Origin of the sequence: Chryseobacterium soldanellicola (assembly GCF_900100115.1) — a bacterium.
GTDB classification, from domain to species: Bacteria; Bacteroidota; Bacteroidia; order Flavobacteriales; family Weeksellaceae; genus Chryseobacterium; species Chryseobacterium soldanellicola.
On record NZ_FNKL01000004.1, the window covers coordinates 173,014 to 403,699 of the forward strand.

Annotated in this window: 212 protein-coding genes, 2 tRNA genes and 2 pseudogenes (1 of these 216 cut by a window edge); 125 read left to right on the plus strand and 91 right to left on the minus strand. The window is 35.4% G+C overall.

What is annotated here, in order from left to right; all coding sequences use genetic code 11:
- The 9 genes from traM to BLT04_RS14915 all read left to right on the plus strand — a co-directional run.
- A protein-coding gene (gene traM / locus BLT04_RS14875) for a conjugative transposon protein TraM (protein ID WP_089757297.1) crosses the window boundary here: on the plus strand, window positions 1-230 show its 3' portion. It extends 979 nt beyond the left edge of the window; only the last 230 of its 1,209 coding nucleotides appear in the window; its start codon lies off the left edge, out of view; it ends in the stop codon at window positions 228-230.
- A gap of 4 nt (window positions 231-234) precedes the next feature.
- Entirely contained in the window at window positions 235-1,104 is an 870-nt protein-coding gene (locus BLT04_RS14880) for a DUF4138 domain-containing protein (protein ID WP_089756579.1), read from the plus strand.
- 4 nt (window positions 1,105-1,108) lie between these two features.
- Window positions 1,109-1,408: a hypothetical protein gene (locus tag BLT04_RS14885; RefSeq protein ID WP_139166259.1), complete on the plus strand. Its 300-nt coding sequence runs from the start codon at window positions 1,109-1,111 to the stop codon at window positions 1,406-1,408.
- Window positions 1,409-1,412: 4 nt separating this feature from the next.
- The gene (locus BLT04_RS14890) at window positions 1,413-3,404 is read left to right on the plus strand and encodes a type IV secretion system DNA-binding domain-containing protein (protein ID WP_089756581.1); all 1,992 of its coding nucleotides are present in this window, start codon (window positions 1,413-1,415) and stop codon (window positions 3,402-3,404) included.
- A gap of 1 nt (window position 3,405) precedes the next feature.
- Window positions 3,406-4,245 (plus strand): M23 family metallopeptidase, encoded by an 840-nt coding sequence (locus tag BLT04_RS14895; RefSeq protein WP_089756582.1) that lies wholly within the window; start codon window positions 3,406-3,408, stop codon window positions 4,243-4,245.
- Complete coding sequence (locus BLT04_RS14900) at window positions 4,238-4,945, plus strand: hypothetical protein (protein WP_089756583.1); 708 nt, start codon at window positions 4,238-4,240, stop codon at window positions 4,943-4,945. Before BLT04_RS14895 ends, BLT04_RS14900 begins: the two co-directional genes overlap by 8 nt.
- A 17-nt stretch (window positions 4,946-4,962) precedes the next feature.
- On the plus strand, window positions 4,963-6,945 hold the full coding sequence (locus BLT04_RS14905) for a hypothetical protein (protein ID WP_089756584.1): 1,983 nt from the start codon (window positions 4,963-4,965) through the stop codon (window positions 6,943-6,945).
- A 73-nt stretch (window positions 6,946-7,018) separates the two neighbouring features.
- Window positions 7,019-7,699: a hypothetical protein gene (locus BLT04_RS14910; RefSeq protein ID WP_089756585.1), complete on the plus strand. Its 681-nt coding sequence runs from the start codon at window positions 7,019-7,021 to the stop codon at window positions 7,697-7,699.
- Entirely contained in the window at window positions 7,696-12,879 is a 5,184-nt protein-coding gene (locus tag BLT04_RS14915; protein WP_228421979.1) for a helicase-related protein, read from the plus strand. The genes BLT04_RS14910 and BLT04_RS14915 overlap by 4 nt, the downstream gene beginning before the upstream one ends.
- A 409-nt stretch (window positions 12,880-13,288) precedes the next feature.
- On the opposite strand, the gene BLT04_RS14920 is transcribed toward BLT04_RS14915, so the two are convergent.
- Window positions 13,289-13,669 carry a Fur family transcriptional regulator gene (locus BLT04_RS14920; protein ID WP_089756586.1) on the minus strand — a complete coding sequence of 127 codons (381 nt, stop codon included), beginning with the start codon at window positions 13,667-13,669 and terminating at the stop codon, window positions 13,289-13,291.
- 175 nt (window positions 13,670-13,844) lie between these two features.
- Here BLT04_RS14920 and BLT04_RS19185 point away from each other — a divergent pair.
- From BLT04_RS19185 to BLT04_RS14950, 7 genes and pseudogenes are all read left to right on the plus strand, one after another.
- A pseudogene (locus BLT04_RS19185) lies at window positions 13,845-14,117 on the plus strand (carboxypeptidase-like regulatory domain-containing protein); the annotation flags it as partial.
- 234 nt (window positions 14,118-14,351) lie between these two features.
- Entirely contained in the window at window positions 14,352-16,199 is a 1,848-nt protein-coding gene (locus BLT04_RS14925) for an outer membrane beta-barrel family protein (RefSeq protein ID WP_228421980.1), read from the plus strand.
- 83 nt (window positions 16,200-16,282) lie between these two features.
- Entirely contained in the window at window positions 16,283-16,666 is a 384-nt protein-coding gene (locus BLT04_RS14930) for a hypothetical protein (protein ID WP_089756588.1), read from the plus strand.
- A 68-nt stretch (window positions 16,667-16,734) separates the two neighbouring features.
- Window positions 16,735-19,083 (plus strand): TonB-dependent receptor, encoded by a 2,349-nt coding sequence (locus BLT04_RS14935; protein ID WP_089756589.1) that lies wholly within the window; start codon window positions 16,735-16,737, stop codon window positions 19,081-19,083.
- Window positions 19,084-19,101: 18 nt separating this feature from the next.
- On the plus strand, window positions 19,102-19,581 hold the full coding sequence (locus BLT04_RS14940; RefSeq protein WP_089756590.1) for a DUF4625 domain-containing protein: 480 nt from the start codon (window positions 19,102-19,104) through the stop codon (window positions 19,579-19,581).
- 11 nt (window positions 19,582-19,592) lie between these two features.
- Entirely contained in the window at window positions 19,593-20,420 is an 828-nt protein-coding gene (locus BLT04_RS14945; protein WP_089756591.1) for a DUF4625 domain-containing protein, read from the plus strand.
- A gap of 33 nt (window positions 20,421-20,453) precedes the next feature.
- The gene (locus BLT04_RS14950) at window positions 20,454-21,377 is read left to right on the plus strand and encodes a T9SS type A sorting domain-containing protein (RefSeq protein WP_089756592.1); all 924 of its coding nucleotides are present in this window, start codon (window positions 20,454-20,456) and stop codon (window positions 21,375-21,377) included.
- A 154-nt stretch (window positions 21,378-21,531) separates the two neighbouring features.
- Here BLT04_RS14950 and BLT04_RS14955 read toward each other — a convergent pair whose 3' ends face one another.
- From BLT04_RS14955 to BLT04_RS14980, 5 genes are all read right to left on the minus strand, one after another.
- Window positions 21,532-22,227, minus strand: coding sequence for an ABC transporter ATP-binding protein (locus BLT04_RS14955; protein ID WP_089756593.1), 696 nt, complete (start codon window positions 22,225-22,227; stop codon window positions 21,532-21,534).
- Window positions 22,221-23,564 carry a DUF3526 domain-containing protein gene (locus BLT04_RS14960; RefSeq protein ID WP_089756594.1) on the minus strand — a complete coding sequence of 448 codons (1,344 nt, stop codon included), beginning with the start codon at window positions 23,562-23,564 and terminating at the stop codon, window positions 22,221-22,223. The genes BLT04_RS14955 and BLT04_RS14960 overlap by 7 nt, the downstream gene beginning before the upstream one ends.
- The gene (locus tag BLT04_RS14965; RefSeq protein WP_089756595.1) at window positions 23,565-25,010 is read right to left on the minus strand and encodes an ABC transporter permease; all 1,446 of its coding nucleotides are present in this window, start codon (window positions 25,008-25,010) and stop codon (window positions 23,565-23,567) included.
- Window positions 25,011-25,013: 3 nt separating this feature from the next.
- A complete protein-coding gene (locus BLT04_RS14970) occupies window positions 25,014-27,332 on the minus strand; it encodes a TonB-dependent siderophore receptor (RefSeq protein ID WP_089756596.1) in 2,319 nt (772 codons plus the stop codon).
- Between the two features lie 687 nt (window positions 27,333-28,019).
- Window positions 28,020-29,432, minus strand: coding sequence for an alkaline phosphatase (locus tag BLT04_RS14980; protein ID WP_089756598.1), 1,413 nt, complete (start codon window positions 29,430-29,432; stop codon window positions 28,020-28,022).
- Window positions 29,433-29,852: 420 nt separating this feature from the next.
- On the opposite strand from BLT04_RS14980, the gene BLT04_RS18780 reads away from it, so the two are divergent.
- From BLT04_RS18780 to BLT04_RS15000, 4 genes are all read left to right on the plus strand, one after another.
- Window positions 29,853-30,062: a hypothetical protein gene (locus tag BLT04_RS18780; protein WP_139166260.1), complete on the plus strand. Its 210-nt coding sequence runs from the start codon at window positions 29,853-29,855 to the stop codon at window positions 30,060-30,062.
- Window positions 30,063-30,154: 92 nt separating this feature from the next.
- A complete protein-coding gene (locus BLT04_RS14990; RefSeq protein ID WP_089756600.1) occupies window positions 30,155-30,541 on the plus strand; it encodes a Fur family transcriptional regulator in 387 nt (128 codons plus the stop codon).
- A 510-nt stretch (window positions 30,542-31,051) separates the two neighbouring features.
- Complete coding sequence (locus BLT04_RS14995) at window positions 31,052-31,273, plus strand: hypothetical protein (RefSeq protein WP_089756601.1); 222 nt, start codon at window positions 31,052-31,054, stop codon at window positions 31,271-31,273.
- 91 nt (window positions 31,274-31,364) lie between these two features.
- Window positions 31,365-32,939 carry a recombinase family protein gene (locus tag BLT04_RS15000; RefSeq protein ID WP_089756602.1) on the plus strand — a complete coding sequence of 525 codons (1,575 nt, stop codon included), beginning with the start codon at window positions 31,365-31,367 and terminating at the stop codon, window positions 32,937-32,939.
- On the opposite strand, the gene BLT04_RS15005 is transcribed toward BLT04_RS15000, so the two are convergent.
- Window positions 32,905-32,978 (minus strand) — tRNA-Arg (locus tag BLT04_RS15005). The genes BLT04_RS15000 and BLT04_RS15005 overlap by 35 nt on opposite strands.
- 47 nt (window positions 32,979-33,025) lie before the next feature.
- Here BLT04_RS15005 and BLT04_RS15010 point away from each other — a divergent pair.
- From BLT04_RS15010 to BLT04_RS15020, 3 genes are read left to right on the plus strand one after another with little or no spacing between them, the layout of a single operon-like run.
- Window positions 33,026-34,072: an ABC transporter substrate-binding protein gene (locus BLT04_RS15010; RefSeq protein ID WP_089756603.1), complete on the plus strand. Its 1,047-nt coding sequence runs from the start codon at window positions 33,026-33,028 to the stop codon at window positions 34,070-34,072.
- Between the two features lie 42 nt (window positions 34,073-34,114).
- Window positions 34,115-34,759, plus strand: a complete 645-nt coding sequence (mtgA, locus tag BLT04_RS15015) for a monofunctional biosynthetic peptidoglycan transglycosylase (RefSeq protein ID WP_089756604.1) — start codon at window positions 34,115-34,117, stop codon at window positions 34,757-34,759.
- Between the two features lie 13 nt (window positions 34,760-34,772).
- A complete protein-coding gene (locus BLT04_RS15020) occupies window positions 34,773-36,806 on the plus strand; it encodes a recombinase (RefSeq protein ID WP_089756605.1) in 2,034 nt (677 codons plus the stop codon).
- On the opposite strand, the gene BLT04_RS15025 is transcribed toward BLT04_RS15020, so the two are convergent.
- From BLT04_RS15025 to BLT04_RS15045, 5 genes are read right to left on the minus strand one after another with little or no spacing between them, the layout of a single operon-like run.
- A complete protein-coding gene (locus BLT04_RS15025; RefSeq protein WP_089756606.1) occupies window positions 36,784-37,077 on the minus strand; it encodes a hypothetical protein in 294 nt (97 codons plus the stop codon). The genes BLT04_RS15020 and BLT04_RS15025 overlap by 23 nt on opposite strands.
- A gap of 1 nt (window position 37,078) precedes the next feature.
- Window positions 37,079-38,158 (minus strand): DNA replication/repair protein RecF, encoded by a 1,080-nt coding sequence (gene recF / locus BLT04_RS15030; protein WP_089756607.1) that lies wholly within the window; start codon window positions 38,156-38,158, stop codon window positions 37,079-37,081.
- Entirely contained in the window at window positions 38,155-38,463 is a 309-nt protein-coding gene (locus tag BLT04_RS15035; RefSeq protein WP_089756608.1) for a type II toxin-antitoxin system RelE/ParE family toxin, read from the minus strand. The genes recF and BLT04_RS15035 overlap by 4 nt, the downstream gene beginning before the upstream one ends.
- Window positions 38,451-38,687: a hypothetical protein gene (locus tag BLT04_RS15040; RefSeq protein WP_089756609.1), complete on the minus strand. Its 237-nt coding sequence runs from the start codon at window positions 38,685-38,687 to the stop codon at window positions 38,451-38,453. The genes BLT04_RS15035 and BLT04_RS15040 overlap by 13 nt, the downstream gene beginning before the upstream one ends.
- 30 nt (window positions 38,688-38,717) lie before the next feature.
- A complete protein-coding gene (locus BLT04_RS15045; RefSeq protein WP_089756610.1) occupies window positions 38,718-39,485 on the minus strand; it encodes a UbiA prenyltransferase family protein in 768 nt (255 codons plus the stop codon).
- 19 nt (window positions 39,486-39,504) lie between these two features.
- On the opposite strand from BLT04_RS15045, the gene BLT04_RS15050 reads away from it, so the two are divergent.
- The 16 genes from BLT04_RS15050 (at window position 39,505) to BLT04_RS15125 (ending at window position 56,599) form a co-directional block, all read left to right on the plus strand.
- Entirely contained in the window at window positions 39,505-45,384 is a 5,880-nt protein-coding gene (locus BLT04_RS15050) for an alpha-2-macroglobulin family protein (protein ID WP_089756611.1), read from the plus strand.
- 164 nt (window positions 45,385-45,548) lie between these two features.
- Complete coding sequence (locus BLT04_RS15055) at window positions 45,549-46,004, plus strand: DUF1569 domain-containing protein (RefSeq protein WP_089756612.1); 456 nt, start codon at window positions 45,549-45,551, stop codon at window positions 46,002-46,004.
- Window positions 46,005-46,079: 75 nt separating this feature from the next.
- Entirely contained in the window at window positions 46,080-46,538 is a 459-nt protein-coding gene (locus tag BLT04_RS15060; RefSeq protein ID WP_139166261.1) for a hypothetical protein, read from the plus strand.
- 16 nt (window positions 46,539-46,554) lie between these two features.
- Window positions 46,555-47,025 (plus strand): hypothetical protein, encoded by a 471-nt coding sequence (locus tag BLT04_RS15065; RefSeq protein ID WP_089756614.1) that lies wholly within the window; start codon window positions 46,555-46,557, stop codon window positions 47,023-47,025.
- 30 nt (window positions 47,026-47,055) lie between these two features.
- Window positions 47,056-47,427: a VOC family protein gene (locus BLT04_RS15070; RefSeq protein ID WP_089756615.1), complete on the plus strand. Its 372-nt coding sequence runs from the start codon at window positions 47,056-47,058 to the stop codon at window positions 47,425-47,427.
- Between the two features lie 24 nt (window positions 47,428-47,451).
- Window positions 47,452-47,994, plus strand: a complete 543-nt coding sequence (locus BLT04_RS15075; protein WP_089756616.1) for an SRPBCC family protein — start codon at window positions 47,452-47,454, stop codon at window positions 47,992-47,994.
- A 50-nt stretch (window positions 47,995-48,044) separates the two neighbouring features.
- Window positions 48,045-48,494, plus strand: a complete 450-nt coding sequence (locus BLT04_RS15080; RefSeq protein WP_089756617.1) for a VOC family protein — start codon at window positions 48,045-48,047, stop codon at window positions 48,492-48,494.
- A gap of 524 nt (window positions 48,495-49,018) precedes the next feature.
- A complete protein-coding gene (locus tag BLT04_RS15085; RefSeq protein WP_089756618.1) occupies window positions 49,019-49,696 on the plus strand; it encodes a DUF2490 domain-containing protein in 678 nt (225 codons plus the stop codon).
- Window positions 49,697-49,804: 108 nt separating this feature from the next.
- A complete protein-coding gene (locus BLT04_RS15090; RefSeq protein WP_089756619.1) occupies window positions 49,805-50,809 on the plus strand; it encodes a bestrophin family protein in 1,005 nt (334 codons plus the stop codon).
- A 42-nt stretch (window positions 50,810-50,851) separates the two neighbouring features.
- Window positions 50,852-52,465, plus strand: coding sequence for a Na+/H+ antiporter (locus BLT04_RS15095; RefSeq protein ID WP_089756620.1), 1,614 nt, complete (start codon window positions 50,852-50,854; stop codon window positions 52,463-52,465).
- Between the two features lie 103 nt (window positions 52,466-52,568).
- On the plus strand, window positions 52,569-52,994 hold the full coding sequence (locus BLT04_RS15100; RefSeq protein ID WP_089756621.1) for an SRPBCC family protein: 426 nt from the start codon (window positions 52,569-52,571) through the stop codon (window positions 52,992-52,994).
- 5 nt (window positions 52,995-52,999) lie between these two features.
- Window positions 53,000-53,383, plus strand: a complete 384-nt coding sequence (locus BLT04_RS15105; RefSeq protein WP_089756622.1) for a VOC family protein — start codon at window positions 53,000-53,002, stop codon at window positions 53,381-53,383.
- 36 nt (window positions 53,384-53,419) lie between these two features.
- Window positions 53,420-54,442, plus strand: coding sequence for a glutaminyl-peptide cyclotransferase (locus BLT04_RS15110; RefSeq protein WP_089756623.1), 1,023 nt, complete (start codon window positions 53,420-53,422; stop codon window positions 54,440-54,442).
- Window positions 54,443-54,572: 130 nt separating this feature from the next.
- Entirely contained in the window at window positions 54,573-55,508 is a 936-nt protein-coding gene (locus BLT04_RS15115; protein WP_228421981.1) for a hypothetical protein, read from the plus strand.
- 38 nt (window positions 55,509-55,546) lie between these two features.
- Window positions 55,547-56,161, plus strand: coding sequence for a deoxynucleoside kinase (locus BLT04_RS15120; RefSeq protein WP_089756625.1), 615 nt, complete (start codon window positions 55,547-55,549; stop codon window positions 56,159-56,161).
- 87 nt (window positions 56,162-56,248) lie between these two features.
- Window positions 56,249-56,599, plus strand: a complete 351-nt coding sequence (locus tag BLT04_RS15125; RefSeq protein ID WP_089756626.1) for an ArsC/Spx/MgsR family protein — start codon at window positions 56,249-56,251, stop codon at window positions 56,597-56,599.
- Window positions 56,600-56,655: 56 nt separating this feature from the next.
- Here the strand turns inward: BLT04_RS15125 and BLT04_RS15130 are convergent, their stop codons facing one another.
- Together BLT04_RS15130 and BLT04_RS15135 are read right to left on the minus strand one after the other, a co-directional pair.
- Window positions 56,656-56,961 carry a DUF493 family protein gene (locus BLT04_RS15130; RefSeq protein WP_089756627.1) on the minus strand — a complete coding sequence of 102 codons (306 nt, stop codon included), beginning with the start codon at window positions 56,959-56,961 and terminating at the stop codon, window positions 56,656-56,658.
- 41 nt (window positions 56,962-57,002) lie between these two features.
- Complete coding sequence (locus BLT04_RS15135; RefSeq protein ID WP_089757299.1) at window positions 57,003-57,680, minus strand: DUF4197 family protein; 678 nt, start codon at window positions 57,678-57,680, stop codon at window positions 57,003-57,005.
- 221 nt (window positions 57,681-57,901) lie between these two features.
- Here BLT04_RS15135 and BLT04_RS15140 point away from each other — a divergent pair, with 221 nt between their 5' ends.
- The 10 genes from BLT04_RS15140 to BLT04_RS15185 all read left to right on the plus strand — a co-directional run bounded on the left by BLT04_RS15140 (window position 57,902) and on the right by BLT04_RS15185 (window position 75,456).
- Complete coding sequence (locus tag BLT04_RS15140) at window positions 57,902-60,724, plus strand: SusC/RagA family TonB-linked outer membrane protein (RefSeq protein WP_089756628.1); 2,823 nt, start codon at window positions 57,902-57,904, stop codon at window positions 60,722-60,724.
- A gap of 10 nt (window positions 60,725-60,734) precedes the next feature.
- Window positions 60,735-62,159 carry a RagB/SusD family nutrient uptake outer membrane protein gene (locus tag BLT04_RS15145; protein ID WP_089756629.1) on the plus strand — a complete coding sequence of 475 codons (1,425 nt, stop codon included), beginning with the start codon at window positions 60,735-60,737 and terminating at the stop codon, window positions 62,157-62,159.
- 76 nt (window positions 62,160-62,235) lie between these two features.
- Window positions 62,236-63,624, plus strand: a complete 1,389-nt coding sequence (locus BLT04_RS15150) for a glucoamylase family protein (RefSeq protein WP_089756630.1) — start codon at window positions 62,236-62,238, stop codon at window positions 63,622-63,624.
- 279 nt (window positions 63,625-63,903) lie between these two features.
- Window positions 63,904-64,611 (plus strand): carboxylesterase family protein, encoded by a 708-nt coding sequence (locus BLT04_RS15155; RefSeq protein WP_089756631.1) that lies wholly within the window; start codon window positions 63,904-63,906, stop codon window positions 64,609-64,611.
- Window positions 64,612-65,092: 481 nt separating this feature from the next.
- Window positions 65,093-67,423, plus strand: a complete 2,331-nt coding sequence (gene bglX / locus BLT04_RS15160; protein WP_089756632.1) for a beta-glucosidase BglX — start codon at window positions 65,093-65,095, stop codon at window positions 67,421-67,423.
- 113 nt (window positions 67,424-67,536) lie between these two features.
- Window positions 67,537-67,935, plus strand: coding sequence for a hypothetical protein (locus BLT04_RS15165; RefSeq protein ID WP_089756633.1), 399 nt, complete (start codon window positions 67,537-67,539; stop codon window positions 67,933-67,935).
- Between the two features lie 196 nt (window positions 67,936-68,131).
- Window positions 68,132-69,559, plus strand: coding sequence for an adenylosuccinate lyase (gene purB / locus BLT04_RS15170; protein ID WP_089756634.1), 1,428 nt, complete (start codon window positions 68,132-68,134; stop codon window positions 69,557-69,559).
- A 122-nt stretch (window positions 69,560-69,681) separates the two neighbouring features.
- Complete coding sequence (locus BLT04_RS15175) at window positions 69,682-70,641, plus strand: WG repeat-containing protein (protein WP_089756635.1); 960 nt, start codon at window positions 69,682-69,684, stop codon at window positions 70,639-70,641.
- Between the two features lie 88 nt (window positions 70,642-70,729).
- Entirely contained in the window at window positions 70,730-71,746 is a 1,017-nt protein-coding gene (locus BLT04_RS15180; RefSeq protein ID WP_228421982.1) for a PDDEXK nuclease domain-containing protein, read from the plus strand.
- 14 nt (window positions 71,747-71,760) lie between these two features.
- A complete protein-coding gene (locus BLT04_RS15185) occupies window positions 71,761-75,456 on the plus strand; it encodes a phosphoribosylformylglycinamidine synthase (protein ID WP_089756637.1) in 3,696 nt (1,231 codons plus the stop codon).
- A gap of 100 nt (window positions 75,457-75,556) precedes the next feature.
- On the opposite strand, the gene BLT04_RS15190 is transcribed toward BLT04_RS15185, so the two are convergent.
- The 3 genes from BLT04_RS15190 to BLT04_RS15200 all read right to left on the minus strand — a co-directional run bounded on the left by BLT04_RS15190 (window position 75,557) and on the right by BLT04_RS15200 (window position 76,969).
- Entirely contained in the window at window positions 75,557-76,078 is a 522-nt protein-coding gene (locus BLT04_RS15190) for a hypothetical protein (protein ID WP_139166262.1), read from the minus strand.
- A gap of 4 nt (window positions 76,079-76,082) precedes the next feature.
- Window positions 76,083-76,454, minus strand: a complete 372-nt coding sequence (locus BLT04_RS15195) for a hypothetical protein (protein ID WP_089756639.1) — start codon at window positions 76,452-76,454, stop codon at window positions 76,083-76,085.
- 137 nt (window positions 76,455-76,591) lie between these two features.
- On the minus strand, window positions 76,592-76,969 hold the full coding sequence (locus BLT04_RS15200; protein ID WP_089756640.1) for a diacylglycerol kinase family protein: 378 nt from the start codon (window positions 76,967-76,969) through the stop codon (window positions 76,592-76,594).
- 85 nt (window positions 76,970-77,054) lie between these two features.
- Here BLT04_RS15200 and BLT04_RS15205 point away from each other — a divergent pair, with 85 nt between their 5' ends.
- The 5 genes from BLT04_RS15205 to BLT04_RS15225 all read left to right on the plus strand — a co-directional run bounded on the left by BLT04_RS15205 (window position 77,055) and on the right by BLT04_RS15225 (window position 82,984).
- Window positions 77,055-77,654: a hypothetical protein gene (locus BLT04_RS15205; RefSeq protein WP_089756641.1), complete on the plus strand. Its 600-nt coding sequence runs from the start codon at window positions 77,055-77,057 to the stop codon at window positions 77,652-77,654.
- A gap of 85 nt (window positions 77,655-77,739) precedes the next feature.
- Window positions 77,740-78,870, plus strand: a complete 1,131-nt coding sequence (dnaN, locus tag BLT04_RS15210) for a DNA polymerase III subunit beta (RefSeq protein ID WP_089756642.1) — start codon at window positions 77,740-77,742, stop codon at window positions 78,868-78,870.
- Between the two features lie 75 nt (window positions 78,871-78,945).
- On the plus strand, window positions 78,946-79,779 hold the full coding sequence (locus BLT04_RS19135; RefSeq protein ID WP_089757300.1) for a M23 family metallopeptidase: 834 nt from the start codon (window positions 78,946-78,948) through the stop codon (window positions 79,777-79,779).
- Window positions 79,780-79,936: 157 nt separating this feature from the next.
- On the plus strand, window positions 79,937-82,339 hold the full coding sequence (gene pheT, locus BLT04_RS15220; protein ID WP_089756643.1) for a phenylalanine--tRNA ligase subunit beta: 2,403 nt from the start codon (window positions 79,937-79,939) through the stop codon (window positions 82,337-82,339).
- 231 nt (window positions 82,340-82,570) lie between these two features.
- Window positions 82,571-82,984 (plus strand): META domain-containing protein, encoded by a 414-nt coding sequence (locus BLT04_RS15225; RefSeq protein WP_089756644.1) that lies wholly within the window; start codon window positions 82,571-82,573, stop codon window positions 82,982-82,984.
- A gap of 54 nt (window positions 82,985-83,038) precedes the next feature.
- Here the strand turns inward: BLT04_RS15225 and BLT04_RS15230 are convergent, their stop codons facing one another.
- From BLT04_RS15230 to BLT04_RS15260, 7 genes are all read right to left on the minus strand, one after another.
- Window positions 83,039-83,278, minus strand: a complete 240-nt coding sequence (locus BLT04_RS15230; RefSeq protein ID WP_002977986.1) for a hypothetical protein — start codon at window positions 83,276-83,278, stop codon at window positions 83,039-83,041.
- Window positions 83,279-83,316: 38 nt separating this feature from the next.
- Window positions 83,317-84,633: a hypothetical protein gene (locus tag BLT04_RS15235; RefSeq protein WP_089756645.1), complete on the minus strand. Its 1,317-nt coding sequence runs from the start codon at window positions 84,631-84,633 to the stop codon at window positions 83,317-83,319.
- A gap of 107 nt (window positions 84,634-84,740) precedes the next feature.
- The gene (locus BLT04_RS15240) at window positions 84,741-85,631 is read right to left on the minus strand and encodes a 3-hydroxybutyryl-CoA dehydrogenase (protein ID WP_170828504.1); all 891 of its coding nucleotides are present in this window, start codon (window positions 85,629-85,631) and stop codon (window positions 84,741-84,743) included.
- A gap of 10 nt (window positions 85,632-85,641) precedes the next feature.
- A complete protein-coding gene (locus BLT04_RS15245) occupies window positions 85,642-86,052 on the minus strand; it encodes a hypothetical protein (protein WP_089756647.1) in 411 nt (136 codons plus the stop codon).
- Window positions 86,053-86,091: 39 nt separating this feature from the next.
- Window positions 86,092-86,970, minus strand: a complete 879-nt coding sequence (gene bla-A, locus BLT04_RS15250; RefSeq protein WP_089756648.1) for a CGA/CIA family class A beta-lactamase — start codon at window positions 86,968-86,970, stop codon at window positions 86,092-86,094.
- 63 nt (window positions 86,971-87,033) lie between these two features.
- The gene (locus BLT04_RS15255; protein ID WP_089756649.1) at window positions 87,034-88,764 is read right to left on the minus strand and encodes a cellulase family glycosylhydrolase; all 1,731 of its coding nucleotides are present in this window, start codon (window positions 88,762-88,764) and stop codon (window positions 87,034-87,036) included.
- Between the two features lie 326 nt (window positions 88,765-89,090).
- Window positions 89,091-90,053: a Gfo/Idh/MocA family protein gene (locus BLT04_RS15260; protein WP_089756650.1), complete on the minus strand. Its 963-nt coding sequence runs from the start codon at window positions 90,051-90,053 to the stop codon at window positions 89,091-89,093.
- Window positions 90,054-90,184: 131 nt separating this feature from the next.
- Between BLT04_RS15260 and BLT04_RS15265 the strand changes: the two genes are divergently transcribed.
- Window positions 90,185-90,838, plus strand: a complete 654-nt coding sequence (locus tag BLT04_RS15265; RefSeq protein WP_089756651.1) for a protein-L-isoaspartate(D-aspartate) O-methyltransferase — start codon at window positions 90,185-90,187, stop codon at window positions 90,836-90,838.
- A gap of 12 nt (window positions 90,839-90,850) precedes the next feature.
- Here BLT04_RS15265 and BLT04_RS15270 read toward each other — a convergent pair whose 3' ends face one another.
- Window positions 90,851-91,675 (minus strand): SDR family oxidoreductase, encoded by an 825-nt coding sequence (locus BLT04_RS15270; RefSeq protein ID WP_089756652.1) that lies wholly within the window; start codon window positions 91,673-91,675, stop codon window positions 90,851-90,853.
- A gap of 31 nt (window positions 91,676-91,706) precedes the next feature.
- The gene (locus BLT04_RS15275; protein WP_089756653.1) at window positions 91,707-92,684 is read right to left on the minus strand and encodes a 3-oxoacyl-ACP synthase III family protein; all 978 of its coding nucleotides are present in this window, start codon (window positions 92,682-92,684) and stop codon (window positions 91,707-91,709) included.
- 415 nt (window positions 92,685-93,099) lie between these two features.
- On the opposite strand from BLT04_RS15275, the gene BLT04_RS15280 reads away from it, so the two are divergent.
- On the plus strand, window positions 93,100-94,077 hold the full coding sequence (locus tag BLT04_RS15280) for a 2-hydroxyacid dehydrogenase (protein ID WP_089756654.1): 978 nt from the start codon (window positions 93,100-93,102) through the stop codon (window positions 94,075-94,077).
- Between the two features lie 3 nt (window positions 94,078-94,080).
- On the opposite strand, the gene BLT04_RS15285 is transcribed toward BLT04_RS15280, so the two are convergent.
- Together BLT04_RS15285 and BLT04_RS15290 are read right to left on the minus strand one after the other, a co-directional pair.
- Window positions 94,081-94,470: a hypothetical protein gene (locus tag BLT04_RS15285; RefSeq protein WP_089756655.1), complete on the minus strand. Its 390-nt coding sequence runs from the start codon at window positions 94,468-94,470 to the stop codon at window positions 94,081-94,083.
- Window positions 94,460-95,002 carry an RNA polymerase sigma factor gene (locus tag BLT04_RS15290; RefSeq protein WP_089756656.1) on the minus strand — a complete coding sequence of 181 codons (543 nt, stop codon included), beginning with the start codon at window positions 95,000-95,002 and terminating at the stop codon, window positions 94,460-94,462. The genes BLT04_RS15285 and BLT04_RS15290 overlap by 11 nt, the downstream gene beginning before the upstream one ends.
- Window positions 95,003-95,109: 107 nt before the next feature.
- Here BLT04_RS15290 and BLT04_RS15295 point away from each other — a divergent pair, with 107 nt between their 5' ends.
- The 7 genes from BLT04_RS15295 to BLT04_RS15325 all read left to right on the plus strand — a co-directional run bounded on the left by BLT04_RS15295 (window position 95,110) and on the right by BLT04_RS15325 (window position 106,248).
- Window positions 95,110-95,442, plus strand: a complete 333-nt coding sequence (locus BLT04_RS15295) for a DUF6249 domain-containing protein (protein WP_089756657.1) — start codon at window positions 95,110-95,112, stop codon at window positions 95,440-95,442.
- A 139-nt stretch (window positions 95,443-95,581) separates the two neighbouring features.
- Window positions 95,582-97,684: an outer membrane beta-barrel family protein gene (locus BLT04_RS15300; RefSeq protein WP_170828490.1), complete on the plus strand. Its 2,103-nt coding sequence runs from the start codon at window positions 95,582-95,584 to the stop codon at window positions 97,682-97,684.
- Window positions 97,685-97,769: 85 nt separating this feature from the next.
- Window positions 97,770-98,063, plus strand: a complete 294-nt coding sequence (locus tag BLT04_RS15305) for a hypothetical protein (RefSeq protein ID WP_089756659.1) — start codon at window positions 97,770-97,772, stop codon at window positions 98,061-98,063.
- A 198-nt stretch (window positions 98,064-98,261) separates the two neighbouring features.
- Window positions 98,262-102,467: a T9SS type B sorting domain-containing protein gene (locus BLT04_RS15310; protein WP_089756660.1), complete on the plus strand. Its 4,206-nt coding sequence runs from the start codon at window positions 98,262-98,264 to the stop codon at window positions 102,465-102,467.
- A 125-nt stretch (window positions 102,468-102,592) separates the two neighbouring features.
- Window positions 102,593-103,063, plus strand: a complete 471-nt coding sequence (locus tag BLT04_RS15315; RefSeq protein WP_089756661.1) for a hypothetical protein — start codon at window positions 102,593-102,595, stop codon at window positions 103,061-103,063.
- Between the two features lie 197 nt (window positions 103,064-103,260).
- Window positions 103,261-105,246, plus strand: a complete 1,986-nt coding sequence (locus tag BLT04_RS15320) for a urocanate hydratase (RefSeq protein WP_089756662.1) — start codon at window positions 103,261-103,263, stop codon at window positions 105,244-105,246.
- Between the two features lie 243 nt (window positions 105,247-105,489).
- Window positions 105,490-106,248 carry a Rossmann-fold NAD(P)-binding domain-containing protein gene (locus BLT04_RS15325; protein WP_089756663.1) on the plus strand — a complete coding sequence of 253 codons (759 nt, stop codon included), beginning with the start codon at window positions 105,490-105,492 and terminating at the stop codon, window positions 106,246-106,248.
- Window positions 106,249-106,295: 47 nt separating this feature from the next.
- Here BLT04_RS15325 and BLT04_RS15330 read toward each other — a convergent pair whose 3' ends face one another.
- Window positions 106,296-106,910, minus strand: coding sequence for a hypothetical protein (locus BLT04_RS15330; protein WP_089756664.1), 615 nt, complete (start codon window positions 106,908-106,910; stop codon window positions 106,296-106,298).
- A 1-nt stretch (window position 106,911) separates the two neighbouring features.
- The gene (locus tag BLT04_RS15335) at window positions 106,912-108,066 is read right to left on the minus strand and encodes an AAA family ATPase (protein WP_089756665.1); all 1,155 of its coding nucleotides are present in this window, start codon (window positions 108,064-108,066) and stop codon (window positions 106,912-106,914) included.
- A 238-nt stretch (window positions 108,067-108,304) separates the two neighbouring features.
- Between BLT04_RS15335 and BLT04_RS15340 the strand changes: the two genes are divergently transcribed.
- Window positions 108,305-108,874: a hypothetical protein gene (locus tag BLT04_RS15340; RefSeq protein ID WP_089756666.1), complete on the plus strand. Its 570-nt coding sequence runs from the start codon at window positions 108,305-108,307 to the stop codon at window positions 108,872-108,874.
- A gap of 90 nt (window positions 108,875-108,964) precedes the next feature.
- On the opposite strand, the gene tpx (BLT04_RS15345) is transcribed toward BLT04_RS15340, so the two are convergent.
- A complete protein-coding gene (gene tpx / locus BLT04_RS15345) occupies window positions 108,965-109,489 on the minus strand; it encodes a thiol peroxidase (protein ID WP_170828505.1) in 525 nt (174 codons plus the stop codon).
- A 221-nt stretch (window positions 109,490-109,710) separates the two neighbouring features.
- Here tpx (BLT04_RS15345) and BLT04_RS15350 point away from each other — a divergent pair, with 221 nt between their 5' ends.
- The gene (locus BLT04_RS15350; protein ID WP_089756668.1) at window positions 109,711-111,339 is read left to right on the plus strand and encodes an NADP-dependent glyceraldehyde-3-phosphate dehydrogenase; all 1,629 of its coding nucleotides are present in this window, start codon (window positions 109,711-109,713) and stop codon (window positions 111,337-111,339) included.
- A gap of 239 nt (window positions 111,340-111,578) precedes the next feature.
- Here BLT04_RS15350 and BLT04_RS15355 read toward each other — a convergent pair whose 3' ends face one another.
- A complete protein-coding gene (locus BLT04_RS15355; protein WP_228421983.1) occupies window positions 111,579-112,991 on the minus strand; it encodes a S41 family peptidase in 1,413 nt (470 codons plus the stop codon).
- Between the two features lie 236 nt (window positions 112,992-113,227).
- On the opposite strand from BLT04_RS15355, the gene BLT04_RS15360 reads away from it, so the two are divergent.
- Entirely contained in the window at window positions 113,228-114,331 is a 1,104-nt protein-coding gene (locus BLT04_RS15360; protein ID WP_089756670.1) for an MBL fold metallo-hydrolase, read from the plus strand.
- On the opposite strand, the gene BLT04_RS15365 is transcribed toward BLT04_RS15360, so the two are convergent.
- The 3 genes from BLT04_RS15365 to tpx (BLT04_RS15375) all read right to left on the minus strand — a co-directional run bounded on the left by BLT04_RS15365 (window position 114,328) and on the right by tpx (BLT04_RS15375) (window position 116,949).
- Window positions 114,328-114,615: a GNAT family N-acetyltransferase gene (locus BLT04_RS15365; protein WP_089756671.1), complete on the minus strand. Its 288-nt coding sequence runs from the start codon at window positions 114,613-114,615 to the stop codon at window positions 114,328-114,330. The two genes, BLT04_RS15360 and BLT04_RS15365, sit on opposite strands and share 4 nt — an antisense overlap.
- 319 nt (window positions 114,616-114,934) lie before the next feature.
- Entirely contained in the window at window positions 114,935-116,146 is a 1,212-nt protein-coding gene (locus BLT04_RS15370; protein WP_089756672.1) for a DUF763 domain-containing protein, read from the minus strand.
- A 305-nt stretch (window positions 116,147-116,451) separates the two neighbouring features.
- Window positions 116,452-116,949, minus strand: coding sequence for a thiol peroxidase (gene tpx, locus BLT04_RS15375; RefSeq protein ID WP_089756673.1), 498 nt, complete (start codon window positions 116,947-116,949; stop codon window positions 116,452-116,454).
- 168 nt (window positions 116,950-117,117) lie between these two features.
- Here tpx (BLT04_RS15375) and BLT04_RS15380 point away from each other — a divergent pair, with 168 nt between their 5' ends.
- Together BLT04_RS15380 and BLT04_RS15385 are read left to right on the plus strand one after the other, a co-directional pair.
- A complete protein-coding gene (locus BLT04_RS15380) occupies window positions 117,118-119,337 on the plus strand; it encodes an NADP-dependent isocitrate dehydrogenase (RefSeq protein ID WP_089756674.1) in 2,220 nt (739 codons plus the stop codon).
- 55 nt (window positions 119,338-119,392) lie between these two features.
- The gene (locus tag BLT04_RS15385) at window positions 119,393-120,292 is read left to right on the plus strand and encodes a LysR family transcriptional regulator (protein ID WP_089756675.1); all 900 of its coding nucleotides are present in this window, start codon (window positions 119,393-119,395) and stop codon (window positions 120,290-120,292) included.
- A 27-nt stretch (window positions 120,293-120,319) separates the two neighbouring features.
- Here the strand turns inward: BLT04_RS15385 and BLT04_RS15390 are convergent, their stop codons facing one another.
- Together BLT04_RS15390 and BLT04_RS15395 are read right to left on the minus strand one after the other, a co-directional pair.
- Window positions 120,320-120,691 (minus strand): nuclear transport factor 2 family protein, encoded by a 372-nt coding sequence (locus BLT04_RS15390; protein WP_089756676.1) that lies wholly within the window; start codon window positions 120,689-120,691, stop codon window positions 120,320-120,322.
- 72 nt (window positions 120,692-120,763) lie between these two features.
- Window positions 120,764-121,132: a winged helix-turn-helix transcriptional regulator gene (locus BLT04_RS15395; protein WP_089756677.1), complete on the minus strand. Its 369-nt coding sequence runs from the start codon at window positions 121,130-121,132 to the stop codon at window positions 120,764-120,766.
- A gap of 103 nt (window positions 121,133-121,235) precedes the next feature.
- On the opposite strand from BLT04_RS15395, the gene BLT04_RS15400 reads away from it, so the two are divergent.
- The 7 genes from BLT04_RS15400 to BLT04_RS15430 all read left to right on the plus strand — a co-directional run bounded on the left by BLT04_RS15400 (window position 121,236) and on the right by BLT04_RS15430 (window position 126,922).
- Window positions 121,236-121,982 carry an SDR family oxidoreductase gene (locus BLT04_RS15400; protein WP_139166263.1) on the plus strand — a complete coding sequence of 249 codons (747 nt, stop codon included), beginning with the start codon at window positions 121,236-121,238 and terminating at the stop codon, window positions 121,980-121,982.
- A 168-nt stretch (window positions 121,983-122,150) separates the two neighbouring features.
- Window positions 122,151-123,134, plus strand: a complete 984-nt coding sequence (locus BLT04_RS15405; protein WP_089756678.1) for a heme-binding domain-containing protein — start codon at window positions 122,151-122,153, stop codon at window positions 123,132-123,134.
- A complete protein-coding gene (locus BLT04_RS15410) occupies window positions 123,134-123,574 on the plus strand; it encodes a hypothetical protein (RefSeq protein WP_089756679.1) in 441 nt (146 codons plus the stop codon). The genes BLT04_RS15405 and BLT04_RS15410 overlap by 1 nt, the downstream gene beginning before the upstream one ends.
- Window positions 123,575-123,722: 148 nt before the next feature.
- Window positions 123,723-124,739, plus strand: coding sequence for a sensor histidine kinase (locus tag BLT04_RS15415; RefSeq protein ID WP_089756680.1), 1,017 nt, complete (start codon window positions 123,723-123,725; stop codon window positions 124,737-124,739).
- Window positions 124,720-125,487, plus strand: a complete 768-nt coding sequence (locus tag BLT04_RS15420; RefSeq protein ID WP_089756681.1) for a LytR/AlgR family response regulator transcription factor — start codon at window positions 124,720-124,722, stop codon at window positions 125,485-125,487. The genes BLT04_RS15415 and BLT04_RS15420 overlap by 20 nt, the downstream gene beginning before the upstream one ends.
- Window positions 125,488-125,606: 119 nt before the next feature.
- The gene (locus tag BLT04_RS15425; RefSeq protein WP_089756682.1) at window positions 125,607-126,377 is read left to right on the plus strand and encodes a DUF1223 domain-containing protein; all 771 of its coding nucleotides are present in this window, start codon (window positions 125,607-125,609) and stop codon (window positions 126,375-126,377) included.
- A gap of 152 nt (window positions 126,378-126,529) precedes the next feature.
- A complete protein-coding gene (locus tag BLT04_RS15430; protein WP_089756683.1) occupies window positions 126,530-126,922 on the plus strand; it encodes a DoxX family protein in 393 nt (130 codons plus the stop codon).
- Window positions 126,923-127,100: 178 nt separating this feature from the next.
- Here BLT04_RS15430 and BLT04_RS15435 read toward each other — a convergent pair whose 3' ends face one another.
- The 4 genes from BLT04_RS15435 to BLT04_RS15450 form a co-directional block, all read right to left on the minus strand.
- The gene (locus BLT04_RS15435; protein ID WP_089757301.1) at window positions 127,101-128,291 is read right to left on the minus strand and encodes an MFS transporter; all 1,191 of its coding nucleotides are present in this window, start codon (window positions 128,289-128,291) and stop codon (window positions 127,101-127,103) included.
- Window positions 128,292-128,367: 76 nt separating this feature from the next.
- Window positions 128,368-129,369 carry an aldo/keto reductase gene (locus BLT04_RS15440; RefSeq protein WP_089756684.1) on the minus strand — a complete coding sequence of 334 codons (1,002 nt, stop codon included), beginning with the start codon at window positions 129,367-129,369 and terminating at the stop codon, window positions 128,368-128,370.
- An 88-nt stretch (window positions 129,370-129,457) separates the two neighbouring features.
- Window positions 129,458-130,363, minus strand: a complete 906-nt coding sequence (locus BLT04_RS15445; protein ID WP_089756685.1) for a helix-turn-helix domain-containing protein — start codon at window positions 130,361-130,363, stop codon at window positions 129,458-129,460.
- Between the two features lie 118 nt (window positions 130,364-130,481).
- Window positions 130,482-130,904, minus strand: coding sequence for a hypothetical protein (locus tag BLT04_RS15450; RefSeq protein WP_089756686.1), 423 nt, complete (start codon window positions 130,902-130,904; stop codon window positions 130,482-130,484).
- A gap of 159 nt (window positions 130,905-131,063) precedes the next feature.
- Here BLT04_RS15450 and BLT04_RS15455 point away from each other — a divergent pair, with 159 nt between their 5' ends.
- The 18 genes from BLT04_RS15455 to BLT04_RS15540 all read left to right on the plus strand — a co-directional run bounded on the left by BLT04_RS15455 (window position 131,064) and on the right by BLT04_RS15540 (window position 143,918).
- Window positions 131,064-131,654 (plus strand): Crp/Fnr family transcriptional regulator, encoded by a 591-nt coding sequence (locus BLT04_RS15455; RefSeq protein WP_089757302.1) that lies wholly within the window; start codon window positions 131,064-131,066, stop codon window positions 131,652-131,654.
- Between the two features lie 76 nt (window positions 131,655-131,730).
- Complete coding sequence (locus BLT04_RS15460) at window positions 131,731-132,141, plus strand: VOC family protein (RefSeq protein ID WP_089756687.1); 411 nt, start codon at window positions 131,731-131,733, stop codon at window positions 132,139-132,141.
- Window positions 132,142-132,145: 4 nt separating this feature from the next.
- Window positions 132,146-132,607: a hypothetical protein gene (locus tag BLT04_RS15465; RefSeq protein ID WP_089756688.1), complete on the plus strand. Its 462-nt coding sequence runs from the start codon at window positions 132,146-132,148 to the stop codon at window positions 132,605-132,607.
- A gap of 98 nt (window positions 132,608-132,705) precedes the next feature.
- On the plus strand, window positions 132,706-133,230 hold the full coding sequence (locus BLT04_RS15470; protein WP_089756689.1) for a hypothetical protein: 525 nt from the start codon (window positions 132,706-132,708) through the stop codon (window positions 133,228-133,230).
- A gap of 1 nt (window position 133,231) precedes the next feature.
- Window positions 133,232-134,008 (plus strand): alpha/beta fold hydrolase, encoded by a 777-nt coding sequence (locus tag BLT04_RS15475; RefSeq protein ID WP_089756690.1) that lies wholly within the window; start codon window positions 133,232-133,234, stop codon window positions 134,006-134,008.
- Window positions 134,009-134,293: 285 nt separating this feature from the next.
- Entirely contained in the window at window positions 134,294-134,725 is a 432-nt protein-coding gene (locus BLT04_RS15480) for a VOC family protein (protein ID WP_089756691.1), read from the plus strand.
- A 79-nt stretch (window positions 134,726-134,804) separates the two neighbouring features.
- Window positions 134,805-135,218, plus strand: a complete 414-nt coding sequence (locus BLT04_RS15485; protein WP_089756692.1) for an SRPBCC family protein — start codon at window positions 134,805-134,807, stop codon at window positions 135,216-135,218.
- Between the two features lie 37 nt (window positions 135,219-135,255).
- Window positions 135,256-135,495 (plus strand): helix-hairpin-helix domain-containing protein, encoded by a 240-nt coding sequence (locus BLT04_RS15490; RefSeq protein WP_228421984.1) that lies wholly within the window; start codon window positions 135,256-135,258, stop codon window positions 135,493-135,495.
- Between the two features lie 164 nt (window positions 135,496-135,659).
- Window positions 135,660-136,517 carry a VOC family protein gene (locus tag BLT04_RS15495; RefSeq protein ID WP_089756693.1) on the plus strand — a complete coding sequence of 286 codons (858 nt, stop codon included), beginning with the start codon at window positions 135,660-135,662 and terminating at the stop codon, window positions 136,515-136,517.
- A 48-nt stretch (window positions 136,518-136,565) separates the two neighbouring features.
- Window positions 136,566-137,399 carry an SDR family oxidoreductase gene (locus BLT04_RS15500; protein ID WP_089756694.1) on the plus strand — a complete coding sequence of 278 codons (834 nt, stop codon included), beginning with the start codon at window positions 136,566-136,568 and terminating at the stop codon, window positions 137,397-137,399.
- A 30-nt stretch (window positions 137,400-137,429) separates the two neighbouring features.
- Complete coding sequence (locus BLT04_RS15505; protein WP_089756695.1) at window positions 137,430-137,858, plus strand: SRPBCC domain-containing protein; 429 nt, start codon at window positions 137,430-137,432, stop codon at window positions 137,856-137,858.
- Between the two features lie 74 nt (window positions 137,859-137,932).
- Window positions 137,933-138,379, plus strand: coding sequence for an SRPBCC family protein (locus BLT04_RS15510; protein ID WP_089757304.1), 447 nt, complete (start codon window positions 137,933-137,935; stop codon window positions 138,377-138,379).
- A 127-nt stretch (window positions 138,380-138,506) separates the two neighbouring features.
- Window positions 138,507-138,965 (plus strand): DoxX family protein, encoded by a 459-nt coding sequence (locus tag BLT04_RS15515; protein WP_089756696.1) that lies wholly within the window; start codon window positions 138,507-138,509, stop codon window positions 138,963-138,965.
- Window positions 138,966-139,118: 153 nt separating this feature from the next.
- The gene (locus tag BLT04_RS15520) at window positions 139,119-141,122 is read left to right on the plus strand and encodes a S9 family peptidase (RefSeq protein ID WP_089756697.1); all 2,004 of its coding nucleotides are present in this window, start codon (window positions 139,119-139,121) and stop codon (window positions 141,120-141,122) included.
- 267 nt (window positions 141,123-141,389) lie between these two features.
- Window positions 141,390-141,968 carry an RNA polymerase sigma factor gene (locus BLT04_RS15525; RefSeq protein WP_089756698.1) on the plus strand — a complete coding sequence of 193 codons (579 nt, stop codon included), beginning with the start codon at window positions 141,390-141,392 and terminating at the stop codon, window positions 141,966-141,968.
- Window positions 141,969-141,983: 15 nt separating this feature from the next.
- Window positions 141,984-142,328 carry a hypothetical protein gene (locus BLT04_RS15530; RefSeq protein WP_089756699.1) on the plus strand — a complete coding sequence of 115 codons (345 nt, stop codon included), beginning with the start codon at window positions 141,984-141,986 and terminating at the stop codon, window positions 142,326-142,328.
- A gap of 87 nt (window positions 142,329-142,415) precedes the next feature.
- Window positions 142,416-142,688, plus strand: coding sequence for a hypothetical protein (locus tag BLT04_RS15535; protein ID WP_089756700.1), 273 nt, complete (start codon window positions 142,416-142,418; stop codon window positions 142,686-142,688).
- A 579-nt stretch (window positions 142,689-143,267) separates the two neighbouring features.
- Window positions 143,268-143,918 carry a DnaJ domain-containing protein gene (locus BLT04_RS15540; protein WP_089756701.1) on the plus strand — a complete coding sequence of 217 codons (651 nt, stop codon included), beginning with the start codon at window positions 143,268-143,270 and terminating at the stop codon, window positions 143,916-143,918.
- Here the strand turns inward: BLT04_RS15540 and BLT04_RS18965 are convergent.
- The gene (locus tag BLT04_RS18965) at window positions 143,915-144,070 is read right to left on the minus strand and encodes a hypothetical protein (protein ID WP_170828491.1); all 156 of its coding nucleotides are present in this window, start codon (window positions 144,068-144,070) and stop codon (window positions 143,915-143,917) included. The two genes, BLT04_RS15540 and BLT04_RS18965, sit on opposite strands and share 4 nt — an antisense overlap.
- A gap of 424 nt (window positions 144,071-144,494) precedes the next feature.
- Here BLT04_RS18965 and gcvP point away from each other — a divergent pair, with 424 nt between their 5' ends.
- Window positions 144,495-147,353: an aminomethyl-transferring glycine dehydrogenase gene (gene gcvP / locus BLT04_RS15545; RefSeq protein WP_089756702.1), complete on the plus strand. Its 2,859-nt coding sequence runs from the start codon at window positions 144,495-144,497 to the stop codon at window positions 147,351-147,353.
- 35 nt (window positions 147,354-147,388) lie between these two features.
- Here the strand turns inward: gcvP and BLT04_RS15550 are convergent, their stop codons facing one another.
- The 5 genes from BLT04_RS15550 to BLT04_RS15570 all read right to left on the minus strand — a co-directional run bounded on the left by BLT04_RS15550 (window position 147,389) and on the right by BLT04_RS15570 (window position 151,494).
- Window positions 147,389-147,859, minus strand: coding sequence for a hypothetical protein (locus tag BLT04_RS15550; protein WP_089756703.1), 471 nt, complete (start codon window positions 147,857-147,859; stop codon window positions 147,389-147,391).
- 12 nt (window positions 147,860-147,871) lie between these two features.
- A complete protein-coding gene (locus BLT04_RS15555) occupies window positions 147,872-148,597 on the minus strand; it encodes an ankyrin repeat domain-containing protein (RefSeq protein ID WP_089756704.1) in 726 nt (241 codons plus the stop codon).
- 59 nt (window positions 148,598-148,656) lie between these two features.
- On the minus strand, window positions 148,657-149,019 hold the full coding sequence (locus BLT04_RS15560) for a hypothetical protein (RefSeq protein WP_089756705.1): 363 nt from the start codon (window positions 149,017-149,019) through the stop codon (window positions 148,657-148,659).
- A gap of 50 nt (window positions 149,020-149,069) precedes the next feature.
- Window positions 149,070-149,792, minus strand: coding sequence for an AAA family ATPase (locus BLT04_RS15565; protein ID WP_089756706.1), 723 nt, complete (start codon window positions 149,790-149,792; stop codon window positions 149,070-149,072).
- 967 nt (window positions 149,793-150,759) lie between these two features.
- Window positions 150,760-151,494, minus strand: coding sequence for a DNA-formamidopyrimidine glycosylase family protein (locus BLT04_RS15570; protein ID WP_089756707.1), 735 nt, complete (start codon window positions 151,492-151,494; stop codon window positions 150,760-150,762).
- A gap of 259 nt (window positions 151,495-151,753) precedes the next feature.
- Between BLT04_RS15570 and dgt the strand changes: the two genes are divergently transcribed.
- Window positions 151,754-153,109 (plus strand): dGTP triphosphohydrolase, encoded by a 1,356-nt coding sequence (gene dgt, locus BLT04_RS15575; protein ID WP_089757305.1) that lies wholly within the window; start codon window positions 151,754-151,756, stop codon window positions 153,107-153,109.
- Here dgt and BLT04_RS15580 read toward each other — a convergent pair whose 3' ends face one another.
- The 6 genes from BLT04_RS15580 to BLT04_RS15605 form a co-directional block, all read right to left on the minus strand.
- Window positions 153,110-154,192, minus strand: a complete 1,083-nt coding sequence (locus tag BLT04_RS15580) for an NAD(P)H-dependent flavin oxidoreductase (protein ID WP_089756708.1) — start codon at window positions 154,190-154,192, stop codon at window positions 153,110-153,112.
- 31 nt (window positions 154,193-154,223) lie between these two features.
- Window positions 154,224-154,676, minus strand: a complete 453-nt coding sequence (locus BLT04_RS15585; protein WP_089756709.1) for a nuclear transport factor 2 family protein — start codon at window positions 154,674-154,676, stop codon at window positions 154,224-154,226.
- Window positions 154,677-154,678: 2 nt separating this feature from the next.
- A complete protein-coding gene (locus BLT04_RS15590; RefSeq protein WP_089756710.1) occupies window positions 154,679-155,410 on the minus strand; it encodes an SDR family NAD(P)-dependent oxidoreductase in 732 nt (243 codons plus the stop codon).
- Window positions 155,411-155,417: 7 nt separating this feature from the next.
- Window positions 155,418-155,636 (minus strand): tautomerase family protein, encoded by a 219-nt coding sequence (locus tag BLT04_RS15595; RefSeq protein WP_089756711.1) that lies wholly within the window; start codon window positions 155,634-155,636, stop codon window positions 155,418-155,420.
- A gap of 35 nt (window positions 155,637-155,671) precedes the next feature.
- Window positions 155,672-156,205 carry a YceI family protein gene (locus BLT04_RS15600; RefSeq protein WP_089756712.1) on the minus strand — a complete coding sequence of 178 codons (534 nt, stop codon included), beginning with the start codon at window positions 156,203-156,205 and terminating at the stop codon, window positions 155,672-155,674.
- Window positions 156,206-156,323: 118 nt separating this feature from the next.
- Window positions 156,324-156,896: a Crp/Fnr family transcriptional regulator gene (locus BLT04_RS15605; protein WP_089756713.1), complete on the minus strand. Its 573-nt coding sequence runs from the start codon at window positions 156,894-156,896 to the stop codon at window positions 156,324-156,326.
- An 878-nt stretch (window positions 156,897-157,774) separates the two neighbouring features.
- On the opposite strand from BLT04_RS15605, the gene BLT04_RS15610 reads away from it, so the two are divergent.
- Entirely contained in the window at window positions 157,775-158,515 is a 741-nt protein-coding gene (locus tag BLT04_RS15610) for a hypothetical protein (RefSeq protein ID WP_089756714.1), read from the plus strand.
- 527 nt (window positions 158,516-159,042) lie between these two features.
- On the opposite strand, the gene BLT04_RS15615 is transcribed toward BLT04_RS15610, so the two are convergent.
- Window positions 159,043-159,534, minus strand: a complete 492-nt coding sequence (locus BLT04_RS15615) for a hypothetical protein (protein ID WP_089756715.1) — start codon at window positions 159,532-159,534, stop codon at window positions 159,043-159,045.
- Window positions 159,535-159,916: 382 nt separating this feature from the next.
- Between BLT04_RS15615 and BLT04_RS15620 the strand changes: the two genes are divergently transcribed.
- From BLT04_RS15620 to BLT04_RS15650, 6 genes and pseudogenes are all read left to right on the plus strand, one after another.
- The gene (locus BLT04_RS15620) at window positions 159,917-160,828 is read left to right on the plus strand and encodes a hypothetical protein (protein WP_089756716.1); all 912 of its coding nucleotides are present in this window, start codon (window positions 159,917-159,919) and stop codon (window positions 160,826-160,828) included.
- A 457-nt stretch (window positions 160,829-161,285) separates the two neighbouring features.
- The gene (locus BLT04_RS15630; RefSeq protein WP_089756718.1) at window positions 161,286-162,335 is read left to right on the plus strand and encodes a hypothetical protein; all 1,050 of its coding nucleotides are present in this window, start codon (window positions 161,286-161,288) and stop codon (window positions 162,333-162,335) included.
- Between the two features lie 31 nt (window positions 162,336-162,366).
- Entirely contained in the window at window positions 162,367-163,815 is a 1,449-nt protein-coding gene (locus BLT04_RS15635; RefSeq protein ID WP_089756719.1) for a PQQ-binding-like beta-propeller repeat protein, read from the plus strand.
- Window positions 163,816-164,336: 521 nt separating this feature from the next.
- Entirely contained in the window at window positions 164,337-167,327 is a 2,991-nt protein-coding gene (locus BLT04_RS15640) for a sensor histidine kinase (RefSeq protein ID WP_089756720.1), read from the plus strand.
- A 2-nt stretch (window positions 167,328-167,329) separates the two neighbouring features.
- Window positions 167,330-167,950, plus strand: coding sequence for a response regulator transcription factor (locus tag BLT04_RS15645; RefSeq protein ID WP_089756721.1), 621 nt, complete (start codon window positions 167,330-167,332; stop codon window positions 167,948-167,950).
- Between the two features lie 545 nt (window positions 167,951-168,495).
- Window positions 168,496-169,427 (plus strand): annotated as a pseudogene (locus BLT04_RS15650) (SPFH domain-containing protein).
- A 37-nt stretch (window positions 169,428-169,464) separates the two neighbouring features.
- Here BLT04_RS15650 and BLT04_RS15655 read toward each other — a convergent pair.
- Window positions 169,465-169,812 (minus strand): DUF4377 domain-containing protein, encoded by a 348-nt coding sequence (locus tag BLT04_RS15655; protein WP_089756722.1) that lies wholly within the window; start codon window positions 169,810-169,812, stop codon window positions 169,465-169,467.
- 150 nt (window positions 169,813-169,962) lie between these two features.
- Here BLT04_RS15655 and BLT04_RS15660 point away from each other — a divergent pair, with 150 nt between their 5' ends.
- Entirely contained in the window at window positions 169,963-171,984 is a 2,022-nt protein-coding gene (locus tag BLT04_RS15660; protein ID WP_089756723.1) for a DUF3857 domain-containing protein, read from the plus strand.
- A 193-nt stretch (window positions 171,985-172,177) separates the two neighbouring features.
- Here the strand turns inward: BLT04_RS15660 and BLT04_RS15665 are convergent, their stop codons facing one another.
- Both BLT04_RS15665 and BLT04_RS15670 read right to left on the minus strand, forming a co-directional pair.
- A complete protein-coding gene (locus BLT04_RS15665) occupies window positions 172,178-172,516 on the minus strand; it encodes an Mpo1-like protein (RefSeq protein WP_089757306.1) in 339 nt (112 codons plus the stop codon).
- 135 nt (window positions 172,517-172,651) lie between these two features.
- Window positions 172,652-174,322 carry an APC family permease gene (locus BLT04_RS15670; RefSeq protein ID WP_089756724.1) on the minus strand — a complete coding sequence of 557 codons (1,671 nt, stop codon included), beginning with the start codon at window positions 174,320-174,322 and terminating at the stop codon, window positions 172,652-172,654.
- 250 nt (window positions 174,323-174,572) lie between these two features.
- Here BLT04_RS15670 and BLT04_RS15675 point away from each other — a divergent pair, with 250 nt between their 5' ends.
- From BLT04_RS15675 to BLT04_RS15690, 4 genes are all read left to right on the plus strand, one after another.
- A complete protein-coding gene (locus BLT04_RS15675; RefSeq protein ID WP_089756725.1) occupies window positions 174,573-177,536 on the plus strand; it encodes a tetratricopeptide repeat protein in 2,964 nt (987 codons plus the stop codon).
- A gap of 71 nt (window positions 177,537-177,607) precedes the next feature.
- Window positions 177,608-179,371 carry a TonB-dependent receptor gene (locus BLT04_RS15680; RefSeq protein ID WP_089756726.1) on the plus strand — a complete coding sequence of 588 codons (1,764 nt, stop codon included), beginning with the start codon at window positions 177,608-177,610 and terminating at the stop codon, window positions 179,369-179,371.
- A gap of 88 nt (window positions 179,372-179,459) precedes the next feature.
- Window positions 179,460-179,531 (plus strand) — tRNA-Arg (locus BLT04_RS15685).
- 334 nt (window positions 179,532-179,865) lie between these two features.
- On the plus strand, window positions 179,866-180,474 hold the full coding sequence (locus BLT04_RS15690; RefSeq protein WP_089756727.1) for a hypothetical protein: 609 nt from the start codon (window positions 179,866-179,868) through the stop codon (window positions 180,472-180,474).
- A gap of 227 nt (window positions 180,475-180,701) precedes the next feature.
- Here the strand turns inward: BLT04_RS15690 and BLT04_RS15695 are convergent, their stop codons facing one another.
- The 6 genes from BLT04_RS15695 to BLT04_RS15720 all read right to left on the minus strand — a co-directional run bounded on the left by BLT04_RS15695 (window position 180,702) and on the right by BLT04_RS15720 (window position 186,021).
- The gene (locus BLT04_RS15695) at window positions 180,702-181,925 is read right to left on the minus strand and encodes a serine hydrolase domain-containing protein (RefSeq protein WP_089756728.1); all 1,224 of its coding nucleotides are present in this window, start codon (window positions 181,923-181,925) and stop codon (window positions 180,702-180,704) included.
- A 46-nt stretch (window positions 181,926-181,971) separates the two neighbouring features.
- On the minus strand, window positions 181,972-182,199 hold the full coding sequence (locus BLT04_RS15700) for a hypothetical protein (RefSeq protein WP_089756729.1): 228 nt from the start codon (window positions 182,197-182,199) through the stop codon (window positions 181,972-181,974).
- A 115-nt stretch (window positions 182,200-182,314) separates the two neighbouring features.
- The gene (locus BLT04_RS15705; protein WP_089756730.1) at window positions 182,315-183,121 is read right to left on the minus strand and encodes a hypothetical protein; all 807 of its coding nucleotides are present in this window, start codon (window positions 183,119-183,121) and stop codon (window positions 182,315-182,317) included.
- A gap of 195 nt (window positions 183,122-183,316) precedes the next feature.
- Window positions 183,317-183,883, minus strand: a complete 567-nt coding sequence (locus BLT04_RS15710) for a 3-keto-alpha-glucoside-1,2-lyase-like domain-containing protein (protein WP_228421985.1) — start codon at window positions 183,881-183,883, stop codon at window positions 183,317-183,319.
- Window positions 183,884-184,032: 149 nt separating this feature from the next.
- Window positions 184,033-185,085, minus strand: coding sequence for a hypothetical protein (locus tag BLT04_RS15715; protein WP_089756731.1), 1,053 nt, complete (start codon window positions 185,083-185,085; stop codon window positions 184,033-184,035).
- 66 nt (window positions 185,086-185,151) lie between these two features.
- The gene (locus BLT04_RS15720; RefSeq protein ID WP_089756732.1) at window positions 185,152-186,021 is read right to left on the minus strand and encodes an AraC family transcriptional regulator; all 870 of its coding nucleotides are present in this window, start codon (window positions 186,019-186,021) and stop codon (window positions 185,152-185,154) included.
- Window positions 186,022-186,065: 44 nt separating this feature from the next.
- Between BLT04_RS15720 and BLT04_RS19090 the strand changes: the two genes are divergently transcribed.
- The 4 genes from BLT04_RS19090 (at window position 186,066) to BLT04_RS19095 (ending at window position 187,391) form a co-directional block, all read left to right on the plus strand.
- A complete protein-coding gene (locus BLT04_RS19090; RefSeq protein ID WP_262484154.1) occupies window positions 186,066-186,188 on the plus strand; it encodes a hypothetical protein in 123 nt (40 codons plus the stop codon).
- A gap of 113 nt (window positions 186,189-186,301) precedes the next feature.
- On the plus strand, window positions 186,302-186,874 hold the full coding sequence (locus tag BLT04_RS15725) for a hypothetical protein (protein WP_089756733.1): 573 nt from the start codon (window positions 186,302-186,304) through the stop codon (window positions 186,872-186,874).
- Window positions 186,858-187,214, plus strand: a complete 357-nt coding sequence (locus BLT04_RS15730) for a hypothetical protein (RefSeq protein WP_089756734.1) — start codon at window positions 186,858-186,860, stop codon at window positions 187,212-187,214. The genes BLT04_RS15725 and BLT04_RS15730 overlap by 17 nt, the downstream gene beginning before the upstream one ends.
- Window positions 187,215-187,265: 51 nt before the next feature.
- Window positions 187,266-187,391: a hypothetical protein gene (locus BLT04_RS19095; protein WP_262484155.1), complete on the plus strand. Its 126-nt coding sequence runs from the start codon at window positions 187,266-187,268 to the stop codon at window positions 187,389-187,391.
- Between the two features lie 187 nt (window positions 187,392-187,578).
- On the opposite strand, the gene BLT04_RS15735 is transcribed toward BLT04_RS19095, so the two are convergent.
- The gene (locus BLT04_RS15735; protein WP_089756735.1) at window positions 187,579-188,472 is read right to left on the minus strand and encodes a cation diffusion facilitator family transporter; all 894 of its coding nucleotides are present in this window, start codon (window positions 188,470-188,472) and stop codon (window positions 187,579-187,581) included.
- 53 nt (window positions 188,473-188,525) lie between these two features.
- Window positions 188,526-188,903, minus strand: coding sequence for a winged helix-turn-helix transcriptional regulator (locus BLT04_RS15740; protein WP_089756736.1), 378 nt, complete (start codon window positions 188,901-188,903; stop codon window positions 188,526-188,528).
- 104 nt (window positions 188,904-189,007) lie between these two features.
- Between BLT04_RS15740 and BLT04_RS15745 the strand changes: the two genes are divergently transcribed.
- Window positions 189,008-189,637, plus strand: a complete 630-nt coding sequence (locus BLT04_RS15745) for a nitroreductase family protein (protein WP_089756737.1) — start codon at window positions 189,008-189,010, stop codon at window positions 189,635-189,637.
- Window positions 189,638-190,135: 498 nt separating this feature from the next.
- On the opposite strand, the gene BLT04_RS15750 is transcribed toward BLT04_RS15745, so the two are convergent.
- From BLT04_RS15750 to BLT04_RS15805, 11 genes are all read right to left on the minus strand, one after another.
- A complete protein-coding gene (locus BLT04_RS15750) occupies window positions 190,136-191,242 on the minus strand; it encodes a S41 family peptidase (protein WP_089756739.1) in 1,107 nt (368 codons plus the stop codon).
- A gap of 250 nt (window positions 191,243-191,492) precedes the next feature.
- Window positions 191,493-192,467, minus strand: coding sequence for a quinone oxidoreductase family protein (locus tag BLT04_RS15755; RefSeq protein WP_089756741.1), 975 nt, complete (start codon window positions 192,465-192,467; stop codon window positions 191,493-191,495).
- A 1-nt stretch (window position 192,468) separates the two neighbouring features.
- Window positions 192,469-192,834 carry a DoxX family protein gene (locus BLT04_RS15760; protein ID WP_089756743.1) on the minus strand — a complete coding sequence of 122 codons (366 nt, stop codon included), beginning with the start codon at window positions 192,832-192,834 and terminating at the stop codon, window positions 192,469-192,471.
- A gap of 75 nt (window positions 192,835-192,909) precedes the next feature.
- Window positions 192,910-193,446: a Crp/Fnr family transcriptional regulator gene (locus tag BLT04_RS15765; RefSeq protein ID WP_089756745.1), complete on the minus strand. Its 537-nt coding sequence runs from the start codon at window positions 193,444-193,446 to the stop codon at window positions 192,910-192,912.
- A gap of 1,095 nt (window positions 193,447-194,541) precedes the next feature.
- The gene (locus BLT04_RS15775) at window positions 194,542-195,255 is read right to left on the minus strand and encodes a hypothetical protein (protein ID WP_139166264.1); all 714 of its coding nucleotides are present in this window, start codon (window positions 195,253-195,255) and stop codon (window positions 194,542-194,544) included.
- A 10-nt stretch (window positions 195,256-195,265) separates the two neighbouring features.
- On the minus strand, window positions 195,266-195,946 hold the full coding sequence (locus BLT04_RS15780) for a hypothetical protein (protein ID WP_139166265.1): 681 nt from the start codon (window positions 195,944-195,946) through the stop codon (window positions 195,266-195,268).
- Between the two features lie 55 nt (window positions 195,947-196,001).
- Window positions 196,002-196,709: a hypothetical protein gene (locus tag BLT04_RS15785; protein ID WP_089756754.1), complete on the minus strand. Its 708-nt coding sequence runs from the start codon at window positions 196,707-196,709 to the stop codon at window positions 196,002-196,004.
- Between the two features lie 214 nt (window positions 196,710-196,923).
- Complete coding sequence (locus tag BLT04_RS15790) at window positions 196,924-197,676, minus strand: hypothetical protein (RefSeq protein ID WP_089756755.1); 753 nt, start codon at window positions 197,674-197,676, stop codon at window positions 196,924-196,926.
- A 354-nt stretch (window positions 197,677-198,030) separates the two neighbouring features.
- Window positions 198,031-199,611: a tetratricopeptide repeat protein gene (locus BLT04_RS15795; protein ID WP_089756756.1), complete on the minus strand. Its 1,581-nt coding sequence runs from the start codon at window positions 199,609-199,611 to the stop codon at window positions 198,031-198,033.
- 302 nt (window positions 199,612-199,913) lie between these two features.
- Entirely contained in the window at window positions 199,914-200,735 is an 822-nt protein-coding gene (locus tag BLT04_RS15800) for a DUF4249 domain-containing protein (RefSeq protein WP_089756758.1), read from the minus strand.
- Between the two features lie 18 nt (window positions 200,736-200,753).
- Window positions 200,754-203,129 carry a TonB-dependent receptor gene (locus tag BLT04_RS15805; RefSeq protein WP_089756760.1) on the minus strand — a complete coding sequence of 792 codons (2,376 nt, stop codon included), beginning with the start codon at window positions 203,127-203,129 and terminating at the stop codon, window positions 200,754-200,756.
- A gap of 256 nt (window positions 203,130-203,385) precedes the next feature.
- On the opposite strand from BLT04_RS15805, the gene BLT04_RS15810 reads away from it, so the two are divergent.
- Both BLT04_RS15810 and BLT04_RS15815 read left to right on the plus strand, forming a co-directional pair.
- On the plus strand, window positions 203,386-204,432 hold the full coding sequence (locus BLT04_RS15810; protein WP_089756762.1) for a sensor histidine kinase: 1,047 nt from the start codon (window positions 203,386-203,388) through the stop codon (window positions 204,430-204,432).
- 64 nt (window positions 204,433-204,496) lie between these two features.
- A complete protein-coding gene (locus BLT04_RS15815) occupies window positions 204,497-205,225 on the plus strand; it encodes a LytR/AlgR family response regulator transcription factor (protein ID WP_089756763.1) in 729 nt (242 codons plus the stop codon).
- A 516-nt stretch (window positions 205,226-205,741) separates the two neighbouring features.
- Here BLT04_RS15815 and BLT04_RS15820 read toward each other — a convergent pair.
- Window positions 205,742-206,149: a winged helix-turn-helix transcriptional regulator gene (locus BLT04_RS15820; RefSeq protein WP_089756765.1), complete on the minus strand. Its 408-nt coding sequence runs from the start codon at window positions 206,147-206,149 to the stop codon at window positions 205,742-205,744.
- Window positions 206,150-206,265: 116 nt separating this feature from the next.
- Between BLT04_RS15820 and BLT04_RS15825 the strand changes: the two genes are divergently transcribed.
- On the plus strand, window positions 206,266-207,021 hold the full coding sequence (locus BLT04_RS15825) for an SDR family NAD(P)-dependent oxidoreductase (protein ID WP_089756767.1): 756 nt from the start codon (window positions 206,266-206,268) through the stop codon (window positions 207,019-207,021).
- A gap of 17 nt (window positions 207,022-207,038) precedes the next feature.
- On the plus strand, window positions 207,039-207,809 hold the full coding sequence (locus BLT04_RS15830; protein ID WP_089756768.1) for an SDR family oxidoreductase: 771 nt from the start codon (window positions 207,039-207,041) through the stop codon (window positions 207,807-207,809).
- A gap of 209 nt (window positions 207,810-208,018) precedes the next feature.
- On the opposite strand, the gene BLT04_RS15835 is transcribed toward BLT04_RS15830, so the two are convergent.
- The 6 genes from BLT04_RS15835 to BLT04_RS15860 form a co-directional block, all read right to left on the minus strand.
- Window positions 208,019-208,921, minus strand: coding sequence for a helix-turn-helix domain-containing protein (locus tag BLT04_RS15835; protein ID WP_089756769.1), 903 nt, complete (start codon window positions 208,919-208,921; stop codon window positions 208,019-208,021).
- Window positions 208,922-208,934: 13 nt separating this feature from the next.
- Window positions 208,935-209,291 carry a hypothetical protein gene (locus BLT04_RS15840; protein WP_089756771.1) on the minus strand — a complete coding sequence of 119 codons (357 nt, stop codon included), beginning with the start codon at window positions 209,289-209,291 and terminating at the stop codon, window positions 208,935-208,937.
- Window positions 209,288-209,491: a hypothetical protein gene (locus BLT04_RS18800; protein ID WP_139166266.1), complete on the minus strand. Its 204-nt coding sequence runs from the start codon at window positions 209,489-209,491 to the stop codon at window positions 209,288-209,290. The genes BLT04_RS15840 and BLT04_RS18800 overlap by 4 nt, the downstream gene beginning before the upstream one ends.
- Window positions 209,492-209,499: 8 nt before the next feature.
- Complete coding sequence (locus tag BLT04_RS15850; protein ID WP_089756774.1) at window positions 209,500-209,946, minus strand: DUF2147 domain-containing protein; 447 nt, start codon at window positions 209,944-209,946, stop codon at window positions 209,500-209,502.
- A gap of 43 nt (window positions 209,947-209,989) precedes the next feature.
- Window positions 209,990-210,904, minus strand: a complete 915-nt coding sequence (locus tag BLT04_RS15855; RefSeq protein WP_089756775.1) for an SDR family oxidoreductase — start codon at window positions 210,902-210,904, stop codon at window positions 209,990-209,992.
- A 504-nt stretch (window positions 210,905-211,408) separates the two neighbouring features.
- Entirely contained in the window at window positions 211,409-211,879 is a 471-nt protein-coding gene (locus BLT04_RS15860; RefSeq protein ID WP_089756776.1) for an energy transducer TonB, read from the minus strand.
- A 313-nt stretch (window positions 211,880-212,192) separates the two neighbouring features.
- On the opposite strand from BLT04_RS15860, the gene BLT04_RS15865 reads away from it, so the two are divergent.
- The 3 genes from BLT04_RS15865 to BLT04_RS15875 all read left to right on the plus strand — a co-directional run bounded on the left by BLT04_RS15865 (window position 212,193) and on the right by BLT04_RS15875 (window position 214,407).
- The gene (locus BLT04_RS15865; protein WP_089756777.1) at window positions 212,193-213,188 is read left to right on the plus strand and encodes an SDR family NAD(P)-dependent oxidoreductase; all 996 of its coding nucleotides are present in this window, start codon (window positions 212,193-212,195) and stop codon (window positions 213,186-213,188) included.
- An 11-nt stretch (window positions 213,189-213,199) separates the two neighbouring features.
- Window positions 213,200-213,349 carry an SDR family NAD(P)-dependent oxidoreductase gene (locus BLT04_RS15870; protein ID WP_089756778.1) on the plus strand — a complete coding sequence of 50 codons (150 nt, stop codon included), beginning with the start codon at window positions 213,200-213,202 and terminating at the stop codon, window positions 213,347-213,349.
- A gap of 239 nt (window positions 213,350-213,588) precedes the next feature.
- Window positions 213,589-214,407 carry a helix-turn-helix domain-containing protein gene (locus BLT04_RS15875; protein WP_089756779.1) on the plus strand — a complete coding sequence of 273 codons (819 nt, stop codon included), beginning with the start codon at window positions 213,589-213,591 and terminating at the stop codon, window positions 214,405-214,407.
- Window positions 214,408-214,706: 299 nt separating this feature from the next.
- Here BLT04_RS15875 and BLT04_RS15880 read toward each other — a convergent pair whose 3' ends face one another.
- The 4 genes from BLT04_RS15880 to BLT04_RS15895 form a co-directional block, all read right to left on the minus strand.
- Window positions 214,707-215,540 (minus strand): carboxylesterase family protein, encoded by an 834-nt coding sequence (locus tag BLT04_RS15880; RefSeq protein WP_089756780.1) that lies wholly within the window; start codon window positions 215,538-215,540, stop codon window positions 214,707-214,709.
- A gap of 142 nt (window positions 215,541-215,682) precedes the next feature.
- The gene (locus tag BLT04_RS15885; RefSeq protein WP_089756781.1) at window positions 215,683-216,984 is read right to left on the minus strand and encodes a S41 family peptidase; all 1,302 of its coding nucleotides are present in this window, start codon (window positions 216,982-216,984) and stop codon (window positions 215,683-215,685) included.
- A 652-nt stretch (window positions 216,985-217,636) separates the two neighbouring features.
- Window positions 217,637-217,999 carry a hypothetical protein gene (locus tag BLT04_RS15890; protein ID WP_089756782.1) on the minus strand — a complete coding sequence of 121 codons (363 nt, stop codon included), beginning with the start codon at window positions 217,997-217,999 and terminating at the stop codon, window positions 217,637-217,639.
- Window positions 218,000-218,105: 106 nt separating this feature from the next.
- Complete coding sequence (locus BLT04_RS15895) at window positions 218,106-218,702, minus strand: Crp/Fnr family transcriptional regulator (RefSeq protein ID WP_228421986.1); 597 nt, start codon at window positions 218,700-218,702, stop codon at window positions 218,106-218,108.
- Between the two features lie 151 nt (window positions 218,703-218,853).
- Between BLT04_RS15895 and BLT04_RS15900 the strand changes: the two genes are divergently transcribed.
- Window positions 218,854-219,837, plus strand: a complete 984-nt coding sequence (locus BLT04_RS15900; RefSeq protein ID WP_089756783.1) for a quinone oxidoreductase family protein — start codon at window positions 218,854-218,856, stop codon at window positions 219,835-219,837.
- 199 nt (window positions 219,838-220,036) lie between these two features.
- Here BLT04_RS15900 and BLT04_RS15905 read toward each other — a convergent pair whose 3' ends face one another.
- Window positions 220,037-222,076 carry a M13 family metallopeptidase gene (locus tag BLT04_RS15905; protein WP_089756784.1) on the minus strand — a complete coding sequence of 680 codons (2,040 nt, stop codon included), beginning with the start codon at window positions 222,074-222,076 and terminating at the stop codon, window positions 220,037-220,039.
- A 397-nt stretch (window positions 222,077-222,473) separates the two neighbouring features.
- Here BLT04_RS15905 and BLT04_RS15910 point away from each other — a divergent pair, with 397 nt between their 5' ends.
- Window positions 222,474-222,719 (plus strand): hypothetical protein, encoded by a 246-nt coding sequence (locus BLT04_RS15910; RefSeq protein ID WP_089756785.1) that lies wholly within the window; start codon window positions 222,474-222,476, stop codon window positions 222,717-222,719.
- A gap of 274 nt (window positions 222,720-222,993) precedes the next feature.
- Window positions 222,994-224,106 (plus strand): serine hydrolase domain-containing protein, encoded by a 1,113-nt coding sequence (locus BLT04_RS15915; RefSeq protein ID WP_089756786.1) that lies wholly within the window; start codon window positions 222,994-222,996, stop codon window positions 224,104-224,106.
- Window positions 224,107-224,181: 75 nt separating this feature from the next.
- Here BLT04_RS15915 and BLT04_RS15920 read toward each other — a convergent pair whose 3' ends face one another.
- The 3 genes from BLT04_RS15920 to BLT04_RS15930 form a co-directional block, all read right to left on the minus strand.
- On the minus strand, window positions 224,182-224,772 hold the full coding sequence (locus BLT04_RS15920; RefSeq protein ID WP_089756787.1) for an NAD(P)H-dependent oxidoreductase: 591 nt from the start codon (window positions 224,770-224,772) through the stop codon (window positions 224,182-224,184).
- A gap of 80 nt (window positions 224,773-224,852) precedes the next feature.
- Window positions 224,853-225,677 (minus strand): helix-turn-helix domain-containing protein, encoded by an 825-nt coding sequence (locus tag BLT04_RS15925; protein ID WP_089756788.1) that lies wholly within the window; start codon window positions 225,675-225,677, stop codon window positions 224,853-224,855.
- A gap of 265 nt (window positions 225,678-225,942) precedes the next feature.
- A complete protein-coding gene (locus tag BLT04_RS15930; RefSeq protein ID WP_089756789.1) occupies window positions 225,943-227,028 on the minus strand; it encodes a fatty acid desaturase family protein in 1,086 nt (361 codons plus the stop codon).
- A gap of 740 nt (window positions 227,029-227,768) precedes the next feature.
- On the opposite strand from BLT04_RS15930, the gene BLT04_RS15935 reads away from it, so the two are divergent.
- Genes BLT04_RS15935 through BLT04_RS15945 form a run of 3 tightly spaced genes read left to right on the plus strand, consistent with a single transcriptional unit; the run spans window position 227,769 to window position 230,478 of the window.
- Window positions 227,769-228,629, plus strand: coding sequence for a hypothetical protein (locus BLT04_RS15935; protein ID WP_139166267.1), 861 nt, complete (start codon window positions 227,769-227,771; stop codon window positions 228,627-228,629).
- 54 nt (window positions 228,630-228,683) lie between these two features.
- Window positions 228,684-229,565: a hypothetical protein gene (locus BLT04_RS15940; protein ID WP_089756791.1), complete on the plus strand. Its 882-nt coding sequence runs from the start codon at window positions 228,684-228,686 to the stop codon at window positions 229,563-229,565.
- A 37-nt stretch (window positions 229,566-229,602) separates the two neighbouring features.
- Entirely contained in the window at window positions 229,603-230,478 is an 876-nt protein-coding gene (locus tag BLT04_RS15945) for a hypothetical protein (protein ID WP_089756792.1), read from the plus strand.
- The last annotated feature ends 208 nt before the right edge of the window (window positions 230,479-230,686 follow it).

Here is a 230,686-nt window from a genome sequence, read left to right on the forward strand (position 1 = left end):
TTTTCAGAGATATGGTGCGGGAAATGGGAACCAACTCGGTTCAGGGCACACAGATGGATATGGACGGAAAAGGATTCTTCTCAAGCATCGGAACCAGCCTGTTTACATCAACATCCAAATCTATTGCCAATCTCATCAAAGAGAACAAAGCAAAATTAAAGTACAATTCTTATGTCTTTCTCATCGACGAAAAGCAACTGAAAGATTTACAAAACCAACAAAAAAAATAAAACAATGAGAACTTTATTATACACCCTTTTAATATTCACAGCTCAATTTTTGACGGCTCAAACTGCAACCAAAGAACAGATTATTTCCGATTTACCGGAGATTGAAATTACTGAAGGGATCAACCTTCATATTATTTCACCGGAACCAATTCAATACGTCGATTTGTCAACAGAAAAACTAACTGGAGATTTGCCTGCTACAAATATTGCCAGAATAAAAATCACAGATCATCCTGATTCAGATGAGAAAGGAAAAATCAAAACACCAACTGTTTTTTTTACTGGTAATAAAATCGGAGTGATAACCGTGGTTGCGCAGTCTTTCATCGCACAGTACAAAGTTGTTTACAGAAACCAGGACAACCTCAATACTATTACCAATATCCATATTCAACCCGAAGCAATGCAGCCTGTAGAGTTTGATAAAATGGTTTTTTCAGATCTTGAATTAAGAAAATTCGCAATGGACATTATTCAGAAAAAATCTGAGAAAAATCCGATAAGGGAAGAAAAAAATCTCAAACTAAGCTTTCAGCTCAATAATGTCTATGTAATTAGTGATTACATCTTTTTAGATATGACCATCAAAAATAATTCAAACCTAAGCTATGACATTGAGGATTTGAAATTTTCCTTAGAAGATAAAAAAATCCATAAAGCAACTAATAATCAAAGTGTAGATCTTATCCCAATTTTACAACTGAATCCCCAAAAACACTTCAGAAAAAATTTCAGGAACATCTATGTTTTCAAAAAATTTACTTATCCAAACAGTAAGGTAATGATGATTCGTCTGATTGAAGAACAACTTTCTGGGCGCACAATCGAAATGAAGGTCAACTATTCTGAAATTCTTAAAGCTGATACTTTTTAAAATAATGGCTACAAGTGTATTGATTATTACAATCCTACTTTGCTTATCTATATTCTTCTTTTTGATTTGTATGCGTGAGATATATCAATCTAAAAAAAGATCAATAAAGTATATGCAGACCCTGCAAGAAAAAAAAATGGAATTAGCTGAAAAGCTCGAAGAATTACAAAACTACCATGTTGAATTGACAAAAAAGGAGGAAGATTTTAAAAATATGGGTAAACAAATAATGCACAATGCTAAATGTTGGGAAAATTTAAAAAAATCATCAAAAGAACATATAGTCCGTCATTCACAAAATTAAAATAATGCAAGAACAACAACATCAAATAAAAATTTATGGCTTTCTGCAAAAGGCAGTTTATGCGGTCGTTGCATTAGATTGTGCTTCGCTTTTTTACCTTAATGCTGATGTTCGGGTAGTATCGAACTTATTGAAAAATTTTTCAAAGCTGAGTTTTATTTACCCACCCATCAATGCCAAGTTTGCAACCGTGATTTTGATAGGATTAGTGGCAATTGGTACAAAAGCCAAGAAAAAGAAAGATCTCAATGTTACTAAGGAAATTGTCGTTCCTATGATTTTGGGATTACTGATGATTTTCTCTTCGCTGATATGGCAAAATGAGGCAGGAAATGCGAAGCTTCCAAAAGTATTTCCCGGCTTCAATCTTTATCAGGTAATCTATGCTGTTCTTTCTTTTCTAGGAGCCGTTATTCTTCAAATGGGTGCAGATTCCATTTCAAAACTTATGCAGCAGAAAATGGGAAAAGACCGATGGAATGTAGAGGAAGAATCCTTCGACCAAAATCAAGAATTAGTAATATCAGATACGACAATCAATATTCCATACTTGTTTCGTTACAAAAACAAGAGCAATAAAGGTTGGATGAACATCAATCCTTTTCGAGGAACGATGGTCATCGGAACACCGGGAAGCGGAAAATCTTTCGGAGTCATCAATCCTGCAATTCGACAGATGATCGCCAAAGGTTTTTGTCTTTGCATTTATGATTTTAAGTTCCCCGATTTAGCACAGATTGCATACTATCATTATTTGTTGAAAAAAAGTAAAGAATCTGACTACGGTTACAATTTCCACGTCATTAACCTGAATGAAGTTGAAAAATCAAAACGAGTAAATCCGTTTCATAAAAAGTATATCCAAACTTTGGCAGAAGCCCAGGAAATGGCAGAATCAATGGTGTCCTCTTTACAAAAAGGAGGGTCGAGCTCAGGAGGAGGTTCTGAAGCTTTCTTTACCCAATCTGCCATCAATTTTCTTTCTTCCTGCATTTATTTTTTTGCAACATTTGAAAATGGAAAATATTCAGATTTACCTCATATTCTGTCCTTTATGAACCGAAGTTACAAAGAGATTTTCGATACACTTTTTACTAACGAAGAAATTTTCTCTTTGCTTTCGCCTTTCAAAACGGCTTATGACAACAAAGCATTTGATCAATTGGAAGGACAAATCGGAACACTCAAAATTTTCCTTTCCAGATTGGCAACAAAAGAAAGTTTTTGGGTGTTTTCCGGAGATGAAGTAGAATTGAAGATTACCGATCGTGAAGATCCCTCAATTATCATATTGGCATCAGACCCGGGAACGCAGGATATTAATTCAGCCCTGTATTCTTCGGTGTTAAACAGGACTTTAAGATTGATCAATTCCAAACATAATTTACCTGGAGGAATTATCGCAGACGAATTTCCGACGATTTATATTCATAAAATTGATAACATCGTAGCTACTGCAAGAAGTAATAAAGTTGCTGTAATGCTTGGACTTCAGGAAATTCCGCAGCTAAGACAGTTCTACAAAAAAGAAGTTGCTGATACGATTTCTGCCATTGTTGGAAATGTTCTTTCCGGTTCCGCAAGAGACAAAAATACACTCGATTGGTTGGAAAAACTTTTCGGAAAAATTAAACAAAAATCATACTCACAATCAATTTCACAGCAAGGAACGACCACAAGCATCAATGAAAAGATGGACAATATGATTCCGGCAAGTAAAATAGCAGCCTTGAAAACCGGAGAAGTGGTTGGAATGATCGCACAGGGAGAAAAAAACGATGCTGAGGAATATAAAACTTCTGCTGTTAGTGGTAAAATCAATTTGGATATGAAAGCGATTCAGGAAGAAGAAAAAAACTATGTTAAAATGCCGTCATATTACTCTTTTATAGATAAAAAAGGGGTTAACCGAAAAGAAGAAGTGCTAATGACCAACTTTAGAAAGATCAATAAAGAAGTGGAACTCATTGTGAATGAAAATATAAAAGCTGCATAAAATGAAAAAACTAAAATACACATTTACATTGGTGGTACTGTTTTACAGTTGCTTATGCTTTGCGCAATTTAACACTCTTACACCAACAGTCCCGAAGAAATCTAAAAATTCAAAAGTATCAGAAAAATCTAATATCGAAGAGCCATTACAGCAAAAGAAGGTTAAAAAATCTTGGAAACAATTTTTAAATATCACCACAAAATCAGATTTAAAAAATGAGGTTGATTCTTTGAAAATGTTGATCAAAGAATATAGCAGTGTAAAAGATGTACGGATAAATGAGTTTGAAAAACTGAAAGATTCTTTAATACTACTTACGAAGAATAAATTAGAAGTAAGAAAAGAAACCTCAAAAAAGAAAAACGTATTTGCAACGTATGATTTTGTAGATGAACCGGCAGCATCTTTTTCAAAAATTGTAATGCCTCTTAAAAACAAGATCACCATTACATCTTCTTATGGGACAAGGACTCATCCTATTTTCGGAACAAAAAAAACGCACAATGGTATCGACCTAAAAGCTAGTTATGAGAATGTCTATTCTGTAATGGATGGAATTATTACAGCAACAGGCTGGGATTCTAAAGGTGGCGGAAATTTTATAAAAGTAAAACATTTTAACCGTTTCGAAACTTCCTATATGCATCTTTCAGAAATGTATTATCGAGCTGGAGAAATAGTAAAAGCCGGATTTGTCATCGGAAAAAGCGGGAATACCGGGAACTCCACAGGACCACATTTACATTTTTCGGTAAAAGAATTCGGACAAAACATCAATCCTTCTCATTTTTTAAATGACCTCATAAAAGTAAACAATTTAATAGCAACATACAATGAATAACACAACCTTACCTACCGATGAACTGAAAAAATACGGAATTATTAATGAGGATAATTCTTTCTCTAAAAAGCTAAATACAGAGGATGTTCAGAAATTTCTGCAAGGATATACCATCGTTGCAGACCACGACAAAAACAGGGCGACTTTTCAGCTGACTGATAATAATACCAAACTGAAGGTCATCTTTTTGGAAAGAGATAAAAGTATTTCTGACATCCTCAAAAACAGTAAAAATAATATTCAATATACTGATGTAAACAATGTTTCTAAATCTGCAAATAAACTGATTTTCGAAAAAAAAGCCTTCATTTTTGACAAAGAAAGCGAAAAAGTGGTTGAATTTGATTTCATTAAAAATGCAAGAGAATTGACAGCAATTATTGCAGATAAAAAAAATACAGAAGAACTTAACCGTTACATAGCAGAACTTCTAAAACTTAAATCTTTTCTGCAAGATAAAATTGTTCAGTTCCCAGAAATGGCAAAAGAAATTACGAATGATTTGAACATTGTATCCAAAGAATTCAATACAGTTGCTGGAATCTCTGAAAATTATAATCATTCTCAAAAGCAGGAAAAATCAGATTTACAACTGAATGTGAACGACCCTGATGTCTATCAGGATGCCAATCGAATTAGAGAGGACGAAAGCCAAGAGCAGGACGAGGAAATACAAAAGTCAAGAGGATTTAGAAGGTAAATTAAGAACCTGGAAAAATGGAAAATGAACTAACCTGGATAGATAGGAATATTACTCCGAGAACCGGGGCCTATAAAAATTTTGTAAAAGAAATGGAAAGTATGTCGCCTGAACATTTTTTTCGGGACGGAGAGCGGACGTTTACCGATAGAGAGAAAAAGTTTATGGCAATTCATCAATCTAAGGGAAAAGAATTTATTCAAGGTTCAAATTTTACATTGAAAACATTTTTCAATTCAAATCAGGATTTCCCTATTGAGGATAAATTTAATACTCCCGCTGAATTAGTCAGATTCATTGAAAAGCAGCAGCTAAACAATAAATTGTTGATTTTGCAAAATAACAGGGAGTCTACTGAAATTGCTATAAGTAATGAGTCAATAAAGCAGAAATTTCTTTCTGATCTCTGGGCTCAGGAATTGGAGAAAAAAACTGATTTAAGTTCCGGATTGACCTATACACAAATTGATGAAAAGCAAGCTCATCATTATCGAAATTATGAAGTTGAAACTGCAAAGTTATCATTAAAAGGGGTTCATCAAATTGAAATGACTGATCTGGAAGAAAATGCAGACTTTTTTTCAGATGAAGGCTTTGAAGAAAATTTAATCCCTGCATCTAATCTTCCGGACGGCTGGACCTGGAACGATTACGATGATGGAAGTGGCTCGCTGAAGAGTCCAAGCGGTCATAAGTATTACAGCTATGATATGCAAACTCAGGAATATACATTACCGTACGGTCGGCGAGAATGGACAGGTATGAGAGATTTTTATGATGCTCCAAAAAGTTTGAACGAATTCAAAAGCTATGTCGAAAACGACTTAAAAGCAAAAGCGGTGCAAAATAATCTTAATCCGAAACTTTCCGAAGAGGAAAAAAATGATATTCTCAATTACAGGATCTTTATGAAAGAAAACGAATTCATACTGGAGAACTTGCAGATCACAGCGAACCAAAGAAAAGCTTATTCAGAAAAAATGGAATTCGGAACAACAGATGGAGATTATTCTTTTACAAAGGCACAAATGGACACAATCCCAAATGTTATTGATGGTCATACGTTGTCAAAAAATGACAAATACGAATTGGCTTTCGGTCTATTGGAAAAACAGCTATATGGGGAATCCTACGAATTATTGGATAACGGTGAAATTCTAAAAAATTATCTGGATGAAAATGTTTTTTCAAGACACAGAATATTAACAATGAATGATATTAAATTTAACAATCAAAACCCAAACATTATGGAAACACAAAAAGAATTCGATCAAGTACAATACCTAAAAGACCAAATGAAATACCTCGGTTTCGGAGAGGATAAAAAGCTTCACAAAGATCTTGGAGAAGGAATTAAATCTGCCAAACAAGAGTTTGAAATTAAAACCACATCCGACAAAACTTTGCCCGGAAATAAGGTTGATTTTTCCTTAAAATTCAACAAAACAGAAAGTGGAGGTGTTTTCCTCAATTCTTATAATGCAACTCTTAAAAATGAAAAAAATGAAAGCATCTCGCATCAATTTTATGTAAGCAAGGAAAACACATTTACTGCTAAGGAAGCGGTCAATCTTTTGGAAGGTCGCGCTGTGAAAATAGAGTTCACCAATCCAAAAACAGCGCAATTAGAACCTGCCTTTGTGAAGCTCAATTTTGACGAACCGAAAACCGAAAAAGGAAATTACAATTTCCAGAATTTTTACAAGAATTACGGCGTTGATACTGCTCAGATCATAGAAAAATCCAATCTGATCTTCGATAAACCGGAATGGAAGGAAAGTACCATAAAATCTTTGGAAAAAGGAAATGTAGTCAAAGTGAAATTTGAACTTGATGATAAGGTTTTAGAAGGAAAGGCAGTACTGAATCCGCAATACAAAAATCTGAATCTTTATGATTCAGATATGAACAGAATCAATACCAACAAGCCTTTGGAAGGTTTGGAACAGGATAACAAGCACGAAAAGAATAACGTGAAAGAGCATAGCATTAAGCGATAGACAATACTTATAATCAATAACGAAGTTCCCAGCGGTAAGTCACATAGACTGCCGCTTTTTTAAACTCTATTTTATGAAAAAGCTTATTATACTACCCAGCCTGTTTTTTCTTTTCGTCAGTATTTCGTGTCGTAAAGAAATCAAATCAGACAAAGGCGGAATTGATGTAGTTTCGAATGTCTATTTCGATGCTTCCAAAAACCTGGACAAAATCCAAAGTTTTCATTTGTCAAGCCTTAATTATTCAGGAGATTCCATTTTAGAAAGGATTCCGGATGCTTATGCTCCTGAAGTAACCCAACAGATTTATTTCATTATAGATTCATTGTGCTATACCATTGAAAATGAAAATCCCGGCAAAATTATTCTGTCAGACATCATAAAGAAACAAAAGCCGCTTCCTGTTGAAAAGAAAAAAGGAGGAACATTGTTTTCTCAGGAAAAAATCCCCAATTACAGAAACAGAAAAAATCTGAGTGATACCGTTTTGTTTAAGAAAAAATACAAACGATTTGAAATTAATTCACCTTGGATGTACACCCGATTTTATATTTATCCAACGGATACCATCTTGCCATACTCTATTTACAGACATGCAGGAAAAGACTATCACGGAAGGCTTGAAAGGATTGATTCTTACAATAAAAAGACGGACATATTCGTGACGCTTCAATTAGTATCAAGAAAAAACTGGGACAGTGAAGCCAAAGAAATTTTTGAATTTAACCACTTCATAAAAAACAGAAAAAAGTGAAAGATGAAGAATTTTTTAATGAGATAAATGATGACATTTCTGTAGTTGAAGGAAATAAAAAAGAACTTATTGTTTTCACAAACAGTAAGGATATGCTTTCATTCTTGGAGCTTCTTCAATTGAACAAGCAAACCAATAATAGAACACTTATAACCCTTAATTCAGGTTCAAATAGCAAAAAATTCCTCAATAGATACCAGAATTATGATGGTAAAATGTTTCTTTGTCTTACCGGGGACAGAACGGGAAATGCAATAACCAGGAAAATTCTTACAGAATTTAATGGCAAAAATATCAAAGACGTTCGTCCTTTGTATGAAATTTCTGAAAATGGGAATCAAGACCTGACCGAATATTTAGAGAATAAACTTAAACTTCAAGATAAAAATACTAATTTAGTTGAACCAAAAATTTCTGAAAATGAAAGCAATGCAATTGAATCCGGAAGAACATCCGATTCTCAGCAAGTGGGAAACGGAACACCTGAACACAACACTGGAGAACTTAGCCCTAAGATCCAATCCGGGCAAAACGGAAGTTACGGAAGCGGACAAGCAGTGGGCAGCAACAATGCTGGAAATGGACTTGCAGGCACAGAGCGGAGCAATTTGGGAAGCCGAGACCGAGGAAGAGGATCCTATGACGACTCACAACAGAATAATGTTGGAGAGACTCAAGGACGTTCCGTGGGCGGAATCGTACCCGGGAGAACTGTATCCGATAGAAGAAGACCCGATGGAGGACTTTCCGAGATAAGTGAGGCTTCAACAAATAATGTAGAGGTAGATGCTCTTATTTCAAAATATAAAGGGCAAAAACTGAATAATGATCAAGTTGCAGAAGTAGTTTCTGCAGCTTGTTTTGTTTCCGACAATCACAAAATTAATCTGAAGGAAAACCTACACATTACTGATGATTTAAAAGAGATCTGCAACCAATTCCGAAGTGGCGGAACGGCAAAAGAAGGACGAGGAATTTTAGATGAATATTACACGCAGGATAAAATAGTAGATGCAGTCCGAAATTTAATCAAAGACCATTTCAAAGACCAAAAAGAAATTTGGGTTTTAGAACCCAGCGTAGGAACGGGAAATTTCATCTATGCCACTAACGAACTATCTGTAAATTCTAAAATTACAGGATTTGAAATCAACGACACCACCGCAAAAATTGCAAAAATTCTACATCCCGAAGCTGAAATCAATCTTCGTTCGTTTGAAGCCGAATTCATTGATGAGAAAGGCAACAAGAAAGACTTTTCTCAGCAGTATGATTTGGTCATCGGGAATCCGCCCTATGGCGAACACCGTGGGCTTTACAAAGGTTTGGGAGAAGAACCAAAAATTTCTAAATATGAAGATTATTTTGTAAAAAGGTCTTTAGATTACCTAAAAACCGACGGTATTTTGGCGATGGTACTTCCATCAGCTTGGCTGAGCAGGCAAAAAAAATTGCAAAACGCCAATATTTTGGATGGATTTCGTTTGCCCAACGGAGCTTTTGCAGGAACACAGATCGGAACCGATATTATCATTCTAAGAAAAAACAATCAAAATATTTCAAAGGATATTTCCAATTATTTTGAAAATAATCCAACAAGAATTTTGGGAGAAACCCGAGAGAAAACCAACCGTTTTGGTGGATTAGAAAAATATGTTCACGGAAATTTAGATGAAGCTTTATTTAAGATTGAACAGTTTAAAAATAAGAAAGAAACCGAGAGAATCGGAAATCTGTTTGAAGATTTATTTTTAGAAAATACCGAACCAAAAATTGAAAAAAAATTCGACGCAAAAAGCGAAAATTCTGCAAAGATTGAAAACCAAAATAAAAATGAACTTAATATAGCAGAAACTCAAGAAAAAATTGAATTGGTACTTTCAAAACTCAGTAACATCAAGTTTAAGTCTCCAACAATTACGACTGAAATAAGCAAGTATGAAAAATTTCGCGAAGATTTAATCACAAAACCAGTGTCGTTTTCAGAGGAAAGCTTAAAAGAATTGATAGAAAAAAGTGATAGAATAATTTCTATTCACAATACGAGAGCCGAGAAGGAATATAAACTTCAAACAAAACCGGATATAAAGAAAGGTGTTTTAAAATACCAATTTTCCAAACAGGATGAAATTGTAAATACTTCCTTGCAAAATAGTTCTGATATTACGAAAGAACAGATTGAAGCATTCAGAGATACTTCTTATGATGGTACATTAAATAATCGTGAAAAGCATTACCAATTTGCGAACTTCATTGATGGAAATTGGGTTCACGATTTTTATTACACTGAAGGAAATATCTATGCAAAATTAGAACAGTTAGAGAAGGATTTTGTAGATAAAAATGCAGTTGGAGGAACGGAAAACCAGTATGAAAAGCAAAAAGCTTTGTTGGAAAATGTTCTACCAAAACCGAAATCTTTAGACGAAATTTATATCAGTCCGAATCACGAGTTCGTACACAAATTTGAGTTGGGACAAGTAGAAAAAGACCAATATAATCATATTACAAAACGTACCGAATCAGTCATTGTAGATTACAACCTTGCCGAAAGATTCAAAGATTTTGTCGGCACTTTGTCAAGTGAAGCCTTTGCAGGTTCTTCAGCTTGGGAAGTGCGAAGCTTTGTAGATAATGAAACAGTTACAGGAAGCGATAAAGAGAGGAATGCGTTAGTCAGAGAAAGAAGAAAAGCTGCTGCGAATGATTTGTTTTACAAGTTTGTTCGGGAAGAACTTTCCGACGATATTAGACATCGTTTTGTAAAAGACTTTAACCGCAATTACAATAATATCCACGTTCCGGATTATTCAAAATTCCCATTATTTTCCAGAATCTATCTGCATTTCAAAGGTCAGGAATTGCGTTTGACCGAAGTTCAGAAAGCAGGAATTGGAAGACAGACCACAAAAGGAGTAGGGCTCTTAGCGCACGAAGTGGGTTTTGGTAAAACATTATCAGGAATCCTATCTATGCACGAAGCAATGGAGCGGGGAAATGCGAAAAGACCAATCATCGTAGTTCCGAATGACAGTATTTTGAAACAATGGGTGGAAACGATATTTGAAACCATTCCCAATGTTAAAGTCAATGTTTTAGGGAATCTAAGCAAAGATTATGACCTTTCAAAGTTTGATAATAAAGACGGGGAAATTACCATCGTTACTTATGAGGGCTTTAACAATATCGGGTTTTCATCAGAAATTACCGAAGAACTTTCTTCAAAATTCAGCTACATCTCTACAAGCGAAATGAAAGGCGTTACCAATACGGAAAGAGACCTCCAAATTGAGCTTCAGAAAGAAAAGGAGATCGAGGGAAAAATGAAGCGTGGCAAAATCTATGATTGGGAAGATTTTGGATTTGACCATTTGACTTATGACGAAGTTCACAACGCCAATCATATTGTAGGAAAAGTAAAAATTGAAGACCGAAGATTTGCTTCCGATTTTAGAAGTCAAAACCAACAGACCTCCAAATTGGGAATCAATACCTGGATGGCTGCGCAATACATTCAAGTCAAAAATGATGGAAGAAATGTAACCTTGCTTTCCGCAACGCCTTTTACCAACAAGCCTTTAGAATATTATTCGATTTTATCGCTGATTGCTAATAAACGGTTGGAGGAATCTGGATATTTCAACGTCAATACTTTCTTCGAGACCTTTATGGAAGCGGATAATGATATGGAGATTGATGCAAAAGGTGATGTGAAGTTTAAAGCCAACGTCCGGAGATTTAAAAACAATTCGCTGTTTCAGCAATTACTTTCGGAATTCATTGATATAAAAGGAGAGGAGGATAACCCTGAATTGATTCGTCCCAACAAAATCAATAAAGAGTATAAAATTGAGCAGAATGATCTGACAAGAGAACAATATGACCTGCTCAATGAAAATTTCAGCGAAACTGAAAAGGGAGCAATTCTTACGCATATTCTTAACGCCCGACTGATTGCAATTTCGCCGTACCTATCACCATATTATGATGGCGAAGACCCTTCTGTAAAAGAATTTATAGAAAATTCTCCGAAGCTGAAACAGACGATGGATTTAATTTATCAGAACAAAAAAGATCTTCCTGAATCCGGACAAATCATTTATTCTGAATTGGCGGTTGCTCAATTTCCGAAATTAAAAGAATATCTCATTACAGAAATTGGTTACAAAGCCGAAGAAATCGGCATTATTACCGGAGCTACCAATAAAAATCAAAGAATTTCTATTCAAAATGATTTTAATGAAGGAAAAATAAAAGTTGTTATCGGTAGTGAAGCCATTCAGGAAGGAATGAACCTTCAGGAAAACACAACAGATGTTTATATGCTCACGTTGCCATATAATTTCACTTCTTTGCGACAGGTGGAAGGTCGAGCGTGGAGGCAAGGAAATAAAAACGAAAATGTGCGAATCAATTTTATGCTGACCAATGACAGTATTGATGTTTTTATGCTTCAAAAACTGCAATCCAAACAAGCAAGATATTTAGAAGCGATGAAAAAAGGAGCCGATGTTTTGGATATTTCGGATATCAGTACACAAGAGCTTAAAACGTCCATCATAACCAATCCCAAAACCCGAGCCAACATTGAAATCGAATTAATGAAAAAAAGGATTGAAAGTGAGAAAAATAAGCATCTGGCAGATAGTGCCTTTGTTTTGAGAAAGTATGAAGATTTCTTGAAAGTTCAGGAGTTAGTTACTAAAGCTGAACATTCACATAATCGAATTGAAGGCTATTCGAAAAATGGCGATACAAATGCTGAATATTGGGCAACCCAATTACCATCATATCAAAAAACAATTGACCTTCATAAAGTTCAAGTACAAGACGTAATTGAGAATTTAGCTCAAAAAGGAATCGATGTTTCTCAGATTGAATATCAAACCGCAACGACTGAAGAGAAAATCTCGGAGCTGGATAAAAAGTTGGAGGAGCTTCAGGAAACAAGAGAAAATTTAATTATACAATACAAAATAGAAAAAGAAGAACAACTTAAAAGTAACGAGCATAGAGATTATGTTAAAGAAAGAGCTAGTGAGAATAATGTTCTGTATAATGCTTTTTCAAAAGCAAACTCTATAGGTAATATTGAAATTAAAAAACCTTTAGGTATAGCGTTAAGCGAAAGAGAAAATATGGATATGGAAATCGTGCCGGCTTTAATAAGAAAAAGGTAAAATGAAATATTTAAAGTATCAGTTTGACAATATAAAGGTTTAAGCATTAATGTCTTGATTCTGTAGTGAAGCGAAATTTAAATTGCTTAGAATTCGGTTCCTTTTTGAAGTGGCTTCCCTAGGTTAATTTGCCTTGATGACGGAAAAAGTTCAACTGTTTCAATAATAGGGTACAGTATACTTTCGGAATTATTATTTCAGAGTATTTTTAGGAGATATATCTAAATATAGACATTATTATGAATAGTTTTTCAAGTTTAAATAAAATTGTGTCTGGCACAACTGATTTTTTTCTTCTTTTTTCAAATAAACTAAATTATAAACTCTTTAGGTCAATCTGAATAGACATGTGGCTTTATGTAACTAATAATAAAACAGTAATGAATCCCTTTTGATTTCAATTTGGATATCAAGCACATTTCGGACATATACCACTAACTATAAAATTATATTCCTCAACTATAAATTCTTTTGGAATATCGATACGAGGTATGACATTTTCAATGCATATCACCTCATTACATTTTTTACAGTTGAAATGTAAATGGTTATCGTTGTGAAGGTCTTTCTGACACGAATTACATCTGGCATAATTTACCACACCATCAATATTGACGATTTTATGAATATGCCCTTCTTCTTCCAGCCTGTCTAATATTCTATAAATCGTTACCCTATTACATAGATCTCCAAGTTTTTCGTGAATAATATGGTGTGACAATGCAGTATCTGAATTATTGATGAGATCAAGTACTTCCGATTTTGCTTTTGTATTTCTAACTTGTTTCATAATTTAATTGCAACTAAGTTGCGATATTTAAAATTTATATATAGTTTTGCAACAAAGTTACAATAAGTAAATTATTATTGTAACATTTCCAGCCCACCACATTTTATTATTTATGAAATTTATGCTTTTTAAATATGGAAGCAAGGTTGTAAACAAATTTAATCTACAATTTGTAATGGTCTTCTTGATAAGCATTAATATCATCGAAGCCCAGCATGCAATTTTAGGACGTATTTTTACTGAAAAAGATAGGGCCGTATATGGTGCTCATGTTAGTATTCAGAATCTTGATAATAAGACTTCCGAATCCAAGCTTACCGACTTGTTGGGTCGATATCATTTTACCACTATACCCGGGAGCTATCTTATCAATGTTAGTGCGGATGGTTACAGATACCATCGCAGCGACACAATACGAATTGATACCCGAAACCCTTACCCCATTAAGGATTTCTATCTTCAGAGCGAAGAAACTTCTATTGAAGCTGTTACTATTAAAGCTAAAAAACAGGCTATTCAAACTGATAAAGGGAAATTGATATTCAATGTAGCTGATTCCGGGTTAGCTGGCGGACTTAATGGATTAGAGCTGTTAAAAAAAATACCAGGGATAGGTGCCGGCCAAAATGATGAAATACTATTCAGGGGAGGTGCCGGCGTCAATGTAATGATTGATGGACGGATGACCTATCTGTTCGGCCCTCAAGTTAGTAACTATCTCCAAGGTCTAAGTGCCGAAGATATTGATAAGATAGAGATCGATACGACACCGGGTGCCGATCTAGATGCTGCAGGGAATGCGGGGATCATCAATATTAAATTAAAGAAATCCACGAAAAAAGAGTTTTCCTTAGATTTACGGAGCGCTGTCTCCAAATCCCGATTCTGGAAAGTCAATGAGAATATCAGTGCTGGCTTCAGGTCTGAAAAATTAATTCTTAATGGTTCTCTCGATTATAATACACCCCACAGTTTTTCCAGGGGCAGCAGCGGTAACAGTATCAATAGTAGTGGCTCAGTTCAGCAGCTTACAAGGGAAAATGAAAAAACATTTAAAGTCAATTACTATACCTGGAGAGCTGGTGCTGCATGGCAATTTCTGCCAAAACATGATCTGGGCGTAAATTATCACGGGTATTATGATGACTTTAAAAGCACCAGACTGTCGGAAATTTCGTTTACAGGTCCAAGTGCAGTCAATTCCTCTCTTTATTCTTCGAATAATGTCAGAGAGCCTTATCATTATGACTCTGTATCTCTGACATACACTTACAATATCGATTCTTTAGGGAAAAAGGTAACAGCCGATGCTAATTATACTGTCTATCGTAATTTCTCTGATGGCCTGATGACCTCAACCTTGCAATCAATGGGAAGTACTGTTGTTACCCAATTGCGTTCCCATCAGCCGGGCACGATTAAAATTACATCGTTCAAAACAGATGCTGAACTTCCTTTCACGATGTTTAAGATGAAAACTGGAATAAAATGGGCAGAAGTGAATAATGGTAATCAGTTTGTCTACAGTCATCCCACTGAAGGCAATTGGGAGGTGGATCCCAGTATCAGCAATAATTTCAGCTATTCAGAAAAAATTGGAGCAGTCTATGTCACTGCCAGTAAGGATTTCAGGACAACGTCAGCCGCTGTTGGGATACGAGCGGAATATACGGAAGTCGAGGGTTCATTTTCACAAAGTATACCCGTCTATAATTTTAGTTATACTAAATTATTCCCATCACTTTCAATAGAGCAGAAGATAGGCGATAGTCACAAGCTTGACATCTCATTAAGCAGAAGGATCAACCGGCCGGCGTACGCTGACCTGAATCCGGTAAAGTGGTTTGTTGATCCGTATTTTTATTTCACAGGCAATCCCCGTTTGATACCGGAAATAGCCTGGGTTTATCAGATCAACTACAGTCTTAAAAAAAAATATATTATTTCATTGGCCTACAACCAAAGTAAGAATTACATCAACCGAAGGCTTGTAATTGATAATACGCAAAGTATAGTGAGCAGAAGTGATAACTTTGGTGATTACAGACGCTTTGACCTCACATTTTCCGCACCTTTGAAATTAACTGCATTCTGGAACACCCAGACTTTCATCGATCTGAGCCATACATCGTATCCGATCTCAATGATTAATAATGATAAACTATTTAAGTTATATGGTATCAATGGAACATTGCAGAATACCTTTCAGCTTCCTGCGGGAATTTCAGCTACCCTGCAAATGACCTATTTTTCATCTGAGACTCGTGGAATCTATAAAACAGCACCAACAGGATTTGTCGACGTTGGCATTTCTAAAGGTTTTTTTAATAATAAGCTAGATGTTGTATTCAGTGCAAATGATATATTCAACAGCAACCGCTATAAGGGAATTTCCCAATCAGATATGATTGATTATTATTACAACGACAGGCCATACAACCAGAACTTCGGTATATCGTTAAAATATCATCTTGGTAAAGCACTTGCCAGATCTTCGAGTTCAAAAACTGAAGAGCAGGAAAGATTATAATTAAAAATAACTAATGCAACAATGATGCGTTTAAAATAAAATTGATTAGTTTTGTAGCTCATTAAATAACTTGTATCATCTTCGTGAAAGGAAAATTAAGACATATTGCAACATTTTTGCTTACCCTATTTGTGGTATCTCAGCTTGTGCATGTCACGCATTCCCTTTCGCATTCAAAATATGATACTGAGCAGGAGAACAGTCCTTCAAAAAAAGTAGATTATAAATTCGCCGGTCATGATTTTCAGGACTACAATGCTGACAAGTCAGACCATCATCACCAATGTGTGATCTGCCATCATTTTGTTTACCATTATAATGTTTCCGATGTAGCAAAGATCTTTGTTGCTATTCTTATATCGCTATTTTTTGATGTTACTTCGTACATTGATTTTACCTTATTCATCCCAAAAAGTTCTCTACTGTCAAGTATAGAGCCGCGTGGACCTCCTGTGAGAAATACCTAAATTTTTCAACCTATATTATCAAATACTGATAATAACAATTTCTATTTATTTTACTATAAAACTCAGCAATGAAGTATTTACTTGTTGGGCTGGTATTTACGATTGGTGGATTTTTCGGCTATGGTCAGAAGCATTTCAGTATCATCGGATCTGTTTATGATGCCGATACCAAAGACCTTCTGCCCGATGTTATTGTAAAGCTGTCCCAAAACATCTCCCGAACAAATGCGGGTGGTTCTTTTGTGATCAATAATTTAGCTCCGGGAAGCTATACCATTCAGTTTGAAAAGCTGAATTATGAGATTCAAATCGCATCTTTTGGTCTTGCAGACAGGGATATAAATGTCAGTATTTACCTTGATAAAGCTGCAACGAAAATCGATGAGGTCAAAATATCTCAGTCGTCCAAAGAACGACTGGCAAGGGAATCTTCTGCGGTAACTTATGAGGTGACCAAAGATTATCTTGATCAGAATCGGGAAAATACATTAATGCAAAGCCTTCAGAATCTACCCGGCATCCAAGCGATGGGAATCGGTGTCGGACAGTCAAAACCAATGATCAGAGGTCTCGGTTTTAACAGGGTTGTTGTTTCACAAAACGGCATTAAACATGAAGCGCAGCAGTGGGGAAGTGATCACGGGCTTGAAATAGATCAGCATGACGCAGGCAGTATTCAGATCGTAAAAGGGCCAGCATCACTATTATATGGATCGGATGCTCTTGGCGGCGTCATCGACCTTCGCCCATTTTCCGTTCCCTACAGTAATGGTATGGTAGGCAGCGTGCAGTTATTAGCGGAAAGCAATAACAATTTGCTGGGGACAACTGTCGGGATGCAGGCACAAAAAGACAGGTGGTTGTACCGTACCCGATTTACAGTAAATGATTACGGGGATTTTAAAGTTCCTGCTGATAAGATCATTTATGAAAATTATGTTTTTGATCTTTCAGATAAGCACCTGAGAAATACAGCCGGTACTGAGAAAGATATGAGCTTCTCCTTCGGATATGCAGACTCCAGCTTCAAAACGGAAACTTTTTTAAGCAACTATAATGCGAAGAATGGTTTCTTTGCCAATGCCCATGGTTTGGAAGTCCGGACATCATCCATTGACTATGACCACTCGGATAGAGATGTACATTACCCTTATCACACGGTCAATCATTTTAAAATGATCAATAACAGCACATTTATCTTCGATCATCATGAGCTTCGACTAAATGTAGGTTTTCAGAACAATATCAGGGAAGAACACACTGAATCTGTGGCGCACGGTTATATGCCAAAACCGGCAGGAACGCTTGACCGGCGATATGTAAAAAATACGTTTACAGCAGACCTGCGGGATGAAATGAAGTTTACCTCCAAACACAGCATTATTTTCGGTGTGAATGCGGAGTATCAGAACAATGGCATTGATGGCTGGGGTTTTTTGATCCCTTCCTATGACCGTTTTACAGCAGGAGTTTATGCTTACGATAAACTGGAGATCCACAACAATTTATTTCTGCATTCCGGTTTAAGGTACGACCTGGGAATGATAAGTACCGAATCATACTATGACTGGTATCCCTCTCTTGTGGGTTCAGATATGGCATATCTACAGAGAGCATCGGACAGTAAATTCAAATTTAACAATATCAGTGCAGTCGCAGGTCTCAGCTACATACGGAACAAAACAAACTATAAGATCAATATAGGGAAAAGTTTTAGAATTCCCCTGGCCAGCGAACTCTCGTCCAATGGGGTTAACTATCATATGTTCAGATATGAGAAAGGAAACCAGGACCTAAAGGCGGAAACTTCCTACCAGCTTGATGCAGAAGCATCCTATGACGATGGTAAATTGGGCTTATCCTTAACACCCTTTATCAATTATTTTGATAATTATATCTACCTGAATCCTATCGCAAATTACTTTGAAACATTACAGGTCTATGAATATACACAAAACAAAGTATTTCGGGCAGGCGGCGAAATAAGTGCAGAATACAGACCTTTTAAAAAATTAGGTATTGAAGCAACGGCGGCGTATGTCTATTCCAGACAGACGAACGGACTTAAAAAAGGATTTACACTGCCATTCTCACCACCACTCAGAGCACTTTTTTCTGTGAACTACCTCTTTAACAATATTTGGTTTCTTCAGGATTTGAGGCTTAAAACCGATTTTCGTTTTTCCGGTAAACAAAACAATATTGTACCACCTGAAAGAACAACAGACGGTTATGGCGTGCTGGATGTAGCACTTGCAGCAATAATACGCGTCTTTAAAGAACATCATCCAACAATCAGGCTGAAAATAAATAATCTGTTTAATCAAAAATATTTCGACCATCTGAGCTTTTACCGTTTGATCGAAGTTCCGCAGCCCGGAAGGAATGCCTCAATATCATTAACAATTCCATTTTAAATACATATACAAAATCTTATGAAGTTAGAAATCCTGAAACGTATAATCTTACTTAGCATCTTCATTATGGCAGCGTCCTGTGACAAAGAAGATGAGCAGATCGACACTGAAAAACCGGTGTTAAACCTCAGCTATGACAATGCTTTTCCTAAGTCCTGCGCAGTCCTAAAGCGTGGCAATACATATATTTTCCGTGCTTTGGCAACAGATAACATAGGTGTTGCTTCTTACAGCATCGATATCCATCACAACTTTGACCAGCATACCCACGACGATCAACCCGGCGTATGTCCGCTTGATCCTAAGAAGACAGCTGTAAAACCGATGATCTACATGCAGAACTTCGCAGTGCCTGATGCAGGGACCAGTTATGAAATCTATCGCGAAATTTCAATTCCACAGGACATTGATCCTGGTGACTATCACTGTCAGATCTCTACGATCGACAAGACCGGATGGCAGTCCCGAACATCTGTAGATATAAAAATTATTGAATAAAAAATAGAACAATGAAAAATACATTTTCAAAAACCTTTTCGACCATTACTGCTGTTGTATTGCTGTTAATTACTTCATGTAGAAATGATGACGAGCAGATGCAGCCTCAACCAAATATTATTGCGTTAGAGGTGGGTTTGGGCAATAGCCACACAAGTTACATCGGATCAGATATTCATATTGAAGCAGAAATTGAGGCATCAGGAAAAATCAACACCGTCGAAGTCGAAGTTTTCAAAAAAGATGGGGCTGGATGGCAGACGAAAAAAGTGTATTCAGAATTTTCCGGTCAGCTTAACACCACTTTCCACAAACACATTGACGTGGCTCCAGATGCCGCACCGGGGAACTATGTGCTGCGGATGAAAGTGACAGACATGCTGGGTCAATCTAGAACAGTTGATGAAGATCTTGAACTGATCATCCTGCAAGACAGTGTTTCACCGATCATTAATATTACCACATTCCCTGCAGCGAATAAGTTGTTTTTAAATGGCGAGACCATTACCATTTCAGGAACGGTATCAGATAACATTGCGTTGGGTAATGTTCTCGTGGCATTGGTCCGCGAAGAGGATCTGATTCCTGACGGAAACTTGTCTGACACCCACTCGCAAATCATTACCATGTTGGATCTGCGTGATTTTGCATCAACGGAGATTCAGGATTTTACAGCATCGATTAACGTCGGCGCAACATCGGACTATGGTTTCCCACCAAAACCGATTCAAGGCGCCAATGCTTGGAAATCTGGTTCCTATTATATCGTGGTAAAAACAAAGGACGCTTCTCAGAACGTCACTTTTTCACAACATTATCCAATTAAAATTAATCTTTAATCATTTTTTTTACTAACATTTTAATTTATCATTATGAAAATCAAGACATTTATTTTTTTACTGTCTGCAGCTTCAGGCGCTGTGTATGGACAACAAACAACATTACAGCATTTCGATCCTTCACTGGTGACACCGATTGCAAGTGCATACGGTGGGTCAGAAGGTTATCTCACGGGACACAATGACTACGGAGATGAAGAATTTGCTGAAAAATATGAGATACAGGGTAACGGAATATTGCACGGCATTTCAGCAATACATTTAGGGCAGGATGGAACACCAGGTTCCATAGTAGCCTCATACAGAGCGTATTCTGTGGGGTCTGCAGGTCTTCCGGAAACAGCTCTGGCCAATAAAAATGTTTCGTATGGTGCAATTCCTGTGAATGGACAGCTGAACACGGTGATGTTTGATAACCCGGTCAATGTTTCCAGCAGCTTTTTTGTGTCCTTTCGTTTAGGAGATTATCTGCACGGTGGATTAGGAACAAAAAGAATTGCTATTGCACACAGTCCAGATGGCACAAGGCCAGCATCAGATTTTACGACCTTCGGACGAAATGTCATCCGTTGGCATAGCCACGGTGCAGCGGTTTGGAAAGACTACAGGACAGAAAATTTCTCTGATGTGTCGCCCGCAGTGTATTTTGCACTTTTCCCACTGGTTGAACTCAATAATCTGGCTGTCGTGGATTTCAATAAAAAAGGCAATGTCGGCGCTGTTTATCCGAATCCTTCCAACGGTAACTTCATTGTACCTGTGAAAACAAGCTCAGGGGGAAACGCTTCATTCAAATTGTTCGACATGTCGGGTAAACTGATAGTTGACAAACAAGCTAACTTAAGCTCTGGTGCAAATGAATTTAAATTTTCAGAGGAAAATCTGCAAAAAGGGAATTATATTCTTTTAATCAAAACACCTGAAGGCAATGTTTCACAGAAAGTAAGTATCCGATAAATACAAGAATTTTTTCATTCATAATTTTTTCATTGATTAATTTTGCCCTGATTTTATATCAGGGTTTTTTATGCCAGACACACAAAATAAAAGCAGAAATATTATCAATTTTCTGCTTTGTAATTGGCCCTAAAATTTGTTATCTTACAACTATTTAAATCGTTTTTAGATATAAGTCCTGTAATTCTTCGGCAGAAAATGATTTTGATGGTAGATTCTGCACCAATTCTCCTTGCTTCATAATTCCGATGTTGGTGGCCACACTTACTGCATTGAAAATATCGTGTGTCGCCATAAGAATTGTACGTCCCTCCTGTCCGAGTTGTCTCACAATCTCGGTAAACTCGGAGGTTGCAATTGGATCCAATCCGCTGGTAGGTTCATCGAGGAGTAGTACCTTTGCATCTTTAGCCAAGGCGATGGCGATTCCTACTTTTTGTCGCATTCCTTTTGAATAACCCCCTAATGGTTTTTCGTGGGCAGTTTGCTGTAGTCCGGTACGTTCCAGCAGAGCGGATAATTCACCTTTTGAATAATTGAAACCTGCAATCTTAGAGAAAAAATCAAGGTTCTCTATTCCTGTAAGATTGTGATAAAGCAGAACCGTTTCGGGAATGTACGCTAAATGCTTTTTTATTTTCTGAGGATTTTCCGTTACTGAAATGTTATTGATAAAAGCATCTCCGGAAGTGGGTTTGATTAATCCTAAAAGAATATTGATCGTCGTACTTTTGCCTGCTCCGTTTTGTCCAAGCAGAGCAAAGATCTCGCCTTCTCCGACTTCGAGATCTAGCGATTTCAATGCGGTGAAATCATTGTATTTTTTATGAAGATTGATGGTTTTTAACATAGTTTTCTGAATTTAATTTGTGAAAGAATAATGAATAAGAAAATGAAAATTAAATAAGGTAAAAACACTTTTATCAGACTGGTCTTTTCAGGATCTGTGAAAGTTTTTACGGTCTGCCTGGTCCAGTCGATGACTTTGGCATTCTGGTTTTGAAAAATATAGGGATAGAAATACAAGCGTTGATCCTCATGGAATTGCTTTAAATTCTGGGCATAATTCAGCTGGTTTTCCATTCCTGTTTTAGCAAGTTTACTCTGAATTAGTAGTGTCTGGATATTCGGTAAAAGGTATCCGAGGTAGATCGCAGCGTTATTTCGGCGTTGCATTTTAGCGTGATACTGCTTTGAAGATCCGGAAGATTCTACATCGCCTAGATGCTGCATTGCATAGTACCATGTATACGAGCCACTTTCATTGGTGGCGTCGTATTGACGAAACTGCGGATAGATCTTGTGAAATTTCTGCATGGTCAGCGCTTTGTCTTCGTCCCATTTGTTATGATAGCCTTCGCGCTGTTCGATCTGTGCCTTAGGCCCTTCTTTCACGGGATATATTTTCTGGATCAACATATTGCCGGTCATCGGAACAATAAAATTCATGCCCATCCAAAAAATTACCAAGGAGACTGCATTCCAGGAGGAAGATCTCTGATAACCGATAATCCATCTGCAAAGCGCAAACCAGAAAATAATATAGAGCAATCCCGATACACTGAAGATAATAAAAGTGGTATCTAAAGGAATATTGATATACAGAAGCGCAATGATAAGCAATATAAAATATACTGAGGTCAATGCAATTAAACGGATCAGTATTTTATGATCGATGAGGCGCCGCAGGTTACTGCTTTGTACCAAGAGCAGTTTCCATGTTCCTTTTTCCTGATCTTCTGAAATAAGGTTATAGCAGAAAGCGATAATAACAAGCGGAAAAAGAAAAACCAAAACAAATGAAAAATCAAAATTTCCCGCCGCCACGTTTGCAGGGTTGAAAAAATCTGAATTGTTTTTCTGTTCTTCAAGGTTTCTGATGGTCACGCCCTGAATTGAAGGATTGATGTCCCTCAAACCAATGTTCAATGCGGCAAGCCTGGGCATTTCATTGACGAGATTAAATTTGACATAATACAGCAACAGACCTATATCATCGCTGTGCAAAGCAATGTTCTTTTCCAGGCTTTTCTTTTGATAAGAAGCACTCTTGGAGATAATGTCTTCGTTTCTGTCAAGGAACTTTTTACCGGTATAAAGAGAACTAAGACCCGCAAACAGCAAGATCACCAACGAAATGATGTACGCTCTGTTTCGGTAAAACTGTTTATATAAATAATGATTCATTTAGATTAATTTTAAATTTTTAGCACTTAATTCAACCGCCACAAGACAAATAAACAGCCAGAAGACAATAGCAATAAAAGGCATCAGCTGGTGGAGAAGACTTTCTTTTATAGGAGTGAATTCGTATGTAAAATCAGGGAATCTTTTCCAGTGGTCTTTGCTGATGATGGCGGGTTTTTCTCCCGGTGCCGGTTTTATATTGCTGATGTTCTCGATCTGCAGATCATTCATCCTTTGAGCCAGGTCGTAGCGGTACTTCTCCGCCTGCTCCTGAAATTGATGATACGCAAAATAATCTGTACCGGAAGCCGTCATAGACAAGTTTTTAATGGCCATTACAGGATTGATGAACCCAAAGATCTCGTTGAGTTTTTGTTGTCGATCATATTGGATCTGAAGTTTTTTCAGATGATCTGCATAGATCTTCGAGCTGATCTTCTCACCTTCTTTCATCACGAAACCACCGTAATTGATCGGAAGCTCGTCAGTTGTTTTTACATTATACTTTGCCAGTAAAGAGTCTTTAATGTGTTTAAAGTGCTTGTCCTCAGGATTGTGACTGTCACCGACCTTCAGAACATCTTCTTCCACCTCTGTTTCAAAAGCAATTCGTGAAGGAGTAGGATAGAGGTTCTGTGCCACAAACTGAATCCCTTTCGGTACAAAGATCACAAGGACAAGCCAGAAACCGATGAGGCTGATCAATGCTGAAGAAGAAGCTTTGCTTAGCGCTGAAAGCAGGACCGTTAAAGTACAAAAGAAGAAATAATAGATCATATATGCCGGAAATAAGACCGCTAGCCTTGCCGCGATATCTCCAAAATCAGTTGTTTCAGACATCAACACTGCAAAAAGAATGACGGGTATAACCGGAATTAGAAACAACAACGAAAATTGCCAGAGCCCGAGAATTTTGCCCCAAAGAATATCTCTAGGCGAAGCGCCCTGAACATTCAGAATTTTGAGGGTGGCAACTTCTCTTTCACGGGCAACAAGTCCGAACCCTAAAAAAAGAATGACCAATGGAACGATGCTTTGCAGGATAAATGCACTGCTGAACGTTCCAAAACGCACCAGAATACCTGAACTGCCTGCTTCTGAAAGATTTCCTGTGTTCTGTTTGTGTGCCTCAAGGAAGATCACATTTCCCAGATAATCATCAAGGCCGTTGTCAAAAATACTTAACGGATGACCGATCCTGAAGACGAGATAACCGTAATGCGCCATTCTATGCGGATGCTTGTCGGGCCTGTGTTCCCAGTTTTCGCGGGTTTCCTTGCGGTACTCTTTTACTTTCGATAGATTTTCGCCGTATGTGGCAAACCCGATGCCGATGCTTAAAAAGCAAAAGAGCAGTACCGTCATTACGATCAGCAGGTTCTGTTTGCTTTTGATGAGATCTTGCCGGGTTTTTCGTACGATGAGTTTCAATTTTGAAAAAGCCATAGTTTAAAGTTTATAAGTTGCAGTAAATAAATAGTTTCTTGGAGCTCCGGGAAAAAGCCTCAGATAGTTCTGTGCGCCCACCCAATAGCTTGTATCGGTCATATTGTTGACATTGAGAGCCAATTGAAGCTTGGTTTTGGGAACGGCATAATAAAGGGCAAGATCTAAAGTGGTATACGCAGGAAGCTCGAAACTTCGGGTAAACCAAGGGATCTTTTTGCTTTGATATAAAATTCCTGCTCCGATCCCAAAGTATTTTAATGCCGGTATTGCAGAAAAATTGTATCTCGTCCACAGGTTGACAGAGTTTTTTGATGTATTTTCTTTGGCCAGACCTACCAATGCAGGATTTGAATCATCTACAACTTTCGCATCAATATAGCTGTAACCGGCATATATGTGCCATTGCGGAAGGATATAGCCGGTCAGTTCGGTTTCAAAGCCTCTGCTTCGGTCAGCTCCACGTTGGATCAGCTGATCCGGTTCTGCCGGATTGTTTGCATTGATCAGAATATTTTTCTGATTGATCTCGTAAACTGAAAAACTTGCATCGATCTTTGCGAAAAGTTTGGTTTTGACCCCTAGTTCCTTCAGGTCAGAAATCAAAGGCTTGTATAACGATGCGGAGATCCCACCTGTAAATCCGGAAGTTCCAGGCATCAGTGAAGTTGTATTGGATTGTGGCTGATATCCGGTAAGGTATGTTCCGTAGATATTGGTGCTTTCACTGACACTGTATGTCAATCCTACTCTGTAAAGAAGTTTCTGGTTTCTGAAAGCACTTTCTTCCGGCTTTTTATAATTGGTCCTGTCCTGAAACCACTCTTGCCTGATTCCTGCCAGTAGCCTGAACTTCTTCCAAGTAAGCAAATGCTGTACGTAGACAGCGTGAGTTGTGGTTAACGCAGTTGGCAATGGATTAATAATATTCAGTACGGAATAATCATTTCCCTGATGGTTTAATGCTCCTGATGTCAGATCAAAAGGATTGACATTAGGTTTGGGAATAGTGATGCCATTATACATCATCGTCTGATACAATGCGGAATTTGCAGGATTATATGATGCAGTGACGGTGCCGTCTTTCATCAGAAATCCTCTTGCAGCATCCTGCTTTCCACCGTTTTTTTTCTCCCAGATATGGCTGTCGTAGCCTAGTAAAGTCTGATGTTCAAATGTTCCCGTCTTGTAGCTAAAATTAAAATAAGCGTTGATATTATCCACTTCCCAATGTTGTACCCTTTCCAGATACTGCATCATCGCAAGGCTGGGAACGGGGTTGTTGCTGATATCGGGAACAAAAGAATTGGTAGTTCTGGTTTCATGGGTGTCCTCATCCCAGAACTGTTTCATATAGGAAGCATTGAAGCTGATATGCTCGTTGAAATGATGAGCAAAACTCCCCATTAAAGTAAGATCTTTTGTTTTGAAAAAATCTCCGGGAGCGCCAAGATTAAGACTGATCGGTGTGCTGTTGAGATCGGTTTTTCTTGCTGTCGCACCGAAAATTGGCTGACCTCTGTCCAGATTTCCATTCATCTCATTGTATATCATTTCCACATTGAGTGACGTCTTTTCATTGGGGATAAAAGATAGGGAAGGAACAATTAAAAACCCGTTATTATTGACATTATTGCGGAATGACTTTCCATCCTGATGTGCGCCGTTGAAACGGTACAACAGTGTTTTACTTTTATTTAACGGACCGGTAAGATCCGTTATCAGGCGATAGGAGTCAAAGCTTCCCCCGGATAAACTTACTTCATAACGGTCGTTAAGCAGTGGTTTTTTAGTTACCATATTGATCGTCCCTCCCGGATCCACGCTTGACATCGTAATGCTTGCCGGTCCTTTGAAAACTTCTACCCGCTCAATATGGGAAGTCATCGGCTGGAGAAAATAATATTGTCTTGTACGCATTCCGTTGATGATCTGTCCTTCCTCATTTTGGCTGATCCCGCGAATGCTGTATTGATTGTAAAAACTTGCATTGGAAACGCCTGCCACATTTTTGAGGACATCTCCTAATCTGAAGGCTTGTCTGTCGTTGATCAATTCTTTAGTAACGGTATTCAGCGTAAGGGGCAGATCTTTATTCTTCATTGCGATCTTTGTAGCAGCAAATGAATAGTCGGATACATAATCCTGAGATCTCCTTCCAATGATCTCTACCGTCTGGATGGTTGCTGAGATCGAATCTTTTTCCGCCTCCTGTGCATTGAAGGTAAGGGGAAATAATAGAAAACTTAAGCCTGTTAATTGATAAGGCTTAGTGGAAAGATAATAATTTATTTTCCATGAAATAAAATGGTTAACTAACATAAAAATCGGTAAAAAAGTAAAAGAACCCTACTGATTAAAATATTTGCCTCTGTTTGAAGCAAAATGTCCACGTAACGATAAGTACAGATTGGAAAAAATCTGTGTCAGAAATAATCTCAGCTAAAATACTTTAGCTGTAACTTATGAAAAATGGGGTGGAGCTCTTGAGGAGAAATAGTCGATAAGGCGACGGTATTCGACTGCTTTAGAATGCAGTATTACGCTGTGATCTATATTTTGTAAAGCAAAATCTATATTCTGAATATCAGGAATAAGACATGTATTCATTTGAAGATGTAATGCGCATTGGCATTGATCATCCTGTGAAAAAACAGCACCCTTTTCTTCTTTACTATTCTTTTTCTCTGTATTTTTTGAAGTCGAATGCTTTGCATGCTCAACGCACACAGAGATACCACTGACATTCGATAGAAATATCAGCAACAAGGAAAAGACAAAAAAATGTTTTACTGTTTTTTGCATAAAAGAGTGGCAAATATAGGCAATCTTAAAAATTAAAGCTATCAAAGAAATCTTGGAGACCTTCAATACCATAAAATTTGTTAAGCAGATTCATCTATTAACTTGATGATCCTAGTTCATACAAAATATGATATAACAAGGTCAAAGATCATTTCTGAACGCATTGCTATATTAGGACGGAGGAGTGTTACCAGTGCTATTGTATTAAAATTTATTCTCAACCTCCGCTGCTTTCAACATCAGATAATGCAAATCTGTATTTTTCACAAAGGGCTTCAGCAGCTCACTTCCCGGTCCGTACATGGCCAGCTCTACATAGTCCCCGCTGTGATCCATACTTATCCATCCCACATTGTTGTGCTTTTTCTGTATGTCGGAAAAGGCTTTGTATGGCAGTTTTTTATAATTATAAAGTCCCTCTTCGTCTTTTTCCAGGCCTTTATAAAAATTGAGAAGATGATTGGCTTCGTCATCAGAAAGTGAAAAGTGATTGTTCACAAAGATCCAGTCTTTGACCTGCTGAATATTGAAATCGTCATGGATATTATTCAATAGATATTCATTCGTGAATTGATAATCGGCAATGCTGTTAAAATTCTTGGTAGCATCTGCTCCATAGATAGTTCCGGGATTGGCATTACCATGATCAGTTGTAATGATAACCAGCGTATTGCCATCTTTTATTGCAAAATCCATTACGGTCTTGATGGCTTCGTCAAAAGCCAGCTGGTCATGGATAAGTGCTGAAATGTCATTGGCGTGAGCAGCCCAGTCGACTTTTCCGGCCTCTACCTGCAATACAAAACCTTCCTTATGGTCTTTCATCTGGTCAATGGCAGCTTTTGCCATTTCAGCAAGAGTGGGCGTGTTATTTTGTTCAGAAGTATTTTTTCGGTCGATGGAATAGGGAAGCGCACCGCTATTAAAAACTCCGAGAACAGGCTTGCTCGTGTCCATGTTTTTAAGGCCTGAGCCATCTTTCAGAATTTGGTAACCTTTCGCTTTGTAGGATGCATAAACATCTTTTTTATCCTTCCTCTTTTCAGGATTGAAAAACTCATCACCACCACCCATCATCACATCAAACCCAAATTCTGCATACATTTCAGCGATATCCGGTTCAGCACTCCTTTTTGCAGAGTTGATGCAAAACCCAGCAGGTGTCGCATGTGTGATCGTCACGGTCGTGACGCAGCCTGCCTTCTTACCTTTCTTTTTAAATTTCTGCCAGATCGGAAGATGCTGTTCCCCATTTGGACCGACATTCAGTGCACCATTATTGACGCGAAAACCACCACCGAAGGATGAACTTGCGGCAGCAGAATCGGTCACGATTGAACTTGCTGAGGCCGTATCCATCAATGCACGTGTAGCTTTCTTTTCAAGATAAAGATTCATCCAGTTCATTTCCCTTCCGAATATATTTTTGGAATATAGATTAGCCATAGAAAGAGTGCCATTGCTCATTCCGTCACTGATCATGAAAATAATGTTTTTGGCCTTTTTGCTTCTGAAACTTAATTTTTCTTCCTGATCTCTGCCAAATAGATCGAAGTGGTTCAATGTTAATGCTCCGGTAAGTAAAGCCGAGCCTCTCAAGAATTTCCGTCTGTTCATTGCTGGTATTTTTGGTTCAATTTAGGACTTAATATTTTGATTCAAATGAATCTAATGTTAAAAAATGTCTTGTCAAAGATGATGATTGATCAGTGCTCAGTAAAAATTCCTGTGCAGACCGCAATGGCAACATGCGGATCAGTGAAGAGCTTTCTTCGTACGCAAAAATACTGTCAATACTTGTCTTTTGGAAAATTTCCACTTTGGTATGCTCTGTTTTTATAAGTTCACAGGCCAGCTTCAACTCAATATCGAAGATAGATATAAGACGTATATTATGATGTTTAGGCAACGTTCAGTATAATTCAAAATTAATGTTTATGATTTTTAAAATTGATGATATGGGCGATGATCAATCCTGCGGCTCCTATAAAAATAAATCCTGAATGGATATGAAGAATAAAGTCAAGCCCTACCGAAATGGCTATCAGTGCAATGGAACTTCAGAAAAGAAATTTTAGCCAAATGACAGAGATTTCTTTCGTAATTCTGAAAACGACCCATCCGCCGACTAGAAGAAACAGCAGATCGACCAAGGGATTATGTAAAATTCCCAACGGAACGATCAGCAGCAAAGGAAATACGATACAGTGGATGAGACATAATGTGGCTGCTGATAGACCGATATAATCAAGGATTTTTGTTTTCATAATTTCTTATTGTAACTTTGTTGCAAAAGTAGATAATAAATTTCATTATTGCAACTAAGTTGCGTTTGTTTTATGAGACAGAGTAGAAGTACACATTCAAAAACAGAGATCTTCAGAATCATAAGCGATTCGGATACAGCACTTTCACACGCAGATATTCAAGCAAAATTGGATGGCCTTTGCAACCGTGTAACAATCTACAGAGTATTGGAAAGACTGGAAGAAGAGGGGAAAATACATAAAATAGTGAACGTGGATGGTGTTGTCAATTTTGCCATATGCAAAGGCTGCACAGAAGTACATCACCATAATCATCTGCATTTCAACTTTGAGAAGTGCAAATCGGTGATATGTTTAGAGAAGTTTGTACCGGAGATCGAGCTCCCTGAAAATTTTTCTGTTAATCAGTTTAATTTTGTGGTCAGTGGTCTTTGTGATAAATGCAGCGTGAAGTATTAATTCTAATTTAGATCATTAAATCAACCTCTGAAAAGGATATTGCTAACTTAGATCAAGACATCTACATTATTTAAGAAAAATCGAAAATATTATTTAACAGATTAGGATTTATATTTGAAATATAAATCCTAATCTGCTTTTTTAATGGTTTCCTATCACATCTTAACATGTTTTCATCTCAATTGTAACTAAATTAAAATAGTCGCTTATTTCATCCACTGTAAACTTTGTATATCTAATTTTATGACTAGCATTTATTCTTCAGTAGTAAATAGTCCAAATCATTACTGAATAGCCTTTAGAGCATCACTCGTAGCAAATTAATCATAATTTTTTTCGACTTTTACAGAAGTTTCTGCCAAGTGAAATAATGGTCTGAATCCAAAATTTTGAAACTGAACCTTCACTGATTTCAAGCTGTGTCGCTTTTGATTGAAAAAGTAACAGGCAGTAAAAATTTAAGCCAGTTGATTATTGCCTTGAAGATATATAAAGTTAAGTTCTAAATTAATGTCTGAACACAAGAAAAATAAATTAAATAATACCCTTAGTTCCAATACATTCGATTTGGAACCCATTATGAAATTTAAGGAGATGTCTTTAGATCAGGCAATGAAAATATTGAATGATTCGAAAATTACAATATCAGAACAAGAAGCTTCTGAAATTCTTGTGTTTCTTCACACAATTGTAAAAATCACATTGAAAGAGTTTCTTTCACCTAAAGATTAATTTCGTATTTTAGTAATTACAATATTATAATCAAAGAGTGTACTGTACACCAGATTGATTAAGTTCCATAGTTCCATTTAACAACAAATTTATGCAGATCGCTGATTTATATATCCGAGTTTCTACGGATGAACAAGCTGATAAAGGATATTCCCAACGTGACCAGGAAGAGCGCTTACGAAAACATTGTGCTACTCTTAACATTACAATTGAAAGAATTATTTATGAAGATCACTCCGCAAAGACTTTCGATAGGCCTGAGTGGCAAAAGTATTTATTTGCTTTTAGAAGAGGTAAGGCTGGTAAGGACGTCAGATTATTGTTGTTTACTAAATGGGATAGATTTAGCCGTAATACCAGTGAGGCCTATCAGATGATTTCCAGACTGACTAAATTAAATATTTCTCCGCAAGCTATTGAACAACCTTTGGATCTGAGGGTTCCTGAGAATAAGCTGTTGTTAGCTATCTACCTTTCTACACCGGAAGTTGAAAACGACAGAAGGGCGCTGAATGTGACTTATGGGATGAGGAGGGCAATTAAGGAGGGTAGAATGATGGGAACAGCACCTTATGGGTATATCAACAAATGCACTGAAGATGGAAGGAAATATGTGGCTGTCAAGGAGCCCGAAGCAACCAACATCATCTGGGCATTTAAAGAGGTAGCGAAAGGACATCTTCCCAGTGCTAAAGTCAGAGACCTTATGAACAAACGTCCAGGCAGAAAGCTTACCAGAAATTCTTTTTTAGATGCATTACGAAATATTGTTTACTGTGGAAACGTCATATTAAAAGCTTATAATGATGAAGAGGAGAGGATAATAAAAGGTAAACATGAGGCTTTGATCTCTGAGGAACTTTTCATGAAAGTTCAAAATGTTTTAAGAAAGAAAAGCAATAAGGATGTTTTTTTACCTGGCGGTCGCATTATTAATGAAGACCGATATCCTTTGAGAGGGCTTTTATTATGTCCGACGTGCGGGAAAAATTTAACTGCAAGCAGTGCTAAGGGTCGATCCAAGCATTACTATTATTACCACTGTTCAACTGATTGTGGATTTCGTCATAATTCTGAAATAGTGAACGAACTATTCGAAGCAGAACTTTCGAAATTCGAATTCATTCCAGCCTTCGAAAAATTGCTTAAAACAATATTGGTAAAAAATTTTTCAACAGCCACTAATGGGTTAGATGATGAGCGAAAATGGATGACTGAAAGGGTTTCGAAAATTGAACAAAAGATTGCAAAAGCAAGAGATTTATATCTTGAAGATAGGTTGGATGAAGATGATTTCAGGGAAGTAAAGAAGAAAAACAAGGAGGAACTTGACAGGCTTATATTCAAACTCAATGCACTGAAAGAAAATAAGAAGAATAATAATGTAGAACATAAGCTGGGAGAGGCTTTGAAGGCTGTTACGAATATTTCTGAAAGGTATAAAAAAGCAAGTTCCATTGATAAAAGAGCCATAATTGGTTTGATTTATCCTGAAAAGTTAACGTTCAACGGAGAGTATTTTCAAACCACTAAAATCAACAGTTTTGCAGAGAGTATCTTTCTGATAAAGAAGGAATTAGGAAATAAAAAAAACCGACAAAGAAGCGAAAAAACTTCAAATGTCGGTTTTGTGACCTCGACAGGATTCAAACCTGTAACCTTCTGAGCCGTAATCAGATGCGCTATTCAGTTGCGCCACGAGGCCTTTCTTAAAGGTTTGCAAATATAACACTTTTTTCTTTTCTTTGAAATATGAAACTGAAATTTTTACTATTAATCACGTTTTTGGCGCTAATTTGCTGTAAAAGAGAGCAAAAAATATTATCTTCTGACTGGACAGTCATCTCAAAAAGACTCGAATATAAAGAGGAAAATAATACCTTGCTGGTAAAATCGGGAAATTACACCTATAATTTTAAGAAAAATCAGACTCCTTTAAAGAAAATTATACTGTTAAATGCAAGTTTGGTAGGATATATTTCAGAATTAAATGCAGAAAATTTGATCATCGGTGTTTCAAGCCCGGAATATATTTATTCTCAAAAAATTCAGAATTTAATTAGAACCGGGAAAATTCAAAACGTAGGAAGCGACCAGAAATATGACGTCGAAAAAATCATTGCCCTAAAGCCTGATGCAATCTTTACAAATCATATTGCCAGTTTTGATAATACGTATCAGTTATTGAAAAACAACGGAATTCAGGTCATATTTCTTGATGAATATATGGAACAAAACCCTCTTGAAAAAACAGCTTATATCAAGCTTTTCGGAAAACTTTTCGGAAAAGATAAAGAGGCAGAAACCAAATATGAGGGGATTAAGAAAAATTATAACGAATTAAAGCAATTAGCCTTAAAAGCGAAACAGAAACCTGTTGTTTTAGCGAATGAAATGTATGGTGATGTTTGGTACTTACCAGGAGGAAAAACTTCTTTAGCGAATTATATTGCTGATGCCAACGCACAATATGTTTTAAAAAATAATACTGAAGAAAAAGCAGTAACAATGAGCTTTGAAGACGTTTTTTCAAAGTCTGCCGGAGTTCAGTACTGGATAAATGCAGGAAATCACGTTTCGAAAAAAGAAATGTTGAGCATTAATCCTTTTTATGCCAAATTAGATGTTTTCAACAAAGGTAAAATCTACGGAGTTGCAGGCAGGGAAAGACAAAAAGCCAACGACTTTTTCGAAAGCGGAGTGGTAAGATCTGACCTTGTGCTGAAAGATGATATTAAAATTTTTCATCCCGAGCTTCTGCCGGATTATCAACTTACTTACATGAAAGAATTAGAATAAATCGGAGGATTTGCTTATTTTTGCGGTACTTTTTTTAAACTTATGTGGAAAAGAATTAAACAAATAGTTTTCATCATCCTGATTCTGAATGTTGTATTTATCATTTGGGGACGATTTTTTAATCCGCCAATTACGATCACTCAGATCAGCGGACTTTTCGAATACGGAAAGCTGAGCAGAGATTATATTTCTTATGACGAAATGGGAAATAATGTGAAAAAAGCAGTAATCGCCTCGGAAGATCAAAAATTCTTTATTCATGATGGTTTCGATTATACAGCGATTGAAAAGGCGATGAAACACAATGAAAAAGGTAAAAAAATAAGAGGCGGCAGTACAATTTCTCAACAGACCGCAAAAAATATTTTTCTCTGGCAAGGCAGAAGTTGGCTCAGAAAGGGCTTGGAGGCTGTTTATACCTTTATTATAGAAAAAGTCTGGACCAAAGATATTATCCTTGAAAGATATCTCAATTCTATCGAAATGGGACGTGGAGTTTTCGGTGTGGAAGCCGCCGCTCAATATTATTTCGGAAAGTCTTCGAAAGACTTAAATACCTCTGAGGCAGCCTGGATCGCTGCCGTATTGCCGAATCCGAAGAAATATGATCCAAAAAACCCTTCATCATATTTAAGAAAAAAACATAACTGGATCATGAGACAAATGAGGAATGTGAGTTTGAAATAGTATCTTTGTACTAATGAAATTTCTCACTTCCAGCACTAAAAATTTTGAATCCGTTCTTAAAAAATACTTCTCATTTAAGAACGAAACCCTTTCTCTGGAGCCTTTTGCAGAGTTTCTTGAGAGTATAAAAAAAGCAGATTTTACGGATGTTATTAATTTTTTTAAGTTAAATCCAGAATTTGCAGATAATTTTAAATATTACATTCATAACATTTTTGAAGGAAGACCATTCAATCTATCTTTAACGGAAGCGAATATTTTATCGGAAAATGCCTTTTTTCCTGAACTTAAAAAAAGAATCCTGAATAAAGTTTTACCCCCTGTTGAGAACGAAAAAACAGTGTGGTACATGATTGACAACATCAGTCTGAGACCTAAGCATGATCTTACCTATCTCCACAATCTTCCCGAAAATGAAATTGATGAAATTCTGAGCATTTTAGGGGTTAAAGATTTCATCAAAAAGCCAAATGTAAAGAAAGAAATGATCTTTTCAATGAATATCCTTTCCTGGAGAGTTACCGGTATGGCAATGGAAGTTGACGTCGTGAGGATGGCGCCGCAATACAGGAATTTTGATAATCCGTTTTTGGCCCTTCAAAACGAATTAGAAGCTTTGACCATTGATTTTAATAATGATCCGAATATTCAGCTGCATTCTAAAGACAGCCGATACAAGCAAATTAAAATTTATATTGAGCATTGTCAGGAATTTGTAAATATTGCCTTTAAAAATTCCTCAAAATATGGTATTTCAGGGAAAATTAATCAGTCTTTGCTCAAAATTCGCCAACAAACCCAAAGAATTTACGAAATTGTACAATTACTTATTATTGATAACGAAGAAGAAGTAATTGTTAAATCTAAACAACTGATTTTTAATGTATTAAGTTATAAATCTCATAAAAATAATATTTCCGAGCTTATCAATGACAGTACAAGATTAATTTCTCATCTAATCACGAATCATACCGCAGAAACTGGAAGCCATTACATCACTTCCAATAAAAAAGAGTACATGAAAATGTTCTATAAAGCGAGTGGTGGCGGGATAATTGTCGGTGCATTGTGCGTGCTGAAAATGCTGTACGGCTTTATGCCCGGAAGTGATTTTTTCCATGCATTTTTGTATTCACTGAATTATGCGATGGGATTTGTAATGATTTATTTGATGGGCTTTACCTTGGCGACAAAACAACCTGCAATGACGGCTGCAACAATGACCAAAGTGCTTGCGGAACAGGGAAACAGCAAGAGAAATAATATTGAATTTGCCGATTTGGTTTCAAAGCTTTTCCGAAGCCAGTTTATTGCATTTGTCGGAAATGTTTTGCTGTCTTTTCCGATTGCGCTGTTAATAATTTATGGTCTGGATGTCTTTTTCTCACAAAATTTAGCGATTGACAAATCGGATAAACTGCTTAAAGATCTTGATCCATTTAAATCCAAAGCAATTCTGCATGCGAGTATTGCGGGATTTTATCTTTTTATCTCAGGAATTATTTCCGGAAATATCAGCAACAATTCTGTATTTTATCAAATTCCCGAAAGGATTGCTAAAAACCTTTCTATCAGGAAGTTTTTGGGAGCTAAATTTGCTAAAAGACTTTCCAGATATTATGCAAAAAACTGGGCGGGAATTGTTTCGAATTTCTGGTTTGGGGTATTCTTGGGAGCGACTGCGCCGGTTGGCTTATTTTTCGGTTTAGACCTGGATATTCGCCACATTACCTTTGCTGCAGGGAATTTTGCGCTTGGTTTGTATGGGAAGGATTTTTCTGTTGATTCCTATACTTTCTGGATTTCTTTTATCACTGTTTTTATCATTGGCTTCTTTAATTTTCTGGTAAGTTTCTCGTTATCAATGTTTTTGGCATTTAGATCTAGAAAGATGAATTTTGGTGAAGTAAAACAGATTTATAGAGAAATTTTTAAATACTTTATTACTCATCCATTAAAATTTTTCTTACCGATTCGTTCAAATTTAGACAAGAAATCAAGTGATCTGGTGCAGAATACAATGCCTACAAAATCTGAAGATCATTAAATTTTCCTTCACCAAATCTGTCCTGGAATTTTTTCAAATAAAAGCTTTTTCGCATTTTAAAGTCATTTTTCAGTAAAGGAGAATTGATTTTAATAATGATAATTTTATCTTTAAGATCCACACTTTTTATTTCATTAAAAAGGCTTTCATCAAGATATTCTTCAAGAAAATCTTTAATCTCGAATGCTACCAACTTATCTTCAAAACCATGAATCCTTGCAAAAGATTTTACAAGTTCGGAAGATTGAAATTCACGTTTTTTATTTTTCATATTAAATTTCAAAAATTATGCTCTCCTCATTAATTTTTTTCACAACGTTTTCTGTACGTTCCCTATGGGTATCAGTAATAAATATCTGTCCGAAATTTTCCTGATTTACCAATTCAATCAGCTGAGAAACACGGTGATCATCCAATTTATCAAAAATATCATCTAATAAAAGAATCGGAGTTTTGTTCGTTAATTCTTTAATAAGATTCATTTGAGCTAATTTTAAAGAAATAAGAAATGATTTTTGCTGTCCTTGTGAACCGATTTTTTTAATTAAAATGGAATCCATTTCAAAAAGAAGGTCGTCTTTGTGGATTCCTTTTGAGGTGTAGGTTAGCATTCGGTCTCTTTCAAGGCTTTCTTTTAATAAATTGTCAAAAGGATTGTCAAGTAAATGAGATTCGTAAATCACTGAAACTGTTTCTTTTCCACCGGAAATTATTTCATAAAAATTTTGCACAATCGGATTTAGCTGCTGCACAAATTCTTTCCTTTTCCTGAAAATTTTAGTCCCGAATTTTGTAATAGGATCATTATAAATATCCAACGAATCTTTATCCCAGGTTCTGTTTTTGGCGAAATATTTTAACAATGCATTTCTTTGCTGAATCGTTTTTTGATACTGAATTAAGTCAAAAAGATATTCGGAATCTGTTTGGGAAATCATAGAATCCAGAAATTTTCTTCTGCTTTCCCCGGAATCTGAAATTAAATTTGAATCATACGGAGAAATCATCACACTCGGCAGATATCCGATATGATCTGCCATTCTGTCGTAGGTTTTATCATTCTTTTTGATGACTTTTTTGGCTTCTTTAGGTTGAAGAATTTTAATGATGTCTTCGCTATCATCGTTCTGAATTTCAGCTTCTATGGCAAAAAAATCTTCTTCGTTTCTGATGTTATTAAGATCTGTATTTCCCAAAAAACCTTTCCCGACAGAAAGATAATGAAGGGCATCTAAAATGTTGGTTTTTCCTACACCGTTGTTTCCCACAAAACAGTTGATCTGTGGTGAAAAATCAAATTTTTTCTCTGAATGGTTTTTGAAGTTGAGTAAAGAAAGTTTCTTAATAATCATAATCCCAGTAAATCGTGTAATTTTCGAGGATTCTGGCGATTATCCCAAAATCCCATAATATAAATGTGACCTATATCTTTGGTGTATATAATACTGTAATTACTAAAAAATAGAACTCTTAAGCTTGAGTGTTTAATATGTTTTCCAATATCAGAATGTTCTTTAATTATATTGGTTTTTTGTTTAAGGAGCAATTTTAATTTCTTTGAATAAGCGGTGCTTTTATTTCTGTTATTCCAGTAGTCAAAAATCAAATTTCTTTGTCTGACAGCAATATGGGTCCAAATCACTTTTACTTCATCCATTCTTCATCTAATTTGTCCAATTCATCCTCTGTCATTACTCTTCCATATTTAATGTCTTCTTCTGCAATCTTCAATATTTTTAAATGTGATTCTGATAATTCAATTTCGGATTCCTCTTTTTCAGTTGACGAAAAGATTTTATCAATTGCTTCCAAAAGAGAAGAATTCTTTGTGCTGAATATTTTCTCTACCAATCTGCTTCTCAAGATTTCTAAATCTGCCATCACATTATATTTTTAGTAAAGATAAATCTTTTAAGATAAATTAGAAAATAAATGGTAAATTATCAAAAAGCCAAAGGGAGCAGCGCTACAGCTTTCTATCCAGAATGAAAAATAGGCTTCATTTCTTTTGTTTTCAGCGAAATAAATTAAGATAAAAGTAATTATACTTGAAAGAAAAAAAGCAATTGCGCCGGCCGAATTTAAGTAAAATATAGCTAAAATACAGCTTATAAAAACCATCAGATAGGCAAGATATTTTGTATTCTGAACACCAATGAGAAGGGGAAAAGTTTTTACAGTATCAACCTTCATATCCCGAATGTCAAATGGCAAAACCAAGGCTGTAACGTAAAAGAAGCTGATCAGAAATATAGAAAGATCAAATTCCGGTAATGTAAGCCAACAATTAACCAAAGCCCAGACCAAACCTACATAAAACACCTTCAATAAAGGGATTTTCCGGATGTAAACCTCAAGAAAAAAACTATTGTAAAGTAATCCTAAAATAACAATGATTGTCCATTTTAAAAGCCTTATTTCGTTATGATTATGAATAATCAATAATGCACAAATTACTCCGGTTATGATATTTAATAGTAAAATTTTATAAAAATGTTTTGTTTTTTGGTATTTTGTATAAAGATAGCCACTGAAATAAGTGATGAAAATCAAAAACATGGAAGGAAAACGGAATGTGTTTTGCTCTAGCATGAAAAATACTGCAAAAAGAGTCCCGGTTAAGGATACATAAAACTGACTGTCTATTACGGATTTTTTGAGTACTTTTAAGGAATTCATTTATACAAAAATAACACTTATGAAAAGATTTTACAAAGTTTTGACGCTCACTTTTTTTATGTTGAGCTTTTCAGGACTTTTTGGTCAGAAATATTATGATGATCAATGGAAGAAAATCTCCGAAAACAGCAAAAATGGAGCTTACAAATCTAATCTTCCCATTATTTTGGACATACAAAATCACGCCATGAAAGAAAATAATACCTTGCAGCTCATCCGGTCGCTGAAAGCTGAATTTAGTGTTGTCAATCAAACTGAAGATGACGATCAAAATAATACAGCATCACAGTTTTTTACAAAGCTTCAAAATGCGGACACTAAGCTTAAAGGCGAAGAAAAGCTGGTTTATCAGGTGCTTTTAAAAGGTTTTTTCTTAGACTATTATAACCAGAATTCATGGAAAGTGGACGCCAGAACGAATATGAATTCCCAGGATATTTCACAAATTGAAACCTGGAGCAAACTCGATTTTAAAAATTATCTGACTAAAAGTTTTAAAGAATTAGATCAGCAGAAACTGGAACTGAAAAAGATCTCTTTTGCAAAATATAAAGATATTTTTTCTAATACAAAAGATGTTGCGTATTTCCCGACCTTGCTGGATTGGTATTCATTGAAAAAAGTGAATTTCTTATCTGATAACGGGCTTTTTACAAAAAATGAACTGACTGAAAACAGAGCTCAGATCAACACTGTTTTTGATGAATTAATTGCCGCAAACACGGGGAATTCTAAGCTGTATTTCATGCATCAGAAATTATTGGAAAATTGTAATTTTAATCAATGCAAAGACAAGCTACAGCAACTCCAGAATCTGGTAAAATCCAATGTAGAAGGTGATTATAAGGTTTTGATCATGGAAGAGATCGTGAATGAGCTTGTTGAGAAAAAGAAATCAAAAGAAGCTTTGGAAGTGGCTGCTCAGGCAAAAAGCCAATATCCAAAATCTCCTTTCATCGAAAATATTAAAAACAGGGAAAATCAGATTGTTAATCCTTCTCTGGCGATTAAATATGAGGAGCAGACCCAAAGCAATTTGCCGATTCATCTTGTTGCAGAATACAAAAATGTTTCTGAATTTTCAATTAATATCTATGAGGTAAAAGAAGATTATACCTCACTGTTGAAATACGCGCAAAACCCTTATGGCAATACATTTAGTACAATCAAAAAAAATCTTGTAAGAAAAGAAACATACCAATTGGCTGATCCCAAAGATTATCAGCCGCACACCACTTCTTTAGAGATAAAGCCTCTGCAGTCAGGAGCTTATGTTGCAGAATATATTGTTGCAGGCTCAGATTCAAAAGATAATGATTCAAGGCAGAGCTTTTATTTTTTAGTTTCCGATAATAAAATTATTTATCAAAATAAAACAGATAGAAATCAGCTTTCTAACGAATTAAAGTTAGTGAACAGCGAGAATGGAAAGCCACTCATTAATGAAAATCTTACATTTTATGAATTTATTTCCAACAAACCTTTAAATAAAATTGAGGGCAAAACAAATGCTCAGGGAGTTTTTAAATTTCCATCTACAACGGGCAATGATTATTACAGAACTTTCTTAATCCAACAGCCAAAATCCAATGATTTTCAAATGATGCAGGTGTATGGAAATGATAGATATTCCGAAAGTTATAATCCTAATAAACAACCTCGTACCCAAGCTCAAATCTTTACAGACAGAGCGATTTACAGGCCCGGACAGACTGTTTATTTTAAAGTAATTAATACTAAAATCGATAAAGAAATTGAATCTGTAGCTTCAGGTTTAAAACAAAAAGTAATGCTGCAGGATGCGAATGGACAAGATATTACTGCTCAAAGCTTTACCACAAACGAATTTGGTTCTTATCACGGAAGCTTTATTCTTCCAAAGGGAAAACTGAACGGCGTATTTTATATAAAAACCGACGGTGATACAAACGGTTATAAAGATATAAGGGTTGAAGAATATAAAAGGCCAAAATTTGAAGTGAGTTTTGATCCCGTAAAAGACGAATACAAATATGGGCAGACCATTGAGCTGAAAGGGAAAGCGACCATGTTTTCCGGAGTAGCTTTGAGCAATACAACAGTGAATTATGAAATTAAAAAACATAATATCCGTTGGAAATATTTCTGGTGGTATCCGCAAGGTGATGACAATGAAAATTCAATCTTAGGGGAAGCAAAAACCAATGAAAAAGGTGAATTTGTCATTCGTTTAAACCTTGAAAAAGATGAAAAACTAGACGGAATCCAAATTGATAATTACGAGATAAATGCTTCAGTCACAGATATTAATGGTGAAACACAGTCTGCAGATACCGAGTTAAAAGTTTCTTCGGTTTCTCATTACATCAAAGCGGATGAAATAAAAAATGTTTTTGCCGATGAAAATGTAAAGCTGAAAGTTGAAACTAAAAACTATAATGATCAGAATCTAAAGAAATCGTATCAGGTTAAATTATCAAAACTGCAGGCTCCGGACAGGATTTTCAGGGATAATTTTAAATCTGAAGTTCAGGATTTACCAAAATACTCAAAAGAGGAATTTATCAGCAAGTTTCCCCATGATTTCTTTGATAAAAATGATGATATTAAAAACTGGAAAGCATCTTCTGTCATTCTGAATGGAGCTACGCGAAGTGAAGAATCTCTTGATTTAGGAAAATTAGAAGCCGGAAATTATCAGCTGGAATTATATAATATTGAAGGAAAAGACACGATAAAATCTTCACAGAATTTCAGTGTTTGGGATAAAAATTCATTAAAACCGTCTCAAAAAATATTTTTAAATGTTCTTGAACCTAAAAATGAATTTTCAAGAGGAGAAAAAGCAAAAATTTATGTTTATTCTGCGATTCCTGATGCTTTATCGAATATTTTCGTGCAGGATGGTTCAGGAAAAACTGTTTCTGAAACTCGGGCATTTAAAAATGGGATTTTAGAATATACAGTTGATATTCCAAAAGATAAAAGTGTCTCAAATGTAAATGTTCAGTTTCAGGTTGTTGCATTTAATGATGTTCAGACACAAACCGTTAATTTAAAAATAAAAGAAACCGAGCAGCCTTTAAAAATTGAAACCGTTACTTTTAGAGATAAGTTGGAACCGAATTCTAAGGAAAAATGGTTGGTAAAAGTTTTAGGAAGTGATAAAGAAAAGATCAATGCTGAAGTTTTGGCGAATATGTATGATATGTCTTTGGATCAATTTGCTGCAAATAGCTTTAACTGGAGAAAATTATACACACCATATTCGATCGTAACTTCATATAATATTCAACAGACTTTAGAACAGAAATATTATCAGAAAAGATTACAATACAATAATGGCTCATACGTTGAAGTGCCGCAATTCAATTGGTTTGATGGTAATATTCTAAATTCTTTACAAGGATATGCAGCTGGAATTGCTGTTCCAAAAGCGGCTCCTGCTCCAATGGCTGCTGCAAAAATGCGATCTGCAAGAGTAAGTGATGCAGCAATAGACATTACAAACTCTGGAAGACAATTAACCGAGCAGGAAACGAAGGTATATTATGATGTTGATATAAGTGGGGCATTAGAAAGTACAAAAGAATCTCTAGACAAAGTCCCTGTCCGTCAAAATTTAAACGAAACAGCCTTTTTCTATCCGGATCTAAAAACCGATGCTGAAGGAAATGTCAACTTTGAATTCACCTCTCCCGAAGCCCTGACCAAATGGAAATTAATGTTCCTTGCTCATACAAAAGACGCGAGAGCAACAACATTGGAAAAAGAAGTTGTAACGCAGAAAGAATTTTCTGTAACGCCTAATTATCCTAGATTTTTAAGAGAAGGAGATGAATTAAATCTTCAGTCAAAATTATCGAATCTAACGAGCAAAAAATTAAGCGGTTCGGCGAATCTTCAAATATTGGATGCATTTACCAATGAAGATATTTCCTCAAAATTCGGATTAAATGCAAGCACGCAAAATTTTGATTTAAATGAAAACGGAAATTCCGCATTGACATGGAAGGTGAAAGTGCCGAATAATGTTTCATCCATTATTTTAAAAGTGGTGGCAAAAGCCGGACAATATTCTGATGGCGAGCAAAAAGCGGTAGCAATTTTACCAAACAGAATGCTGGTGACGGATGCAGTTCCGGTTTTCGTGAAAGAAGGCGAAACAAAGACTTTCGAGCTTGAAAATCTTAAAAATGCAAACTCAACAACCATTTCAAATGTTTCAAATACATTGGAATTGACAACAAATCCGATTTGGGAAATCATGTTTGCGCTTCCAAGCCTTAAAAATGATCAGAATAATTCAGCGGATGTGATCTTCAATAAATGGTTTGCGGATGTTTTGGCTTCCGAAATTTTCAGAGCCAATCCGAAGCTTAAAACTGTTTTTGAAGAATATCAGAGCAAAGGATTATTAAATTCAAATCTTGAAAAAAATCAGGAATTGAAGCAATTATTACTGGAAGAAACGCCATGGGTTTTAGAAAGTAAAAATGAAGATGAGCAAATGCAGAAATTAGCCTTACTTTTTGATGCCAATACAATGAAAAATTCAATCAATCAGGATTGGGATGATTTCAAAAAGCTGCAAAATCCGGATGGTGGTTTCTCTTGGTATCAAGGATATCCGAGCTCTTATGGAACTTCATTGTATATCTTGAAAAACTTAGGAAAAATCAATTCCTGGCTGAAAGATAATGTGAAGGATTATCAAGCTTCAGAACAAAAAGAATTGGTTGCCAATCTGGTAAAATATTTAGATGATGAGATCAATAAATATTCTGATGTGAAGAAAGAAAATGTCTGGAACAACTGGACATTAGATTATCTCGACACCCGAAATTATTGGGAAAAACAATATCCTTTAAGTGGAAAAGGGGCTGCATTAAAAGCATTAATCAAACAAACTGCGAAAAAGGCAAAAATAACAGATTTTACTTTCTTCGGTTTGCATCGCGCGGCCTTATTGATGAACGATTACGGATTAAAAGATACTTCAGATAAATTGATGAATTATTTAAAAGAAACTTCTGTAGATTCAAAAAATCAAGGCGTTTACTGGAAACAAAATCTTGACGACTGGGGCTGGTTCAGCTCAAAAGTAGTGAATCATGCAGGTGCTTTGGAAGCTTTCAATAAGTTGAAGCCAAACGACCAGAAATTCATTGAAGACATGAAAATCTGGTTGATTACTCAAAAAGAAGTCAATTCCTGGGGAAGTTCAAGAGGAACATCAGAAGTGATTTTTACGATTTTAAATTCAGGAAAATCATGGACGAGCACGGAAAGCGACAAAGCAACAATTGTTTGGGGTGGGAAAGAATTACAACCGCAGATTCAGGCGACAGGCTATGTAAAATCTACTATAAAAACTGATGTTTTAGATAAAAATTTAGGAACAGTGACCGTTACAAAACCAGGTCCGGGAATTGTTCAGGGCGGATTGTTCTGGCAATATTATGAAGATCTGGACAAGATTAAATCTTCTGAAAATTATATTTCTATTTCAAAAGAATTGTATAAAAAAATCAAAACGGTAAACGGAGAAGAATTACAGAAAATCTCACCGGAAACGCCTTTGAAAGTTGGAGATAAAATCACCGTAAGAATGATTTTAAACACAGATCGCCCGATGGAATTTATTCATATAAAAGACATGAGAGCAGCCGGATTTGAGCCTGTAGATGTACTTTCCGGGTATCAGTGGAAAAATAATCTTGGCTATTATCAATCTACAAAAGATGCTTCCACAAATTTCTATATTGAATCGATGCCAAAAGGAAAATATGTTTTTGAATACGATTATATAGCCAACGCATCCGGAAAATTCTCCAACGGAATTACCACCATGCAAAACTATTACGCGCCACAAATGAATGCGCATACGAAAGGCTCAAATATTCAGATTTCAGAATAATTAGTTTTTACACTCATAAAAAGCTCCTTGCAATTCTGTAAGGAGCTTTTTATTTGATTGAAATGTTGTAATATTTTGATTTACAGTGTAATAAATCTTTTTTAACAAGATTAGAAAATGACAGAAAAAACTAATATATTTGTTTTTTAACAATTAAATAAACTATGGAAAACGTTTTTGATGCAAAAGATGCTCAGAATTACATTGATAGGATAAATAAACTGGTAGAAGATACTCACGGTTTGTGGGGCAAAATGACTGTTGATCAAATGTTGGCACACTGTTGCATAACATACGAAATGGTTTATGAGCCTGAAAAACATAAAAAACCCGGAGCGATTGCAAAATTTATCCTGAAAAGATTTGTTAAGCCTAAAGTAGTTGGTGAAAAGGCTTATCCGAGGGATTCTCCGACAGCACCACAATTTGTAGTTAACGGAAGAAAAAACTTTGAAGAAGAAAAGAAAAGACTGATAGGATTTATTCAGAAAACGCAACAATTAGGCGCTGCAGCTTTTGATGGAAAAGAGTCTTTTTCTTTCGGAAAATTAAATTCCCATGAATGGAATAATATGTTTGCAAAACATTTAAACCATCATTTATCACAATTTGGAGTGTAAGATGTGATGAAAAAAATTCTGTTATTTTTAATATTTGCCTTTTCATTTTCTTTTGGACAGTCAAATGGATTTCAGTTGAAAAATGAAGATTTCAGCCATTTGTTGATGAATAAAGAAACACCTTTTTACGGGACGATTTCTACGCAGGAAACTGTTATTAAATTAAGAATCGAAAAGGCAGCCAAAAATCCTGAAAGGCAAGAACAGTACTTTGTTTCCGGATATTCTGATGTGGAAGGAAATAAATCAAAATTTTCAGGGGAAATAATCTTTACGCAAACGTTTAATGTTAAAAATTTACCGGAGGATATGCTTGTTTTTGGAGATTTTACCCTCAAAGAATTGGATTCTGGCGAGCATTCGGGGATTTTTAAAGGCAAGCTTAGAATTCAGACGGTAAAATTAATGACAAAAGATACTAATGCAACGCTCACGTTTAAAGGGAAATGGACCAACTATTCCAAAACAATGGACTTTGATGTCTGGTGGGCAAATTTTTCGCCTACCGATATTTCTAAAGTCATTTTTAAATAATTAAATTAAAATCACAATGAAAAAACTTTTATTATTCCTTATTCTTGTTTCCAATTTTATATTTGCACAAATGCCGAATATTTCAAATGTCTGGCAAAATAACAGCAAACCTTACACGGGAACAATCGGAAATGACAAAAAGGAAATTAAGCTGAAGATTAATATTTCTGAACAGAATAAAAAAAACGATCAGGAATATTTCGTTTCCGGGTATTCCCTGGTTGATAAAACCTATTCACGGCTTGAAGGGAATTTTATCATCACAAAATACAAAGATTCAAAGAAAAAAGGAACCGTTTACGGCGAATATGAGTTTGCAGAAGAAAATAAAGGAAAGCATTCCGGGGTTTTTAAAGGTAAATTTATTTATACCTTCAAATGGAATAAAACTTCCGAGAAAATCGAAGCCCAATACATAGAATTAATCGGAAATTGGAAAAGCTATGACGGAACTCTGGATCTTAAAACCCGGTTGAAAAATCAATAATCAGTATAAATCAGCAGTAAATAAAAAAATATGAAATTAGGCGCATTCTCAATTAGCTTAAGTGTAAAAGATCTTCAGAAGTCTAAAGATTTTTATGAAAAGCTAGGCTTCAGTTCGATGGGTGGAGCGATAGAACAAAACTATCTTATTATGAAGAATGGCGATCATCTGATCGGGCTTTTTCAGGCGATGTTTGACGGAAATATGCTTACCTTCAACCCCGGCTGGGATCAAAATGCCCAAAATCTTGAATCCTTTGATGATGTTCGTGATATTCAGAAACATCTGAAAGAAAATGGAGTTGAGCTTGAGAAAACAGCAGATGAAACAACTTCAGGCCCGGAACATATCTTCTTAAAAGATCCTGACGGAAATATGATCCTAATTGATCAACACAGATAAAAATTAAAGCAAAAAACATAAAAGATGAAAATATTTAAAAGAGTTTTACTATTTCTTGCAGCAATGTTAGTCATTTGGCTGATTATAGCGGCTTTTATTTCGGGAGATTTTAAATATGAAAAATCAATTTCAATCAATGCTCCGGTAAAAAAAGTCTGGCAGAATACCAATACTTTAAAATTAATGGATCAATGGAGCCCGTGGAACGATCTTGATCCGAAAATGAAAAAAGACTGGACCGGAACAACTGGGAAACCTGGCGAAAAAATGTGTTGGGACAGTAAAGTTGATGCCGCAGGAAAAGGATGTCAGGAAGTGAAAAAAGTTGATGATTCGGGCAAAAGAATTGATACGGCAATCAAATTTTTAACACCCTACGAAAGTGAAGCCAATGCTTTTGTGACAGTCGTTCCGGAAGGAAACGGCAGTAAAGCAACCTGGGGATTTACTTCACAAATTCCTTATCCTTTTACCATTATGAAACTTTTCATGAATATGGAAGATTCTATTGGAAAAGATTATCAAAAAGGGCTTTCCAGATTAAAAGAAATGTCTGAAAAACCTTAATTCAATTTAAAAACTAAATTATAATTAACATTTAAAAAAAGAACACATTTATGGCATCAGTAAACGTTTATTTAACATTCAATGGAAACTGCAGAGAAGCATTCGATTTCTACAAATCTGTTTTCGGCGGCGAATATCCTTACATCGGGACTTTCGGGGAAATGCCTCCAATGGAAGGCCAGGAAGCAAAAGAAGAAGACAAAGACAAGATCATGCACGTTTCTCTGCCGATCTCTAAAGAAACAACTTTAATGGGAAGTGACGCGGGTTGCGATGGAGCAGCTAACTTTAAGGCAGGAAATAATTTCTCAATTTCTATCAATGCTGAATCTAAAGACGAAGCAGACAAATTATTCAACGGGCTTTCCGCTGGCGGACAAGTGACAATGCCAATGGCAGATACCTTTTGGGGTGCTTATTTCGGAATGTTTACAGATAAATTCGGGATCAACTGGATGGTAAATTATGACGATCCTGCAAAAATGCAGCAACATCCATAATCATAAATATTTGATTATATACAAAGTAAACCGGCGGAATTTCTGTCGGTTTTATTTTTATTTGTATTTCAGCTTAAACTTTAAATTGAGAAAATAAGTTTGGTGAGACAAAATTCAATGATATAACCTGAAAGATTATTTTAAACTAAAAAGATAAATTTTCGTAAAATATTTTTTTTCCTTATTATTGATAATTGAAATCATTTTTTAAAATGTGATAGATTTTAATAATAAAATTTAGTGTTTGTTTTAAAGAATTTTACGATTCAATTTACCGACCTAGGAAGTTTTGACGTTAAGAAAATTAGAAATTAATCCGTTAAAAAATTCCCACTGTCTGAGCACGAGACGAATTTTCAACCAAAGAAGAAATGTTAAATTCGTGCGAGTTTTTGGGATTTTAGGAGTAATTTTTAATTTTTAGTCAAAATTTCCAGTCTTGAACTTTTGTTTCTTTTGTTTTAAGACAAAAGAAAATTGAATTAATTATTTTAAACCAAATTTGAAAAAGAAAAAGATAAATTATGAAGATTGTAAGATCATTAGCTGTAATGGTTTTTAGTTTGGCAGCAACAGCATCATTTGCCCAAAAAAGCGATTTAGGAGCCTGGTACATGTATTTTGGAAACAATAAAATCAGCAAAAAGTTCAATTTACATAACGAAATCCAATACCGTAATTTCAATGCAGGCGGAGATTTAGAACAGTTGTTGATCCGTACCGGAATTGGATATGATTTAACGGAAAATAATAACAATATATTACTAGGTTACGGATTTATTTTAAGCCGACCTTACATAAACGGCGAAAAAACTGAAAATATAGAACATCGGATTTTCCAGCAATATATTACGAAACAAAAATTCGGACGTTTCAATCTTCAGCATCGGTACAGAATGGAAGAGCGTTTCTTACAGGATGATTTCAGGATGAGATTCCGTTATTTTTTAGGGTTGAATATTCCGATCAATAATAAGGAAATGTTGCCGAAAACCTTTTACGGATCTGTTTATAATGAAATCTTTTTGAATTTTGACAGTCCGACATTCGACAGAAACCGGGTTTACGGAGCTTTGGGATATGTGATTAATAAAAATATGAGAATTGAAGCGGGTTATATGAATCAGATTCAGGAAAACAGAAACCGCGGACAAGTGCAGATTGGCTTTTATAACAATATTCCGTTTACGAAGAATGATTAAAAAGTGAATTGTCAATTCATTTCATTGGTAATCAAAGTGTAAAAATTCACAGTTCACTCATTGATATTTGACTTTTAATATTTTAAAAACTTAAAAATCACAACACTCATGCATGCAGGGAAAAAATTTAGCGCCTTAGAATTTATTATCTGGACAAGGAGAAGCATCTATTGTCTGGCTGTATTATCTACCATTCCTACAATTTTATATTATTGCGGATGGAAGTTCCTTTCATTTCCGTGGCAGCCGATTGCGATCATGGGAACGGCAGTGGCATTTATCGTTGGGTTTAAAAACAATGCAAGCTACAGCAGACTTTGGGAAGCCAGACAGATTTATGGTGGAATTATTAATGACAGCCGAAGTTTCGGATATATTTTAAGAGACTCGCTTTCGACGAAAAATCCGGACAGAGTAAAGGAAATGTTTCTGCGTCATTATGCATGGTTAACCGCGCTTCGTTTTCAGCTTCGTGAATCGAGAGCCTGGGAAAATATGAAGACGGCACAATATGATGAATATTCCAGAAAATATGATATTCCGGAAAGACATTCAACGATTGAAAATGAATTGAAAAATTACCTTTCAGGAAACGAACTTCAATATATTATCAGTAAAAAGAACAGAGCGACGCAGTTAATGGCAAGCCAGAGCAAAGTATTGTCCGAAGCTTATGAAAAAGGAGAAATTAATGATTTTCAGTGGGCGCAGATCAATCAGCAATTGATAAAGTTTACCGATCATCAGGGAAAAGCCGAGAGAATTAAAAATTTTCCGTATCCGAGAAATTTTTCTTCAATTACGTCTTATCTTTTGTTGTTATTTATTGTTTTTGTGCCTTTCGGATTATTAAAAGAGTTTGATAAGCTGGGCGACGGAACCGTTGTCGAAGGTTTTACAATATGGTTTAATATTCCGTTTTCCCTGTTGGTGACCTGGTGTTTCCATACGCTGGACAGTGTTGGTGAAGCCTCTGTCAATCCATTTGAAGGAAGCCCCAATGATGTTCCGATCACCCAAATCAGCCGGACAATTGAGATTGATATGAGAGATATGCTTGATGAAACCGATCTTCCGCCGGCGATTACTCCAAAGAATAATATTGTTCTTTAAATTATTAATTAAAAAATTAACTTTAATAAAAAATATAAATAAATGATTCACAATTATGTCATAATATCAATCGCGGTGTTATTGTCAGTGATGATATTGGTAATGATAGGGCAGAAGTTGAAAGTAGCTTACCCGATATTCCTTGTAATTGCAGGGTTATTGATCAGCTTAATTCCCGGAATGCCCCATATTGAGATAGAACCTGACTTGGTATTTCTGATTTTCCTTCCGCCGATCTTGTTTGAAGCGGCCTGGTTTACCTCATGGCAGGATTTCCATAAATGGCGGAAACAGATCTTTTCAATGGCTTTTGGATTGGTTTTTTTAACCTCAATTGTCGTTGCTTATCTTTCATCATCGATCATTCCTGGGTTAACGGTTGCGATGGGATTTCTGCTGGGAGGAGTAAATTCTCCGCCTGATGCTGTAGCTGCAACCTCTGTTTTAAAGCACATGAAAATTCCCAAAAAAATCACAAGTATTTTGGAAGGCGAAAGTTTAATCAACGATGCATCGAGTTTAATTGTATTTAAATTTGCTTTGGCAGCCGTTATTTCCGGGCAATTTATTTTCGGAGAAGCGGTGAAAGATTTTTTCACAATGGCGATCGGCGGAATCGCAGTGGGAGTCGGTTCAGGGCTTTTATTTGGTGCTTTATTGCGTATTATTCCTTCAAATTCAAATATTGATACGATTATTACCTTAATTATACCTTATATTATGTACGTCGGCGCGGAACATTTTCATTTTTCCGGTGTTCTGGCGGTTGTTTCGGGAGGTTTGCTGATGTCTTATAATTCACATTGCTATCTGAGCCATACCTCAAGAATCCAGTCGGGAAATGTCTGGAGCGTTCTGATATTTTTGATGAATACGATCATTTTTATTCTTATCGGTCTTGAATTGCCGATTGTGGTCGCTGCAATGAAAGATTATACCATTTCAGAAGGTATTTTTTACAGTGTAGTGATCGGCGGGGCCATTATCGGAACAAGAATTCTCTACAGTTACGCCCTGATGTATTTCCCTCGACTCTGTTCAAAAGAATTACGGTTAAAGGTCCCAAAACCCGATTGGCGTGAGCCGTTTATCATCAGTTTTGCAGCGATGAGAGGCGTGGTTTCACTGGCGGCGGCATTGTCTATTCCTGCATTTTTACCGAATGGAGAGGCATTTCCGCATCGTAACATTATTTTATTTGTAACCTTTGTCATCATTTTAATTACACTTGTTGGCCAGGGATTGCTTTTAGCTCCGATTTTAAAATTTTTAAAAATAAGTGATGCCGGAAGCGAGCTGCCTGAAGAAAAGCAGGAAGTGATTTTAATGAGAAAATTAAAAGAAACCGCTTTACAGAAATTAGAAACCGATTTTTCTGAATTGGCAAAAACAAACAGCCTCGTTCAGCATCAGAAACATAAGCTGGAAAACGAAATGATGATGATGGCAGACAAAGCCCAATGTATGGCTTCTACAGGGGATTACGTAACGGCAATGAATGAAAATAAAGACGTTTTGAGACAGGTTATTCAGGCACAGAGAAACGAACTTCACCGCATGAAACGTGAGAAAATATTTGACGATCATGTCATGAGAACCATCGAAATGCAGCTGGATTTTGATGAAGCAAAAATTACAGGATTTACACACGGATAAAATTTTTAATTAAGTAATTAAAATTATTTAAAGATATTTTTTTAAATTAACCTATTGATTGTAAGCCTAATATCTAACGTCTAATTTCTAATATCTGTTTTAAATGAGTATTCCTATCATTGTTCAGTACAAAGTAAATGCTCCGATTGAAAAAGTCTGGAAGGCATTGACCGATAAAAGCGAAATGAAATCATGGTATTTTGATATTCCTGATTTTGAGCTGGAAGTCGGAAAACAGTTTAATTTTTATGAGCCGGGAGATGCCCACAAGTACCATCATCAGGGAGAAGTACTGGAAATAATTCCGAATAAAAAGTTTAAGCATAGATGGTCTTATCCGGAATTTTCAGAAGAAAAAACAACCGTAACCTGGGAATTAACAGAACAGGAAGGCGGAACTGTCATCACTTTAATTCATGAAAATATTGATAATCTGAAAGATTTAGGTGAAAATTTTTCAAGAAAAAGCTTTGCAGAAGGCTGGAACGGAATCATCAACCAAAGTCTGAAACCTTATCTGGAAAAATAGGAGCTATGTCAAAATATACTTTCCTTCGGCCGGTTCTCTGGACCCAAAATTTAGATGAAACCATCGGATTTTATACTCATATTCTGGGTTTTACGCTTTTAGGAAGAAATGACAACTGGCAGTGGGCTTCTTTGAAAAAAGATGATATTCAGATCATGCTGTCAAAGCCTAATAAGCACGAAAAGTTTGAAGGAATCAGCTTTACGGGTTCATTTTATTTTAATGTTGAAAAGGTTGATGAGCTTTGGGAAAATCTGAAAACAAAGGCAAAAATCTGCTATGAAATCGAGACTTTTGAATGGGAAATGAGGGAGTTCGCGATCTATGACAACAACGGTTATATATTACAATTTGGTGAACCTGTAAATGAAATTAGCAAAGCGGAATAAAATTTGCTATTTTTGGGGAAATATTTTAGAAATTCAATGAAGAAAAATATAATAATTGGTTTTGCTGCTATTTTGATGTTGGCATCTTGTAATAAGGATGAAAAAATCCTGAATACTTTGAATGATTATAACAATTCTATGGAAGAAAAAGGCTATCATTTCGGTGATAAACTGGCGCTTCCTAAAGAAGTTACAGACAATGCAGAAAGTATCTCGATCAGCTTTGGTGACAAGGAAACCTCAAGTTTGACAGTTGATCCTAAATTTTTTACGTTAGGAGACAACGCAGTTACTTTTAACATCAAAACAAAAGGTGGTGAAACACTGAATCAGGACGCAACCATCAATGTTTTTGCAAAAAATCCTGAAAAAAATATTTCTTACGAAATCGTTTCCGAATATCCTCATGATCCTAAAAACTTCGTACAGGGCTTCCAGATTGAAGGAAATACGATCTACGAAAGTGACGGACAAAACGGAGCTTCTCAGATTTTAAAATATACATTGGGGACAACAACACCGCTTGCTTCTACAAAACAGGCTCAGGAAGATTTTTCTGAAGGAAGCACAATTGTGGATGATAAAGTATATCAATTAACCTGGCAGAGCAAAAAGGGTTATGTTTATGATAAAAATTCATTAAAATTATTATCCGAATTTGCATATCCGAATGTGCTTGGAGAAGGTTGGGGATTAACATACGACGGAAAAAATCTGATCGCTTCAGACGGAAGTAAATTATTATATTTCCTTGATCCGAAAAACCCTTCAAAACTGGTTAAATACATCGCTGTAGCAGGAAGTAAGCAAGCGTACGATCAATTGAATGAGCTGGAATTCCATAACGGGTTTATTTATGCAAACGTTTGGCAAAAACCAACTATTTTAAAGATCGATCCGGCAACAGGAGAAGTCGTAGGAACATTTGACTTTACAGAATTAACCAAGAAAAACACAAAAGGAAGTGATGATGTTTTAAACGGAATTACTTTTAAAGGTGATAATATGCTGGTAACCGGTAAAAACTGGTCAAAAATTTATGAAGTTGCCGTTAAATAGTTAAAAATTTAAAGCGATTTCTATTTAACAAAATAAAAGTATTAAATTGGTAGCGTTCCTTTGGAGCGCTATCTTTAGTAAAAATAATTTGAGATTATTTCAGTTCATAATAATTTTCTTTTTCTGCTCGATGTATGCGCAGAAAGCCCTTCCGTTAGACACTTTGAAGCTAAAGGAAGCCAGAGATATGCTCGCGGACGATTACGGAAATTTATACATTTACAAAAACAAGGATTTCAGTTTTACCAAATATGATTCCTTAGGAAAACAGCTGGGAAAAATGATGCTGACGGTTCCGTATAAAATTCAGGGTGTACAAAACCCGTTAAGCGTGCCTTTATTTTCTGAAAATGCTCAGGAATTAAAGTTTGTAGATCAGAATCTTAATGAAATTCAGAAAGTTGATTTTAAGCAGAAATTCGGTTTCATCAAAATGACCTATGCAGAAGATCTTCAGCAGATCTGGCTGCTTGATGAAAGTTCTAAACGTTTGATTCAATATAACTTCAGGAATGATACAACGATTAATTCTTATCCTTTTGATGCGAGTTTTGATGATTTAACGGATCTTTTGGTCTTTGAAAATAAAATTTATATTCTGACGAAAAAGAATATCAGAGTTTATACTTTTAAATTTGAAAAAATCTTTGAAGCCGAGATCGAAAACGGAAAACGCTTCAGAAGGGAAAACGAATTTATTTTGGTGATTACCAATAATTCTATTATAAAATATGTTCCTGAAAAAGGAATGGTGAAAATTTTTCAAGATCCGGATGCGCAAATTGTGGATAAAAATACGCTTGCATATTTTGAAATCAAAGCGAACAAACTTTATCTTTACAACCTCGAAAACAATAAAGAAACTGAACCACACGCAGAATCCGGGCCTGAGCAAAAAAGTACAGAAAAGCCAGTAGATAAACCAGAAGAAAAAAAGGTTGAACCTACAGAAATGCCGATCGAAAAAGAGGTGGAAACCAGACAGAATTCTGGCGAAAAACCTGCAGACAGTACATTGGAAAAGCTGATTGAGGATAGCTCGGAAGTTCAGAAAGTGGGAATTTAGTACTTTTCATTATTATCAGAAACACTTAAAGGATAAATATGCATATTGCAGTTACAGGAAATATTGGGGCAGGGAAAACTACGTTAACGACCATGCTTTCAAAACATTACGGATGGGATGCTCAGTTTGAAGATGTAGATCACAACCCTTATCTCGAAGATTTTTATGCGGATATGAGCAAGTGGAGCTTTGCTTTGCAGATCTATTTCCTGGGGAGCCGTTTTCGTCAGGTCAAAGAGATCAGAGAGAGCGGAAAAAGTGTCATTCAGGATCGTACGATTTATGAAGATGCCCATATTTTTGCAGAAAACCTGAATGATATGAATCTGCTTTCTGACAGGGATTTTAAAAATTACGCTGCAGTATTTGATTTGATGAAATCTTTCGTTTCAGCACCGGATCTGTTGATTTATCTTAAATCTGATGTGCCGAATCTGGTCAAAAAAATTTACAAAAGAGGAAGGGAATATGAAGCGTCAATCAGCATTGAATACCTTTCAAAATTAAATCAGAAATACGAAAAATGGATTTCAAATTACACAGAAGGAAAATTGTTGATCATCGAAGTTGACGATTTGGATTTTGTTGAAAAACCGGAAGATTTTGGCATTATCTTAGAAAAAATAGAAGTAGAATTGAATGGATTGTTTTAACAATTATTTATTATAAATTAAAGTTCGCGTAACCTGTTTTCTTCCTAAATTTGTTAAGATCAAGTTTAATTTTTAAAATAGCTAAAAATGTTGGTTAAAGTTTTACATAACGGAAATTGCTCAAAATCAAATGCTGTATTGGAGTATTTGGATGAGAATGGTGTTCCGTTTGAAATTATCAACATGATTGATGATCCTTTAAGTGTTTTGGAATTGAAAACAGTTCTGAAAAAGCTTAATCAGAGTGTATTTCACATTATCCGAAAGACAGAAAAGCTGTATATGGATAATTTTGCGAATAAAAATTTTTCAGAAGAAGAATGGATTAAAATTTTATCGGAAAATCCTTCTTTAATTCAAAGGCCGATATTGATAAAAGGTTCGGTAGCAATGTTGGGAAGACCAATTGAAAATGTGAAATTTTTTATTGAGAAATAATTCAGGCATTAAAAATATAAACTAAAAAGTCAGCATTGCGCTGACTTTTTTGATTACTATAAAAGAATTACGCCTTCTATTTTTGCGACTTCTTTATAAATATTTACCACCTGATTAGCATCTAAAACAAATGCGTTGATATTGCAGGCTGTATATTTTCCGTTTTTACTTTCGCGGTTTCCTAATGTAAATTTAATACCGTCAAAAACCCTGTAAATCTCAGTAAGTTTTGATTGATCGGTCGGAATGATAAACTTAAATAAATAATCCTCAGGAAAATCGTGGTGATCTTCCAGTTTCTCCCTCAGAGAATTGTAAAAATCCTCGGGGCTTGCATGTTGATTTCCTTGTAATATATCCATTTACAAATTTTAAATTATATATAAATATAACGAAATTTTTTCTATTTTCCAAGTGGTCCCAGCAACGACTTAGAGTTCTGAATTTCGTAATCTTCGATAATATTAAACAGCCCGTTTACCAGCTGTTCAGAAGCCATCTGGCTTAATCCACCTGCATTCAGATTGTTGTTTCCGCCTCCTAAAAGATTTCCCAATAAATTACTTCCTGACAACGCGGTGTTGATGGTTTTAACAATACCATATTGGTTCAGTTGCTCATCTACTTTTGGAGCGATTGCGGCAATCAGCTGTTGTGATGTTTTTTCTTTTAATATTTTTGTTGCGGTACCTTTTTCCCCCTGTATAATCCTTGTAACATCTTGTGCATTTAGGCTGTTTACGGCATTTTGCAGGATTGGTTTTGAGATATTAACAGTGTAAGAAGCTGCCTGCGCAATATATTCCCTTTCTTTTGCCACAAGAGAAGGTGAAACTTTTTCCAGCATCGTGTTGATCTCTCTCAATTGTTTAGGTAACGCTTTATCGACCAAATTATTTTGTAGAAAAGCATCTTTATTGCTATAAATTCCCATGCCTTTATCAATACCGTTCAGTAAGAATTTTTTAATAATTGACAGGCCCAAATCTGTGGTTGCCAGAGTAGTGCAAGAATGCATCGTGGTATTAATGACTGCTCCGGTACCTATAACGAAGGCTGCCGCAATGATATATTTTTTCATTTGATTTGACTTAATTGTTGATATTCCCAATTGTACGCCAAATTTAGAAGGATTATTTTTAATTAACAAAAAGTTAAAAAATTTATAGTAAATTAACATTGTTGAAATATATTTTTATAATTTTGACCTAATGTCTTTTTTTGAGATTTAAGAAATCACAGAATAAGGCATTAAAGAGTTTATACTCTATTTCAGTGATTGTACAAAATAAATTAAACTATATGAAACAAAGTGATTTAAAGTATTCATGTCTCATTGCTGTTCTGTACTTCGGTATGAACGTCAATGCGCAGACTACGCCTAAAGACACTGTTCCAAAAGAGCAGAAAATTGAAGAGGTTGTATTGATTGGATATGGATCTCAGAAGAAAGAAAATGTGACAGGAAGTATCGGGGTGGTATCAGCAAAAGATTTGGCGGATAAGCCGAATGCTAACCCGATAAGCTCTATTCAGGGAAAAGTTGCTGGGGTGAATATCACAAACTCAGGTACTCCAGGAGGCTCACCACGAGTAGATATCAGAGGAGTTGGTTCTCTATCAGGAAATACTGTTTTTATTGTAGATGGTATGATTACTACTGATATTTCTTACCTTAATTCTCAGGATATCGAATCGATGAGTATTTTAAAAGATCCTTCAAGTTTGGCTATTTTCGGAGCTCAGGCAGCAAATGGAGCTGTGATTATAAAGACTAAAACGGGAAAAGGAAAACCTGTTTATAATTTCAACTCTTATTTAGGAATTAAAAAGGTGACCAATATTCCTAAGATGGTTAATTCTGATCAGTATATAGAATTATACAACGAAAAACTGATGAATGATAATGGCTCTAGTGCAGGTTCCATTAGCAGAGCAAATTTTCCCGCAGATACAGACTGGTACAACGAAATTTTCCGCACAAGCATAATAAATTCTAATGATTTTTCTGCAACGGGAAGTTTAGGGAAGCTTAATTATTATGCCAGTGTAGGATATCTTCAGGATGAGGGTAATCTTGCTGCAGGCAGAGGCATCAATTCTGGAAGTGGTTTTAATAGATTTAACAGTAAATTAAACCTTAGTTATAAAATAACGGATAATATTACAATTGGAGATAACTTCAGCTTTTCAAAAATGCGTACTGATGTGTCGACAAACCCTTTACTGACGGCTTTTATTGCGCCTCCAATATTTTCAGTCATGAATCCTTCGACTGGAGATTATCAATACTTTAATGGATATTCTATTGCCAATCCCCGCGCTCAGCTTGATCTTTACCGTTCTCAAATAAGACAGGAAAGACTGCTTAATAACGTGTGGGGAGAATTGAAGTTTTTGAAAGATTTTACATTCAGAATCAGCTATTCGAGTGATAATTACAGCCCTAGCCAATATGAGTATACGCCGACACTTACTTATGTTCCTGTTGCTAATCAGGTAGCTTCTACTTTGATCACAAGAAACTTTAGAAATAGAAATTATGTTTGGGATAACACAATTAATTGGAAAAAAAGTCTAGGCAATCATAATCTGGAAATTCTTGCAGGTTTTTCTAGAACAAGAACTTCTATCTCACAAGACTACTGGTCTGCCAAGAATGTTAAATATGACGGGACGAACGGCTCTTTAAATATTGCAAACGGAACAGATATTGTGCATGTAACCACTGATAGGGATGATGCAGTTGTTACTGCTGTTGTTCAGGATCAGCAAAGAATTGAATCTTTCTTCGGAAGGCTTAATTATGATTATAAAGGAAAATATTTATTAAATGCATCTATTCGTAGAGATGCCAGCTCACAGATTAATGTTGACAGATACAGAACCTTTCCCGCGGTTAGCGCAGGTTGGGTAATATCTAAAGAAGATTTTATGAGCGAACAGAATCTCTTCAATTTATTAAAATTAAGAGCCAGTTATGGAGAACTGGGGAATCCTAACGTAGGAAGAGGATATACTGCAAATACATCAATTATTGCAGGCGGTGCATATTATGGAAATACAGGTTATCCGGCTCAAACGATTGACAAATTCATTGATCCTAACATTGGTTGGGAAACGACAACGGGGAAAGATGTAGGCTTGGAAATGGCATTGTTTAATAACAGGCTTAAAATTGATGCAGCTTACTATGATAAAGATTCCAAAAATGTAGTCTATGGTGTAAATCAGGGAACTGTTTCTGGTGCAAGTAACTGGAATAATTTTGTGACAAACGCTTACTCTTTTAATAATAAAGGGTTTGAAGTATCTGTTAATTACAGTGCTAAAATCAATGATAATATTAATTTTGGTGTGTATGGTAATTTTACATCGCTTAAAAATGAAATTACATCAGTGTATGGCGGATCATATTTGGAAACCGGAGCTAGTTTATTTGGAAATTCTATTGTAAGATTACAGGCTGGCCAGGCTGTCGGTTCTTACTATGGCTATAATGTAGCGGGTGTCTTCCAAACAGATGCAGAAGCTACAGCATCAGGCCAAGCCGGAGCAAAAGCGGGCTGGTTTAAATTTACAGATCAAGATGGTAATGGAATTATTGACTCAAGAGATAAAACATTCTTAGGAAGCCCTATTCCTAAAGGTACTTACGGTTTTGGAGTTAATTTCAATATTTATGCAATTGATGTTGCTGTTGATTTCCAAGGTGTATTTGGTAATAAGATATACAATTATAACCGTGAACAACGTTATGGAAATGAGACTTGGGATTTAGATATGTATAATAACAGATGGCATGGTGCCGGGACGTCTAATACAAATGCAATGATAACGTCTAATCAATCTATTATTTTACCGAATAGCTTTTATGTTGAGAGCGGCAGTTATATCAGAATCAGAAATATCCAGGTTGGATATAATTTACCAAAAGCTTTTGCAAACGCTCTTTCTATTACAAAATTGAGATTGTATGTAAGCGCCCAAAACCCATGGACAAGTTTCAAATATAATGGCTTCTCACCGGAGATCATGAATACGGATAGAGTACAGATGGGAATAGACAATAATATTTATCCAATCTCTGCAATTTATACAATAGGTATGAATTTAACATTTTAATTAAAAGATCATGAAAAAAATATTTTTAACACTTTCTATATTTTCATTAATCGTAAGTTGTAGCGATGATTTTGTGGATATCAAAGATGAAGGACAAACTGAGGCAACAAATTTCTTTACCACTCAGGATGACGCAATGCAAGGAACCAATGCTATCTACAGTTTTTTAAGAAGCTGGGAAAATTCAGGATTCCCTGCTCAATACGTATTTGGGGTTCCGGGTGATGATGTAGAAAAAGGATCCAATCCTGGTGATGCATCATTTATTAATGCATATGATAATTTTACATATACAGTAAGTGATGATGGGGTAAGAGGATATTGGATAGGACAGTGGCAGGCTGTTAACAGAGCCAATCAGGTTATTACCAATGTGCCCAAAATAGAAATGGATGCTACTCTTAGAAACAGATTAGTGGCTGAAGCCAGAATGTTAAGAGCTTATTTTTATTTCAACTTGGTAAGAATTTATGGAGGTGTTCCTATCTATGACGGATTACCGGCGGATGGCAATTATCTGAAAGCAAGGAATTCCAAAGAAGAAGTTTATAATTTTATAGTTTCTGACCTTACTGCTGCTGCTGCAGTTTTACCTCAAAATTATCCAGCATCAGACCTTGGAAGAGTAACAAAAGGTGGTGCTTTAGGATTGCTTTCAAAAGTTTATCTTTATATGAAAGATTATCAGAAAGCATACGATATTTCAAACCAGGTTATTGGTATGGGCTATAGCTTAGATCCGGATTTTAATCATCTGTTCAGACCGGCTGGAGAATTTGGTTCTGAATCTGTTTTTGAGGTTAATTGTGATTGTTCTGCTGCATTTGGAGGTAGTCAGTATGCAGAAGTTCAAGGGGTTAGGAATCAGTATGGATGGGGCTTTTTTACTCCTACGCAAGCTTTGGAAGATGCATTTGAGCCGGGAGATATTAGAAAAGAATTAAGTATTTTGAGAGAGGGAGAAACAACCCTTGAAGGCGATGTAATTCACAAAGGAGATCCCCAAGCCGGAAATTCATGGAATCAAAAAGTTTATGTTCCATCTTCTTTAAATAATAATGCTTGTGGATATGGGTCTATTCAGAATATAAGAATTTTAAGATTTGCTGATATTCTTTTAATTAATGCTGAAGCGGCTAATGAATTAGGCAATACTGCTGCGGCTATTACAAATATCAATAAGGTAAGAACAAGAGCTCATCTTGCCAATACTACAGCATCTACTCAATCTGCCCTTAGAACTGCTATTTGGCAGGAGAGAAGAGTTGAATTAGCTATGGAAAATGATAGATTTCCAGATTTGGTAAGAACAGGCCAGGCTGCTACATTTTTAGGACCTAAAGGATTTACGGTTGGAAAAAATGAGCTTTTCCCAATTCCTTTGGATGCAATGAATCAAAGTAACGGGCTTTTCGTTCAAAATCCCGGTTATTAAAATTTAATCAATAAACTTTAGAGGAGAATGAAAGTTCTCCTCTTCTTTTAGGGATGAATTTTAAAATATTTAAATTATGAAAAGGACAGTACTATCAATCGCAGTCGCATCATTATGTGCACTTTCCTGCAAAAACTCTCAGACTCTTAAACCATCAAACGCCCAAACTCAGACTGTAAAAAGCAATATTACAGATGAGCAGTTGATGGATAAAGTTCAGAAAGATGCTTTGAAATATTTTTGGGATTATGCAGAGCCGAATTCGATGTTGGGAAGAGAACGCTATCACGAAGACAATATCTATCCGGATAATGATAAGCACGTTGTTACAACAGGCGGATCAGGATTTGGATTAGCAACAATTTTGGTCGGAGTTGAAAGAGGTTTTGTTCCAAGAAAAGATGCTGTAAAAAGACTCACCCATATCATGGATTTTCTGGCGAAAGCAGACCGCCACAAAGGAGCCTGGTCGCATTGGATTAATGGTGAAACAGGAAAAACAGTTCCTTTCGGGAAAAAAGATAATGGTGGAGATCTGGTGGAAACAGCATTCTTGACTTCAGGAATTTTAATGGTCCGTGAATATTTTAAAAACGGAAATACCGAAGAAAAAGCGTTGGCCCAAAAATGCGACGAGCTTTGGAAAGGAATCCAATGGAACTGGTACACAAAAGGAGGCGAAAAAGTCCTTTACTGGCATTGGTCACCGGAATATCAATGGGAAATGAATTTCCCGTTGGAAGGCTACAACGAATGTTTAATTACCTACATTTTAGCCGCTTCATCACCAACTTATTCGATTGATGCGGAAACGTATTACAAGGGCTGGACAAGAAACGGAACCTTCCTTTCAGACAAAACAAAATACGGACTTCCCATGTATGTAAAGCACAATTATGCTGAAGAATATGGCGGACCGCTGTTTTGGGCACATTATTCATACATCGGCCTAGATCCGACGAATTTATCAGATAAATTAATCAAAAATTACTTTGATTTAAATAAAAATCAGGTACTTATCGACTACAAATACTGCGTTGAAAATCCAAAAGGATGGAAAGGGTACGGACCAAATTATTGGGGATTAACCGCAAGTTATTCAAGAAATGAAGACGGAAGTGTAGGCTATAACGCGCATTTTCCACAAAATGATCACGGCGTAATCAGTCCAACGGCGGCTTTGAGCAGTTTTCCGTATTCACCCAAAGAATCCACGGATTTCTTAAGATTTATCTACACCCAAAAACCTGAATTCATCGGTTCTGCAGGGCCTTACGATGCAACTTCCATCCATTATAATAATTGGACGACGCCAAGATATCTGGCAATCGATCAGGGAACAATCGCTCCAATGATTGAAAATTACAGAACAGGATTTTTATGGAAATTATTCATGAATGCACCCGAAATTCAAAAGGGATTAAAGAAATTAAGCTTCAAATCGGAAAAGTATAACATTAAATAGTATTTTTCAGGAGCTTAATCCCGCTTTCCGCACTCGCTATTTTTTTGTTTATTTCGGCGGCGGCTTTGCCGCCGCCGAAATAAACAAAAAAATGAGCTCAAACAAAGCTGCAATCGGGGCTATTTTAAAAACAAAAAGTTCCGAAGGGACGACTTAATAGAGAATAGGATGCAATACTATTTACATAAAAACCAATTATCAACAGGAACGGGTTTTAACCCATTTAAATAAAAAGGAATTAATTAAATTGGCTTCAGCCAAAACTTAAAAGTTCTCATAATGAAATTTAAACTAAAACACCTCCCAATTTTACTTCTCCCATTTTCCTTAAGTATAAACGCTCAGGAAATAAAGGCAGAATTTAACAAAGAAGTAAAAAGACAGGAAAAAATCTCTTACATTCTTGATTATCCACAAAAGATAAAAGGAAATGTTCCTTTGATTGTATTTCTTCACGGTTCGGGAGAAAGAGGAACAAATCTGGAGATCGTAAAAGCGCACAGCCCGTTCACGTATAAAAACCTGATCAAGGAGCCTGTTGCAATTTTAGCGCCTCAATGTCCGGAAAATATGTGGTGGGATACGGTTACGGTTTATAATTTAATTAAAGAAATTCAGAAAAAATATAAGATTGATCCTTCCAGAATTTACCTGACCGGACTTTCAATGGGAGGTTGGGGAACATTGAAACTGGCAATGGAGCATCCTGAAATGTTTGCGGTAGTAGTTTCAGTTTGCGCACCGACGGATCGGGTCATGTATGCGAACATCGATCAGTACAAGAATTTGAACATGAAAATCTTTCATGGTGGGATGGACGACGTCGTTTTACCCGAAAATGCATTAAATTTCTATCAAAACCTGCATCCTGTCAATCCAACCGCAGAATTAACGATTTTCCCGAACGACAACCATAATTCCTGGGATTCGGCCTATTCCAATCCCGCGTTATACGAATGGATGCTGTCAAAAAGAAAAGAGAAATGATTTATTCAAATTTAATAATATTAGTAAATTCTTAAAAGTCGCTATCATTTGCTGAGTGAAACGCCCTTGCGAACGAAAAATATGCAAAGCAATTTTAAAGAAAAACTTTGCAAGTTTATGGTTTAGAATAAAACTTTATCAAATTAAGAAATATTCAAGATCAGCTATCATTTGCTGAGTGAAACGCCCTTGCGAACGAAAAATATGCAAAGCAATTTTAAAGAAAAACTTTGCACGTTTATGGTTTAGAATAAAACTTTATCAAATTAAGAAATATTCAAGATCAGCTATCATTTGCTGAGTGAAACGCCCTTGCGAACGAAAAATATGCAAAGCAATTTAAAAAAAAATCTTTACGAACTTAGCGTTAAAAGCTTATTATTATTAAAATTAAAACAAAAAAAAATACAACTATAATTTATAACGAAGATAGATTTTATGAAATCGAAGATTCACGAATACCTTAAAAAAATGAAGAAGTATGAGTAAAAAGTTAATTGTAATTGCAACTTTAGCACTTGCTCCGATGTTTTCGGCGCAGGAAATGGTAACCAAGCCGGTTCAGTCTTATCAGCCGGCCCAATATCAGGCTAAAAAGAAAGCTTTTGTAGATAATCTTTTGTCGAAAATGACTTTAGATGAGAAAATAGGACAAATGAACCTTCCCAGTTCAGGAGACTTTACAACAGGTTTAGCTCAAAGTTCTGATATCGGAAAAAAAATAGAGCAAGGTTTAGTCGGTGGACTATTCAACATAAAAGGAGCTGATAAAATCAGAGCAGTTCAGAAAGTAGCGGTTGAAAAAAGCCGTTTGAAAATTCCTTTGATTTTCGGGATGGACGTTATTCACGGTTACGAAACAACTTTTCCGATTCCATTAGGTTTAGCGGCTTCCTGGGATATGAATTTGGTTCAGCAATCAGCAAGAGTAGCGGCAAAAGAAGCGTCTTCTGACGGAATCAACTGGACGTTCTCGCCAATGGTGGATATTTCCCGCGAACCAAGATGGGGAAGGGTTTCCGAAGGCTCCGGTGAAGATCCGTATTTAGGAAGCGAAGTGGCGAAAAACATGGTTTATGGCTATCAGGGAAAAGATTTATCTGTCGGGAATACAATTTTAGCGTGTGTCAAGCACTTTGCACTGTACGGAGCGGGTGAAGCGGGTAGAGATTATAATACGGTTGATATGAGCCACGTGAGAATGTTCAATGAATATTTTCCACCTTACAAAGCGGCTGTAGATGCGGGTGTAGCTTCTGTAATGGCTTCTTTTAATGAGGTTGACGGAGTTCCAGCAACCGGAAACAGATGGCTTCAGACTGAGGTTTTAAGAAATAAATGGAACTTCAAAGGTTTCGTAGTGACTGATTACACTGGTATCAACGAAATGGTCGACCACGGAATGGGAGATCTTCAACAAGTTTCAGCCTTAGCATTGAAAGCCGGAGTTGACATGGATATGGTTGGCGAAGGATTTTTAACAACACTTAAGAAATCTTTAGCAGAAGGAAAAGTTACGCAGGCTGAGATTGATATGGCAGCTAGAAGAATCCTTGAAGCAAAATATGACTTGGGATTATTTACTGATCCTTACAAATATGGTGATGCAAAATTGGCGGCAAAAGAGGTTTTCAATATGGAAAACAGAAATATTGCAAGAAATGCAGCAGCGCAATCAATGGTTTTAATGAAAAATGACAATCAGGTGCTGCCTTTGAAAAAATCAGGAACGGTTGCCGTGATCGGTCCATTGGTAAACAATTCATTGAACATGGCAGGAACCTGGAGCGTGGCCGCTCAGCATGACAAAGCGGTTAATTTAATGCAGGGTCTTCAGGCAAATTTCGGGAAAGAAGTGAAATTCATTTCTGCGAAAGGTGCCAACATCGATTATGATGCTAAATTGGAAGATATTTACGCAGCTCACGGTAAAAAAACAGACAGAGACAGCCGTTCAAAAGAAGCTTTATTAAAAGAAGCGGTTGACGTTGTCAATAAAGCCGATGTTATCGTTCTGGCGATCGGAGAATCTGCAGAAATGAGCGGAGAATCTTCTTCAAGAACGGAAATTACCATTCCTCAGGCTCAGGTAGATTTGTTAAATGAATTAAAAAAGACCGGAAAACCAATAGCAATGGTACTTTTCACAGGGCGTCCATTAGCTTTAACGAATGTAAAGGATACGCCTGATGCAATTCTTAATGTCTGGTTTGCCGGTTCAGAAGCCGGAAACGCCATTTCTGACGTTCTTTTTGGAAAAGTAAATCCTTCAGGAAAATTGCCGATGACGTTCCCGAGAAGTTTAGGACAGGTTCCGATTTATTATAATGCTAAAAATACGGGCCGCCCATTGGCTCAGGATCTTGTTGATAAATGTGAATATCAGAGATTCCGTTCCAATTATATGGATGAGTGCAATACACCTCTTTATCCATTTGGGTTTGGTTTAAGCTATACTAAATTCAATTATTCTGATATAACGGTTTCTAATGCCAATCCAAAAGGAAATCAGAGCATTCAGGCTTCTGTTACAGTAACAAATTCTGGAAATTATGACGGGGCAGAAGTGGTTCAGCTATACATCAGAGATATGGTTGGAAGCATCACAAGACCCGTAAAAGAGTTGAAAGGTTTCCAAAAAGTAATGCTGAAAAAAGGAGAATCCAAGAAAATTACTTTCGATATTACCCCTGAAAGCTTAAAATTCTACAATGGAGATCTCAAATATGACTGGGAATCCGGAGAATTTGATATCATGATCGGGACTAATTCCCAAGATGTAAAACATTCAAAAATCAACTGGATAAAATAAATATTCTATAAGCCGCTCATTTTGAGTGGCTTTTTTATATCTTAGAACGTGGAAATTTCATATCCCTACTTTGGCATGATTTTTACCACATTAAAACAGTAAAAAATATAAAAATGAAAAAAATGATTTTATCCGGAGCAATCTTGCTGGGAACTTTGGCTTTTGCTCAGGAAAAACCACTTATCGTAGGAAATGATAGTGATTCGCATGGCTGTAAACCTTCTACTGGATATACGTATTCGCAAATCAAAAATGATTGCGTAAGAGTTTTTGAGCAAAAAATTAAATTAACCGAAGTAAAGCCAAAAGGCAGCTCAACATCAATGACAGCCGTAATTTTCAGCAAAGACATGAAAAAAGCGGAAGTCTTTCTTCCCGAGCAAAATACAGGAAGCTTAATCCTGACAAAACTTGGAAAAAGCAAAGCCTGGAAAAACGGTAAATATGTTTTAACTCCTTACAAAAAGACAGGATATCAGATCAAGAAAAATGATGTTGTAATCTATCAATAAAACTCAGTTAAAGTAAATCAAGCCATTCGTAAGAGTGGTTTTTTTATTTGTATTTAAATTACCATTTTAGTTTTTAAATTTCATCTTTTAATTTGTGATATTAGTGCAAAAATTAGCGCTATCCGTGTTTAAGAAAAACCATTTTTATCTCTCGCCGAAAATCCGTATTTTTGTGCATCTAAAAGTAAAAGAAAGAATGAATTCCTACAAAAATCCATTGGAAGAGCGCTACTCCAGTGAAGAAATGTTATTTAACTTCTCACACAATAACAAATTCCAGAATTGGAGAAAACTTTGGATTGCTCTTGCTGAAATCGAAAAAGACCTTGGCCTTGAAATCACAGACGAGCAAATCGCAGAGTTGAAAGCTAATGCTGAAAACATCGATTACGATAAAGCAGCTGAGTATGAGAAAAAATTCCGTCATGATGTAATGGCTCACGTTCACACGTATGGTGACGTGGCGCCTTCTGCAAAAGGAATTATTCACCTGGGAGCTACTTCGGCATTTGTAGGAGATAATACAGATTTAATTCAGATCCGTGACGGACTTTTAATTTTAAAGAAAAAGTTGGTAAACGTGATGAAAAATCTTTCGGATTTTGCCATTCAGTATAAAGATTTACCGACTTTAGGATTTACACATTTCCAGCCTGCTCAGTTAACGACTGTCGGGAAAAGAGCAACACTTTGGCTGCAAAGTTTGGTTCTGGATATCGAAGAGCTTGATTTTTTCCTTGAAACATTAAGATTCAGAGGGGTAAAAGGAACAACGGGAACTGCCGCAAGCTTCCTTGAGCTTTTCAACGGTGATTATTCTAAAGTGAAGCATTTAGATAAAGAATTGTCAAAAAGATTCGGTTTCGAAAAAGTTTTCGGAGTTTCCGGACAGACTTACGACAGAAAAATCGATGCTAAAGTGGTCGCTTTATTAGGAAATATCGCTCAGTCTGCACATAAATTCACCAACGATTTACGTTTACTTCAAAACCTTAAGGAAATTGAAGAGCCATTCGAAAAAAATCAAATCGGTTCATCTGCAATGGCTTACAAGCGTAATCCAATGAGAAGCGAAAGAATCGGCGCATTGGCAAAATATGTAATGTCTTTGACGACGAGTTCGGCTATGGTTGCTTCTACGCAATGGTTTGAAAGAACGTTGGATGATTCCGCAAACAAAAGATTAACGATTCCTCAGGCGTTTTTAGCGGTTGATGCCATTCTATTGATCTGGAACAACATCATGAACGGTATTGTGGTGTATCCGAACAGAATCAACAAACATATTATGGAGGAACTTCCTTTCATGGCGACAGAATATATCATCATGGAAGAAGTGAAAGCTGGTGGCGACCGTCAGGAAATCCACGAATTGATCAGAGTTCATTCAATGGAAGCTTCTAAAAAAGTAAAAGAAGAAGGTAAAGAAAACGACCTTATCGAAAGAATATTAAACGACGATTCTTTAAAATTAGATAAATCAAAATTAAAAGAAGTTCTCGACCCTAAAAATTTCATCGGTTTTGCACCAATTCAAACGGAGGAATTCATCGCCAATGAAGTTCAGCCGATTATTGATGCCAACAAGGATCTGATAGGTTTAGAGGCTGACCTTAAAGTATAATATAATGTATGCAGTCTTTTCGGCTGCATATTTACTTTGTCAAAGTTAAAATCTTTGACAAAGTTTAAAAAACCGTTTCAAGAAATCAATTCAGGAAGAAATTCAGAATTTCATCTTGCTTTATGAAAAAAATACTTTTAATCATATTATTAATTCCAATATTTTCTTTTTCTCAAAGGAAAGAAGTTTTAAAGTATTTTAAATCAAAAGATTCGTTGGTCGGTGTAAAAAATCAAGATGGTAAAATCATTGTTCCGGCGCAGTTTAAAGTTTTTTCCTATTTAAAAGACGGAGAATTGGTTGAAGGAGAAACAATTTACTTTGACGGTTTTAAAAAAGATGAAATAAAAGAAAAAAATGCATGGGGATATGTCTATGATAAAAAAGGAAATTTCCTTTACAGACCTTTCTTTTATGATAACGGCGCAGATTATTTTTCGGAAGGCGTAAGAAGGTTTGTCAAAAACGGGAAAGTTGGTTTTGTAGACAGAAATGGAACAATTGTAATTGAAGCCAATCATGATTTTGCAGCACCTTTTAATTATGGGTATTCTGCTTTTTGCAATGGCTGCGATTGGGAAAAAACCAATGAAGAACATAAAGCAATCGTTGGCGGGAATTGGGGAATGATGAATTTTAAGGGAGAAATCGTTCAACCTATTACAAAATCCGAAAATGCTGTAGAAATTGATGGCAAATACTATCCGTATCCATTTAAATACAGTGAAAAAGAGAAGAATATCCTTCAGTTTTTCGAAAAGCAAAATAAAAAGCTTTCAGAAATAAATTATGTCAATCATTACAACAAAATACCTGAAAATGAAAAGAAATTATTCTTTGAAATCGTTGAAAGACCAAAAGAAAATTTCCCGTTTTATCAGATAAATGCCTATGATTACAGAAAAATGGAAGCAGGATTATCAGATTATAAGTTTTTAGCTTCAGAAGACGGCAAAAATATCTTTGCGCTGGAATTTGAAAGTGAAAAAATTCCTTTTGAAAAATGGCTGAAAAAAGAAATAAAAGAAGCCGAAGAATTTCAAAAAGAACATCCCGATAATCCGAACAAATTAAGTAAATAAGTCCAATAGCAAGAGAACTTCAGAATTATTAATTTTTTAAATTGATCATTTAAAGAGAATGTTACAAAATCAAAATCATCAACAATTAATGACCGATTTAAAAGAACTGGTTACCAAGACAAGAAGTCAGGTGGCTGTTCAGGTAAATTCGGCAATGGTGGCTTTATATTGGAAAGTTGGACAAAGAATAAATGAGGATATTTTAGGAAATAAAAGAGCAGAGTATGGAAAAGAAATAATTTTACAAATTTCTCAGCAGCTTACTTTTGAATTTGGAAGCTCTTTTTCAGAAAAAAATATTCGGAAAATGATGCAGTTTGCTTCTGTTTTTGGAAATTTTGAAATTGTCGCATCAGCGATGCGACAATTATCATGGACCCATTTCCTTTTACTCATTCCTATTTCTGAAGATACTAAAAGAGATTTTTATATTGAAGTTTGTAAAATTGAAAATTGGAGTGTAAGAACTTTAAGAGAAAAGATTAACTCTTTACTTTTTGAGCGAACTGTAATAAGCAAAAAGCCGGAAGAAGTAATTAATAAGGAACTGAAAAATTGGTCTGAGAATAATATTTTGAATCCGGATCTGATTTTTAAAGATCCTTATTTTCTGGATTTTTTGGAATTGAAAGACACTTTTTCTGAAAAGGATTTGGAAGAAGCAATAATTGTTGAGCTTCAAAAATTTATTTCGGAATTAGGAAGTGATTTTGCATTTCTCTCGAGACAAAAAAGGATTACAATCGATAATAAAGATTACTATTTGGATTTACTTTTCTATCACAGAAAATTAAAATCTTTAGTAGTTATCGAGTTGAAATTGGGAGAATTTGAAGCTGCCCATAAAGGTCAAATGGAGCTTTATCTTTCATATCTTAATACATATGAAAAAGTAGAAGGCGAAAACCCGCCGATTGGTTTAATTCTTTGTTCTGGAAAAAATTCCGAACATATCGAACTAATGAATCTGGAATCTGATAACATAAAAGTTGCAGAATATTTTCTTGTATTACCTTCAAAAAAAGTTTTACTTGAAAAATTCCACCGTTCGATAGAAATTGCAAGGAATAAATTTGAAAATAAAAATAAGTCTAATAATATTTAAATATCCGACATCTAATGTCTCAAAACAAAAGAATTTTCGTAGAAAAAAGAGGAATTTTCGATGTAGAAAGTCCAAAAATTTTTGATGAAGTAAAAGCGGTGGTACCGTCGGTCCAAAACGTAAAAGTATATAACATTTACGATATTTTCAATTTGAATGACGGTGAATTTGAAAAGGTGGTCAACAGCACTTTTGTAGACCCTGTTACTGATATTTTACATGAAGAAAATCCTGCGGAAGGAATCCATTTTGCAATGGAATTTTTGCCGGGACAATACGACCAGCGTGCAGATTCTGCGCAACAGTGTATTTCTTTACTGACTGAAAATGAGAAGTCTAAAGTAAGAAGCGGGAAGTTGATTGAATTTGCAGGGATTTCTGAAGGTGATTTAGCTAAAATCAAAGACCTTTTGATCAATAAAGTTGAATCTCAGGAAAAAGATTTATCTGTTTTAGATATTCCTGCGGAAGAAATGCCGTCAAAAGTTATTATTCACGAAAATTTTATCAATTTTGATGATATTCAGCTGGAAGAATTCTTTAATAATCATGGTTTTGCATTAGGTTTGGATGATTTGAAATTCATTCAGGAATATTTTAAAACTGAACAGAGAAATCCTACGGAAACGGAATTAAAAGTTTTAGACACCTATTGGAGTGACCACTGCCGTCACACAACTTTTGAAACAGAATTGTCGAATATTGAATTTGAAGGACAGTTTAAACATACATTGGAAACTATTTTCAATGATTATATCGAAAAAAGAAAATTCTTAGGACGCGAATTAAAGCCAATTTCTTTAATGGATCTGGCAACCGTTTGCGGAAGATATTTCCATAAAACAGGCAATTTGGAGAACTTGGTGGTTTCTGATGAAATCAACGCTTGTACCATCCAGATCGAAGCTGAATACGATGGTAAAAAAGAACCTTGGTATTTATTATTCAAAAACGAAACACACAATCACCCGACGGAAATTGAACCTTTTGGTGGGGCTTCAACGTGTTTAGGTGGTGCGATCAGAGATCCTTTGTCCGGACGTTCTTACGTTTTCCAGGCGATGAGATTGACGGGTGCTGCTGATGTTTTGGAGTCAGTTAATAAAACTTTACCGGGTAAATTACCTCAAAAAACAATCACAAAACAGGCGGCGAACGGATATTCTTCTTACGGTAACCAAATCGGTTTGGCGACTACAATGGTTTCCGAAATCTACGATGAAGGCTACAAAGCAAAAAGAATGGAAGTTGGTTTCGTTACCGGAGCAGTTCCTGTGGATTGGGTAAGACGTGAAAAGCCTGAAGCTGGCGATTCTATCATCATTTTAGGTGGTGCAACAGGTCGTGACGGTGTAGGAGGAGCGAGCGGAAGTTCAAAAGAACAGGACGAAACTTCGATTCATACAATGAGTTCGGAAGTTCAGAAAGGAAATGCTGTTGAAGAACGTAAAATCCAGAGATTATTCAGAAATCCGGAAGTAACGAGATTGATCAAAAAATCAAACGACTTCGGAGCTGGTGGAGTTTCTGTTGCGATCGGTGAAATCGCTGATTCTTTGGAAGTTAATTTGGATGTTTTACCTTTAAAATATGAAGGTTTGAACGGAACCGAGCTTGCTATTTCTGAATCTCAGGAAAGAATGGCGGTTGTTGTTGAACCAAAAGATAAAGAGCACTTCATCAAATTCTGTGAAGCTGAAAATATTGTGGCTGTTGAGGTTGCAAAAGTGACAGATTCAGGAAGAATGCAGATGTTCTGGAAAGGTGATAAAATTGTTGACCTTTCAAGAGCATTTTTAGATACAAATGGTTGTTCGAAAAGTCAGGAAGTTAAAATTACTCATCTTAATGAAGTAAAAGAAGAAACTCAATCATTCAATGAAGAAAACTTCTTAAAAATATTAGGCGATAAAAATGTTGCTTCTCAAAAAGGTTTGTTAGAAATGTTCGATTCGTCTATCGGAGCGACTACGGTTGCGATGCCTTTAGGTGGTAAATATCAGCAGACTTTGATGGAAGGAAGTGTTCAGACATTACCGATTATCGGAGCAAAAAATATTGAAACGGTTTCTCTGGCGAGTTGGGGATTCGATGCAGAGATTTCTAAGCAAAACTCTTTATTAGGAGCTTCTTACGCTGTGATTGAAAGTGTTGCAAAGATTGTTGCGATGGGCGGCGATTATAAAAATATCAGATTCAGTTTTCAGGAATATTTTGAGAAATTGGGTCAGAATCCTGAGAAATGGGGTAAACCTTTAGCTTCTTTGTTGGGAGCTTATGATGCACAAATTAATTTTGGTTTGGCTGCGATCGGAGGTAAAGATTCAATGAGTGGAACGTATCAGGATCTGAATGTTCCGCCAACCTTGATTTCTTTTGCTTGTGCTAACGGAGAAAAGAAAAATATTATCTCTCCTGAATTTAAAAACGAAGGAAATAAAGTATATTTCTTCAATCATACCGCTCAGGAAAACGGACTTCCGAATTACGATGCTTTAAAAACTGTTTTTGAATTTGTTTTCGAAAATATTAAGGCTGGAAAAATCGTTTCTGTGAAGACGGTCAAAGAAGGTGGAGTTGCAGTGGCTTTAGCAAAAATGAGCTTCGGAAACAGATTGGGTGCTGAAATTACAGTTGATGAAAATATTTTATTGACTAAAAATATCGGCAGCTTAATCATCGAATCTAAAGAAGAATTAAGTTTTGCAAATCTTCAATTCATCGGAGAAGTTAAAAATTCAAATGTTATCAAAATTAATGATGCTGAATTTGCAATTGAGAAATTATTAGCTGCAAATACAAACACATTTGAAAATCTTTTCCCAACAATTGAAAAAGAAAAAATCACGGTTGCAATTGATGAGAAATTAAACTCAATCAACCCTAGAAATATCATCATTAAAAAGCACGGAATCGCTCAGCCAAAAGTATTTGCACCGGTTTTCCCGGGAACAAACTGTGAATACGATACGTTGAATGCTTTTGCCAAAGAAGGTGCAGTTACAAGCAGCTTACCTTTAATCAACATCAATCATCAGTTATTGGATGAAAGCATTGATGCTTGGGTAGAAGAAATCAAAACTTCCCAGATTTTGGCATTCTCAGGCGGTTTTTCTGCGGGTGACGAGCCGGATGGTTCTGCGAAATTCATCGTGAATGTGTTGAAAAATGAGAAAATGAGAAATGCCGTTCACGAATTGTTAGACAGAGACGGTATGATTATCGGAATCTGTAACGGTTTCCAGGCATTGGTAAAATCTGGATTGCTGCCTTACGGAAGAATTAAAGATTTGGATGAAAATTCTCCGACTTTGGCGCATAATGCGATCAGAAGACACATCTCTCAGATGGTCAATGTGAAAGTTCTGAATGACGAATCGCCTTGGTTGAAAGGAATGAAGGATCAGGTTTTCACAATCCCAATTTCTCACGGTGAAGGTCGTTTTATGGCTTCGGAAGAGGAAATCCAGAAATTATACGAAAATGGACAGATCGCAACTCAATACTTGGATTTGGACGGAAACATCGCTCACGGAATGCCATTCAATCCAAATAATTCATTGTTCGGTATTGAAGGAATTACGAGCCCGGACGGTAAAATCTACGGTAGAATGGGGCACCCGGAACGTTTCGCTGAAGGATTGATGAAAAATATTCCAACTGCGAATTATCACAATATCTTTAAAAATGGAGTCGAATACTTCAAATAACAATAAAAAGAAAATGAAGGTCATTAATGGCAGTCATTTTTCAAATTAAATAAAGCCTGTCAATGATTGTTGACAGGCTTTGATTTTATATTAACAGGATTTATTGAACATTTATCCATAAATCACCTCCAAATGTAAACGCGTCTGCATGGAAATTATAGTTTATGCCATTCAGACTGCCCGTGCCACCGATACTTGCTGGGATACCTGAGCAGGATTGATAAAACCCTACAGATCCGCCAAGTGTTGGGACGATTTGTCCTGGATTGATAGGATCTTCAAGCTCAAATTTTATATAAGTCCATCTTTGGGCATTTGATACAATGGGTGGAAGACCAAGCATATTAGGAGACCAGTTATTAATTGGATAAGGATGTCCTGCGGCTGAAGTGGAATTGGCAAAGGTGGTGTAGCTTGCAATTTCATTAGGCGGCAGATATACCTGATCTATTGCCTGTGCTCCTCCACTGCAGGTAGAAGGGACTATAGTGAAAATTGTAAAATATAAATCGAGTTTATGATTGGTGATATCGTTATAGATATGAAGATTTCCGGAACCGTTTTGTGCAAAAGCCGATGATCCTAAACTTAAGCCAAGAATAATAGTGAATATCTTTTTCATCGTATTAGTTTTTAGAATTTTGGTTGATTTTATCAAGTTTTTCGTTATAGATTTTTACAGCCCATGTTAAAATCTTATCTCTGTCACCCTGAGTGGCTTCAGTAATTTGCTTTTGAGTAGCGCCAGTGGATTTTATCAGCTCTATTGCTGAAGGAATAAGAAGATCTTTACGTCTGTCACTTAATTCAAGAGATTGGCGGTTTTTCATCTCTTCGGGAGTTTCACGGTTTTCCGGGTTTGATAAACTTTTGATGGATTTTTCAAATTTTAGAACTTCTTCAGTTTTTTTAGTGCTCATCGGGTTAATAGTCGATGATTCCGTACTGCACGAAATGAATCCTGCCAATAGAATGGCATACAGCAATTTGATTTTCATATTATTAATTGTTGATTGTGAAACAAATATATAGAAATTTATTATATCATAATGTAGTGATAAATATATTTTAAATATAAATGTTGAATTTTGAGTGTTTTTTTATTTGAAATCTTAAATTCAATGTAATTTTTGAATTAAAATTTTAAAAAAAATGATAGTTTAGAAATGTATTTCCAATAGACTAAAATCCCCACAACAACCGACAAAATCGCCGTCAAAATAACAGCTCCCGCAGAAATATCTTTAATAAAACCGATTCTCTTATCAAATTCAGGTTGTATAATGTCACAAATCTTCTCAATTGCCGTATTAAAAATTTCCGCAATTAAAACCCCAAAAGAAACAATTAAAACAAGAGCTGTATCAATTGTAGAGAGCTTTAAATAAAAAATTAAAAAAAGATTGATTAAAAAAGCCAGAAATTCCAATTGGAAATTCCTTTCAGATTTCAACATAAAAAACACACCTCGAAAAGCGTTCAGAAAACTTTTATGGATGAGTGGTTTCCGCATGGGCTTTTTTTTTTAACAAATATAAGACTTGCATTTTGATCATACTTATTAAATCTTTTATCTTTGAAAAGTTAAAAAACTAACCATGATGAAAAATCTACTGGCTGTAACGCTTATTTTTACTTCAAATTTCCTTTTTTCACAGGACTATACGAAAAAAATTGCTAAGGTAACATGTGAATGTTTTACAAAGGCAAAAGCTGAAAATCCCAACTCGAAAAACCTCGAAGCACAACTAGGTCTTTGTATGATAAAAGCTGCTGAGCCTTATAGTAAAGATCTTAAAAAAGACTATAACATCGATATTCTCAATGATGAATCATCAGAGACGGGAAAATTAATGGGAACCTGGCTGCTGAAAGAATGCCCGGATATTTTCATGGAGTTTGTTAATATGGAAGAAGATAAGAAAACGGACGAATCCAAACCGGAATTGCTGATAAACGGAACCATTACAAAGATCGAAAAAGAAAATTTTGTGATCTTTCATATGATCGGTGACAATAAAAATTTAACCAAATTCTATTGGGTTTCAAATATTGTATCGAATCTTGATCTTCCTAAAGAATATAATTCACTAATCAATAAAAAGGTGAGCATCAGTTATTACACGACTGAGATCTTCGATTCGAAAATTAATGACTACAGAAATCTGAACATAATTTCAAGCCTGAAAACAGATTAATGATCTTTGTTAAAAACTACTGGGCATTATTTTTTTCAGTCTTACTTCTATTTGTTATATTTGTACAAACTTATTTTATAAATCTATGAAATTTATTATTTCAAGTGGTGAACTGCAGAAGGCTTTGCAAACTGTAAGTGGCGTAATATCAAGCTCTCAATCGAGACCTATTTTAGAAAACTATCTTTTTGAGTTAAACGAAAATAACGTTACCATTACAGCATCTGATGGCGAAACAACTCTTGTAACTTCTCTTGAGGTGAAGTCTGACGACTCAGGAAAATTTGCTGTTCCTGCTAAGATTTTTCAGGATTTTATCAAGACTTACGGCGAGCAGCCTCTGACATTAGCCGTAAAGGATAATGCAGAAGGCACCGGAAGTCAGCTTGAGATTTTGGATGAAAAAGATAATTTCGCAGTCGCATTAGACAATGCTGATGATTATCCGGAATTACCGGAATTTGACGCTTCTCAAAGTGTAACAATGCCTGCAGGAGTTTTGTCTGAAGCTCTTACCAACACGCTTTTTGCAACAAGTAACGATTCACTTCGTCCTGTAATGACGGGAGTTCTTTTCCAGTTTGGAGAAAACGAAACGAATTTTGTTTCTACAGATTCTCACCGATTGGTAGTCTATAAAAGAACAGATCTGATGAATGCCGAGCCAATGGAATTCATTATGCCTAAAAAACCTTTGAATATTTTCAAAAATATTTTAGCAAGCTCAAATGAAGACGTTAAGATCGACTTCAATGAAAACATGGCTAAATTTACTTTTGGTAAACATATCTGGATCTGTAGGCTGATCGACGGAAAATATCCTAATTATACGGCGGTAATTCCAAAAGAAAATCCGAATGTATTGACGATCAACAGAAATCTTTTACTGGGAGCGATCAAAAGAGCATCAATCATGTCAAATAAATCTACCAATCAGGTTAGATTTAAATTGTCAGCCAATATTCTTCACCTTCACGCAGAAGATACGGAATATGCAAACAAAGCAGATATGCAGATTCCTTGTGATTATAACGGAGAAGATATTAACATCGGATTTAGCTCTAAATTCTTAACGGAAATGTTGGGTATTCTTGGGGCAGACGATATCACAATGAAAATGTCTCAACCGAACAGGCCGGGAATCATCGAACCTCTGGATGGTCTTGAAGAAAACGAAAATATCTTAATGTTATCAATGCCCGTTATTGGATTGTAATATTTAAAATAAAAAATAAAAAGAGGTTCTGATTTTCAGGATCTCTTTTTTAATTACCTATAAACGCTTATGGATATGAAAAAAATACTGGCAGTCTTCTTTTTATTGCAATGTATCAATTTATTTTCTCAAAAAAATACTAAAATGTATTATGAAAGAAAAGGGGATACCATTATATATTATGCAGATAATCAAGAGATTTATCCGGTTTCTTTTGTCTTCGCGGAACAACCCGAACTGGAAAATATGAGAAAACCTGAGGTTTTTAAAACAACCCAGGTTTTACCTGCAAAATCACTCAAAAATAAAGTGACCTATTTTATTGTAAATAATAAAATGAAAAAATGGGGAGTCAAGAAAATGCCGGCCTATTTAATTTATATTGGGGATGTTACATTAAAAACATATGATTCTGAATATCAGTACGATCTTCCGTTTCAAAAAGGAAAATCTTTTATGGTTTTTCAAGGCTATAATGGGACTTTTTCACATCAGAATGAAAACTCACTGGACTTTACGATGCCTGAAGGGACTGAAATTTTAGCCGCAAGAGAAGGCCTGGTAATTGATTTGGTTGAAACTAATAATTCAGGCTGTCCGACAATTAATTGTGCAAAACAGGCAAATTATATCACAATTTTACACTCCGACGGCACTTTTGCGCAATATTTTCATTTAAAGCAAAACGGAGTAAAAGTAAATGTCGGCGATCAGGTTAAAAAAGGAGATATCATCGGATTAAGCGGGAATACAGGATGGAGCAACGGACCTCATTTGCATTTTGTGACTTATCTTGCGAGTTCCACGGGAGAGAAGCAGAGAACGACCGTTAAAACACTTTTCAGAACAGGAAACGGAAGCAAAACGGAATATATTTCAGAGAAAAAATCATATTCAAGGGAGTATTAAGTTCCTTTTAAATTTCTGTATTTCTCAAAAAAACACGACATTTGTACACTAAATTTTGTGCATTAAAATTGCACAAATATTCAAATAAAATTTTCAAAATATAATAGATGAAACTGAAAAGTTCCATCAGCCCTAAAAAATAAATAGAAATTGTCAGATGAAAATATCAAATAACTGGTTGAAAGACTATATCAAAACGGAATTGAAGACGGAAAGAATCGGGGAATTCCTTACGGATATTGGTCTTGAGGTGGAAGGGATAGAAAAATTTGAAAGCATAAAGGGAAGTCTGGAAGGGATTGTTGTGGGTAAAGTTTTAACCTGCGAAAAGCATCCGAATGCTGATAAATTAAAGAAAACAACGGTAGATATAGGAAACGGAAAAGTACTGAACATTGTTTGTGGTGCTCCGAATGTGGAAGCAGGACAAACCGTGCCTGTAGCTGTTGTCGGAACAAAAATCTATGACAAAACCGGAAACTTTTTTGAGATTAAAGAAGCAAAAATCAGAAGCGAGGTTTCTCAGGGAATGATCTGTGCAGAAGACGAATTAGGGCTCAGCGAAGATCACGGCGGAATTATGGTTTTGGATGAAGAAAAATATGAAGTAGGGAAAAATTTTGCAGATTATTTTGAATTAACCAACGACGAAGTTTTCGAAATCGGTTTAACGCCAAACAGAACCGATGCAATGTCTCATTACGGTGTTGCAAGGGATTTACACGCTTTTCTTTCAACAAATAAGCAAAAATCAGAGTTTGAAAAAGTAAGCTCTGAAACTTTAAATAATGAAGGTTCTCACGATTTCACATTAGAAGTTGAGGATGCAGAACTGTGCCCGAGATATATCGGTGCGGTAATTGAAGACGTGAAAGTTGCTGATTCTCCTGCCTGGTTAAAAGACAGATTAAAAGCCATCGGATTAAGCCCGATTAACAATATTGTAGACATCACGAATTATATTCTTCACGGTTACGGACAGCCGCTTCACGCTTTTGATGCAGACAAAATTGCAGATAAAAAAGTGAAGGTAGGCACTGTAAAAGAAGGAACGAAATTCACCACTCTGGATGGCGTTGAAAGAACATTGAACGGTTCTGAAATCATCATCAAGGACGGAAAAGACAACCCAATGTGTATTGCCGGAGTTTTCGGAGGTGCCAACTCTGGAGTTTCTGCTGAAACTAAAACTATTTTCCTGGAAAGTGCTTATTTTAATCCTGTTGCGGTGAGAAAAGGAGCAAAATTCCATGGATTGAGCACAGATGCTTCTTTCAGATTTGAAAGAGGTGTTGATCCTAATATTACGCGCACTGCCATTACCCACGCCATTAAATTGATTCAGGAATTGGCTGAAGGCAAGCTTGTTGGAGATCTACTGGAAGAATACCCAAAGAAAATTGAAGACAATTACGTAATTATCAGATTCTCTAAAATCGAACAAATTTTAGGAACAAAAATACACAGAGAAAAAGTAAAAGAAATTTTAAAAGCACTGGAAATTCAGGTTTTAAATGAAATTCAAAATGGTTTTGAAATCTCTGTTCCTGCTTACAGAGCTGATGTAACGAGAGAAATTGACGTTATCGAAGAGATTTTAAGAATCTACGGATACAATAAAATTGATGCGCCGCAAAAGATTTCATTTACACCGGTTAAACTAAGCGCTCAGGATCAGGATGAATTGGAAAACAGCTGGGCAAGAACTCTACAGAGCATTGGTTTCAACGAAGTGATGAACAATTCTTTGACCTCTGTAAAAGACGAAACAGACGCTGTAAAACTATTGAATCCGTTGAGTAATGACCTGGCATTCATGAGAAAGTCTTTATTGGAAGGGCTTCTTCAAAATGCGATCTACAATATAAACAGAAAGAATCAGGATATTAAATTCTTTGAATTCGGAAAAATTTATCATAAAAGAGATAAATATGAAGAAAGAAAACAGCTTGCTATTTTAATTTCTGGAAGAGATGTTGCGGAAAACTGGCTTCAGCCTAAATCTGCAACCAATTTCTATAACGTAAAAGCTTATGTGAAAGTTTTGCTGCAAAAATTAGCCGTTGATTATAAGGAAGTTGCTTTGTCTGACGAAAGGTTTTCAGATGCTTTATCTTATGAGATTGACGGAAAAACTTTAGTAAGAATCGGTAAAGTCGCGCCTCAAATGCTGAAGGATTTTGACATCGATCAGGAATGTTTCTATGCAGAAATCGAGCTGGAATTTGCCCAGGAACTACGCGCTAAAAATGAATTAAAATTTAAAGATATTCCTAAATTCAATAAAATAAGAAGAGATTTGGCGTTGTTGATTGATAAAAACATTAATTATCAGGATCTTTATCAGGCTGCCAGAAAAAATAAATCTCCTTTTATTAAAAATATTAATTTATTTGATGTTTATGAAGGAAAAAATCTTCCCGAAGGTAAAAAATCTTATGCCCTGAGCTTTGAGCTTTTAAATGAAGAAAAAACATTAGAAGAAAAAGAAATTGCTTCTGTAATGGATTCTTTAGTTAAATCTTTCCAAAAAGAATTTAACGCGGAATTAAGATCTTAAATATTAATATAATTTACAAAATACTATAAAACGAACTGTATCAGTTCGTTTTTTTCGTTAAAGAAGCTTATGGATTTTTATAATAATTAAAATGCGCTTTTAAGCAGAAAATTGTTCAAATTATTTTAACAGTTTGAGTGAATAATAAGTGTTAAGAGAATAATAAAGTCTTTTGAAACCCGTTTAGATAATAATATTTACCGTAAATTTGGCTAATTCAAAAACAAAAAAATGAAAAATCTTTTTTTAAGCCTGTCTGCAGCGGCAGTTTTGGCTTCTTGTGGAGCAATGGCAGGAGGCTCATCATCTTCAAAAGTTGGTAAAGCTCAACCTTCATTAAGCAATACAAAATGGGCATTGGCCGATAATGTGAAAGGAAAAATACCTACTTTAAATATTGAAGGAGAAAAAATCAGTGGAAACGGCGGATGCAATAATTATTTCGGAACTGCAAAAGTAGATCCTGCAACAGGTAATTTTTCTGCAGGACAGATGGGTTCTACAAGAATGGCTTGTGATAATATGAGTGTTGAGAAAAATTTCATGGATATGGTCGGAAAAGCCAATAAATATGTTGTTTCAGGAAATGTTCTTGAATTATATCAGGACAATCTTTTATTATTGAAATTCAATAAAGCAGAATAAATAAAAAAACAAAAGGAACTCAATTGAGTTCCTTTTTTATGTTTTTAGATGTTATTAATCTTCTTCCTCTTCGTCGTATTTAGCTAACTCTTCATCACACCATTTGAACGCAGCTTCTACTACCTTTGTAGCTTCATCTGCCATCGTTTCTTCATCATCGCCCTCTAAATCATCTAGCCACTCAACTTCTTCTTCCTCAACGTTTAAGATAAATCTTGGGTATTCTGTATGAACTACGAATAGATCTTCTGGAAATTCCGAATTATCTGCTAATAAAAACTTTGGTAATTTCATTTTTTTAATGTTTTAACTTTGAACCAAAGATAATAAAATTATTGATATTTGTTCTTGTCGATCTTAATTTTTTGTAAAACTTTATAACGCGTCAAAGTTGTTTTCTGTAAAGTATCCTGTGGCTTAAAGGTGATCCTGATTTCCGGATTTACGGTGCTTATCAGCTCAGCTACCTGTATTTTATCAAGATTAAGCTCATCTTCCGTATAAAATTTCAAAGGCACTTTATCAAGCTTCTCAGATTGCAAAAAATGGAAGATTTCTTTTCTGTTTTCAAGGTAATTCCCTTTTGAAAGCCATGTGAAAAGCATTCCCGACATGATGCTTAGAATGCCGATAACATATACTTTTATCTCAAAAATGTCAAATAATTTTTTAAAATAAACCAACCAGATCGGAAAACTGAACGGAGCTATTAATCTGTAATCTAACGGATTAATAGAATAGAAATATTGAATGAAATAGGAGCAGATAATTCCGAAAACTCCGGTAAATATAAAGAAAGATTCAACCTCGGAGAGTTTATTTTTAATGAAAAGATAGATGATCAAAAGGATATTTAAAACACCAATTCCGTAGATTGCATAATTGATTTTTCCGCCTCCCGGATCTGAAATATGAATAAAAGGATTAAAAGAAGTCGCCAACCCCTGAAATAATTCAACCAAAAGCTGTGAAGTAGGATGGAGCCCGATTTCTAAAAATGTTTGTACATAATTTTCGTTAAAATAATCTATAAACAGAAATTTATACAAAACAACAAAAACTAAACCTATAGCTGCTGAAATAATGAATATTGCTGCATATTTTCTTTTGAGGTAAATCAATCCGAAAAGCCCGGTTCCTCCAATAAAGAAAAGTGCACTGTATCTGATGTTATAAAGAGCTATTAAAAGTAAAGACAGATAAAATACAGCTTTCCATTTCTCTAATTTTCCATCAATGATTTGTTTTGAAACATATAAAAATAGAAATACAAAAGGAAGAATCAAAGGCTCGCTCATCGTGAATGCAAAGATTGAAAGAAAGCTGAATAAAGCACCTGTGACAATAGTTTCACGTAAATAAAAATTCTTTTTCCAGGCAAAAAAAACAATAAAAATAAAAGCAAGAATTCCCACTACTTTACTGCTCCAAAATTCATCAAAACCAAACAAAGTAATGAATTTTATACTTAAAGGATATCCTAAAGGCGTAGTCGTATTATCAATCGTCGGAAAGACATGGGCAAATCTCATGTATCGGATAGAATCCGGATTTACCCTGCCTTTTTCATTGAGCAGAAAACGCAAAACGGTCATCACTAAAGTAATGATGACCATTGATATCTGGATATATTTTTCTTTACATTTCATCGAAGAAAAATAGTGAATTTTATTGTATCAGTCAATTTTCTTCGATGTGAATTCATTTCATTGTCAATTTTAAAAATTCACCTTGACAATTCACTCATTCACTTTCCTTATTTTGAAAACATTTTTGCTACTTTCTCGGCTTTTTTACTTTCTGAATAATCGTAGAAACCTTCTCCTGATTTCACTCCTAATTTCCCTGCCATTACCATATTTACTAGCAATGGATTGGGTGCATATTTCGGATTTTTAAAGCCGTCATACATTACATTTAATATCGCTAAACAAACGTCAAGCCCAATAAAATCAGCTAGTTGCAAAGGCCCCATCGGGTGAGCCATTCCTAATTTCATTACCGTGTCAATTTCTTCAACTCCCGCAACTCCGTTGTAAAGGGTTTCTATCGATTCGTTGATCATCGGCATTAAAATTCTGTTGGCAACGAAACCCGGATAGTCATTTACTTCTACAGGAACTTTTCCTAAATTTTTGCTCATTTCATAAATGGCTTCAAAAGTTTCTTTAGAAGTAGAATATCCCTTGATAATTTCAACCAGTTTCATGATCGGAACGGGATTCATAAAATGCATTCCGATTACTTTATCCGGTCTTTTTGTAGCTGCAGCAATTTTAGTGATAGAAATAGATGAAGTGTTTGTCGCCAAAATACAGTTTTCAGGAGCAAACTCATCCATTTGGCTGAATATTTTTAACTTTAATTCCTGATTTTCAGTAGCAGCTTCAACAATCAGATCTGCACTTCCAACAGCATCCTGAAGAGCGGTATAAGTGGTAATATTTCCTAAAGTTTCAGATTTTTGTTCTTCCGTAAGGTTTCCCTTTGCAATTATTCTGTCAAGATTTGTGGTAATGGTCTTCAACCCTCTGTCCAAAGCATCTTGGGATACATCTACCAGATTTACCTTAAACCCGCTTTGTGCAAAAGTATGTGCGATACCATTTCCCATGGTTCCTGCGCCGATAACTACAATGTTTTTGATCATTTTTCTTTTATTTTTTATAAATAGTTAAATTTCTTGCGTTTGCCAGATCAGATTTTTTTAGCGTTTCATCTTGCTGAAAACTTACTCTTCCGTCACGATTTTTTTGTCTGGCATTATTTTGTGCTTCAACGGCAGTCTGTAAACCTTTTATAAAGCTTGTTTTCTGCTTTTTTGAAAGATTATCAGTTCCGATATACAGATTAAATTCGCCTTCTCTTCCCAAGCCGCTTTGCTTGTAGATTTCAAGTGATTTTATTTTATTTTTTTTCTGAAATTGGTTTAAATAATTCATTACAGGTTCCGTAGAAGGAGTTCCGCAGCAGATGCTTCCGTATTTTAGCTGTAAATAGTTCTCACTTTTCTGCGAATAGAAAAATGAAAAACTAAATATTCCCGCTATTAATAATATTTTTTTCATAATTGATGTATTTTAGAGATTAAAATTAAGCTTTAAATTTTATTTGTTAAAATGGTCCCAAACCACTTTGGAGACGTCAGAAATGATTTTGCAATTCACCGCGTCAGTTTCTGTAGAGTTGCTCACAAATACAGTTATTGCATAATGCTTGCCATTCGGTAAAGTGATGATTCCCATATCGTTTTCTGCGCCTGTTAAGCCCTTATTATTTTTCCCTGAAGCTCCTGTTTTGTGTGCGACCGGAGTATTTTTTGGAAGCTGTTCTACCAGCTTATTGGTTCCCGTTTTTGTTCCCAACATTACTTTCATCAAATAATCTGTAGATTTTTTTGAAAGCAATTTTCCATCAAAAAATTTCCTTAAAACATCAGTAATAGAGGCGGTTGTGGAATAATTTTCATATTGGGCATTCCAGTCTTTGTGCATGGCTTCTTCATTATATTTTATCTGAAAGTTTTTTACTCCTTTAGAATCCATGAATTTTTGAACGGTTTGAGGGCCTCCAAGAAGTTTCAACATTATATCGCAGCCGTTATTATCGCTTTGTGCGACAGTGAAATCAAGAATCTCACTTAAAGAAACTTCGACATTTCCGTTGGGATATTTATCGCGAAGCGGCGACCATGTATTTTCGAGTAAATTTGATTGATCAAGTAAAATTTTCTGGTTTAATGATAATTTTCCTTTATCAACAAAATCCAGAACGGCCGTTGCAATATGGAATTTAAAAACACTTTGCATCGGAAGTTTTTTATCGGCATTTTTACTGTATTTAAAGCCATTTTCAAAACCCGAAACAGAAATTCCGACAGTTGCTTTTTTATCTTTTAAAATTGAATTGATCTGTTGATCTAAAGCCGGTTTTTGAGCAAAAGTAAAGGCCGAGATCAAAAGAAAAATCCATCCTGTTTTTTTCATACTATTTTGGTTTAAAAAAATCCCTTTTAGATTCTAAAAGGGATTTGCAATTTAAGATTTTTATTATTTTATTTCAAAATAATTCAGGTTGACCCCGTCATTTTCAAATTTAATTCTGATTTTATTTTCTCCTTTTTTGAGGTTAATTCCTTTTGCTGTAAAGGTTTTCCAGGCTTCGTTTCCTCCTGTGGAAGGCAATGAGACAGTTGCCAATTGCGTTCCTGAAACGTCCTCAATTCTGATTTTTGAGTCATTATTACTGGCATATCTTATGTCAAAACTGTAGCTTTTACCGGCTTTTGCGTCAATTGTATACTGAATCCATTCCCCGGTTTCTGTTTTTCCGACATAATATTGATTGGTAATTTTGTCATTACATTTATAAATATCTACACCGTCATTTCTCATCTGATTTCCAGAGTTCCATTCTGATCTTTTTGCGGGATCGCTTACCCAGAGATTGATGAAATCTTTATCTAAATAGGCAGAATTCATTCTTCCCAAATCATATTCAGAAGCGAAAATTCTTCCCGGAGCCTGATGATTTTTGAAAGGTTTAGTAGTGTTTTCCGTTGTTTGTCTGAACATGGCATCGATAATGTCATTTTTGATTTCTACGTTGCTGAATTTATAGTTATCGGCGATTTGCATTAAAGCTTTTGTGGCAAATTCTTTTGATGGTTTTTCACCTCCATTTTTCCAGTAATCCAACAGTTTTTGATACTCCGGAGTGATTTTTACGTTGGTAATTCCGGCAATATTATCGATTTTTTTCATCGGCCAGAAGGCGTAACCGATATTGTGCTTGTCTAAAAGCTGGATCAGTTCTGTAAACCAAACATTTGAGTTTTCTCCCGTTTCCCCCAGCCAGATCGGGATATTATGTTTTTCTCTTAAATCTAAAGCAAATTTCAGGGTTTCATCATTATTATAATTCCAGTATTTGTGGAAGCTGAAAACCATATTGTTGTCCCAAAGTGGTGTTAAGCCATTGTAATTATTTCCCCAGCCGTTTCCTTCAATAATGATTATGTGCTTTTTATCAACCTGTCGAATGGCCTCTGTAATGTCTTTCTGCAATTTCCAAAGTGGGGCATTTGACATTTCATCGGTTCCGTTTTTGTTTTGTCCTGTGAAATTAATGTTGGGCTCATTAATTAAATCATAACCACCAATCCAGGCTTCATTTTTATATCTTTCGGCTAATTTTTTCCATAAAGCGACTGTTTTTTTCTGATTTTCTTCGCTTTCCCAAAGTGATGGCTTTGATTTGTCGTTGTCAGAAATATTAACGTCATTTCCCTGTCCGCCCGGCGCAGCATGAAGATCTAAAATCAAATACATTTTGTTGTCTGCACACCATTTTAAAAGATCATCAGTCATTTTAAAACCTTCTTCCAACCAGGTATTTTGACCTTTTACAGGCTCTTTTTCAATCGGTAAAGTGTACAAATTATAATGCATCGGAAGTCTTATCGAATTGAATCCTGCCTTTTTCAGGAAATCAATATCCTGTTTGGTGATTCCGTTTTTCAGGTAAGCTTTATAAAAATTGTTCATGCCGTCTTCCCCGATCAATTCAGCAATTTTTTCTTTAATCTTGTATTGCGGACCGGCAAAATCGGCAGTTTTCAGCATATATCCTTCTTGCAACATCCATCCTCCCAAACCGAGACCTCTCAATTGAACATTTTCACCTTTATCATTCACGATTTTCTGACCATTTGTTTTTAAAAGTTGTGATGTCCCAAATTGAGACAATAAAAAAGCGGATAGTAGGATGGCTCTTTTCATAGTTTTGATTTTTAAATATTAGGGATTGTTTTTAGAATTAATTACTTTAGATAATAACAAATATATTTAAAATTTGTTGAATAAAAATTATAAATATTAATTGAAAAAAAAAATTAATTATCTGACTATCCAATTTGTCATTCTGCAGGAATCTCAATGATTGAAAGGTTAAAGACTTTGTTTAGATTTCTACGGAATGACAAACTGAATGGTTAACCTTTGTTAAATCAATTACTTAATAATAAAAAAAACAGGCTAAAGCCCGTTCCTATTGATAAAATTTTATATTATTTGTAAAAAAATTAGTTGTATGATTATGTTTTAAATTAAGAAATCAATTTCATAATCTCCAACGCTACTTTCAAAGCTTCAGTTCCGTCTTCCAAAGAAACTTCCACATTTTTATTCTCTGTAATAGAATCTGCAAAAGAATTTAATTCATCTAAAATCGCATTATTCGGTTGAATATTCGGATATTCAAATAAAATCTGATTTTTTTCTCCATCAGCATTTTCAATAATCATATCAAATGGAGTAGGGTTTTCCGGAGCGTCTTTCATTCGGATGACTTCTGCTTTTTTCTCTAAAAAATCAACAGAAATATAAGCATCTTTCTGGAAAAAACGGCTTTTTCTCATGGCTTTCATAGAAATTCTTGAAGTCGTAAGATTGGCAACACATCCATTTTCGAATTCTATTCTGGCATTGGTAATATCAGGTGTTTTACTTACTACGCAAACGCCGCTTGCATGAATATTTTTAACTTTAGATTTTACTACACTTAATAAAATATCCAAATCGTGAATCATTAAATCTAAAACCACCGAAACATCAGTCCCGCGAGGATTAAATTCCGCCAGCCTGTGAATTTCAATAAACATCGGGTTTTTGATGAAATCTTTCGTTGCCATGAAAGCCGGATTGTATCTTTCAACATGCCCAACCTGTGCTTTAATGCCATGCTCACGACATTTATATAAAATCTCTTCTGCTTGCTGCAATGTTTGCGTAACAGGCTTTTCAATAAAGAAATGAAGTCCTTTTTCGATTGCTTTTAACGCATAATCATAATGATAAATGGTTGGAGTTACAATATCCAGCATTTCGATCTGATCGAGCAAATCATCAAAATTTTCAAAATATTTATATCCGAATTCGGCTTCTATTTTTTTACCGTTTTCAACATCTTTATCATGGAAACCAATAAATTCGTACTTATCTGATTGATTAAGAAGCTTTAAGTGGATTTTTCCCAAATGCCCAGCGCCTACCAAACCTGCTTTTAACATGTATATTAAATTTTTGTAAATATAATAATTTTAAGGGTTCAGAAACAGATGATAGGTTTTAGGTTGATAAATACTATTTGTTTTTCTATTTTTGTAAAAACTAGCGGCTGCAGGCCAATAACTCCCATCTCATGACGCAAGATTCGTTTGTACATAAAGGAAAAAGAAAAAATTTAGTTGAATATCTCCGACACAAAATCGGGATTTCGGATGAAAATGTACTTTCCGCAATGAATGAAGTTCCGAGACACCTTTTTATAGAAAGTATTTTTGAGGATTTTGCCTATGAAGACCGTGCTTTTCCGATTTTGGCGCATCAGACGATTTCACATCCGTCAACTGTTGCGGAGCAATCCGAACTTTTACAGGTAAAGCAGGGCGAAAAAGTCCTTGAAATAGGAACCGGATGCGGATACCAGACTGCTGTTTTATTAGCTATGAAAGCTTTGGTGTACACGGTTGAAAGACAAAAAGATCTGTTTGATTTTTCAAAGAAAAAATTAAGAGAAATGCATTTATATCCAAAGTTTCAGAGTTTTGGAGACGGTTTTGCCGGACTTCCGACTTTTGCGCCTTTTGATAAAATTATTGTGACTTGCGGAGCTTCGGTTTTGCCTACAGAATTATTAAAACAATTGAAAGTCGGCGGAAAAATGGTGATTCCTTTAGGTCCGACTGATGAGCAGGTTTTGTACAGATTTACAAAAGTTTCACCAACTGAATTTGAAAAAGAGGAATTTGGAGCTTATAAATTTGTTCCGATGTTAGGAAATACAAATCAATAAGCACCAAATAAGTTACCCCATAATATGAAAACCTCCGTCAACATGGCGGATTTCTCCCGTAATTCTTGTTTCTTTTCTGAAAAGATGAACAATTTCATGGGCAAGATCTTCAGGTTGAGCATTTCCAAGCGGGCTTGTTTGATTGGCTTTTTCTACATCAACTTCGTTTAAAGTCGCATTTCCTGCTTTGCTTCCCATGTACGGAGAAAAACGGATGGCATTGGCGCGGATCCCATATTTTCTGCCTAATTCATGAGCGATTTCCAGGGTTAATCTTTCCAAAGCCGCTTTTGCAATACTGATATTAATGTAAGGAAAAGATGAGACTTTCTCTGCCGCAATATAGCTGAGAGAAACGACTGAAGAGCCATTTTGAAGTACATTATTTGAAATCAAAGCCTGTGACAGAGAAATCAGAGAAAATGCAGAAACATTCATGGTTTCATTAAATTCTTCTACAGTCACTTCCAGCATTGGTTTTACAGATTTATGTCTGATTGTTTTATCCATGGCGATGGCATGAAGAAAGCCATTAAGTTTAATATCTTTTTGGTATAAATCTTTCGCAAGAAAATCCAGACTTTCCGGTAATGTAACATCTAAAGGCGCCATATAAACATCTTTTCCTAACACTTTTTGACAGGCATTCTGAAAGTCGGAATAGTTTTTATGAAGAAAGTCCTGCGCTTTTTCGGACAGATTTTGATGAAAAGGAGTAACGCCTAATCCTGCACAAACTACATTTCCGTTATTTTCAAGGATTTTTTCGGCGGTTTTCATGGCAAGGGAATTTTCATCCGCGATGCCGGTGATGAGAAATGTCTGATTCTTCAGCATATTTTTGTCAATTTTTAAATGAAATATTAATTTAGGCTTTATAAAGAGCCGTTCCCCATGTCCAGCCCGAACCTACAGCAGCAAATAAAAGGATGTTTCCGGGCTGTATTTTTCCGCTTTTATAGGTTTCGTCAAGAACAATCGGGATTGTTCCGCCGGAAGTATTGGCGTATTTATCCATATTGGTCATTACTTTTTCAAAAGGAATATCGACTTTTTTAGCCGTTTCCTGAAGAATTCTTATACTCGGCTGATGCGGAATTACCCAATCAACATCATTCGCCGAAAGTTTATTGGCTTCAAGAATTTCGATAATTGTTTCAGGTAAAACTTTGGTTGCCGTGTTGAAAACTTCCTTCCCGTTCATCTGAAAATAATGAAGTCCTTGTTTCAAAGTCTCTTCTGATGCAGGCATTTCGGAACCTCCGGCGGGAATATTAAAATGATATTTTCCACGACCGTCTGCATGAAGCTTAAAATCAAAAAAACCTTTGTCTTCGCTAGTTGCAGAGAGTAAAATCGCTCCTGCACCATCACCGAAAAATACAGAATCTTTTCTCGTCCAGTCTGTAATGGTAGAAAAAGTATCTGCCCCGATAATTAAAACATTCTGATACATGCCGGTTTCAATAAACTGGCAACCGATGGCGATTCCGTACAATCCGCCTGAACAAACTGCTGAAATGTCAAAAGCAACAGCCTGATAAGCTTCCATTTTTTCCTGGACGAAACAAGCTGTGGAAGGTGCCTGTCGATCGGGAGTAGAAGTGGCAACGATAATAAGATCGATGTCTTCGGGTTTTAAATTGGCTTCTTTTAATGCTTCCAGACCTGCTTTGTAAGCAAGATCACTCGTAACTTCTCCCTCAGCGATTCTCCGTTCTTTAATTCCCAAATTTTTATAGATCCATTCATCCGAAGAACCGATGGCTTCGAAAAAATCATTCTTTATAATTTTGGGAGGCACATAAGAACCTGTGCCTTTTATAAAAGCATTTTTCTTAGTCATTTTATTTTGTGTGATTTTTATAGATTGTGAAATATTTTTGAATTTAACGTAAAAACAAAACAAATCTAGTGATAATTATATTGAATTAAAGTCTAGATGTTGGGTTTTTTAAATTTATTTTTAATAAACTTCTAACGGGAATTTTTTTAATTTGTTGTTATAAAGAATCACATTGAAGTTCGTTTCGGAATGAAAATTGAATTCATTTTTTGAACCTAATCACTTAAATTTTATTATTGTATACACGAATAGATTTAAATCATCATGTTATTTTAGGATCTTCAGAAAAATTTGCATAATAACCACGGTTACAAAATGAAAATAAATAATTTTTAAATATTAAAGTTAAGAACCTCACTTTTTATAGCAGAGTGGGGTTTTTTATTTAAAATAATTACTAATCACAAGATAAATTATGAAAGTATTCATAAATAAAAGAATTCCGGATATTGGAATAAAAATGTTGGAAGAAGCACAATTGGAAGTTACAATTCCCAAAAAAGATCAATTATCCCATGAAGAATGGCTGCAATATTGTCAGGATACCGACGCAATTCTAAGTGTAGGAACTGATTTTAAATATGATAAAGAATTTTTTGAACAATGTCCGAATGTAAAAGCAATTGCCTTATATTCAGTTGGTTTCGATCATGTTGATGTAAAAGAAGCGAATCAAAGACATATTCCAGTCGGGAATACGCCTGATGTTTTGAGCAAGGCGACTTCTGATGTTGCCTTTTTGCTGATGCAGTCGGTGGCAAGAAGGGCAAGCTATAATTTTGAAAAGGTAAAAACGGGAAATTGGGATGATTTTGATCCGTTACATGCTTTAGGTCAGGAATTGTACGGAAAAACTTTAGGAATTTTCGGATTGGGAAGAATTGGTTTTGAAATGGCAAAAAAATCGCAAAAGGCCTTTGATATGAACATTATTTACCACAACCGCCACCAAAATGAAGAAGCCGAAAAAGAATTAAATGCGAAATATGTTTCTTTTGATGAATTGATTGCAGAATCCGATGTTTTAAGTGTTCATGCGAATTTTAAACCTGAACAGAAAGAGCTTTTCAACAGTTCGGTTTTTGAAAAAATGAAGTCTAATGCGATTTTTGTCAATACGGCAAGGGGAGGTTTTCATCATCAGGAAGATCTTTATGATGCGCTTGTTTCAGGACAGATTTGGGGAGCTGGTTTGGATGTTACCAATCCGGAGCCGATCTCTGAAAATGATCTTATTTTAGAGCTTTCAAATGTTTGCGTTTTACCTCACATCGGCTCTGCAACGATCGAAGCCCGAAACGGAATGGCAAAATTGGCAGCGGAAAACATTATTGCTTTTGCAAAAGGTGAAGAAATGCCTCATTGTGCCAATCCCGATGTTTATAAAAAGTAAATTTTAATCTTTTAACTCTTTAAATATCATAAATCTGCTGCTTAATTGAATTAAAATTACAGTTAAAAGCAAAAACGCAGCGATAAATTTATATTCCAAAAACATTGAAAACATCATTGAAAATTGATCCTGATTAAAAAATGTGGTTAAAAAAACAACCGCCATTAACAATATAATTGAAAATAAAGCGTAAACTTTTATATTGAATTTTCGTTGCTGTTTAACTTCAATTTTTCTGATGATTTGATTTTGAAAACCTAATGAAAATCCATTTTCAGGTGCTTTTTCTAATGCGTCGTAAAGTATTTCATATATTTTTAATTCACTTTCAGATAATTCATTATAATTTTCCTGATCGTCTGGTAAAGTCTTATTTTTTTTATTAGTATCCATCTTTTTCAAGTTTTTCTTTTAATAATTTTCGGGCTCTGAATAAATATCCTTTAATGGTTCCTTCAGGAAATTTTGTGATTTTCTGAATTTCCTGAAGGCTAAAATCATCGAGATGATACAGTGTAATGACCGTTCTGTATTGCAACGGAAGCTCACTGATCAATTTGTTTATATAAGTATTAAATTCTTTTCCGATAAGCTTTGTTTCAGGAGTTTCGGAAGAAAATTGAAAATCTGAGCGCTCATCAATCGTATTAAATTGTTGTTTTGAATTTTTCTTTATATAATTTATGGCGACATTATAAGTGATTTTCGCAATCCATGTTGACAGTTTAGATTCTCTTTTGAAGTTTTTTAAATTGTCATAAACTTTGATGAAAACTTCCTGTCCGACATCTTCAATATCTTCATCATTATTCATCATTCTGTTTAAAATAGAATACACCAATTGCTGATATTGCTTTACAATATGCTGAAAAGCGTTAAGGTTTCCCTTTAGAATTTCATTAATGGTTTTTTCTTCATCAAACATATTATATTAGACAATTTTTTTTGTTTTAGGTTACAACTTTCTAATTTATTGTAATTTTTGTAACCTTTTGCCACATAATTTTGTCTATTGGCTAAATATAATTTGAAATGAAAAATCTTGCACCCTTCATAGTCATGATCGCCATATTAATTGCCATCTCAGTAATTATCGTGGTGATTACCAATTATAACCTTAAAAGAAGAATTTTAAATAAGGAAAATATCGACGATAGAATGTATGTGATTCTTAATAATCTGACGGGATTTAATTCCGAAATGTTGAAATGGGGAATCATTTTATTATTTGGTGGAGTAGGTCTGATCGTTCTGGAATTCCTTCCTCATGATGAAAATACGCCTGTTCCTTATGGAGTGATGACAGTCTTTGTTGGGCTCGGTTTTCTTACCTATTATTTCGTGATGAAAAATCAGAAAAAATAAGCTTCTCAATCTAAATTAATCAATAAAAATCCCGAACCGTTTTAAGGGCAAAAAACTTTGCACTCGGGATTTCTATGTCCTTTTTTTAATAATTATGAAAAACTTAAATATACTTTTAATAATAGTCTTTATGTTGTTTATGAGTAATTTACAGGCTCAGGAAGCAAAAAAAGATTCATTAGCAAATGAACGGGAAACTTCGATAAAAGAAGTGGTCATCAACGGTAAAAAACCTTTGATTAAAAATAAAATTGACGGTTTCATTTATAATATCCAGTCTGATCCGGAAAGTCAGTCAAAAAGCCTGATCGAGATGATGAAAAAAATTCCGTATCTGGCTGTTGACAGTAACGAAAATATACTTTTTAAAGGAAATACGAATTTTAAAATCCTGATGAACGGTAAAGAAACTCAGCTTCTCAACAATAATGCGAAAGACGTCTTAAAAAGTATTCCTGCGAACACGATTCAAAGTATTGAAGTGATTACCAATCCGTCCTCAAAGTACGATGCGGAAGGCGTTTCGGGAATTATAAATATTATCACAACAAAGAAAATGAGTGATGGCTACAATGCTTCCATTAATTTCGGAACAAAATTTCCAAAGCAAGAACAAAATGCAGGATTTTCTTTAAATATTCAACAGAAAAAGCTCGGTATTTCGGCTTATGGTGCCGGTTTTTTGAGAAATAATCCTGAAATTGAATATCAGAACTATCAACAGACTTCTTCCAATTATTTAGATCAAAAAGGAAAGATTTCAGGCAAAGGAAATGGTGGATATTTTAACGTTAATGCGAGTTATGAAATAGACAGCTTGAATTTAGTAAACGTTCAGTTAGGTTCAAATTTTTCTAACAATAAATCTGAAGATGTTCTCGATTCCTATTTTTATGATCAAAATTTGCTTAACGAAAATAATATTTCAGCAAATAATTCCAAAAGCAACGGAAACGGTTTTGAAACTTCGGTTAATTATCAAATAGGGTTTAAAAAAGATAAAGCACAGCTTTTGACATTGTCTTACAGATTCAATAATTATGATTACAATTTGACCAGTTTATCTGACATAACCAACGTTTTAAACAATTTTTCAAACCAAATTAAACAGAATAATGTTAATCAAAATAGCGAAAATACTTTTCAGATTGATTTTGTGAAAAATATTAAAAAAATATCTCTGGAAACGGGTTTAAAAGCTATTCTTAGAAAAAATAGCAGTGATTATGATGCGGTTCCTGAAAGTGTATTTAATTCAGATGAATTTTCAAATAAGCAAAATATTTTCGGAGCTTATTTTTCAACGAAATTCAATTTATTTAACTGGAATTTCCAAACGGGATTAAGATTAGAAGGCACGCAGACTTATGTGAATTTTGGCTCCACCAATACAGAGGTTAATCAAAATTACTTTAACCTGATTCCTAATATTTCGATAAGCAAAATCTGGAAAGAAAATCACAGCGTCAATTTTGGATTTTCACAGCGAATAAAACGACCGGGAATTATCCGTCTGAATCCTTTTGTTAATAAATCAAATCCGTATTTTGAAATTACAGGAAACCCTTATTTAAAGCCTGTTGTTAATAATGATTTGATGGCGAATTATTCATTTAATAAAAAAATAAATCTTAATATCGGGCTTTCTTATTCGTTTTCAAGTAAAATAGATCTCAAGGTTTCTACATATGATCCTGCCACATATATTACGAAAACGACCTACGAAAATTCGAGTAAAGCAAGTCGATTGGGAATTGATTATTATTTGAATTATCCGGTTAACAAAAAACTTAACATAAGCATCAATGGGAATGCTGCGATGTTTTTTATCAACGGAAAAGTAAATGATCTTTTCATTAAAAATGATCTTTTCACGTATTTTATTTATGTATCCGCCAATTATCAGCTTAAAAATAATTGGACTGTAAATTCAAACTTGGAAATTACCAGCAAAATGCCTGCAGGATTGCAAAACAGAACCAATTCTTTTGTGAGTTCGTCTTTCAGCTTTAGTAAAAGTATTCTTGATAATCAGCTTACTTTTTCTGCTTATATTAATAATCCGTTCAGCAAATTTAGAAAATCAGTTACAGAAACTTTTGGTGATACTTTTTATCAAAATAACTATGTAAGAGACTATTACAGGTCATTTGGTATCAATATAAACTATAAATTTGGAAGATTAAAAAGCGAGATTAAAACAACAAAGCGAAAAATCAACAATAATGATCTTTCAAATTAAAGATTTATTATTTTTTTCATTTCATGAGAAAATTTAAATGTGGAACCATTTTTGTTCTATATTGCTTAACACTAAATATAATACTATGACACCGGAAAATACACCTCAGGAACAAGACAGAAAATTGGAGCAAATGGATTATAATCCAAGTGAAGATATTTTTAAGCAGGAAAAACATATTTCGCTCGATGGAGACGGAAATCCCATCTTAGATGAAGATTTTGATGAAGATAAAATTGATAAGGGTCTAGATATTCCAGGGACTGAAGATGATGATGAAATGGAGGAAATCGGCTCTGAAGATGAAGAAAACAACTACTGGAGCACGAGTGACAATAATGACGATCATGAAGAAGAAAATGATGATGTTTTAACCTAACGTTAATCAATATAATAACAAAACCTTACTTTACATCAAGTAAGGTTTTTTTGTTAACCTTGTTAAGCGGAAACAGGCTCTGTCATTCAATTTTTGTTTTTTCTGTGTTAACTTAACATAAATAAATGATTATTGTTGCGTATTTAGAAATAAAAAGTATTAATTTTATCATCATATAGTGATTAATTTTTTTAATAGATGATGAAATTTTTACAAATATTATTCTTGATTACCGGCTTCTTTGTTTTTGCTCAGGCTCCTGTTGATATCAAAGTAAAGGATGCTTTCGGGAATGAAAACTATAATGTTACTTGCAACAATAATCTCGATGCAAATGGCTGTCTGGCTTTGCACGTAGAATATCCCGTTTTGAAGCAAACGACGAGCTATGAAGTGGTGCAATCCACATATAGCCCGCCAATTGCCATGAATCAGGGAACGGCACTAAATGCAAATTATGACGATCTTTTTGCTACAAAGCTGGATCTTCCTTTTAAATTTTGCTTTTTTAATCAATATTTTGAAGCGCTTGTGGTGGGTTCCAACGGAATGGTCACTTTCGACCAAAGTCAGCTTGGAAACATCAATTATCCCAATGTTCAGTGGCAGAATCCCAATGTAAGCTTACCCAAAAATTCGATTTTCGGGGTGTATCATGATATGGTTTTTTCATCCGGAGATCAGTCTGAAATTTATTATTCGACCATCGGAACGGCGCCTTACAGAAAGTTTGTTATCAATTTTTTTGAAGGACGGATTGCGGGCTGTACAGACCGGTCTTCTTCACAAATTGTTTTGCATGAAACAACAAATGTGATTGAAGTTTTTGTGGAGAAAAAGCCAACACCATGCCCAACCAGAAAGTTTGAAAATGCTTTGATCGGGGTGATTAATAATGACGGAACGGCAGGAATTTCACCGCCTGCAAGAAATACAGGGAACTGGCAGGCTTTACAGGAAGGTTGGAGATTTAATCCTCTTGGAAACGTGATCCAGCCGCAAGTTACCTGGACGAATGCTTCCGGACAAACACTGGCTACAGGAATTCAGGCGACGCTTTGCCCGACGCAGAATGAAGTTTACACAGCCAATGTTAAGTTTAATATTTGCGGAAACAGTGAATTGATTTTAACCGATAATTTTGCGGTTACTTTTGACCCCACCTATCCTGTTGCGAAAAATTATACTCAGGATTTTTGCGGAAATTCACCTGTTAACCTCAATCTTACTACTTTTCAGTCGAATCTTACCTCCCAGAATCCTGCGAATTTTAATTTTAGTTTTCATTCCAATTTACAGGATGCACAAAATGGTCAGAACGCGCTACCAACGTCTTTTACCCTTACCGCTAATACCGTTTTATATGTAAGAATTCAAAATCCAGGTATTCCGAATTGTTTCAGAGTTGCTGTTTTAACGCTTAACTTTTTAACCAAAAATCTGCTTAAAAACACAGTCGAACTTTGTGATACGAATAATGATGGAGTGGAGCAGAATTACGATCTTTCGCTATTGAATGCAGAACTTTTCCCGGCAGGAACTTCAGGAATTTCTTATCATTCAACACAAACGGATGCTCAAAATAATACCAATCCCATTACAGCTGCCAATATTACGACAAACACAAATATTTGGGTAAGGCTTCAGGATGCGACTTGTACTTATGTTTTGGGGCCGGTTCATTTCCAGTTTAAGCCGGGAGCCAATGTCAATTCGCCGATTACATTTCCTTACACGGTTTGTGATATCAATGCAGATAATCAGGAACCTTTTGATTTTGCGTTAAATATTGGTCCGCTCATTTCGACGCAGCCGGGAGCAACTTTTACAGCTTACGAAACATATGCAAACGCCTATTCGGGAACCGGACCGGTTGTTGGAACGATAAAAGAAGGTCAATATATTATTTACATAAGAGTTCAGATTCCTAATGGATGTTTTGCTGTGGTTGAGGTAAATATGAATGTAACTTTCACTAAAATTGAAGCCAATGAGAAAAATGAATACATCTGTTTTAATGGAACGGATGATATCAGTGTAAATCTTACCACACTTTCAGCGGGAATGTTGATTTCTCCGACAACAGTGCCTGTTACGGAATTTTATGCAGATTCAGCAAGCGCAACTTTAGGAACGAATCCTATCAGCTCGAATCAGACAATTACAACAGACGGGAATTTCGTCACGCAAACCTATTTCGTACGTTTTGAGCAGACCGATGAATGTTATACCGTAAGACCGATCAATGTGCATTTGGTTCATCCGGTGGCGGTTCAGTCTAATTTCACGATTTGTGATTTTAATAACGATAATACGGAAAATGTGTCATTAGCTCAATTTTCAGCGGCCATTATCGGAAACCAAAACGCAACGGTAATATTTTATCTTACTCAGGCAGACGCACAAAACGGCACAAACCCAATAACAAGCACGACTGTTACAGGAACAAAGCAGGTTTTTGTGAAAATCACGTCTTACAATTGCCAGCAGATTTATACGGTTAATTTAACCTTAACGTCAACGCCTGCGGTTAATTCTCCGGTTACGATTTCGCTTAACAATATTTGTGATAATAATAATGATGGGGTTGAAATTTATAATTTAACACAGGCTCAGCCACAGATTTACAGTGGATCAACGTCAAATGTAACTTTCACCTATTACAGTTCTTATGATCCGGCAACGCATACTTTTTCAGGTCCGATAGCCAATCCGGCTCAGTTTTCGGTAACGGGAAATGCAACGGTTTATGTTAAGGTTAAATTTAATAACAGTGAATGTTTTTCAGCGGCCCAGGTGAATATTCAAATGACATTTTTACCGCCGGTTGTTTTAAATAATGCTGTTTTGGAGACGTGTGATGAAGATTTTAATTTAAGTGAGACATTTCAGCTTAATGATGCGATTCCGCAGCTGTTTGTGGCTTCACAGAATACCCAGCCGTTGTCGGATATGACAATTTCTTACTACAATACTTCAGCGGAAGCCAATGCGGGAGTTCCTGCGACACAAATCGGAACTACAGCTACGACAAACATTTCCAGTGTACAGGTTTGGGCAAGATTTCAATCGAATACGACAGGCTGTTATTCCGTGGCATCGATTCAGTTAAATACTTATTTTCCACCAAAAGCAATTAATTCTACCATTATTGTTTGCGATGAAAATTTAGATGGAAGCCAGGAAGTTAATTTGTTGAATTATACCAATTTAATGGTTGATATTCCGAATCCGGCGAATACTTTTAGCTTTTATTTAACACAACAGGATGCCCAAAACGGAGTAAATCCGATTCCGAACCCTCAAAATTACTCGGCACAGCCTTTCCCGACGCAGATTTGGGTGAAAGTTCAGAATATTCCGGGTTGCGATGATATTGCGACGATTAATTTTACGATTGGAAGTAAAGTTACGCTTCTCAATGCAGGTCCGTTTCAGCTTAATAATGTGTGTGACACAGGAAATGACGGTATTGAAAATGTTAATTTAGCACAGTTTGAACAGCAGATTTATGCAGGAACAGGCGCTGTTTTCACGTATTATCCTACATTAGCCGATCTGAATGCGGGAACAAATGTAATTTCCAATCCTGCAACGTATTCATACAACCAAAATACAGGTTCAAATATTATTTATGTAAAAGTAAGCGCACCCGGATTTTGCCCCGAAAAAGCTGAAATTCATTTAACATTAAAGCCAACGCCGGTTTTTGATATTCCGACGCAATATATTTGTCCGGACGGCTCGTTGGATTATACCCTTCATGTTGAAAATTATACAATCGTAAGCTATGTCTGGACAAATCCTTCCGGACAGGTTATTTCAACCACAGATACCATTACGGGAGTCAACCAGATCGGAACTTATAGCGTTACGGTAACGGCGGATAACGGATGTTCTTATACCGATACTTTTGAAATTAAATATTATGACGTGCCTGTTATTCAGCAATTGGTGGCCGACGGAAATACATACACAGTTTATGCAACGGGTTCTCAGCCAATTGTTTATTCGATAGATGGTGTCAACTGGCAGGCAAGCAATGTTTTTTATAACCTTGCAACAGGAATCTATACTTTCTATGTAAAATATGTGGAAGGAAAATGTATTGTAAAGCAGGATGGAGTTATTTTAGATATTAAAAATGCCATCACACCAAACGGAGACGGTATGAATGATACATGGATTGTAAGAAATCTTCATGTTTTTGGAAACAGAATGACGAACGTAAAAGTCTTTGACCGCTATCAGTCATTGATTTTTGAGCAAAATACAAATACGGAAATCGTCTGGGACGGAACGATAAAAGGAAGAGCAATCCCAACTTCTAGTTATTGGTACGTGATCACACTTCCGGACGGAAGATCATTTACCGGTTGGATTCTCGTTAAGAATAATAATTGATGCTGAATTTTATACCTGAACAATATTTATCAAAACAAAAACTCAATCCTGAACAAAACGGAATTTTTAATAGGATCTTTTAAAAGAAAATACTAAATATTCCGTTTAATTCTTAAATTTGACCAATGCAAAAGAATCTTTATTTCATCATTATATTATTTTCTCTTACCAGCTGTTATACTTATCAGGTTAAAAAACAAGTGGATGCGGCGCCCGACAATAAGCAGGAATCAAAAAAAAATCAACCTCTTGCCAATACTACTTCCATGCAAATGAAAAGTACAACAGCTGAATCCCAAAACCTGAACGCTCAGCAACCGCCTGTCCCGATCAATATTCAGGAGAAGCTTACCCCTAACAAAAATGTTAAAATTGATGTTGAAGGCAAGACCTATAAAATAATAGTTGACAAATGGGAAAGCGACAGTCTGGTTGCACATCCGGTTCATAATCCTAAAAAAATTCTAAAATTCCATAAAAACCAGATCAATAGTGAAAGAATTGCTGAAAAACGCTTCTCACAACCGATAGCTGATATTATCACTGTTGTTGCTTATGCCGGAATTGGTGTTTTAATCTATTCTCTTATTCGTTAACAGCTTTAAACTGAAGTTTTTAATCCAATTAATAAAGCTTATCTTTTTTATAAATTATATAGAATCTTCCATTTTTGATTTTGAAAACCTAATATCAGAGGAGGGAATTTGTGTAATTTTCCTCCTTTAGTTGCATTGTATTTTTTAATTTGAATATCTTTAGAACTTATAATTTAAACTCAGAATCTGAATAGAATATGACTTTCCAAGAACAAATACAACAAGGCATCCCAAGCCAGCTACCTCAGCCAAAACCATACGAAACAAATATCAACCACGCTCCGAAACGCAAGGAAATATTAACGGAAGAAGAGAAAAAATTAGCCTTAAAGAATGCTTTACGGTATTTTGAACCTCAGTTTCATGCAGAATTATTGCCTGAATTTAAGGAAGAATTAGAAAAATACGGAAGAATTTATATGTACCGTTTTCGTCCGGATTATGAGATGAAAGCAAGACCAATTTCTGATTATCCCGGAAAATCTGAGCAGGCAAAAGCCATTATGCTGATGATTCAGAATAACCTGGATTATGCGGTGGCGCAGCATCCTCATGAATTGATTACTTATGGTGGAAATGGTGCGGTCTTTTCAAACTGGGCTCAATATCTGTTGACCATGAAATATTTGTCGGAAATGACAGACGAACAAACGCTCACCATGTATTCCGGGCATCCGATGGGATTATTTCCTTCCCATAAAGACGCACCAAGAGTTGTGGTGACAAACGGGATGGTGATTCCAAATTATTCTAAGCCGGATGATTGGGAGAAATTCAATGCATTAGGGGTTTCTCAGTACGGACAAATGACGGCGGGAAGCTATATGTACATTGGTCCGCAGGGAATCGTTCACGGAACAACGATTACGGTTTTAAATGCTTTCAGAAAAATCAATAAAGAACCAAAAGGCGGTCTTTTTGTGACCTCAGGTTTGGGAGGAATGAGCGGCGCTCAGCCAAAAGCAGGAAATATTGCAGGTTGTGTCACCGTTTGTGCAGAAGTAAATCCAAAGATCACAAAAATCCGTCACGAACAGAAATGGGTGAATGAAATTCATGAAAACCTTGATGAATTAGTAGAAAGAGTTAAAAAAGCTCAGGAAAACAAGGAAACTGTTTCGTTGGCTTATTTGGGAAATATTGTTGAGGTTTGGGAAAAATTTGATCAGGAAAATTTAAGAATTGATATTGGTTCAGACCAGACTTCACTTCACAACCCTTGGGCCGGCGGATATTATCCTATCGGACAAAGTTTTGAAGAATCAAATAAAATGATGGCAGAAAACCCTGAATTATTCAAAGAAAAAGTTCAGGAAACATTAAAAAGACACGCTGCAGCCATCAATAAGCATACACAAAAAGGAACGTATTTCTTTGATTACGGAAATGCGTTTTTATTGGAAGCATCAAGAGCCGGAGCCGATGTAATGGCAGAAAATCCGACCTTGGGAAGAGAATTTAAATTCTCGAGCTATGTTCAGGATATTATGGGACCGATGTGTTTTGATTATGGCTTTGGACCGTTCCGTTGGGTGTGTACAAGCGGAAAACCGGAAGATTTGCAGAAAACAGATGAAATTGCCTGTCAGATTTTAGAAGAAATTCAGAAAAACTCTCCTGAAGAAATCCAACAGCAGATGAAGGATAATATTCAGTGGATTAAAGGCGCACAGGAAAATAAATTAGTTGTAGGTTCACAAGCCAGAATTTTATACGCCGATGCAGAAGGAAGAATGAAAATTGCAGAAGCTTTCAACAAAGCCATTAAAAACGGTGAAATCGGGCCTGTAGTATTGGGTAGAGATCATCACGATGTTTCGGGAACAGATTCGCCTTACAGAGAGACTTCCAATATTTATGACGGTTCGAGGTTTACGGCAGATATGGCCATTCAAAATGTGATTGGCGATAGTTTCCGTGGGGCAACCTGGGTTTCCATTCACAATGGAGGCGGTGTTGGCTGGGGAGAAGTAATCAACGGCGGTTTTGGAATGTTGCTCGATGGAAGCGATGATGCCGACAGAAGATTAAAGTCGATGCTTTTCTGGGACGTCAACAACGGAATTTCAAGACGAAGCTGGGCAAGAAATGAAGGCGCCGTTTTTGCTATTAAAAGAGCCATGGAAATGGAACCAAATTTAAAAGTGACGTTGCCGAATTTTGTGGATGAGAGTTTGTTTTAAACCACTTTGTCAAAGTTTAAAATCTTTGACAAAGTTTTGATATAGGAAAACCTGCCGTGAGGCAGGTTTTTTTATTATATGAAGATATTTGTTTTATTCCGAGGTGAACGTGGCCTTGTCTAACTATGCTTAGATCCTTACAGGATGACAAACTTTATGAAAATAATTTCATGTTGATAATGGTGATGAATGATGATGAATATTACCATTAAAAGCAATATTTTTGAAGTGTAAATAATAACAATGAAAAAACTAGGAATCATCGGCTGCGGCTGGTTGGGCTCACATATTGCAGAAAGATTATCCGATCGGTATGAAATTTTCGTCACCACAACCTCTGCATCTAAAGTAAAAGATTTTACTTCAAAAGGCTATCACACGACGTTGGTAAGCTTTCCAGATGATAAGTCCGGAACAATGACAGAATGGGAAGATGCGTCTCAATTAGATTCCATTATTATTACCGTTCCGTTTTCGGGGGTGAGGGGAGCAAAGGTTTCAATGAAAAACCGACAGGAAAATATGTTGAAATTCCTTGGAAATTACAAAGGCCAGTTATTTTTAATGAGCTCTACCGGAGTTTATCCCGACCTCGAAAAAGATTTTACAGAAGACGATCAGCCTGCAGACGATGTGGAAAGTGAAAGCTTTATCAGGAATAAATTTCCGCAGTCCAATATTTTGAGACTGGCCGGATTAATGGGCGGTCAGCGGCTTTTGAAGAATTATAATATTTCCAATTTGGATCTGTTGGTCAACCATATTCATTATGCTGATATTTGTTCGGTCGTTGAAAAAATGCTGAACAACCAATCTCAATCCAAAGTATATAACGTGGTGGCGCCCGTTCATCCTAATAAACAAGAGGTGATCAACGCCCAGAAAGATCTGCCGTATTCGGGAGAACGCACCACCAAAGGCAGAACAATATCACCCTCAAAATTAATTTCAGATTTGAATTTTGAATTTGAATATCCGGATCCGAGGTATTTTCATTTGTAATGATAAAACCTGCTGTGAAGCAGGTTTTTTCTAAATTTCTTTTAGAATTATATTTTATCTATTAATTCTTCAAATCTTGACTTTGTTTCTTCAGGTAAAGTTGGGTTTAATTCAGTATCTAAAGTTTTAACACCTTGTGCTTCACTAAATGTATCAATTTCTATTCTTTCTAAATGAAAATAAGTATAACTATATCTTCCTTTATCGGACTTTGTTATATATTTAATTAATTTTTTATTATTTCTAATAGATACTTCATAGTCTATATGCTCAAAATAATTGTCAAAATTGGGATGTATAAAATAATATTTATTGGATATTTTATAATCAGGTTTAATCTTACTTATATCTACAATAAAATCTATTCTATCATTTTTAATATTCATATTGCATCTTTTACATGATATGTTTAAATTGTCAATTTCAAACATATACTCAGTAAATAATATATTTCCTTTTGGTAAAATATGTTCTATGTCAATTACATAGTTAAATTCATCTTGAAAATCTCTCCTACAATAACAACATTGTTCTGAATTATTTGTTCTATAATAAAGTTTTATTTTTCTTTTGATAGGTTCTAATAATTTATTTTTCCAAATATCATCGCCTTCAGATTTTACTTTTTCAATAATCTGTAGTTCTTCAATTGTATAATTCATTTTAAGAGTAGTTGTTTGCTAATTCTAAAATTCCAGATAAAGCATTTTTTTGCTGATCATCATACGAATTATTTATTAGTTCAATAATAATGTTTTGGAAATCAGGATAAGATATTTTCTGTTCGGACAATAAATTAAATTTATTAATTACAAATTGTGAAATAAATCTATTTTCAGGCGTTGTTACATCAAAATAATAGTCATATATTTCTTCAACATTTTTTAAGTCCTTTGGTTGTTTTATAAATTGTCCATATGAAATGCCTTTAAAAATATTAACATTTTTTATATTTAATTCTGCACCATTAATAATTAATGGAGAATGTGTCGCAATTACTATTTTAGGTTGGTAAAAATAAAAAAGTTCAGTTAGCTTTTTAACATATTCTATTTGCCATTTTGGATGAAGACTATTTTCAGGTTCATCAATTATTATAACTGATTCTTCATTTATATTGACACTAATGTAAATTAAAGAAGCAATTAATGTTAGTTCCCCTGAACTTGCTTGATTTAGCAGAAAAGAATTATTATCCTTAAATAAGGTTATATCGATTTCACTAATGATATTTAATCTTTTAAGTTTGCTTTCATATTTTAAAATTTTTAAAAAGAAGAGATATTTGTATTTATTATAATCATCATTTTGATTAAAATCCAAAATAAACTTATTTTCACCTCCTATAAATAAATTGTCAGACGATCTATTTATAGAATTTAATAATTCTTCTTTTTGATTATCGTTAAAAAGATTTGATAAAAAAATTAAATCTCTAAAATCTGAATTTAAATTGTGGACTCTAAATTCTATAAGTGGTTGAAATTTTATGTAGTTAAAAACGTTTGAAAGATTAAAAAAAGCCTTTGAATCATATTTTTCTAAAACCTTTATGATTTCTCTTATTGAAGATTTTGTTATGTTTTTTCCTCTTGAACTTTTAAGTAATTTAACTTTATTTGATTTTAATGTGAATTTATCATATATGGTATTTGCAATACAGATAACTGTTTTTCTTTTATTTAAATGGTATTTTGCAATATCATTTAAATATGTACTTTTTCCGCTTCCATTTATTCCAACTATAATATTTACATCTTCATCTGATTTTGAGTTTTCAAATAACTCAGTGTTTTCATTATTGTTAAAAAAAAACATTTTATTATTGGTTAAAGTTTATAGTCTCAAATATATGAATATCTAGTAATTATAAGAATAAATATATAAATATTTGCTTTTTTTTACGGTTTAGTTTCTGTAATCCAAAACTCATAACCTACCTCCACAAATTATACCATCATAAAAACATAAATAAATTATTTCTAACCAAACATTTTTAATACCCCCATTCCAACCTTTTCCCCAAATCCTGCATCTATAATATAAAAGACATTACATGAAACTTACAATACCAAAACCATGTCATGAAAACTGGCAAAATATGACGCTTGATGAAAAAGGAAGATTCTGTTCCGTTTGTTCTAAAACCGTTCAGGATTTTACAGATTTTTCTGATGACGAACTTTTAAATAGTTTTAATTCTGATGAAAAAGTATGCGGAAGATTTAGAGAAGATCAATTAGGACGAAATATAAGCTTTTCGGTAACGAGTAAAATAGCATTGGGATTATTGGCAGCAACGGGAGCTGTAACCACTGCAAATGCCCAGGAATTAAAAAATGAAGAAGTAAAGAAAGTTGACTTTAAAAAAGGATTTGAAGGAGTAGAAGTTATCAACAAAACGATCAATAAAACCATGTGGCTGGGAATGCCAAGCCAGGAAGATATTGAATCTACACAGCCATTGATCATGCTCGACAATAAAAAGATTTCCGAAGCTAAGATGAAAAGAATAAAACCTGAAAACGTAAAAAGCATAAAAGTTTTTTCCGGTGAAGGGGCTAAAAAACTTTACGGAAAAGCCGGAGAATATGGCGTTATTGTTATTGAAAGTAAAAAAGATTAGAAATAAATTTATTTACATTGGTTTAAAAAATAATCCGGCGATCGAAGATCGCCGGATTATTTTAATTATTAGTAATATATAAGCAAAAGATTAATTTTTCACAGCCTTAATCGCTGCTTCATAATTCGGTTCGTGCGAAATATCAGCAACCTGCTCTTCGTAAATAATTTTCCCTGAAGGATCGATCACCACAACAGCTCTGCTTAAAAGGCCTTTCATCACAGAATCTGTAATTTCTACACCATACGTTTTTCCAAAATCAGAACGGAAATCCGACAGCATGACAACATTTTTTATGCCTTCCGCGCCACAAAATCTTTTCTGAGCAAAAGGCAGATCTTTAGAAATACAAAGAACCACCGAATTCGGAATGCTCGCCGCATCTTCATTGAAATGACGTACAGAAGCTGAACAAACACCAGTGTCTACACTCGGAAAAATATTCAGAATCAGGAATTTCCCTTTGTAAGAATCAAGCGTCTGATCTTTCATCGTAACATCCGTAAGCGTAAATGTTGGAGCCGGTTTGTTAACGGCGGGCAATTTTGCATACGTATGTACCGGTTTTCCTCCCATCAAAACGGTGTTTTCTGTTTTAGCTTTTTGAGCAAACATAAATGCAGAGAAAAATAATAACGTACTGAAGACTAATTTTGACATGAATTTTATTTTTAACAAATTTATTCTTTTTTAAAATGTCCAACATTAATTTTAATTCAAAAACCCTTCAAATAGAGCAAATCTATTAAGCAACTGTTTTTAAAATCAAATTTTACATCTAACTTTATTCTATCAAAAAGTTAACATTAAAAATTATTAAAAAAAATAAAAGACTTATGGAGTTAAGCAATGCCTCATCGTTTCAGGAAATTTTTAAAAGCGAAAACGAAATCCCCGAAGAATATAAAGTCCACGAAATTCATCAGCGAACCTATCTTCTAAACGGAGAGCTGGTAGAATGGAACGGAGATGTCACCAATATTTATTCACCCGTCTGCATCCGTACAGAAAACGGCTTGGAAAGAAAGCTGTTGGGAAGCATCCCGAATATCAGCCCTAAAGAAGCGATGGAAGTTTTGGAAGCGTCTGTTAAAGCCTACGACAACGGACTTGGAGAATGGCCCACAATGTCTGTGGAAGGCCGTATCAAATGTATGCAGAAATTCGTGTATTTAATGATTGAACAAAGAGATTTGGTCATTAAATTATTAATGTGGGAAATCGGAAAAACATTGGCCGATTCTACCAAAGAATTCGACAGAACGGTAGATTATATCAATCAGACGATCGATGCGTTGAAAGATTTAGACCGCGAATCTTCCCGTTTTCAGCAGGCAGAAGGTACAATTGCGCAGATTCGTAGAGCGCCGTTGGGTGTAGTTTTGAGCATGGGACCGTTTAATTATCCTTTAAATGAAATTTTTACAACATTGATTCCTGCTTTAATTATGGGAAATACAATTTTGTTTAAGCTTCCCAAACATGGGGTTTTGGCGCATTATCCTCTGTTGAATGCCTTTAAGGAAGCGTTTCCAAAAGGAACGGTCAATACTTTATACGGAAAAGGTTCCGACATTATCACCCCAATCATGGAAAGCGGAAAAGTGAATGTTCTGGCGTTCATCGGGTCAAGTAAAGTCGCAAACGGATTGAAAAAATTACATCCGAAAGTGAATCGTTTGAGAGCAATTTTAAGTTTAGATGCAAAAAATGCTGCAATTGTCACCAAAAATGCCAATCTTGATGTTGCGGTGAGCGAATGTATTTTGGGTTCACTTTCATTTAACGGACAACGTTGTACGGCGCTCAAACTGATTTTCGTACAAAAAGAAGTCGCGGAAGAATTTACTCAAAAATTGGCTGCCGCAGTTTCCGCACTGAAACCCGGCTTACCGTGGGAAAAAGAAGTGAAAATTACACCGCTTCCGGAAGTTAACAAACCACCGTATTTAAAAGAATGTATTGATGATGCATTAGCAAAAGGAGCGAAAGTTTTAAATGAAAACGGAGGTTATAATGAAGAATCTTTTGTTTTTCCGGCCGTTGTTTATCCTGTAAACAGCGATATGAAGCTGTATCATGAAGAGCAGTTCGGGCCTGTAATTCCTGTCGTTCCGTTTGAAGATATTGAAGAGCCGATCGATTATCAGGTAAATGCCGACCACGGAATGCAGGTGAGTATTTTCAGTGAAGATCCGCTGGAAGTTTCAAAATTAATTGATCCTTTCGTAAACCTCGTAAGCCGTGTCAACATCAACTGCCAGTCTCAGCGTGGTCCGGATGTTTTCCCGTTCACAGGAAGAAAAGACAGCGCAGAAGGAACGCTTTCTGTGTTTGATGCGCTTCGTTCGTTCTCGATCCGGTCTTTGGTGGCTGCAAAATTAACGGATTCCAATAAAAAACTATTAAATACCATTGTAAGAGAACATGATTCTAATTTTTTAAGCACCGACTATATTTTTTAAGTTAAAAATTCCTAATTCAGTATAAAATGCGAGTCCTCAACAAAACCAAGATTTGTTGAGGATTTTTATTATTTAAAAAAGCTGTAACATTTTCATTTAACTGAAACTAATTCTTAAGAGTAAAAGCCACGATCTCATTGAAACAGGAATTTTTAGATAAAATGGAAAAACATAAAGGAATCATTTACAAGATTTCTAAAATGTATATGGATGAATATGACGGCGAAACTTAAAAAAAATCAATAATTTTTTTCTTTTGTAATTTCATTTTTTACCCATTCCAGCTGTGGATCTTTCTTCTCAATAACATCCTGTAGTGTTTCAACAATTTTTATATCGGGAATTACCCCTTTTTGAGTCTTTGAAAAGGCAATATTAGGATTTACCAAAAGCAAACCTATGGGAAAAACCAATTTAGAGTTTGGAAGAATCTGATAAGAATAAAATCCGGCTACAGTTCCGTCGTTGGCACCACCGGTTTCTTCACCGACCAATGTGGCTCGTTTGTCGTATTTTAATTTAGAACTGAGGATTGATGAGGCTGAAAAACTTCCACCATTCATTAAAACGAAAATTTTTCCCTGAAAAGCATCTTTTTTAGGTTTTGTTATGTTGTCAGCTTTGATTTTATAGTAAGATTTTCCGTCCGTTCCTTTATAAGTGTTCAAGGCCTGTAGGAAAATATATGTTGGATAGGTCATGCTTTTTATAGCATATTCTAACGCTGTGCTTTTTTTGAAATAATTGGTTCTCAATGGGGTAAGGCCTGAACTTAACTGAGCCGGTTTTATTAAAACAAAAGGCTGATCTGTAAGATAAGAATATAAATTATTAATCTCTTCCAGCGAGCCACCGTAATTATTTCTGATATCTATGATAAGATAGGATGATTTTGCAGCTTTTATTTGGGTAAAAGTATTTTCATAAAACTTATCTGAAGAATAATGGGAAAAATTTTTAATTTTCATATAAGCAATAGAATTTTTTTCATCTAAAAATTTAAAATTCCTGTTATATGAAGTTTTGGATGCTGGCTTTTTATCAACACAGTTATCTGCCTCTTTTTCACGCTCGATAATGAAGGTTTGTTTTTGATTATTATATAAAGTTTCAATTTTTGCGTTGTCGAGCACTCCGTTTTCCAGGGTAAAAAAATGAAAGAAAATATCTTTTAAGTAATATGGCTGAAAAGTAGTGTTTAAGCCGTCACTGTTGATCAGCTTTGTGTATTTTTCGAGGTATTCAGAAACCGGAATATTATTTATAGCAACCAATTCTGTTCCCGGTTTTATATTTTGTACAGAATCCCGGTTTTCGACAATATATAAATGTTTGCCCTGAATCCGATACTTGAAACGGGTAAACAATCGTCTTTTAATTTTTAATAAATCCTCTTTAGAAAGCATTTCTGTAGGAACCTGCAAAGAAAGATGCCCTTGTTTGATACTTGTGATGACGGGTTGCAGCTTAAAATAAAATTCAATTGAGCTGAGGGGCTTGTTAATTGTTTTTTTTAAGCTGTCAATTTTAAAATCAATGTCGGATTTTGAGATGTATTCATATAACTGAGGATGCATTTGCTTTAATTTATTGTAAGCATAATCAACATCTTGCTTCAATTTTTCAGGCGGAATAAGGATATTTGTCCTCACGCTTTGTTTTTTAACAGAGACGCAGGACGAAAATACCGCTACAATTATTATAAGTAGAAAATTTTTCAAGATTGTGTTTTTTTGAAGTGGCTAAATTAATGAGTTTAAAACAAATTCTTCATTAATAAAATAATAAATTATTCAGCAGGCATTATAATTTTAGTTAAAAAATAAAGGATTAATGTTTTCAAAACGTTATATATTAAAGTCATACATTTGAAACTTATTTTAAGAAAATGATCTATACAATTATCGCGATCGCAGTTTTAATTATTTTATTATATCTAATTATTACAAATCAGGAAGTTTTTGGCGCCGAACCTACAGGAAAAAGGCTCGAAAGGATGCAGAAATCCCAGCATTATAAAAACAATCAATTTCAGAATCTCAGCTATACTCCGTCACTTGCAGAAGGTCATACGATGTCTGAAGTATTATATGACTTCTTTTTTAAGAAAAAAGATCCTTATTTAAAACCACATAAAATTGTTCCTGCGATTCATACAGATCTTAAAAATATTCCGAAAGATCAGGATGTTTTTGTTTGGCTGGGGCATTCATCGTATTATATGCAGACAGACGGAATTTCTTTTTTAGTTGATCCTGTTTTGAGTTTATATGGTTCTCCGTTTAAATTTTTCAACAAAGCTTTCGCCGGAGCGGATATTTTTAAGCCTGAAGATATGCCGGATTTAGATTATTTAATCATCACTCACGACCATTACGATCATTTGGATTATCCGACGATAAAAGCGATAAAAAATAGAGTAGAAACAGTAATTTTGCCTTTGGGAGTTGGTGCGCATTTAGAGAAATGGGGCTACGAAGAACATCAGATTATCGAAGAAGAATGGGGCGGGGAAGCCGTTTTAAAAAATAATATCAAAATCATATATACGCCGGCGAGACATTTTTCAGGAAGAAAATTCAAAAGAAATGGAACACTCTGGACTTCCTATGTCCTGGAAACTCCTACAAAAAAGATGTTTTTAGGTGGTGACAGCGGTTATGATACCCATTTTAAAATGATTGGTGAAAAATATGGGCCTTTCGATTATGCAATCATCGAAAACGGACAGTACAATCAAGCCTGGAAGTACATTCATGCGCTGCCGGAAGATGTAATTCAGGCAAGTATTGATGTGAATGCGAAAAATATTATCCCTGTTCATTCCTCAAAATTTGCACTGGCCCTTCATCCCTGGAATGAGCCTCTGAAAAAAATAACAAGTCTCGGAAAAGATAAAAATTTAAATATTTTAACCCCAATGATCGGTGAGCCGGTTGATCTAAATAAAACAGATCATTTATTTGGTGATTGGTGGGAAGATAATAATTAAGCGTGCCAGATATCTTTGTATCTTTTAGGGTGGTTTTCAAACTGTTGTCTTACAAAATCGCATTCAGGATCTATCAATAAATCCTTTTCTTCGGCATAACGAACCAGCTCATCGAGAAGCATTTTGGCATATCCCTGACCTTCCCTTTCTTCATCAAGCTTTGTATAATAAACGATGAGCAATCTTCCGTCAATTTCTATGGACATATAGCCTGTCTTTTTCCCGTCAATAAATATCTGCAACTCATCCTGATAGGGAGATACCTCGAATTTTATATTTTCCATAATTATTGATATTTGGTTGATTTGAATTTGTTTTTTACGAACTTTATTTAAATTCTCTTCTTTAAAATTACAAATTTATTTTAGAATTAAAAAATTTAGAATTTGGATTAAACACAAAAGAGACAAATATTTTTTAAACCCAAATCAGTCATCAATAGGAACGGGCTTTAGCTGTTTTAAGATTAAAATAAATCAATGGTCTTTAGCCAAAACTTAAAATAATTTTTGTTGAAATTTCTACAGAATTACAAACATGAGTTTTATTTTCAAAAAATAATCATGTTTATTCGCGGAAAATATTAGTGTTAATTGTATTTAATTAAAATAAAGAAAGTTGAATCGATTTTGAACCTGAAGGTTTCTGAGCATCACCAAAAACAGTTTTTCCGCCGAAACGCCACGAATTCTGTCTCTCTTCTTCAATCACTTCCTGAATATCAAAATTGGGCGTGAAATCTTTTTCTGTGGCTTCAACAATCTGATGAAGCTTGTTCAACGTTTTTAATTTATCTGAATTTCCAAGCTTTGATTTTTCAATTCCTGACCTTAAAATCTGAATGCTTTCATCATAAACTTTGGTCGGAACCGGAAATGGATGTCCGTCTTTTCCACCATGAGCAAAGGAAAATCTCGCTGGATCTTTAAATCTTGAAGGTGCACCGTGAATCACTTCACTCACCAACGCTAAAGACTGCATCGTTCGCGGTCCGACGCCTTCCAACATCAATAAATCTTCGAAATTCTGAGGCTGTTGCTCGCGCGTTACATATAAAAGTGCACCAAGACGTCTTAAATCTACATCAGAAGCCTGTACATCATGATGGTTGGGAAGAATTAACCGTGAAAAATCGCTCATAATTTCCGCAGAATCGGTGTGGGAAATATTCAGAATTCCTTTTCTGTTTTCTGAGGCTTCTGAATCTGTTAAGTTTAAAATTTTACCTCTTGAAATTCCGTTAATTCCTGTGTGGGGTTCTTCAATAAAGGATTTTATATTTTCTGAATGCCAGTGATAACGTCTTGCGGTTCCGTCTGATTCGTGCATTCCCTGTTGAACGACGCTCCAGTTTCCGTTGTCTGACAAAATAAAATTATGCAAATACAATTGATAACCATCCTGAATTGCCGTATTATCAACCTTTGCGGAAAGTTTGCTGGCTCGCACCAATTCGGTTCCGTTCAAACCGGTTTTGTCTGCAATTTGAAGTAATTCTGAGGGTGTATCCCTGGAAAACTTGCCTTTTCCGCCACAAATATAGAGCCCAAGCGATTGTGAATTAGGATTAATGGATCGTTTCAAAGCGCCCATCACGGAAGTTGTGATCCCTGAAGAATGCCAGTCCATTCCCATCACCGCGCCAAAACTCTGAAACCAAAACGGGTCAGCTAGTCGACGAAGAACTTCATCTTTACCATAATCGGCTAAAATCACTTCAATAATGGAAAGCCCGAGAATTGACATACGTTCATACAGCCACGGCGGTACTTTGCCGTAGTGAAGGGGTAAATCTGCTGTTCCTGAACGTTTCATTGTGTAAAGGTAGAGGTATTGTTTTTAATTTTTAGTGACTTGAGTCAGTGTTTTTAAAAAACTGTTGAAATGATTGTATTTCATAAATTTCGCCAAACTTATAAATGCTTCGACAAGCTCAGCATGACATCGCTACAAATATAAAAAAGAAGTTAGTATTAGAATTGTCATGCTGAGCTTGTCGAAGCATTTATAGATTCCATGAAAATATTTAAAAACAAATCTTTATGCTTTCTTCATCTCACTGCCAAAAAAGCCTTGTAAAATAAACTTTCACAAGGCTTTTATAAAAATTTTATCGCTAATTATTTTAATGCTTCAATGGCAGCACTGTAATTTGGTTCGTCGGCAATTTCTGAAACCTGTTCCGTATAAAGCACTTTATTATTTTCGTCAGTTACGATTACGGCACGGCTCAAAAGGCCTTTCATCGGAGAATCTGTGATCGTTACTTCATAATCATCGCCGAAGCTGCTTCTGAAATCTGAAAGTGTTTCAACATTTTTTAAACCTTCTGCAGCGCAAAATCTTGTCAAAGCAAAAGGTAAATCTTTAGAAACATTAATGACAACAGTATTTTCAAGGTTTGAAGCTTCTTCATTGAATTTTCTTGCAGAAGACGCACAAGTCGGCGTATCGATGCTTGGGAAAATATTGAACACTTTTTTCTTTCCTTCAAAACTTTCCAGCGTTTTTACATTTAAACCTGAATCTACCAGAGCAAAATCTCTTACAGTTGTTCCCACTGCCGGTAAAGTTCCTATTGTATGTACTTCGTTTCCTTTTAAAGTGATATTTGACATAATTTTATTTTTTAAGTTTTTCAAATTTAATCAAAATAGAAAGCTTTTTTTATCAAATAAAGGTTAAATAATTCTTAAAGTCGAAAATCTTATTTAGGTTTAATCTAAAAAAATTAAATTTTAACTAAATTTGTGGAACTAAAAAATCAAATAATAAATAACAGTATAATGTCAGACAAATCAAAAATCTATTACACATTAACGGATGAGGCTCCCATGTTGGCGACACACTCGTTTTTACCGATTGTAAAAGCATTTACAAAATCAGCAAATATTGAGATCGCAGTTCCGGATATTTCTTTGGCAGGAAGGATTTTAGCAAACTTCCCTGAATTTTTGAAAGATGATCAGAAAATCGATGATGCATTGGCTCAATTAGGTCAATTGGCAACTCAACCTGATGCAAACATTATCAAATTACCGAATATTTCAGCTTCTGCACCCCAGTTAGACGAGGCGATCGCTGAATTACAATCTAAAGGTTTCGCAGTTCCGAATTATCCTGCAGAACCAAAAAATGACGAGGAAAAAGCGATCAAAGCTAAATATGCCAAAGTATTGGGAAGTGCCGTAAATCCTGTGTTAAGAGAAGGAAATTCTGACAGACGTGCTCCAAAAGCTGTTAAAAACTACGCAAAAGCAAACCCTCACAGAATGGGTGACTGGGCTTCTGACAGCAAAACTGACGTTGCGCATATGAACAACGGAGATTTTTATGGAACTGAAACTTCAACAACGTTAGAAAACGCAACAAAATACAAAATCGTATTCAAAGGAAATGATGGTGCTGAAACTTTATTAAAAGATTTCGCGGGTCTTCAGGCTGGAGAAATTATCGATTCTTCTGTAATGAATTTAAATGCTTTGAAAGCTTTCGTACAGGAAGCTATCGAGGAAGCTAAAAACAGAAACGTACTTCTTTCTGCTCATTTAAAGGCTACGATGATGAAAATCTCTGACCCTATTATTTTCGGAGCGATCGTAGAAACTTTCTTTAAAGATGTTTTCACGAAATATGCTGAGACATTCAAGTCTTTAGATGTTAATCCAAATAACGGTCTTGCCGATCTTTTCGAAAAAATCAAAGGAAACGCTCAGGAAGCTGACATTAAAGCTGATATCGACGCTGCTTTGGCAAACGGACCAAGAGTGGCAATGGTAAATTCTGACAAAGGAATTACCAACTTCCACGTTCCTTCTGACATTATCGTTGATGCTTCTATGGCTGCTTTGGTAAGAGGTGGCGGTAAAATGTGGAACAAAGAAGGCAAGGAAGAAGATACGGTTTGTATCATTCCGGACCGTTCTTATGCAGGTTTCTATCAGTCTGTTATTGATGATATGAAAGCGCACGGAAAATTAGATCCTACAACAATGGGTTCTGTTCCGAATGTTGGTTTAATGGCTCAAAAAGCTGAAGAATATGGTTCTCACGATAAAACTTTCCAGGCCGCTGCAGATGGAACAATTGAAGTGCAGGATGAAGCTGGAAACATTCTTCTGTCTCAAAAAGTAGAAAAAAGCGATATTTTCAGAATGTGCCAGACGAAGGATGCTCCAATTCAGGATTGGGTAAAATTAGCGGTAAACAGATCAAGATTGTCTGATACGCCTGCTATTTTCTGGTTAGACAAAGGAAGAGCGCACGACAGAGAAATCATCAAAAAAGTAGAAAAATATCTTGCCGATCACGATACAAACGGACTTGACATTAAGATTCTTGATGTAAAAGACGCCATGACGGAAACGTTGAAAAGAGCAAGAGAAGGAAAAGATACTATTTCTGTTTCAGGAAACGTATTGAGAGATTATTTAACGGATCTTTTCCCAATCCTTGAGCTTGGAACTTCTGCTAAAATGCTTTCTATCGTTCCATTGATGAACGGTGGTGGCTTATTTGAAACGGGTGCGGGTGGTTCTGCTCCAAAACACGTTGAACAATTCTTGGAAGAAGGATATTTAAGATGGGATTCTTTAGGTGAGTTCCTTGCTTTACAGGCTTCTTTGGAGCATTTAGCGCAAACTCAGGGCAATACAAAATCTCAGGTTTTAGCTGATACATTGGATGAAGCGAATGCCAAATTCTTAGCTACAGATAAATCTCCTGCAAGAAAAGTCGGACAGATCGATAACAGAGGTTCTCACTTCTATTTGGCAATGTATTGGGCGGAAGCTTTGGTTAACCAGACAAAAGATGCTGAATTAGCGGCTCACTTTGCCCCGGTTGCAGAAGCAATGCATGAAAATGAAGAAGTAATTAATGCTGAATTAATAGGTGCTCAAGGTAAGCCTCAAAATATTGACGGGTACTACAAAACTGATACCTATAAAACGTATGCGGCCATGAGACCGAGTACCGTTTTAAATGAAATTATCGACGGAATCTAACAAAAATCAATACAATTCCCCCTCACAAAAAGGGGGAATTTTTATATGTTAAAAGATGGAAATCAGACATTTAAAATTAATAAAGGCCATTGTTGAAGAAGGCGGTATCACAAAGGCGATACATAAATTACATTTAACACAGTCTGCATTAAGCCATCAGCTAAAGGAAGCCGAGCAGAAATTAGGCACGGATATTTTTATCAGGAGTAATAAAAAACTGATTTTGACAGAAGCCGGCGAAAAGCTGTATGCTACTGCAAATGAGATTCTTGATAAGCTTTACAGCACTCAAAATGAGATTAATAATCTGATACACGGAGATACGGGCACAATTAATCTTTGCAGCGAATGCTTCTCGGGATATCACTGGCTGGCTCCGGTTCTGAAAAAATTTAATATTTCTTATCCTAAAGTCAATCTCAATATCGCTATACATGCAGCCAATAATGCCTTGGAAAGCCTTTTGGATCACAGTTTGGATATTGCGCTTACAACTGACGTGGCAGAAAATAAAAATTTAGAATTTATAGAACTTTTTGAAGACGAAATTGTTTTAATCGTTTCTGAAAATCATCATTTAGCTTCAAAAGAATATGTTTTGGCAAATGATTTTGAGAATGAAAATCTGATCATTCATTCTTTACCATTGGAAAAAGTAACGGTTTATAACTCATTTTTGCAGCCACAAAATATAGTTCCGAAAAAAATAATTCCGATTCCTCTCACAGAAGCTTCTTTATCAATGATAAAAGCTGAAATGGGCATCATGACAATGCCAAAATGGTCTGCAGAACAGCATTTAGCAATAAATCCCACTTTAAAATCAATTAAAATCGGAGAAAACGGATTAAAAAGAATTCAATATATTTCAATTTTGAAAGACGTGAAAAATCCTGATTACTTTAATAAATTTATAGAATATTTAAAGCTGGAACTTTGCGAATTAGTCAATTAAAATATACTGAATTTCTTACTTAAAAGCTTATACAGCAGAGCCTTCTCTGTAGAACAATTTAGAAACAATGCTCCAGTTTCCGTCTGTTTTTACAATATTCAGATAATCTACCATAATATTATCAAATAATTGCAGACGAACTTTAACAAAAGCCATTTCGTCGGATAAAATATCCAGTAAAATAACCTCGTCTTTACGGCCGGAACCTAGCTCAACAGGTGATTTCCTGTTAATTACCATTTCTCTGTATTCCTGAAAAGGTCTCACTACAAAATTATTGTCCTGCGCAGAATATAATACACAATTGGCATTAAAAACTTTGTCAAATTCATTAAGATCCTGAGTCTGCAATACATCGAAATATCTTTCTAACATTGCTCTGATTTCTTTTTCAATCATTTTGATTTAATTTTATCGACAAAGGTATATGTTATTGACATTCAATAAAAATGAAAAGAATTCATCATGATATTAATTTTTTTCATCAATATTATCTGATACGTTGAATTTATCTTCAACAATAACCCTTCTGTGTTCTCTTCCCCAAATAATCATCTCCTGAATAATATTGCCAAAAGTTCTGCAATAATTTGTTGCTTCATATTCAATTAAAACAGGAGTTTCAGGATAAACATTCCGTTTTACCAGCTTGTTTAATTCCATATCTTTTAGCTCTTTTGAAAGCATTCTTGTGGTGATTCCGGGGATGCTTCTTTCAATTTCACGGAAACGTTTATTTCCGTTGCAGATAGCATTAATAACAGGAATTCTCCATTTTCCTCCAATAAAATAAAGGGTATCCTGCAATGCCCGTAATTCTTCGGTTTGATCTCTTTCCATGTCTGCAAATTTACATGATATAATTAATGATACTGATATACTCTGTGATACTGATTACAAAAGTATATCAATTAGCAATAACTTTGTCAAAAATTTTAATGAAATGAATACATTTAATAACAAATTAGCTGTCGTAACCGGTGGAAACAGCGGAATTGGGTATGCAACCGCAAAAGAATTAATCTCAGAAGGTGCAAAAGTAATTATCACGGGAAGAAGAAAAGAAGCTGTAGAAAAGGCAGCTGAGGAATTGGGAGCAATACCTTTCGTCGCAGATCAGGGAAAATTGGAGGAAATTGAATCTTTGAAGACAGAAGTTGAAAAGCAATACGGAAAAGTAGACATATTATTTATCAATGCAGGAATCACAGGAAATTTGGGATCAATTGAAAATATGACTGCAGAAAACTTTGATAATGTGATGAATATTAATTTCAGAGGAGCTTATTTCACATTAAGTAAATTCATCCCGATATTAAATGACGGAGCATCAGTTGTTTTTTTGTCTTCAAATGTGGCAACGACTTACAGACCAAACAGCTCTGTTTATCAATCGAGTAAGGCAGCTTTAAATTCAATCGCAAAAACAGCCGCTGCAGAATTGGCGCCAAGAAAAATCCGGGTAAATATGGTAAGTCCGGGACCTACAAAAACAGAAATTATGTCTAAAGCAGGATTAGATGAAGCTACTTTAAGCGGATTGAATGAATGGATGATCAGCCAAATTCCATTGAAAAAAATAGGAACATCAGAAGATGTAGCAAAGGCAGTTATTTATCTGTCTGACAATAATATTGCAAGCTTTATGACCGGAACCGAAATTATTATTGACGGTGGGATGATTTTATAAAAAATTAAAAATTTTCATCAATGTCGGCAATTTTGTTGCCGGCATTTTTTATTTAAATTTTAAAGCCGGAAAACTCTGTTTCACCTTTTGATTTGTCCGGTTCACTTGGTTTTACATTTCAAAATTTCCTTTCAACATCTACTTTTGATCCATAAGAAATCAATTATTATGGACTCAGTAAATAAAAAAAGAACAATAAAACCTATAGCCATCCTATTTCTGGCGGTTTTAGTCATTTTTGCCGTTTTACAGCTTTTCAACAAGCCATTACAGGGGAAACCTGTCGCAAAAAAAATAGAAGCACCTCGCGAAGTTCTCGCAATTCTGGAAAATTCATGTTTTAACTGTCATTCAAATCAACAGAATTTGAGTTGGTATGATAAAATTGCCCCGATTTCGTGGGCGGTGAATAAAGACGTGAAAAGAGCTCAGGAAGTTTTAAATTTTTCAGAATGGAATTATTCGGCAGGTGAGCACCAGGGAAAAATGTATGCCATTTTAAACATGATTCAAAGCGGAAAAATGCCGCTACATAATTATACATTGCTTCATCCTTCTGCAAAAATTACTACAAAAGATGTTGAAACGATTAAAAAATATACTCTTTCATTATCCAACATTGCTCCTGCTAAAAAAGAGATGAAGAATATTCATCAAAACATTAAATTATCAGAAAATAATTTATCTTCAAAATTTCCGATTTCACCGAACGGCATAAAATATTCAGACGATTACAAAAACTGGAAAGTTATCAGCATGAGTACGCTTTTCGACAATTCAATCCGTGTAATTTACGGAAATGATATTGCAGTAAAAGCGATTGAAACAGAAAATTTTCATCCTTGGCCAAACGGAAGTGTCGTCGTAAAATCTGTTTGGAAACAGGAAAAATTAGCAGACGGAGAAGTAAGAGCGGGAGAATTTGTAAATGCTCAATTTATGGTAAAAGATTCAAAAAAATATACGGACACGGAAGGCTGGGGATTTGCAAAATTTTCAGGGAAAAACCTTCATCCGACAGGAAAAACAGCTTCGTTCGCCAAAGAATCATGCATTGCCTGTCATCGTCAGTTAGCCGAAAAAACGGGATATTTATTTGATGTTCCAATGAAAGTAAATACAGAAAGATTAATTAAAAACCTTCAGAAATAATGAAAAAAATACTATTCATCCTGATGTCATTTTGTGCCTTATTCATGGCTTGTAAAATCGATGAGCCGGATAAAGATTTAAAACGTGTTGTTTTTGATCCGGGAAATTTGAAATTTATTTCAACATCATTAAATACAAAAAAAGAAACAGCCTCCGCTTTATATGGAAATCAAATAACTTTAGAATCTTTATCAGGTGAAAATAATCAATTAAAAATTGGTTCAGAGGTAAAATTAGTAACCTGGAAATATCATGAAAATCCACAATATATCGGAGGAACCATAACCGGTGAACTTTTAAGTATTGAAACGATTAAAGCAGATAAAACCGGACGTATTTCTTATCAAATTCAAAATTTTTCTAAAACAGAAAATTTTAAACCCAATAAAGAAGAAAGGATAAAATATATCACGAGCTTTAAACCCGTCGTAAGACCATAATAGTTAAATTTGAATAGTAAATTCGCTTCGCTTGTGAATTTTTTTCACTTTAGAAATTCACAATTGACTTGCGTTAGCAAAATTCACAATTCACTACTAAATTTAAAGCATTTTACATAACTTAACATCTTCAAAATTCGAAGTTTTCATGCAGCAGCAAAAAATAAAAATTTCACAGGCCGTCATTTGGATAAGTTCACTGTTTCTGGGAATATTATCCTCGGTTCCGCAACTTGCTTCCCATGCGTTTAATTGGGAGGAAGCCATCGTGAATTCAGCCATAACAGCGGCTTTCTCTATAATCATGTGGTATGTCAACATCTATTTGCTAAACAGAAATTCAGGGAAAAGAAGACAAAATATTTCTTATTCAAGATTAATGGTTGTTTTGGCTTTTGGGATGGTCGTGATGTTTGGTCTGGCGTGGATCCAGCAGCTAATTTTATCGCACATTAATTTCGGCCCAACCATGCTGATGGTCGAGGTTCGCGGGATTTTAATCAACCTTGTCTGCTATATGTTTTTGAGTTTATTACAAAATAATTACGCTGGCCAACAAGTTCATCTTGAATTGGAAAAAGTAAAAAGCGATAATCTCGGCGCTCAGTTTGAACTGTTAAAACAACAGATAAACCCACATTTTCTTTTTAACAGTTTAAATACCTTAAAATCAATGGCCGAAACAAACGATTCAGAAACAGTCGATTTTATCATGAAACTGTCTGATTTTTATCGGTTTACACTAGAAAGCAGAAAGTTGGATTTAATAACAGTTCAGGAAGAAATGAAAATTATTGATTCGTATATTTTTCTACAAAAAGCGCGTTTTGGTGAAGGAATTACACTTACTGATGAATTGAATAATGAAGTTTTAAAAACATTAATTCCGCCTTTTACCTTACAATTATTAGTCGAAAACTGTATTAAGCATAATATTGTTTCAAAAAGCAAACCTTTGCATATCAAGATTTATAATGCTGAAGATAAAATCATTATTGAAAATCCTATACAGAAGAAAATAACCACCGAAGATTCATTAGGAATCGGACTTGATAATGTCAAATTACGTTACAAGCACCTTTTAGAGCAGGAAATTGAAATTAACTCAGACGAAAAAATCTTTCAAATAAAACTCCCTTTAATCCATGAATATACTCATTATTGAAGACGAATTCCGGGCTGCAAAATCTCTGCAGAACCTGATCGTAGAAATAAAGCCGGAAGCTAAAATTATTGACGTTTACGATAGTATCGAAAGCAGTGTTGAAGCCTTGTCGAAAGGTGCTAAACCTGATCTTATTTTCATGGATATCCACCTGTCAGACGGACTTTCATTTGAAATTTTCAAGCAGGTAGAAATTACTTGTCCTGTGGTCTTTTGCACCGCTTTCGACCAATACATGCTAGATGCTTTTAAAAGTAAAGGCGTTGATTATATTTTGAAGCCATTTTCGCGTGGCGATATTGCAGAAGCTTTAAGTAAAGTTGATGAATTGAAGAATTTTTTTCAGAAATCAGAGATTCCCGGTTTGGAAGCTCTTTTACAAAAAATAACCCACCCCCAATCGGCTGCAAAAAGTAGTTTTTTAGTTTTTAAAAATCAAAAATACACGACAATTCCTACTGAAAATATTGCATATTTTTTCATTCATAATGAGATTACCCATCTCGTGACCTTCGATAAACAGCAATTTCAGCTTAACCAGACTTTAGGACAAATTGCGGAACAGGTTTCTCAGAAACAATTTTTCAGAATTAATCGGCAATACATCATAAATTTCAGTGCAATTAAGGAAATGGAGCATTATTTTCAGCGGAAGATTTATGTCAAATTGACAATTGAGACTCCCGAAAAATTATTAATCAATAAAGAGAAATCACATCAATTTTTTTCTTGGCTGGAAGATCGTTAATGAGTTAAAAAAAATTCAGTTTTATATTTTCAAGGTTCACCCTGCAATTTGTCCGGTTGAACCTTTTTTGTATTCTTTTGCCTCGAAAAGGTATCTACTTTTGAATCAAATTAAAAGAAATGATACTAAAAAACTTAATAGGAACAGCAGCTTTTGTAGCATTAATGTTCATCGTCTCTGCTTTTGTATATAAGAATAAAGCTGGAAAATCTTATCAAAATTTATCGTCTAAAAACAATGGTTTTGCCGTCCTGGAGCTGTTCACTTCAGAAGGTTGTTCAAGTTGTCCGCCTGCTGATGCTTTGATGGGACAGATCGCAAAAAAATATAAAGATAAGCCCGTGTATATCCTTTCTTACCACGTTGATTACTGGAACAAGCTGGGTTGGAAAGATCGGTTCAGCAGTGCCGAAAACTCTCAGCGTCAGCAGGATTACAGCCATAAATTAAGCTCTCAGGTTTACACGCCTCAGCTTGTTGTTAATGGGAAAAGTGAATTTGTAGGTTCTGATAAAAATGCTGTAGAAAATGCTATTTCAAGTGCATTATTTAGCTCAGAAGGCATTAGATTAGATTTAAAAGCTGAAATTATTTCTAAAGAAATCACTTTTGATTATAAAATTTCAGAATTAAATTCTAAAAATAAGCTTTTGATCACTTTTATAGAAAAAAATTCATCAACCAATATTGGAGGAGGTGAAAATGAAGGCAGACATTTACAGCATTGGCAGATCGTTCAGAAGCAATATCCTGTTTCGTTGAATTCTACGGAAGAAACTGTAAAATTTCCACTTCCAAATAACTTTAATACGAATGATTGGGAGGTAATCGGATTGGTTCAGAATACAAAAAGCGGAGAAATTGTAAGCTCTACGAAAGCTGTTTTTTAAGCATTATTTTGTCATTCTGAAAGGACAAATTCGCAGTTATTAATTCTGTTATTCATAGAGATTCTTCCTTTATCAGAATAACAACTATTACAAAAGTTTCTAATAAAATATTCACTATAAAAGTAATAACAACCTTAAAATAATAAAAAATTATGAAAACAAAAACATCAAAAATTATCTATTGGTCAGGCGCAATCTTCATGTCATTGTGGTTCGGAGCGAGCGGATTCTTTGAATTGACAAAAAATCCTGTAGTTTGGGATATTACGCGGCAATTGGGCTATCCACCGCATTTCATCTACATTTTGGGAGTATTCAAATTATCCGGAATTGCAGTTTTATTGCTTCCAAACAGATTGTTGAGATTAAAGGAATGGGTTTTCGCGGGAATGTTCTTTGATATTATTTTCGCATTCTTTTCGAAAATTGCAGTGCTCGGTTTTCCGGCAACAATCGACGCAATTGTTGCATTTACAGTGCTTTCAATCACTTATCTGATGTATAGAAAAATTTATCCTCCAAAATTGATCTTTGAAGAAATTTAACTGAAATTAAATTTTTAAAGTAAAAAGAAAACCCATACGTCTTTACTATTGCACAACGATATTTAAAAAATATCAACTTTTCAGGTTTTCTTATGTTAAAAATAAATCCTCCCAGAAATGAGAGGATTTATTGTTGAAAATTATAAGTAGAAAATATAAGTTAAATTTTTAAATTCAGTTAAATATGTGCTTTTCTAATTTTAATCATACTTAAAATAAACAGTCCTAAAATTCCAAGTACAAAATATCCTTCTGCAACCTGCAGCTGTATTTCAGGTTTGATAACGCTTACAATTCCATAGCTTATGGCTGAGGTAATGATGAAAGCGACTCCGCCCGTTAAACCACCTGCGACCCCTGCGGAATTCGGGAATCTTCCGATGCAATAGGCGAAATAATTATTAAAGATAAACCCGGCGGTGACATGAATTAAAAATGCAAAAATCACCAGACTGTAAATGTTACTTGTAAAATATGAAGTCGCAAACATCAAAATGATTAAAATAATCTGCATAAAGTTGGCATAACGAATTTTAGGTAAAAACGCTTTATTGATTAATGCTTTTCCTAAAAAACCACCTGTCATCCAGGCAAAACCCAGGATTAACGAGACAGAACCTGCAACTACTTCAGAATATCCCATTTTATGCTCAATAATAAAAGATCCGCAAAGATTGAAGAACATGACGATTGAATAACTTAAACCGCACATCAGCATACCATAGAAAAAATCTTTGGTTTTAAACATTGAATTATATTCTTTGATCAGAAAATCAATATGAAAAGGATTCCTCTTTTTTAAAGTTTCTCCTGAAAAAATAAATTCTAATAGTAAAAGCAACAAGCTGTATCCTGCTAAAACATAAAAATTAGACTGCCAACCGAAGTGTTTTTGTAGATAACCGCCTATAAAAGGTGCAATAATGGGGCCTACAGACCATACAATTGTCATAATGCTTAAATAGTGCTTCCGTTTGTCTCCTTCATATACATCTACAAAAAAAGCCCGCTTGGAAACGACTGCAAAACCCGACAAGATCCCTTGTAGCACACGCATAGCGTAAATTACCATGATATCTTTTGTTGTAGCGGTAATAATAAACGAAACAACAAATAGAGCCAGTGATAACATTGAAACTCTGTACCTTCCGAATGAATCAACAATGCTTCCCGCAAAAAATTGCGTTATTCCATAACTGATTAAAAAGATAGATAAAGTAAGCTGGATGCTGGCTTCCGACTTATGGAGCTCGGCTGCCATGCTTGGCATTGAAGGTAAATAAATATCCGTCGCCAGACCGGACATGGGTATTACAGCAAAAGCCAGAATTGTTGCTATAAATTGATTTTTTTCTTTAAGAGTTTTCATTCCTGTCATTAAATCTTTTCATAAAAAACTTAGGTTCCTGTTTATAATATTCAGGAACCTAAAAATTGTGAATGTTTTAGTTATTTACTAATTTCATAGAGCCTTCGCTATATCTTTCCCCGATATTCGGATATTTTTTCAAGATAGAGTCGATGGTTTCTACATCAGATGCTGAAAGTTCGATTTGGGTCGCTGCAATATTTTCTTCCAGGTATTTAATTCTTTTTGTTCCCGGAATCGGGATAATGTCTTCTCCTTGGTTTAAGACCCAGGCCAAAGCCAATTGAGTTCCCTTTACACCTTTTGAAGCTGCAAAGTCATTAATTTCTTGAGCTAAGTTTTTGTTGTTTTCAAGGTTTTCCTGCTGATAACGTGGCAGCGATTTTCTGAAATCATCATCCCCGAAATTCTGAACTTCATTGATATTCGAGAAAAGTCCTCTTGCTAAGGGAGAATAAGGAACCAAAGTAATTCCAAGTTCTCTGATGGTTGGTAAAATTTCCTTTCCAATATCTTTTGTAAGAAGTGAATATTCTGACTGTAAAGCTGTGATAGGATGAATTTTATTCGCTTTTCGTATAGATTCAGCTGAAGCTTCAGATAGGCCAAGATATTTAACTTTTCCGGCTTTTACAAGATCCGCCATAGCTCCGACAGTCTCTTCAACAGGTACATTTGGGTCAATTCGGTGAGCATAATAAAGATCGATTTCGTCAATTTTTAAGCGTTGAAGGCTTTGATCTACAGCCTGTTTGATCCATTCCGAAGAACCGTCGAAATAAGTCCCGGGAGCACCACTGTGGCTGGCTTTTCCATCTTTAAACCTGAATCCGAATTTTGTAGCAATAAAAATTTTATCACGATTCGGAACCAATACTTTTGAGATAAGTTTTTCATTTTCACCGTTTGCGTACATATCGGCGGTATCCCAGAAATTTACGCCAAGATCAAGAGCTTTGTGTAACGTGCTGATGCTTTCCTGCTCGTCTGCGGGTCCGTAAGCAAAGCTCATTCCCATACATCCCAGACCAATAGCAGATAACTGCTGTCCTGTGTTTCCTAATTTTCTAAATTTCATGATTGTTTGTGATTTAAAATTATTGGTACAAAATTATAACAAGGCCAAAATAATTACAATATAGAATTCAAACTAAGAATTATAAAAATCAAACAAGATGAGTTCTTACTGCATTTGGGGTTGTTCCGGTTTGTTTTTTGAAATAATTTGTAAAATATGCAGGCTCTTCAAAGCCTAATCCATAAGCGATTTCAGAGACATTCCAATCCGTATGTTTCAATAATGCATTAGCTTCCTGTATAATTCTGGAGGCGATCTGCTGGCTTGTCGTTTTGCCTGTAATCTCCTTCACAGAACGGTTTAGGGAATTTACGTGAATGGAAAGGTTTTCCGCATAATCAGTTGGTGTTTTCAATTTTAAATAAGCTTCGGGGCTGTCAATAGGGAACTGTCTTTCAAGCAATTCCATAAATAAGGAGGCAACGCGTTGAGAAGCATTCTGATAATGTTCAAAATTTTCTGCAGGGTGAATTTTCATGGTTTCATGAACCAAAAGGTGAAGATAGGCCCGAAGCATATCATATTTATGAAGATAATCAGACTGGATTTCCGACATCATTTTAATAAAAATATCAGAAATTGTCTTCTGCTGTTCTTCATTGATAAAGAAAATCGGAGTTCCGCCAACTTTAAAAAGCTGTGAATCCTGAAGTGTTCCAAGACGGTTCCCATTTTGTAAAAACTGGTCTGTAAAAAGGCAGAACCAGCCTTTCTGATCATCATTTTCGGCCTCCCAGGAATAGGGAATTACAGGGTTTGAAAACAACAAGGCGGGTTTGTCAACATAAATCCATTTGTCTGCATAATGAAGTTTACCTTTTCCTATAATCAATGAAATTTTATAATAATCTCTTCTGCTGTATGGTGTAATTGATGAACAATTTTCACGTTCAAAGACATTAAAATGGCCGACTCCCGGAGTTTTTAGGCATTGCAGGCCTTTATTTAATGCATTTCGCTCGTAAAATCCTTTTATTGATTCTCTAGATTCCATGGTTCAAAATTATAAAATTCAAACAATAATTCGTCATAAAATAATAACAATAGATAAAATAAAAATGACCGGTCCTGCGACCAGCCATTTTTAAGATTAAATATAATTGATAGATTGTTTAATGATGACCGTTTCCGTGTTTTGATTTGTGCACTTTTACTTTTTTGTCCATGTGCTTGTACCGTTTATCATTATTTTTGTTTCTGTTGTAGACGGCAACAGGATTTTGGCCTTTATAATATTTATTTTTAAACTTAAGATATTTTTCTCTTCCTAAGATTCTTTCCATCTCGGTATATCGGTCTTCTCTCCACCGGTCAGGGTTGTGTACATATACCTTGTTCCACGAATTGTAATTGTCGTATCTGTCATTTAAGGCATATATTTCATTGGCCTGTGTTTTCGACAGTAACAGATCTGCAATTACCGTTTGCCAGTTGACATCAGAAATGCTTCTTCTGTAATCATTATAATAGTCTGACTGTGCATAACTTAAACTAAAAGTGCCTACAAGTAATGCTGTTATGAGTAATTTTTTCATTTTCTTTTCATTTTAATTATAATAGAACGCTCAATTAAAATGCCAAATCTGCAAAGCGCCTTCCCAATCTTTGTTAAAAAACAGCCAATTTGCTTCCTGAGCTTTGAAATATTAAATAAAACTTTTAATTTTAAAACCTTTCAAAAAAACATTGACTTGATGACAAACAAAGCCTTAGAAATCTGTTATGATTTCCCTTTTTTCTTATCCGAGGAGCTTGAAGAGATATTTCATGCCCATGAAAAAGTATTTTTCCAGAAAGGAGAAATGATTCTTGAAGAAGGAAAAACCGCCAATGAATATTATATTTTGGAGAAAGGTTTGGCCCGGTCATTTGTCAATGATTTCAACGGAAATGAAGTGACAACACACTTTTTTGTTGAAAATGAAATTATTATCGAAGTTTCCTCCTTATTTCAAAGAATCCCGACGCAGGAAAATATCGTCTGCATTACAGATTGCGAATGCCTGAGATTTGATTTTGAAACCTTCCAGGGATTATTCCACAAAATACCGAACCTCAGAGAATGGGGCAGGGCATGGATGTCTCAACAGCTTTTCGTTTATAAACAGCGTTCTGTAGAGATGTTTACCCTTTCTGCAACAAAACGTTATCTCAATCTTTTAGAACAAAAACCTCACGTGATTCAATTTGCGCCTTTAAAGCAAATCGCTTCTTTTCTGGGAGTTACAGATACTTCTTTAAGCAGAATCCGCAAAGAATTGGTTTCTCATCCAAAGAAAATTTAAATCTTGCCTTATGACAAGATGACTTTCGCGGCAACTCGGTAATTTTGGTTAAAAGTTTAACATTAAAAATTACAAAATGAACATCAATCAAATTTATGTCAATCTGCCGGTAAAGGATATCCAGAAAACAAAAGAGTTTTGGACAAAACTAGGCTTCACGATTAATGAGCAGTTTTCAGATGAGAAAGCTGTTTGCGTGGTAATGAAAGAGGATAATATTTATGTTATGTTTCTGACGGAAGAATATTTTCAGACTTTTTCAGAAAGACCGGTTCCAAAAGGTGATACAACACAGGTTTTGGTGGCGATCGGATTAAATAGCCGTGAAGAAGTTGATCAGGTGGTGAATGCAGCGGTGGAAAACGGAGCAACACAGCACGAGGAGCCGCAGGATTATGGCTGGATGTATCAAAATTCTTTTTGGGACATCAATGGGCATGGCTGGAATGTAACATTTGCAGATCTTTCTCAACTTCCTCAAGGATAATTAAATGGAAGCAAAATCAAACGATATTGAAATTATAAAATATCTGGTATCCAGCAATTACAAAGTGATTTCAATGAATATCAATGATATTTCAAACGAAGAAGCCATGATTTTTCCTAATGGTGAAGCCAATTGTATGAATTGGGTTCTGGGACATTTAATTTACATAAGAAATGCGTTTTTAAATATTTTAGGGGAAGAATCGGTTTGGGATAACGAAAAATTTTCCTGCTACAACAGAGGTGAAATTCCTTTGAAGAGAAAAGATGAATTTGTAAGCTTTGAAGAATTAAAATCTTATTTAAAAGAATCCCAAAATAAGTTTGAAACAAAACTAAACAGCCTTGAAAGCCTTGATCCTGCAATAATTAATGATGTTTCAGGATTATCTCTTCACGAAATTTACCACAGCGGCCAATTCGGTTATCTCAGAAGGATTTTAGGAAAATCCGGAGCCATAAAATAAATCTACGAGAGAAAATTAGACACAAATCACAAAAATAAACACAATTATCTGTGTAAATCTAAGAGATCTGTGGAAAACAAAAAAATAAAACAAAACAAATGGATACGCCAAAATCAAAAAAATTAGACATCATAATTCCTGCTTTTCGAGGCCACAGTCAGAATTTTCTGATGGTTCTCGACGGAATTTCTGAAGAAAATGCTTTGAAAAGAATCGAAGGCAGAACCAATCACATCGTTTGGATGGTTGGAAATTTTCTCGATATGCGTTACGCGTTGGGAAATGTTTTAGGAATCAGTCAGGAATTTGAATTTAAAGATTTTTTCTTTCAGGGAAAGGCATTGGATGAAAGTTTGAATTATCCAACTTTACAACAGCTTAAAGATGATTTTCATAAAATCTCACCGCTTGTTTACAACAAATTATTGGATATTTCCGATGAAGAATTAGACAAAGCTTTTCCTATGGGAATGAATATTGATTTTTTCCCGGAAACAGTTCTGAATTTTGTAGGAATGTGCATCGGTCGTGAAGATTATCTGTGCGGGCAAATAGGATTAATGCGCAGAATTCTTGGCTACGAGGGAATGAAATATGATTTTGATAAAGATTTAAAATATTAATATGAATCCGGTTGAAAAAGGTCATAAAAGCGTCAACGGAATTCAGATGTATTATGAAATCTACGGTTCCGGAAAGCCTTTGGTATTGATTCACGGCGGAGGTTCTTCGATTTTGTTTGATTTTAAAGAAGTCATTTCAAGACTTGAAAACAAATTTCAATTAATCGGAATCGATCTCCAAAATCACGGAATGACCGAACACCGAGACATTCCTGAAACCTTTGAGCAGGATGCCGATGATGTTGCCGCTCTTTTGAGAGAATTAAATATTGAAAAAGCTTCATTTTGGGGTTTCAGCAACGGTGGAAATACGGTAATGCAAATAGCTCATCGACATCCTGAAATGGTTGAAAAACTGATCGTTGCATCGGCTTTTTACAAAAAAAACGGAATGATGAACGGATTTTTCGAAAGTATGGCAGAAGCAACTTTAGAATCAATGCCTGAACCTTTGAAAATCAACTTTTTAAACTTAAATCCCGACTTTTCAAAACTTGAAAATCTTTTCGACAAAGACAGCAAAAGAATGCAGACTTTCGAAGATTGGCACGAGAAAATTTTAACATCAATAAAATCTCCGACCTTATTCATTTCCGGCGATAAAGATGTGATGAAACCCGAACACACTGTTGAAATGTGGCGTTTGGTGGAAAACGCTCAGCTAATGATTCTTCCCGCAACTCACGGTTCTTATATGATGGCTGATTTCGGAGGAAATGTGGATGGGAAACTGATTGATTCAACGGTGAGTGAAATTGAGAAGTTTTTAAATCAATAAGCTTTTAGACTTTAAAAAAAAATAAGTTTAATATTATTAGGAGAGATTCTTCCTTCGTCAGAATGGCAAACTTATACGTTCAGCCTTTGCTGAGTGAAACGCCTTTGCGAACGAAAAATATTTTCAATTAGATTAAAAAATCTTTGCGCTCTTTGCGTTTAAAATAAAACACTAATAACACAAATTCTTTACACAAATTTTCACAAATCTTTATTAGTGCTATTCGTGAAAAATATTTGAGTCATTTGTGTTTAATAAAAAAACAAACTTTTAAAATAAAATATCATGGCTAAATTAAATCCGTATTTAAATTTTGATGGGAAAGCAGAAGAAGCTTTCACTTTTTACCAATCCATTTTTGGAGGAGAATTCGTTGGAGGAATCCACAAAATGGGAAATGCTCCCGGAACTGAAAATCTTTCAGATGAAGAAAAAAACAGAGTGATGCACATCGCGCTTCCGATTGGCGGAGATTTATTGATGGCTTCAGACATTGTTCCAAGTTTCGGACAAACGCTGAACGTAGGAAATAACAATTATGTTTCAATTTTCCCTGAATCGAGGGAAGAAGCTGATAGAATTTTTAAAGGCCTTTCAGAAGGCGGAAACATAGAAATGCCGATTGAGGATCAGTTTTGGGGCGACTATTTCGGTAGCTTCCAGGATAAATATGGTATTCATTGGATGGTGAACTATAATGAAGAATACGCAAAATAATCTTATATTTAAACTAAATTATAAAAGGGTAACCGAATTTCTGGTTGCCCTTTAATTCAACTGAAAAAAATACAATTATATGGAGCCAATTACGATTGATATTACAATTTTAGCGCCTGTACAAAAGGTTTGGGATTATTTCAACGATCCTGAACATATTACAAAATGGACCTTTGCTGATGAAAGCTGGCATTGCCCAAGTTCTGAAAATGACCTTAAAGTGGGTGGGAAATTCAAAACCAGGATGGAAGCTAAAGACGGAAGCTTTGGTTTCGACTTTGAAGGAATTTATGATGAGGTAAGCCCAAATGAGAGAATAAAATATCATATGGAGGATGGTAGAAAAGTAGAAGTAATTTTCGATAAAATTGATGAAAATACAACAAAAATTACCGAAATATTTGATCCGGAGAAACAAAATCCTGTGGAAATGCAAAGAAATGGCTGGTACGCTATTTTGAATAATTTTCACAAATACGTTGAGAATAACTAAAAACCTTTTTTTTGCAATCATGATAAACTTAATAATAATGGCGAAATGTTTGAGCTCTATTTGCGTTGTTAGTCATGTTGTGGAAGGAGATTTTTTAAAAGGTATCATTGCGATGCCAGCAAGACGGGCTTTGGAAAAAGAAAAAATCGATTCTTTAGAAAAACTGTCGGATTATTCCGAGCAAGAAATTATGCAGCTTCACGGTTTCGGAAAAAATGCAATGCAAAAGCTAAAAATTTATATGAAAGAAAATCAGATTTCTTTTAAAAATAATTAAAACTAAACATTCACTTTGTTATTGCGAGCGAACCAATCTCAACTTAATATTCATAAAAACTTAACTAAATCTTAATTGTTAAATTTTTAATCTTAAAGTAATAAAATATTAAAAGATGCCTCGTTTTCGCTCGCAATGACAAATCAACTCTTAAATTTAAAATAATGAACAACGATATTTTCCCGTGTCTTTGGTACGACGGAGACGCAAAACAATCAGCAGAATTTTATTGTAAAGTATTTGACGGAAAAATTACCGCAGATACACCTGTTGTAATGAATATTGATCTTTTTGGTCAAAAAATTATGTTACTGAACGGCGGGCCTCATTTTGAAAAAAATGCCTCAGTTTCGTTCATGGTAATTTGTGAAACGGAAGATGAGGTTCAGAAATCCTGGGACCAGTTAATGGAAGGCGGAATGGCATTGATGCCTTTGGATTCTTATCCCTGGAGTAAAAAATATGGTTGGGTTCGTGATAAATTCGGGGTTACATGGCAAATATTTTTAGGTGAAAAACAAAATGACCAGAAAATTGTTCCGACTTTAATGTTTATTCATGAAAATAACGGAAAAGCGATGGAAGCAATGGAATTTTACACGCAGACTTTCCCGAATTCCAGCATTGGAAATGTATTAAAATATAAAGATGGAGGCGAAGCAAACGAAGTTCCTGAAAATGTACAGCACGCCCATTTTGTGATTGACGGATACAATTTGTTTTGCATGGATAATTCTTATGACCACAAATTTGATTTCAATGAAGGTATTTCGATGGTTGTTATGACCGATGATCAGGAGCAGACAGATCATCTTTGGAATACGCTGACTTCCGGTGGAGGAAGGGAAAGCATGTGCGGCTGGTTAAAGGATAAATATGGTTTTAGCTGGCAGATTGTTCCGAAAAAATTAATTCAGCTGATGAGCGATCATGATCAGGAAAAAGCTCAGAAAGTAGTTCAGGCGATGATGAAAATGCAGAAAATTATCATTAAAGATTTAGAAGAAGCTTATAATTCTTAAAAGTGATTTCGGCTTATTGTTTGATAGTATTTTGAAAAAAAATTGCTTATGAAGACGCAGAATAAGTCACAATCAAAGTCAAAAGTTCCTCAAGAAGGTTTATTTCCTGAAATTATCCGTAAAAGCTATTTAGGAAGCAAAAAATTACTTGGTAAAAAAGCTGTAATTTCTGGTGGAGACAGTGGAATCGGACAAGCGGTTGCCGTGCATTTTGCCCGAGAAGGCGCAGATATTGCGATCATTTATAAAGAAAGCGATAAAGACGCCAAAGAAACCCAAAAACTGGTAGAAAAAGAAGGCCGGAAGTGCATTTTGCTGAAAGGTGATATCTCTAAAAAACCATTTAAAACAAAATGTTTGGAGAAGATCAAAAAAGAATGGAAAACACTTGATATTCTGGTTAATAATGCCGGAATTCAGTTTCCTAAAAATGATATTGAAAAGATCTCCGACCAGCAGATTCAGGAAACTTTTAATGTGAATATTATTTCGATGATTAGCGTAACAAGAGATTTTTTACCTTTAATGAAAAAAGGCGGCAGAATTATCTGTACGACTTCAGTTACGGCGTACAGGGGAAGCGATCATCTGATTGATTATTCGGCTACAAAGGGCGCTATTGCAACATTTATCCGGTCTCTGGCAACAAATCTTGCAGAAAAGAAAATTCTCGTAAACGGAGTTGCTCCCGGACCGATCTGGACGCCGCTTGTGAAAGAAACTTTCGATGATTTATCAACTTTTGGAAAAGATAATCCTATGAAAAGAGCCGGCCAGCCCTCAGAAGTTGCTCCGGCCTATGTTTTTCTGGCTTCCGAGGATTCGAGCTTTATTACCGGAGAAATCATTCATATTAACGGAGGCGATTTTGTAGGAGGATAAAATTAATTAAAAACCACTTAAATAGTAAAAATGGAAACTTTGGTATATACAATCCAGATCAATACCAGTCCGGAAAGAGTTTGGGACGTACTTTGGGGTGAAATAACCTATAGACAATGGACGACAGCTTTTACCGAAGGCTCGTTTTATCAGGGGACATTAGAGGAAGGAAGTACGGTGAAATTTCTCGATCCTAAAAACAACGGAATGTACAGCCGTGTTGAGAAAAATATTCCTCATAAGGAAATGAAATTTTTGCATCTCGGAGAAATTTATGATGGGGTTGAAGCTCCTCAAAATTGGGGAGAAGCAACGGAATCTTATATTTTGGAGGAAAAAGATGACGGAACAGAATTAAAAGCTGAAATTCAGACTCCTGCTGAATTCAAAGAGTTTTTTGAAGATAAATTTCCAAAAGCGTTGGGAATTGTGAAAAATCTTTCTGAAAATCAACTTTAGTAAGCAAATATCATTAATAATTTTCACAAATAAAATTAGTGTTTAATTTAAATCAGATCACAAAAAATAAAAATATGGAAACTTTATCATACGAAACAGTAATCAATGCACCTAAGCAAAAGGTTTGGGATATTCTTTGGAATCCTGAAACCTACAGAGAATGGACGCAGTTTTTCAATCCCGCTTCTCAGTCCCAAATGAAATCCGATTGGAAAGTCGGAGGAAAAACATATTTTCTGGACATGAACAATGAAGGAATGGTTTCTACAATCGACAGTTTAGACGAGCCAAATCAGATTATTTTTAAACATTTAGGAATGGTGGATAAAAATGGAGTAGAAGATACCGAAAGCATGGAAATCAAGCAATGGAGCGGATGCTTTGAAAAATATATTTTAATAGATTTTGACGGAAAAACAAAACTCCATACAGAAGTTCAGGTCGAAAAAAACTGGGAAGAGCATATGAATACGGGTTTTATAAAAGGTTTGGAAATTGTGAAAAATCTTGCTGAGAAATAATTTACCTTTATCCCACAGATTTCGCAGATTTGCACAGATGATACGTTTTATATATTGCAATTAAAAAATATGCGCAATCATCTCTGCAAATCTGTGAAATCTGTGGTAAATAAAATAAAAATCAAATATGAAATTATTAACGATCCTTTTTACGACTTTTATTCTGGCTTTATTGGCTACAAAAATCTTCCAGGGAAGCTGGAATTTTTTATTTTCAGGAAACCTGGGAATGGCGGTTTTCATCATTTTTACGGGGCTTTCACATTTTAAATTTCAAAAAGGAATGGCGTTGATGATTCCTGATTTTATTCCTGCTAAAATGTTTTGGGTATATTTTACCGGAATTATTGAAATCGCTGCCGGAATTGGTTTAATGATTCCATCAATTCGTGAAACGACTGCGATTTTATTAATAATTTTCTTTGTTTTGGTTTTCCTGGCGAATATTAATTCATCAAAGAAAAAGGTTAATATCTTCAAAGGAGATTACACCGGTCCCGGAATGAGATATCTTTATAAAGAAAGAATCCCGATGCAGGTTATTTTAATTGTCTGGACGTGGTATTTCGGGATATATCTGAATTAAATATAATCGTAACAATTAAAGCGGAGAATTTTTCTTTCCGTTTTTTTGTTAAATTTTAGGAATGGAGAGAAATTTTTGTAACATTTTATATTGTTTTAATGTCTTATAGATAAACATATAAATAATAATTTCGAACCAAACCAACCTATTAGTATGAACCTCAATTCTAAAATTTTTACAACCGCGCAAGTTGTACTATCAGCCATTATGATGAATGCACAAAGCAGCACCAAAAAGCTACCGGGCGATCCTACATTAGTCTCTTCAAAGGCTACTCTGGATAAGCTTATCTCTTATGATAAAGGGAATTTTAAATATAAAGTTGAAGACTATTTTGCAAGACCAAAAGCTTCACAATTTAAAATTTCTCCCGATGGGCAGTACCTTTCTTACAAAGAAAAAGACAAGGACATGAAGAATCATGTTTACGTAAAAGATCTTACAACAGGAAAAATTACAAAATCACTTGTTGAAAAAGACGACCTGATCAAAAGCTACGGCTGGCTTGATAAAAAACGCCTTTTTTATACTCAGGATAAAGGAGGAAATGAAAATATCCATTTGTATGCCGCAGATATTGACGGGAAAAACCTTAAAGATTTAACTCCTTTTGAAGGCATTACTCTAGGTTCCGTAAGATTGATCAAAGACACTGAATTTGTGATTGTTACAATGAATAAAAACAATAAGCAGATTTTTGAACCTTATAAAATCAATTTCAATACAGGCGAAATGACGCAATTGTATGAAAATAAAGATGTTAATAGTCCGATTGATGATTATCTTTTTGATAAAGACGGTAATCTGAGAGGATATATTGTTCTTGAAAACGGGTTGACAACCAAAACATATTATAAAGATCTACAGACAGGTAAATTCAATCTTTTGAAATCAACGGATTGGAAAGATACATTCAGCATTATCAGATTTAACGATAATTCCGATAATAAAGATGAAGCATACGCTGTATCAAATCTTGACAGTGATAAAACAAAAATTGTTTTGTATGATTTAAAGAAAAATGCTGTTATTAAAGAAATTTATTCAAATCCTACGTTTGATGTAAGCTCAATCAGTGTTGCCGGAAAAAACAGAAATTATGAGCTTGATTACATTAGTTACACAGGAATTAAAAATGAGACAATTCCGGTAAGTAAATTTTACAGGGAAGTTCATGATAAGCTCGCTTCCGAATTTGGAGATAAACAGTTTTATATAGCTTCCTCCGATGATAATGATACTAAGCTTTTGGTCGTTGTTGACAGTGACAAGCTGTACGGAAAATACTATGAATACGATACAAAATCAAAAAGCATAAAACTTCTTTTCGACTTAATGCCGCAGTTAAAAGAAGAGGATATGGCAGAAATGCGACCGATCGAATTTAAAAGCAGAGATGGTTTGACGATTCACGGATACATTACAATGCCGAAAGCCGCTCTGGAAGGCAAAAAAGTCCCTTTAATTGTTAATCCTCACGGCGGCCCGCAAGGGATCAGAGATGATTGGGGGTTCAATCCTGAGACGCAATTGTTTGCGAGCAGAGGATATGCGACGTTGCAGGTTAATTTCAGAATTTCAGGAGGTTACGGTAAAGAATTTCAGACTTCGGGTTATAAGCAAATCGGCAGAAAAGCGATGGATGATGTTGAAGATGGGGTAAAATACGTCATTCAACAAGGTTGGGTTGATAAAGATAAAGTGGCCATTTACGGTGGAAGTCACGGTGGTTACGCGACTTTGATGGGGTTGATCAAAACTCCGGATTTATATTCTTGTGGCGTTGATTACGTGGGAGTTTCAAATATTTTCACCTTTTTCGACTCTTTTCCGGAATACTGGAAGCCTTACAAAGAAATGGTAAAGCAAATCTGGTATGATTTGGATAATCCTGAAGAAGCAAAAATTGCAAAAGAAGTTTCGCCTGTTTTCCAGATTGATAAGATTAAAAAACCTTTATTTGTTGTTCAGGGAGCGAATGATCCAAGAGTGAATATCAATGAATCTGATCAGATCGTAAAAGCATTGAGAGGAAAAGGTTTTGAAGTTCCGTACATGGTAAAATACGATGAAGGACACGGATTCGGAAAAGAACCCAACAGGCTTGAACTGTATAAATCAATGTTAGGCTTTTTTGCTGAAAATTTTAATAAATAAGCTAGAATTTTATAATTAATTAAACGGGAAGTGTTTTTGCTTTCCGTTTTTTTGTTTTAAACACAAATAGCACAAATGATTTTCACAAATGACACGATGGAAATTATTTGTGGCATTAGTGTAAAGATTTGTGTTATTAGTGTTTATTTAAAATCAATGATTACAAAAAAACAATTAAAAACACGATTAATAAAAGAAAAACTGAATTTCCGGAAAAATATTTTAAATTTATTAAAGTAAAACAAAAATATCAATCGTCATAGCAATATGGAGATTGTCGAAAAAATAACAATGCCGCAAAAAGAGAAGGAAAATATCATCTCACAAACCGTTACAAAGTACGGCGGAAAGCTGATGTCTTACATTCGCCCGAAAGTAAAAAATACGGAAGATGCGGAAGATATTCTGCAGGAGGTTTGGTATCAGTTCAGCAGTATTACCAATCTTTCTGAAATTGTGAACGTTGGCGGCTGGCTGTACAGAGTGACAGCAAATAAAATCACGGACAAATACCGAAAAAAGAAAACTGAAAATCTTGAAGATTTTGTCTACGAAGATGAAGACGGAAGTTTTTCCATAAAAGACATTCTTTTGCTTGATGAAAGCGCAGGTCCGGAAGTGAAAATGTTTCAGGATGAAATTTGGAAAAAGCTTTTTGAAGCATTGGATGAATTGCCTGAAAAACAAAGGCTCGTCTATGTAGAAAACGAGCTCAACGACAAAACCCTCCAGGAAATAGCCGATGAGCAGGGCGAAAATATTAAAACAATTATCAGTCGGAAAAACTATGCGATAAAGCATTTGAGAAACAGATTGAAAAAATTATACGAAGATTTAAATAGTTAGTAAAAAAAGAAAGATATGAATCATAAACATAAAAAAGGGTGGATTTTTTTATTTCTGTGTCCACCATTGATTTTACTGGGAGTTACATGGATCGTCATGTCCCTTTGGAATTGTCTGCTTCCCGATATTTTAGGCGTGAAATCGATTACCTATTGGCAGGCAATGGGAATTTTGATTTTAAGTAAAATCCTTTTCGGAGGTTTCCATTTTGGAAAAGGAATGAGAGATTTTAAAGAAAAGAAAATGATGAGAGACAGAATGATGAGCCTATCTCCCGAAGAAAGAGAAAAATTTAAAGAAGTCTGGAAAGACAGATGTTCAGGAGGATTTTTCAACCGACACAACAGAACAAACGAATAATAAAAATTTTAGAAGTAGTAAAGTAAAATTAAAATTCATTCGTCTATATAAAAAACAAGAAGTAGTAAAATTTAAAATTTTGAAAAAATGAAAAATTCAGTATTAAAAGGTGCTCTGGGAGCATTAGCCGTAGCCGGCATAGCAATGATCGCTAAAAAAGCAATCGAAAGAAAAAGATTTGTAAAAGGTATTTTCGAAGAATACGGAATCAAAGAAAAATCTCCTTTCGGATTGGCTGACAAGATCAGAGAAATGAATGAAGAGCAATATCAGGAATTGAAAGGAAAATTCAAGAAAGAATTTGCTTCAAGATGCCGCCACAGAGGATTTGAGAAAAAAGAAAATATTGCAGAAGCATAATAGAAAGTAAACTAAATTGAAATTGTTAATTCCGGCGCGGGAAGCAGAGCTTCCCGCGCCGGAATTTTTTTGCGTCATTGCGAACAGACTGAAGGTATGCGAATGTAGTTCAGAAGTGACGAAGTAATCTCAAAACTATAAATATAACAATTGTCATTCTGACGAAGGAAGAATCTCTATTACCAAAATCACTCATTGCTTATATTGTTTGAAGCTATATCCCGCTTTTCGTTGCAATCTTTTTTTTCAAAAAAGGATTTTCTCTTCAATCGGGGCTAGAGTGGTAGTCATTCTTTTCAACATTACAAAATCACCATACAGTTTGTCATTCCGTAGGAATCTCAACAAAGATTAAAAAAAATACCTGCAAAATAAATATAGATTCTACGCTCCACTTCGTTCCGCTCTGAATGACAAACTGAATGTATATTCTAATCATCCAATCTGTGCTGAGTGAAAGGTCTTTGCGAACGAAAAATATATTCAATCCTTGCAAAAAATCCTTGCAAACTTTGCGTTAAAAAAGAGATTGCTTCGCTTTGCTCGCAATCCCAAATTCCTTATTTTTGCATAGTTCAAATGAAAGATTACTACTATTTTCTTGGGATTTCTCATGATGCTTCGGAAGAGGACATCAAAAAAGCTTATAGAAAACTGTCTTTAAAATATCATCCCGACAAAAACGAAAATGACGACTTTTTTGCAGACCGTTTTCGTGAAATTCAGGAAGCTTACGAAACATTGAGCGACAAAAGCAGAAGATACACTTACGACCAGAATTTAGAAAGTCACCAGAAAAGTTTCAGATATAATATTCCGCCGGCGATCAAAACGTTTACGGCGAATAAAATTCATGCGAAAAAAGGAGAGGAAATTATCATTAGCTGGCAGACCCAAAATGCCGATGTAGTGAAAGTTTTACCTTTCGGACTCGAAAAATCTTATGGAGAAAGAGTTTTTAAAATAACGGAATTTAAAGACGGAAAATTCCAGATTTTACTTCATGCGACGAATTCGCTTTTGCATAAAACAGTAGTCCAGGGAATTACCATTACGGAAGTCTTTGAAAGTGAAGGCGAAAAATTCAGAGAAAAAGCGGAAGAATTATTCAAATCACAACCGAGAACAGTTGCAAATCCGCATGGCCAGCCAAAAATTGCGAGAATAATCGCAGCTGTTTTGCTGTTGATTCTGGCGATTTATTTTTTAGTGAAAAACTATAGCAATTAAGCCATTTTCTTCCTTCCCGGACAAGATTTACATCTTTTTCCTTTTTTAAACTTCTTGCAGCAGGATTTCTTTGTGCCACAATTCATATCTTCATTACTGAACGAAAAAGCAGGAGTCAAAGCCGGTACTTTGAAAGGGACAATCGTATTCATGCTGCAAATATATTAATTTAGAATAAATATAGATAATAAATTTGCATAAATTGTTTTAAAGCTGATTATTAACAGCTTATCCTGTTATTTTACCTTCTGAAATATTGAAAAAACGATACAATCAATACAAAAACTGATTTTGAGAATCTTTTTTAGATTTAAAATTAAAAGAAAAAATTAGATAAAATGTATTATAATTTTATTAAAAAAAGAACGTTCTTTTATTGAACATTTATAAGTAAAGTTACAATTATGTTAAGAAATGCTAAATTAAAGTTTAAGCAAAAAAAGATTCAAAAGTCATTAATTTTAAAACTGATATGAAACTTTCTTTGCTTTTTCTGCAATTTTGGGAGGTTGTACAATCATGTAAAAAATTGTAATTTTACCAATCTTTTTTTACAAACAAAATCTAATATAAAAAATGAATACAGAACAGTTTGTGAGCCGTCACATTTCCTTAAATGAAGCCGATAAACAGGCGATGTTGGAAAAAGTTGGCGTTTCAAGTATCGAAGAGCTCATCTCTCAAACCATCCCTTCTTCTATCCGTTTAGAAAAAGATCTTGAAATCTCAGAACCGCTTTCAGAATACGAAATGCTCATCCATTCTAAGGAATTGGCATCGAAAAATACTGATTATACAAGCTACATTGGTTTCGGATATCACAATACATTGTTGCCGTCGGCTATTCAGAGGAATATTTTTGAAAACCCGAGTTGGTACACAGCGTATACCCCTTATCAGGCGGAGATCGCACAGGGAAGATTGGAAGCTCTTTTGAATTTCCAGACTGTGGTGTGTGACTTGACAGGTTTTGCGTTGGCAAATGCTTCATTATTAGATGAATCTACAGCTGCTGCAGAAGCAATGCATATGTTCTTTAACAACAGAACAAAAGATCAGAAAAAAGCAAATGCAAACAAATTCTTCGTTTCAGACCTTGTTTTACCTCAAACGGTTTCTGTTTTAAAAACAAAAGCTGAAGGGCTAGAAATCGAAATCGTAGAAGGTGACCACAAAACTCACCAGTTTGACGAAACATATTATGGAGTTTTATTACAATATCCTGGTAAAAACGGTGTTGTTTTAGACTATACAGAAAATATTGTTGAATACAAAAAATTAGATCTACAGGTAGTTGTAGCTTGTGATCCGATGGCTTTGGTTAAGCTGAAATCACCTGCGTCAATGGGCGCTGACTGTGCGGTGGGTACTTCACAGAGATTTGGTATTCCATTGGGTTACGGAGGTCCTCACGCAGCATTTTTCTCTTGTAAGGAAGATTATAAGAGAGATATTCCGGGAAGAATTATCGGGGTTTCTCAGGATGCATACGGAAAACGTGCCTTGAGAATGGCTTTACAAACGAGAGAACAGCATATTAAGAGAGAAAGAGCAACTTCAAACATCTGTACCGCTCAGGTTCTTTTAGCTGTAATGGCCGGAATGTACGCTGTTTATCATGGTCCGAAAGGATTAAACTATATTGCTGACCAAATTCACTTTAAAGCAAATGCTTTGAAAAACGGTCTTAAAGCATTAGGATATGAAGCGGTTGAAGAGCCAATCTTCGATACTGTAAAAATTTTATTAAATGAAGATGAGAAAGGAAGGCTGATGAGAATGATGCTGGATCATAAGCTTAACTTAAACTATTTCACAGAAGGCGTTGTAAGCATCGCGATCAACGAAAGTACAACATTGGAAAAATTAAATATTCTAATGGCGTCTTTTGCTCAGTTTAAAGATAAGCAGACTTTCAAATTAGAAATAAAAGAAGGATACAGCATTCCTGAAGAGAATTTAAGAAAAGACGAAATTCTTACGGAAGAAGTATTCAACAAATACCATACAGAAACGGAATTGATGCGTTACATCAAACGTCTGGAAAGAAAAGATTTATCATTAACACATTCAATGATTTCTCTGGGTTCTTGTACAATGAAACTGAATGCCGCTACTCAAATGTTACCGCTTTCCTGGGAAAATTGGGGAGCAGTTCATCCATTTGTACCGGTTGATCAGGCCGGAGGTTATCAGGAAATGATTCGCGAGCTGGAAAAAGATTTAGCTGAAATCACTGGTTTTGCAGGAACTTCACTTCAGCCTAATTCTGGAGCTCAGGGAGAATATGCAGGACTAATGGTAATCAGAGAATACCACATCTCAAGAGGTGAAGGTCACAGAAATGTAGTATTGATTCCTCAGTCTGCACACGGAACAAACCCTGCTTCTGCAGCAATGGCCGGAATGAAAATTGTTGTTGTTAAAAATCTTGAAAGCGGAGAAATTGATTTCGAAGACTTAAAAGCTAAAACAGAACAGCATTCTGAGAACTTATCTTGTGTAATGATCACGTATCCGTCAACTTACGGATTCTTTGATGCCAATATTAAAGAAATTACAAGCCTGATCCACCAGCATGGCGGACAGGTATATATGGATGGTGCCAATATGAACGCTCAGGTAGGATATACAAGCCCCGGAAACATCGGAGCAGACGTTTGTCACTTAAATCTTCACAAAACTTTCGCCATTCCTCACGGAGGTGGAGGTCCTGGAGTTGGTCCGATCTGTGTGGCTAAACATTTGGTTCCTTTCTTGCCTACGAACGCAAACATCAGAATTGGTTCTAAAGAAGCTATTGAAGGGATTTCTGCAGCGCCTTACGGTTCTGGTTTGATCCTGAATATTTCTTATGCTTACATCAAAATGCTAGGAACTTCAGGATTGAAAAAAGCAACTGAGCATGCGATTTTAAATGCGAATTACTTAAAAGAAATCCTAGCGGAGCATTTCCCTATTTTATATTCAAATACTGAAGGTAGAGTAGCGCACGAATGTATCGTAGATTTCCGTCAGTTCAAGTCATTAGGAATTGAGGTTGCTGATGTTGCAAAAAGATTGATGGATTATGGTTTCCATGCGCCAACAGTTTCTTTCCCGGTTGCAGGAACATTAATGATCGAGCCTACAGAATCTGAAAGCAAATCAGAAATCGACCGTTTTGCAGAGGCTTTAATTGCTATCAAGCATGAAATCGATGAAATCGCCAACGGAGAAGCAGACGCAACCAACAACGTATTGAAAAATGCCCCTCACACAGAGCAAATTGTAATCTCTGATTCTTGGGATAAACCATACAGCAGAGAAAAAGCAGCATATCCGCTGGAGTGGGTAAGAGATCACAAATTTTTCGCTTCTGTTTCAAGAGTTGATGAAGCTTACGGAGATAGAAACTTAGTTTGTACTTGTGAGCCGATTGAAGCTTATATGTAATTAGTAATTAAAGTTTTAGATATAATAAATCCCTTTCAGTGATGAGAGGGATTTTTTTTCTTCTTGATTTTGATTTTTTGGTTTAATGATCCTACATAGAATTGAGCTAAATATTCGTCTTTCCCAGGAGCCCAAAAAGATGTTTGAGATAAATTAAAAGATTCACAAGTTGAGAAGACCCTAAATTCTGTAAATTTTATTTTTTGATTAATTAATCTAAATATTGTTTTTAATTCTTTCCTCTTTAAATCATATTCATCAATGGGTAAAATTAAAAAACCGTTGGATATACACTCATCATTAAGCCCATTATATGAATGTTGCTGTACAATAAAAAATTTTATTTTTTGATCATTGTAACTAACAGAATCCCATTCTACTTTATTCTGCTTACATTCTTTCCAAAAATTTATTTTATCATCATTTAAACAATTTTTATGAACCTGGGAATTTATTAGATTTGAAATTAAAAAAACGGATATGAAAAGTAATGTTTTATGATGCATAAAAATAAAGTTTTACTTTAAATTCTCCTGAATTAATTTTACGATTTCCGTGTGATTTTTCTCTTTAGCCATATCCAAAGCGGTCTTACCATCTTTATTCTTAATGGTCAAATCAAGTTTAAATTTGAGCAAGAATTTCACGGTTGCCAAATTTCCTCCCTGAGCACAATACATTATTGGAGTTTCATTATCTTTATCAATATTGTTAATATTTGCACCTTTTTGGATAAGATATTCAGCAATATTTAAATAACCTTTTCCAATAGCACTTGCAAAAGGTGTTGCGAGATCGTTTGCTCTTGTATCTATTATCGCTTTATTTTCCGCCAAAAGTTTCACAACTTCCATTTTATTATTTCTTGTGGCAAATCGTAGAGCCGACCATCCGTTTACATCCTGAAAATTTGGATTTGCATTATTTTTTAAAAGTAATTCAACAATTTTTGTATATCCTTCCTGAGCTGCAAAATTCAGCGGTGTTGCTGTCGATTCCAAAGGTAAATTCACATCAGCACCTTTATTGATAAGAAGTTCAACTATTTTTACATTGCCTGTACCCACTGCAGAATATAAAGGTGTAATGCCTTCTTTTGATTTTTGATTAATATCTTCCCCTTTATCTAGTAGTTTATTAACTTTTTCAACATCTTGATCTTTAATAGCATTGAAAATTTTTTGTGAATAGATGGAACTAAATGTAAATAATGATAAAGCAACTAAAAAGCTTTTAGTTTTCATAAGGTTTAGTTTTATTAGAATTAAAATTTTTTAAACAGCCAAATATAAAAACTAAATCTTCAATAAAAGCTGGGATTGAAAATTTCTTTTCTATTTATCAAAATAGAATCAAAATTTACTTTTTTGAATGAATCGTCTCTATTATAAAACTCGAATTTATATTTATAGATTTCAATGATTTTTTCTTTAATTTCTTCATCGTTTTTTTGAAGATATTTATCACATAAACAAAGAGCTAATTTTCGCAATGCAGACTCATATTCCCATTGATTTGGAATTGCTTCATAATTAATTTTCCTTTCTTTTTCTTCATCATGAAGAGGATAATTGACCTTGCAGCTTTTAAAACTTACTTCTCCGGTATATTTTTGAGAACAGGAAATTAAGATTATTAATAAGAATAAAGAGAATATTAATTTCATATGTGATTCAATTTGTTAGAAAATTTTACATATTAAAATAATGATATATCTTATAATATTTGTGCTGTTTCCCTTCCTTCCAACTTCTCAATCAACTTCCCTTTCACCACTGTAAAAGCATAATCCTTCGCTTCCGCAAAAGAAACCTCATACTTCCTTTCAATATTCCTCAAATCTTCCGGAAATTTCGACAACAAATTATCATAAAATCGATCCAAAAAATCTTTAGAAGGCATTTCATAATTAATTTTTAACTGAAAACGTCTTATAATAGCAGAATCAATAATTTCAGGATGATTCGTAGCGCACAATAAAAGGGCGTTTTCGGGATAATAATCGATCAACTGGATCAAAGTATTCACCAGTCTTCTCATTTCGCCTACATCTTTGTCGTCGCTGCCTCTTGCTTTCCCGATTTGGTCGAGTTCATCAAGAAAAAGAACCGATCTTTCTCTCGAAGCTTTATCAAAAATCATTTTAATATTTTGAGATGTTTCCCCGATTCGTGATGAAACAATATTGCTTAAATTAAGAATAATAATATTTTTGCCCAAAGCATTGGCAATTGCTTTGGCAGTCATGGTTTTTCCACAACCCGAACTTCCCTGAAGAAGGATTTTATTATTGACAGGCAATCCGTATTTCTGCAGTTCTTTGATATAAGTGTGTTCTTTAACGAGCTGTACAAACTGTTCCTTATTTTTTAGCTCAAGAAAAACATCATTGAGCGCTACTTTTTCTTTGTCCTGAATAATAAGGTCATACAGATTCATAAAATTGAAGGATTTTAATTAACAAGTTCTTTGCAAAGATAAAATATTATAAAGTTTGAATTTATAGAAAAAGAAAAGCCGGACTAAAAGCCCGGCTAAACTATATAATACTAAAATTTGTTCGTTTTATAAAGGTTTTTTTATGTTTTTGTGGCCCTTTTACTCCTATTTGAGTAAAAGAGCTAAATCTGTTTTATCAGATTAAACATAAACAATACATTCATATCTTCTCTACTTGAGAAAATTCATTCTTAAAAATTCTTAGTTATTCTCTCTCTTTATTGTCATGAAGTAAGAAGAAAATACTATTAAACATGTTGCGATTCCAATGTAAGTTACCATTTTGTTTTATTTTTAATTATTTGACGTTTTATTATCAATTTTACATTTGCAATATTACAACTTTCAAATGATGTGCCAAATGAAATAATTATGATGTTTATCAGTTAGTTATATGTTTTTATGTTACGTTTTCGTAGCTTTTTGTTTACAAATATTTAATATGTTTTTGTATAATTATTGTTATTTTTATTATCTTATTCGTAAATAATTATTGATCTGATAAAGCTTTTATGTCTTGTATTTAAGACTTGATAAAACAAAAAAGAAAAAATGATATGCATAATATTATCATTTGTGAGTGATATATTACGTTGAAATTTTAAATTGAAATGTTATTTTGTATTAATAAAAATTATTGTGATCAATTTTTTCATCACTTAAATGTGAATTGTATGTTTCTTTTTAAACGATGAATTTCTTCAAATTTTACTTATTATAAGGTTTATAGTATTTTTTTACTTTGAAACAGTAAAAATTATTTTGAAAATAATTCTGAAAGAAAAGCTACAATAAAAACTTCCGACTAAATTAATGATCGGATATTATTAACTGAAACAAGGATAAAAGTAAATTTAAAGAGAAGTTTAAAGTTAAAGCAGTTTTTTAATAGATGATCAATTCAACATTAATATAATGTCTGATCATTCACGCAATAAAAACTTCTTCTTTTTCCTTTGCCGGTCTGCTTTTTAATAAGTTTTTCCCCACATTTCGGGCAGACAGTTTTTGTATGGGCAAGCCAGTGTTTTTTAAGGACAAAATCCCTTTTCCATTTTAAAAAATCAAAGCTGTAATTTCTGGCTTCAGTAATCAGCTCTTTAATCTTTTTCGGGGGCATATTTCCGAGAAGGCTTTCCGGCTGTACACCAATCCTGAAAAGAACTTCATTTTTAATGATATTACCGACTCCCGAGAAAATATCCTGGTTCATTAAAGCATCACAAACCATCATTTCCGGGTTTGATTTTAATTTTTTTTCAGCTTTTTCTGGATTCCATTCTTCACTCATAATGTCGGCTTCCCAGTCGATTTTTTCCAGGCCTTTTGAGTCGATAAGCTTCACCGAACAGGTATAAAAGTACATTCCGCCCACCTTAAACTGTAAAGATAAACGTAAGCTTTTATCGGGTTTTGTCTGCTCATCAATACTATAAGAACCAAACATCAGCAAGTGAATTCTTACACTTATTTCATCAAAAACAAGGTAAGTTTGTTTTCCAAAAGTCCGGATTTCCTTTAAAATTTTCCCTTCTAAAGGTTCTTTTTCGAACTTAGCGTTTCCATCTGCTTTCACAACTTTTTTACCTGCAAATTTTTGCAGATCTTCTTTCATTAATAATATGGATGGACCTTCTGGCATGTGTTGAATGTATACTTGGATCAAATACAATTATTCTGCCATGATTTTAATATTAAAATAAAAATTAGCGTAAAATATTTACTTATATTAATAATGAAATATTTAAATACAGATTTAATAATAACAAAATTAAATTAATCACAACTTGAATTTCCTGGAAATTTTTACGAATGGATTATTGATCATAAATGTGGGTTTTAAGAAAAAAGTAAATAGATTACTTCATAAAAAATAAAATTTGGAGTAATTTTGAAAAATGATGAACTTAAACCAGATTTTCACCAGTCAGCGTACAGGAAACAACCCGAATACAATTGCTTCAAGAACGGATTTTCAAAGAGATTTTGACAGAATTATCTTCTCATCGGCTTTCAGAAGACTGCAGAATAAAACGCAGGTTTTTCCGCTTCCGGGAAGTGTTTTTGTGCACAACCGTTTGACGCATTCTTTGGAAGTTTCGTCTGTTGGAAGGAGTTTGGGAAGCGTCATCGGGGAATATATTTCCGAGAATTTTAAAAATGATTTAACGGAAGAATCGAAGGGCTTTTACCTTCATAATTTAGGAAATGTAATTGCGGCGGGATGTCTTTGTCACGACGTTGGAAATCCGGCGTTCGGACATTCGGGAGAAGATGCGATTGCCAGTTATTTTGAACGGAATGAAAATGATTTAAAGCCTAAATTCAATGAGAAAGAATGGAAAGATCTTGTTAATTTCGAAGGAAATGCCAACGCAATCAGGGTTTTGGCTCATCAACAACAGGGAAAAGATGCAGGCGGAATTCAGTTGACTTTCTCAACTTTAGCGAGTATTGCAAAATATCCTTGTGAAGCAATTGCGAGAGATAAAAAAATTATTCACAGAAAAAAATTCGGGTTTTTCCAAAATGAAAAAGATATTTTTCTTGAAATAGCAAAAGGAACAAATTTAATCTCAGAAAGCGAAGAGCCTCATATTTTTAAGAGACATCCGTTTGTTTGGCTGGTGGAAGCGGCAGATGATATTTGCTACAATATTATCGATATGGAAGATGCCCACAGATTGGGAATTGTGTCGACTTCCGACTGTGAAAACCTGTTTTTTGAGCTGGTAAAATCTGAAATGGATGATGTCGCAAGAATAGAAAGAAAATTAAGTTCAATTTCCAATGAGAATGAAAAAATTTCTTATTTGAGGGCAAAAGTTATCAATGCTTTAATTAATAAATCAATTGAGCTGTATAAATTAAATTTCGATAAAATACTAGCAGGAAATCTTGATAAAGCCTTACTTGATATATATAAATCTGACAACAAGGCGTTACAGGATATCGCGGGTTTTTCGGTTGAAAAAATTTACAATCATAAAGCCGTCGTAGAGATCGAAAACGCTGGCTACAATGTAATGTATGAGCTTCTTGATCATTTTATTCCATCAATTTTGAAAACGGAAGGTCAGATAAAATCTTACGATACAAAAGCGTTAAAGCTGATTCCGAAACAATTTTTTTACGAGAGAGGAACCGATTATCAGAAGGTTCTCGGAGTCGTCGATTTTGTTTCCGGAATGACGGATAATTATGCGACTGATCTTTACCGAAAAATCAAAGGGATCGACATTGGAATGACCATGTAATCAGTTCTGTTTATTCAATATTTCAGAAGCATTCTTAATTAAAGATTCCATTAATGCTGATGCTTTTTTATGTTTTAAAATGGGAGCGATTTGTCCGGACCAGAAGAAAACCAATTCATGTTTCTTTTGTTCCAATGCTGCTTTTCTCATCGATGAAATAAAAGTTGTCTGTAAAGGAAAAGGCAAGGTCTGATCTGTTGCTGTCAGGAGTTTTCTTGTGATTTCTGTTGTAATTCCGCGGCCCAATCTTCCGGTATAAGCCCGGGAAAGGGTAGTGGATTTTGCGGCTTCTGAAAACAAAAATTCTTTGTGAATTGGCAATGCTCCGGATTCTTCGGTGGCTAAAAATGCAGTTCCGATTTGTGCTGCTTCTGCTCCCAAAGTCATTGCTGCAGCAATTCCGCTACCGTTGGCAATTCCTCCGGCTGCTACAATCGGAGTTTTCACTTTATCCTTAACCAATTGAATCAAAGCAAAAGTTCCCGTCGTTGAAAGCTCGGCTTTATCCAAAAACGAAGGTCTGTGGCCGCCACTTTCAAAACCTGATGCAACAATTATATCTACACCGATGTTTTCCAAAGCGATGGCTTCGTCCAACGTTGTGGCATTTCCGGCAACGACCGTTCCCTGGTTTTTAAGTCTTTCAATAATATCAGGATCTAAAAGCCCGAACATAAAGCTGAAAACCTTAGGTTTAATATCAAAAATAACCTGCAGCTGATTCTGAAATCTCGACTCAAAAGATGGAGGGAGCGCAGGAACTTCAATATTTAAGCTGTCATAATAAGGTTTGAAAATTTCGACTGCTTTTTTATATTGATTTTCCGTGTTTTCCCGATCAATAATGTCATGATCGTTGACCCAAAGATTGAGATTGTAAGGCTTGTCTGTCTTTAATTTGATCTGTTTATCAATTTCATCAATTTCTTCTGGAGATAAAGTATAAGCTCCAAATCCGCCTAATCCGCCGAGATTACTCACTGTAGAAGTCAATTCAACCGTTGATAATCCGCCACCAAAAGGTCCCTGAAAAATTGGATATTCTATGCCCAATAAATCTGTTATTCTGTTTTTATTCCACATGATTTTGATGATTTTGGTTTAAAATTTAAAATTAAAGTTCTACATCAGTTAATGTTTTATTGACAATGAGCCATTTACCATCAATTTTATGAAAAGTTATAAAATTATAGTAATTAAAATCATACATTTTTACATTTAATTTTGCTGTAGCAATCGTGTTTATCACGTCAATAGAGATGATTGTCGGCTTAAAATCTTTCCCCGATTTTTGCGGACTTACCCTGCTTCCGACACCTTCAATATATTGTGTGGCGGTTTTGTAGTAAGGAACACCTTTTATATCTCCGAAAAGTAGGGCATCTTTGTGAAAAATTTCCTTTAAAAGGCTTGTATTCCCTTCATAAATTCCTTTAAGATAATAGTGCTCGATGGAATTTCTTATTTCTTTTTCTTGTACCGGGTCTTTTTTCATGACTTTGATTTTTTGAGCAAAGCTGCTTACCGGAAAGATAAACAGCCATGCAAATAATAGCAGAGCTTTCATTTTTACAATTGATGACCGGCGCCCATTCCTCCGTCTGCATTAATGATGGCGCCTGAGATAAATGTATTTTTAGCAATAGCATGAACCATCTGAGCGATTTCTTCAGGTTCTCCGATGCGGTTGATCAGATGAATTCCCGCATTATTGTCAATATTTTCATCGTGCATCGGCGTTCTGATCAATCCTGGTGCAACGACATTCACTCTGATATTGTCTTTTCCGAATTCTGCTGCCAGTTGCAATGTCAAAGCGTGGATGGCTCCCTTGCTTGAAATCGGTGCCGTTGACGGAGATTGTGCGATCGCGTGATAAACCAATGGTGTACCAATATTGATAATAACTCCATCTTTTTGTTTCTGCATTTGAGGGATTACGGATTGTGTTGTGAAGAATGTTCCTTTTAAATTGGTATTTAAAAATTTGTCTAAATATTCTTCCGTAACTTCTAAAAACGGTTTGTTTTCATAAATTCCTGCATTGTTCACCAATATATCGATCGAACCAAATCTTTCAATCGCCGTTTTTGCTAATTTTTCTCCAACGGATTTATCTGCAACGTTTCCCGCGACCATCGCAAGGTTTTCGCCGGCTCCCAATTCGTTATAAACCTGTTGTAATTTTGATTCTGTTTGTGAATTAATTACCACATTATCGCCTCTTTCCAGAAAATAACGGGCAATTTCCAAACCGATTCCTGATGATGCGCCTGTGACGATTCCTGTTTGTTTTTTCATATCTGATTTATTTTTTTTCAGTTGAAAATCCTTGTTCTTTCAGCACGGAAACCTGTTCTCCGGCGTATCCCCAGTTGTCGTCTTCGATTTCGTTGATTACGATATGTGTCAAATGTGGATCTTTATTCAAAACTGTTGTTACAGCTTTACTGATTTCTCTGATTAACTGTTGTTTTTTTTCGCGGTTAAGATCTTCGCGCAAAACATCTACTTTTATGAATGGCATGATGTTAAATTTTTAAGGTTAATTTTTAATTTAGGTTAAATTGCTTCCGCAACTAAGTGAACATTCAAGTCAAAATTGTTGTAGATTAAAGTATCTCCAAGATTGCTGAAGAAGTTTGATGATCTGAATTTGATGTTGAATTTTGTTCTGTCGATCACAATTTTAGCATTCAAAACTGCCACGTTGTCTGTCTTCACGATCTGTAAAGTCGTTTCCAAAGAATGTGTAATTCCTTTGATAGTAAGATCTCCGGTTACATAGTAAAAATTATTTTCACCAGGTTCTGCATGTTTGATTTCAAAAACGGCATCAGGAAACTGATCTGAGTTAAAGAAATCATCAGAAGCCAAATGATTGGCGAATTGTGCATTTGTTTCAGGATCATCGATGTCAAGAATTTTGATTGATCTTGTGTTGATGACAAATTTTCCTGAAGAAAGAATATTGTTTTCAAAAGTAAAACTTCCTTCTTTTACTTCGATTGTTCCGTTGTGGGCTCCGGTTACTTTTCTCCCGATCCATTCAACTGAACTGTTTTCGCTGTTTACTTTAAAATTTTTTGTATCCATTTTGATTTGTTTTAAATGATGATACAAATGTCAGCCGATTGACGGAAAAAGTTACGTGACCTACATCACGAAATATCGGAAGTTTTAAGCAAGATTAGGGTAAGATTTAGGTTTAGAATTATTGATGAAGTCTGCTTAAAGTCTCTCTTGTAACTCCCAAGTATGAGGCAATCAAATGTTTAGGAACTAAATTGTAGAGTTGAGGATACAGCGACAGAAGCTCTTCATACCTGAATTTAGCATCATTATTCATAAAGGAAAGTAGGCGTTTTTGGGCGGCAACATAGCCTTTATTCGTTCGCCACCTGAAAAAATGCTCAACTTCATGAATTTCTTTACAGATCGTTTCCCTGTCTTCATTGGAGATTGATAAAATACTCGCGTTGGTGATGCAGTCGACATTAATGGTTGCCCGGCTTTTGCTGTAAAGCGCGTCAAAATCTGTCACCCACCAGTTGGGCATTGCAAACTGCAGGATAAACATTTTCATGCTGTCATTAAGATAGAAGGCTTTCAGGCAGCCATCCAGAACAAAATATTCATGGTTTACGAAATCACCTTCTGAGATCAGGCTCTGTCCTTTTTTTAAACTGATCATAGTAAAATGTGAAAAAACATAATCGAACTGCTCTTCGGTAAGAAAAGTAAATTTTGAGATGTGTTCTTTTAATATTTCCTTAGGATCAACCATAATGGGTAATTAATAGTCAAAATTAAGTCTTTTATTAAAATAATTTTCACATCGGCTTATTTTTTTGTCTGGTGTACTATATGTAGGTTGCTTCGTACAGTCTATAGTGTTTTATTACAGGATAGTGTATCGGCTTACAGCATAAATCCTATATTTTTGAAACTTGGGAACAGTGCAGAAAAAATAATATATTATTCATATTTTTCCTCCTTTTATAATGGTTCACCACGTTAGTATTAGTTTTAAATGATGGGAAAGATGGAGGAACATTTTTCATCTTCTGAGTTTTTTAACCTCCTTTTTATAGGGAGGTTTTTTTATTTTTTAAATTAAAATGATATATAATTCATAATTTGTTTCTCTAAGTTAATTTTTTTATTATCTTTGGAATGTCTTGAAAAAGACATTTTTTTTCATCATTTGTGTTTTTAGGCTTCCTACGGGAAGCTTTTTTTATAGGTGTATTCTTGTAAGGTATTCATTTGTAGTACTTTTAGTACAGCTTTGTAGTGATTTTAGTACAGATTTTATGCTTGAGGAAAGATCATAAACCTGTATTTTTGGAATACTAAAACCATGATTATGAAAAAACAATTAAACCCTTTGATTAGTACAGGACATTCTTGTCCGCTGATTTGATTTCTTTTTATTCAATAAAATAATTTTTTAACTGCTATTTTAATAATTGATAATACTTTCCTCCTTTTGAATATGTTCCCCGGCATATTTGATTTAGAAAAGATAAATAGGGGGAAAGTTGTTCTGGTCATTTATTTTAATAGGTGTAAAGATTTTAGTACCGCTTGTAGTACTTTTACTACATATTTTGTAGTAAAAAAAATGCTGAATCAAGTATTTTTGATTTTAAAAAAGATGCTATGAAAAAAAAGATTGCCATTTTACTGATTTTAGGACTTGGAGTTATAAAAATAAACGCCCAGATCGGGGTTAATACGTCAAATCCTCAGGCCGCATTTCATGTAGACGGTGCGAAAGACAACCCTGCTACAGGAGTTCCTACGGCAGCTCAGCAAACCAATGATGTAGCGGTTACACAGCAAGGCAGGGTGGGAATAGGAACGATCGCGCCAACAAATAGCCTTGAAGTAGACAGCCGTGTAGCCGGAGCTTCGGGAGTGAAAATGACCCGACTGCCGTCAGCTACCACATTAGCCACCGATGCGAGTGGGAATGTGATCTCCGGAAATACCGAAGATGCAGGAGTTTCTGTAACAAAGCTGCGTTTGGCCGTAGCAAGCCCGAGCTTGGTTTTAAATAGCGGATCCGGGGCTTATTCCTTCAGATATACTTCTACGAATACTGGGGGAACATGGCAGATCAGGATAAATACAGGCGCTACAAGACAGTTTAATATCTGGGATACCGAGTATAGCGGACAAAACGGAACCGGAGCATCAGACACCGTATGGCAGCTGAGAACAGTAAAAAACTTAGCACTAAATACATGGACCGCTTTAGATGATAATATTGCAGGAGGTGCCAATGAATACAATGTTTATCATGTCTATGACCTGAGTACGGGCACAATTTTAAGATTGACCGTTACACTTTCCAGTGTCTCAGGAATCAGAGAATCAATGATTCTGGAAGAGTTTTAATTTTGATCATACGACCTTATGACATTTCTTTCTCACTTCATATTTTGTTCCCGACATTCATATTTATTTTGCAAAAATGATGAGAAAAGACGAGAAAGATTTTAATCATTTGTGTTACCAGCCTCCCGAAAATGGGAGGCTTTTTTATTAAATGAAAAGACCTCTCAGTACGGGAGGTCTTATTGATCTAAGGGGAATGTTTTCTTTACCATTATTAAAACAGGCTAAACCATTTTTATCCATTGACAATGGGTGTTGATTCTTAAAAATCGTCTGTCTTAATCGTATTTAAGTTTAAAAGAAAGGGGGCTTTGTATTTCTAAAGTCCCCTTTTACCCTTCCATACCCGTCTGCGGGTACTTGTACAAGGGTTTGGGGATGGTTATATAAGGGTCTGCGGGTATTTATTAAGGGCCTGCATCCCCTTGTTAAAGTGGTTTACCCCCCTTACCCAAGGGGGGTAAACCACTTGCCCAACCCCCTAAAGGGACTTTGGAAGTGCCCGCGGGCACTTGTGCAACAGTCCGTTACTCCTTCTTAGAGGCCTCGGCAGGGCTTGCAGAAGTGGGTGCGCTGCTAAAAAACTGTCTCAGGTCTTCATGGATCACATTGGTTCCCGGAACATTTTCGCCTGCCAGAAATTTTACATTCCTGTAAAAAGTAATTGCGTTGTGATAGTTGTCATGATCTAATAAAACCTTTGTATCAGCCAGCTGCTCGTTTACAGAGCTCAGCCTTTGCATGCGGCTTTCAATCTGCTGCCTGGCAGAATAATCTCTGTCAAATTCTGTTTTATCAATAAAAGAAGGAACATATTGAGGATATTGCTCCATGTAATTTTTAGATTTATCAACGAAGAGCTTATTCTGCTCGGCTATTCGCCCGTATTGCTGCCTCTGGTCGGGCGTAAGGTTGATGGTTTTTCCCGAAAGCACATTTTCTATACTGCTTAAAGCCTGATCCAATATGGAAAGATCGCTTTCTGAAAATGTAAGGCTGATTAAATTGTCTAATGCCATTGTTGTATTTTTTTGTTGATTATTCTCTCAAATATATGTAATACAGCAGGTCAAAATACGCAGGACCTTCAATTTTTTAAGGGTCATTCATCACTTTGATAAAGCCGGCTAAATTTATTTTATTAAACTTTATTTATTGTGAGTATTTTTCTTATTCTCTTTAGTTTTTATTAATATTTAATTGTCACTTTCTTAGCATGCGGTGTAGTAGTATTGGTACAAAGGTGTAGTATTCTTAGTACAGGGATTTTTATGATGTCATTATTAATAAAGATATATTTGACCTGTTTTTCTGAACAAATTTTTCTATGCTTAAATGCATTACCCGCTACGAAAAATTATTGATAATTAATCTTTACTCATCATTCAAAATAATAAAAACATGAAAAAAATTATTACAAGCTTATTCTTTCTGGCAGCAGGCTCATCTGCTTTTGCTCAAGTAGGTGTAAATACACCCACTCCACAAGGCTCACTGGACGTGGCGTATGTGCCCACGAAACCCACCTCGCCACAGGGCGTATTATTTCCCAGGCTTACAGGTGATGAGGTACAGGCGATGACTGTGGGAGCAGGCCAAAACGGAATGTTTGTGTTTGCTACTTCGCGTCCTACGAATTCTATAGCCCGAACGAGCTTAATTACAGAATCCGGGCTGTATTATTATTTTTCAGCTGATGATAAATGGCGAAATGTAAATCAGATCATAAATCCCAGCTCACTGTTTTCTACAAGCTACCAAAATACAGATATGCTGATTGCGCAATACACAGGCGGGGCAGGAGCTGCTGATTACAATTCAGGTCAGATGTCACATATATTTTTTGTAAACGGTACTGAAACACCATTCAACAGCTCACCATTTGTAGCAGTGAGAACTGCTGATAACAATCGTGGGATAGATTTCCTGAAATCCGGCATCTACAGTGTCACCATTCAGTTTACTTTTGTTTATCAGAGGGATGTTGCGGGTGATGGAGCAAGCAGCCCAACCCTCCCGGACAGGCTGGGAAGCCAGGTTACTTATCAGCTGGTTCCCAATTTTATAAATTCTCCTGCTTCCGCATATGTCAGCAATATTACGCATAATACAGATTATATGACGATCAGGCAGGGCTCAGGCCTTTTCAGGATTAGTGGTATCGCGGTAGGAAATATTATTGTAAAACAGGATAATGTGGTTAAATTTATCCCTGAAATCAGAACAAGCGGCTATTGGCTTTCCTCAGAAGAATTAATGCCGACCGGCGGCTTAAGTATGCATATTACAAGGGTTTCTGATTATACGCCATAATAGATCAACGATTAAAATACGCTTTTAAAAACAGAACTACTTTTCCCTCCTTTAATGAGAAAAGAGGAGGTGAATTTTTTTTTATCATTTGTGTTTGTACCTCCCATATCGGGAGGTATGTTTTTATTTAAAGATCTTACCGGTTTTCCCGGTGTGGATATCTTAGTACATTTTTGTAGTATTTTTAGTACAAATGTAATTCTTAAGAGACGCCATAAATCCTATAATTTTGACGGTGAAATGTGAGCGTATAAAATGTGATATTGAGAATTATCAATCTATTACACTTATTCAGAAAGCTACTTTCCATTTAATCTTTTAATAAGTAGGAATATATACAAAGCAAAAAAAATCAGCCGTAATGATAGTAATTCTTTAATAACGGTAGTAGCTATTGGCATTTTAATCCTTGAAAACATCAATTATTCTAACAACATTCTTTTATAATAACTTGAAAATGAAAAAAAACAATCTCTATGTAGCTGCCCTCGTTTTGGGATGCTTTACAGCCAATGCACAGGGCGTGGGAATCGGAACCCCTTCACCAGTTGCTTCCGCAATGTTAGAAGTGAATTCTACCAGCAAAGGATTTTTGATGCCACGTATGACAACATCAGAAAGAGTAGCTGTTACCTCTCCAGCAAAAGGGCTTCAGGTATTTGATACAACAACGAATACACTTTGGTATTTCAACGGAACGATCTGGGTAAACGCCGGAGCGGCAGTGGCTGATAACCTGGGAAACCATTCTGCAACACAGGATTTATTATTAAACAGCAATGCCTTACAATTAGAAGGAGCGGGTGGTGTAAATAAAATTGTATACAATACTACAGTGGATGGTCCTGTAATTACAGGTAACGCAGGCGGCTCTTTAGGAACGGCAAGCGGCGGTAACGCAACTGCTTTAACATGGTTGGCCAACGGTGCAGTAGGTGTCGGAACCACCACTCCGTTTGCTACAGCAAAGTTTCAGGCAGCACAGGATAAAACAGCATATGGAGAGTTTGGACAGCTAATGGCAACCGGTCTTACTGATCCCAATCAAAAACTGGTTTTAGGCTATAATACAACAACCGATAAAGGCTTTATACAGTCCGTACACAGCGGTACAGCATGGACAAATCTTTCTCTGCAACCCAACAACGGCAACGTAACCGTTGGAGCTTTCACCGATAATGCAACCAGTAAGCTGGAAGTAAACGGCGCTTCTACCAATTATGTCGCTTACAATGCCGGTGCGGGAAGAACGATCAACTACCTGCTGAGTAACCTTGCTTATACTACAGCCAATGCTGCAGGTACCTTTACATTAACAGGCGTAAAAGACGGCGGAACTTACAGCCTTGCCGTAAGAGGAACGGTAAGCGGTACCGCACTTTTCGCCGCATCCGGATTTACCGTAAAATATGCCAATAACCGTCCCACTACAGCAGGCACGGAAACAGTATATACTCTGGTCGTAATGGGAAGCACCATTTATGTGTATATGTCTGCAGGATTTTAATTTTTAAAACCCTTTATAATTAATTAAGATTATGATAAAAATAAAAAAAGGGCTTACAACCTTTCTCTGCTGTATAGTACTGCTTGGAGCGATACAGTTCGGGGCTGCACAGGCGGTAGGTACTCCTTATATAACACCCACACAGGACATTCCTTTCAGCTTTCTTGCGGGGGGTAGTGCGGCAGAATCTCCTGCTCTGGTAGAGCAAACTGCTGACAGTGGCTATATTACCATTAGTGGCTCGAGTTCATCAGCAACAGGAAATATAACAGGAGCCAGCCATGGAAATGTAGATATTTGGGTCACAAAATATGATCAATATGGCAAAATAGAATGGCAACGTCTGTATGGCGGAGCAGGTTTTGAATATGGTTATTCTATTAAACAAACTTCCGAAGGTGGATATATTTTTGTAGGAACAACTACTTCCTCAGGAACAGGAGATGTAATGACTGCTCCGGCAGATCACGAGGGTAATGGAGATATCTGGGTGGTAAAATTAACTGCTGCCGGTGCCATTACATGGCAAAAAATACTGGGAGGTAATGCCACGGATTATGGTAATGTTATTCACCAGACTGCTGATGGTGGATATATTGTTGGAGGTCGTACCCGGTCATCGGCGAGTGGCGAGGTTACAAGCACCAGACCTATTAATGCCTTTGATTTCTGGGTGATAAAGCTTACTTCTACGGGTGCAGTTACCTGGCAACAGGCATATGGAAACCCAACAGGTGGTTCAGGAGAAGATTATTTATATGGTTTGGATCCTACTAGCGATGGTACCGGGTATATATTGGGTGGTTATGGCCTGGATGTAAATAACGGTAACTTTTTTGCAGTGAAAATAAATCTGACCGGAGCAGTAGTATGGACAAGAACTTATGGCAGCTCAGGTACTGATACTTGTTTTTCTTCCTTTGCAACTTCTGATGGAGGTGCTATACTGGCTGGCTATTCAACGGGTTCAGCTAATGGTGATGTTACGGCAACCAATCATGGTGGTGATGATATGTGGGTAGTCAAGTTAAACTCGGCGGGTAACATACAATGGCAGCGTCTTCTTGGTGGTACAGGTAATGAACGGGCTACTTCAGTCATACAAACAGCAGACGGCAATTTTGTAGTGGCAGGGTATTCTACTTCTTCTGCCAATGGAGATGTTACGGCAACCAGTCACGGAGCTGCTGATGTTTGTGTATTTAAATTAAGCTCAACAGGCACCACACTATGGCATCGCCTGTTTGGAGGAACGCTTAATGATGGTGCCGTAAATACAACGACTATAAATCCTGCACCTGTTCATATATATCAGACGACGGACGGAGACTATGTGATCACAAGTACTTCCATTTCAACAAATACAGGAGACGTTACCGATACCAACAACGGAACCGGTAATACTAATCCTGATCAGTGGTTGTTTAAGTTTAATGAAACCGGCGATATTGTCTGGGTTCCGGATCTCGGACAAAAATAATAACTGCATTTCCAGATATTTTAAATCTTTATTAATTCAATTTAACGTAGAGTTTATTACTATTTCCCTTAAATATTTGATATAGGGAAAACAAACTCAAACAGCGATTCTGAAAACACATTATAAAAAGGCCTCTCAGTTTGGGAGGTCTTTTGCTTCTGTAAATAATTTACTATTATTTTTAATTTAATGAATATATTTTATCGACAAAAATCTATTTCAACGGTTTTTTTGTTTTTATATCTTTGATATGTTTTTATTAGTAACAATAATTAAATTATTAATTATGATGAATTTATTTTATTATAATGTAAATTATGAAGAATATTTTTCTTTTATGCTTTCGCCTTATTTATTAAATAAATATTTCTGTAAATTAAAAAAATCTGAATTTATTTAATATTAAATTTTTGGCTAAAATTTGTAATAAAAATTTGACACTTTGTAGAATTTTTTCTACAAAAATGTAATTATTGTATATTATATTTGCACATCCAACTAAAACCTAACACAAGTTATTGATGAAGTTTTATCCGTTTGTTTTTTTATTTTTTTCACTATTTTTCCATAGCCAGCGTTACACTTCACAGTGGTATGGTATGGATGAGGGCCTGCCCCAGAATAGTATAAAAGATATCATAAAAGATCAGTATGGTTTCATCTGGCTGTCAACCGACGGCGGTATCGTAAGGTATGATGGTAAAAGTTTTTTATTGCATAATGAATTTAAAATCAGTAGTTTAAGTTTTAAAGATTTTCTCAGAGATAAAAACGGAGGAATCACTTGCTTTAATAATGGCGAAAAAGACTGTGTCCTGATTTCAAACCGGACAGCGACGATTTTACCTCAGGAAAAAATTGAACGGACTTACGCTTTAACAAAGGAAGCTCAATATAAAAGGTTTTATAAAAACAGTCTTATTGACCGGTTTTATCCGGAAGTTAATTATTATTATATAAAAACAGATGCCGGCATTTACTATTTTGATAATCATACCATTGAATATAAACCAAACAAAGGATTATCAAAAATTATAAAGAAAAATTTTCTTCATACAGATCTTAAAGGTGCCTTTGAGCATGATAATGTTGTCTATATTGCTGATCCTAATAACAGAACGACAATGATTCTCAAAAACGGAAATGTGTCCTACGATAATCAGCCATCTTTATACAACGATCCCGAAACAAGAATTTACTGGCACCAAGGCACAAAACAGGTTTTTCTGATCAAAAACGGTGATATTTACATCAGTAAAATAGTAAATAACAAACCCAGGCTTACATTCTTGATGGGCTATAAAAATATTGAAAAGAATTTTATTTACTGCATGTATTTTGATGAAGAGGCCAATAAATTATATTTCGGAAATGTAGTAAAAGGACTTAATATTGTTAATCTTTCTAATTTTTATGTTTCGCAGAAAAATATTCCCTTTTTGGGAGAATTTGTCTATGAAGCATTGCCTTTCAGCCCCAATTCAGTGATTACAAAACAGGGGATAGAATACTATAAAGACCGGATAAATAAAATATACAATACAGTTGTAAAGTATGATAAACGCTATCTTCTGTATGATAATTCCCAAAATCTTCTTTATTTAGAATATAATAAGATCCAAAGAAGACTTAAGTCCTCAAATTATCAGAAAAAAGACTCTGTAAAGCTTGGGAAATCAGTTGAAGGACTGTTCAAAATAGGTACAAATTACATGGTAAATGTAGCGGATTACAAATTTAATTATTATCTGAAAGTATTTCCCGATGATAAGTTTAAAAAGCCAAGCAATATTTTTAAATTTAAAAAAGATATAAATTTCGTTACGCCTTACAATAATGATCTTTTTTATGTCGGGACAAGCAACGGAATTTACCTTTTATCACTTTTAAAAAACAAAATTGTCAAATATCTGGCGAAAGATTTACCGATTAAGGAAATCCAGCGTACAAAAGACGGAAACTTCTGGTTTACAACGCATAATAAAGGATTTTATCTGATTAAAAACAATGAAGTGATCAAAATGCCGGACGACAAAAACGGATATATTGCCAATGCACACCATATTCTGGAAGACACGCAAGGCATGTTTTGGATATCTTCAAATAACGGTTTGTTTAAAATTCCTGAAAAAATTCTTCTGAATTATGCGCAGAATAGAAATTCCAAGGTCACGTATTACCGGTATACCAAAGAAAACGGTTTTGTGAATAATGAATTTAACGGCAGCGCCAACCCAAGCGGAAATATACTTCAAAACGGAGAATTTGTCTTTCCGTCAATGGAAGGTTTTGTATTTTTTAAGCCCCATGAAATTAAAAGCCATTATCCCAAAAGCGACCAGCTTTATATTGAAAGAGCCAAAATCGGAAATAATATGATCAGTTTTAAAGATACAATCCGTTTAAAAAGTGACTATAAAAATGTTGATATTTTCCTTGATCTTCCTTATTATTATGACATCGAAAATGTTTATCTTGAAGCTAAGCTCGAAAATGGAAAAAACAGTAAATGGGAAGAGATAAAAAATGATAAAAAATTTACATTAAATCCCGTAAATCCGGGAAATTATACTCTTTTAGTACGATTCTTAATTGCTGAGGACGGAAAATTTGCCTACAAAAAGATCTTTTTGGAGATAAAACCGTTTTTTTATCAGACAATGTTGTTTAAGATATTCATTATGTTGTTGATTTTAACAGTCATTTTGATGATTATTCAGATGCGGACCAATTTTCTCAGAATTAAAAATAAAAAATTAAAAAATAACCTCTACAGCAAAGATCAGGAGCTGAAAGAAACCAGTAACACGCTGGAAATCACAAAGAATAAGCTTAAAAATGAAGCTGAATATCAGCAAAAAATAATGGAAAGCATCAGCCATGATATTACGACTCCCGTAAGATTCATTGCTTTACTTTCACAAAAGCTCAGCACCGCGGAAGATGCTCAGATTCAGAAAAAATATTTCGATGGAATTTATAAAACTTCTGAGCAGCTCTTCAAATTTACATTAGGCTTAAAAGAATATACCGAGCTTTACAAAGAAGAGAATATTTTAGAAAGCGAAGAGTATGCTTTGTATGATCTCGTGGAAGATAAAAAGTTGCTTTTTGAAGAAATGGCGATGGATAATAATACGACAATAGCTAATCTTTGTGATCCGGATTTACGACTGAAAACCAATCGGAATATTTTTTCGGCAATGCTTCATAATCTGATTGATAATGCGGTGAAAAATACAACAGACGGAAAAATAACCATAACAGCTGCCGTAAAAGATGCTCAGGTGGAAATAGGAATTTCCGATACCGGAAAGGGAATGTCACAAAGCCAGATAGAATATTATTCTCATGTTTTTGAAAGCATGGAAACGGAAAATTTTGTTTTTAAAAATTATGGTTTAGGACTACACATGGTTATTCAGCTGAGTAAAAAAATAAATGCAAAAATAAGTTTTCATGAAAATGTACCGAAAGGAACCGTGGTAAAAATTTTTCTTAAAATTGACTGATTATGAATAAAAAAATACTAATTGCAGATGATCATTATGTAGTGAGACTTGGGACCGCCTTGGTTTTGGAAAATCAATTTTCCAAGATTTCAATCGATTACGCAGAAAATTATGATGAGGTTAAAATGAAGCTGAAGGCCGAAAAGTTTGATCTTATTATTCTTGATATCGAAATGCCGGGAAGTACTTTTAAGAATATGATTAAAGAGCTGAAAATGATTCAGGAAGATCTGATGATCATGATTTTTTCCTCCTACAAAGAAAGTGTTGCTATAGAATATATTCAGGAAGGTGCAGAAGGATATTTAAATAAATTAAGCAGTGAAAAGACTTTGATTAAAGCGATGCAGTCAATTTTCGAAGACGGTTATTATTATCCTCTTAAATTAGTAAAACAGTTATCAAGCCGTCCGGAGAAAAAAGAAGTCGAGCGTATTTTATCGGAAAGAGAGCTGCAGGTTTTCAAGCTTTTAGCAGAAGGAAACGGAAATCTTGAAATCGCGAATATCCTGCAAATCCAGATGACTACCGCAAGCACCTATAAAAGACGGATTTATGCTAAATTGGGCGTCAATAATCTGATTGATCTTCTCAAAGTGTATAATAATCAAATCGGAGAGTAAGTTTAGTTATCTCTAAAAATAATTTTCGCATTAAATTAAAAAATAGAGAATAAAAAAACACCAGACCTCCAGATCTGATGCGATGATGGGTTTTTAGAGGAACAAACCATCAATTAGAAAGCGCTATTAAATATATTTTAAAACAGTAAAATGATCTACCGGATAACTCCGGCAGACCGGATGAAAAAAAAGCAACAATTACTGTTGATAATTGCTTACTGTGTCCCTTATTATAAGCTTTTTGATCATTTAATATATGCTGTTGAATTGAATTCGCTGTTTTGATTTCTACTTATATACTTGTGCAAAAATATGATCGTAAGTTTGAATTTTAAGTATAAAAGGTGTACTAAGAACACTACGGTATTGTACTAAAAGTACTACAAAAACATTAAAATTGACAGTGATAAACGTTTTTTCGGAAGATTCTACGTTTTCCTTTGTTATATAGGATTAAATAACTATTTTAATCGAAGAAATAAGCAGCTTATTACACTTTTTTTAACAAAATATAAACGGTTGCGACTCATTAAAAAAAACAGATTATGGCATATTTAGGAATTATTATTTTTATCGGATTGGTGACATTATTTGCGTCTTTTTTTACCGTAAAGCAGGAAACGGCGGCAATTGTGGAGCGCTTAGGAAAATTTCACTCTGTCCGGCATGCGGGTTTACAGTTGAAAATACCTTATTTGGATAAAATTTCAAAAAGGATGAACCTCAGGATTCAGCAGCTGGATGTAATGATTGATACCAAAACGCTGGACAATGTTTTGTAAAAATGAAGATCTCCGTGCAGTTTCAGGTAATCAGAACGCAGGTTGGAGATGCTTTTTACCGATTGGAAAGTCCGCACGATCAGATTACTTCCTATGTTTTTGATGTGGTAAGGGCCGAAGTTCCGAAGTTAAAGTTAGATGATGTTTTCCTTAAAAAAGATGATATTGCCGTTGCTGTAAAAGCCGAGCTTCAGGAAGCCATGCAAAGCTACGGTTATGATATTATCAAAGCATTGGTAACGGATATTGACCCTGATGAGCAGGTAAAACACGCGATGAACAGAATTAATGCCGCCGAAAGAGAAAAAACCGCCGCCGAATACGAATCTGAAGCACAGAGAATCAGAATTGTAGCCGTTGCAAAAGCCGAAGCGGAATCTAAAAAACTGCAAGGGCAGGGCATTGCAGATCAAAGAAGAGAAATCGCAAAAGGCCTTGAAGAATCGGTAAGAATGCTGAATAATGTAGACATTAATTCTCACGAAGCTTCTGCATTGATCGTGGTTACACAACATTACGATACATTGCATTCGGTGGGAGCAAATAACAGAAGCAACCTGGTTTTACTGCCAAATTCACCCACTGCCGCCAGCGGAATGCTTAATGATCTGGTTGCTGCGATGACCACGGCCAATACGGTCGGTGAAATGACCAAAGGAAAATATCCGCCACCGCCAAAAGAACATGAACATTAATCAATAAAAAATCTCCTGAAGCTCAGGAGATTTTGTTTTATTTTTTAGTTTTCGAAACTTGCTTTACCAAAATATATTTAATTGAAGAGCCGTCAGCCGGCGGATTTTCAACTTTTTCTGTTTTTACTTTTAAAACATATTCATAGCCCGGCTCATAAGTGAATCCTTCAATATTACTGTAAAAATTGGTCCAATTTCCTGTTTGGTTTTCTTTAACCTGAAGGCATTTCATAGGTGCAACACCTGTACAATCTGCGGTTTGCGGACCGACAATAAATGTTTTTTCATCCCCACCGGAAGCGCTTGCCGAAGCTGTACATTGTGTAATAATAAGTAAAGATGCCGCTAAAATTGTTCCTCTGAAAATTGATTTAATATTGGTCATATTGTTGGTTTATTCTTCAGGCGACAATTTCTGTGCCGAAGTCTTTCCAACATATTGTAGTGATTTTGCTCTTGTTTTTTAGATTTTAAATAATTAATTTGAGCTCCTTTAAATTTTTAAACCAAATTATACAAATCGTAAAATTTAAATATGGAAAATCAAATTCAAACGGAAAATTATAGGATTCAGAAACCGGAATCATGGGCAGGAAGCTTTGAAGATCATGAGTTGATTAATCGTATAAAAGAGTCGGATTTCTCAAATATCCAGATGAATGAAGGACGGGATTACTGCTATTTTATCGATAAAAAATACCATACAACGAACAAAGAAAATAGTGAATATGTCTGCATGGCTTATACTTTGAATGAGCCTGCCAATCTTGAAAGAGCTTCCGTTTCGGATATTGTTGTGGAAGAAAATGAAGTTTATAACATTCACAGAATAAGTGTTTTAAGAGATGGTGTTTTGATTGATAAAATTCCGGATACCAAAATTAAAGTGTTAGATAATGAAAACCAGAGCAGTGGTGGGATTTTAAGCAGTAATAAAAAAATTAATATTACTATTAAAGATTTAAGATTATATGATGTGTTGATTTTGGAAGATTCCAGAGTAAAAGCATTTACAGATCGTGATTTTTTAAGAAAAGAATTTTCAAAATATGTATGGGTGAGCCCGGATAATTATTGGGCTTACGGAAGTTATAGTTTTACTTTCATTAATGAAAGAGAGCAGAAAATCGCCTATAAAAAAACGTTTTTCAGGGATGAAAGCGGGAATGTTTTATCTCCTGAAATTAATTATTTACAAAAAGGTGAAAAATTTGTTTTTGAAAAACAGAATTATATTAACCCTGTCGATGCAAACCGCGAAATTTTTCCTTATATAGATTTTGCAACAGAAAGCAGCTGGAGTGATTTGTCGAATTACATTGCCCCGATTTATGATGAAATTTTTAAAAACGCCTCTTTGCAGGATTTTGCCCCGGATTTAGTTGAAAAATTAAATGCTATTGCTAATCAGGACGAAAAAATTCAATTCGCCATTGAGTATGTTCAGAATAATATTTACTACATTTTCAATGCTGATGAGATGAACGGCCATAAGCCTCAGGAGCCGGCAAAAACATACGAAACAAAACAGGGAGATTGTAAGGCGAAATCTGTTTTATTGAAGGCTATTTTAGATTTTATCGGTGTAGATTCTTCTATTGTCCTGGTGAATTTTCATACGGATTTCTATATTAAATATTACCTTCCTTCATTGTTGACGTTCAATCATGCCATTGTGAAAATTAATTATAAAGGGGATGAATATTTTATTGATGCTACCATTCGTGATGAGTTCGGATTGCTTGAAAATCGCGGATTTATCTACTTTATGCATTATCTTGAAGTGAAGCCGGATCAGGAACTAAAAGAGAGGAAGCCACATAAATTCCCCTATTATTGTATTAATGAAAAAGTAGAATTTAATACTACTAAAAATGTAGGAGAGTTAAAATTAAACACAACCTATAAAGGAAATCGCGCCAATGCCATGCGCAGATATTTTAAAAATACCAACAAAAGAGAAATTGTTGACAGCTGGAATAATTTTTTGTTTTATAGCTTAAATTACTCCAATGACAGAAACGGAACCGACCTTAGAAATATCTTTAAAGATGCAGCAATAGACATTGTAAGCGATGATAAAAAGCTCAATGAGTTTCAAATTAAATATACTGCGACAGTTGAAAATCCATATTATATTGATCAGCAGAAAAACCGGTTTTTAATGTATTTTGACCGGAATGTTGTAAAAGCAAGCGCAAGGGATTTTATTCATAAGGATCTTTCTTTCTGGCATAATTTTGACAGCGAAAAGTATGAAATCAGTCTTAATACAGATCAGAAAATCGATACTGAAGAAAAATATACAACTCAGGAAAGTACAATCAATAATCCTTATTTTGATTTTACAAGCCGTAAAAAAGTAACTAAAAACGGAGCAACAGTTACGATTGATTACAAACCTTTGGTCAATCTTGAAATTCCTCAAAATGATTTTGAAAAATTCCGTACTGACCACCATGCGGTTGCTGACAGTAATTTCGGATTGGGAATCGATATCATCGAACCGGGGTTAATGAATATGCTTAAGTTTAGCTTTAAAAAGAGGTTTAAGTAGTTTGGAATTAGAAATTAGAAATTAGAAATTAGGTTTTTGATAATATTCTAATTTCTTTTTATAATATAAAGTTTCGGCGGGTTTGCAAAGCAAACCCGCCGAAACTGTTTTATGAAATTAAGCCTTTTATTTAATTTTGATCTATACATCAAATTAAGAATCAAAGACTTGTACCATTGTTATAGCCAAAAAACTATTCCCAAGGTTGTTTTGGTCTGCTGACCCCAATAAAGCTTTGTTTTCCGATTAATAATTCAAAAAACAATCTGAAGTCAGAAATCAGTGACCATAAAGGGTATTTAAATGTTGCAGGTCTATTTTTTTCGATTAAAGCGTGGCTTAACCATGCAAAACCATAACCAAAAATAGGAACGTACCACAGAAACCTTTCTTTTCCTGAGCTGATCACGTATCCGATCACGAAAAATACAAGTAAAGTCCCTATAAAATGGAAGATTCTTGTTCCTGTTCTACTGTGCTCAGTAAGATAAAACTGGTAAAATTCTTTAAATGTTTTTATTCTTTCAGACATGGCATTTTTTAGTTTAAGGTTGTTAAGCATTTTAAAGCAATAAGTTCGCCAATTTTTTAAGCAAAGCTTCAAAAAGCAAAAAGGTAAAACCGTGATTAACAATTTTACCTTTTATTATGTTTAAGCTCTTAAGAATTAAGCTTTCCTGAGCTTACTGTGTCTATAGCCGTAGCAGAAATAAATAATTAAGCCTAATGCAAACCAAAGCCCGAACCAGAACCAATTTTCATGACTCATCCCTGTAAGAAGATATAAGCATGAACTTAACCCAATTAAAGGAATTAAAGAGAAATTTTTAATAAAAGTGAAAATACACAGAATTAAATTAATCAGGATAAAAATAAGAATAGAAGCCCTGAATTCACCATCTTTAGGATCGTTCCAATCGGTTAAAGAATTAAAAAATTCCGGCTGCCAGATGTAAAATCCGATTAACCCACCAATGAAAATAACAGGAAATATAATCTTACCGTTAATATAGGGAAGGTGAAATCTGCCCTTGATCTTTTCTTTGGCAGGAAGCATCAGAACTCCTGCGCAAACCAGGACAAAAGCAAAAATAGTCCCAATACTCGTAAAATCCAGAATAAAAGTTTTATCTGTAAACAAGATAGGAATACCTACGGCAACACCCGTAACGATGGTAGCAAATGAAGGAGTTTTATATTTTGGATGTACAGTCTTGAATTTTTCAGGCATCAAACCGTCGCGGCTCATGGCGTACCAGATTCTCGGCTGTCCCATTTGGAAAACCAACAAAACAGTGGTAATGGCAACAATGGCGACAAAAGAAACGGTAAGCTCCATCCATGCGACATTAGCATTTGATTTTTCAAATATAAATGAAAGCGGATCACCGATACCGTCGAATTTTCTGTAATCAACCATTCCGGTTAACACCAAGGTTAACGCAATGTAGATCACAGTACACAATACCAATGAAATAATCATCCCTTTTGGTAAAGTTTTCTGAGGATCTTTTGTTTCTTCGGAAAGTACGCTTAATGCATCAAAACCGATATAAGCAAAGAAAACTCCGGAAACTGCGCTCATTACTCCCGCAAAACCATTCGGCATGAAAGATGCAACATGGGTTTCTGGGTTAACGGGTGTCCAGTTTTCTGTATTGATATAAGCAAAGCCCACTAAAATGACTAAAACAATTACAGCTAATTTTAAGATAACCAAAGAGTTATTGAAGTTCTTACTTTCTTTTACCCCAACATAGCATAACCAAGTGATTAAGCCATTGATAACCAATGCCGGAACGTCAACGATAAGTTTTAAACTTCCTAACAAAGGAGCTGATTTCCAGGCGTTAAGAAGATCTTTGTTTTCAGAACCATTCATAAAAGCTTTTCTGGCTTCGGTATAGCTGCAGGTTAAATAATCAGGAATATGCATTCCCAAACGTTCTAAAAAGCTCGTAAAATAATCCGACCATGAAAAAGCAACGTAAATATTTCCGAAAGAATATTCCATAATCAAGGCCCAGCCGATAATCCAGGCGATCAATTCACCAAAACTGGCATAAGCATACGTGTAAGCAGAGCCGGCAGTAGGAATTCTACTTGCAAATTCGGCATAACAAAGCGCCGTAAAACCACATGCAAAACCGCATATCAAATATAGCAAGATCACGCCGGGACCGCCTCTGAAAACGGCTTCCCCCAAACTGCTGAAACTTCCTGCCCCGATAATAGCCGCAATACCAAAAAAAACGATATCCCAAACACCTAAAACTCTCAAAAGATTTGTGGAAGTATCTGTCTCTGAATAGTTTTTCCTTCTAAAAAGTTGATTCATCAATGTCTATATTTGATTTGAAAAAAACAAATGTAATTATTTCTGCGAAATAATTAAGATTTTCTTAAAATTTCTTATAAGAAAGTTAATAAGTATTAAAAAATAATCCACATACTAACAATATGTTAAAACACTTGTTTATACAATATCTTTTCAATATTTTCGTTGATAAATTGTGGATAAAATTTACCTAAAATTTAAAATATCTGGCCTCCTGTTTAGGCTTACACATTTTAAAATTTGATAATAAATGAAATCAAAAAAAATACTTTTAGCAGCCGCTGTATTTTATTTCGGAATTTCCGAGGGACAGCAGTCTCAATACTTTACCCAGAAAGAGAATTACAGGTTTAACCTAGCCGAAAACCTTTACCAGACCAAAATATACAACGCTTCTCAATACGAATACGCAAGACAATATTTTTATAATCAAAATCTGTCGAGATCCAAAAAAGAAGCCGCCCAGTTTTTTGATAACGTAATTGGAGTTATTCTTCAGAAAAATCATGCTGAAGATGGGTTAACTGCTTTTATGAAAGAATATCCGAATTCTGCTTATTTTGCTCAGGCTAATCTTCCTTTGGCGGATTATTATCTGGCTAAAAAAGATTTTCCGAAAGCTTTAGAGACTTTGAAAAAGGTTAACCAATACCAGCTTTCAAAAGAAGAGAACACACAGTATATTTTGAAATTAGGTTATGCTAAATTCATGATGGGTGATTCTAAAGGGGCAACTGATGCTTTGGAAGAAGCTTATAAAACTGCTGATGATTCTCAAAAAGGCGATATTGCATATATGTTGGGGCATTTGTATTATTCTGACAGACAGAATGATAAGGCTTTTCAATATTTTGATTCTGTGAAAGATCAGCCGAAATATTCGAAGCTGGTTCGGCCTTATTATGTACAGATGTATTACAATGATAAGGATTATGATAAAGCAATTTCTGAAGGAAATCTTTTATTGAACGAAGATATTTCCGATGCTTATAAAGCTGAAGTTCACAAGATTATCGGTGAAAGTTATTTCATGAAAGGTGATTATACTTCTGCTTATCCTCACTTAAAAGATTATCTGAGCGTTCAGCAAAATCCTTCTGAAAATGACCTTTATGAGATGGGATTTGTAGCGGCTCAGCTTAAAAAATATGATGAAGCGGTTTCTTATTATAACCAATTGTTAAACAGCAATTCTGCGTTAGCTCAGAATGCTTACTATCAGCTTGGAAATGCTTATTTAGCGGTTGATAAAAAGCAGGAAGCACTTTCGGCGTTCCGATCATCTTATCAGATGAATTATGATCCGAAGGTTAAAAAACTGGCTCACGAGCAATACGCAAAGTTAAGCTACGATATCGGTAACCCGTTTGAAAGCCCTTCAACGGTTATTCAAAATTATATCAATGAAAATCAAAATGCGGCAAATGCTGCTGAAATGAGATCACTTTTGGTGAAATCATATTTGTATTCAGGGAATTTTAAAGAAACGCTGAACGCAATTGATAAACTTCAAAGTTCGTCTCCGGACATTGATAAAGTAGATCAGGAAGTTTCGTATTTATTAGGAACGGAAGAATTTAATAAAGGAAATTATGACGAAGCCGAAAAATATTTCTTAAGAAGTTTAGAATTTAACATTAATAAAGAATTCAACAGCCGAGCTTTATATTGGTTGGGGCAGGTTTATTATCAGAAAGGAAATTATCCGTCTGCGATTGTTCGTTATGAAAAATTGCTTACCGAAACCTTCCCTGAAAAGCAGCAATTGCCTTATGATTTAGGATATGCTTATTTTAAATCTAAAAAATTCGATCAGGCGGAAACTTATTTTAAGCAATATTTAACCAATCCGAAACCTGAGTTTAAAAATGATGCAGAACTTCGTTTGGCAGATATTAATTACGCCAATAATAACCTGAACGAGGCAATCGCGATCTACGATAAAAACGAAGATGCAACCGACTATACTTTATATCAAAAAGCAATGGCTTTAGGATTTAAAGGTGATACTCAGGCGAAAATTGCCAACTTAAAAAATCTGTTATCAAAATATCCGGATTCTGAATATTATGATGATGCCCAGTATGAAATGGGAACGGCTTATGCGGCTCAGGATGATTTTGCGAATTCAAATGATTTATTTGGAAAAGTGATTAAAACTTCGTCTGATAAAGATTTGATTGCCAATGCATCGATTTACAGAGCTCAGAATTATATCGATCAAAATCAAAATGATAAGGCTTTATCTGAATTAAAATCTCTTGGAGATCAGTATAAAAATACAGCTTACGCAGAAAAAATAGTTCAGGCTGCAAAACCGATTTTCACGAAAAACGGAGATGTTGCGGGCTATGAAAGTTTTGCAAAAAATATCGGGGTAAATGTTGATGCTTCTGAAATTGACGAGATCAACCTTTCTACGGCAAAACAATATTTCACCAAAAAAGATTACAAAAACGCGATTTCTTATTACGAAAAATATTTAACGCAAAATCCAACAGGAGAGGGGCTTTACCAGGCTAAATACGAGCTTGGAGAAAGTTATTATCAAACCAAAAATACAACAAAAGCCTTGTTGGTTTTACAGGAAATTGCAAATGTTCAGAATGATTATCAGGATGATGCACAGACCCGTTTAGCTCAAATTTACATTGCGCAGGGTGATAATGCGGAGGCGAGAAAATATCTGGAAAATATCAAAAATTCTTCTGATGTCAATGTTAAAAACTACGCAAACGTAGAATTAATGAAGATGTATGCAGATGAAAAGAATTTCTCACAGGCTGAAAAATTGGCCGATGCGGTAATTGCCAACAATAAAAACTCAGCGGCAGTTATTGAAACTGCAAAAGTGATCAAGGCGAGAAGTCTGATGAATTCAGGGAAAGATAAAGATGCGCAGGCAGCTTATACATCTCTTGAAAAGTCTTCCAACACGGAAGTTGCAGCGGAAGCTATTTATGTAAAAGCGTTCTATCAAAATAAAGGGAAAGCCTTTAAATCTTCCAATGAAACAATCTTTAAACTGGCTAACAACTATGCTTCCGAAGAATATTGGGGTGCAAAAGCATTGGTTTTAATGGCTAAAAATTATATTGGTTTAAAAGATAATTATCAGGCAAGTTATACGTGCGACCAGATCATTGAAAACTATAAAGATTTCCCTGAGATCGTTGCTGAAGCTAAAGAAGTGAAGAAGTCTATTAAAAAGTAAATGTACTATCGTATTCACGTAAAATATATTTATCATGAATATTTTTTACCAAATACTTAAATACAAGAAAAATGAACAAAAGAATTCAATTATTATCCATCATATTTTTAGGGTTTTCGTCGGTTGCGTTTTCCCAGATCAAAGAAGAAAAACTGATTCTTAATAAAAAAAGAGAACCGGAAGTAAAAAAGATCGAAAAAAAGAAAACTTCCGTGGAAACAATCAAGAATTATCCGCCGGAAGAGAAATCTCAGAATCCTGTAAAATATACTATTACAGATGTTCCTGCGGTTTCTGATTTTAAAACCTCAACCATTCAGGGACAGGATGTTACGCCGAAATTTGAAGGAGCGGCCCAGAATAACTATGTTCAGTTCGGAATGGGTAATTATGGAAAAATTTTAGGAGACCTTAATATTTCAAAAACCCTTGAAAATAAGCTGGAAGTTGGAGTTGATGCCCATTTTCTGTCAACTTTAGGACTTAAAAAAGAATATGAATGGGATTCTAAGCAAAGTGATGGAACGGTTGGAGCTTTCTTAAATTCTTACGGAGATAAAGGGAAATTCAACTTAAATGCTGAATATGGCCTGCATAATAACAACTATTACGGGATTTATGCTTTACAGCCGGGAGATGTTGATTTGGATCAGAGAGTCAATCAGTTTAAGGTAAATGGGTATTATGACTTTTATTCAAACGAAATTCTGAATGATGTAAGAGTAAAATCTTCATTCTTAAAGGATCATTTTGATGCTCAGGAAAACCAGGTTTCTATCTTGGCTAATCTTTCCAAGCATGCTGTAGAAATCGGGAAATCGGGGATTAATTTAAATGCAGATTTAGGTGTCGGATTAGAAGCCGTGAAGAGTGAATTTGCAATCAGAGATAAAAATACATCCAATTTTGTCAATACAAGCTTAGCGCCGAAAGTGACGTTCAGAAAAGGGGAGTCTTATTTGATGCTAGGTTCTTCTTTCTCGTTTTTGAATTCAAAAAATCAAAACGATCTGATGCCTGAACAGATGAAAAACAACAAGACCTATTGGTTTCCACAGGCGGAATTTCAATATGCTGCAGCAAAAGAATTCAAGTTTTATGGGGGAGTTGACGGTGGTTTAAAATTGAATACCTATTCAGATTTATATCAGGAAAATCCGTTCATCGTTTCTGATCAGTATTTAAGGCCGACCGAAACGAAATACCATTTTTATGCAGGTTTGAGAGGTGATATCGATGAAACTTTTAAATATGACGTTTCTGCAGGTTACGGAAAAATGAAAGATATTATGTTCTTTAAAGCGAACAGCATATTTGATAATGATTATACGCTGAACCGCTCTGCATACAATTTTGCAAATACTTTTTCTGCCATTTATGACGACGGAAATGTAAGCGATATTAAAGGAAGTCTGCAGTATTTTCCATTGGCAAATTTAGTTTTGGATGGAGAGGTGAAGTTCACGAAATTTGATTTAAAAAATTACGAAGATATTTACAATGTTCCGTTGCTTACGGCAAGTATCGGTGCAAAATATACGATGCTTGATCAAAAATTATTACTGGGTTTCAAAGGGATTTTTGCAAGCGACAGAACGACGAATTCCTTTATGATTGAAGGAGTTGGAAGCCCGATGATGTATCAGTCGACAGAAGATACCAACGATAAAGTTGGTGGTTATGCTGATTTAAATCTTTCTGCAGAGTATAAAATTCACAAAAATTTCAGTATTTTCGCGATCGGAAATAATCTTCTTAACTCAAATTATCAGACGTACAAAGGATATAAAGTTCTTGGTGCACAGATTTTAGGAGGGGTGAAGATTACGTTTTAGACTTGAGGATAGGAGAGTTGAGTATAAGTGGTTAAATATTTTAGCATTAATTGACTCTAAAAACGCTCTAACCCTCAAACCCCAAACCGGCTGCATAGTTTAATGGATAGAACTTCGGATTTCGGCTCCGACAGTGAGGGTTCGAATCCTTCTGCGGTCACTTATCGGGACAAATCTAAAAATGGTAGATTTGTCCCGTTTTTATTTTCTGATAAGTCGTTGATATTTAAATCTGCAATCTGACGAAGTATCTCATTTCTTTCTGTATTTCTTATTGCAGTTTGATTGTTATAATTTTCTATTTATGGCTTCGATAAAAACATCAGATGATTGTAGATAAAGTTAAAAAGAATAATAGAACGGCAGTTTTTTGAGCTTGATCAGGTTTGTTTACTGTCAATATTTTACATAAATCAAGAAATTTTAGATTTTTTTTTCGAAATTTGTACAGAACCCAAGTTTATAAAAATTACCAATAACAAAATCACTAACATATGAAAAGAATGATTGTTCTGTTTCTAACATCAGTTACTATTCTTGCCTGCAATAAATCCCAAAAGGAAGATCAAGGCCACGAAGTTTATAATAAAACAGTACCACCGGTCAGTGGTGCAGAATCGGAGAACAAGTTTGATATTGAACATATTGCTTATTCAACTGCTGATCTGGGCAATTTCCCTTTCTTGACTTTGCCAAAAGGGTTGAAAGAAATGAATAAACCGTTGAAGAAAAGTTTTGATGTGTGCTTTTTCCCTATGAATGGCAAGATGACGCCATTTGAGGGACAGCTTTACAAAGCGAATATCAGTGCAGAACAGGGACAGGAATTTTCTCAGTATTATTTTGAAAAAAGTATGGAAGATCTCTTGAAATCTGTAGGTGCTGTAAAGGTTTTTGACGGGGAAATAACCCAGAAGGAATATGATAGTTACAATAAGCAGGACACGAATAAGGGTGAGGAAGGAGATATGGGCTATCCTGGGGAAGCCATAAAATTCTACGTCATCCGCAGCAAGGAAATGGGGGATATCTATGTTCAGTACACGGCCAATAATGCGGCCGGCAAATTAAATATCTTACAGTCGAAAAACGCTAATAATTAATTTGCTGAAATACTTTTTAATGGATTTTAAATAATTGCAGAAGAAATTATTCGTTTAAAAAATAATGATCTGGAATTTTGGGAAAAACTTATTCGAGAAGGAGAACTTGTAAATGGTTAATTGAAGGGATCATAGGCAGTTCGTTAATTGCAACGTTTATTGTTACATGAATCTTGATGGATCACATATAAGGACGAAAAGAAGTTTATCTGCTAATAGATTGTTTATTAATAGGCCTCATTAGATAATAACTTTGATTTTAATCCAAAACCATATTTATAAAGATCTTCATAGATATCGAAAAATTTATTTTCATCGGCTTCACTTAATGAAGTGTTGAAAAATACAATCACAGCTATTTCTTTGTTTAGATCAGAAAGCATAAATGTTCTTACGCCCGGATCAGAACCATTGTGCCCAATTCTTTTGCCTCCCATTTTGGTTGCCCAGAAAATTCCTGAATTAAGCTTATCAGGTTTGACATTGTCAGGTTTATTAGATTCTGTGAACTGAAAACGTAGCATTTCTTCTGCTAATTCTTTTTTTAGTAATCTCGTGTTATTGTATTTTCCATCATCCAGCAGGGTGATAAAAAATCTTGAAAGCTCATCCACAGAAGTTCTGACACCGCCATCTGGATAAGTTGTACCTTCATATAGCTTTATTGACTTTATTTTACCGTCTTCTTTTTGATAAAGTTTGGAGTGGTTTTTTAAATTGATTTCTGATAGATTCCAACCCGAATTTTTCATCTTTAAAGGTTTGAAAATATATTTTTTGCTGTACTCATTGAGTTTTTGTCCCGTTCTCAATTCAATGATATAGCCTGCAAGACCTGCGCCTATATTAGAATAGTCGCGATTTGTACCAGGTTTTGAATTTAGAAAATTGTCCTTATCGTAATGTTTACCATCTTTTACGAAATAGTTTTTCAAAAAATCTCCCAAAGGCTCAGGTTTTTCCCTGTTATAAACATAAGTGCTATCTGTATAAAAAGGATAACGGTCTGCCAAACCGGAAGTATGGGTGGCCAGATGTCTCAAGGTAATTTTCTCATCGGGAAAATTGGGGTTGATCACTTTGAAAGGCAGATAATGGTTAATATCTTCATCAAGATCGACCTTTCCTTCCTCAACCGCTTTCATTATACAAAATCCTGTAAAAGTCTTGCTTATGGAAGCAATGTTCATAATGGTCGTGGGAGAAAAAGGAATTTTATTTTCTTTGTCTGCAAAACCATAGCCGTTTGTCCAGACCAGTTTTTTGTCGATAATAATGGCGGCTCCGATGCCGACGATTCCCGCCTTATCCATTTTCTTTTCGATAAGGCTGTCAATGGAGTTCTTTTTATTATTTTTGATATGGGTACTAATTTGTGCCGACAGATTCTGGATGCAAAATAGGGCAGTCAGGCAACAGATCAGTAAAAGTTTTTTATTAAGTTTTTTCATAATTTCAATGTCTTTTGATTTGTAATTGTTGAAAAATCGGCATGAATTATTTTTTTAGATTTTCAAGAGCCAGTTTAGCCATATCTTTTACCAACTGAGTGGTAAAGTTACAGTCACAATTGCTGAATCCAAGCACATTAATATGTTCACTTGGAATATAAACAGCCATAGATTTGAATCCGAAAATATTTCCGTCATGTTCAAGGGTTGGGATTCCGCTGATATTTTTCAAATGCCAACCATAGCCGTATTCGATTTCATCATCATTATTCAATTGTATATTTTGTCTTTATTATAAAGTGTGTATATTTGGATCTATTCTCTTACAAAGTTGAATTTTTCCATCCTCAACATCCGAAGAATTGCTGTAATTTATTGGATTGTAGATACTATTTAGTTCTATTCCTAAATCCTGAAACTTTGAAATTACTTACCAGTACCCCTGAATCATTTGCATATCGCCACGGTGCCGATATATAAAAATTTTTAGCCACTGTAGGACTGAAGAGAACTTCATCAGCTAGATTTACATCATCTACATATACCGCCATCCGTTCCCCGTTAACCGACAGGACGATATGTAGCGGACGATTGACCCATGGCTGAAGATCAAAGGTCGTATTTAGAAATTTTTTCGGTTCAATGCTACCTATATAAACTTGATCCGTATCGTAGTAGTGCAGTTGCACATAAGTCCCGATATTACTATCATAGTGGTGGACACTGTTATCGCTGGCAAAACCAAACGACAATGGCGCAATTTCTTTGACCTCTTCTGCTTTTGCGATAATGTCAAAAGATAAGGTAAACCGGCGGGGATAGTTTAGCGGAATTAAAAATTTGTAGATCTCCCTATTCCCTATCTCCATCCATTTCCCTTTCTGGCCTTCTACCATTCTAATAGTAGCCGCTCCATTTGTCTTGAAGCTTGTAGCAGTAGTACCTGGTTGAAATGCCGAAAAATCTTCTGCAAATATCAGCGAATCACCAGCCACTGCAGTGCTACTACGATTCTCTGATCTATACGCGTCTTTCCCTTCTTCTGAAGTGGTATTTTTGTCAATTTTTTTTTCTTTAAACTTTGTAGTTTTATCTTCGCCATTTTGAAATATATCACTGAGTTGGGCATGCATCTCAATTCCTGAGAGCAATAGTACAAGGAAAAGTAGTTCTGTGATTTTTTTATCTGTTTTCATGATGCAATATATTTTTGTTTACTAATGGAGGTTAACTGTAACGATTTCACCATCTTCCTTTACCTCTAAAACGCCTCCATTCTTTCTTGATGGTCAACAGAAAAGCTCTTTTATTGATAATAGTCTGTCTGACCGCCGTAAGTATTGTATCCGGTTCCGGTATAAGTTTTTGTATAAAGTATTTGTCCTCTTCTTCTATTTTGAAGGGCTGATTTTCAGATTTCGGAAATAGCCTTCTGTTCCTACATCGACAAATAAGCCGACTGCACCCATCGCATCGGGGCCGTGTTTAAGGTCATTCACGATAAGGGAGGGATATTTGTTCTTATTTAAAAATAGTTTTGCCTGGTTGCCTTTGACTTCAATTTTTAAGGTAATCCATTCATCCACCGCCATATCAGCATATGACTCATACTTTTCGGGATCCTCTTTTCTGAGGCGTTCATATTTAAAACCTGGATAAGAAAAGTATTGAATGGAGTGGTTGCGTCTTACCTGATCTTCAGCCCTGCCATTCGTCGGACGGATATATATCGATTCAAATTTAGAATTGGTTTGATTTATTCTGAATGCTAATCCAATAAACCCGCGGTCAGTCGGAGAAGCAGTAGGGAGAAGCTGGCTTAGAACTTCTACCTCGATAATACCATTTTTAAAATTAGTGTTATTTATCCGTACAAATGTAGGTTCGTCCGCTTCTTTCACGGCAGGATCTTTTACGACCCTGACAATACTTTCACCTTTCAGTTTGACAATTTGCATATAAACTTTATTAGATAAAAGATTGCTCTCTTCCAAAATTATTTCTTGGCTGTATGCACTTTCTGAAACTAATAAAAAAAGAAATAAAATTGTTTTTAATTTTTTCATACTTCTTACTGTAGAGAGTTTATGGCTTTTATGATTACAACTTATTTTTTAAAAAGTCCGGCATTTAGATTCGAACCGAATGAACCATCCGCCAATTGCAGGTAATTGCGTTTACTCTGATCTTTTTCAATGATTACGGTTCCTGTGGTCTGTACATTTTTCATTTCCAGAAAATCCGTTGACGTGGCGTCACTGTCGCTTAACGGGCCGCTTCCGTATCCTGCCAGTTTATTGTAATTGACAAAAATACAGTCAGAAGCTTTGTACCTGCGTTTACTTCCCTTTTCCCTTATCCATATAGTACTTGTATTGGCGATGATGTTGTGATGAAAGTCAAAATCATCTCCATTGGTACCCTGTGTTGTCCAGACCCCGCAGAAGTATCCGCCATAGACCAACGAATGTCTCATGGCACTGCGGCTGCCGGTGCTTCCATCGTTTTTCCAGAAGACAACAGGGATCTTACAGTTGAAAAAAACACAATGGTCGATCACCAGACCGTATCCATTGGCTATGACACCGACATGTAATGGCATTACATCTACATTCCCTGCAAACAGGCATTGGGTTACCAGAAGGTCATCCAGTTTTTTTCCATCACGCCATATAGGGTAGGAGCGGCGTAAATTATCATGATCGAGATAAGTATAATCAGGACTGCCTGTAAACCGCAGGCCTTCAATGGTCACATGGCTTACCTCGGTCTGTATGCCTTTCGCTTCTTCTCCGCCTATGCCAGGCTCAAGGGGTACAGCTGTTATGATGACCGGCATTTTATTGGGTGTCCAGTCTTCATCATCGGGCATAATTTCGGCCCGAATGACAAGACGGTTGCTAATGCTGTATTTATCGTTGTTAAACAGCACGGTTTGAGTTAAAATATGAATCCCTTCTGAAAGAATGATCGTTGTTTCTCCTTGCTCTTTGTTTAGGTTGACCTGTCTGGCAGCCTCTGAAAGGTTCTTTAATGGCTGGGTCTTTGTTCCGGAATTGGTATCATTGCCGATCCTTGGATCAACATACAATTGCTCTGCCTTGATCCAAAGCAGGTTCATAAAGAAGAATAAAAGACTTAGTGTTGCGGATTTTATCATATTCTTTTTTTTGTAAAATTAGAAACATTCATATCCTGCAAAAAGGTCATTTTATCTTTAAAGTTGTCATTTTATACTCTTCCGATATTGCTGTGGCGTGATGTGGGTGATTTTTTTAAAGAAACGGTTAAAGTTGGACGGGTCAGAGAATCCCAGCTCATAGCAGATCTCTTTTACGGATTTATTCTGATGCAGCTGTTTTTTTATTTCTGAAACCAGCTTGTGATGGATCATTTGCTGCGCTGACAATCCGCTGAACTGCCTGCAGATCTTATTGAGGAATCCGGGACTTATATTAAGCATTCTGGTATAGGACTCAACGGTCTGGTTCTGTAAGAATCTTTTTTCCAGCAGCGACCGGAATCGATAGAAATCCGCATGGACATAGGTATCCGGCTGGACATTGTACGTACCGGCATAATAGCGGTTGAGTACGATAAGCAGCTGGTATAGAAGTGACCTGATCATATGATTGCTGTCATTCTGGATTTGTCCGAACTCCTGTTCTATTTCCTGTAAAATTTGCAGGCATTTCTTGAATGATGTTTGATCGATCTGCATTTCTGCGGGATGCGAATACTGATGAAAGTACTGGAACCGGTACAGAAAAAGTTCATCCGAAAAAAATAGATGGAGAAAATCTTTATCAAAGAAAAGCGTGTAGCCTTTTACCTGCTGTTCAATTTCCCACCGTCGAACCTGTCCGGGAGTGGTGAAAATGATGGTTTGCGGATGAATCGACACTTTATTCTCGTCCAGTGTCAATGTTCCGGATCCTTCTCTGATGAAAATAATTTCGTAAAAACTAAGTTGATGCAGTGTGCTGTCCAATACATAATTTTTCAACGTTTCAATACGTCCGATATCCAATAACAGCTCCGAGCCATATTTAAAGGGCAGAAAATGATAGGTTTTAATTGGTGGAATCGATGCCATCTTTTACAATTTCTTGTACGTTAAAAATACAAATTTTTGTTGTCATGAAAACCGAGAATATAAGTGTTGCCCTGATGGGAAAATCAGTTTATCTTTTACTGGCTTTTCTTTTCTGGAAAAAGGTATATCATATCTGTGATTTTAACCCACGGGCTTTTATTATATGAGGGACATTATTTTATTTCAATTAGCAATATCTTTGCTTATAATGCTTTTTAAAACGACAGTCAATCACATGGACGATCAAGAAGTCTCTTAAACATATTTATTGCGTTAAAAAATGAAAGAACTGATTTTAAAAAAAATTGCTCTGCGTAAGCGTTGGAGTTTAGGATTATTTATCACATGTCTTATACTTATGTGGGCAGGTCTGTTCATCTTATTATATTATACCTCACGTGATGATAATAGCTATTTACATTTTCCTCTTTTTCTTATTTTGTTTATCTGTTTATTATTTAGCACCCTGGGAATTTTTATGTTTAAATTCTTTAAATCTTATATAACTACTCTTAACGAATTGAGTGAAAAAGAATCATCAATGTTTGTTGAACAGGGAACCTCTCGTCCCTTTGCCGAGCAATGGATGCCTTCTTTTATTATTTATCAGGGTAAAGTGAAGTTTTTTAAATTATTTAAACAACCTGAGTATGATTTTGCTGATATAAAAGCTATCCAATTTAAAAGATTCAATTTTACAAAAAGCAGACAGGATTGCAGAATAAATATTCAATTAATCAATGGCATAAAACATTATTTTCATGTAAATGGAAATCTGAGCCAAAGGACCTATTTAAAAAATGAAGCTCTGGCATGTAATCCAAAAATAATAATTGATGATCAATATGATTAAGTGTAGTCCATTATCAAAAATAAAAAAACAGTTTGTTTTGCTTTTCATCATATTTCTTTTTTCGTGTAATGAGAATAGTAATCAGCAAGTCGAGAAAAAAATAAACGATACGATATCCACCAACCTAAAAGCTGAACCTGTAAAAAACAACAATAAAAGTTTGCCGCATCGAAATATCGAAAATGGTGCGAAAAGCAGAGTAGCAGGCAAAACCTTTGTAGCAAAGTTAAGCCAAAGCTGTAGGGCGACTACGAATGGTGCATATGATATTTATATTTTTTTAAACTTAAGTTTTGATTATGATAGTGTTACAATCACACAGCAACGAGTAGATACGTAGACGCACATTATTGATGAAAAAAAGTTTCATTGGGCAATAGAAGGAAATGCTGTGACCATTGATCATTTTGATGATTATGGTAAAATCGAAATAAAAGCAAACGGATTGATAGGAAACGAGTATGATGGGTCTGAAATCGAATTTATAGATAAAGATGTACATCCATTCAGCAGATGATACCATTAACTTATTAACAAAACTTGGGTAAATGTCAAATTTAACGGTCCAAAGTATGAATAAAATTCAATGTCTTTTGGGAACGGAATGTCTTAATATCAACTCTTGCATATCGGAAATACTTTTGAGGTATATTTTTTGACCGTTCCTCAACCATTTCCCTTGGCAGATCCTCATTTTTAATTCACTATTCAGGCTGAATGATGACAAAATGAACCAATGGAAATTCTTTTTTTATATTTTCACGAATACGCTTTATCGCCTCAGTGATTTCTTCGGTGTCAAGATGGTCTTCAAAATCGATAATGAGCATTAGTACAACTTCCTCTGGCGACTGGTATGTAGAGAGTATACTTTTTGTTCTGACCACTGAAGCATCTTTTTCAGCGAGTTTTGCGATCTTTTCTCTGGTTTCCGGGGCTATTCCTTCACCCATCAATAAGCTGCGACTCTCTCTGGCCAGAATAAAAGAGACAAATACCAGTATCAATCCGACAATGATCGAGGCAAGCCCATCAAGTTCAGGTATCTGGAAGGTATGACTTATTCCCATCAATACCATTACTACAATTAGACCTGCCACTGCGGCACCGTCTTCAAAGACTACCAGAAAGCTTGCGGGGTCTTTACTTTTGATAATCGCATCCCACCATTTCAGACCGTTGCGGGTCTTATTGAATTCTTTTACGGCAATATACAGGGAGGTACCTTCGAAAATGAGTGAGAGTACCAATACGATATAATTCCAGAACGGATCTTTCATCAGTTCAGGTTCCAGAATATGCAAGATCCCTTGGTAAATAGATAATGCACCACCAAGACCAAATATTAATATCGAAACGACAAAAGACCAGAAATACAATTCCTTGCCATAACCGAAAGGATGAGATTCATCTGCCGGCTTTTTGCTCCTTTTCAATCCGTACAATAATAACAACTGGTTGGTGGTATCAACAGTGGAGTGGATCCCTTCAGAGATCATAGAAGAACTGTTGGTGAATGCCCCTGCAATAAACTTGGTCAACGCGATCAGCAGGTTGGCGGCAAGTGCACTGTAAATTGATTTACGATTGTTAGCCATTTATAGAACTGAGGTATTAGATAAAATCATTTAAATTTTCAGAGTATATCGATTTACAATTTATTGTCCATTTTTCTCTTCATTCCCGAAATAATACGTTTTCGATGGATAAAGCCCCAGTCTGCTATTGTATTCGTGAGCTGTTGAAGTGATTTGCCATAGTCTGTGATCTGATATTCCACAGCAACAGGTGAAGTATTTAGGACATGGCGGTCGATCAATTCATTGATCTCCAGATCTTTCAACTCACGGCTAAGCATCTTGCCGGAAATGCCTTTGATCTCTTTTAAAAGCTCAGAATAACGCATCGGCTTGTAGCAAAGACAGGCAATAATGGACATTTTCCATTTCCCGTTTAAAATTTCCATCGTATCACTGATCGCAAGTATCTTTTGGCTGCAATCTTTTACCAAATCAAATTCTTGTTCCATACTATTCACTTGGTTACCCGTTTGTCACTATAACTTTTTGTCACTTAGTTACAAAGATACACATTGAAGATATAACTTTGCTTCTTCAATTTATAAATAACAAAATGGAATTAATCAAAAACTTGAAATGGCGTTATGCTGTCAAAAAATACTCAGAGGAGCAAGTCAGCGAAGACAAGGTCGATCAAATTGTTGAAGCCATCAACCTTACCGCCTCTTCTTGCGGAATACAGCCATACAGACTGTTTGTCATCACCAAGCCTGAAGTAAGACAAAGGTTAGGCGAAGGGTCATTCAATGCGCAGATTCATGCTTCTTCTCATTTACTGGTCTTTGCAGGATTTAATAACATAACCTCTGATTACATCAGAGATTATGTTAAGATGATGGAACAGCAGCGAAATTTGGAAAACGGAGCATTAAACGTCTTGAATGATACGCTGATCGATTATTTCTCCGTCCAGACACCCGAGCAAAATGTAATCTGGTCGGATAAGCAAGCTTATATCGGTCTGGGTACGGCCCTTATCGCTGCTGCAGAGCTAAAGGTTGATGCAACACCTATGGAAGGCTTTGATCCCAAACTGTTTGATGAAGTTTTAGGTTTATCAGAACAAGGTCTTCACGCTTCGGTTATATTGTCATTGGGCTACCGTGATGAAGCCAATGATTTTCTGGCTTCTATGCCGAAAGCCCGATTACCGATCAATATATTTTCTGTCAGAATAAATTAATGAGCTAACCGCCGGAATTTATTTTTGACTTTTTAAAATTTTGAGATTATTAAAACAGCCCTGACACTTGTCGGGGCTGTTGTGTTCTTCGATGATTATAGCATTGTAAGTAAGTGCAATTTTAATTATTAAAATGTTTTTGGATGGTTTAAAATTATTTTAATCTGAATAAAATGTCGACTTTCTTCGTCGGTAAGCAATTTAATATTTGAAAATTCACCATATTTGGAAAAACAACTAAATTAGTTAAACTAAATCTTTATTATCAAATTAAGATCTCCCTTCTTAGTATTATTTGAATATCCTGAATGATGAGTAAAGAATAGTTCCCAAAAAAAAGGGTTTTTAGTTTGATAAACCATATTATAGTGTGAAAACAAATTTCTATACTATTTGATACCCTTTATAGATTATCCTGAAATCATGAGATGTACCTAGTGTATTTGTGCAGTAGTATATCTGCTACGCGACAACAGTTATAATCTAATAAAACTAATGTCATTTTTCCAGCTGCAATCTGATTAAATTAATTTTCTGCTTCTCATTATTATCAATCAATATATCTGGTTTTATGCCAATATTATCAATAGGATTTCGAGGAAGTCGCTTTGATCTTGATATAGGTATGATTAAATTATATTCCGTACAAAAAATATCAAAATATTGTGAGTTGGCATAATCTAACATTCCATAAGAATTTTCGCCAAATATAGTTACCTTCTTACTCTGTTTAGCTGTTAACAATAAGGATTCTGCTGAACTTGCCGTATTGCGATCAATTAAAAAAGCGACTTTTTTAGGATATTCATATATAGAGTCTAATTTAACATAGATTGTATCCTTACCTCCTGGGTTTATAAAACTACCTATGTTCTTTTTCATTAGTGCGACAGCATCTGCAATATATTTTTTAGCTTCGTCGTCCACACTTTTATCTTTAAGCTGCTGCTCATAGTTTTTAATATTGTCTTCGCTAGCCCAATATTCTGAAGGAAATATTGCTATCGAATTTGTATATAGATAAGGTATAATCGGACTGTAAGTTAAATCATTTCCTCCCATATTCCCCCTCAAATCAATAATCCAATATGGAGTTTTGCTAAGCAGTACCTGATTTTTTTTTATTATACTATCAATTTTTTTCTTCTCATCCCACTCAAATGAAGGCAATGCTATTAATAACGTTTTATCATTTAATTGTTTTAAACTCGCTTCTTTTGCTAAGGTATCTTTTGCCGGAGGAGGAAGGTTTTTAAATTTAGGAATCTGTTTATTGAGCTGACTTAGTTTGTTAGGATATTTTTCTCTGTAACGCCAATCGAGTTGTATTCTCAAATGATGATCCTTAAAATAGTTTGTCCAAGTTCGTAATAAAACATAACAGGAATCAATATTAGTTGTTTTTTTCGATCTTGATAACAAGTTATTAGTAAGTTGGCTAAATGCTCTTTTATTATTCAGATTGATTTTGTCATTATAGCCCGCATAGTTTTTGCTTACTTTGTTCACCATAAAATTAAAATTATCTAAACAGTCACAGTTCTGCGCCATTAAATTTGATGTCAATAGCATAAAAACAGTTGAGATAAATATTCTCTTTGTCATGGGTTTCTTTTTTGGCTTCTCAAAATATAATGCACAGCTGTGCGTGTATTGATAAAGTGAGACTTGTTAAATTATATCGTGGAATAAATTACAAAAATTATTGCAATTAATAATGCTTGGATCTTAAATTAACATCGTCCTAAAACTTCAATGGTGCTTTCTTTGATAGGCTTTTTTACTACTCGTTTTGGAACGGGAAGGTAGAAATTTGTAATCAGATCAATCACTTTTTCAGGGACATTGTTGTTCACTATATCGTTACTACAAGTCTTTTTCCATCCGACACTTCTGTATCCCAAAGTCTTTCAATATCTTGCAGTGCTACTGTTTCGGTTTCTGCTTTCAGCTTGTTGTCGGCAGCCAATTGAAACATTTCGGGAATTATTTCTTTAAACAGTTTTTGCATTTCTTCTTTTGTCCAACTGCCTAAACCTGAACCCGATATTTGTAAATCAACGCTTCTTAAAATTTCAGATGAAAGTTGAATTTTGTCGCCCGTTACAGAGCCAATAGAAACAAAACGTGTCTTATGTGTAAATGCACCTTTGCCTTTCAATGCTTCCAAAATAAGTTCGGCCGTATGGCCCCACAAATAATCTATGACAATATCTATAGGTGTATTGTTGTGTATTTGCTGTATTTGGAAAACGAAATTTTCATCGTCTTGTGTTATAGGAACGATTTCGTCAGCACCTAAAGTCAACAAGGATTGTAGCGTTCGCTCATTTCTGCCTGTAACAATGATTTTCCCTGCCCCATAATATTTAGAGATTTGAACAGCTATCTTTCCTGTAAAACCAGTTGCACCGTTTATCAAAACAGTTTCACCAGCCTTCATTGCTGCCCTGAACTGAAGTGCCATTGCTGAACCGGCTACTGCATTTGGTAATGCCGCTGCTGTAATGTTGTCAATCCCGTCAGGTAGTTTTATCATTCTGCTTCTTTCGATAATTGCTTTCTCAGCAATCATTCCACTAACACCTAAAGCAAATACTCTTGTTCCGTCTGCCAGTACCCCGACACCATCACCACCTGGTACTTTGGCCTGATGAATGTTGTCTTTTACGGAGTAGTGTTTTCCGCTTGCTTGTGATTTGTCCAAATGCTTAACCGCTGCTGCTTTTACCGAAATCAAAATTTCGTCTTCACCATTAGCAATTGGTTCCGGAAAATCTTGTGTGTATTGAGGCATTTCGCCCCTTTGAAAAATTACTGCTGCTTTCATTTTAAATATGTTTTAAGTTGTTATAACTAAAATAAGAGGTAAGTAAAATTGCCAACGCTACCAAAGCTGATAATGAAGATTGAAAACTGTCCCGTGAGCAAACGTGGGCAACAAATCCTGAAATTACTGTGATTACAAATCCGGAATATACCCACTCTTTTATTCTTCCTTTTATGGCGGGAAGCAATAGCAGAATTACACCAATGATTTTTGCAAATGCCAATTCCACCCTGAAATAATCAGGAAAACCGAAGTGCCTGCAAAGCTGTTTTGCTTCTTCAGATGTGAGATAGAAATAAGCGTTTAGTACCATCCACGAACAGAAAAAAACTGTGGTGACCCAATAAATTATTTTTTGAATTTTCATTTCGCATTGTCTAAATACAAGACAAAACTACATAGTTGTCAAATGGTGTACGATAACATTTGTTATCAAATAGGGTTACTTTTTTTCTCTTGCTATTTTGCCTTTAATACGGCTTAAATGAACAGTAGTAACACCTAAATAAGAGGCTATATAATGCTGCGGAATACGCTGGATAATATGCGGGTGTTCCACAATTAGCTCTTGATAGCGTTGTAGATGATTATTTTTAAGATAGGAATAGAAAAGTTTTTGGGTATGTAAAAGTCGTCTGAACAAATGCTCTTCCAATTCTTTTTTTATTTCGGGCAAATTCTGTAAAGCACTTTGAAAGTCCTGTTGTGAAATTGTCTGTAAAATACATGGCTCTAAACTTTCGATGCTGTATAAACTCGGTTGTTTTGTTCTGAAACTTTCAATGGAAGCAACCCTGTCGCCTTCAAAGAAAAATTGCGTGGTAATATCTTTACCATCATTATTAACCCAAGTTCGCAAGCAACCTTTTTCAATAAAGAACATTGTTCTCGAAATTTGCCCCTCCTGTAGCAGTGTTGTTTTAGCCGGAACTTCCTGCCGTTTGAAAAGATGTTTTAATTTATCCCAGTCACTATTCATTTATTACTATAGTTTTATTTGTTTATAGGCTATCACTATCAGGGATTTTGTATTTTCGTATTAGGGATATTTTTTCTTTTTCTCGGAGAATAATAACCCCATAGTGATAGCTCATCTAAAATAATAAAGGAGTAAGCTATCCATTTTACCAGCCGTTTCAATCTATTTAATGAAAACCAAACTTTCTTCTGTTAATTCAGTAACGAAGTACCAAGCCTGCAACCAAAAAATATCATTGCTATAAAGAGTGATAAAACCATATCCTCACATTTTTAATTTCACAAGTGTAAATTTAAGAAATATTGATGAGCCGGTAACATATGTGGATTTTATTTGAAGTGACCCATCTGTTTCGAGCGAAAGCCCATTATGAACAAGCCCGATAAGATAATACTCGGGAACTCCTTTGAGTAGCAGGAGTGCCTTTTGATAATGAATGAATGATCCGCCAAAAATTTTCATAATAGCTATAGCCCAATAACTGTCATTTTTTCGCAGCCAACCAATATCGGCTAACTTTTTTGTCAAACAAATAAATAACTGTCGTAAGGTATAACCAGCCTTGACATGTACGGATCGGTCTAAAATATAATAGGAGGACATCAAAATTAATTCTGTAAACCTGATCTCCGGTTTATTAGAAGCTTAAACTAAATTTACAGCCCGACAAATTGATATTAACAGTCCAGTAGAAAGATATGCTGGTCAATTAAGAGAATAGATCATTATTCGCAGCAATTAACATCTCAAATGATATTGATTTCTCACGTGACAGTTTAAAAGAATTAATAGGTTGGCTTAAAAAATATAAAAGAGCCATATAATATGAATTTGTATGGCCCCGTCATTTTGTGTTTTTAGAATCTGAAATATTGTAGCAAAAGTAAATGGGAATAATGATTCTGGAAAAATGATAGATCGTTTTCCTGATAATGATACATTTTTATAATTTAAAATTATGAACTGTGATAAAATGATAACAAAAGAAAGCTACAGTCTGCCAACAGCCTGAAAAAGTACTGACTAACAAAGGGCATAAACTAAAATTATTCTTCTCCGGCTGTCTGCTATTAACTGTAGCTATCGGTATAAAAATTATTGTCCTAAATAAATAAAAGTATTTACCGCTAAAAACTCCGGTACTATATTAAGAGGTACACCGCTTCCACCGGTTGATGCGGCCACGCTGTGAGTGTGATCTCCTATATAGCTGGTAGCTCTTCGGTTTGCGTACAAATTATGTCCATAGCTATAACCTGGTCGATAAGACCAAGCTGCATTTAATTGTTCATACAAATCTGCAAATGAATGTGTATGATTACCATTTTGTGTGGTATTATTGCTGACAGTGGTATATGCCGGCATATTGGCTTGGGATATCGTATTTGAATTGGCGCCTCCTAAACTGCCAACTGTTTCAGAAGCTTGGGTACGTATCATCCGGTCCGTCATATTCGGCAAAGAAGAGATTCCTAAAGTACTGGCACCTGCTTGTGCAGCAGGAGGTAAAACTGAAGTGGCACGACCGTTCATAAGGTACCATCCATTATGATCTGTGGTTTCCAGCCCATGTTTTACATCGCCAACTTTACCGGAAACAGTCTTAATGCTGTTAATATTACCATTACCATCTACTGAAAGCAAACTTTTGTCATTAGTAGTAGCTGTGGTAGGTAAAGAACGGACTCTCATTTCACCATTCACGTCCAATGTTCTGGTTGGGCTATTGGTGTTGACGCCCACCTGTGCAAAAACTATTTGGCAGCTTATTATGATGAATAATAAGGCAAGTATGTATGTTTTTTTCATTTGTGTAATTTTAATTTCCAAGATATACAAAAGATTTTAATGCAATATAGGCAGGGCTTAGACCCATCGCCTGATTTCCTCCATTAGAGCTTAGTGTAAAAGTATGCAGGTGATTACCCGCTGCCTCTGTGTTACTACCATGATCAGCATATATATAATAGTTCCAGGCACCCCCGCTATCAGCAGGCGCTGCATCGGCATAATATACATTTGCAGTAGTATAGGTATCTTCATAAGAGTGTGTATGATCTCCCGGATTATTTGTAACAGCGTTCAAATTGTATTGTGGTAAATTTGCTTTTAAAATACTTACCGTAGAGCTTCCTCCAGAAGTATTTAGTGGTTCCACTGTAGCAGCAGTTTTTGCGTAAGAACCGGCGAAATCAGGCAAGCTTGTGCTAAAACCAAGGGTAGCTGCATTAGCTTGCACTGCTGCTGAAAGAGAAGCTATACTGCGTCCGTTTAACAAATACCATCCGTCGTGGTCTGCTGTGGCGTAGCTGTCTTTGATATCACCTATACTTGCGGTACGTACCGAAGCAGTCTGCTTTAAAATATTACCCGAAGCATCGGCAACAATTAGTTTGTCTGCACCTGTACCTGCTGGCAACGTTCGTATGCGCAAATCTCCGTTTATATCCAACGTTTTAGTAGGAACAGGAGTGTTGATTCCTACATTTTGTGCCTGCAAAAAATGTAGATTACATAGGATGCATAGTATATATATTTTTTTCATGGTATTACATTTAATTTCCTAAAAAGATAAAAGTGTTCACGGTAATATTTTTGGGCAGAACAGAAAAAGAGCTGCCGCCCCCTTCATTATTTACTGTCGCGGTGTGGATGTGATTACCTGCAGGATTAGTGGTTCGGGTAATTGTGGCATATTTAACAGTATAATTGGGACCAGATAATATCTGGATATCTCCTCCACCAATTACACCAAGCTCTGTTAAAATGTGTGCATGGCCACCTGCTGCACTGGTAGAACCCGTATAATCGTATAACGGCAGATTGGCTTGCGTTAAAGTTCTGCTGTTAGAGCCTCCCACGCTTCCTAATGTTTCGGTTGCTGACTTTGTTTTCAGAAATCTTCCGCGAGCATCCGGTAAAGCAGTTAGCCCTAAACTTGCGGCACCCGCCTGTCCGCCCGGCAGTAAGTTCGTAGCCCTGCCATCTAAAAGATACCAGCCATCATGATCTGTAGGCTGAAATCCTTTTTTAATATCACCTACAGTATTTCCGGAAACCGTCAATGTGCTGACGGAAATGTTGCCATTTACATCTGCTAATAGGTTTTTAACGGTTTGCGTAGTGACATCAGGAACTGTACGTACTATTACATTTCCATTAATATCGAGCATTTTGGTTGGATTAGGCGTGTTAATGCCTATTTGGGAGAAAAAATGACTGCTGATGAGCATTGCAGAAATGCAAAATAAGTTTTTTTTCATGAGTTATAAGTTTGTAAAGGTTTAAATGACAGTAATTAGGGAAAATTACTGCTTGGAATATTGTGTTTCTAAAATCGTTTTTCTAATTCGGGGTATCGTACTTATAAATTTCAATTCGTTGCAGCAAAATATCTTTGAATAAATTTTAAATTGAAATATGAAAGCACTTTATGGAAAAGTACAGTTGATGTTAAACGCTATTTTAAGATTTATTTTATTTCGTAGCTAAAGTATTGATATAAAATGGCGTTAAGCTATAGCCGGATAAGTTATTGGGTGAGTTGGCTCTCAGTATATATACTTGGATAAAATAATTTGTATTAGCAGCAATTTCTGACTTGGCAATATTAATGGAGACCGACTGGCCGTTACCGTTATTAGCAAGCAATCCGAATGAATCTCTTGGGTTGTTGGCATTAGGTAATACAGAAGCCAAGGGTGTAGTTCCAGGTGTAATTTTAACTAAAACATCGCATTCAGCAAGTGTTCCCGAAGGACCCTGAGCAACTAAAGTAGCTGTAATTACGGTTTTTATATTTGTGCCTAAAGAAACACTCACATTTTGTCTTAATGCAGTAACCTCCCGCCAATTTCCATCACCATTCGGATAAGTGTTGAGATTAATAGCAGGTGAGAGATCTAATGATGTGTATTCAATTGTAGTACCGCCCGGTCTTTGCATTTGGAGCATTCTCCAATCGGGTAGGGTCGATGTGCCAATATTTAGATACAGACCTGCACTTGCAAAATTAGTGTTTGTGTTATAAACAACTAGTCCATTAGCAGGAGTGGGTACTGTCGTTGCATCTGTAGCACTTGTTAAGCCAACTCTAGGAGGTAAAAAGCCTTTATTGTTTGAAGACAATTCTAAAACTGAGGACTGATCGGGAATACTGGTTCCTATACCAATTTGTGCGAATGTAAATGAACTTAAGAAAATAACTACCGCCGCTAATTTTGTTTTCATTCTTATATATTGTTTGAATTAATAACAACCATATATCTCATTTTGTCATGATTTTATGGAAAAAGTTGGAAGACTCACATTGTTTTATTTTGAATCATCTTCTCAATGTTTGGCAAAAGTAAGTAAGGAATAGGTGTTTTTGAAGCTTAACATTTACCATTTTCATGAAAATGATACAGATTGAAGTAGGCAATGGCTTTGTTCAAATGGTATATATTTATCATTTTCATGAAAGCAATACTTGCTTTTTTCAAATGACAGGGAATAGAAGATTCTGACAAAACTGATAGTTAATATGATTCAACTTTTCAGAGATTTTAATATGTACAGATGAATTTACATGCATTGTCTATTTTACACTTCCCGAAGTTCGGCGACATTTTGATCCTGCAGCCCTTCTTCATTCAAGTACTTGATAAAAGTAGACGGACTAAATGATGTTACTTTTTTAAAAATCAACGAAAACTTATTTGCGGATGAAAATCCTGCATCTTCCGCCAATGTGGCCAATTTATATTTTCTGTAAAGAGGATTGTTTCTTAAATTAGTGATAACGTAATTGATTCGGAGGGTATTAATATAATTGTTAAAATCACCGTCTTTGTGTGTATTAATAATATAAGAAAGATACCTGCTGTTTGTCTCACAATATGTTGCCAGATACGAAAGAGAAACGCTGTTATTGGTAAATAATTTTGATTCTTCAAATTTCTGTAAAAAATCCAGGATTCTTTGTTCTGTTTCAGAAGACATCATTCGCTGAGAAATGGATTGTGATTCTTCTTCTTCGATCATTTCAGCTACAACAGGAAGAGGCACCGACCGCTTTTCATCTAATTCTTTAGTAATTTTTTTAAAGTGCTCGATATTTAAGCGTTGTATCTTTCGGTATCTGATAAAAAGGATAATCCCAATTAAAAATAAGAGGACAATGATAAAAATAATAATCGTTTTGGATGAATCATTTCTTTTGATTTCAACATTCTCTTTATCAATTTTGGAATAGGATTTATTAGCAGCAAGCTGTTGGTTCTTTTGAAGAATTTTTTTTACCGTATCATGTTTTTCTTTTGTCTGTACATAATCTTCCAGATCTTTGGTGGCAGCATAATATTTTTCAGAGGTATTATATACTTCATTTTTAAGAGATGGATTTTTGGATTCCTCAGCAATTCTGAGCGTAATATCTAAATGCTCTTTCGCTTTTTTTAAATCTTTTTTTTCGACATACAGCAATGTAAGACCACTATGAATGAGTGCTGTCATGTAGTTTTCGGGAGTGTTTTTAGACATTTCAAGTGCTTTCTGATAATGCCTAAAAGATTCTTCAAACTTACCCACGTTATAATAACTACAGCCCAAAAGCTGCTCATTAGTGATCGTTAAATATTGTTTAGAAGAAGTTGTCTTTTCTGTGTATTCTTCGGCTTTCTTTGCATTTTCAATCGAACTCTGAAATTTTCTTCTTCCAATATTATTATATGCCATTTCCTGCATCATCATAGCTTTTGTATTGTTGGCAACTTCAGGATTGGTAATATCTTTGGCTGTATTGAGACCTATTTCAAAATATTTCTTCGATTTCTCAAAAAGTCCTATAAAACGGTATTGTGATGACAAAAAACCATATACCCTGGCTTTCCAGATAGCATTATCTGTATTTTCAATGATTTTTTCAGACTGCAAAGCATAATTTATTGCCTTTTCAAAGTTTCCGGCCTGCTGATAAAGTGTTGCTGTCAACATTAAGCTCTTTGTTTGCAGTAAAGGAGTTTCTGAAATAGAATATAGTGAATCTGCAACTTTTAAGGCTTTATCAAAATCTTTTTGGGAAGTTTCAAGGTAAGTTTTTGTGTAGATAGCGTTGAAGGCTGCAAGATCCTGCGCATGATAAATACCTGTAAAAAATACAAATAATAAGGTCAGAAGTTTCATAATACGGAATAATGGCAAAGATAGTCAAAATAGTATCTTACACTTTTTAAGAATATTAATTTTAAGATTATATATACTCTATTAATTGATATATTAATCATCTTCGTTTGCTTTCGAATTAGATGATTTCTACGGGCAGTCAAAAATTTATGGCTTTTTGAAAGTTGCGCTCACATTTCCCCGTAGAATTAAGAAAACTTTCTGTGGAAGAATTAAAAGATAATATTTTAAATTTATAAAACCCTTACTAGTGAAGGGTTTTATAAATAATGCACTTTTGTAAAATGCGAAATAAAGATAAGCTATTGAATCGTATAATCTTTTAGAGCCACTTCCGACAACCTGAAATATCCATAAGCAAAATTGTCGCTGTTAGTCTGATTGATGATATTACCCCGAACATCTGTTGGTGTTGTTGAAAAAGGATTTCCATCATTTCCTGAAGCATTCAGGAGTTTTCTGAAATATTCATAATACCTCTTGGATATTCCGTACAATTTTATGTTGACGATATCTCCGGGTTTCAAATCTTCGTGGGAAAAATAAACCGGTGTCAATCCTCCCTGCGTATCGTCATCATCTTCAACTTCATATTGTGGAAAAGCAACCTGAGGAATTTTATTGCTGTATAAATAATAATTGAGTTGAGAGCCGTCATCCTGATAATAATAAGTGATTTCGATTTCGTCACCTGCTATTCCGCCTTCGTTGTTTTGGTCGATATTGTCTTCGATTTTTACGACACTCATCATTTTTTCCGTTGCGGTGTAAGTTTCTCCGTTTAGAATAACTTTTAGGGTATAAGTCTCTCCAATCACAGGTTGAAAATTGTTGCATACATATTCTCCCGTTCCCGTATTTTCTACGAAATTAAAAACCGTGTTAGATGAGTTTGAAACGGTAACAGTGGCACCGGAAACTATTGGAAATTCTTCATTGTAATAGGCTGTGGTCATAGAAAGTTTGATTTTTTGCTCGTTCCCCGTGGTATTTTTTTGCCAATCTATAGAAGCATCTATTACCAATCTTGGTTCTGCTGTATCTAAGTCAACATCTATTACATCTTCACAAGAAATCAGAAGCAATCCCAATGCTATGATAAAATATTTTTTGAAAAAATTCATTTTTATATGTTTTTAGAATTAAAATTTAAAATTATAGGTCACACTCGGGATGATTCCGAAAATTGATATTCTGCTGGCTTCGCTCAAGCCGGTATCGGTATTTTGTCCGAATGTTAAAGAAGCTGCATTTTTTCTTGCATAGATGTTGTAGATGCTAAAAACCCATTCGCTTTTCCATTTTTTATTGCTGTCAGCTTTGGGAGTATAAGTTGCCGAAATATCTAAGTGATGATATGCAGGAAGCGAGTCTTCATTCCGTTTTCCATAATTGGCAACCGTAATTCCTTGATATTGGTATTTGCCGTTCGGGAAAGTTGCAGCTCTTCCGGTCTGATAAGTGAAAATTCCACCGAAACTCCATTTTTTCGTAAATTGATATGCTGCGGTCAGTGAGAGATTGTGGGTTTTGTCATAATTTGCTCTGTACCATTCCCCGTTGTTGATTCCCGGTTCTTCGGCAGTTCTTCCCGGTGTTCTTTGTTCTGCTTTCGAAAGTGTGTAAGAAAGCCATCCCGTAAGTTTTCCCGTATTTTTTCTTAATAGAATTTCTAATCCGTAAGAACGGGCTTCACCTGTAAGTAATACTCTTTCAATAGCATCATTTGCAATTAGGTCTGCGCCATCCACGTAATCCGTTTTGTTTTTGACTTTTTTATAAAAGACTTCAGTTTCCAAAGAATATTTTCCTGATTTAAAATTTTGAAAATAACCTAATGCGACTTGGTCCAGAATCTCAGGTTTCAGATATTGGTCAGTTGGAGACCAGATATCAAGTGGCGAAATGGAAGCGGTATTGGATATCAAATGAACATACTGGCTCATCCTGTTATAGCTAGCCTTTATAGATTGATCATTATTGAACGAATAAGCGACTGCTAAACGAGGTTCCAAATTATCAAATGAAATAATTTTTTTGTTTTTTCCATAGTCAACAGTTCCGATCGGCGTTCCTTCTTCGTAAATTTTTAATTCCGGATTGTAAACCACAGCCTGACCGTTTTGATAAATATTTCTTTTTTCATCTCCCAATCTTTGAAAATTACTGTATCTGAGGCCGTAATTAACGGAGAGTTTATCGGATAATTTCTGTTCTGCATTAATGTATAGTGCGCTTTCGAACGCATATTTCTTCGCTATTTGTCTTGAAATTACCGGAGAATATTCATCAAAAGGGTCAATTGTCCCAGGATTAAATTGATAATATATCGCATTGATACCATAGCTTAGATTGATCTTATCTGACAAATAATGTTTGAGATCGTATTTAAAATTATAATTCTTGATGTCAGAATTCCAGTTCAGCCCGGCGAATTTTATTTTCAAACCATAATCGTATTTACTATAAATTAAGGAAGCATTCGAGAATAGTTTATCAGAAAAGATATGATTCCATCTTACATTGAAAAGTGAGTTTCCATAATCATTCATCAGACTATTATTAAAGCTCATATCGTCTTTACCGAAATAGCCAGAGAGATACAAATTGTTTTTATCATTGATCTTGTAATTCAATTTGGCATTCAGGTCATAGAAATAAGCAGAATTGGGTTCATCTGCCAGTTTAAGGAAAAGGTGGGCATAGGAAGCTCTTCCTGCAATCACGAACGAGGCTTTTTCTTTCGCAATTGGACCTTCTACGAGCAATCTGCTCGATACAGCACCAATTCCTCCATTGGCGTGAAATTCTTTGTTATTTCCTTCTTTCTGATAAATATCTAAAACCGACGAAATCCTTCCTCCGAAATTAGAGGGAATCCCGCCTTTGTACAATTTTAGATCTTTGATAACATCCGAATTGAAAACCGAGAAAAACCCAAATAAATGGGATGTATTATAAACCACAGCTTCATCCAGAAGAACAAGATTCCCGTCCGCAGAACCACCCCTCACATTGAAGCCCGAACCGCCTTCCTGCGCATTGGATACACCGGGGAGCTGAAGAATGGATTTCAAAACGTCCACTTCTCCCATCACTGCAGGCATTTTTTTGATGGTTGCAATAGAAAGTTTATTCACGCTCATTTCCGGTGTGCGGATATTGGCTTTTGTTGTGTTTTTTGTCAGGACAACTTCGTCAATATTTTTGGTACGACTGTTTTCATTGAGAACGAAATTTCTTTTTGTGTTTTCGGTCAATGAGATTTTTTCTTCGAAAGTTTCAAATTCCGAATTGCTTATCACAATAGTATAATTACCATGTGGAAGGGTGATAGAATAAAAACCATAAGAGTTTGTAACCACCGTAATATTGGCTTCCGGAATAGAAATAATTGCGCCAATAAGGGTTTCGTTGTTGGATTTGTTGGCAATGGTGCCGCTGAGTGTTGCCTTCTCTTGTGCAATAGCAGTCATTGAAATCGCTACAAACAACGGGATGTAAAGTTTGTTCTTCATTATCGTTTTGGATTCATTTAAATTCTGAAGCAAAACTATCTTTGGACAAACCTCATTATCTTGTAATTATACGAAAGTGATTGATTTTTATATGAAAGTATATGTTTTAACGACTAAATTTTTTTGGCTTAAATGGTTTCTCATTTGAGAATGATGTTATTTGGGTTTTCGTATAATAAAGACCTACTCTTGTATAAAAAATCCGGTTATAATTGTTGTAAACTTTACATTTGTTATTATTAATTTTTTTGATGGAATGAACAAAAATTTACAGAATAAGTTTATCAATGAAAATCGGATCTTCCAATTTATCATTTCTCCGGACCATCGGATTTATAGACATCTATTGCTTATTGTTTTCAGTCTTGTGGTTTTATATTACAGTAATCCTGAATATTTTGAACCAGTAGAGACATACAATCGGCTGTTGATTTTTTTTCAGGTTTTTTTGCTTTCTTATATCAATATGTATGTTTGGGTTCCCAGGTATCTGTTCAAAAGCAAATATTCTATCTATGGATTGTTTGTGTTTTTGTATGTCATTTTTTGGGCATTTACACATCATTTGGCAGCATATTTTTTTAAACCCTATCTTTTGCCTTATCAGGATGACAAAATTAATTTCCTGTCATTGTCTTTTGTTGTGATCGTGCTCAGTATTGCTTCTGCATTTATAAAATTATTTCAGCAATGGATCACCGATGCACAACTTATCAATGAATTGGTAAAAGCTAATGCCCGTACCGAATTAGAACAATTAAAAAATCAAATCAATCCACATTTTCTATTCAATATGTTGAATAATGCTAACGTGTTGACTCAAAAAGACCCTATAAAAGCTTCTCAGGTTTTGTTTAAGTTAAGTGATCTGCTGCGCTACCAACTATATGACAGTACAAGAGAGAAAGTTTTGCTAACAGCGGATATTCATTTTGTAGAAGATTTTCTTAATTTAGAACAGATAAGACGTGACAATTTCAGTTTTCTTATCTCGAAAGAAGGTGCAATAAGTGGGGTGCAGATTCCACCTTTACTGTTTATTTCATTCGTAGAAAATGCAGTAAAACATAATAACGATTCTGTAAAATCATCTTACGTTCATGTTTTTTTTGAAGTAAAGAATGAAGCATTGATCTTTCGATGCATTAATTCAAAACCGCTACAAAAAACCATTTCTCAATCCGGAGGTCTAGGATTAGTGAATGTTAAACGAAGACTGGAATTATTATTTCCAGCCACCCATTCACTAACAATTGAGAATAATGAGCAAACCTTTTCCGTTTATTTATCGATTACATTTTAAGATCGCTATATACTAATTTATTGAGTAAAATTAAAAGTAATTATTATCTTATAAATTTAAAAAAATGAAATGTATTATTGTTGATGATGAGCCTCTTGCAAGAGAAGCAATACGTATGCTAATTGAGAAAACACCGAATTTGATTTTACTGGATACTTTTAATGGTGCAGAATCTGCGGGAATTTTTCTAAACAACAATCCGAACACTGTGGATTTAGTCTTTCTCGATATTCAGATGCCCGGAACCAACGGAATCGAATTTTCCAATCGTATCCCAAAAGAAACGCTTGTCGTTTTTACTACTGCATTTTCAGAATTTGCTGTTGATAGTTATGAAGTAGATGCGGTAGATTATCTTATTAAACCCATACGATCAGAACGTTTTCAAAAAGCGGTAGAAAAAGCCAAAATCTATTCTAAGCTTCTAAAACCTAAAAATGAAACCTCAAATATAGAGCCTGCTACAGATGATTATCTATTTGTGAAAGCAGAACGCAAAATGTTTAAACTTTATTTTAACGAAATTTTTTTTATTCAGGGTTTGAAAGATTATGTGATTTTACATACTGAAAATCAAAAAATAATTACTGCGATGAATATTAAAACAATTCAGGAACAATTACCAAAAAATATTTTTGCCAGAGTGAGCAAATCATATATTATAAACTCAAATAGTATAGATTCTTTAGATAACAATACTATTTACATTGGTGAAAACGAAATTCCAATAGGAAATATTTACAGAGACCTATTTTTTAATGAATTCATAACTAAAAAACTTTTGGGTAGATAATTTATTGGAAGCCATCAATTTATCAAAATACCTGACAAATTCGTAACGAACTTACAACTATTTTTGAGACAAAATTTATATACTCTTTACCAAACTGTGGAACTGTTTCAACCAAATCGTATTTAGCACCACCAGCAGGAATATTAATAGTACTTGCCAACAAAGCTCTTCCAAATGCCGGAGAAAAAGAATTTCCGTTTACTGTGATGACGTTTCCATCGTTAAGGGAATGCTAATAAACCACTAAGTATTGATTTATAATAAATTCACTAATTTTATATTATGAATTAATCATTGTGGAAAGATTATATGTGTGATAAAATTGTTTAACAAAAAACTCTATGATATGTGTTATGTATTAACATTTGAGGATTGGAGGCCTCACAATGAAAAAGTGAGAATGAAGTCATCAGTCTGGTTCATTCATGACTGTGATGATAAAAGGCTATCTCAATCGAGATGACCTTTTTCATGACCAATGATATTCAATAATTTAATTGAAAGGAAACGATTCTATTAGCTATTTTCAACTAAGGCATCCTTAGTTTTTACGTCAATGAAGATGTCTGCATTATTTGTTAAAATTTCTTGCCTGTGCTTTATTCCCCAGTCTTTCAGATTATTTATAATCGTTTGCAATGATTTACCGTGCTGCGTTAGTTCATATTGAACCGTTACGGGTTGAGTATTTAAAACCGTTCGCTTAATTAACTTATTAATTTCTAGCTCTTTCAATTCTTTGCTCAGCATCTTATTGGAGATCCCGATCACATCATTTAGTATGTCAGAAAATCTTCTCTTATTGTAATAACAAATCGATGAAATAATGGATATTTTCCATTTTCCCTGTAATGCGTCCATTGAATCCTGAACGGCCATCAGGTCTTTTTTATGCTCTTCTGTTCTGCTAGGTTTACAATTCATGAGGTTACTTTTATGTTACAACGTTACCCCGTCGTTACTGTTACTTTTCGTTACAAAGTTACTTAAATAAATTTAAATGTAATAATTTTGCTCACAAGTTTTAAAATAAACGAACAATGAGCAAATTAGAAAATAAAGTAGCTGTAATCACAGGTGCTTCAAAAGGAATAGGTGCTGCGATAGCAAAACATTTTGCCGCAGAGGGCGCAAAAGTCGTAGTTAATTATGCCTCTAGTAAAACAGATGCTGACAAAGTCGTGAAATTCATTAGCGATAATGGCGGTACTGCAATTGCGATACAAGGGGATGTTTCGGTAGAAACAGATGTCATCAGACTATTTGATGAGGCAAAAAATGCATTCGGTACATTGGACATTCTTGTAAACAATGCCGGGATTTATAATTATGAACCTATCGAGCAGGTATCTGCAGAAACATTTCACCAGCAATTCAACATCAATGTTCTAGGGTCTGTATTTGCGATCCAGTCTGCTTTGAAAACATTTGGTGAAAAAGGGGGGAACATCATCAATATCAGTTCTGGGGCCAGTCGATCTCCACTACCTACGGGATCTGTATATTCCGCGACGAAGACGGCACTAGACGCTTTTACAGTTGCTTTATCAAAGGAATTTTCCGGAAGAAACATTCGTATCAATTCTATTTTACCAGGAGTTGTAGAAACCGAGGGTTCTCACAGCGCGGGCTTCATCGGCAGTGAATTTGAAGCCAAATTGGTATCAACTACTCCGCTGGGACGTACTGGTCAGCCCGATGATATAGCAAAAGTTGCGGTATTTATAGCTTCTGATGACGCAGGATGGATTACGGGTGAGCAAATTGCTGTTTCAGGTGGAATTTATGGTTTATAAAAATTAATCTTTAGGAAATGAATAGACTAAAAAACAAGGTATCCGTTATAACAGGCGGTAACAGTGGTATTGGGTTTGGTATTGCGGAATCATTTAAAAATGAAGGAGCAGTGGGAACTATCACAGGAAGAAATGAGGAGAGTTTACAAATCTCTGCAGATGCTTTAGACAAAGCGTTTATCGCAATAAAAGGAGATGTTAATAATCTTAATGACTTAGAAAATATTTTTAAGAAAACGGTCGAAAAGTTTGGAAAAATTGATGTATTGGTAGTAAATGCAGGCGGAATTGTTGATGGCGTTTCTATGGGTACTGTTGACCAGGTTACAGAAGAGAGCTATGATAAATACATGGACTTAAATTTAAAAAGCTCGTATTTTACTGTACAGAAATCACTTCCATATCTTAACGACGGAGCTTCAATTATTTTAATTGGTTCAAGTGCGGCTCATCGTGCGGCTCCAGGAATGACAATTTATGCAGCGGCAAAAGCAGCGGTCATTTCATTAGCAAAGGGCTTATCTTCGGATTTACTCCCTCGAAAAATCAGAGTCAATGCTTTGTCGCCTGGTTCTATTGACACACCAGTTTTCGGGAAAATGGTGCCTGCAGAACATCTGGAACAGGTGAAACAGGTCTGGAGAGACATAACACCAATCGGAAGACAGGGATTGCCTTCAGAAATAGGAAATGCTGCTGTGTTTTTAGCGTCCGAGGAGTCATCATTTATCGTCGGAACAGAAATTCTTGCAGACGGAGGCCTTACCAATATCAGCTTGATGAAATAATTTCAAATTAATTATCTAAAATAGCATTGGCGCATTAATTTTAGAAGTCATCAATTAAAAGAGGCTGTCTCGAATAAGACGGCCTCTTTCTTTTCAAAATACTTCCTCGAGACAATATTTTTTAATAATTAATTTTTAATTAGCTTCTCGAATTTAGCTGAAATGCTGTCAAAGGTTACAGAATTCTATTACAACATCGTCTGTCTTTTTTAATTAAACGAAGCCCTAAACCCCAAAGGGCTTTGATTGGTTTTTTCTTTAAACAATTTGCTGAACGATTGCATATGCTCAAAGCCTAATTCATAAGCAATTTCACTTACCGTTAGATCGGTTGTTGACAATTTTTCCTTTGCTTTTTCAATCAGTTTTTCGTGAATGTGCTGTTGCGTATTCAGGCCTGTCAATGTTTTGAGTAAAGTGCGCAGATAGGTTGGCGAAACATTTAAGTGGTCTGAAATGTACTGAACAGTTGGCAATCCCTTTGAAACTAAATCGTCGCTGTTGAAATAATCTGAAAGTAATACTTCCAACCGGTCGAGGATTTGATGATTAGTTTTCTTACGGGTAATGAATTGTCGTTGGTAAAACCGGTCCGAATAATTCAACAAAGTCTCTAAATGTGAAATAATGATGTCCTGGCTAAAATGGTCAATGTTCGTTTGATATTCGTTTTTAATGTTTTCTACTATTCCGTTGATAATAGTTTCTTCCTTATCTGATAAAAACAAGGCTTCATTGGCAGTATATCCAAAAAAATCGTATTGTTTTATTTTTTTAGCCAAAGAGGTATTCCATATAAAATCGGGATGGATAAACAACATCCAACCGTCTATATTTTCCGGAATGTTGTCACTTTCTCCACGTAAAATTTGTCCGGGCGATAAAAATGCCATCACCCCCTCATCAAAATCGTATTGTTGTTGTCCGTAAAATAATTTATTGCAACCTCTTTTTAAAGTAATCACGTATAAATCAAATAGTACAGCAAAAATTCCCGTATCCTTTTTTTGTTTGGATAAATCAATGAGTTCAATCAATGGATGGTGCGGTTTAGGCAAGCCCATTAATTTGTGTAACTCTGAAATGGTTTTTATTCGGACTGGTTTTTCCATAATGCAAATTTGATTAATTTTTTAAAAACGGATATTTCAGCCAAATCAATACCAAAGGCATCATTAAAAAAGGTAATTCTATCAACACCATTTTAAAATTCCCAACTCTCATTGCCAATGCCATAATTATCAATATAGAAATAGCATTGAGCATATTGCCCAAGAAAAATGTTTTAGGGATAAGCAACAATACACCAATTAATAATGTAACCCCACCGAAAATGGGTATCATTGTTTCTGTAATGCCCAATTCGCCCATCATTTTTAGCGCTTCAGGATTTTTTTTGTAATTAAATGTATCCCAACCATGTTTGAAACTTAGTGCTACTGAAACCATCATTAAAGCTAACGAGACGATGTTCTTTATCATTTTAGAATGTAATTATTCATTATGAAACCTACTATCACTGCAATCGGAACTCCGATTACCGCACTTGTCAAAGCTCTTCGGGCTTTATTTGGAAATCGCTTTCTATGTTTTAAATATAAGAAAAAACCGATGGGTGGTACGGCATTGGATACTATAAACCAAAACCCCGACAGGCTGTCTTTGTTATGCTCGTTTTTCATTTTTACTTTTATTTAACTCGTTTAAATTTCATTGTTTTACCCAAGAGGGAAATTCCAACATATCCACGAAAATCCATCTCATCGCCATTTTTCAGCTTTGCCTTCACTCGGTAATTACTGCCTTCCGCAGGATTGTAAAGATTTCCTCCCGTGTATTCACCATCCTGATAAGTAAGGTCTGTGATGTTGGTAATGCCGTATCTTGACCTGCCGCGTAAGCTTTTATCAGGGTTTTTATCGTCTTTTTTTATGGTTTTACCATCTGCTTCGTACATATTGGAAGCATATAATAATTTTCCAAAATATTTTCCGTCTGATTTGTAAAATTCAAATTTTAGTTTGGGGTCAGAATCCACGCTTTCCCAAACGCCGATTATCTTATCAGCAGATAGTTTTTGTGCAAATGTTGTCACAGTTACCAACAGCATTACAACTGTAAAAAGTAAATTTTTCATTTCTATTTATTTCTGGATGTTATTATTATTTAGTCCTTAAGATTTAAAATTCAACATTTGTCAGTTTTTGTGATACCTCCCATAATTTTGCGGCAACATTTCTATCCTCTGCTTGTGCGGGGATTTTTGCGATAGATGGAAAACCACGTGTTTCACTCATTTTGTTTGGTCCGTAATATAATCCGCCTTTGGCTTCTGGGGAAGTGGCTGCAAATAAAGTGGGTAATGCTCCTTGTGATTGTGGTTGAAATAAAAACGGAAAAAATCTTCGCATTATTCCCGGAATACTCCATTTTCCGGCACCTGTTATCAATAGATTGGTTCGGGAAACACCAGGATGAGAAGCTATGCTGGTAATGCCCCAACCGTGCTTTTCACTTTGCCGCTGAAGCTCTAAAGCAAAAATCAGATTAGCGAGTTTTGACTGACTGTATGCTTTGGATGGGTTATAAGATGATATTGACTGAAGGTCATCAAAATTAATATTGCCAGAACGATTCGCTACACTCGAAACGGTGACAACACGAGCATAAGGTGACTTACATAGTAATGGAAGAAGTTGAGCGGTCAATGCAAAGTGGCTTAGGTGGTTTGTGCCGAACTGCAACTCAAAGCCATCGACAGTTTCGAGACGCTTTGGTGGTGTCATTACCCCGGCGTTATTAATTAATAAATCAATGGCTTGCCCTTTGGAATTCATTCTTTGAGCAAAGTCTTTAATGGAAGATAGGTTGGCGAGGTCTATTTTTTCAAAACTCAGTTTTGCCTTTGGGTTAATCCTGTGTATTTTAGCAATAGCATCGGCTCCTTTTTGAGCATTACGGCCCGTCATTATTACATTCCAACCTGCGGATGATAATGCTAAAGCATCTTCAAATCCAACGCCTTCTGTACTGCCTGTAATTACTGCTAAACCATCTTTTCTTTGGGGCATATCAACTGTTGTCCAATTTTTCATTTTTTACTATCTGTTTTTAATAGTACAAAGTTGCAACAGCTCTATAAAATAGATTTAGTCAAAACGACTTTTAATGTAGTTAAAAGTGAAATGATTTATCATATAGAAGGTTACTAACATAAGCCACTGACATCCAAATTCTTCCTTTGACTGCCTCATTATTATAACGCCTCTTTTCCAAAAGACATTTGTCCCGAAAGATCGCAATCGACTGGGGTAGGAATCATCGTGGAACTGTAGCCGGAAAATAAGTGAGCAGATTTCGCAGGCCGTCTATGGCAACTGCATCAGCTCGATCAAATTGCCCTCAGGATCTTTCACGTAGGCAAAACTTGTTCCCTTTCTGAGCAGCCGGTGCCGGAGCGGAAACGGAGATAGCACCAGAGGTTAGCATTGTTTGATAGGTTTTATTTAAATTTTTGACGGTTAAAGCCAGATTATCGATAGATATTCGCAGTTCCTAATCTTTAGGATAAATTGTGCAGGACTAAGCGTTGTTTTTTATTAATTGGTTGGCTTAAAACTTATCATCAGCGTATAATTGTAATCAATAGGTTTTCCATTTAATAACGCAGGATTCCATTTTGGCATTTCTTTAATTAATCTCTTCGCTTCTTCCTCACAGCCGTAACCTAATTGCCTAACAAATTTGTGAAAGCGCGGAGTACCATCTTTGTCGATCACAAGTTCTACAATTAAAACACCCTGCACCTCATTTTCAAGCGCCATTTTCGGATATTTTAAATTCTCGGAAATAAAAAGCTTTAATGCAGATTGCCCACCCTTAAAATTTGCTTTTACATCTGGGGAAGTAGGTGCAACTCCATTTGATGGTGCAGAAACAGTGATAAATGGTTCTGTATTTTCGGTTTTCGGTTTTGTGGCTCCAACTCTTTTTACTTTTTGAGCGAAAACCCCCATTGTGCTAATGCAAATAAGTGTAATGGTAAAGCTTAAAGACTTAATTGTATACATGTTTTTTGCTAAGATATTCAAAATAAAATAATTAATTAAATCAAATTTCTCCAGTACGACGAGTTTTGTCGTGGTGCCGGTCTACATTTGCATCAACTAGGTAGAGATCCTGATCATAATAAAATATTACCAATTCGGACATCAAGGATTTTCCGGATTCTAATAGTTTTGTTAAAAAACCTGAAATCTTGATTATGTTGTGGATGTCCCTATTAAGCTGGTCTTTTGAACAAAGTTGATTCGGTCTTTTGAACAAACCTCCCTCGCTGTTTCTATTCTACTTTTGTATCAACAACAATTAATAATTAAAAAAATGGTACAAAACAATTATCAGGGAGCCCTGCAGCAACCAATAGGTTCCGGCTTCAATGCAAAATCGACAAGTAAGGATGTGATCAGGGATATTGATCTTACCGGAAAAATCGTCGTCATTACCGGTGGTAATACAGGCATCGGTCTGGAAACGACCAAAACATTAGCCGGCGCTGGAGCCACAGTGATTGTTCCTGCCCGGGATACTGACAAAGCTAAGCGAAATCTGGAAGGCATTTCTAATGTAGAAATTGAATCTATGGATTTAATGGATCCGGTTTCCATAGATGCTTTTGCTGAAACCTTCATTGCATCAGGGCGGCCACTGCATATACTGATCAACAATGCCGGTATTATGTGGGTTCCGCTCCGCAAAGACAACAGGGGTATCGAATCGCAATTGGCTACCAATCATCTGGCCCATTTTCAGTTGACAGCAAAACTTTGGTCTGCCCTGGAAAAGGCCAGCGGCGCAAGGGTAGTTAGTGTTTCATCTCAAGGACATCATTTTGCACCATTCAATTTCGAAGATCCCAATTTCCTGCACCGTGAGTACGAAACTTTACAGGCTTATGGGCAATCCAAAACTGCCACTAATTTATTTGCAATGGAACTTGATGAGCGCGGCAAAGGCCAAAATATCCGTAGTTATTCCCTTCATCCCGGTTCTATCGGTGGTACCGAACTGGGAAGAGAAGCGTCTTTGGAATTATTTCAGAAAATGGGATTTTTGGATGAAAACGGCAATATGTTGCCCGAAGTAGCCGCTTCCCTCAAAAACATACCGCAGGGTGCTGCTACTACCATCTGGTGTGCCACAAGTCCGTTGCTTAATGATCTTGGAGGTGTCTACTGTGAAGATTGCGATGTGGCTGAACTGGCTTCGGATCAAAATATATCGCACGGGGTAAAAGCATATTCGGTAGATAAAGATAATGCTAAACGCTTATGGACATTGAGCGAAAAAATGACAGGTGTGAAATTCAATGATATATAAAAAATATTAAAATGGAAAATTTGGAGTATAGAGTTGCCGTCATTACGGGCGGCAACAGCGGCATTGGCTATGCTGCGGCGAAATTTCTAAGTGAAAAAGGTGCAAAAGTAATTATCACGGGTAGAAGAAAGAGGCAATTGAAAATGCAGCAAAAAATCTAAATAAGGGATATATTGGCAGATCGAATCATCTTACATTACGGGGGCAAACTTTTTAGTCGGCGGGCAGTCCATATAACTTTGAGGCAAACAACCGACAAATAGTAAAGCTGTTGGTTTAATGACAAATAGATTTATTCTATGAAAAATTTAATAATTTTAAGCATTATCTCCACTGTTTACCGTTTGCCGGTCAGCAGTTCGGACAACTATTTGATAAATTTTAATTAAAGAACTGGCAGATGGAATACCAAGCAAAATATATAACAGAGGATATCAAGCTTTCCTGTTATGAGGATAAGTTTTTTAAGTCGGATATTATGTTCGACCATCATATGCTCATCTGGTTTATCTCAGGTGAAACAAAAATTGTCCAGGCAGACGCGACCTACTTTTTCAGGAAAGGAGATATCTTTCTCATTCCGAGGAATCAACTGGCTACCATTATCAATTACCCGAGGGACGGGGAACCGCATAAGACGGTTGTGATGCACCTTACCACAGAAAAACTAAGAGAGTTCTATGCTAATCTGGATGTAAGACCAAAATTATCGGAGACACCAAAAATATTTGTGTTCAACAATCATCCTTTGCTGGAAAGCTGCCTTTCTTCGGTTATTCCTTATTTTGGAATGGAAGAGCTTCCCTCAGATATTGCATCCCTGAAAATAACAGAAGCAATCACAATTCTCCGGAATATAGACAAACAGATCGATAATGTTCTTGCAAATTTTGAAGAGCCCGGAAAAATTGATTTAGCTAATTATATGGAAAAGAACTTTATGTTCAATCTTCCTTTAGAAAAGTTCAGTTATTTGACAGGGCGAAGCCTTACTACTTTTAAGCGGGATTTCAGCAAAGTTTTTAACAGCACGCCTCAACGTTGGCTTACCCAAAAACGTCTGGAACTTGCGCACTATCAATTTGTGGAAAAAAAAAGAAAGCCGATCGATGTCTGTTATGAAACAGGTTTCGAAAATCTATCCCACTTTTCTTTTGCTTTCAAAAAACAATTTGGATACGCACCTACAGAGCTGTTGAACCAACTGAACCGTTCATAAGGTTATTTATTTCTCCGAGGCAACAATATAAGGCGAGAATTAATTCCAGAATCACTTGAAGTTTACCCATTAAAAAGATATGGCGCAGTTGAAAAATTGATGTTCACCGTTTCTACCAGACAAATCATTAATTTTGAAGCCGTTGCAGCGATTCTTAATTATTGAAGGTTTATAGTACATAAGATCTTAGGAATAAAATATTTTGGCGGAATCTATTACAACTTATTGTAAAGCATAATTATTTATCGAAAAGCTGACAATCAATAAATTATATATTAGAAGAAGATTCTGCATAACTATTATTTATCAGCTTCAAATAACCACTTGGGAATATCCTCAGTCAACAAAAAAGGAACCATAATATTGTTATGGTCTAAATTTTTATAGGAGGAAAATATTAACTTTTTATTGCCAGCCAATTTCCTGTAAAGTTCTTCGCTTACCATATAAGGATTGTCTATATCCTGTTTTCCATGAATAAGCCATATCTTTTTTCTCTTAAGCTTTTCAATATTTGAAAAATCAGCAACACCGGCGATTGAAATCAAGGCTGCAAATTTCTCAGGCCTCAAACTGAATAAATTCTGTGCAGTCGAAGCGCCCATTGAATAACCGATGAGAAAAATCCTACGCCTGTCAACAGGATAATTTTTTTCCGTCTCGTCAATCAGCTTAAGTATCTCATGAACGTCATTCGAGGGTAATGATTTTAATATGTCATCATCACCCTTCACATAATCCGATGACCTCTTGTTAAATTGTGGCGCTATCACGAAACAGTTGAAATTCCTGTAAATTTCATCCCTTATCCATATTCTTGCTAAAGGTTTTAACTGGTTTTGGTTGTCATTCCCAATTCGCGAAGAATTATGAAATGTGATCACCAAAGGATACTTTTTTCCAGGGATAACCTCTTTTGGAGACAGAAGCCTGTAGGGTATAGCGCTTTTAATGCCGGTATGCACTTTTCTTTTAAAATTATCGGTGTTAAGATCGTTCAGCAGTTTTTTGCTCTTGAGAATTTCAAGAGTGTCTATTATCCTGTTATTTTCCACGTAACGCTGAGCATTCGAATTAACTGAAACCGAAACGGCAAAGATGAATGCCAACCGTATTATTGTCTTTTTTTTCATTGCTAAAAGTATGTTATTATGGTGTTTGTAGGTTCACTCCGACATGGATGATAATATTGGATTGCTAAAATAAGCTATAGGAGCACGCCAATGACAAAAGACATGATATTTTCACAGCAAGTAAATAATTTTAGACGAATTATCATTTATTCTTATTAGTTTTTCTCACAGAGCCGTCTTCATAAAGTCTGTTTAAAGCAACGGCTTCGTTATTTTCTTCGATAAACTGAATTCTCAGATAAGGTATTTCGTCTACTATATAGGTGTCTTTTGACAAACCTATCAGATGATAAATAGAATTCTTGCCTTTCTGGTAGGTCAATTGCCCGTTTTCATTCCTTATTACAATATCACCATATAGGCCAACATATTTTGCAGCAAAAGCATTGTTCGGAAACGGTTTGCTTTTCGCTTTCAGATTATCAATATGCCATTTGTAAGTATTGGTTGTGTCTTTGCTGGTTTTTAATAAGTTTTCTAAAGAAGTGATGTATGCGGTATTAAAAGCTTCTTCAGATTTGGTTTCAATATCAGGAATTACGCCAACGCCTTCCCAATCTGTATCCTTAGTAGGATCGCCAATAGATCTGCCATAAGGGACAAATACCGTGAAACGGTTGGTAGCAGCCCGTTGCTCTGTAATATGTGCGCCACCGGCCGTTTTCTCGCCAATTATTATGGCCCGTTTCAGTACTTTTAACCGTTGGGTAATGGCTTCGGCCGCTGAAAAGGTAATATTGCTGGTCAAAATATAAACTGGAGTGTTTGGCATCCGTTTTCCCGGTACATGTGGCAAAGTCCATTCCTGAATGATTTTGTTATTTTCCCTTAAATGTAACTCGGCAAGTTGGACAGGCTCCCCGTCAAATAGGTAACTTGCAACTAATGTTCCCATGTTTGAACCGCCGCGATTTTCTCTAAAATCAATTATTAAAGCATCAGCATTAGATAAAAAATTCATCGCGGCAACGCCCGTCTCGCCGCCAAATTTGATGTCCATCATGCCATCCAGCTTTAAGTAGCCGATATTTCCCGGCAAGATTTTGATCTCCTTAAATCCAAAATTCTCTTTCTTCCAAATGGGCAAATCTCTATATAAAATATCAAGGCTATCCTGCTTTGAGTTTGCCTTTCTGGCTGCTGATACCCATTCGGGGTCGAAGAAAACCCGGATATGTTTATCGTGACTTACCGAAAATAAGTCTTGTGTAAGTTTTGATGCAAATTCAACCGGGTCTGTAAAGGAAGCATAAACTTTTTTCTTGAGATTACCAGTAATCAGCTTTCCCATATTTAATCCTATGTCTGGAAACACATAGGAATTGATCATTGTTTTACTCACGGCATTGACAACTTCAATTTTTTCTGTTTCAGAAATTGTTGTTTGAGCGTCTATTTCAAAGTGTGTGATTAAAAAAAAGATAAAAGAAACGAAGTATTTCATAATTAGTATCAATTTTATTTAGATAATTAATTGGATTTATTTAATATCAGTCCATTCAATTAAGCAATCTGCAATATATTTTAAACCAGATCTTTCAGACTTTTTTCTCGTTGTAAATTGATTTATTAGCAGTGCAGATACTAAAATTTTGATCAGGAAAGTAATCTGAAAATAGAATGATTGTTGACCTATTCCGGTCGAGTTTGTAGTAGACCATTATTTGTTTTTTAGCTATCACTATATTATTAGTTATTCAAAAATAATAACTAATACAGATTCTATCACTATTTTTATAGTTAAAATAGTGTTAAACAAATTTCCCAGAAGTGGAGAAGGTTTAGAGACAATTATTAAAGTTTAAATGCTAGAGTGGAAAATTAGGACAGTTTAAGCAGTAATTGAAATATATGTTATACAATAAGCCTTTTATACTGCTAATCTAGTGCATATAATCGCCTCAAATCTTGTAGAAAAAAGTTCGAATTTTGTCAGGAAAGGGCAAGGTTTTTAATAAAAAGAGAATTTGTATATTATTGATAATTAAATAATTACATTTTCTCTTTTCTATTTTGTCCAATTGTACTTAAATTCAGAAATATTATTTTTTAATCTATCTGAATATTAAAACAGATAAATTAGATCTGTGATAAGCCTAAACTGCCAGAAAAAGGTACAATGATTTTATTTTTCCTTCTTCAATGATTGCCACATCTGCACCTGCAGCTACAGATTGTTGACCGGAAATACCGAGTTGCCAACTGATGTGTTGAATATTGTGATTGGATTTGGGAGCTGTAGTAAGCTTAAATTCAAAATTGTCAGGCCAGTCTTGCTGTAATTTTTGAATAAGATTATCAATAGCCTCATAACCTATGAAAGGTTCGCTCTGGTCATTTTCAAAGAACTTGATGTCAGGAGCGTAGATTTTCTCCATTAATTTCAGCCTTTCACCTGAATTACGATTATTCCAAATTAATAATAAGCTGTCCTGTAAAAGAATTGATTGAGTTTCCATATTATTTAACTGTTTAATTATAATGTAAAATTATGAATTCCCATTTCTCCCGACGATGACCTTTATTAAGAATTTTTCTTGACATTTATCAAGAGGAATACAGAGATTACTTTTTCAACATATTTTTACGGATACGGCTCAATGTTTCAGGAGATATACCGAGATAGGAAGCGATCATATTTTGTGGAAAACGGTTCAGAAATTCCGGATAATTTTTTATCAGATTATCATAACGTTCCTCAGCACCCTCACTAATTGCAGAATGGATGCGTTTTTGGGTGGCTACAGCTCCTTTCCTGTCGATTTCTCTAATCATTAAATCGATGGCAGGTATAGAACCGGCGAGCTTCTGCATCTGGCCGTGTTCAATCATCAGTACTTCGGAATCTTCCAGCACTTCAATATTATATAGAGAAGGCGTATTGAAGTTATAACTTTCATAGTCTCCGAGCCACCAGTTTTCAATAGCAAACCTGATGATATGCTCCTGCCCTTTATCATTTACTGAATACATGCGGCCCGATCCCTTTACAATAAACGACATGTACCGGCATATATCCCCTTCCTGCAGGAGATACTGTTTCTTGCGTAAATGCTTTGCTTTAAAAGCAGATTCTAAAAGTTCTTTTTCCTGCGCATTTAAAATAAGGGCAGATTTAGACTCAACATAACTGAAAAAGGGTTCGAAAGAGATTATTGCCAATGGAAGATGTATTAAAATTTATACGTAAAATTACAAAAACTACCCTATAATTGATAAATATCAATTAAAATTTACTGCATTTATCAATGTGCAGATTTCAGACTTACCGCAACTTTGTCCTGTCAAAAAAGTTTAATCAAAAATTAAAAAAATGGTAAAAAATAATGAAAGCGGTATGATCCGCATGCACAAACAAGGGGCACCTTCTGTATTAGAATATGGTAAAGCTACGGTTGGTAAACCTTCGGCAAATCAGGTTGTACTTCGTCAGGAAGCGATCGCACTGAACTTTGTGGATGTAATGTTTCGTAATGGGAGTTTTCCAATTAATGAATTTCCTGCAACAATAGGTGTTGAAGCTGCTGGAATTATAGAGTCTGTCGGAGAAAATGTGACAGATTTTCAAGCTGGAGACAGAGTGGGGTATTTTTTCTCTTTGGGAGCTTATACAGAACGCAGACTGATCAATGACTCAGAACTGATCAAACTTCCAGAAGATGTATCTTTTGACCAGGCAGCAGCCATTATGGCTAAAGGTTTAACTGCCAGAATGCTTATCAAACAGGCATATCCGGTAAAGCGGGGAGATATAATATTGGTGCATGCAGCCGCAGGAGGAGTTGGCTCATTGGTAAGCAGATGGGCAAAAGCGTTGGGAGCCACAGTAATCGGAACCATCGGAACCAACAGTAAACGAGCACAAGCTATTGCTAATGGAATTGATCATATAATTGCACTTGATACTGAGGATCTGGTTGAATCTGTGAGAAGCTTTACAAATGGTACCGGGGTTGACGCTGTTTTTGACGGTGTTGGAAAAGCCACATTTAAGTCATCTCTTGAGGTGATTAAAAATAAAGGAACCTACATACTTTTTGGGTCTTCTTCAGGAACACCGGAGATTGATAACGAGACTTTGAGTGTAAAAAAAATTACGCTGGTGCGTCCTGCTCTTAGCAATTACCTTCCGGACAGGGCCAGTGTGGATGTTGCAACGGCAGATGTATTCGAAGCGCTGCGCAACGGTATATTGGGAGATATTAATCCTACAGTCTATCCTTTAGCGGATGCGGCAAAAGCTCATCAGGATCTTGAATCCGGGATTACCAAAGGATCAGTAATATTTCATGTATAATTAAAAATCAAAATAAAATGTCCAAATTGAAAAACGAAACACCATTTATTACCGGCTGAATCTGCGGCATCAAAGCAGGAATTATAAGACGGTTAGGGGCCAAGACTGGAAATGTCATTTTCACCTATGTCTGAACAGAAATCATCAGAATTCGTGAATGAAATACAAGCTTAAGGTTTTAGATACAAATCCTTAATGGTTACCAAATCTCTATCCCTTTGGTATTCATATTGGCTGAATCTTTTTTATAGCAGCTCCATGCCTGTTTAAATTCCTGCATTTGTGCCAGCGGGCCATTTATCCTAAATCTGAAAGGTACATGAGGATTGGTTTTTAGTTCATTACGCAAAGCCTCAGGACTGATGTTGCCATGCCACATTTGTGCCCATCCTAAAAAGAAACGTTGCTGCCAGGTAAAGCCGTTGATGGGTGCAGGCTGCTTTTTTTTATCATAACTTTTTTTAAGCGCATGATAGGCCAAAGTAAGGCCTCCAAGATCGGCTATGTTTTCACTTATGGTAAGTTGTCCGTTAATGTGTAGTCCCGGCTGTCCCTCGATTCGGTTAAAATAATTAATGTATTGTTTTGTGAGGTTTTCAAAATTACGTCTGTCTGTTGCTGTCCACCAGTTATTTAAATTACCTGAAGCGTCAAACTTAGAGCCTCTGTCATCGAAAGCATGAGTTATTTCATGCCCTATCGCGGCGATTATAGCACCATAATTTATGGCATCATCTGCTTTGTGATTATAAAAAGGTGGCTGCAGGATACCAGCAGGGAAACAGGCGCTGTTAGTATATTGATCGTAGAAAGCGTCAACGGTCTGCGGTGTTGCATGCCATTCGTTTTTATCTACCGGCTTGTCAATTTTATTAATGTTCTCTTTATGATGAAAAACTGCCACAGAAATAACATTGTCTATCAATCTTAATGGCTGTATGGTGATCCCCGAATAGTCGGGCCATTTTTCCGGATAGCCGATCTTGAAGGTCATTGCCTTTAATTTATGATGTGCTGATGCTTTGGTACTGTTACTCATCCAGCTTAGGCTGTCTATACGCTGATGATAGACCCAACGCACATTTTCAATCATTTCACTTATCTTTTGTTTGTCTGTTTTCAGGAAATATTTCTGAACAAAAAGTTTACCTAAAGGCATACCCAGTGCTTGTTCCAACTCTTTAATTGCCATATCCCTGCGACTTTTTTGTTCTTTTTTTCCAGCCATTACTGTTTCGAAAAAATCAAAATGGGGTTTGCTGTATTTTTGTGGCAGGTAGGGTGCAAAATGGGATAGAAGCTGCCACCGGGTGTATAATTTTAATGTAGCTAATGGTGTTTTATGTAGAAGAGTGGTTAAATTGCCCATATACGCCCGGTCTTCAATAACAGCAGTCTGGGTAACTATTCCTTGTGCCTTTAAAAACACATCCCAATTAAATTGTGGTGCTATGCGGCTTAGCTCACCGACGGGCATCTTATTATAGGTTTTTATCTGGTCGCGCAACATCAGACCAGAAAGCTGTAAATGGGCTATGTTTTGTTCCAGCTCATAGATTGTGGAACCGGGGGAGGCATCTTTAAACCCAGCACTTTTATACATAATATCTATGTGACGGATCATTTTGTCTTTTAGGGTAGCATTTTTAGGTTCACTTAGCGCATAATAGCTTTTATCACCCAAAGTTAGTCCGCCTTGGCCCAGGTATAGGATATTCATTCGGTTGTTATGAGCATCCGCTTCTACCTTATAGCTAATAAAAGTTGGGACACCGAGCTTTTGTAATTCCCCGGAGACGTTTATCCATTCGGTATAATTTTTAACATGATCGATACGCTTAAAATAGTTGTCAAGCGGTGAAAGGCCTAATTTTTCTATGGTAGCTGTATCCATATAAGATCGGTAAAAAACAGCGATCTGCTGCGATTCTGAATGTGATTTGAGATCAGGTAGTTTACTTATGCTATCTACAATGCCTTGTAGTTTCGCTTTGTTGTCACGATCAAGAATTTCAAAGGCGCCCCACCTGCTTTCAGTAGCGGGAAGCGGGTTTTTCTTCTTCCAGTTACCGTTAGCAAAGCCATCAAAATCAGTACACGGGTTTTTAGTGGAATCGATATTGCTGTTATCAAAACCGGAATTGTCGGAAACCGAACTGATGTTCGCCTTCTTTTCGTTTTTACACGAAAAGATAATCACTATTATAACTAAAAGTGCTGTCAGCTTTTGGCTTTTCATAATAAGAATATGTACAATTAATTTGAAACAATATTTAAGCCATTGATAAATTTGAAATATTTCTTCAGAGTTCCAAATAATACAGGCTCTACAATAAAATATAATTATCCATTAATTGGCTTTGTGAATGACAATATCATAATTTTTTTTTCACATTAATTACAACTATACGGTAATGAATTTATATTGTAGACAAATTTTGACAACGGAATAGACAAATGTCTATAAAATAATATATTAAATCATTAAAAAACCATCTTATATTTACCTGGTAGGTTTTTATACAAAATGAAAGCACGATTGACAGCGAAAATCTTCTTTAAAAAAGAATTAGCTATTCTCTTTTTGACTTAATCATTTTTTCATTTAATTAAAAACATGCTATTAAAACTAAAAAATGGAAAAAAATAAACCTGAGTATGCCACTTCTCCTTTCCGCGAGATTCCGGATTTGATCTCTCATGAAATAAAAGATCTTTACGGGCTGGAAATTCCTGAAAATAAAGAAGATGAAAAAATAGTTTATATAGTACACAAATCTTATTTTGGGATTTTTCGCAAAGAAATTCACATCAGCCTTTTTTCGGGCCGGGCTATAGATTATCGTATCGTTTATAGTATTTTGGGACTTCCTCTGAAATAAAACCTATAACCTTAATGATTTTAACTAAAGTTTTCATCATTTTAGCGAAATTTTTTGGTTAAATTACTTTCATAAGCCTGATAATTAATATACCTGTAAATTATTATCATTCATAAAATTAAATTACGGGATGATAAGTTTAGTTTAATTACACTATATTACTGTCATGCTTCAACCATTTTAAGGAATATTATTGGTATATAGATAGTTACGATTTAATTGCGAGCCGCAGTTGAAAATTTCTCTTTATATTTGATAGCCAAAAACTTTAACAATGAAAACATTCCTGGCAATTGTTTTTTCCTTTTTAATGCTGACAGGCAGCTTCGCGCAGGAAGCCCAAATGATTAACCTTAAAATCAGCACAGATAATCCAATGCGTAACCGATTGGACTCGCTTATTGACCAGCGGGTAAAAACCTATTTTAAAGATAAACGCGCAGTAGGGCTTTCGCTCGGTGTGGTGATCAGCGGAAAAACATCATTCTATAATTATGGGGAAACTGCGCAGGGAAATCAGATACTTCCTTCTGAAACTACTTTGTACGAAATAGGTTCAATGACTAAAACATTTACCGGAATACTCCTTGCCCAAGCGGTATTAGACAAAAAAGTCGCATTGGACGACGACATCCGCAAATACATAAAAGGAGATTATCCAAACCTCACCTATAAGGGCACTCCAATTAGAATTAGGGACCTGGCCAATCACACCTCACGGATAACCCGCATATTTCCTAATCTCTGGGAAAGGAAAAATTATAAAGAGGATAATCCCTATTCTGATTATACCCGGCAATTACTTTATCAGGGGCTCCATGAGATGAAAATGGATACCATTCCCGGAAGCCTTTATTCCTACTCAAATATGGCAGTAGGCTTACTTGGATGTATTTTAGAAGATGCTTATAAGGAGCAATATTTTAATCTAATCTCCCGTTATATTCTCAGTCCATTAAAAATGGAAAGTACAAGAATCAACCTTACAGGCATACCGCCAAAGGGCATTGCTTATCCTCATAATGCAAATCGGGAAGTGGTTCCTTTTTGGGATGTTCCTGAATTACCCGCATTAGGTGCCCTACGCTCAAACACAATGGACATGGTAAAATATATTATTGCCAACAATGCAGAAAAGCTTCAGCCGATAGCCTTATCCCATAAGCCTACTTTTGGCAATGCACGTGAGGGGATGGGTATGAACTGGTTTATACACACCACACCTGAAGGCTACCAGGTTTTTGAGCATAGCGGTGGCACAGGTGGATCAAGAAGCTCTCTGCAGTGCTTACCGAAACTAAATTCAGGTTTTGTGCTGCTTAGCAATAGCCTTGCTGACCGGAACGGGTTAGAAAAAGAACTTTTAGCTATTGTACAAACAAGGTAATTTCAGAGAACCTATTACAGAGCAGGTTTTTAAGGAACAGAATAAATCCGAATAGTATGTTTCTTTATATTTTTTTTATATTGTTACAGTATTGTTATTATAAGCCGATATAATTTGGTTCGTCCATTCTTCTACACTTTCCGGGGCCGGTCTATCAGCTCTGTCAAAGAAGAAATGATGAATGATTTCAAGACCACAATAAGTGAAAATTCCTTTGTCGGATGTAAGTGAAAGTGCCTTGTTCATGCCTATACTCTCATATTCAGCGTGAGATTTTCCGTGTGTGTTTATTATGGTTGTCTGTTTGCCTGTCAGCAACCCCTTTTGAATACCCTGATCGTAACGATAAGCAAAACCATAACTGAAAACTCTGTCAATATAACCTTTCATTATGGCGGGCATTCCCGTCCACCAGATTGGATAGATAAAGGTAATATGATCTGCCCAGGCAATGCAATCTTGTTCCTGCTTTACATCGGCGGCAACTTTCCCCATACGTTGTCCTGCCATATCCTCCAATGAAAGAATCGGGTCAAAATGGATTTGATACAAATCACGAACTTGAATTTCATGATTTTTTGATTGCAGACTATTTATTACAGTCTGCAATAAGTGATGGTTCAAGCTGGCCTCATTAGGGTGCGCGTAAATGATTAAGTGTTTCATTGTTCTATCTTTTTTATTTGATAGAACAAAAGTAGCGATGGGTAAAGTGCTAAAATTGTAAGAAAACGAAAAGGATTTTTTTAGTCTGATTTTGCATTACAGATTTCTTCCTGAAACCGGAGGTATTTCGTCGGGCTGAGGTTGATATAATGTTTAAAATCATGAATAAGCTGGCTCTGGTCATAATAGCCGCAATCACTAATGATCTCAAACCAATCAATTTTAGCAGATTTTGAAGCAACAGTTTGTATTAATTCAATGGCTTTTATAAACCGCCGGTGACGATTAATTTCTTTTGCAGTATAGCCTAAATACTTTTTATGGTTGAGCTGAACATTTCTTTCGGTTTGATTTTGTTGAACTGCTACGGATTTAATTGGATTTAAGGTATCGTCCGTAAAGTTGGTCAATTGTTCGATAATTACATTCCTGGGTTTCAAATAAGGTCTGCAAAAGTCCAGAATGTAGCTGACCTGGAGATTTGGGTCGTCTATTTTATCCAATTCCCCCCATAGCGCTGTAAAACAATTTTCATTTAACAGATCGTCAGGATCAATGGGCAAATGTTCCGCAACCGACGCATTGCCGAAAAAACGGTAGAAAGCATCACCATTAAAATTGGCAACCAATATTGCTGACCCGGTTGGCAATGAATAATTAAAAGAGTATTTAATGGGGCCTAGAACAAGGCATTTATTGATTTTAAGCTGTGTGTTTTTTTTAGACTCCAGTATTGCTCGAGCACCAAAATTGAAAATCAAAATTGTCTGATAAGAAGGAAGAAATGTTCTGGAAATGGTTTCGGCAGATCTGTTTTCCGCATAATAGAAATGAGAAAAAACTTCTTCGTAGTCTGCCGGGACAGCTATTCTAAAGTGGGTGTATTTTTCTTCTTTTTCAGTCATTTATTTCCTGTTTTAATTTCAGATTTAAAGGAGTAAAATTGTTCATTTGCCTAAAAAAAACTTATATCTAATTGAGTGCAAGCCATTAAATACATGAGTAATGCTGCTCAAATTTACAAAATAATTTAAAGGAAATTATTAAAGTTGGATACTTCTAACCATTAAAATGCGGATATAATCCCTATCCTTGCGAATGGGAAGAGTGGAGCATTAATTCTTTAAGCAAAACGGGATTCAGCACTATGAAATGCCTGATATACTTTAATTAACAGCCGGCCTCTTTGCCAAATTTTTTCAGCGTTAGAAAATGCGAGCGCAGTGCAGATAAAAAGCTCTTATTTTCAATATAAGGCAAATTGAATTCCAGCGCAGTTTTCTTTACAATGACAGAGATGTCTCCATAATGTATATGGCAGACTTTAGGGAACAGGTGATGCTCAATCTGCCTGTTCAGCCCACCCAGGAAAAATGCTGCAAGCTTATTATGTGTTGCAAAATTCGCTGTTGTACGCATCTGGTGCTCTGCCCATGCTTCTTCCATTTGCCCTGTTTCATTAGGCACCGGGAAATTGGTGCCTTCAACAACATGGGCCAGCTGAAAGACCAGTCCCATTGTCAGGCCTTCGGCAATATGTAAAACCAGAAAGCCTATCAGAAACTGCCACCAGCTTACATCCAGAACTAATAATGGCAATACAATAAACAGGAAGTAATAAAGCGCTTTATAGAAAAATAAGTTGAAATACTCCAGCTTAGGGTGCTTGTTCTGATGCGCACCAATTTTTTTCTGAAAAAACTTCACATAATCCTTACGAAAAACCCATGACAGGGAAGCCAGGCTGTAAAGCGGAAACGCATACCAATGCTGATATCGCTGAATGGGATTCACTGTGTCTTCCTCGGCAATCCGTATCAGTCCGGGTGCTACCTCAATATCCTCATCGTGCCCGGGAATATTTGTATATGTGTGGTGAACTATATTGTGGGTAATGCTCCAAACGTATGGATTGGCACCGATCAGATTAAAAATGAATCCGAACAGTTTATTCACTCTTTTATTACCCGAGAGCGCACCATGTATAGCATCATGACAAACATTGAAGCCTACAAAGGCGCTAAACATACCCAGTGCCGCCGCAAGTGGCAAGAGCGTCCAGGTAGGCAGCATACCCGAAATAATGACAAGGTAAATGCCAATAAATCCTGCAAGAAAAAACACAGTCTTGCTCCACATCTGGAAATTGGCATGTTGGCTTAATTGATGCTGACTGAAAAATTGATCTACCCTGCTCCTGGTAGTTGCATAAAAAAGAGAACCGGAAGCTGATGAGAATTTTACTTTTTGTGACATAAAATCATGTTTGGTCTACCTAACGCGAACAAACAGATATGCTAAAATCGGGAGTTGGATAAGGAGATGTTGAGTTTTCCGGCACATTGCCGGATCATACAAATATAACGGATTAATTATTAATTTATTATGTTTTATTCAATGTCTCTGAAAACATATCAGATAGCGTCTAAATCAAGTGGTCTTTATAGCCCAAAGCTTAGCTGGTAATTTTTGATCTATTTCTTGAATGCTTATTATGAATGTAATAAAATTACTACACCATGTAGTAGTATTAGTACAAATTTGTACGTCCTCTTTGGGATCCAAAAAATTAAATTTGTAGTAATCGCAAGTCGTACATAAAAAGTCCCTCACTTTTATTACGATATAAAAGCGCAAATGTTTATATAAATCCCTGTGATTTTTATTGAACAAAGGCTTGTTTTAGCAGGTCTTTGTTTCAAATAAAGCATATAGACTTTCTGAAGTATTAATGGAAAGTTTAAAAATATATTATGGTGAAAGTTATTTTAGATAATAATACTGCTATTGCATTAGCTGCTGACTTTTTGAGCAGCAAAATAGTAATACTTATTTCCTAAAGTAGCCTATTATTTATACTTATAATGTTGAATTATCTGTAACGGTTGTTAACAAAAAATTATTTTCTCTTTAAGCATTTCTTGATCGTGCTGCTTTGCTTCTAATAAAATAATACCATGAAAAATTTAATAATTATAAAAAAAACAATACAAAAAATGAAAAAGTTATATGCAACAGCATTATTGCTGGTAGGTAGCTTGGTGTTTTCCCAGGTGGGTATTAACAGTATTGATCCGAAAGCAACATTAGACATTGTAGCAAAAAATACAACAGGTACGTTAACGGATACAGATGGAATTCTTATTCCGCATGTCGACAGGCAGCGTGCACAGAATATGGCTACAGTCGCAACTTCTACCATGATATATGTAAATGATATATCTACAGGAACAAACTCCGGAAAAGCCATTCATATTGATGAAGCAGGCTTCTATTATTTTGACGGAAGCGTTTGGCAAAAACTTAGTTTTAATAATCAATCATATTCTTTAGGAGATATTCAGTACTCTGCCAGAACAGGTGATCATGAGGGATGGTATCTTTTAGACGGAAGATCCATTGCGAGTCTCCCGGCAAATGCCCAGTCGGCAGCTGCAAGCCTGGGACTGGCAGGAAACCTATTCGATGCAACGGATAAAACGCTGAAAGCAAAAAGCACGGCCGAAAGCATTGGTACTGTGGGAGGAAATGATTCTTTCACGATTGCTCAAAGCAATTTACCGGATATATCACTGCCGGGGAGTGCAAACATAACGATAAATTCAGCAGGAAGCCATACCCATGGTCCTGATAAAGGTTCAGGTTTTTTAATTACCGGACTGCCCGGAGGAGGATATGGAGGCGGAAGTCCCGGTTCATGGGGAGGAACAGGCGTAGCAAGTACTACAGCAAGCGCAGGAGCCCATACCCATACATTATCCCAAGCGGTAACTGTTGCATTGGGAGGATCCAATCAGCCGATAGATAACAGATCTGCTTATCTGGCATTGAACACTTTTATTTATTTAGGTGAATAAAATGATCATAACTAATAATTTTATTGTAACCCCAAAACTTATCAGACATTGGATATGAAAAAAAATATATATTTATCGTCAATCGTATTTCTTTCAATTGTAAATATTACATATGGCCAGATAGGAGTTAATATTTCGGCTCCTCAATCAACATTAGATATCAAGGCTATAAATTCTACCGGAACATTTACCAATGCAGATGGGATTTTAGTTCCTCGTGTTGATCGCCAGCGAGCACAGAACATGGCTTCTATTGAAACGTCTACGATCATATACATAAATAATTCTGCTACGGGAACCCAGACAGGAAAAGCTCAGAATATTGATAAGACAGGATTTTACTACTACAGTGGCAGTGTATGGGAAAAGCTTTTTTATACCGACAAAAGCTCTCTTATAGGAAATGTAAAATATTCAGTTAAAACAACTGATCATGACGGATGGTATTTATTAGACGGAAGAGCTGTTTCCTCTTTTCCGGCGACAGTTCAGGCAAAAGCACAGGCTTTAGGCTTTACAGCCAACATTCCTAATGCATCCGACAGGGTTTTAAAAACAAAAAGTGCTGCAGAAAGTTTAGCTGCTATTGGAGGAAGCAATCTGCTTGCAATTTCACAGAGTAATTTACCCAATATAACGCTTACAAGCACCACAAATGGAACAACTGACGCATCGGGAGCCCATGCGCATGGTCCTGCAGTGGGAAGTGCTTATTTGCTTTCCGGAACAAGTGCCGGAAATAATGGGCAGGGCTATGGTAATGCCGGTAGTGGAGCCTGGGGAGGAGTAAACTGGAGAGCCAACACAGCTGCCGCAGGAGCCCACACTCATACATTCAGTGGAACGGTAAATACCCCTTTAGGCGGAGCAGGGGAGTCAATTGATAACAGATCTCCTTACTTATCTGTAAATACTTTCATCTATTTAGGTGAATAACTGTTATTATTTATAATAAATTATCAAACGAAAAATCATGAGTAAAAAAATATTATTATCAATTATATTGTTGTCAGTCTTTAATGCAGCCTATGGTCAGATCGGAATTAATACACCAACACCTCAATCAACATTAGATATCAACGCTATAAATCCTGCTGGGGCGTTTACCAATACAGACGGAATACTAATTCCTCGAGTTGACCGCCAACGTGCACAAAATATGGGAACTGTAGAAATTTCCACTATTATATATATCAATGATTATACTACCGGCAGCCAGACAGGAAAAGCCCAGAATATTGATGCCAACGGATTCTATTATTACAATGGGAGTGTTTGGGAAAAAATCAACAAAACTCTTTTATCCTACCCCATCGGAAGTATTACGCAGTCATTTAAAACCGCAGATTACAGCGGGTGGTATCTGTTAAACGGGAGAGCGATTTCCACCCTTCCGGTTGCAGCGCAGGCAGCGGCTGCAAGTTTAGGTTTAACCACGAACTTGTTTGATGCCACAGATAGAACCCTAAAAACTAAAAATACGACAGAAAATATAGGGGAGACAGGAGGAAGTAACTCGTTTGCGATTTTACAGAGCAATCTGCCTAATATCAATTTAACAACTACTGTCAGCGGCACTGCCTTGTCTTCTGGTGCGCACACTCACAACTCAGATACAGGTGGCTCATTTTTATATGGCGGAACAAGTGCGGGCAACAATGGTACAGGGCATGGAGGTGCCGTGAGTCCCACTTTATTTGGAGGTGTGGGAATAGGTATTACAGGTGCCTCTGGAAATCACACCCATACCTTTACCGGAACAACGTCTACCACATTAGGTTCGGGCCAGTCTATAAATAACCGCTCTGCCTATGTTGTTGTAAACTCTTTTATCTATTTGGGGGAATAAAGCATTAATTAATAACTTTTTAATTAGAATGCCATTATTTTGTTAGTGATCAGCAAAAAAAGATCATAAAAAAAATAGTGCCGGCAATTGATCTTACTAAATACAAAGTAAATGGATCCCTGTTTTTTGTATAATTTAATCTCTTTTTTGTGATATAGGCGAAAAAAGAACTTCTTGTAACAAATTTTCTTATTATATTTAAATTTTT

Bases quoted from the DNA above. Each gene is read 5' to 3' on its own strand.
- BLT04_RS14880 (WP_089756579.1), top strand. From the start codon at position 235: ATGAGAACTTTATTATACACCCTTTTAATATTCACAGCTCAATTTTTG.
- BLT04_RS14885 (WP_139166259.1), top strand. From the start codon at position 1,109: ATGGCTACAAGTGTATTGATTATTACAATCCTACTTTGCTTATCTATA.
- BLT04_RS14890 (WP_089756581.1), top strand. From the start codon at position 1,413: ATGCAAGAACAACAACATCAAATAAAAATTTATGGCTTTCTGCAAAAG.
- BLT04_RS14895 (WP_089756582.1), top strand. From the start codon at position 3,406: ATGAAAAAACTAAAATACACATTTACATTGGTGGTACTGTTTTACAGT.
- BLT04_RS14900 (WP_089756583.1), top strand. From the start codon at position 4,238: ATGAATAACACAACCTTACCTACCGATGAACTGAAAAAATACGGAATT.
- BLT04_RS14905 (WP_089756584.1), top strand. From the start codon at position 4,963: ATGGAAAATGAACTAACCTGGATAGATAGGAATATTACTCCGAGAACC.
- BLT04_RS14910 (WP_089756585.1), top strand. From the start codon at position 7,019: ATGAAAAAGCTTATTATACTACCCAGCCTGTTTTTTCTTTTCGTCAGT.
- BLT04_RS14920 (WP_089756586.1), bottom strand. From the start codon at position 13,669: ATGAAACAAGTTAGAAATACAAAAGCAAAATCGGAAGTACTTGATCTC.
- BLT04_RS14925 (WP_228421980.1), top strand. From the start codon at position 14,352: ATGACCTATCTGTTCGGCCCTCAAGTTAGTAACTATCTCCAAGGTCTA.
- BLT04_RS14935 (WP_089756589.1), top strand. From the start codon at position 16,735: ATGAAGTATTTACTTGTTGGGCTGGTATTTACGATTGGTGGATTTTTC.
- BLT04_RS14940 (WP_089756590.1), top strand. From the start codon at position 19,102: ATGAAGTTAGAAATCCTGAAACGTATAATCTTACTTAGCATCTTCATT.
- BLT04_RS14945 (WP_089756591.1), top strand. From the start codon at position 19,593: ATGAAAAATACATTTTCAAAAACCTTTTCGACCATTACTGCTGTTGTA.
- BLT04_RS14950 (WP_089756592.1), top strand. From the start codon at position 20,454: ATGAAAATCAAGACATTTATTTTTTTACTGTCTGCAGCTTCAGGCGCT.
- BLT04_RS14955 (WP_089756593.1), bottom strand. From the start codon at position 22,227: ATGTTAAAAACCATCAATCTTCATAAAAAATACAATGATTTCACCGCA.
- BLT04_RS14960 (WP_089756594.1), bottom strand. From the start codon at position 23,564: ATGAATCATTATTTATATAAACAGTTTTACCGAAACAGAGCGTACATC.
- BLT04_RS14965 (WP_089756595.1), bottom strand. From the start codon at position 25,010: ATGGCTTTTTCAAAATTGAAACTCATCGTACGAAAAACCCGGCAAGAT.
- BLT04_RS14970 (WP_089756596.1), bottom strand. From the start codon at position 27,332: ATGTTAGTTAACCATTTTATTTCATGGAAAATAAATTATTATCTTTCC.
- BLT04_RS14980 (WP_089756598.1), bottom strand. From the start codon at position 29,432: ATGAACAGACGGAAATTCTTGAGAGGCTCGGCTTTACTTACCGGAGCA.
- BLT04_RS18780 (WP_139166260.1), top strand. From the start codon at position 29,853: ATGGCTATCAGTGCAATGGAACTTCAGAAAAGAAATTTTAGCCAAATG.
- BLT04_RS14990 (WP_089756600.1), top strand. From the start codon at position 30,155: ATGAGACAGAGTAGAAGTACACATTCAAAAACAGAGATCTTCAGAATC.
- BLT04_RS14995 (WP_089756601.1), top strand. From the start codon at position 31,052: ATGTCTGAACACAAGAAAAATAAATTAAATAATACCCTTAGTTCCAAT.
- BLT04_RS15000 (WP_089756602.1), top strand. From the start codon at position 31,365: ATGCAGATCGCTGATTTATATATCCGAGTTTCTACGGATGAACAAGCT.
- BLT04_RS15010 (WP_089756603.1), top strand. From the start codon at position 33,026: ATGAAACTGAAATTTTTACTATTAATCACGTTTTTGGCGCTAATTTGC.
- mtgA (WP_089756604.1), top strand. From the start codon at position 34,115: ATGTGGAAAAGAATTAAACAAATAGTTTTCATCATCCTGATTCTGAAT.
- BLT04_RS15020 (WP_089756605.1), top strand. From the start codon at position 34,773: ATGAAATTTCTCACTTCCAGCACTAAAAATTTTGAATCCGTTCTTAAA.
- BLT04_RS15025 (WP_089756606.1), bottom strand. From the start codon at position 37,077: ATGAAAAATAAAAAACGTGAATTTCAATCTTCCGAACTTGTAAAATCT.
- recF (WP_089756607.1), bottom strand. From the start codon at position 38,158: ATGATTATTAAGAAACTTTCTTTACTCAACTTCAAAAACCATTCAGAG.
- BLT04_RS15035 (WP_089756608.1), bottom strand. From the start codon at position 38,463: ATGGATGAAGTAAAAGTGATTTGGACCCATATTGCTGTCAGACAAAGA.
- BLT04_RS15040 (WP_089756609.1), bottom strand. From the start codon at position 38,687: ATGGCAGATTTAGAAATCTTGAGAAGCAGATTGGTAGAGAAAATATTC.
- BLT04_RS15045 (WP_089756610.1), bottom strand. From the start codon at position 39,485: ATGAATTCCTTAAAAGTACTCAAAAAATCCGTAATAGACAGTCAGTTT.
- BLT04_RS15050 (WP_089756611.1), top strand. From the start codon at position 39,505: ATGAAAAGATTTTACAAAGTTTTGACGCTCACTTTTTTTATGTTGAGC.
- BLT04_RS15055 (WP_089756612.1), top strand. From the start codon at position 45,549: ATGGAAAACGTTTTTGATGCAAAAGATGCTCAGAATTACATTGATAGG.
- BLT04_RS15065 (WP_089756614.1), top strand. From the start codon at position 46,555: ATGAAAAAACTTTTATTATTCCTTATTCTTGTTTCCAATTTTATATTT.
- BLT04_RS15070 (WP_089756615.1), top strand. From the start codon at position 47,056: ATGAAATTAGGCGCATTCTCAATTAGCTTAAGTGTAAAAGATCTTCAG.
- BLT04_RS15075 (WP_089756616.1), top strand. From the start codon at position 47,452: ATGAAAATATTTAAAAGAGTTTTACTATTTCTTGCAGCAATGTTAGTC.
- BLT04_RS15080 (WP_089756617.1), top strand. From the start codon at position 48,045: ATGGCATCAGTAAACGTTTATTTAACATTCAATGGAAACTGCAGAGAA.
- BLT04_RS15085 (WP_089756618.1), top strand. From the start codon at position 49,019: ATGAAGATTGTAAGATCATTAGCTGTAATGGTTTTTAGTTTGGCAGCA.
- BLT04_RS15090 (WP_089756619.1), top strand. From the start codon at position 49,805: ATGCATGCAGGGAAAAAATTTAGCGCCTTAGAATTTATTATCTGGACA.
- BLT04_RS15095 (WP_089756620.1), top strand. From the start codon at position 50,852: ATGATTCACAATTATGTCATAATATCAATCGCGGTGTTATTGTCAGTG.
- BLT04_RS15100 (WP_089756621.1), top strand. From the start codon at position 52,569: ATGAGTATTCCTATCATTGTTCAGTACAAAGTAAATGCTCCGATTGAA.
- BLT04_RS15105 (WP_089756622.1), top strand. From the start codon at position 53,000: ATGTCAAAATATACTTTCCTTCGGCCGGTTCTCTGGACCCAAAATTTA.
- BLT04_RS15110 (WP_089756623.1), top strand. From the start codon at position 53,420: ATGAAGAAAAATATAATAATTGGTTTTGCTGCTATTTTGATGTTGGCA.
- BLT04_RS15115 (WP_228421981.1), top strand. From the start codon at position 54,573: ATGTATGCGCAGAAAGCCCTTCCGTTAGACACTTTGAAGCTAAAGGAA.
- BLT04_RS15120 (WP_089756625.1), top strand. From the start codon at position 55,547: ATGCATATTGCAGTTACAGGAAATATTGGGGCAGGGAAAACTACGTTA.
- BLT04_RS15125 (WP_089756626.1), top strand. From the start codon at position 56,249: ATGTTGGTTAAAGTTTTACATAACGGAAATTGCTCAAAATCAAATGCT.
- BLT04_RS15130 (WP_089756627.1), bottom strand. From the start codon at position 56,961: ATGGATATATTACAAGGAAATCAACATGCAAGCCCCGAGGATTTTTAC.
- BLT04_RS15135 (WP_089757299.1), bottom strand. From the start codon at position 57,680: ATGAAAAAATATATCATTGCGGCAGCCTTCGTTATAGGTACCGGAGCA.
- BLT04_RS15140 (WP_089756628.1), top strand. From the start codon at position 57,902: ATGAAACAAAGTGATTTAAAGTATTCATGTCTCATTGCTGTTCTGTAC.
- BLT04_RS15145 (WP_089756629.1), top strand. From the start codon at position 60,735: ATGAAAAAAATATTTTTAACACTTTCTATATTTTCATTAATCGTAAGT.
- BLT04_RS15150 (WP_089756630.1), top strand. From the start codon at position 62,236: ATGAAAAGGACAGTACTATCAATCGCAGTCGCATCATTATGTGCACTT.
- BLT04_RS15155 (WP_089756631.1), top strand. From the start codon at position 63,904: ATGAAATTTAAACTAAAACACCTCCCAATTTTACTTCTCCCATTTTCC.
- bglX (WP_089756632.1), top strand. From the start codon at position 65,093: ATGAGTAAAAAGTTAATTGTAATTGCAACTTTAGCACTTGCTCCGATG.
- BLT04_RS15165 (WP_089756633.1), top strand. From the start codon at position 67,537: ATGAAAAAAATGATTTTATCCGGAGCAATCTTGCTGGGAACTTTGGCT.
- purB (WP_089756634.1), top strand. From the start codon at position 68,132: ATGAATTCCTACAAAAATCCATTGGAAGAGCGCTACTCCAGTGAAGAA.
- BLT04_RS15175 (WP_089756635.1), top strand. From the start codon at position 69,682: ATGAAAAAAATACTTTTAATCATATTATTAATTCCAATATTTTCTTTT.
- BLT04_RS15180 (WP_228421982.1), top strand. From the start codon at position 70,730: ATGACCGATTTAAAAGAACTGGTTACCAAGACAAGAAGTCAGGTGGCT.
- BLT04_RS15185 (WP_089756637.1), top strand. From the start codon at position 71,761: ATGTCTCAAAACAAAAGAATTTTCGTAGAAAAAAGAGGAATTTTCGAT.
- BLT04_RS15190 (WP_139166262.1), bottom strand. From the start codon at position 76,078: ATGAAAAAGATATTCACTATTATTCTTGGCTTAAGTTTAGGATCATCG.
- BLT04_RS15195 (WP_089756639.1), bottom strand. From the start codon at position 76,454: ATGAAAATCAAATTGCTGTATGCCATTCTATTGGCAGGATTCATTTCG.
- BLT04_RS15200 (WP_089756640.1), bottom strand. From the start codon at position 76,969: ATGCGGAAACCACTCATCCATAAAAGTTTTCTGAACGCTTTTCGAGGT.
- BLT04_RS15205 (WP_089756641.1), top strand. From the start codon at position 77,055: ATGATGAAAAATCTACTGGCTGTAACGCTTATTTTTACTTCAAATTTC.
- dnaN (WP_089756642.1), top strand. From the start codon at position 77,740: ATGAAATTTATTATTTCAAGTGGTGAACTGCAGAAGGCTTTGCAAACT.
- BLT04_RS19135 (WP_089757300.1), top strand. From the start codon at position 78,946: ATGAAAAAAATACTGGCAGTCTTCTTTTTATTGCAATGTATCAATTTA.
- pheT (WP_089756643.1), top strand. From the start codon at position 79,937: ATGAAAATATCAAATAACTGGTTGAAAGACTATATCAAAACGGAATTG.
- BLT04_RS15225 (WP_089756644.1), top strand. From the start codon at position 82,571: ATGAAAAATCTTTTTTTAAGCCTGTCTGCAGCGGCAGTTTTGGCTTCT.
- BLT04_RS15230 (WP_002977986.1), bottom strand. From the start codon at position 83,278: ATGAAATTACCAAAGTTTTTATTAGCAGATAATTCGGAATTTCCAGAA.
- BLT04_RS15235 (WP_089756645.1), bottom strand. From the start codon at position 84,633: ATGAAATGTAAAGAAAAATATATCCAGATATCAATGGTCATCATTACT.
- BLT04_RS15245 (WP_089756647.1), bottom strand. From the start codon at position 86,052: ATGAAAAAAATATTATTAATAGCGGGAATATTTAGTTTTTCATTTTTC.
- bla-A (WP_089756648.1), bottom strand. From the start codon at position 86,970: ATGAAAAAAACAGGATGGATTTTTCTTTTGATCTCGGCCTTTACTTTT.
- BLT04_RS15255 (WP_089756649.1), bottom strand. From the start codon at position 88,764: ATGAAAAGAGCCATCCTACTATCCGCTTTTTTATTGTCTCAATTTGGG.
- BLT04_RS15260 (WP_089756650.1), bottom strand. From the start codon at position 90,053: ATGTTAAAAGCAGGTTTGGTAGGCGCTGGGCATTTGGGAAAAATCCAC.
- BLT04_RS15265 (WP_089756651.1), top strand. From the start codon at position 90,185: ATGACGCAAGATTCGTTTGTACATAAAGGAAAAAGAAAAAATTTAGTT.
- BLT04_RS15270 (WP_089756652.1), bottom strand. From the start codon at position 91,675: ATGCTGAAGAATCAGACATTTCTCATCACCGGCATCGCGGATGAAAAT.
- BLT04_RS15275 (WP_089756653.1), bottom strand. From the start codon at position 92,684: ATGACTAAGAAAAATGCTTTTATAAAAGGCACAGGTTCTTATGTGCCT.
- BLT04_RS15280 (WP_089756654.1), top strand. From the start codon at position 93,100: ATGAAAGTATTCATAAATAAAAGAATTCCGGATATTGGAATAAAAATG.
- BLT04_RS15285 (WP_089756655.1), bottom strand. From the start codon at position 94,470: ATGGATACTAATAAAAAAAATAAGACTTTACCAGACGATCAGGAAAAT.
- BLT04_RS15290 (WP_089756656.1), bottom strand. From the start codon at position 95,002: ATGTTTGATGAAGAAAAAACCATTAATGAAATTCTAAAGGGAAACCTT.
- BLT04_RS15295 (WP_089756657.1), top strand. From the start codon at position 95,110: ATGAAAAATCTTGCACCCTTCATAGTCATGATCGCCATATTAATTGCC.
- BLT04_RS15300 (WP_170828490.1), top strand. From the start codon at position 95,582: ATGAGTAATTTACAGGCTCAGGAAGCAAAAAAAGATTCATTAGCAAAT.
- BLT04_RS15305 (WP_089756659.1), top strand. From the start codon at position 97,770: ATGACACCGGAAAATACACCTCAGGAACAAGACAGAAAATTGGAGCAA.
- BLT04_RS15310 (WP_089756660.1), top strand. From the start codon at position 98,262: ATGATGAAATTTTTACAAATATTATTCTTGATTACCGGCTTCTTTGTT.
- BLT04_RS15315 (WP_089756661.1), top strand. From the start codon at position 102,593: ATGCAAAAGAATCTTTATTTCATCATTATATTATTTTCTCTTACCAGC.
- BLT04_RS15320 (WP_089756662.1), top strand. From the start codon at position 103,261: ATGACTTTCCAAGAACAAATACAACAAGGCATCCCAAGCCAGCTACCT.
- BLT04_RS15325 (WP_089756663.1), top strand. From the start codon at position 105,490: ATGAAAAAACTAGGAATCATCGGCTGCGGCTGGTTGGGCTCACATATT.
- BLT04_RS15330 (WP_089756664.1), bottom strand. From the start codon at position 106,910: ATGAATTATACAATTGAAGAACTACAGATTATTGAAAAAGTAAAATCT.
- BLT04_RS15335 (WP_089756665.1), bottom strand. From the start codon at position 108,066: ATGTTTTTTTTTAACAATAATGAAAACACTGAGTTATTTGAAAACTCA.
- BLT04_RS15340 (WP_089756666.1), top strand. From the start codon at position 108,305: ATGAAACTTACAATACCAAAACCATGTCATGAAAACTGGCAAAATATG.
- tpx (WP_170828505.1), bottom strand. From the start codon at position 109,489: ATGTTTGCTCAAAAAGCTAAAACAGAAAACACCGTTTTGATGGGAGGA.
- BLT04_RS15350 (WP_089756668.1), top strand. From the start codon at position 109,711: ATGGAGTTAAGCAATGCCTCATCGTTTCAGGAAATTTTTAAAAGCGAA.
- BLT04_RS15360 (WP_089756670.1), top strand. From the start codon at position 113,228: ATGATCTATACAATTATCGCGATCGCAGTTTTAATTATTTTATTATAT.
- BLT04_RS15365 (WP_089756671.1), bottom strand. From the start codon at position 114,615: ATGGAAAATATAAAATTCGAGGTATCTCCCTATCAGGATGAGTTGCAG.
- BLT04_RS15370 (WP_089756672.1), bottom strand. From the start codon at position 116,146: ATGAAACGTTCAGGAACAGCAGATTTACCCCTTCACTACGGCAAAGTA.
- tpx (WP_089756673.1), bottom strand. From the start codon at position 116,949: ATGTCAAATATCACTTTAAAAGGAAACGAAGTACATACAATAGGAACT.
- BLT04_RS15380 (WP_089756674.1), top strand. From the start codon at position 117,118: ATGTCAGACAAATCAAAAATCTATTACACATTAACGGATGAGGCTCCC.
- BLT04_RS15385 (WP_089756675.1), top strand. From the start codon at position 119,393: ATGGAAATCAGACATTTAAAATTAATAAAGGCCATTGTTGAAGAAGGC.
- BLT04_RS15390 (WP_089756676.1), bottom strand. From the start codon at position 120,691: ATGATTGAAAAAGAAATCAGAGCAATGTTAGAAAGATATTTCGATGTA.
- BLT04_RS15395 (WP_089756677.1), bottom strand. From the start codon at position 121,132: ATGGAAAGAGATCAAACCGAAGAATTACGGGCATTGCAGGATACCCTT.
- BLT04_RS15400 (WP_139166263.1), top strand. From the start codon at position 121,236: ATGAATACATTTAATAACAAATTAGCTGTCGTAACCGGTGGAAACAGC.
- BLT04_RS15405 (WP_089756678.1), top strand. From the start codon at position 122,151: ATGGACTCAGTAAATAAAAAAAGAACAATAAAACCTATAGCCATCCTA.
- BLT04_RS15410 (WP_089756679.1), top strand. From the start codon at position 123,134: ATGAAAAAAATACTATTCATCCTGATGTCATTTTGTGCCTTATTCATG.
- BLT04_RS15415 (WP_089756680.1), top strand. From the start codon at position 123,723: ATGCAGCAGCAAAAAATAAAAATTTCACAGGCCGTCATTTGGATAAGT.
- BLT04_RS15420 (WP_089756681.1), top strand. From the start codon at position 124,720: ATGAATATACTCATTATTGAAGACGAATTCCGGGCTGCAAAATCTCTG.
- BLT04_RS15425 (WP_089756682.1), top strand. From the start codon at position 125,607: ATGATACTAAAAAACTTAATAGGAACAGCAGCTTTTGTAGCATTAATG.
- BLT04_RS15430 (WP_089756683.1), top strand. From the start codon at position 126,530: ATGAAAACAAAAACATCAAAAATTATCTATTGGTCAGGCGCAATCTTC.
- BLT04_RS15435 (WP_089757301.1), bottom strand. From the start codon at position 128,291: ATGAAAACTCTTAAAGAAAAAAATCAATTTATAGCAACAATTCTGGCT.
- BLT04_RS15440 (WP_089756684.1), bottom strand. From the start codon at position 129,369: ATGAAATTTAGAAAATTAGGAAACACAGGACAGCAGTTATCTGCTATT.
- BLT04_RS15445 (WP_089756685.1), bottom strand. From the start codon at position 130,363: ATGGAATCTAGAGAATCAATAAAAGGATTTTACGAGCGAAATGCATTA.
- BLT04_RS15450 (WP_089756686.1), bottom strand. From the start codon at position 130,904: ATGAAAAAATTACTCATAACAGCATTACTTGTAGGCACTTTTAGTTTA.
- BLT04_RS15455 (WP_089757302.1), top strand. From the start codon at position 131,064: ATGACAAACAAAGCCTTAGAAATCTGTTATGATTTCCCTTTTTTCTTA.
- BLT04_RS15460 (WP_089756687.1), top strand. From the start codon at position 131,731: ATGAACATCAATCAAATTTATGTCAATCTGCCGGTAAAGGATATCCAG.
- BLT04_RS15465 (WP_089756688.1), top strand. From the start codon at position 132,146: ATGGAAGCAAAATCAAACGATATTGAAATTATAAAATATCTGGTATCC.
- BLT04_RS15470 (WP_089756689.1), top strand. From the start codon at position 132,706: ATGGATACGCCAAAATCAAAAAAATTAGACATCATAATTCCTGCTTTT.
- BLT04_RS15475 (WP_089756690.1), top strand. From the start codon at position 133,232: ATGAATCCGGTTGAAAAAGGTCATAAAAGCGTCAACGGAATTCAGATG.
- BLT04_RS15480 (WP_089756691.1), top strand. From the start codon at position 134,294: ATGGCTAAATTAAATCCGTATTTAAATTTTGATGGGAAAGCAGAAGAA.
- BLT04_RS15485 (WP_089756692.1), top strand. From the start codon at position 134,805: ATGGAGCCAATTACGATTGATATTACAATTTTAGCGCCTGTACAAAAG.
- BLT04_RS15490 (WP_228421984.1), top strand. From the start codon at position 135,256: ATGGCGAAATGTTTGAGCTCTATTTGCGTTGTTAGTCATGTTGTGGAA.
- BLT04_RS15495 (WP_089756693.1), top strand. From the start codon at position 135,660: ATGAACAACGATATTTTCCCGTGTCTTTGGTACGACGGAGACGCAAAA.
- BLT04_RS15500 (WP_089756694.1), top strand. From the start codon at position 136,566: ATGAAGACGCAGAATAAGTCACAATCAAAGTCAAAAGTTCCTCAAGAA.
- BLT04_RS15505 (WP_089756695.1), top strand. From the start codon at position 137,430: ATGGAAACTTTGGTATATACAATCCAGATCAATACCAGTCCGGAAAGA.
- BLT04_RS15510 (WP_089757304.1), top strand. From the start codon at position 137,933: ATGGAAACTTTATCATACGAAACAGTAATCAATGCACCTAAGCAAAAG.
- BLT04_RS15515 (WP_089756696.1), top strand. From the start codon at position 138,507: ATGAAATTATTAACGATCCTTTTTACGACTTTTATTCTGGCTTTATTG.
- BLT04_RS15520 (WP_089756697.1), top strand. From the start codon at position 139,119: ATGAACCTCAATTCTAAAATTTTTACAACCGCGCAAGTTGTACTATCA.
- BLT04_RS15525 (WP_089756698.1), top strand. From the start codon at position 141,390: ATGGAGATTGTCGAAAAAATAACAATGCCGCAAAAAGAGAAGGAAAAT.
- BLT04_RS15530 (WP_089756699.1), top strand. From the start codon at position 141,984: ATGAATCATAAACATAAAAAAGGGTGGATTTTTTTATTTCTGTGTCCA.
- BLT04_RS15535 (WP_089756700.1), top strand. From the start codon at position 142,416: ATGAAAAATTCAGTATTAAAAGGTGCTCTGGGAGCATTAGCCGTAGCC.
- BLT04_RS15540 (WP_089756701.1), top strand. From the start codon at position 143,268: ATGAAAGATTACTACTATTTTCTTGGGATTTCTCATGATGCTTCGGAA.
- BLT04_RS18965 (WP_170828491.1), bottom strand. From the start codon at position 144,070: ATGAATACGATTGTCCCTTTCAAAGTACCGGCTTTGACTCCTGCTTTT.
- gcvP (WP_089756702.1), top strand. From the start codon at position 144,495: ATGAATACAGAACAGTTTGTGAGCCGTCACATTTCCTTAAATGAAGCC.
- BLT04_RS15550 (WP_089756703.1), bottom strand. From the start codon at position 147,859: ATGCATCATAAAACATTACTTTTCATATCCGTTTTTTTAATTTCAAAT.
- BLT04_RS15555 (WP_089756704.1), bottom strand. From the start codon at position 148,597: ATGAAAACTAAAAGCTTTTTAGTTGCTTTATCATTATTTACATTTAGT.
- BLT04_RS15560 (WP_089756705.1), bottom strand. From the start codon at position 149,019: ATGAAATTAATATTCTCTTTATTCTTATTAATAATCTTAATTTCCTGT.
- BLT04_RS15565 (WP_089756706.1), bottom strand. From the start codon at position 149,792: ATGAATCTGTATGACCTTATTATTCAGGACAAAGAAAAAGTAGCGCTC.
- BLT04_RS15570 (WP_089756707.1), bottom strand. From the start codon at position 151,494: ATGCCAGAAGGTCCATCCATATTATTAATGAAAGAAGATCTGCAAAAA.
- dgt (WP_089757305.1), top strand. From the start codon at position 151,754: ATGAACTTAAACCAGATTTTCACCAGTCAGCGTACAGGAAACAACCCG.
- BLT04_RS15580 (WP_089756708.1), bottom strand. From the start codon at position 154,192: ATGTGGAATAAAAACAGAATAACAGATTTATTGGGCATAGAATATCCA.
- BLT04_RS15585 (WP_089756709.1), bottom strand. From the start codon at position 154,676: ATGAAAGCTCTGCTATTATTTGCATGGCTGTTTATCTTTCCGGTAAGC.
- BLT04_RS15590 (WP_089756710.1), bottom strand. From the start codon at position 155,410: ATGAAAAAACAAACAGGAATCGTCACAGGCGCATCATCAGGAATCGGT.
- BLT04_RS15595 (WP_089756711.1), bottom strand. From the start codon at position 155,636: ATGCCATTCATAAAAGTAGATGTTTTGCGCGAAGATCTTAACCGCGAA.
- BLT04_RS15600 (WP_089756712.1), bottom strand. From the start codon at position 156,205: ATGGATACAAAAAATTTTAAAGTAAACAGCGAAAACAGTTCAGTTGAA.
- BLT04_RS15605 (WP_089756713.1), bottom strand. From the start codon at position 156,896: ATGGTTGATCCTAAGGAAATATTAAAAGAACACATCTCAAAATTTACT.
- BLT04_RS15610 (WP_089756714.1), top strand. From the start codon at position 157,775: ATGAAAAAAAAGATTGCCATTTTACTGATTTTAGGACTTGGAGTTATA.
- BLT04_RS15615 (WP_089756715.1), bottom strand. From the start codon at position 159,534: ATGGCATTAGACAATTTAATCAGCCTTACATTTTCAGAAAGCGATCTT.
- BLT04_RS15620 (WP_089756716.1), top strand. From the start codon at position 159,917: ATGAAAAAAATTATTACAAGCTTATTCTTTCTGGCAGCAGGCTCATCT.
- BLT04_RS15630 (WP_089756718.1), top strand. From the start codon at position 161,286: ATGAAAAAAAACAATCTCTATGTAGCTGCCCTCGTTTTGGGATGCTTT.
- BLT04_RS15635 (WP_089756719.1), top strand. From the start codon at position 162,367: ATGATAAAAATAAAAAAAGGGCTTACAACCTTTCTCTGCTGTATAGTA.
- BLT04_RS15640 (WP_089756720.1), top strand. From the start codon at position 164,337: ATGAAGTTTTATCCGTTTGTTTTTTTATTTTTTTCACTATTTTTCCAT.
- BLT04_RS15645 (WP_089756721.1), top strand. From the start codon at position 167,330: ATGAATAAAAAAATACTAATTGCAGATGATCATTATGTAGTGAGACTT.
- BLT04_RS15655 (WP_089756722.1), bottom strand. From the start codon at position 169,812: ATGACCAATATTAAATCAATTTTCAGAGGAACAATTTTAGCGGCATCT.
- BLT04_RS15660 (WP_089756723.1), top strand. From the start codon at position 169,963: ATGGAAAATCAAATTCAAACGGAAAATTATAGGATTCAGAAACCGGAA.
- BLT04_RS15665 (WP_089757306.1), bottom strand. From the start codon at position 172,516: ATGTCTGAAAGAATAAAAACATTTAAAGAATTTTACCAGTTTTATCTT.
- BLT04_RS15670 (WP_089756724.1), bottom strand. From the start codon at position 174,322: ATGAATCAACTTTTTAGAAGGAAAAACTATTCAGAGACAGATACTTCC.
- BLT04_RS15675 (WP_089756725.1), top strand. From the start codon at position 174,573: ATGAAATCAAAAAAAATACTTTTAGCAGCCGCTGTATTTTATTTCGGA.
- BLT04_RS15680 (WP_089756726.1), top strand. From the start codon at position 177,608: ATGAACAAAAGAATTCAATTATTATCCATCATATTTTTAGGGTTTTCG.
- BLT04_RS15690 (WP_089756727.1), top strand. From the start codon at position 179,866: ATGAAAAGAATGATTGTTCTGTTTCTAACATCAGTTACTATTCTTGCC.
- BLT04_RS15695 (WP_089756728.1), bottom strand. From the start codon at position 181,925: ATGAAAAAACTTAATAAAAAACTTTTACTGATCTGTTGCCTGACTGCC.
- BLT04_RS15705 (WP_089756730.1), bottom strand. From the start codon at position 183,121: ATGAAAACAGATAAAAAAATCACAGAACTACTTTTCCTTGTACTATTG.
- BLT04_RS15710 (WP_228421985.1), bottom strand. From the start codon at position 183,883: ATGCAAATTGTCAAACTGAAAGGTGAAAGTATTGTCAGGGTCGTAAAA.
- BLT04_RS15715 (WP_089756731.1), bottom strand. From the start codon at position 185,085: ATGATAAAATCCGCAACACTAAGTCTTTTATTCTTCTTTATGAACCTG.
- BLT04_RS15720 (WP_089756732.1), bottom strand. From the start codon at position 186,021: ATGGCATCGATTCCACCAATTAAAACCTATCATTTTCTGCCCTTTAAA.
- BLT04_RS19090 (WP_262484154.1), top strand. From the start codon at position 186,066: ATGAAAACCGAGAATATAAGTGTTGCCCTGATGGGAAAATCAGTTTAT.
- BLT04_RS15725 (WP_089756733.1), top strand. From the start codon at position 186,302: ATGAAAGAACTGATTTTAAAAAAAATTGCTCTGCGTAAGCGTTGGAGT.
- BLT04_RS15730 (WP_089756734.1), top strand. From the start codon at position 186,858: ATGATCAATATGATTAAGTGTAGTCCATTATCAAAAATAAAAAAACAG.
- BLT04_RS15735 (WP_089756735.1), bottom strand. From the start codon at position 188,472: ATGGCTAACAATCGTAAATCAATTTACAGTGCACTTGCCGCCAACCTG.
- BLT04_RS15740 (WP_089756736.1), bottom strand. From the start codon at position 188,903: ATGGAACAAGAATTTGATTTGGTAAAAGATTGCAGCCAAAAGATACTT.
- BLT04_RS15745 (WP_089756737.1), top strand. From the start codon at position 189,008: ATGGAATTAATCAAAAACTTGAAATGGCGTTATGCTGTCAAAAAATAC.
- BLT04_RS15750 (WP_089756739.1), bottom strand. From the start codon at position 191,242: ATGACAAAGAGAATATTTATCTCAACTGTTTTTATGCTATTGACATCA.
- BLT04_RS15755 (WP_089756741.1), bottom strand. From the start codon at position 192,467: ATGAAAGCAGCAGTAATTTTTCAAAGGGGCGAAATGCCTCAATACACA.
- BLT04_RS15760 (WP_089756743.1), bottom strand. From the start codon at position 192,834: ATGAAAATTCAAAAAATAATTTATTGGGTCACCACAGTTTTTTTCTGT.
- BLT04_RS15765 (WP_089756745.1), bottom strand. From the start codon at position 193,446: ATGAATAGTGACTGGGATAAATTAAAACATCTTTTCAAACGGCAGGAA.
- BLT04_RS15775 (WP_139166264.1), bottom strand. From the start codon at position 195,255: ATGAAAAAAACATACATACTTGCCTTATTATTCATCATAATAAGCTGC.
- BLT04_RS15785 (WP_089756754.1), bottom strand. From the start codon at position 196,709: ATGAAAAAAAACTTATTTTGCATTTCTGCAATGCTCATCAGCAGTCAT.
- BLT04_RS15790 (WP_089756755.1), bottom strand. From the start codon at position 197,676: ATGAAAACAAAATTAGCGGCGGTAGTTATTTTCTTAAGTTCATTTACA.
- BLT04_RS15795 (WP_089756756.1), bottom strand. From the start codon at position 199,611: ATGAAACTTCTGACCTTATTATTTGTATTTTTTACAGGTATTTATCAT.
- BLT04_RS15800 (WP_089756758.1), bottom strand. From the start codon at position 200,735: ATGAATTTTTTCAAAAAATATTTTATCATAGCATTGGGATTGCTTCTG.
- BLT04_RS15805 (WP_089756760.1), bottom strand. From the start codon at position 203,129: ATGAAGAACAAACTTTACATCCCGTTGTTTGTAGCGATTTCAATGACT.
- BLT04_RS15810 (WP_089756762.1), top strand. From the start codon at position 203,386: ATGAACAAAAATTTACAGAATAAGTTTATCAATGAAAATCGGATCTTC.
- BLT04_RS15815 (WP_089756763.1), top strand. From the start codon at position 204,497: ATGAAATGTATTATTGTTGATGATGAGCCTCTTGCAAGAGAAGCAATA.
- BLT04_RS15820 (WP_089756765.1), bottom strand. From the start codon at position 206,149: ATGAATTGTAAACCTAGCAGAACAGAAGAGCATAAAAAAGACCTGATG.
- BLT04_RS15825 (WP_089756767.1), top strand. From the start codon at position 206,266: ATGAGCAAATTAGAAAATAAAGTAGCTGTAATCACAGGTGCTTCAAAA.
- BLT04_RS15830 (WP_089756768.1), top strand. From the start codon at position 207,039: ATGAATAGACTAAAAAACAAGGTATCCGTTATAACAGGCGGTAACAGT.
- BLT04_RS15835 (WP_089756769.1), bottom strand. From the start codon at position 208,921: ATGGAAAAACCAGTCCGAATAAAAACCATTTCAGAGTTACACAAATTA.
- BLT04_RS15840 (WP_089756771.1), bottom strand. From the start codon at position 209,291: ATGATAAAGAACATCGTCTCGTTAGCTTTAATGATGGTTTCAGTAGCA.
- BLT04_RS18800 (WP_139166266.1), bottom strand. From the start codon at position 209,491: ATGAAAAACGAGCATAACAAAGACAGCCTGTCGGGGTTTTGGTTTATA.
- BLT04_RS15850 (WP_089756774.1), bottom strand. From the start codon at position 209,946: ATGAAAAATTTACTTTTTACAGTTGTAATGCTGTTGGTAACTGTGACA.
- BLT04_RS15855 (WP_089756775.1), bottom strand. From the start codon at position 210,904: ATGAAAAATTGGACAACAGTTGATATGCCCCAAAGAAAAGATGGTTTA.
- BLT04_RS15860 (WP_089756776.1), bottom strand. From the start codon at position 211,879: ATGTATACAATTAAGTCTTTAAGCTTTACCATTACACTTATTTGCATT.
- BLT04_RS15865 (WP_089756777.1), top strand. From the start codon at position 212,193: ATGGTACAAAACAATTATCAGGGAGCCCTGCAGCAACCAATAGGTTCC.
- BLT04_RS15870 (WP_089756778.1), top strand. From the start codon at position 213,200: ATGGAAAATTTGGAGTATAGAGTTGCCGTCATTACGGGCGGCAACAGC.
- BLT04_RS15875 (WP_089756779.1), top strand. From the start codon at position 213,589: ATGGAATACCAAGCAAAATATATAACAGAGGATATCAAGCTTTCCTGT.
- BLT04_RS15880 (WP_089756780.1), bottom strand. From the start codon at position 215,540: ATGAAAAAAAAGACAATAATACGGTTGGCATTCATCTTTGCCGTTTCG.
- BLT04_RS15885 (WP_089756781.1), bottom strand. From the start codon at position 216,984: ATGAAATACTTCGTTTCTTTTATCTTTTTTTTAATCACACACTTTGAA.
- BLT04_RS15890 (WP_089756782.1), bottom strand. From the start codon at position 217,999: ATGGAAACTCAATCAATTCTTTTACAGGACAGCTTATTATTAATTTGG.
- BLT04_RS15900 (WP_089756783.1), top strand. From the start codon at position 218,854: ATGGTAAAAAATAATGAAAGCGGTATGATCCGCATGCACAAACAAGGG.
- BLT04_RS15905 (WP_089756784.1), bottom strand. From the start codon at position 222,076: ATGAAAAGCCAAAAGCTGACAGCACTTTTAGTTATAATAGTGATTATC.
- BLT04_RS15910 (WP_089756785.1), top strand. From the start codon at position 222,474: ATGGAAAAAAATAAACCTGAGTATGCCACTTCTCCTTTCCGCGAGATT.
- BLT04_RS15915 (WP_089756786.1), top strand. From the start codon at position 222,994: ATGAAAACATTCCTGGCAATTGTTTTTTCCTTTTTAATGCTGACAGGC.
- BLT04_RS15920 (WP_089756787.1), bottom strand. From the start codon at position 224,772: ATGAAACACTTAATCATTTACGCGCACCCTAATGAGGCCAGCTTGAAC.
- BLT04_RS15925 (WP_089756788.1), bottom strand. From the start codon at position 225,677: ATGACTGAAAAAGAAGAAAAATACACCCACTTTAGAATAGCTGTCCCG.
- BLT04_RS15930 (WP_089756789.1), bottom strand. From the start codon at position 227,028: ATGTCACAAAAAGTAAAATTCTCATCAGCTTCCGGTTCTCTTTTTTAT.
- BLT04_RS15935 (WP_139166267.1), top strand. From the start codon at position 227,769: ATGAAAAAGTTATATGCAACAGCATTATTGCTGGTAGGTAGCTTGGTG.
- BLT04_RS15940 (WP_089756791.1), top strand. From the start codon at position 228,684: ATGAAAAAAAATATATATTTATCGTCAATCGTATTTCTTTCAATTGTA.
- BLT04_RS15945 (WP_089756792.1), top strand. From the start codon at position 229,603: ATGAGTAAAAAAATATTATTATCAATTATATTGTTGTCAGTCTTTAAT.